Below are 230,686 nucleotides of genomic sequence, written 5' to 3'. Positions count from 1 at the left end.
ATGTTTTCATCTAAAAAAACAATATCAAACTTCTGTTCGTCTAAGATTTCTAAAGCTTCTGTTCCAGAATTACAAGTGGTTACATTGTAGTTTTTTTTCTCTAAAAACAAGATGTGAGGCTTTAATAAATCTATTTCGTCATCAACCCAAAGAATATTTATATTGTTCATGTATATTTGTGTATATTAATTAAATAAAGGCTTAAGCTTGAAAGCAAGTAACAAACTTAAAATACTAAACGACCCAATTTACGGATTTATTACTATTCCAAATTCGATAATTTTTGATTTGATAGAGCATAAATACTTTCAGCGTTTGCGACGTATATCGCAAATGGGTTTGTCTTACTTAGTATATCCAGGAGCACATCACACTAGATTTCATCATGCTATTGGCTGCATGCATTTAATGCAAAAAGCAGTTCAAGTGCTACGTTTTAAGGGTGTTGCCATTTCTGAAGATGAAGAAAAAGCGTTATATGTAGCTATTTTATTACATGATATTGGACATGGTCCTTTTAGTCATGCTATGGAACATAGTATTGTAAGTGGTATATCTCATGAAGAGATTTCGTCCTTATTCATGCAAGAATTGAATAAAGAATTTAACGACGATTTAACACTTGCTATTCAGATTTTTAAAGGCGAGTATCACCGTAAGTTTATGTTGCAGCTAATTTCTAGTCAAATAGATATGGACCGTGCAGATTATTTAAAACGTGATAGTTTTTACACAGGTGTGTCAGAAGGTAATATTAATAGTGAACGTTTAATCACCATGCTTAACGTTAAAAAAGACGAGCTAGTTGTAGAGGATAAAGGTATTTATAGTGTCGAAAAGTTTTTAGTAGCACGACGTTTAATGTATTGGCAAGTATATTTACATAAAACAAGTTTGGTAGCAGAACAGTTATTAATAAGAGTTTTAAAACGCGCTAAAGAGTTAGTTAAAAATGGTGTAAGTTTAGAAGCCAGTAAACCATTAAAATTCTTTTTAGAGAATGAAATTACTTTAAAAGAATTTGACTCTACGTGTTTAGAGACATTTGCAAAGTTAGATGATTACGATATTGTTGCTGCAATGAAAAATTGGCAATACCATGATGATTTTGTTTTGAAAAACCTTTGCGACATGATTATTAATAGACATTTGTTAAAAATTAAAATCAAAAAGAAACCAATCAAAAAACAAGTTTTAGCAGATCATATGACATCCTTATTAGGTAGATGTGATATATCAGAGCATGAAGCGAGTTATTTTGTATTTACAGGTCAGATTAGTAATCAGGCGTATTCACAAAAAAAACAGAACATAAATATTTTGCACAAAAGTGGTAAAGTAGAGGATATAGTTAAGGCTTCAGACCAAATAAGTCTTAAAGCACTCTCAAAACCTGTGACTAAATATTATATATGTTATCCAAAAGCCCAACTTTAGCACATTTTTTCTATTTTTGTTGACAATGAAATTTACTGCAGAACAAATAGCTGGTATTTTAGATGGTACTGTAGAGGGTAATCCTCAAGCAGAAGTCTCTAAACTATCCAAAATTGAAGAAGGAGTGGAAGGCGCTTTGACCTTTTTGGCAAACCCTAAATACACTCCTTATATATACACAACAAAAGCAACCATTGCTATTGTTGGTAATGACTTTGTACCGGAGCATGATATAGCGTGTACATTAATAAAAGTAGAAGATGCTTATAAATCGTTTTCAAAATTATTAGAATATTATAATCAAGTTAAACTTAATAAGTTTGGAATAGAACAACCAACATCAATCTCTGAAACCTCTAAAATTGGTAAGGATATTTATATTGGTGCGTTTTCTGTAATAGGAGAGAATGTTACCATTGGAGACAATGTAAAGATTTTTCCTAATTGCTATGTAGGAGATAATGTTAGTATTGATGATAATACAGTGTTGTTTTCTGGAGCTAAAATATATTCTGAATGTGTTATTGGAAAAAACTGTGTTATTAATTCTGGAGTAATAATTGGAGCAGATGGCTTTGGTTTTGCACCTAATGAAGCAGGAGAATACACAAAAGTACCACAAATTGGTAATGTTATTTTAGAAGATTTTGTGGATGTTGGAGCAGCAACTACAATTGATAGAGCAACCTTAGGGTCGACTATAATCAGGCGTGGTGTTAAGTTAGACAATCAAATACAGATTGCACATAATGTTGAGATTGGTAAAAACACTGTAATTGCAGCCCAAACGGGTATTGCGGGTTCTACCAAAATTGGCGAAAATTGCCAAATAGGAGGTCAAGTAGGTTTTGCTGGACATTTAACTATTGGTAATAACGTAAAGATACAAGCCCAATCCGGTATTGGAAAAAACATAAAGGATAACGAAATTTTACAAGGATCTCCAGCATTTGGTTATGGAGATTGGAATAAATCGTATGTTTACTTTAAAAATCTTCCAAAACTGGTAAAAACTATAAACGAACTAGAAAAAAAAGGCAATGGGAATAATTAGTACTGACATAAAGCAAAAAACCATCCAAAAGGAAATATCCCTTAAAGGTGTAGGCTTACATACAGGAAAAGAGGTAACATTAACTTTTAAACCTGCTCCAGTAAATGCTGGATTTGCTTTTAAAAGAATTGATTTAGAAGGAAGCCCCGTGATTGAGGCAGATGCCAACTATGTTACAAACACGCAGCGTGGTACTTGTTTAGAAAAAAATGGAGTTACTATTCAGACTTGCGAGCATGTTTTAGCAGCTTTGGTAGGTTTGGATATTGATAATGCCATTTTAGAAATGGATAATTCTGAACCACCAATTATGGATGGATCTTCTAAGTTTTTTGTCGAAGCAATTGAAGCTGCAGGTATAGAGGAGCAAGATGCTTTTCGCGAAGAGTATGAGGTTTCTGACGTTATATCTTATATGGACGAAGAAACGGGGAGCGAGATTTTAGTAATGCCAGCTAAAAACTATCAAGTAACAACTATGGTAGATTTTGGAACTAAAGTATTAGGGACTCAAAATGCAACTTTAACAAAGTTAGCAGACTTTAAAAAAGATATTTCAGACTCTAGGACTTTTAGTTTTTTACATGAATTAGAAGCGCTTTTAGAACACGGATTAATAAAAGGAGGAGACTTAAATAATGCTATTGTTTATGTAGATAAAGAGTTATCAGAATCTACAATGGAAAAACTAAAAAAAGCATTTAATAAAGATGCTATTGCGGTTAAACCCAATGGGATATTAGACAATTTAACATTGCATTACCCAAACGAAGCTGCAAGACATAAGTTATTAGATGTTATTGGAGATTTAGCTTTAATAGGAACACGTATTAGAGGTAAAATAATAGCTAATAAACCAGGACATTTTGTAAACACTCAGTTTGCAAAAAAGATGTCTAAATTAATTAAAAACGAAAGACGTAATAACGTACCAAAAATAGATTTGAGTCAAACACCAGTTATGGATGTGATGCAAATCATGGATATGTTACCACATAGACAACCATTTTTATTACTAGATAAGGTTTTTGAATTATCAGATAGCCATGTTATAGGACTTAAAAATGTGACCATGAACGAAGAGTTCTTTAAAGGTCATTTTCCAGGAGCTCCAGTAATGCCAGGCGTTTTAATTATTGAAGCTATGGCGCAAACAGGAGGTATACTAGTATTAAGTACTGTACCGGATCCGGAGAATTATTTAACCTTTTTCATGAAAATGGATAAAGTTAAATTTAAACAAAAAGTAGTACCAGGAGATACGTTAATTTTTAAGTGTTCGTTAATAACACCAATTAGACGTGGTATCTGTCATATGCAAGGTTACGCCTATGCTAACGGTAAATTATGTGCTGAAGCAGAATTGATGGCACAAATTTCAAAAGTAAAATAATACAAAAACGTTATTGTAATTTAATTACTAAAATGTTTTTACAAATTTATTAGAACAAAACAATAAAGATGAACCAACCCTTAGCATACGTACATCCAGGAGCAAAAATTGCCAAAAATGTTGTTATTGAGCCATTTACGACTATATACAATAATGTAACAATAGGAGAAGGTACTTGGATAGGTAGTAATGTAACTATAATGGAAGGCGCGAGAATAGGGAAAAATTGTAATATTTTTCCAGGTTCTGTAATTTCGGCTGTACCACAAGATTTAAAATATAACGACGAAGACACATTAACTATAATAGGCGATAATGTTACTATTAGAGAATGTGTTACTATAAATAGAGGAACTACAGATAGAATGAAAACCGTAATTGGTGACAATTGTCTGATTATGGCCTATTGCCACATTGCACATGATTGTATTGTTGGTAATAACTGTATTTTTTCTAACAACTCAACATTAGCAGGACATATTAATATAGGGGACTATGTTGTATTGGCTGGGATGACGGCTGTACATCAGTTTTGTTCAGTGGGTAGTCACGCATTTGTAACAGGAGGATCTTTAGTACGTAAGGATGTACCACCGTTTGTAAAAGCGGGGCGTGAGCCATTATCTTACGTTGGTATTAATTCTGTTGGTTTACGTAGAAGAGGCTATACTACTGAGAAAATAAGAGAAATTCAGGATATATTCAGAATTTTATATCAAAAAAATTATAATAATACCCAAGCTGCAGGAATCATTGAAGCAGAAATGGAAGCGACTACAGAACGAGACGAAATTCTTCAGTTTATAAAGAATTCTCATCGTGGAATCATGAAAGGGTATTTTAAATCAAATTAAGAAATTAAAAATTAAAAAATAAAAATGGCAACTACTTCAGATATTAGAAACGGACTTTGTATTAAATATAATAATGACATATATAAAATAATCGAGTTTTTACATGTAAAACCAGGAAAAGGACCAGCGTTTGTTAGAACAAAAATGAAAAGTGTTACTAACGGAAAAGTGTTGGATAATACATTTTCTGCAGGTCATAAATTGGAAGATGTTAGAGTAGAGACACACAAGTTTCAATATTTATATAATGATGGTGAATTTTATCATTTTATGAATGAAGCAGATTACTCTCAAATTAGATTATTAGAATCTGCTTTAGATACGCCAGGTTTAATGAAAGAAGGTGAGGTAGTTACTATTCAAATTAACTCAGAAGACAACATGCCACTTTCTGTAGATATGCCTGCAACGGTTATATTGGAAGTAACAGCTACGGAGCCTGGAGTTAAAGGAAATACTGCAACTAACGCAACTAAGCCTGCAACTGTTGAAACTGGAGCTACTGTAAACGTGCCTTTATTTATTAATGAAGGAGACAAGATTAAAGTAGAAACAGAAAAAGGGACGTATAAAGAACGTGTTAAAGAATAGTCAAGTAGCACAATGAGATTCCCTAAACCATATACTTTAGAGACTATTGCTAATCTAATAGATTGTAAATTTATTGGAGATGCAAATTTTGAGGTGTTAGGCATGAATGAGATTCATGTTGTACAACCCGGAGATATTGTCTTTGTAGATCATCCTAAATATTACGATAAGGCATTACTTAGTGCAGCTACCATTGTTTTAATTAATAAAGAGGTAGATTGTCCTGAGGGTAAAGCATTGTTGATTAGTGATGATCCGTTTAGAGATTTTAATGAATTAACGTCACATTTTAAGCCTTTTACTAGTTCAAACTCTGCTATTTCGGCTTCAGCCAAAATTGGAAAAAACACAGTAATACAGCCTAATTGCTTTATTGGAAACAATGTTGTGATAGGAGATAATTGTGTGATCCATTCTAACGTTAGTATTTATGATGATGCTGTTATTGGTAATAACGTTACCATCCATGCAGGAGCCATTTTAGGTGCTAGCGCTTTTTATTATAAAAACAGACCAGAAGGATTTGATCAGTTAAAATCTGGAGGTAGAGTCGTTATAAAAGATAATGTAGATATTGGAGCACTTTGTACTATAGATAAAGGTGTAACAGGAGATACTGTTATTGGAGAAGGCTCTAAATTGGACAATCAAATACAAGTTGGACATGATACCGTGATTGGTAAAAAATGTTTAATAGCTTCTCAAACGGGTATTGCTGGATGTTGTATTATTGAAGACGAAGTAACACTTTGGGGACAAGTAGGTACAACTAGCGGTATAACTATTGGTAAAAAAGCAAATGTTTTAGGACAAACAGGTGTTACAAAATCAATTGCAGGAGGAAAGTCGTATTTTGGAACACCAATAGAAGAGTCAAGAGTAAAATTAAAAGAGCTAGCTTATATTAAGCGAATTCCTGAAATAATTAAACAATTAAAAAATAAGTAGATGTCAGCCAGAGCAGTTGTAAAAGCCTTTTATAATTTAGATTTAGCAAAAGCAGAAGATGCTATTAAAATGTTTGACAAAGAGTGTCAGTTACATTGGAATAGTAGCAATGGTTACACAGCTTTAGATTATGATGGCATAAGTAAAAAATTAGCAGAAGTAAGACAGTCTTTTGTAACGTTTACTTATAAATTAAGTCATTTGTTAAAAGAAAATGATACAATAACTGCAAGATATACTGCGTATGCGGCAACTATTGAAAGACCTGATAAAGTAGAGCCAATAGCGCATTTTATTTCTATCTGGGAAGTCAAGGACGGACTTTTATACAAAGGACATGAAATAAGTCAATTGTTTGATGAAAATCCATCTAGCTTATCTTCATATTCTTAAAAATAAAAATTTAAAATACTTTTAGTAATAGCAATCAAAATCTTACTTTTGCATTGCAAATAACAATTCAATACAAAACTTCTTAATCAATACAAAACATGAGCGTTTTAGTAAACAAAGATTCAAAAATAATAGTTCAAGGATTTACAGGTAGTGAAGGTACTTTTCACGCCGGACAAATGATTGAATACGGAACAAATGTAGTAGGTGGTGTAACACCAGGTAAAGGTGGTCAAACACATTTAGACAGACCAGTTTTTAACACAGTTCAAGAAGCTGTAGATAAAGCAGAAGCAGACACAACTATTATTTTTGTACCACCAGCTTTTGCAGCAGACGCAATTATGGAAGCTGCTAATGCAGGAATAAAAGTAATTATTTGTATTACAGAAGGTATTCCTGTAGCAGATATGATTAAAGCTGCAGCATATATCAAAGATAGAGACTGTAGATTAATTGGCCCTAACTGTCCAGGAGTTATTACTCCAGGAGAAGCTAAAGTTGGTATTATGCCAGGTTTTGTTTTCAAAAAAGGAAAAGTAGGTATCGTGTCTAAATCTGGTACTTTAACTTATGAGGCTGCTGATCAAGTTGTAAAACAAGGATTAGGAATCACTACTGCTATTGGTATTGGTGGAGATCCAATTATCGGAACAACTACTAAAGAAGCTGTTGAGTTATTAATTAACGATCCAGAGACTGAATGTGTTGTAATGATTGGTGAAATTGGAGGTCAATTAGAAGCAGATGCTGCTAACTGGTATAAAGCTTCAGGTAGTAAAAAACCTATCGTTGGTTTTATTGCAGGAGAAACTGCACCAGCAGGACGTACAATGGGTCATGCAGGAGCAATTGTAGGTGGATCTGATGATACAGCTCAAGCTAAAAAAGCAATTATGAGAGAATGTGGAATTCACGTTGTAGATTCTCCAGCAGAAATTGGAAAAAAGGTTGCCGAAGTTATGGCATAGTCAATTTAACACTAATGTGTTAAAATATTCCAAATAAATAAACGTTTAAAGTTCGTTGGCTTAATTTAGCTAACGAACTTTTTTTTATTAATATAACCAACCAAAAAACATGAAACACTTAAAATTAGTCTTGGCTTTAGCTATGATTACTTTTGTTGCCAGTTGCAAAAAAAGTAATTCGGATCAATTAGCTGTTAAGACAGAAACACAAAAAGATGCCAATGGTTTTAGTTACGAGAGTGTAACTAACGATCCAACGGGTCTACGCTTATATACTTTAGACAATGGTCTACAAGTGTATTTAAGTAAAAACACAGAAGAACCTAAAATCCAAACTTATATTGCTGTAAGAGCTGGGTCAAACTATGATCCTAAAGAGTCTACAGGATTAGCGCACTACTTAGAGCACATGGTTTTTAAAGGAACTGATAAAGTAGGTACTGTAGATTGGGAAACTGAAAAAAAGTACTTAGATACTATTTCTAATTTGTACGAAAAGCATAGAGCTACCAGAGATGGTGGAGAGAAATTAGAAATTTATAAAGAAATTGATAGAGTATCTTTAGAGGCTTCAAACTATTCAGTAGCTAATGAGTATGATAAAATGTCAAGTTCTTTAGGAGCTACTGGTACAAATGCTTATACGTGGTTTGAGCAAACAGTATATACAAATAAGATTCCTGCTAACGAGTTGGATAAGTTTTTAGCTTTAGAAAGTGAGCGTTTTAGCCAAGTAGTTTTGCGTTTGTTTCATACAGAATTAGAAGCAGTTTTTGAAGAATTTAATAGAGGTCAGGATAGTGATGGACGTAAGCGTTATGCTGCAATGTTAGAAGGTTTATTCCCAAAGCATCCTTATGGGCAACAGACTACTATTGGTACTGCAGAGCATTTAAAAAATCCATCAATGGTGGATATTCACAATTATTTTGATAAATATTATGTACCAAACAATATGGCTGTAGTATTAGTTGGAGATTTTGATTTTGAAGCAACTATTAAAAAGGTAAATACAACGTTCGGTAAATTTGAAAGAAAAGAAGTAGCTCATCCAGTATTACCTACAGAAGAACCATTAACTACAATTGTAGAAAATGAAGTCTTTGGACCAACAGCAGAAAGTCTTTCTATTGCATTTAGAACAAGTGGCGTAAATACAGAACAAGAAAAATTTGTAACATTAGCAGATATGATTTTGGCTAATGGTAGTGCTGGTTTATTAGATTTAAACTTAAATCAAAAACAATTAGTGCAATACGCAGGATGTTCGACTACATTTTTAAATGACTATGGTTATCATTCTTTTAGTGGTTCGCCAAAAGAAGGTCAGTCTTTAGAAGACTTAAAAGGTTTAATCTTAGAGCAAATTGAAAAGCTTAAAAAAGGTGAGTTTGAAGACTGGATGATTGATGCAGTGGTTAACGACTTAAAAAAATCTCAATTAAGTCAATACGAAAACAGTACAGCTGTTGCTGATGCATACGTAAATGCTTTTATTCATGACGAAAAATGGGAAGATAAAGTTAAATTTATAGATGACTTAAAGAAAATCACAAAACAAGAATTAGTAGATTTTGCTAATTCATTTTATAAGGACAATTACGTTGTTACGTACAAACGTAAAGGAGCGGATGATAAAATTGTTAAAGTATCAAACCCAGGAATAACACCAGTTAACTTAAACAGGGGTGCGAATTCTAAGTATATCGAAGAATTTAATAAAATGGAATCTGAGGCTTTAAAACCTGTGTATGTAGATTATGCTTCAGCCATTAAAGAAACTAAAACGGAAAGCGGAATCAAAGTGTCATACATAGAAAATGAAACGAATGATTTGTTTGATATGAACATCATTTTTGACATGGGTAGTGATAATGATAAAAAATTAGATTTAGCTGTTGGTTATTTGGAATACTTAGGAACTGAAAAATATTCAAACGAAGATTTGAAAAAAGAGTTTTATAAGTTAGGTGTCGATTATTATGTAAACACTGGTAACGAGAAAACTTATATTGGTTTAAGTGGTTTAAAAGAAAATTTACCTAAAGGATTAGAATTGTTAGAAGAGTTACTTGATAATGCAGTGCCTAATCAAGAAGCGTATAACAAATATGTGCAATCTATCGCTAAAGGAAGACAAAATAACAAAACCAATAAAGGAAGTATTTTAAGACGTGGATTGTTAAATTATGCTAAATATGGAGAAAATTCTAGTTTACGTAATATTATCTCAGTTAGTGATCTAGAAAAAGTTAATCCACAAGAATTGGTAGATTTAACTAAGGATTTAAAAAACTACAAGCAACGTATGTTTTACTATGGTAAAGACGTAGACAATGCAGTTTCTGCTTTAAATACATCTCATAAAGTAAGTACAGATTTAAAAGACTATCCAGAAGCAATGACTTTTGAAGAAAAGGAAACAGGTGGAAATGTGTTTTTCGTAGATTTTGATATGGTACAGTCAGAAATGATGTTTTTAGCTAAAGGAGAGCCTTTTAAAGCAGAAAACATGGCGGCATCAACATTATTTAATACGTATTTTGGTGGTGGATTATCATCTATCGTTTTTCAAGAAATAAGAGAATCTAAGTCATTAGCGTATTCTGCTTGGTCTAATTACAGTACTGCAAGAGAGAAAGATGAGTCTAACTATGTTATGGCTTATATTGGGACACAAGCAAACAAAATGCCTCAGGCTGTAGATGCTATGATGGAGTTAATGAATGATATGCCAGAATCTGAAGCGCAATTTAATGCAGCTAAAGAGTCTACATTAAAGAAGATAGCGGCACAACGTATTAATAAGTCAAGTATCTTTTGGAGTTATGAGAGACTTCAAAAATTAGGAATGTCTGAAGATAACAGAGAGGCTATGTACAATGCTATTAAGGATATGACTTTAGCAGATTTACGCGAGTTTTTCAATAGTAACATAAAAGGCGAAGATTACAACGTTATGGTAATCGGAAATAAGAAAGATGTAGATTTAACAGCATTAAATAAATTAGGTAAAGTTCAAGAGATGGATATTGACCATATATTTAATTACGAAAAATCTGAAGATGTTAAAATGTAGTATGACATAAGTAGTCTAACTGCATCTTAAAGACCTATTAAAACCTCATAATTAGTATAAATTATGAGGTTTTTTTATACATAACAATTTGTAATTACTATATTTGAAATAGAAAACTAACAACAGGTTTTCGTTATAACGAAAACAAATTAAATATAATTTTAATGAAACTTTTAGAAGGAAAAACAGCAATCATAACAGGTGCTTCAAGAGGTATTGGTAAAGGTATTGCTCAAGTATTTGCTCAGCATGGTGCAAATGTTGCATTTACATACAGTTCGTCTGTAGAAGCTGCTAACGAGTTAGAAAAAGAATTAATAGCTTTAGGTGTTAAAGCAAAAGGATATAAAAGTAACGCAGCTAGTTTTGAGGAAGCTCAACAATTAGGTGAAGACGTACTTGCAGAGTTTGGAAGTATTGACGTATTAATTAATAATGCAGGAATTACTAAGGACAATTTATTAATGAGAATGGGTGAGGACGATTTTGATAAAGTCATTGAAGTTAACCTTAAGTCTGTTTTTAATATGACTAAAGCAGTGCAACGCACAATGCTTAAGCAACGTAAAGGGTCTATTATTAACATGAGTTCTGTAGTAGGAGTTAAAGGTAATGCAGGACAAACTAACTATGCAGCTTCAAAAGCTGGTATTATTGGTTTTTCTAAATCAGTAGCATTAGAGTTAGGATCAAGAAATATTAGAAGTAATGTGATTGCTCCTGGTTTTATTGAAACAGAAATGACAGCAAAACTAGACGAAGAGACAGTAAAAGGATGGCGTAATGCAATTCCATTAAAACGTGGTGGTACTCCAGAAGATATCGCAAATGTTTGTGTGTTTTTAGCATCAGACATGTCTGCTTATGTAACAGGTCAGACGTTAAATGTTGATGGAGGAATGTTAACATAATCTAATTAATGTCAACAGAAACACTATTATATATCATATTAGCAGGAGTAGTCGCACTATTATTAGCGTTATTCCAGTATAATTATAAAGCAAAAGGCGCAGCTAAATCTAATGTGCTTTTTGCTTTTTTGCGTTTTATTACCTTGTTTTCAGTATTGTTATTGCTAATCAATCCAAAATTTGATCAAGTTAAGTATTATACGGAAAAACCCAACTTAGTTGTTGCAGTTGATAATTCTTCATCTTTAAAGCATTTAAAACAAGATGATAATGCAAAAATTGCTTTAAATACAATTACTAATAATTCAGCATTAAAAGACAAATTTAATATTGAAGTGCTTTCTTTCGGAAATACATTAAATAGTAGTGATAGCTTATCATTTTCAGAAAGTCAAACAAATTTAGATAAGGTTTTTAGACAACTAACTCAAGTTTATAAAAATACAATTTCGCCTACCATACTAGTCACTGATGGTAATCAAACCATTGGTAGTGATTATCAGTTTTCTGCTAAAAAATATAACCAACCCATCTATCCAATTATATTGGGAGATACAATAGTATATTCAGATTTACAGATAAGTAAGCTAAATGTCAACAAGTATGCTTATTTAAAAAATAAATTTCCATTAGAAGCTATAGTTGTGTACAGCGGTAAGCAAGCTATTACTACTAAGTTTATAGTAACAAAAGGTAATACTACTGTGTTTTCTAAAGTTGTACGATTAGATCAGACTAATAATAGTCAAATTTTAAACGTTACGTTGCCAGCAAATAGTGTTGGTGTACAGAGTTATAAAGCGCAAATAATTCCGTTAGAAACAGAGAAAAATAAGGTTAATAATTACAAGAATTTTGCAGTAGAAGTTATTGATCAAAAATCGAAAATTGCTATTGTTAGCAGTGTTTTACATCCTGATTTAGGGGCTTTAAAAAAGAGTATTGAAAGTAACGAACAACGTGTCGTTGAATTTGTTTCTCCAAAAGAGATAGTGAAGCAATTAAATGATTTTCAATTAGTTATATTGTATCAGCCAAACAATCTATTTAAGGAATTAATTTCGGCATTAGAAAAACAGAATAAAAACAAATGGATTATTTCAGGTCCTAAAACGGATTGGTTGTTTTTAAATAATGCTATATCAGATTATAGTTTTGAGGTCACGTCTCAGACCGAAGATTATCAACCAAATTTAAATACTAATTACACACCTTTTATTGTTGATGATTTAAACTTTGAAAGCTTTCCGCCTTTAAACGCTACGTTTGGAGATGCAGAATTTAATCAGCCTTTTGAGACCATTTTATTTAAAACAGTATCTGGTATAAAAACCGAACAACCATTATTAGCAACTTTAGAGATTAGCGGAAGAAGGGAAGCTGTTTTATTTGGAGAGGATTTATGGAAATGGCGTGCACGGAGTTATTTAAATGCTTCTAGTTTTATAGAATTTGACAATTTTATTGGCAAATTAGTACAATACTTAGCTTCTAGTAAACGTAAAAACCGATTAGAAGTCGATTATAATTCGTTTTATAACGGAAGTGATGATATGATTATTAGCGCTCAGTTTTTTAATAAAAATTACGAGTTTGAAGCTAATGCCTCATTAGTCATCACATTAAAAAATAAAAAAACAGGTGAGACTATAACAAGACCTTTAGTTTTAAAAGGGAATAATTATCAAGTCAATTTAAATGGATTAGCTTCTGAGGACTATGACTTTACGGTTAAAGCGTCACCTGATAATATTTCGGTTGGTGGTAGATTTAAAATAATAGAATACAACGTCGAGCAACAATTTTTAAATGCAGATGTAACAAAACTACAGCAACTAGCTACTAATAGTCATGGAGAAGCTTATTTTGTTAATAGTTACACGGCATTAGCAGATAATTTATTAAACGATAAACGTTATCAAGCCATTCAAAAAAGCAGTAAAAGTGTTGTACCTTTGATTGATTGGTATTATTTACTGTTTATTATAACACTAAGTTTAGCGTTAGAATGGTTTATAAGAAAATATCAAGGATTAATTTAAATTATAGAATAAGTTATGGAGAAATTACCAAAAATCGCATTCCCAATCATTATAGCACTGGTTGTCGGTATTATATTAATATCAAAATCAGCTGTAACCATAGGATCTGGAGAAGGTGGGGTTTTGTATAAGCAATTTTCTGGTGGTGTAGATACAGAAAATACATATGGAGAGGGGTTTCATATAGTTGCACCTTGGAATAGTATGATTAAGTACGAGGTAAGAGATCAGTCAGTTCAAGAACAGTTACCGGCTTTGTTATCTGTTGATGGGTTACCGATTGAAGTGGATTTAACGATTCAATTTAAACCAATGTATAATAAGTTAGGTAACCTGCATCAAACGGTAGGTGTTGATTATTATAGTCGTAAAGTTAAACCGGCAATAAACTCTGTAGCTAGACGTATAATTGGTCAGTACACGGCAGAAGAGTTGTACTCTTCAAAAAAGAATTCTATTCAAAATGAAATCCAAACAATAACTCAAAAGGATTTAGCTGATGTGTATATTGATTTAATTCAGGTTTTAGTCGAAAAAATTGAGTTGCCAAGTAAAATTACAGCTGCAATTGAAGATAAGAAGACAAAGGAACAGGATTTAGAAAAATACAAGTATTTACTTCAAACTGCTCAAAAAGAGGCAGAAAAAGTAATTATTGAAGCACAAGGAAAAGCAGATGCCAATCGTATTTTAAGTGCATCATTAACGGATAAGATTTTACAAGATAAAGGTATTGAAGCAACGGTAAAGTTGTCAGAGTCGCCTAATAGTAAAGTGATTGTTATTGGATCAGGGGATAGTGGAATGCCTATTATTTTAGGTAATCAGTAAAACTGAAAAAAAACATTTATAAAAAAAAGCAACACTAAATTTAGTGTTGCTTTTTTTATGTTTGTAATATAATGTTAAGGACGATCGACAAATTGATTGTAAATAACTTTAAGATCGGTATCAGTTAAACTAGAGCTCGATTTTAGCTTAGCTGTAAACTGTTTAACCTCGTCAGGTGTTGCGGGACACCCAATGTTATTCCCTTTGTTGTCTAAGGAGTCGGTTATTAAGTTACCATCTGCATCAAAAATCAACCAAAAAGGAATACCAGAATTTTCACCTTTATATTTAACTAGTAGTTCTTGAGCACCAGGGTTTTCTAAGTTTTTATTCTTTTTAGATTCTTGAACCGTTAAATGTTTAATTATATATTCGCCTTCAAAAAGTGCTTTAGTCTTATCAGACATCATATTATTGTCCATTTTTTTGCACCAGCCACACCAAGAAGCGTGAAATAATACAAAAATATGTTTTCCTTCCTTTTTAGCTGTAACCTGCGCTTCTTTAATGATTGTTTCCGCAGATTCTTGACTTTTAGCTATTTGACTAGTCATTAGAAGAAGGCAAACGAGCAGTATTAGTTTTGATTTCATGTGTTTAGGTTATATTTTGAATAAAAATAGAATTTTATCGCAGATTAATTTGGTTTTTAAAATAAAATTTAACAATATTTGTAAAGAAGAAAAATAAGACATGAACTTTATTCAATTGCATCATCATCATTTCCATACTAGCACTCAAGCCAGTTAGAAATGTATTGAATAAAATCAAAATATATTTTAAAACCGTTTGAGTAAATCAAGCGGTTTTTTGTATTTATATACTTTCCGAAAGATTTACTCAAATTTTCAAAAGAATCTAAAAAATTAAAAAGAAAAGAAAATGAGTAAATTAAAAATTGCAGTTCAAAAATCAGGAAGATTAAACGAGGATTCTATGCGAATTCTAAAAGAGGTTGGTATTTCCATAGATAATGGTAAAGACCAATTAAAAGCGTCTGCAAAAAACTTTCCACTAGAAATTTTTTATCTACGTAATGGAGATATTCCACAATACCTTAAAGACGGTGTGGTAGATGTTGCTATTATTGGAGAAAACGTATTAATAGAAAAAGGGAATGGGATTACAATTTCTGAAAAACTTGGATTTTCTACTTGTAAAGTTTCTGTGGCAGTACCAAAAGGAGTAAAGTACAATTCAGTAAAAGATTTAGAAGGAAAACGCATCGCAACGTCTTACCCAAATACTGTTAATCAGTTTTTAGAGAAAAACGGAGTAACAGCCAACTTACACATTATTAATGGTTCTGTAGAAATTGCTCCAAATATTGGATTAGCAGATGCTATTGTAGATATTGTCTCTAGCGGAAGTACTTTATTCAAAAACGGTTTAAAAGAAGCAGAGGTTATTTTAAAGTCAGAAGCTGTACTAGCGGTTTCTCCTCAGATTTCTGATGACAATCAGGCTATTCTTAACAAGCTACAATTCAGATTACAATCTGTTTTAAAAGCCAGACAATCACGTTACGTATTATTAAATGCACCAAATAACAAGGTGGAGGATATTATAAATATTTTACCAGGAATGAAAAGTCCAACGGTTTTACCATTGGCGCAAGAGGGTTGGAGCTCAATCCACTCTGTAATTAATAAAAACGATTTCTGGGAAATTATTGACGAACTAAAACTAAACGGAGCAGAAGGTATCCTAGTTTGTCCAATCGATAACATGGTATTATAATGAAAACTATAAACAACCCAGAAAAAGCAACGTGGTCAGACATTTTGCAACGTCCAACACAAACTGTTAATGATATAGAAGCTACGGTAACTCAAATTTTTGAAGACGTACAACGTAACGGTGATCAAGCAGTTGCTAAGTACACGCAATTATTTGATGGTGCAGAATTAAAAACAAATATCGTTACAGTTGAAGAAATTGAAACAGCAAGTGCCAAAGTTTCAAAGCCATTAAAAGAAGCCATTCAGCAGGCAAAAAGCAATATTGAAGCGTTTCATACCGCGCAAAAAACCGAAAAAGTTAGTGTGCAAACAACAGAAGGTGTTAACTGTTGGCAAGAAAAAAGAGCGATTCAGAAAGTCGGGATTTACATACCTGCTGGTACAGCGCCTTTGTTTTCTACGGTTTTAATGCTTGCAGTACCTGCGCAAATTGCAGGCTGTAAAGAGATTGTATTATGTTCGCCACCAAATAAAGAAGGTAAAATTGCTAACGAAATTTTATATGCAGCACAACTTTGCGGAGTGACTAAAATTATAAAAGTTGGCGGAATCCAAGCTATTGCTGGTTTAACGTTTGGTACAGCAAGTATTCCTCAGGTTTATAAAATATTTGGACCAGGAAATCAATTTGTAACTGTTGCTAAGCAATTATCAACTAAGTATGGTGTTGCTATTGACATGCCTGCAGGTCCCAGTGAGTTATTAGTCGTGGCAGATGATACTGCAAATGCTAGTTATGTGGCTTCGGATTTATTAAGTCAAGCAGAACATGGTGCAGATAGCCAAGTCATTTTGGTGTCAACCTCTCAAAAGCTAATTGACGCTGTCGCGGAAGAGATTCAGCTTCAGCTAAAAGCACTTCCAAGACAAGACATTGCACAACAAGCTATAGATAATTCTAAATCTATTTTAGTTGAAACTGATGCCATAGCATTAGATTTAATTAATCAATACGGACCAGAACACTTTATTGTTTGTACAGATAATAACGATTTTTATGTGGACGGTATCGAGAATGCAGGATCAGTATTTATTGGTAATTACACACCAGAAAGTGCTGGAGATTATGCATCTGGAACCAATCACACCTTACCAACTAATGGATTTAGTAAAGCCTATTCGGGCGTGAATTTAGATAGTTTTACTAAAGCGATTACCTTTCAGAATATTACAAAACAAGGGTTGCTAAATATTGGAAACACTATTGAGTTAATGGCTGAAGCCGAAGGATTACAAGCACATAAAAACGCTGTAACTATTCGTTTAAATGATTTAAAATAATGCAACGTCATACTGAACTCGTTTCAGTATCACAAAAGTATAAATAATGGGACACTGAAATAAATTCAGTGTGACGTGATGTTTGAAACATGAGTTAAGAAACGAGAATTATGAATTGTGAATCATGTATCGTGAATTATTAATGATTATTTAAAGTTCGAAACACCATCGCAACGTCATACTGAACTCGTTTCAGTATCACACAAGAATAAAAATAATGGGACACTGAAATAAATTCAGTGTGACGTGATGTTTGAAAAAAGAGTTAAGAAACGAGAAACAGGAAACAAGAATCGTAAATCATGAATCGTGAATCATGAATTAAAGTTTAAACACCATCGCAACGTCATGCTGAACTCGTTTCAGTATCACACAAGTTTTTAAATAATGAGACACTGAAATAAACTCAGTGTGACGTGATGTTTTAAACAAGAGTTAAGAAACAAGAGCTAAGAAACGAGAATCATGAATCATGAATTAAAGTTTAAACACAATCGCAACGTCATGCTGAACTGGTTTCAGTATCACACAAGAATAATACAACAGAATACTGCCAATACATTTAGTAATAAGAGAAAATGAACCAAAAAATAAACATAAACAATCTGGTTAGAGCTAACATAAAAGCGCTAAAACCGTATTCTTCTGCAAGAGATGAATTTAAAGGGACTGCAGATGTTTTTCTAGATGCAAACGAGAATCCATTTGGAGATTTAAACAGATATCCTGATACACAGCAAAAAGAGATTAAGGATAAATTATCTGCTATCAAAAAGGTCGCAACAGACCAAATTTTTATTGGAAATGGTAGTGACGAAGTTATTGATTTAGCGTTTCGTATTTTTTGCGAGCCAGGAAAAGATAAGGTCTTAACCTTTACGCCAACTTACGGAATGTATAATGTGTCTGCAAACATCAATAATATTGAAGTTATAGAACAACCGTTAATTAATGATTTTCAAATTAATTTAAATCAATTACAACCGTATTTAGATTTTGAAGATGTTAAAATCATATTTATATGTTCGCCTAATAATCCAACAGGAAACAGTTTGAATCCAGATGATATTGAATATATTTTGGAGAATTTTAATGGTATCGTGATTGTGGACGAAGCTTATATTGATTTTAGCGCACAAGCGTCATTTATTAAAAACATTGATAAATACGATAATTTAATTGTTAGTCAAACTTTTAGTAAAGCGTGGGGTTTGGCAGGTGTTAGAGTAGGAGTTGCTTATGCTAGTCAGGCTATAATTACACTTTATAACCGTGTAAAACCACCTTATAATGTTAGCACTTTAAACCAAGAAGCGGTTTTGAAAAGTTTGAATAATTTGGAAGAAGTGACTCAAAACATTGAGACTATTCTTGAAGAAAGAACGAAGTTAAAAGAGGCTTTAAGCAAATTAGCGATAGTAAAAAAAATATATCCTACAGATGCTAATTTTTTGTTAGTAGAAGTGGAAGATGCTAATAAAACGTATCAATATTTAATTGAGCAGAAGGTCATTATTAGAAATAGAAATACACAAGTTAAAAATTGCATTCGAATAACTGTTGGGACACCGGAAGAAAACAATACATTAATCGAAACATTAAAATTAGTATAACGTGTCATTCTGAACTGGTTTCAGAATCTCACTACAAAAAATAGCACATGAAAAAAGTATTATTCATAGACAGAGACGGAACATTGGTATTAGAGCCACCTGTAGATTATCAATTGGATAGTTTAGAGAAGTTAGAGTATTACCCAAAAGTGTTTCAATATATGGCTAAAATAGCTTCAGAATTGGATTATGAACTGGTAATGGTTACTAATCAGGATGGTTTAGGAACAGATTCATTCCCTGAAGATACCTTTTGGCCTGCACAAAATAAAGTGATGACTGCTTTTGAAAAGGAAGGCGTTGTTTTTAGTGATGTTTTTATTGATAAAACATTTCCGCATGAAAATGCAGAGACACGTAAGCCTAGAACAGGCTTATTGACCAAGTATTTTGATCAAGAAAAGTATGATTTAGCAAATAGTTTTGTTTTAGGAGACCGTATTACGGACATGGAATTGGCTAAGAATTTAGGCGCTAAAGGTATCTTTTTGTCTGAAGATCCAGAATTGGGAGCTGATGAAATTGAAACGTCTAAACAAGCTATTTTAGATTGTATAGCATTGACTAGTACGGATTGGGAAGCGATCTATGAGTTTTTAAAATTAGAAGATCGTGTTCAAGAAATTACTAGAAACACTAATGAGACTAAAATTTATATCAAATTAAATTTAGATGGTTCTGGAAAAAATGATATTGATACTGGTTTATCCTTTTTTGACCACATGTTAGACCAAATTGGTCGTCATGGCGCAATGGATTTAACTATTAAAGTAGAAGGCGATTTAGAAGTAGACGAGCACCACACGATAGAAGACACGATGATTGCTTTAGGGGAGTTGTTTAATAAAGCTTTAGGAAATAAATTAGGTATCGAGCGTTATGGTTTTTGTTTACCAATGGATGACTGTTTAGCGCAAGTAGCAGTTGATTTTGGTGGTAGAAACTGGTTGGAATGGGAGGCTGATTTTAAACGAGAGAAAATTGGTGATATGCCAACTGAAATGTTTTTCCATTTATTTAAATCGTTTACAGATGGTGCAAAATGTAACTTAAATATAAAAGCAGAAGGTACTAATGAGCATCATAAAATAGAAGGGATCTTTAAAGCATTTGCTAAAGCTATGAAAATGGCAGTAAAACGTGATTCCAACAAAATGTTTTTACCATCAACAAAAGGGATGTTGTAAATCAGCTATTAGCTGTTAGCCATTTGCTGATAGCGAAAAACGAAAAGCCAAAATATGAAACTAGTAATTATAGACTACGGAGCAGGTAATATAAAAAGTATACAATTTGCGTTTAAACGCTTAGGGTATGATGCTGTATTATCTAATAATCCAGAAGAAATCAAAGCAGCGGATAAAGTGATTTTTCCTGGTGTTGGAGAGGCAAGTTCTGCAATGAAAATGCTTAAAGCAAGTGGTTTAGACACTTTAATTCCAACATTAAAACAACCTGTTTTAGGAATTTGCTTAGGCATGCAATTAATGTGTAAATCTTCTGAAGAAGGAAATACAGAAGGTTTAGGTATTTTTGATGTGGCTGTTAAGCGTTTTGACAACTCAGTTAAAGTACCGCAAATGGGATGGAATACTATTGCAAATCTAAAGTCTGATTTGTTTAAGGATGTCAAAAATGAAGCGTTTATGTATTCTGTACATAGTTTTTATGCCGAAAACTGTAAAGAAAGTATCGCAACTACTACTTATAGTATAGACTTTGCTTCAGCTTTGCAACACAATAATTTTTATGGTGTGCAATTTCATCCTGAAAAGAGTAGTACTGAAGGAGAGCAAATATTAAAGAATTTTATTGAATTGTAAACCACAATGGTGTCACCTTGAACGCAGTAACAAGGATTCAATTTAAACTAATAGTAAACAAAAAATAAATTCCCACTTTTTGGGGCAAAAGATATGAGAATAATACCAGCAATAGACATTATAGAAGGGAAGTGTGTACGATTAACCAAAGGAGATTACAGTACAACTAAAATCTATAGTGAAAACCCATTAGAAATCGCTAAGCAATTTGAAGATGCAGGAATTGAGTACTTGCATATGGTTGACTTAGAAGGTGCAAAAGCTGCACACGTAGTTAATTATAAAGTCTTAGAGCAAGTCGCATCTAAAACCAATCTTAAAATCGATTTCGGGGGTGGTTTAAAGTCTGATAACGATATTATAACAGCTTTTAACTCTGGAGCAAAACAAATTACAGGAGGAAGTATAGCTGTTAAAAACAGAGATGCTTTTGAAGGTTGGATACGTAAGTATGGTTCTCAAAAAATAATTCTTGGTGCAGATTGCAATAATGAGAAAATAGCAATTAGTGGTTGGCTAGAGGAGAGTAGCTTGGAAGTTATTCCGTTTATAAAAGATTACCAAAAACAAGGCATACAATATGTGGTTTGCACGGATATTTCTAAAGATGGCATGTTGGAAGGACCTTCTATAGAATTGTATAAAAATATTATTGAACAATGCAGTAATGACAGTTCTGGTCAGTCAGTTAAATTAATTGCTTCAGGAGGAGTAACAACTATAGCAGACTTAGAAAAGCTAGCAGAGATTGGATGTGAAGGTGTAATTATAGGAAAAGCATTGTATGAAAACAGAATTACTTTAAAAGAATTAGAACGCTTTTTATAAAAGTAATTAGAGTGCTATTGTGGCATTGAAAATTACAAATTTGACGTCACACTGACCGCAGTCGAAGTGTTTCTAAAATAAAATATAGTAGTATAATAATTAATAATAATCCTTGATTTCGAGGACATAAATATGCTTACAAAACGAATCATACCATGCTTAGACATCAAAGACGGAAGAACCGTTAAAGGTGTCAATTTTGTAAACCTACGTGATGCAGGAGATCCTGTGGAATTAGCGAAGCAATACGCATTAAAAGGTGCAGACGAATTAGTGTTTTTGGATATTTCAGCGACACTAGAAGGCCGAAAAACCATGATTGATATGGTTTTAAAAGTAGCAGAACATGTTAATATTCCGTTTACGGTTGGAGGTGGTATTTCTTCAATCGCAGATGTTGATGTGTTATTAAAATCTGGTGCTGATAAAGTATCTATCAATTCTTCAGCAGTAAAAAGACCAGAATTAGTTAACGAATTGGCCAATAAGTTTGGTAGTCAATGTGTTGTGGTTGCTATTGATGCTAAACAAATTGATGGCGAATGGATTGTACATTTGGCTGGCGGAAGTATTCCAACAGAATTAAATTTATTTGATTGGGCAAAAGAAGTTGAAAGTAGAGGTGCAGGAGAGATTTTGTTTACATCTATGAATAACGATGGAACAAAAGCTGGTTTTGCAAATGAAGCATTAGCAAAGTTATCGGAAACATTAAATATTCCGATAATAGCTTCAGGAGGTGCTGGAACAGTGCAACATTTTGTAGACACTTTTAAAGATGGTAAATCTGACGCAGCTTTGGCTGCAAGTGTATTTCATTTTGGAGAAATAGCAATACAAGATTTAAAAGAAGCATTACGAGAAAATTATATAGAAGTTAGATTGTAACACGTCATATTAAATCACTCGAACTGACGACACACTAATAAAAGCAACGTCATACTGAACATGTTTCAGTATCACATAAAGTAAAGCATAAAAGAGTAGTTTACGCTAAATTAAACAGAGCAAACAAAACATAACGTCACTTCGAGTGATTTGTGAAGCATGAGCCAATTGTATCGAGAAGCACAACAAAATAAGTTCTCGATACAAAATTGCAGAAAAAGCAATTTCACTCGAACTGACTATATAGAGATAATCGCAACGTCATACTGAACTTGTTTCAGTATCACATAAAGTAAAGCATAAAAGTGTAGTTTGCGCTAAATTAAACAGAGTAAACAAAACATTACGTCACTTCGAGTGATTTGTAAAGCATGAGCAAATTGTATCGAGAAGCACAATAAAATAAGTTCTCGATACAAAATTGCAGAACAAGCAATTTCACTAGAACTGACGACATAGAAATAATCACAACGTCATACTGAAAATGTTTCAGTATCACATAAAGTAAAGCATAAAAGAGTAGTTTACGCTAAATTAAACAGAGCAAACAAAACATAACGTCACTTCGAGTGATTTGTGAAGCATGAGCAAATTGTATCGAGAAGCACAACAAAATAAGTTCTCGATACAAAATTGCAAAAAAAAGCAATTTCACTCGAACTGACGACGCAGAAATAATCGCAACGTCATACTGAACTTGTTTCAGTATCACATAAAGTAAAGCATAAAAGTGTAGTTTGCGCTAAATTAAACAGAGTAAACAAAACATTACGTCACTTCGAGTGATTTGTAAAGCATGAGCAAATTGTATCTAGAAGCACAATAAAATAAGTTCTCGATACAAAATTGAAGAAAAAGCAATTTCACTCGAACTGACGACGCAGAAATAATCGCAACGTCATACTGAACTTGTTTCAGTATCGCATAATTAAGAAAATATTGCTAAAAAAAACACAATGTATTTAGCAATACCAATACATAACAAGATGACTATAGATTTCAACAAAAACAATGACGGTTTAGTACCAGCAGTAATTCAAGATGCAACAACAAAAAACGTATTGATGTTGGGTTACATGAATGAAGAAGCTTTCAATAAAACTAAAGAGACTAAATTGGTTACTTTTTTTAGTCGCACGAAAAATCGTTTGTGGACTAAAGGAGAAGAAAGTGGTAACGTATTAAACTTAGTTGATGTAAAGCTAGATTGTGACAACGACACCTTATTAATACAAGTCAATCCCAAAGGACCAACGTGTCACAAAGGATCTGATACGTGTTGGAACGACACTAATTCTGAAAATTTCGGTTTTATTTCTAAATTAGAAAACACTATTGAAAGTAGAGTAGCAGCGGGTAACACAGAGAAATCTTATGTGGCGTCGTTATTTGCTTCAGGAATTAATAAAGTAGCACAAAAAGTTGGTGAAGAAGCGGTAGAAGTTGTTATTGAAGCAATGGATAACAAAGACGATTTATTTTTAAGTGAAAGTGCAGATTTACTGTTTCATTATTTAATGTTATTGCAAGCAAAAGGGTTTAAGCTTAATGATGTTGTGGATGTTTTAAAAGGAAGAGAGAAGAAATAAACATATAAAACTGTCGCTAATCTTTTAGCGACAGTTTATCTAATGATAAAATAGAAAGTTTAATTGTGCATTAGAACCACGTAAAACCGTTATATATAATTAATTAGATGTATTTTTTATTATTGCTAACGTTTGCTCTAACCAGTCTTTACTAAAGTCTAAAGCAATTTCTGGAGTGACACCTTTTCCTTCATAAGCTAAATACTCGTTAAAATCCATATCTGTTGGAGTAATATTAAAATTTCCAGAAGGTGTATTGTAATTGTAACCATAATTCATTCCGTAAGCAATAATACCGCGAGTTGTCTGTCCTAAATGTTTTACGTTTTTAAGTGCTTTTAGTTTTAAAGTAAATTGCTCACCATTACTTCCTGTAAAGCAATTGGTTAAAATATAAACGTTTTTCTTCTTTAATAATTTTAAAAAGGGATCAGATAGTTTACTGTTTCCACCAGCATTACTTCTTAAATCCACAATTACATTTGTAGCACTTAGCTCTTTTTTTACTTTAGCATAAAAGTCTTTAAATGCTTTTCGATTAGATTTACTAAATGAACTAAAGTTACCAAAATACAAGTATTGAGTATCTGGTGTTAATTGTCTAAACTCCCAATTAGATTGGTCTTTTATAGGTAATTCTTCGTTATTAGTATTAGTTGTTTTTTTATATATCCAAAGTCTTCCATTTTCAAAAGAAATGCTTTTAACAAAACCAGGAGTTCTAGTGCTTGGGTTGTAGTAAAACAGATTATATTTTAGTTCTGCGGTATGGGAAGCATAAACTATTATTTGTCCTGCTTCCCATTGTTTTAGATTGCTTTTTAAAACAACACCTACTAAGGTATCACTATCTTTTTGTTGGTAAATTCCTATTTTAAGATCGTCACCATAATTATAAATACCTTCTAATTCTTGTTCGTTTTTTTTAGATAATTCAGCCTCCAAATCGTTTAGGTTATATTCTGATTTTGGGTGATTTTTAAAAGCATTACTAGCTTTAAAGTCATTTAGTTTTAAAGTGTCGTTTAAAATCTCCTTATTAATTGGTGTTTTAATATAGCTTAATGAGGCATGCACATCATTAACTAAAACCATTTGTTGTAATAACATTTTATAGCAATCCTCTATTAAAATGGGCTGCTTCATTTGGTTAGATAAGTTGGTGTAAGTAATTTCAAATTCGGTTGCTTTCGGACCTTTAATTTGTGTTTTAAAAGAAGGCATTGCTTTTATCTTTTCAACAATAAAATCTAAATCGGTTTTACAGTCGCAAGTTTCGGTTTGAGAAAAAGCAGGCTGAATAGAAGCTAAAAAAAGAACAAAAAGTAATGTGAAATTTTTCATTGTAACGGGTTTTAATTGATTAAACTTTCTTTAACAAAGATAGTTCTCAAATAAAATAAAAGTCAGTATTAGTAGGTCTTTGGGGTGAAATGCTATCCTGCAGTGGTGAAATTTAAAGTGCTTTTAATGGCCTCTAAATAAGTTTTGGATATTGGCACTTCTATGTTGTGCGATAGTACTAAAAAGTGTTTTCCTTTTTCGGTTTTCCAAGATTGAAAATGATAAGGATTTATTATATATGACCGATGTGTTCGTTGTAATTCTGAAAAAGTAGTTTCTATTTTAGATAATTTATTTCTAATCAAATTTTTTTTAAGAATAGACCCAGAAATATAAAAAACCTCAATATAATTGTCTGAAGATTGCACCGCAATTAAATCGTTTAAATGAAGCTTTAAACTTTCATAATTACCTTCTCCTTTAATCTCAATTTTTGTGTCCTCAAGTTTTTTTTCAAAGTATTTTCCAAAAGCAAAACGACCAATTACTATAATTGGCAAAATAATGGCTAATGCAGGTAGTAAAAGTGACATAAGCATATAGCCTAATGTATGTGGGTTTGCTTGACCAGCAACCACAACATATAAATAGTAAGATCTAGCTAAAATAAGAGAAACAACAGATAAACTTAACAAAAACAGTATTTCGTGTTTTACTAACCAATTATTTTGAGACTTTTTATAAATGTAATTTTGTAGTGGTAAAAATAGTAAGTAGGATACTGTAGCGATTAGACTATAAAAAGGTAAATATTTTAGTTTTTCGGATGTGTTAAGCTCACTTATGTCTAAAGGCTCAGTTACAAATAAAAATAAAAAAATCCATAAAGCAAGACCAAATCCAATAATGACGTGGTGTTTCAAAGAAGGATCAAATGGATATTTAAATTTCAAATTATAATAATTTAAAAAAGCATCAATTATTTAATTAATGCTTTTATGTTTTAATAAGTTTAAGACAACCATCCTTTTTTTGTTGCATAATCTGCTAGCCAAGCTAAAGCCATACCTACTATAATAATTAAAGGTGTCATTGTATTTGCCATTTTTAGGACAAAAGCTAAGTAGTACATTTGTGCAATAGCTGCTACTAAAGATATAATTAACACATAAAAAGCCCACTTTTTTTTAATTACTAAACCTAGGCTACCAATGGTACCAGCAAAAACAGCGACTGCAAATGCACCAATATACCATGAAGGTAGGTTGGCATACATTTGTTGATCCGCTTCCGGTAATTGTGCTAACATCTCGTCTGTCATTAAAGATTGTCCTAAATAAGCAAAAACGCCTAAAGCATTCCAAACTAAGGCAATAATGCTAATTACTAAAAACCACATTGGCGGTTTTTGGATAGTTACATTTGTCATGAAATTTTATTTTAGTTAGTTAAAGAGTTTCAATGTATAAAAATTTTGCGAGACGGTAACTAAAGCAGTATTTTCGGCATTCATAATTTATCATGCAAAAAAAGTATTTCTACGTCATTACAATTCAATATTTAGGCTATAGGTTTCATGGTTGGCAAAAGCAACCTAACTTAAAAACCTTGCATTTAATGATTGACAGAACTTTAAATTTCATCTTAGAAAAAAAGAAATTTAAAACATTGACTTCTGGTCGTACGGATGCGATGGTAAGTGCGGAGAGTGCTGCTTTCGAGTTGTTTTTAGAAGAGCCTATTGACGATTTTGATGCATTTATGGCTTTGTTTAATACTAATTTACCTCAAGACCTTAGAGCATTAACTATTAGAGAGGTTGATAATAAATTTAATATTATACAACATTCAAAAGTTAAAGAATATCTATATGTTTTTGCTTTTGGAGATAAATTTCATCCGTTTTGTGCGCCAATTTTAACAACTATTCTAGATCCTTTAGATGTTGAGTTGATGAAAAAAGGAGCTAAATTGTTTGAAGGCGAGCATTATTTAAAAAAGTATTGCTATAAACCTACAGACAACGGAATTTACAATCGTACTATTTTAAAATGCGAAATAGTAGAAAATACGATTTATACTGCCAGTTTTTTTCCTGAGAAAAGTTACATCTTGCGTGTAAAAGGAAAAGGTTTTATGCGTAATCAAATCAGATTAATGATGGGTGCCTTAATCCATTTAGGACAAGGAAAACGTACTTTAGAGGATATTGAAGCAAGTCTAAAACCAGATTTTACAGGAGAGGTTTATTACGTTGCGCCAGCTTCAGGATTGATTTTAAAGGCTATTGAATTCGAATAGACTTTGTTCGTTTTTCTTTATTTTTGACTCTTTTTTATCGTTTTAACAGCATTTTAATAAGAAAAGACCGTTTTTTAAGGTGTTTATTGAAATTCTATAACATTCTTAAAAAATCATATAACATGACAGCTTGATTAGTGTTGCATCTTTGTATCGAAGATATTTATTAACACTAAAAAACAGAAGACATGAATTATTTGAATATGCAAGACGAAAAAGTACTACCTGTAGTTGTAGAGTTAAATACACTATTATCAGATTATAATTTATACTATCAAAAACTAAGAACATTTCATTGGAATATTTTAGGAAAAAACTTTTTTGATTTACACGAAAAGTTTGAAAATATGTATAATGAAGCTAAGCTAAAAGTTGACGAAATAGCAGAGCGCATCTTAACATTAAGACATCATCCAGTAAGTAAATTTAGCGACTATTTAAAAATCTCATCATTATCTGAAGGGTCAGTTATGACTACTGATGGTGAAATGGTAGACGAGTTGTTAAATGACCATAAAACTATGTTATCTCAAATGAGACAGGTTTTAAACAAAGCTGAAGATGCAGGAGATGAAGGTACTATAGATTTAATTGGTGCTTATATCAGAGAGTTAGAAAAATCTAGTTGGATGCTTAATGCTTGGTCTAAAAGTACTTCAGACCATTTATTAAAAGTAGCTGGCAAAAGTTAATCCCATTTTTAGTAAACAACTAAAAAAATCAGATTAATTTAAAACACATCCATTATGAAATCACAATTATCAGAAGCCTATAATTTGCTTGTTACAAAATTAGAAGCTTGGTTTAACGCCATTGTATCAAATATACCCAACTTAATTTTAGCAATTGTTGTATTAATTGCAGCATATTTTATAGCAAAATATGTTAAAAAGTATGTCACAAAATTTGTGGCAAAAAAAGTACAACAAAACTCAATTACAAACATGATAGGAACGTTATCCTCCGTAGTTGTTGTTCTAGCAGGACTATTTCTTGCTTTAGGTATTCTAAATTTAAGTAAAACATTAACCTCTTTATTAGCAGGTGCCGGTGTTGCAGGTTTAGCTATTGGGTTAGCTTTACAAGGCACGTTATCAAATACGTTTGCTGGTATTGTATTGTCATTTAGAAAGAAAATACAAATTGGACATTGGGTAGAAACTAACGGGTATTCTGGAGAGGTAATTGACATAAATTTGAAAGACTTTACTATTAAGGAAGCCGATAACAATATGGTGATTATCCCTAATAAAATGATTTTAGATAATCCTATGAAAAATTACACATTAACCACTAAGATGAGAGTCTTTTTAGAGTGTGGAGTAGGATATGAGTCAGATTTAGATCATGTACAACAATTAACTAAGGAAACCATATGTAATACGTTTGATCAGATAGAAAAACCTGAGGATGTGGAGTTTTATTATACTGAGTATGGCGGAAGCTCGATTAATTATCTATGTAGATTTTGGATTGATGCAGACAATGCCTTAGAGAAAATGAGATCAAAAAGTAAAGCAATCATTGAGATTAAGAAAGCTTACGATAAAGAAAATATAAATATACCATTCCCAATCAGGACGCTTCAATTTGATAATAAATTATCTGTTGATTCTTCAAAGGGAGTAGAGAAGCAATTCTCAAATAATTAAAAGTAAAGTACTTTTAGTTTATCATATTAATCATTAAAAACCAAAAATTATGTTACGTTGGACAATCACATTTATTATAATCGCATTAATCGCTGGAGTCTTAGGATTTGGCGGAATAGCAGGAGCTTCTGCTGGAATTGCTAAAATTTTATTCTTTGTATTTATAGTACTGTTTGTACTATCTCTATTAAAAAAAGGAGTAAAATCATAAATTAAGAATGCACGACTTACCAATTTTACAATTCATTTTATTAAGCAAAAATAAGTGATTGGTAAGTAGTGTAATACTTAAAATTAAAACGAATCAACAAAAATTAAAACTTAAAAACCATGAAAAAAGTAGCAAAAACATGTATTGTATTATTCTCACTATCTCTGTTGTTAACAGGATGTAGAGAAGAAAAGTCTACAGGAGAAAAAGTTGAAGATGCTGTAGAGAATGTTGCAGATGATGTAGAAGATGCAGTAGATTAACTGAAGAAAAAAATAGCTATAATAAGAAAATTTAATTTTATATATTTTAAGGATATAGAAGATTAATAGCAGCAAAAGTCCTAATTAAATTTAGGACTTTTGTATTTTTATAGCATAACAATAATATATGAACATTACAGTCGCTTTAAATTTTCTAAAAAAGTTAGAAAAGAATAATAATCGTGAATGGTTTGCTGATAATAAACCAGAATATGAAAAAGCTTTAAAAGAGGTTAAGGGCTTATTTAATGAAGTATACAGTGGTATGCAAGTGCATGACGAATTTGAAAAAATGAAGGTGTTTAGAATATACAGAGATGTTAGATTTTCTAAAAACAAACAACCTTATAAAACAAATTTTGGAGCAGCTTTCCATAGGGTTAAGCCTAGACTTAGAGGAGGTTATTATTTACAAATACAACCAGGTAATAGTTTTATAGCTACAGGGTTTTGGAGTCCTGAAAAAGAAGATTTATTAAGGATTAGGAAAGAGTTTGAAATGGACGACCAAGAGGTTAGAGATATTATAAGTAATCCAAAATTACAATCTGTTTGGGGAGAATTGCAAGGCGAAGAACTTAAAACAGCGCCTCGCGACTTTGACAAAACACATCCTGCAATAGACCTAATTAAAAAGAAACAATTTATTTTTAGCAAACAGTTTACGGATGCAGAGGTTATTGCAGAAGGATTTGCTCAAAAAGTAAGTGATGATTTTAAAACCATCCGACCGTTTTTTGATTATATGAGTGATGTATTAACTACAGATTTAAATGGAGTGTCTTTAATTAAAGACTAAACCACATCTGTAATTGTATAATTTGTGCCATTAAACTCAAAGGTATCTCCTATAGTTTTTTGTTTTAACAACAATCCAATTGGTGATTGTAAGGATATCGCGTAATAGTCTGTGTTTTCTAAAACTATTTTACCCACACTAATGGATATAAAAAAGTGTAAACTATCTGTTTTTACCAAGCTTCCTAAGGCAGCAGTGGTGGTTAATAGATTTGCTTTTACTTGTTTTAAATAGTCTTGGGTTTTACGGGCTTCGTAAAGAAAGTCCATGTTTTTCTCAAGATCATTTAAAAGTTTACCATTTCCTGAGTCATCGCCTTCAGAACTTCCTTTGTCATTACTTTCAATTGATTCTTTTATAAGATCAATTTCATTGGTGTAATCTGTTATGCGTTGCGCAACATGTTGATTACAAACTTGCAAAAGTTGTTGTTTTATTGTCATTTTTTAGCCTATACAGCCTTTAGTATTTTAGGGTTTTCAAATAATTGAATATTGCTTTGTAAACGCTGTTTGACAATGGTCATCATACGTTTGTTTAAAGCGGACGAATGTAGCATATAATTTTCATATTCTGACACACTAAATTGACCAATTATTAGTCCTTTTAAATTATTTCTAAACTTGATATCCTTCTGTATCGCATTTTCTATATAATGCAGTCGTTTTTCAACAGTTAGCTCATAGAATACGTTTTTATGTTTTGCTATATAATGTCTAAAAACGGTAATAAATAAATCATTCTGAAATTTAATTATAGGGCGTAGCGTTATATTTTGAAAGCGTTCTTCAGGGCTCATCTCGTCACTGATTTTTATACTTGATATAACAGGTCTAATAGCCAATAATTGTTCTTCTCTAGTAGTCATAATTATTAAGTTTTATTAAAAATATTGATAAATAACGCCAATAGTAGTATAGTAAAATATACTTTTTAACGGTGTTATTAACAATCAAGATTATTTATCTTTGAAGTAAAGAAAAACTATGAGATTTCACACAAGAAAATGGGTTAAACCCGAAGATTTAAATCCAAACGGAACTCTATTTGGAGGACAGCTATTAGCATGGATTGATGAAGAAGCTGCATTATATACTATTATTCAGTTAGAAAACAATAGAGTAGTTACAAAATACATGAGCGAAATTAACTTTATGGCCAAAGCTGTAGAAGGCGATATTGTTGAAATAGGTATGGAAGTTCAAAAATTTGGACGTAGTTCTATTACTTTAAATTGCGAAGTTAGAAACATGCGCACTAGAGAAACGATCATTACCGTAGAAAATATTATTATGGTAAACTTAGACGAAAACGGGCTACCTAAAGCACATGGTAAGACTAAAACAGAATTTATTAAAGACAGGTTAGCAGAATAATTATTCTGCTAACAACTGCTTAATACGTGCTTCTAACTTGCGACCAGATATTTTGTCGCTAGCTATATTTCCTTTTTTGTCAATTAAGATTTTATAAGGGATACTTTCCACACCATACCTAAAAGCTATGGTTTTATTTTTGTCTAAAACGTGGTATTGCCATGTTAAATTATCAGTGTTTATGGCATTCATCCATTCCTGAATTCCTTTGTCCATACTAACGCTCATTATTTCTAAGCCGTCTTCATTATATTTATTATAAAGTTGTACTAAGTCAGGATTAGTCGCACGACATGGTCCACACCAGCTAGCCCAGAAATCTAATAAAACTACTTTTCCGCGAGGGATAGAGTTTAAAGACATGGTTTCGCCATATTGATTCTTACCTTTTACGCTGTATGCTTTTGGTCTGTACTCTTCACTTGGTGCTGTTTTGGCAACTACCGTTGTGGTTGTTTTTGCAGGTGTAGGTTTGCTAATAACGGTTTCTTTTTCAATTAAAACAGCATCAATAGCCTTTACAAATGCTAAGTTTTTTAGTTCAGGCGTTAGGTTATTATAAAACCCGCGCATTTTGGTCTTGTCATAAGTTTCAATATTATCTCTAATTAATAATGCTGAAAAATATGTTTGTGGATTAGCGGTAATATGCTCCGCTGTATATTGCCCACTTTCCGTAAATAACTTAGAACGGTCTTTTTTTAATTTTGAAATATTTGCTGAAGAAAAATCACCTTTTAAATTGTAATATAAATCCACGCCTTTATTTCTAAAACCATACATTTTTTTTGCGTAAGTAGCATATTCCTTTTGAATTGGAGTGGAAGAGTAGCTTGAAGAATTTTCTATAGTTTCATTTAAAAACACATCTATAACAGATGCGTCTACTAGTAGTTTAAAGCGTTTATTGCTTAAGTTACTAGATAAACTATAATAATCAGGGTTTGCAATAGTACCCTTAAACTTAAACTGTTTATTACTAACAGTAACAGAGTCAATTATAACGGGTACTTTGTTATCAAGCTTATGTAAATACACGGTTTTTAAATCGTCACTAAAACTGTGTCCATTAATCAAAAATTCTTGATCTGTTAAGGTTGCAATTTCTTTAACACTACCATCATTTGTATTTGATAATCCATCTCCTTTTTTATTATCAGACGTATTACAAGCAACCAATAAAAGGGTTGCTAAAAGCAGTGAGGACTTATAAAAAATGTTCATATTGAATGTATTAATAATCCAATATTAACATATTTAAGCGTAACTGTTAAGACTTTAAATACTTTTTATCCACATAGAAGGTTCCAAACGGTAAAATAGACGCCAATAATACAATTCCAAATACTTTTAAAGACCACTTTTGATCTGGTTTAATTAAAAATGCTAAGATGATATAGCCAACAAACAGTAAGCCATGAGGATATCCTAAAAGTTTGACAAAAAAATCATCACCTCCTGGGAGTCTTTTATAGACAGAAGCGCCCATTAATAATAGGTAAGAAACCCCTTCTAACAAAGCAACAATTCGGAAAGTTTTCAGCATAATAAATAACTTTTTTACAAAGATAAATATTGTTTTTTTAATTATGATTTATAATTGATTAATCATTAATTTCGTTTAAAATTTATTTCATGGATAGCACTAGAAAATCTATACTAATTGTCCTTTCTTTTTTTTCTATATACTGTATTTGGGGATCAACCTATTTATTAAATAAGATTGTTGTGTCAGAAGTGGCCCCTTTTTATTTAGCTTCAATCCGTTTTTTTTGTGCTGGATTATTAATTTTTATTATTGCTAAAGGCTTAAAACTATCTTTAAAAGCAACACCAAAACAATTACGCAACTCAGCTTTAGCAGGATTTCTGTTTTTAGTTTACGGTAATGGTGTCTTTGTATGGGCTTTAAAGTATGTGGATAGCGGATTTGCGGCATTAATTGCAGCCACACAACCATTGTTTGTTATTTTTTTAATGAGAATCTTACAAGGATCAAAGATAAAATCGAAATCTATTATAGGTGTCGTTTTAGGGATTATTGGAATGTACTTATTAGTTAGTCAGGATAGTTTAGAGTTAAATAGTGAAAGTATTATAGGTATTGCTATGATTTTTACCTGTGTTTTAAGTTGGAGTTACGGTAGTATTTTTGTGTCTAAAGCAGATTTGCCAACAAGTTTTTTTGTCGCTACCGGCTATCAAATGTTATTTGCTAGCTTGTTTTTAGTCTCTTTAAGTTTGTTTTTTGGCGAAACTTGGAAGCTACCAACAACATGGAGTAGTAAAGCACAATGGTCCATGTTATTATTAATTGTTTTTGGTGGGATTGTTGCTTTTACAGCGTTTAACTACTTATTAAAAGAAGTTAGTACAGAAAAAGTATCAACCTCAGCCTATGTAAATCCAGTTATAGCGATGTTTTTGGGATGGTATGTTCTGGACGAGCAGATAAGTACCCAGTCTTTAGTTGCTGCTTTTGTGCTATTAATGGGAGTTTATTTTATAAATTCTAAGAAAAAAATTGTTGTTTTTTCTAGGTTTAAACGCAATAAAGTGCAAAAAATCAAAAATTAATTATAATTAGGATAAAGACCTTATATACAATTATTTAAAAATTCACTATCTTTGTAGCTCATTTTAGCAAGTAAACCTTTCCTTAATCTAACTTTTAAGTAGTTTTGAATCGTTAAGCAGAAGATAGCTTTTAATTACTTTCTTTTAAATGAATTCATTTAAAACACACATTTAATAACGCTAATGGCTAAGTCGCAACAAACATTTAATAAAAGTGAAAAAGAAAAAAAACGCTTAAAGAAAAGAGAAGATAAGCGTAAGAAGATGGAAGCTCGTAAGCTTGATAAAGAAGCTAACGGAGGTTCTGATGGTATACAGTTTGCATATGTAGACTACAACGGTAACTTGGTGGATACTCCGCCAGATCCAGAGTTGAAAGAGAAGATTGATGCAGAGGAGATTGTTTTAGGAGTACCTAAAAAAGTTGAAGGAGAAGAAGAAGATCCAGTAAGAAACGGAAAAGTATCATTTTTTGATACCTCTAAAGGTTTCGGATTTATTATTGATACAGAAAACAACGAGAAATACTTCTGTCACGTAAGTGGTTTAATAGACCAAATTGCAGAAAACGACAAAGTATCTTTTGAACTTGAAAGAGGGATGAAAGGTATGAACGCTGTAAAAGTGAAGAAAATATAATCTAACAATATCATATAGATTAAAACCCATTAAGAGTAAATCTTAATGGGTTTTTTGTTTTTCTTCTCAAAATGGTATTAGCGCTGTTTATTCTTTATTAGTGAGTAAAATGATAATTAGGGTAGCTTATTAGGTGAATTCTCAATATTTACAGGATGTTCTTCCCGTGGTTAGTCGTGTACATTACAAAAAAATGACTAATATTGTAACTGATAAAAAATACAGCAGCGTATAGGTTGTTATATCATGTAAAGAAATTTTTAGTGCATGGTATTGGTAATCAAGCTAAAATGCTTCGTTTTAATAATCATAAACTCGAAGTTACGTCTGCTATTATAACAAAAACACAAATTTAAAGTACACAAACAATGTTAAAACAATTAATAAGTAAATTATTTGGTTCAAAAAAAAGCGAGACTGGAAAACAAGGAACTGTAAAGTTTTTTAATAACTCTAAAGGGTTTGGTTTTATAGCAGAAAATGATACAGATAAGGAGCACTTTGTTCATGTTACTGGTTTAGTTGACAAGATTCGCGAGGGTAATAAAGTTTCTTTTGATTTACAAGCAGGTGATAAAGGATTAAATGCAGTAAACGTAAAACGTATTAAGTAAAACAAGACGCAAAGTTTTATAAAAGCCTATTAATTATTTTAATAGGCTTTTTTTTTATGCAGTAATACTTCATCTATAAATCTGTTAAACCAATAAAACTCTACTATCTTTGCATAAAATTATAATTTATGTCACAACAGTTTTCTAGTTTAGGTATTAATACAGCATTGCAGAGTGCTTTGGCAGATTTAGAAATCACAACGCCAACAGATATACAATCTAAAGCCATCCCTGTAATACTTAATAATACGGACGATGTTGTTGCTATCGCAAAAACGGGAACCGGAAAAACAGCTGCTTTTGGATTGCCTTTAATACAATTAATAGACGTTACTAAAAGCAATATTCAAGCGGTTATATTAGCACCAACAAGAGAGTTAGGGCAACAAATATTTAAAAACTTAGAGGCCTTTAACGCCACTAGTTTAGGGGTAACTATTGCAGGTGTATTTGGAGGTATTCCAATAAAACCACAAATAGAAACATTAAAAAACACCACACATATAGTTGTAGCTACACCAGGACGTTTAGCAGATTTGATAGAGCGTAACGCGATAAACGTTAAGGATATCACTTATTTTGTCTTAGATGAAGCGGATGAGATGGTTAGTGCACACAAAGAAGGTGTAGATGCTATTATAAAAGCATTACCAAAAACAAGAAGAACATTATTGTTTACAGCAACCATGCCTGGTACAATCAAACAATTGGTACAAAATAGTTTGGCTAAAAAAGTCGTGACTATTGAAGCTGATATGGAAACAATTGGTCACCAAGGGATTGATCACCAATATGTCGTAGTGGAGCCTATCGAGAAATTAAATGTATTAATGCATTTTTTAAACACGCATGAAGGGCAACGCGGTATTATCTTTTGTAAGACTAAAGCAGCAGTTAATAAGTTGGCTAAAAACTTAGCGATAAACAAATTTTCTTCTGGTGCCATTCATGGTAGCTTATCTCAAGGGATTCGTGATCGTATTATGGGACAGTTTAGAGAAGGTCATATTAATATATTAGTGGCTACAGATTTAGCTGCTCGTGGTATTGATGTTAAAGACTTAGCGTTTGTAGTTAACTACCATCTACCAGATACGTATGATGCGTATGTGCATAGAAGTGGACGTACGGCTAGAGCAGGAGCCAATGGATTAGCATTAAGTGTTATTCAGGAAGACGAAGTACAAGAAATTCCAGAATTTGAAGATGAATTAGGGATTACGTTTAAACAATACCAAAAAGCAGATGCTAAAAGTATTGAGGAAAACAACGGATTACTTTGGGCAAGAAAGATTTTTAAAACAAAGCCAAACAAAGCCATTCCAGAAGATTTTAAAGCGAAAGTAAAAACAATTTTTCATCATTTAACAAAAGAAGAATTAGTAGATAAAATCTTATCCAATTACATTGCCGAAAACAATACTATTGTTGAGAAGCAAGAGGTTGTAAAGAAAAAAAAGAAGAAATAAATAATGAGTAGTTATATAAAAGTACAGCAGGATATTTTAGACAAGCTAAATATCAAAACGCTTAATCCAATGCAGGAGGAAGCGTTGTTGTCTATTACCAATGCAGAAAACACGGTGTTATTGTCTCCAACGGGAACAGGAAAGACGTTGGCCTTTTTATTACCCACTATTGCAGCATTAGATACCAATTGCAAAAATGTACAATTATTAATTTTAGTGCCATCTCGAGAGTTGGCTATACAAATAGAACAAGTCATCCGCACTATGGGTACTGGTTTTAAAGCCAACGCGGTATATGGTGGACGCCATTTTAGTAAAGATAAAATAGAGTTAGCACATACGCCAGCCATCCTAGTAGGGACACCAGGTCGTGTGGCAGATCACTTAAGACGCGAAACGTTTTTAGTAGATGATATTAATACCTTAGTTTTAGACGAATTTGATAAATCTCTAGAAGTTGGTTTTGAAAAGGAAATGAGCGAGATTATTAATAATCTACCACACATTAAAAAACGTATTTTGACCTCAGCAACGCAAGACATGGAGATTCCGCGTTTTGTAGGTTTAGAAAACGAGTTAATTATTGACTATTCAGATACGGAAGTTTCTAATCTAGAAATCAAGCAAGTAATATCTCCAGATAAAAACAAACTACAGACCTTAGTCGATTTATTACATGATATTGGTAACAAACCAGGGATTATCTTTTGTAATTATAAAGACACGATTCAGTTTGTTAGCGACTTTTTAGATAAAAACGACATTCCGCATGGGTGTTTCCAAGGGGGCATGGAGCAAATAGATAGAGAGCGTGCTTTAATAAAGTTTAGAAACGGAACCCATCAAATTATTATCGCCACAGATTTAGCTGCGCGTGGTTTAGATATTCCGGAGTTAAATTACATTATCCATTACCAACTTCCGTTAAAGGCAGAAGAGTTTACACACCGTAATGGTCGTACTGCGCGTATGAATGCAGAAGGGACTTCTTACGTTATACAATGGGAAGGAGAGCGTTTACCGGACTTTATTAAGTTTGATGACACTGTGACTCCAAAAGGAACCGTTAAGACGTTAGGAACAGAGTGGGTAACGCTATTTATTTCTGGTGGTCGAAAAGATAAAATATCTAAAGGAGATGTTGCAGGTATGTTGTTTAAACAATGTAATCTTGAAAAATCAGAAATTGGTATTATAGAGTTAAAGCAGGATTGCGCTTTTGTTGCGGTTCCTAAAGCTAAAGCTGAAAGTATTATTGACAAAACCAATAACTCGCGTTTAAAAAAGAGAAAAGTACGTATCCATACCATTTAATAAGAGGTACTACAAATGAATAAAAAGGATTGCTACCGTAGTAATCCTTTTTTTTTGTGCCCAATATGTAAATCATGTAAGGCTGACTTGTAATTGTATAATAGACTGGCTAGTGTTTGTGGGTAACTTTGTAATCAGTAAGAAACAAACAAGTAATGCACGGGGTTAGTATAGTAAATACAGCCATTACATTACATAAACTATAAAGCAACATGATAAAGCCAAGAGAAAAAGCACCAGAACTAGAAGTACAATTAGTAAATGATACCACATGGAAGCTAAGCGATCAGTCGCCAGAAAACTTCACATTAGTATTGTTTTACAGAGGTAAACATTGTCCTGTTTGCAAGTCTCAGTTAGAAGATTTAGAACGTAAACTAGATAAGTTTACAGATCGCGGTGTAAATGTCATTGCAATTAGTGCAGATACAGAAGCAGTAGCAAAAGAAACGCACAAAGCATGGGATATTCCAAACATACCATTAGGATACGGCGTATCTATTCAAAAAGCTAGAGAATGGGGATTATTTATCTCTACAGGTATAAAAGAAGAACCAGAGTTATTTACGGAGCCTGGATTATATTTAATCACACCAGAGCAAACCGTATATTGGGAATCTATCCAATCTATGCCATTTGGAAGACCAAGTTTTAATGATGTTTTAGGCGGTATTGACTATATCCTAAAAGCAGATTATCCTGCAAGAGGAGAAGCGTAAACCATCCATTACAGCAGACAACCTTTACACTAATGGGTTATAAGTATAATCCAAACATAGCTATAACTTAAGTAGCTAGTCTAAAGGTCACATTTTTATTCGCTTTAAATTAAGTCATTGTTCAAAAATTGGACAAGGCAAAGCGTATCATTAATTTAATACTAAACACACATGAGTACTACCACAGATAAAGGATTTACAACTATAAATCCTGCAACAGAAAAAGAAATACAACAGTATACATACATGACAGCGGACCAAGCTATAAAAGCGGTAGAAACCTGTCACAACGCCTTTTTAGACTGGAAATTAAAACCATTAGAAGACCGTGCTAAAGTTATAAAAGCCATCGGACAAGCGTTAATCAATGCTAAAGACGACTATGCAAAGCTAATGACTCAAGAAATGGGAAAATTAGTAAAACACAGTCATGACGAAATCGAATTATGCGTCGGTATTTGCGAGTATACAGCAACCGAAGGCATCAAGCAACTACAAGACGAAGTCCGTACCATGGAAAATGGCGGAAAAGGAATCATCCAACAAGCACCATTAGGTGTTATTTACGGTATACAACCATGGAATTTTCCATTGTACCAAGCCATGCGTTACGCTATCGTTAATCTAATGGCAGGAAACGGTGTGTTACTAAAACACGCTAAAAACGTCACAGGCTCAGCTTTAAAATTAAAAGAAGTCTTTGAAAAAGCAGGATTACCAAAAGACTTATTCACGGTATTAATTATAGACCATGACACGTCAGATAAAATTATCGAACACAATTTAGTAAGAGGTATCACCTTAACAGGAAGCTCAAAAGCAGGACAATATGTAGCACAAAAGGCAGCAAAAGTAATTAAAAAGACTGTCATGGAGCTGGGTAGTAATGATGCGTATCTAGTGTTAGACGATGCAGATGTGGATTTAGCAGTACAAACCAGTATTGTAGGACGTACCTATAATAACGGAGAAACCTGTGTGGCTGCCAAACGTTTTATTGTCGTAGATAAAGTATACGACCAATTTAAAGACGCCTTTGTAAAAGGGATGCAAGACATTACTTATGGAGACCCGATGGACAAGGATTCTAAATTAGGACCCATGGCTAGAAAAGATTTAAGAGACAAGATTCACCAACAAGTAGAAGACAGTGTCAAAAACGGAGCAACCATTTTATGTGGTGGAAAAATACCAGACGTTACAGGCTATTTTTACCCATCTACAGTAGTGGGAGATGTAAAACCAGGACAACCGGCGTATAGCGAAGAGTTATTCGGACCTGTAGCCTCATTAATTAGAGCTAAAGATAACGACGATGCCATGCGTATCGCTAACGACAGTCGTTTTGGATTAGGTGGCGGCATATTTAGTAAAGACGAAGACAAAGCGATCGAGCTTGCTAAAAACCATTTTGATACCGGAATGATAAACATTAACTCCTACGGATTAGCACACCCAAACATGCCATTTGGAGGTGTAAAAGACTCTGGTTATGGACGTGAACATGGTGGATTTGGTATTAGAGAATTTGTAAACTCTAAATCTATTATGCTAAATAACAGTAAATAATATTTGAGGGAATATTAATTAATGATGAAAAGATCAAGTTTTATACTTGGTCTTTTTTTTGTTTTATTGTGAAATTTTTTGAAGATGAGGTTTTCCGTAAGGTTTGTATTTTAGATTGAAGTAATTTGCAAGAATATTATATTAAAAAAATAGAAAGGGTTTACGATTATTTACATTTAATGTTAGTAATAAAGATGTAATTTGTGAATTAAATTTATTTGTTTCGAATATTTCTTGAATTTGAGTAGAAGAATTATTTAAAAACAAGAGAAGTTATCTAATTAAAAAACAAACTTGAGCAATACTGTAACAGATTTTTCAGCTAAAGAACCCGCTTTAGGATACTTTTATCAATTTTTGTATTCACTCTTTAGATTGATAAAATCAAAGAATACAGAGGCGTCCATTCGAATAGAATGTTTGGATGATATTGACATAATTGATGATTCTTTAAATTTAGTTCAAACAAAATTGCATATCAAATCTGTAGCTAATCTCAGTGATTCTAGTCCAGATTTTTGGAAGTCCTTAAGAGTATGGGCTGATAATATTGAGAATGAACGGATTGATCTTGATAATACAACGTTTACTTTAGTTACTACAGCTAATATTTCAGAATCTAGCTTTTTAAATTATTTTTCAAAAACTAAAAACAGAAAGGAAACATTATTTACGGAATCTGAAATCCTAAATAAATTAATAATTGTCGCTGAAAATTCTACAAGTGCAACAAATAAAAAAGGTTATGAGTTGTTCCTAAGTTTAACCGAGGAAAATCAGCTTAAATTAATAAATAATATTTCTATAATTGATGCCTCTTTGAGCGTTGATAAATTGATGGAAGAAATTAAGCATGAATTGAGGTTTACTGTTTTTACAGATAAACTTCCTCAGCTTACAGATAGAGTCATAGGTAATTGGATGGTATTTGGTGTCAAACATTTGACTAATCGCATTCCTGAAATAACTTACAAGCAACTTCATTCTATAATTTTGGATATTTCTAATTCTTTTAAAGAAGAAAATTTGCCAAATGATTTTCTAGATGAAATAAAGGTTACAGATGAAGAAGCAAAATCGTTGGGAACTAAAACCTTTATTAAACAATTGGAAATCATTTCTTTAAAGACAACTTCGAGATTGGTTAAAAATGCAATAAGTGACTTTAGAAGAGCATATGAACAAAGGTCAAGGTGGATAAGAGAACAGTTGATAAATATAAATGAAGAAGAAGCTTATGAAAAAGAGTTAGTACAGAAATGGAATTCATTATTTGCGGTTTTAGAAGATAAATGTGATGGTATTAATGACGATGAAGAGCTAAAGAATCTAAGTAAAGTTTTTTATACATCTTTATTTGTAGAGAAGCCACCTAGTATATACATCAAGAAAAATTTTACGAGTGAGTATTTAATAAGGGGTAGTTATCATATTCTGTCAGATAAGAAAATAATAGGATGGCATCCGAAATTTGAAGATTTATTATGACAAAAGAGTGGGAAGAAAGAACAGCAATACTCGCAAATTTACTGAACCCAGCATTTTGTGGCGAGATTCTTAGAAGATTTATTAAAGGTTATAATGATAAATCGGATAATAAAGCATCATTTATTTTATGCTTTATAGTATTACCTCTTGTTCTGCACAAAGAAACAAGAGAAGAACTACCTAAAACGACAGCTAATCATTTGTTAACTTGGATTGACAGTAAAGATGCGCTCTTTATTAATTTTCCAAATAGAGTAAAAGATATGAAGCCTTATACTAAAGAAGCATTGATGTTCTTATTAAACCAAGAAGCTATCTTTTTTAATGAAGAATCTAAAATAGAAACAGTTTCGTTTCGAAAGAAAAAATTTAATGGAGAAGGGATAGAAGAAGTAGAAGAAATATTAAAAAAAGCTGAATTCTTAGGTAAATGGCTAACAAAGTCTGAAGATATAAAAACACTTTTTTCTTTTTTAAGAATAACTCCATAAATAACCAAAATGCAAATAAAAAAAATTATTCTATACAGTAATAATCCAGATGATGAACCAAGGGTTATAAACTTCAATACTGGAGCATTAAATATTATAACTGGAGAATCTAAATCTGGAAAATCGGCACTAGTTGGTATAATAGACTATTGCTTAGGCTCTAAGAAATGTAAAATCTATGACGGAGTTATAAGAACAAAAACACACTTTTTTGCTATCTTAATAACTTTTGGAGACGAAGATGTATTCATTTCTAGATTGAATCCTGATGTAAAAAACAAAGGTACAATTGATGAGATTTTTGTTAAAAGAAGTTATGTAGAAAAGGAGCTTCCTTCTATAGAGGAATTCACTCCTAATTTTAACACATCACTTTTAAAAAGTTTTCTTTCTGAAAAGTTGAAAATAAATGAAAATATACATATTCCCATTTCTTTATCAAGAGAGCCACTAGAAGCTAATTTTAGACATGCTCGCATTTTTAGTTTTCAACCTCAATATGTTATTGCACAGCCTAATCAACTCTTTTATAATCAAGATGATAGTTATGTGAAAATGGCTATTAAAGATACTTTACCTTACTTTTTGGGTGCAATTAATGCTGATAGTTTACAAGTAGAGGCTGAGATTTCCAAGAAAAAGAGGTTACTTAATCAATTAATAAGAGAGAAAAGAGAAGAAGAAAAATTAAAAGAAGATGGAGTAAGTAAAGCTTATTCACTTATTGAAGAAGCAAAAGAAATAGGTCTTTTAGATAAAAATAAAAAACCGAATTCAGTTAAAGAAGCTTATGAAATTTTAGAAAGTGTTAAAGATTGGGAGCATAAGCCAATAGATTTAAAAGGTGATGATTCTGGTCTAAAAAAATTAATAGAAGAAAGGTTATTAGTTAAACACAAATTAGGTAAAATAGAAGATGATATTAATGCTGTGAAGCATTATATGAAAACAGCTAGTAAATATTCTAATGAAATTCGACAACAAGAGATAAGACTAGAATCTATTGGCTTTTTTAATAATGAAGTTGTTAAAGATCCAAATATTTGCCCTTTGTGTGATAATCATTTAATAGTTTCAAATCCAACAATCGAAAATATAAACTCAAACCTTCTCGAGATTAGAAATGATTTAAAAAACACAACGCAAGAGAGTCCAAGAGTACAATCCTATTTAAATAATTTAGATAATGATCAAATAAAACTTCAAAATCAATTAGAAATAGCAGAAAGAGGAATAACTGCTTTATATAATCAAAAAGATAAGGCTCGTACTTTAAGAGATTTAAACATAAGAAGAGGACGAGTAATAGGAAGAGTTAGTTTGTTTTTAGAAAATATTAATTTAGATGAAACTAATTCTCAACTAGAGGTAAAAGTTAAAACTCTTAAACATGAAATAGAAATATTATTAGGTAAAGTTGATAAAGAATCTAATGAAGATAAATTAAATTCAATTTTAAATAGAATTAATATTCAAATGACAGAATGGTCTAATTTAATTGATGTCGAATATCAGGGTAATCCAATACGTTTTGATATTAAAAATCTTGATTTGATAGTGGATACAGAAGATAAACCAATTTCTTTAAGTACTGGTATTGGAAGTGGTGCTAATTGGGTTGCATATCATCTTCTTTTGTTAATGGCATTACATAAATCTTTTATAACAAAAGATCGTCCAGTCCCAAGATTTCTATTTATTGATCAACCAACGCAAGTATATTATCCACCCGAGATTAATCCAAATATTATCGAAATTGATTCAGAGGGTTCATCTGATGACAAAGCGGTTAAAGCGATGTTTGATTTCATGCATAAAGTTGCAAAAGAATTAAGTCCTAATTTCCAAATAATAGTAATGGATCACGCGTTACTTAATACTCCAGAATTTGAAGAAAGTATAGTTGAAATTTGGAGAGATGGAAAGAAATTAATTCCTCAAAAATGGATTGATAATATTGTTTAAAAATTAAAATATATTTAGAAAATTTTGTAACTACCTTTTTTAGAAGAATTAAAGTAAATGAAAAACGAAAATCAAATAAAATGTCCTAATTGTGGGACTTCCATAGATGTTCAAGATATTTTATCGCATCAATTAGAAGAGGAAATAAAACAAAAGTATCAGTCGCAAATTGCTGCGGAGAAGAAACGATACGAGGGTCAGCAAGAGAAGTTAAAGCAAGCGCAACATGATTTTGAACAAAAGAAGAAGCGCGAGAACGTGTTATTCCAAGAACGTTTAGAGAATCAGCTTAAAGAAGATAAAAAGGAAATAGAAGCTAAACTTAAGCTTAAGTTAAAGGAAGAGCAGTCGGAACAATTTGATGCCTTACAGAAGGAATTAAACGAAAAGTCTGAACAAGTCAAGGAGTTAAACCGCTCTAAAGCAGAAATTGAAAAGCTTAAAAGAGAAAAAAGCGAACTTAAAGAAGCTGCTGAGGCGGAAGCACAGAAAAAGCTTAATGAGATTTTGATTTCCGAAAAGGAAAAAATTAAAAAATCTGAGGAAGACAAAAACGAATTGCGTTTTAAAGAAATGCAAAAGCAATTAGAAGATCAGAAGAAGCTAACCGAGGAGATGAAGCGTAAGCAAGAGCAAGGGTCGATGCAATTGCAAGGTGAAGTTCAAGAATTAGCAATAGAGGAGTGGTTGGCAGCTCAGTTTCCGTTAGATACTATTGAAGAAATTAAAAAAGGCGCTAGAGGTGGAGACTGTTTGCAGATTGTACATTCTAGAACCGAGCAAAACTGTGGTACTATCTATTACGAGAGTAAACGTACTAAAGATTTTCAGCCTAGCTGGATAGAAAAGTTTAAAGCAGATATTAGAGATAAAGGGGCTAATATTGGTGTGTTAGTAACCGAGGTTATGCCATCAGACATGGACCGTATGGGTTTAAAGGATGGGATTTGGATTTGTAACTACGACGAGTTTAAAGGCTTGTGTGCGGTGTTAAGAGAAGGAATCTTACAGGTTAATAACGCTATAATCACACAAGAGAATAAAGGAGACAAAATGGATTTGTTATACGATTACTTAACTAGTAATACGTTTAGAATGCAAATTGAAGCAATTGTAGAAGGGTTTACACAAATGAAGAGTGATTTAGAGAGCGAAAAACGATCTATGCAACGTATTTGGAAACAAAGAGAGAAGCAAATTGAGAAAGTGGTGACCAATACTATTGATATGTATGGCTCTATTAAGGGGATTGCAGGAAATGCGATTCAGTCTGTAAAAGCTTTAGAGTTACCTGGTTATGATGACTAATTAGACTTATAATAGACTGTAAACGACTTATTTTTAGTGTAAAACGAAAATAAACAAAAAAAAATGTTGCAGTTTCAATTAATGGCACTATACTTGTAATGTATTAAGTATTAATAAAATAAATTATATTACAATGAGTAAAGGAACAGTAAAGTTTTTCAACGACACAAAAGGATTTGGTTTTATCACTGAAGAAGGAGTAGACAAAGATCATTTCGTACACATTTCTGGATTAATCGATGAGATTAGAGAAGGTGATGAGGTTGAATTTGACTTACAAGAAGGAAACAAAGGATTAAACGCAGTTAACGTAAAAGTTATCTAAGATATATATTCAGTACAATTCAAGAAAAAGGTTACCTATAAAGGTAGCCTTTTTTTGTGCTTAAAAAGTAATGATAATCACTGTAAAGTTTTAAAAGTGAATTAATAACAAAGGTTTGGTGTTAAATTGAGTGGTAAATGCATCATTTATGATTAATAATGTTGCCCTTTCAAATAATGGCACTATACTTGTAATGTATTAAGTATTAATAAAATAAATTATATTACAATGAGTAAAGGAACAGTAAAGTTTTTCAACGACGCAAAAGGATTCGGTTTTATCACTGAAGAAGGAGTAGACAAAGATCATTTTGTACACATTTCTGGATTAATCGATGAGATTAGAGAAGGTGATGAGGTTGAATTTGACTTACAAGAAGGAAACAAAGGATTAAACGCAGTTAACGTAAAAGTTATCTAAGATATATATTCAGTACAATTCAAGAAAAAGGCTATCTATAAAGGTAGCCTTTTTTTGTGCGTTATAGTTAACAAAGGCAAGTAGTAGTGTCTCTAATAGTAGATAAATAAAGGCAGGTAATAATTATTTTTTAAAAAAACAAAAATAATTAAGAAATAAAACGAAATATTAAATTAATGGCATTATCTTTGTAATCTATTAAGTATTAATAAAATAAATTATATTACGATGAGTAAAGGTACAGTAAAGTTTTTCAACGACACAAAAGGATTTGGTTTTATCACTGAAGAAGGAGTAGACAAAGATCATTTCGTACACATTTCTGGATTAATCGATGAGATTAGAGAAGGTGATGAGGTTGAATTTGACTTACAAGAAGGAAACAAAGGATTAAACGCAGTTAACGTAAAAGTTATCTAAGATATATATTCAGTACAATTCAGAAAAAAGGTTACCTATAAAGGTAGCCTTTTTTTATGCGCTAAATTTAGCTTTAGTTAAATAGTATCTTACAATGGATATAGACAAAGTTTAGATAAGCCTGAGATAGGTCTTAACTAAGTGTTAGATTGGTTTTAGCATAGTATTACAAACAAAAAAAGGTTGTCCAAATGGACAACCTTTTTTACTAGTATATAAAGTGAAACTTATTTTAAGCTCTCTAATAACTTTTCTGCAACTAACTCAGACGATGCTGGGTTTTGTCCAGTAATTAAATTACCATCTTGAATAGCGTAAGCTGCCCAGTCTTCTTTCTTAGAATAGATTCCGCCATTTTCACTTAGCATATCTTCTACTAAAAATGGTACAACATCTGTTAATCCAACAGCTGCTTCTTCAGTATTAGTAAATCCTGTTACTTTTTTACCATTTACTAATGGTTTTCCATCAGTTCCTTTTACACCTTTTAAAGCTGCAGGTGCGTGACATACAAATGCAACTGGCTTCTCTTGTGTGTTAAATTTCTCGATTAATGCAATAGATGTTGCATCGTTAGCTAAATCCCATAATGGTCCGTGTCCACCTGGATAGAAAACAGCATCAAAATCGTCAGCATTAATGTCTGATAATTTGCTTGTGTTTGCAATCTTAGCTTTTGCAGCATCGTCTTTATTAAAACGGTCTGTTGCTTCTGTAGCAGCATCAGGAGAATCACTACTTGGATCTATTGGTGCAGCACCTCCTTTTGGAGTAGCGATAGTAATATCAGCGCCTTTGTCTAATAATGAGTAATATGGACTTGCGAATTCTTCAACCCAAAATCCTGTTTTCTTTCCTGTGTCTCCTAATTGATCGTGAGATGTTAATACAAATAATACTTTCATAGTTTTTTCTTTTTTTAGTTCTGTTTTTACTTCTGAAACTTTTTCAGAGGTGGTTTTGTTTGATTTGTTGTTACAGCTTGAAGCTGTGACTATAGTTAGCGTTAACGCTAATGTTTTTAATATATTCATTTTTATTGCGACTACTAGTGCCTGTTTTGTTTAATTACATTTCGACTTGCGGCAATGTGACAGTTATGTTGTTATGTAACCTTTATTGATGTTACAGTTTTATAATTAAAAACTTATAATTTAAACCACAATTGTCAGTTTGAGCGCGGTCGAAAACGTATTACAGTTCTGTTTTTACTAGCATTTCGACTACGCTCAATGTGACAGTTTTACTATTTTATAATCCTTATTAATGCGATTATCAATGTCAGTTTGAGCGCAGTCGAAAACCCTTAGAATGTTGCGTTTATAGCAATCCGACCACACCCATTGTGACGTTTATATTTAGTAAGCCATTTTAACTATTTTCTCAACCTTATCTGGAGATAATGTTTGGTGTTCTCCTAATCCTGTCCAACCACGATCTGTAAAGCGTTGTGAGATTTTTTCAGCAGTACCTTCATAATCTTTAGTATAATCTGATAATTTTGTATCAATACCTAATTGATGGAAAAAGTCTACTGTTTTTTCTATTGCAGCATAGGCTTTGTCATCAATGCTACCTTCCGTAATATTCCAAACACGCTCACCATATTGTGCTAATTTCTCTTTTTTGTCTTCAAAATTAAACTTGTAGTGGCTTGGTGCAATTACAGCTAATGTACGTGCGTGATCAATACCAAATAAAGCAGTTAACTCATGACCAATAGCATGAACAGCCCAGTCTGTAGGTACTCCTTTTTGAATTAATCCGTTAAGCGCCATGGTGCAACTCCACATAAAGTTAGCAGCAGCTTTATAGTCCGTTGGATCTTTTAATACTTTAGGAGCAACTTCTACTAAGGTTTGTAAAATACTCTCCGCAAAACGATCTTGTAATAAAGCGCCAATTGGATACGTCATGTATTGTTCTAACACATGTGTAAATGCATCTGTCAATCCATTTGCTAATTGACGTTGTGGAATAGATTGTATTACTTGAGGATCTAAAATTGAAAACTCAGGAAATAAACCAGGTCCGCCCATAGCAAGCTTTTCTTGAGTTTCTGCTCTTGTAATTACTGCACCAGAATTCATTTCAGATCCTGTAGCTGGTAACGTTAAAACAGTTCCAAAAGGCATTCCTTTTTCTGTTTTGATATTTTTTGTTAAGATATCCCAAGGTGTATCACCGTCATATACTGCAGCAGCCGATAAAAACTTAGTTCCGTCAATTACAGAACCACCACCAACAGCTAATAAATACGTAATGTTTTCGTCTTTAATAACTTGTAATGCTTCCATTAAAGTGGCGTACTCTGGATTTGCAGGAATACCTCCAAACTCAACAACGTCAACACCTGCTAATGCTGTTTTTACTTGGTCGTATATTCCGTTTTTCTTAATACTTCCTCCTCCGAAAAGTAATAATACTTTAGCATCTTGAGGAATTTCTTCTTTTACTTTTTCTATAGTATCCTTTCCAAATATAATTTTGGTTGGATTTTTAAATTCAAAATTGTTCATCTTCTTTTCTTTTAATTCGTTCTTAATTTATAAATAAACATCTCTTTAGTCCCTTTGAGGGGAACGTAACAAGAAGGTTTAGATTTTAACAATCATTTTTCCTTTGTTTTTACCTTCAAATAAATCGATAAAAGCATTTGGGATATTATCAAAACCTTCAACAATAGTTTCTGTATATTTTAATTTACCATCAGCTAACCAAGTGGATAGCTTTTGCATTGCTTCTGGGAATTTATCTGCATAATTAGAGACAATAAACCCTTGCATTAAAGCACTATTTTTCACTAAAAATGGTTGTACACTAATACTTGTAGGTAATTCGGTTTCGTTATAAACAGAGATTGCTCCGCAAATAATGATTCTAGCAAAATGATTTATATTAAATAATACAGCATCCGATATTGGACCTCCAACATTATCAAAATAAACATCGACACCATTTGGCGCTAGTTTTTTTAGATCCGCATTAATATCTGTACTTGTGTTATAATTAATACCTGCATCAAAACCAAACTTGTCTTTTAGCATGTCAATCTTCTCATCGGTTCCAGCAATTCCTATAACATGAAGTCCTAAGATTTTTGCTATTTGACCAACAACACTACCAACAGCTCCTGCAGCACCAGAAACTACAATAGTCTCACCTTTAACGGGTTTACCTATCTGAGTTAAACCTAAATATGCAGTTAATCCGGTCATCCCTAAAACACCTAAGTATGTACTTAATGGCGCTTTAGACCCGTCTACTTTATTTAAACCCTCACCATTTGATACTTGTTGAGTAGACCAATTTAACATACCAGAAACATAATCGCCTATAGTAAAGTTGTCATTTTTAGACGCTACTACTTTGGCAACCACTCCAGAATGTACTGGCTGATTTAATTGAAAAGGGGGTACATACGATTTTGCATCGCTCATACGTCCTCTTAAATAAGGATCAACTGAAACGTAAGCAGCTTCTAACAATACTTCGCCTTCAGATATGTTTAGCTCTGAATCTTCAGTAACAAATTCAAAATTTGAAACTGTAGGTTTTCCTACTGGTCTGTTATTTAATAAAATGGTCTTTCTCATAATAGTTTTTAGTCAATTACAGTTACTAATTCTGACATAGGTTTTCTAACTTTAACTAAGTTTACTAACCAGTCTTCGTCTTCTTTTCTATAACCAATAGGTAACATTACAGCACTACGTAATCCTTTTTCGCGTAAGCCTAAAATTTTATCTACTGCATCTGGTTCAAAACCTTCTAATGGTGTTGCATCTACACCTTCAAAAGCTGCAGCTGTTAATGCTTCCGTAAAAGCGATGTAAGCTTGTTTTGCAGCATGGTTAAAGTTTTCTTCTGGATCTTTTTGAGGGTACATACCTAATAACATTTGACGGTAATTTTCCCATCCTTCGTTTTCAAAACCACGAATCTCGTTAGTTAAATCAAACATATGGTTTATACGTTCTGGTGTGTAAGTGTCCCATGCAGCAAATACTAATAAGTGAGAACAGTCTGTAATTACAGATTGGTTCCAAGCTACAGGTTTAATTTGTTCTTTAATATCTTGGTTTTTTACTACAAAAATTTCAAAAGGTTGTAAACCACTAGAAGTAGGCGCTAAACGTGCAGCTTCTAAAATACGTTCTACTTTATCTTCTGCTACTTTCTCACCATTCATTGCTTTTGCAGCGTATCTCCAGTTTAATTTGTCTAATAATTCCATAGGGTTAATTTATTTTTTTTAATTGTTTTTAGTAATTCTTTTTATATCTGTTGAAGTAATAATGACTTCGGCATAACTTGTACTATTTGCCAGATTGATCATGGCTTGCGCGATATGATCAGGTTCTGTAATTTTATATTGTTTTAATTTGCCTATAAATAATGGCTGAAGCACTTTAAAAATGGCTAAGCCGATTTTTTCTAACATACGACGCTCTTCACGTTGTCCTCCAATTAATGAAGGTCTTAAAATAAAAGTTCTGCTGATGTTTTGTTGCTTAACATCACGCTCCATTTCGCCTTTAGTTTTATTGTAAAAAATAGAACTGTTAGGATTAGCACCCATTGACGAAATAACGACAAACGTATCAATACCGTTAGCTTTTGCTAGCTTAGCAGCAGCTACAGGAATACCGTAATCAATTTTTTTATAAACCGATTTGTCCGGTGTTTTACTGGCAGTTGTACCAATACAACAAAAGACTTGGTGTGCTTTAAAATCCGTTTTGAATTGTTCTAAATCCAACAAATCGCCAATATGTTGTGTGACTTTACTTGGTAGACCTTCTATTTTTGTACGCGAAAACAGTTTAATGCTAGAGTAGTCTTTATCTTCAATTAACTTTTGAAGTAATAAACCACCAGTTAAACCGCTCGCGCCTAATATTATTGCTGTTTTATTCATGTTAACTACAAACTTTTATGCTGCTCCAAGCAGATTGATAGGCTTCGTCTAAATGCGTTTGATCTAATTTAAAGGCACCACGTTTTTCTGTCATCATTAAAAATGATAGTGGATTTATGGCGTAAGCATATAATAAGTAATCAGATAACGGTTTTATAATGCCTTCCTTTCTGCCACGTTGCCAAAGATCTAATAGTGGTTGTAGGTGTTTTATACCTTCTTGTCTACTATATTCGTCAATCATTGGTGTATTATCACATTGCGCTAAAAACAAGGCATTATCGCACTCCTTGAGCTTAAAATCAGCAATACGTTTCCAGATCAATTCAAAACCTGCTTCTACAGGCATATTTGGGTCAAAATTTTCAAACGCATATTTTGTGTATTCGGCTTTAACTTCGACGTAAGTCTTATTAACTAAATCTTGTTTATTTTCAAAATACAGATAAATGGTAGCAGGAGAGACGTTAGCCATCTTTGCTATCTTACTCATTGGTGTGGCGTGAAAACCGTTGTTGTTTACCAACTCGATAGTCGCCTTAATCAATGCGTTGCGTTTATCAATACTTTTTTGAAGTTTTGCCATTACGCGTTTGTTTTATATAATTTAAAAGACAGTGCTATTAATACTAATTGCATTGGTAATCTGATTAATGCTGCTTGATGACTTCCAATTGCTGGTGTGTCTGAAAAAACATCCCATATATGTATTGGAAGAAACAGGAGCATTAAAACAAAAATTGCTAAAGCCGCTTTGCTAGCAAATTTTGGGACAAGTAAAAGGATACCTAAACCAACTTCTAAAATCCCTGACCCGTAAATGATAGCAGTTTTAAAAACCAATACATCTGGCACAAATGGGTTAAAAAAGTCTGGATTTATAAAATGCTGACTACCTGCATATATCATAAATACAGCTAGAAGTACTTTTAAAATGTTCCAAATTAGTTTCATGTCTTTGTTTTGAGTGTACAAAGATATGTAAAAATGAATGTTCATTCTTTTTTTTAACAAACATTTATAAATAGGAACAACTAGCCTTGTCTAGACTATTGGAAGAGACCTGTTGGTTTGTGCTAAGCTGTTGTTAATTAGTCTGATAATTTAATTTTATGACATTTTAGGTGTTTGTATATTCTAATAAAGTAATCAAACCATTTACATGCTTATTAAATAGTTTTTACTAAACATTTTGTTATAAATATCCATGCTGAACATATATAACTGTGCAGGCTTTTTAGAAACACCTATTTGTTTTTCGTCTAAAGCAATAATATACTTTTTGTTTATTAGTTTACGTCTAAAGTTTCTGTTATCAATATCAATACCCAATATGGACTGATATAAATCTTGTACTTCATTAATAGTAAACTTGTCTGGAAGTAATTTAAATATAATAGGTTCTGACAGGCATTTTTCTTTTAAATCCTCATAAGCTTCTAGTATTATCTTTTCGTGATCAAAACCCAAATCGGGTAGGGCATTAATAGGAAACCATTTGGCTTCAAACGTATTCTGCTCTAAATTGACATCTTCTGTTTTTAATAAAAAATAATAGGCTATGGTTATGGTTCTCAGATTAAAGGCTTCGTTTGCAATCCAAACTAAATCTTTTGGATTAGTCAATCTATCAGGATCGCCAAACGCTTTAAATTGCTTTTTATATTGATCAGTCAATCCTGTTAACTCTTTTAATACACGCGTAGCAGTATCATCTAAAGTTTCGGTTTTAAGGACGTGATATCCTGTTAACACATAATCGTCCACTAAAACCTCTGATGTAAACTTCGATTTTAAATAGCGTTTGATTAATAACACATTTAAAGATTTAGTGTTGGTATCATATCCAAAAACGACACAATCCACAGATAGATTCAATATTTTTTCTGATTCCATAGGTTTATTTCTTTAGAAATCTAATTTTTAATTAGTTAACCATTTTAGTGGTTAGATTTTTATTAAACGTCAGTTATACATTACTAATACTGTAACTTGAGAGTGACAATATACTCTAATTAGAGGTAAAATAGCACATAATAATGATAAAATAACATATTTTTTTAAGCTTTTATTAGGATTTAATAATTTATTTATGATACATTTGAAAAACAAACGTGTTTATGACGTTTATAAAACGTGAGTAATTTAAAATCCTAATAAGATGACATTAAGCCAACTAACCACAACAAGACAAGTAGCGATTACTAAACCGTCAAATTTTAAAGAAGCATTACAATTATTGATATGCCTTTTTATGGTTTGTGCAGTAAGTATTAGTTATGCACAGGAGGACGATACGACTACGGATAGTTATGAGCCTTTTAGTATTGGTGCTCATCTTAAAAACATGCACACTTGGCATGGTTTTGTCGTGCATCCTGGAGCGTTGTTTGCTGCTAATTTGGAATATAATTCTAGAAATAAGAAATTTACTTTTGGATTTTGGGGAGGTGCAAGTTTTTCTTCTGTTGATGTTAAGAATATTCTTACTGGCGAAAATGAAAGTGCTTACTATAAGGAGTTTTCAATCTATACAAAATATCGTTTTTCTGACCAATTTTTTATTGAAGCAGTATCACATAACAACTACACTGGTGTTGAAGAGCGAGGTGATAAACTCCATTATTGGAGTTATGACAAGACGCAAGGCTATAATTTTGTGGATTTAAATTTTGGTTACAATATTACACCTAACACCTTATTATATCTAGCAACTATTATTAATGGAGGTTCTGGTGATTATGAGGTGCAAGCTAACGGAGACTTAGAAAATTCTTGGACACATTACTTTGAAGTAAACAGTAAAGTCTGGGAAAATAAGACCTCTAGCTTGTCTTTGTTTGCTGGTGGTGCCTGGTCTTTTATTACAGATAAAACGTTTTACACAACAGGCTCAGGAAATATTATAAATGTAGGTGCTACGTTTAGTAAAAAATTAACGATTAGTAATTATAGTTTGCCTGTGGATGTTACCGCGATGTGGAATCCAGAACAAGAAAAAACAGTATTGCAATTAGATATTACATTATTTTAAATTGAACCTAAAATGGTAGTAACTAACATATAACGATAAAGTATTAACTTACATAATAGAATAAAACCTTTAAGTAATATTTAAAATCATGAGAATAAAAAACTTAAAATTCGGACTAAAATTAATAGGTATGCCAATGCTGGCAATGCTATTAAGTTTATCACTAAACAGTTGTGTGGAGCATTTAGATGCCAGTAAAACAACCGCAAATAGTGGTGAAGCGGAAGGGGCACTATTTGCAAGTGCTATTGATCTTACTGGTAAGAAAATCGGGTATTGTACACCGTCTTTAAATGCACCGTATTATCAAGCGTTATTACAAAGTATAAAAGCAACAACAGAGAAAAACGGTATGATATTTTTATCTGCAGATGGTCAGGATGATATCACAAAACAAATCGCAGCAGTAGAGGATTTAATTACCAAAGGTGTTGATGCGTTATTGTTAAATCCAAAAGATCCTGATGCTTTGGTTGGGATAACTAAAGTGGCTAAAGCAGCAGGCATTCCGGTATTTATTATTGATAGTTCTATTAATCCTTCGGCTGATTTTGTAACAACTATCCAATCTAATAATCTAGCAAATGGTGCATTAGCAGGCGAGTGGTTAGCTAAGAAAATGGGAAAAACACCTATGAATATTGCTTTGTTAAGCGGTAACGCAGGTAACCCGGTAGGTCGTACACGTAAACAAGGCTTATTACAAGGGATTACGGAAGAACAATTACGTACCCAAGGAAAAATTGATTTAAATGTAAAAACGCAAGCGTATACAGAATGGTCTTATGCTGGTGGTTTAAAAGCTATGGAAGATATTTTAGTAGCGCATCCAGATATAAATGTGGTGATTACAGAATCTGATGTGTGTGTATTAGGTGCTATAAAAGCTATTGCGCAAGCAGGTAAAACGGATGATATCTTAATTGTTGCAGGAGCGGATGGACAGAAAGAGGCTATTAAATATATTATGGAAACCGATTTTTATGGGTGTACCGCAATGAATAGTCCAGTCCAAATTGGAAAAAATGCTGTAAAGTATGCAGTGGAATATATGAATGGGAAACGTGATTTTGATAAAAAATCATACACAGCACCTTTATTAATTACAAAGGAAAATGCTGCTAAGTATTACAATCCTAATGCTTTATTCTAATAGACATTGATATGAAAAATTCAGAAAATGAATACCGTCTTGAAATGTCCGGCATATCCAAAAGTTTTGGTGTTGTATCAGTACTTAAGGACGTGACTTTAAAAGTAAAGCCCGGAGAAATTCATGCCTTATTAGGCGAAAATGGAGCAGGTAAATCAACACTTATAAAAATATTAAGTGGTGTACACCATAAAGATTCTGGTATAGTCCTTTTAAATGGTGAAGAAATAAACCCAAAAAACACACATGAGGGCCAAGTGCTTGGGATTAGCGTGGTGTATCAAGAGTTGTCTCTAGTGAATGATTTGTCTGTTGCCGAAAATATTTATTTGCACAAATTAGGCGCAAGTAAGTTTTGGATGAATTGGGATAAAATTACTAAAGATGCACAAACTTTAATTGATTCTTTAGGGTTTACAATAGACGCTTCGGCAAAAGTTAGAGACTTAAGCATTGTTCAAAAACAAGTAGTCGAAATTGCAAAAGCATTGTCAGAAGACACTAAAGTTTTGGTTTTAGATGAGCCCACAACCGTTTTTGATCCTACAGATACAAAAAAGCTGTTTGATAACCTGTTTAGATTAAGAGATCAGGGAATTTCAATAATATATATATCGCATCATTTAGACGAGATTATAAAAATAGCAGATTCGGTTACCGTTCTAAGAGATGGTGTTGATACAGGCAGTATGGCTGTTAAGGATACAGATACGGATGGTATTATACGTTTAATGATTGGTCGGGAATTGAAAGATTTGTTTCCTGTTAGAGATGCGGTAATTGGAACAGAACCTATTTTTGAAGTTAAAAATCTAACTGCAAAAGACACTATAGTGCATGATGTTTCATTTTCAGTACGTCCGGGAGAAGTCCTTGGTATTGCTGGATTGGGAGGGAGTGGAAGAACAGAAACTGCAAAACTTATTTTTGGAGCTGACAAAAAAAAATCTGGAACTTTAATTTTAAATGGTAAAGAGATAAAAACAAAATCTCCGGTAGATGCTGCTGCCCATCAAATTGGCTTTGTGTCTGAAGACAGAAAGGAAGAAGGTGTGTTTTTACCATTATCCATAAGAAGAAACGTTAGTGTCACTAATTTTAAATCCATTTCAGGAAAATTAGGATTTATTAATGTGGACAGCGAATATAAAAAAGTGCTAGGCTTAATTGATAAGCTAAATATTAAAACACCAAGTTCTGAGATTGATGTTAAAAACTTAAGTGGTGGAAATCAGCAAAAAGTAGCCTTAGCTAAGTGGTTAAGTATAGATAGTAAAGTAATTTTTATTGACGAGCCTACTAGAGGTGTGGATGTTGGAGCTAAAATAGAAATCTATAACCTAATAAACGAAGTCGCTAAAAAAGGGGTTGGAGTGGTTGTAATATCATCAGATATGCCCGAAATAATGGGTATTTCCGATCGTATTCTAGTCATGCATGAAGGGACCATTTATGGCGAGTTGCAAAAAGAGCAATTTTCTGAAGAAAACATACTGCGTTACTCTATTGGTAAGGCATTAAAACAACACAATTAAATATTAAAAATTTCACGTTATGGCTTTAACATTAAAACAACAACTTAGCAGCCCAGGTGGTTTTCTTAAGTTTTTAGTAAAGTATAATACTATATTTATTTTTATTTTACTAGTAATCTTTTCAGCGTTAATATCTGATGTTTTCTTTACTTCAGTAAACTTGTCTAATTTATTAAAACAAGTCTCAGGTATTGGTATTATTAGTATTGGAATGCTAATCGTAATCTTAACAGGAGGAATTGATCTATCTGTAGGGTCTATGGTGGCTTTGTTGGCGGTTACTTTCGCTATTCTAATAAACCTAGTCATACTACCATTAGCAATAGTATTAACCATTGCAATAGGTTTTGGTTTAGGTAGTATTTCGGGATATCTTGTCGCCTATCAAAAAATGGCGCCTTTTGTTGCAACATTAGCTTTAATGACTATTGCAAGAGGATTAGGGTTTATATATTCTAAAGGCTCTCCAGTTACTTTTAAAACAGCGGGAGGTGTACACATGTCAAATTTTGCAAACAACGCTACTTTAGGGATACCAAATATAGCAATTGTCTTTTTTCTAATTGTTATAGCAGCCATGGTTATGCTACATTATAACGTCTTTGGAAGACTAATTATAGCTATTGGAAGTAACGAGGAAGCGTCACGTTTATCAGGTATAAAAGTTAACAAATACAAGTTTTTAGTATACGCTATTTCTGGTGCTTTAGCAGCTACAGCAGCTATAATTGTAGCATCTAGAACTAATTTAGGGTCACCAAATATGGGTATGTCATGGGAGTTGGATGCCATAGCAGCTGTTGTTATTGGTGGTGCTAGTTTAAATGGAGGTCGAGGAACCGCAATCAATACATTAATGGGGGTGCTTATTTTAGGATTAATAGGAAACATATTAAACCTTTTAAATGTACCATCATATCCACAACAAGTAGTAAAAGGAGCTATTATCATATTTGCTGTATTACTTCAAAGATTTGAAAGCAAATAATTAAATTATTAAGATGAAAAATTACAAATTAAACTCTGAGAATCTTTCTTATATTTCTGAAAGAATTACAGTGCCACAATACGACAGAACGACCATTAAAACGGGCATAGTACATGTTGGTATTGGTGGTTTTCATAGATCACACGAAGCTTTTTATACAGACCAATTATTAGAGGATCCAGATAATAAGGATTGGGGAATATGCGGTATTGCGTTATTAGATTTTGATAGCAGAATTTATAATACGTTAAACGAGCAAGACGGATTATATACTTTAATAGTTAAAGAATTAGATGGTAGACATACTAATCGTATTATTGGATCTATAGTCGAGTATTTATATGCACCAGAGAATCCAATTGCGGTTATCGAAAAAATGGCAAGTCCTGAAGTAAAAATTATATCATTAACCATTACAGAAGGGGGTTATAATTATAACGAAGCAACTAAAGCATTCGACTTTAATAATCCTTTAATTCAGCATGATTTAGAGTTTCCTAATGCACCCAAAACTATTTTTGGATATATCACACAAGCATTAAAATTAAGACAGTCACGTGGTTTAAAAGGAGTAACGGTACAGTCTTGCGATAATATTCAAGGTAATGGTCATATGACAAAAACAATGGTATTGAGTTATGTTGGCAAAGCAGAACCTGGTTTGGTGGATTGGATAGAATCTAACGTGTCGTTTCCAAACGCAATGGTAGATCGTATTACACCTGCAACAGCGCCATTAGATATTGTAAATTTAATTAAGACCGATGGTGTACACGATGCTTGGCCAGTAGTATGCGAGCCTTTTAAACAATGGGTTATTGAGGACGATTTTATAGCAGGTAGACCAGCTTGGGAAACCGTGGGCGCGCAGTTTGTTGATAATGTAGAACCTTATGAGAAAATGAAACTTAGTTTATTAAATGCTGGACATTCCGTATTAGGTATACTTGGTGCATTAATAGGATATAATACAATTGATCAATCGGTTTCTAATCCAAATATTGCTACGTTTTTACATAATTATATGGATGTAGAGGTGACGCCAACTTTAGGCGATTTGGAAGGTATAGATTTAGGTAATTATAAAACGTCATTATTAGAGCGTTTCGGTAATATTAATATTAAGGATCAGATAGACCGTATATGTTCCGAGAGTTCTGCTAAGTTTCCCATTTTTATATTACCGACAATAAACGCACAATTAGAAGATAAAGGTGATATTACTAATGCTGCATTTGTGGTTGCTGCTTGGGCTATTTACAGTTTAGGAAAAGACGAAAAAGGAAATACTTTAATTATAAAGGACGCCATGCAACCAGTATTAAGCGCAAAAGCTTTAGAAAGCACAAAAAATCCAGAAGCTTTTTTAGAAATAGATGCCGTTTTTGGATCTTTAAAAGACTCAAAACCATTTGTTGAAGCTTATACAACAGCATATAATGCTATTTTAAAGCATGGTGTGGAGCAATGTGTATTTGATTTAAACGCTAACATTTAACCCGATCTGAATGAAAAATATAGTTTGTTTTGGCGAAGTCTTATGGGATGTTTTTCCAACACATAAAAAAATTGGAGGCGCACCTTTAAATGTGGCTTTACGCTTAAAATCTTTAGATAATAATGTGTCAATTATTAGTCGTATTGGGGATGATAAAAAAGGACGAAAAATAAAGAAGCATTTATTAAAACAAGGTGTTAATGTTGCTAATTTACAAATAGATACCCAGTTAAAAACAGGAAAAGTAAAAGTGATGCTTAACGCGAAAGGATCGGCGTCTTATGACATTATGTTTCCTAGAGCTTGGGATAAGATAACCCTTACAGACACCAGTAAAAGTATAACGCAACATGCGGATGCTTTTATTTATGGCAGTTTAGTGGCAAGAGATGATATTTCTAGAGCCTCATTGTACGCACTTTTAAAGCTAGCGAAATACAAAATATTTGATATTAATTTAAGAGCACCATATTATACTAAGGAGGTTTTAAATCATTTAATGAATGAAGCTGATTTTATAAAATTTAATGATGAAGAGATTTTTGAAATCGGAGAAGCGCTTCACTCACAAACCCATTCTTTAGAACAGAATATTACATTTTTAGCAGAGCAGACTAATACCAAGACAATCTGTGTTACCAAAGGTCGTCATGGTGCTATTTTATATTATAATGGTACGTTTTATTATAATAGCGGTTATCAAATAGAAGTCGTAGATACTGTAGGTGCAGGAGATTCATTTTTAGCCACATTAATTAGTAAATTACTTAAAGGAGATAACCCACAGGAGGCAATTGACTATGCTTGTGCAATTGGTGCTTTAGTTGCCGGTAGTGAAGGCGCAAACCCCCAATTTAGTACAGAAGACATTAATGCGTTTATTTATCCTAACTAAATAAATGGGTTATTTATATAATAAGTAGATTGATAGCAGTAAAAAAAGGTTTTGTAATAATACAAAGCCTTTTTTTTTATATTGATTTGAGTCTTAAATTCCCTAAAAGTATAAAAGCCTACCAAAGTATTATGTTTGATAGGCTTTATAGTAATAATTTTAATGATCGTGATTAGAATGGTCTTCCGCTTTCATGTCACCAGACTGACTCATTACCATGTCATGTTTATATTTACAACAGTCAGGTAAGCTGTTATAGGTAATTTTACTACCTAAAACTTTATCCGTATCGTAACCAGAAGCAGCAATGGCATTATGTATTAATATGGCATCTGTTTTTGAGTCATTAAGAGTGATATCAATTTTCTTTTTTTCAACATCCCAAACAGCATTTGCGACACCTTCTACTTTATTTGCCGCCTTTTCGATTGTGCTTTTACACATACCACAATTTCCTCTTACTCCAAAAGAAACAACTGCATTTGCCATAGTTTTAGAGACTTCGATTGTTGTTTCTGTTTCTTGTTTAGTTTCATTTTTACAACTTACTAAACCTAGTGTAGCCATAATAGCTAAGCTTAAAATTACTTTTTTACTCACGTTGTTCATCTTAATAATTTTGTGTTTTTTATTTTTCTTTGAAAAGTTCATTGTTTTAAATTTTGGTTATTAATTAGTTTATGGTTTGTCTTACTTCTCCACAAGTCAGCATTTTACCTCCAAAATAAGGATTGATCACATTTTCCTTTTTACTCAGCCAATACACCCCTTTATTATTGTCTCCCATTGGACAAAACTGGTGATACACTTTTTCGTTTATTCCAAAAACTTCAATTACCTCTGTTAATTTTGAAGATAGATCTTTAAAATGGCCTCTTAAATTTTCAATTTCAGAAGTGTTTGAAAGTGACGTAGTAATAGATTTTAGTTCTTTTTCAAGTGACATCCATTGTTTATGAGCCTCTTGACTTGTTAGTAATGTCATGTCAACTTTAGACAAATCATTTAGTAGTTGTTTTGATTCTGCTTTAATAGTGTTTATATCGTCTTTAAGTAAGGCCTCTTTCAATTGGATATAATCATTAAAGACAACTTTTAATTGGTTTTGAAATTGTTTTGAAACGTCTATTCGTTCCGTATTAACTCCTTTTTGACGCGTTGTATTTGTGGTAGTTTCCATTCCTAAATGGCCTTCATGTCCCGTCATAACTTTACCTCCTTTTTTATTCATCATAGATTTTTTGCCTTGTAACTGTGCAGCAGCATCTACTGTAAAGGTTCCGTTGGTTACCACTTCATCACCAGTGTTTAAACCTTCTAAAACTTGATAATTATCACCAATTTGAGTACCTAATGTAATTTCACGCATTTCAAAAACAGGTTCATTTGGATTCGATTTAATATAGACTACAGAGCGTTTTCCTGTCCATAAAACGGCTGTTGTTGGTATAGATAAAGCATCGGATTTAGTTGCGGTGATTCCTTTTATTTTCCCTTCTACAAATAGACCAGGTTTTAATATTTGGTCTTTGTTATCAAGTACTACGCGTAATTTTACAGTTCTAGTTCTAGTATCTAAAATAGGATCTATAAAATCTACAGTGCCTTTAAATACTTTATTTGAGTAAGCATTAGTCACAACGTCAATATTTTGTCCTTTTTTGAATTGACTAATTTGGTTTTCATACACATCAAAGTTCGCCCAAACTGTTGCTAAATTAGAAACTTTAAAAATGGGTTTTCCATCCATAATATGTGCGCCATCACTCACTGCAATTTCTGTAACAATACCAGACACATGAGAATAGATTGTAAAACTTGTTTTTACTTGTCCCGTTTTTAAAACGTCGTCTAATTGAGAACCGTGAATTTTCCAGTTTTTAAACTTGTTTTGTACTGCTTTGTATAAATGTGGCTGGGATGCTCTAATACTATAGGTCGTTATCAATTCTTGCTGTGCTGCAATTAAATCTGCCGAATAAATTTTAGCAATAGCTTGTCCTTTATTAACCTTTTCGCCTAAAGACTTGACATATAATTTTTCTATTCTTCCGTCAAAATGCGCAGGTTGTATGGCTGTATTGTCTTCGTTTTCTACAATTTTGCCTGATAGTGTTATGGCATTATCTTCCGTATTACTATTACCAACTATTGACGTTTGAATATTGGCTAATGCCATAGCATTTTCAGATAGTTTAAACTGGTCGGCTAATAACCCTTTAGCGCTACTTTCTGCAGGAATTAAATCCATACCGCAAATAGGGCATGGGCCAGATTCGGGTTGCATTATTTGTGGATGCATAGAGCAGGTCCACATTTGGTTAGTTTCTGCTGCATTATCATGCTTATGTTCTGTTTCAGTATTCGAAGTACCTCCAAAAAGAAACCATCCCAATAGTAACCCAACCGCTAATACTGCTGTATAAATTATATATTTTTTCATTTGACTATATTTTAATATTTCTTAAACGTAACGCATTGGCTATTACTGATACCGAACTAAAACTCATTGCTAAAGCAGCAATCATTGGAGATAATAACAATCCGAAAAATGGATATAATATTCCTGCTGCAATTGGTACACCGATAACATTATAAACAAAAGCAAAAAACAAGTTTTGTTGTATGTTTTTAACCACACCATGACTTAGATTTTTAGCTTTTACAATGCCTTGTAAATCTCCTTTAACTAAAGTAATTGTAGCACTTTCAATAGCAACATCGGTTCCTGTTCCCATTGCAATACCAACGTCCGACTGTGCTAAAGCTGGTGCATCATTAATACCATCTCCAGCCATAGCAACTACTTTTCCTTGCTGCTGCAATTTTTTTATTTCGTTTAGTTTATCCTCTGGAAGACATTCTGCTTTATAATGTTTTAGTTTTAATTGTTTTGCGACTGCTTTAGCTGTGTTTTTATTGTCACCAGTAAGCATAATAACTTCAATACCATTGTCCTGAAGTTGTTTTATAGCCTCTTGACTTGTCTTTTTAATGGCATCAAAAATAGTAACATATCCTACAGCTTCATTTTCTACGGTGATATAAGACACTGTTTTTCCTTGTTCTTGTTCTGCAATTACTTGACTAGCTAAATTTTCTGATATAGAAATAGAGAATTGCTCTAATAATTTAGCATTTCCTAAAGCTACTTTTTTATTATCAATGGTACCAATAACGCCTTTTCCTGCTACAGCTTCAAAATCGTTTACTTTGGTAATAGCGACCTGTTTTGATTTACCATAATTTACAATAGCTTCTGCTAAAGGATGCTCGCTATATTGATTTAAAGAAGCAATGTAGTGGAGTAGTAGCTCTTGTTCTATTTTAGACACAGCAATCACTTTTTCAACAGATGGTTTTCCTTCTGTAATCGTTCCTGTTTTATCTACAATAAGGACATCTACTTTATTCATTGTCTCTAAAGCTTCTGCATTTTTAATTAATACACCAGATTGTGCACCTCTACCAACACCAACCATAACAGACATTGGTGTTGCTAATCCTAAAGCACAAGGACAGGCAATAATTAATACAGCAATGGCATTTACAAACGCAAATACATACGCTGGTTCAGGACCAAAGACTGCCCAAAGAATAAAGGTAATTATAGAAACTAGTAATACGGTAGGTACAAAATACTTAGCAATTTTATCTGCCAGTTTCTGTATTGGTGCTTTAGAACGACTGGCGTTATTAACCATATGAATGATTTGAGACAGTAACGTTTCCGAACCTACTTTTTCAGCTTTCATTACAAACGACTTTGTGCCATTTATGGTTCCTGAGGTTACTTTATCGGCTACCACTTTATCAACAGGAATAGGTTCTCCGCTAATCATAGATTCGTCAATACTACTCTGTCCTTCAACAATACTACCATCTACAGGTATTTTCTCTCCAGGTTTTACACGTAATAAATTGCCTTGTTCAATCTTATCAATTGCAATAACTTTGTCTTCGCCTTCTGTTACCAATGTTGCGGTTGCGGGTACTAATTTTAGTAATTCCTTTATTGCACCACTAGTTTGACTATGCGCTTTTGCTTCTAATAGTTGTCCTAATAATACTAAAGTTAGAATCACTGTTGCAGCTTCAAAATACACAAAAACATTGCCATCTGCGGTTTTAAAATCTATAGGAAATAGGTCTGGAAATAACATAGCGAATACACTAAATAACCAGGCAATACCAGAACCTATTCCGATAAGCGTAAACATGTTAAAGTTTCTTGTTTTAATTGAAGTCCAAGCACGTGTAAAGAACATCCATGTGGCATAAAACACAACAGGAATAGACAATACAAACTGGATCCAATGCCATGTTTTTTGCTCTAAAACAGTATACAACGGATTATTGCTGAGCATTTCTGACATGGCTATTAAAAATATGGGTACAGTAAAAGCGACTGCAATCCAGAATTTTTTTAATAGTTTATTATAGGTTTTATCTTCTGCTGAAGCATCTGCTTCCAATGGCACTAAATCCATTCCGCAAATGGGACACGCTCCAGGTTCGTCTTTAATAACTTCAGGATGCATTGGGCACGTCCATTGCGTTGTTGTGGTATTTGATAGGTTTTGTTCTTCCACTAAATCCATTCCGCATACGGGACAATCACCAGCTTTATCATAGGTTTTTTCACCTTCGCAATGCATCGGACAGTAAAATGTTCCTGTTCCTTGCCCTTTTTTTATGTCCACGGAAGTGGTACTATTGTCCTTAGTATGATTATGGTCTCCTAAATTATGTATGCTGTATCGACCACTATCGTTTTTTAAAGCCTCCTGAAAGGTTTCTAAGGCGATATGTGAATCCATTTCTATCGTAGCTTCTGCTTTTTCTAAATCAACTGTAGCTTTTAAAACACCTTTTACTTTTGAAAGCGTGTCTTCCACATGACTACGACATCCGTTGCAAGTCATTCCGTGTATGTGATATGTATGTTTCATTATTATTGAATTAAATAATTAATAATTGTCGTTTGTAAATAGTAACTTTTAATAGATTCTATTTGATTCATTTGAAACTTTAATTGCAGTTCCTGAATGTCTAATACATCATTAAAATCAATAGTGCCAGTTTCGTAACTTCTTACTAAAATCGATTCGGCATCCTTAGCTTGTTTTAAGTTTTTTACTTGTGTATTGTAACTTATTCTAGCCGATTTTCTATCGTTTATTGCTTTGTCTAATAGTGTTTCTAACGTGTTTAAACGGTCTTGTTTCTGAAATTCGATTTCCTGTTGTTGTAATTTGTTTTGCTTGGTTTTCGATTTGTATTTCTTATTAAAAACAGGAATGGAAAGCGATACTGTTGGCATTAAAATATCTTGTCCGTTTTTGTTAAACGTAATATCTGAATCTGGTTGAATATTAATATAATCAATTCCGAAACCAAACGACAGATGACTTTCTTTTTGGTTTAGTAATTCCGATTGTGTTACCGAATTAAACAGTCTATCATATTTTAATAATTCAGGATGTAACGCTAAATTTTCGGTAGTAATTTCAAGTGCTTCGGAAGGCATTAATAACGACTCTACAATAGGCACTTCAATAGCACTATCTCTATTCAAAAGATTGTTAAAAGCCGTTTGCTCTGCTAAAAACTCGTATTCTAAAACCTGTTGTAATTGCTCTAATTCATTCTGACGAATTTGTAATCTAAAAACATCTACTGCAGATGCTTTTCCAACTTCAACAGACGTTAACGCCAAGGCTTCATATGTGTCCAACAATTCAATATTTTCTATTAAAACAGCCTGTTTCGCTTTATTAACGTACAATTTATAGTAAGATTCCGATACAGAAACGATTAACTTTCGTTTGGCAATTACAATCGCTTCATAATCGATTTCTGCTAAAGCACTTGCATAATTTTCACGAGACGTAATAGTACCAAACCAAGGAAACATTTGTTTAGCCGACACTTTAAAACGCTGTGTTCCGGTTCGTGTTTCTGGTTCAATAACAAAATAACTAGCACTAAAATCGGTGTTTGGAAGCGTATTAACTTCATTCACTTTTTCTGTAGCAATAGCGTATTGTAATTCAAAATTCTGAATCTCAGGATTATTTTCCAAAGCAGTAGCAATGTAAGTTTCTAGTTCTTGTGAATTACCTTGTATAACAAAGAATAAAGAACAAAGAAGCAAGACTACTTTATGTTTGATATGATTTTTATTGTATTTCATTTTATGTTTTTTAGTCTAATCTATATTTTCTTTTTTCTGAAGCCTTTTCACTTTAATCTCTTCTCTCCAGCTATATAAAACCGGGACAATAAAGTAGGAGGTAATGTCAATAACCATCCCTCCAAATATTGGAATGGCCATCGGAATCATGATATCACTTCCTTTACCTGTGGATGTCAAAACGGGTAACAACGCTAAAATGGTGGTTACTGTAGTCATTAAACACGGACGAATACGTTTTTCGGCAGCATGTAAAGCAGCAGCTCTAATATTTTTTTTGTCAGACGGTTTTTCGCGATCAAAAGTTTGTGTTAGATAGGTGGCCATAACCACACCATCATCGGTAGCAATACCAAATAGTGCAATAAAACCAACCCAAACAGCAACACTTAAATTAATGGTTTTCATGTTAAAGAGGTCTCGCATATTCTCACCAAACAAGCTAAAGTTGAAAAACCAATCTTGACCATATAACCAAATCATTATAAAACCACCAGCAAACGCAACTGTAATTCCGGTAAATACCATTAATGATGTGCTAACAGATTTAAACTGAAAATAAAGTATTAAAAAGATGATAGCCAATGCCAACGGAACAACCACAGACAATGTTTTTTCTGCACGTAATTGATTCTCATAAGTACCAGTAAATTTGTAACTGATTCCTTTTGGAACAATTAGATCTCCAGATTCTATTTTTTGTTGAAACAAGGCTTGTGCATTTTCTACAACATCAACCTCTGCAAAACCATCCAATTTATCAAACAAGACATACCCAACTAAAAAGGTGTCTTCACTTTTTATGACTTGTGGACCTTGCTCGTATTTAATGGTTGCCAATTCACTTAAAGGAACAGGACTACCCGTTTCAACAGGAATATAAATGTCTTTTAGATCTTCCGGATTACCACGTAACTCTCTTGGGTAACGCACTCTTACAGCATAACGTTCTCGTCCTTCAACGGTTTGTGTTAATGCCATACCACCAATGGCTACTTTTAAAACACTTTGTACATCTGCTATTGAAATACCATAACGGGCTATTTTTTCTCTGTCGATATCAATTAGTAAGTAAGGTTTTCCAACAATTCTATCTGCAAAAACAGCTTCTATTTTAACGCCTTCCGCTTGTTTTAGTAGTCGTTCCAATTCTAAGCCAAACGCTTCAATTTGTTTTAAATCTTGACCTTTTACTTTAATTCCCATTGGCGCACGCATACCGGTTTGTAGCATGACCAATCGGGTTTCAATAGGTTGTAATTTTGGTGCAGACGTCACGCCTGGTAATTTGGTGACACGTACAATTTCGTTCCAAATATCATCAGGACTTTTAATTTCTGGTCTCCAGTTTCTGTAATATTCACCGTTGTTATCTTCGATAAGTTGAGACCTTTCGACTGCGCTCAAGGTGACATTTTTAGTGCTATTTGGATTTCCAATAAAACGTCCATCTTTCAACTCAAACAACCCGTCAGCATTCACTTTATAACGCTGTCTTTTTCCTTCGGAATTGCGCATGTATTCCGATTTATATTGAATCATGTTTTCATACATGGATAAAGGTGCAGGATCTAAAGGTGAATCTGTTCTACCAGCTTTTCCGACTACAGTTTCAATTTCTGGAATAGTCGCAACCGCCATGTCTAATTGCTGAAGTACACGTTTGTTTTCTTCAACACCAGCATGAGGCAAGGAGGTTGGCATTAATAAAAATGAACCTTCATTTAAGGAAGGCATAAACTCTTTTCCTGTATTTTTCATAATCCAAAATCCAGATATAAGAACGGTCGCAGGAATTATTAAAAACAATACTTTATTGGCTAGAGCCCAGTTTAAAATCTGACTGTAATACCTTCTAAAAATAGAAAACACACCTAAAATTCCGAAGCAAATAATGGCGACAAAAATAAGATTGACAATGATACTGCGGTTAAAACCTAATGGTCTCCAATATTCGGCAAGTAGAAAAACAATTGCAATCGAGGAAATAATAATATTTATGAGGTTGATTTTCTTCTTATCTATTTTACCTAAAACACCTAATAAACCAGTGATTCCGAAAGCCACTAAGAGTAAACCTAACCAAAACCCGTAAATAATAATTACAATTCCCGCAAGTATTAAAACGCCATTTAAAAAATATCTAAAGGAATTTTTTAATGTTGTTTTTCGAAATAAATACGCTGCAAAAGGTGGAATTAAAAACAAGGCGATCACCAAAGAGGCTGATAATGCCATCGTTTTTGTAAAGGCTAAAGGTCTAAACAATTTCCCTTCTGCACCAATCATAGTAAATACGGGTACAAAACTGATAATAGTAGTTAAAACGGCAGTTAAAATAGCACCGGACACTTCCGCAGTAGCGTTGTAAATGATTTCGTTTATTGACAGTTTATTATTTTCAACAGCATTGTGATTATTCTGAAGAGATTCCTCGTCGCTCGTGCCTCGCGCTGTCGGAATGACATTTTCATTGTCGTCCAGATGTCGAATCATGTTTTCGGCGAGTATGACGCCCACATCAACCATAGTTCCAATAGCAATAGCAATACCCGAAAGCGCAACAATATTAGCGTCTATGTTAAACAGTTTCATGGCAACAAAAACCATTAAAACAGCAACTGGTAATAATCCTGAAATTAAAATGGAAGCTCTTAAATTAAATACCATTATTATAATCACCAAAATGGTAATTAATATCTCTAATGTCAATGCTTCCTTAAGGGTGTCTAAGGTTTCTACAATCAGTTCTGTACGATCGTAAAAAGGTACCACCGTTAATTGAGAGGTGCGTCCATCTGCTAAAACCTTAGAAGGTAAACCACCTTTTAATTCGTTAATTTTAGCTTTTACATTGGTAATGACTTCCATAGGATTGGCGCCATATCTTGCCACTACAACACCACCAACAACTTCTGCACCTTCTTTGTCTAAAATCCCTCTTCGTGCAGCAGGACCTAAGGTAACCTTACCAATATCTTTAATTTTAATGGAAGTAAAGTCGGCTGAAGTCACTACAGCATTTTCAATATCTTCAACAGATTTTACATAGCCTAAACCACGTACTAAATATTCTGCTTGATTAATCTCTAATGTTTGGGCACCAATGTCTTGATTACTATTTTTAACTGCTTTTACAACTTGGTTTAAACCAATATTGTATTGACGCATTAATTCGGGATTAACATCGACTTGATATTCTTGAACATAACCACCAATAGAAGCGACTTCAGCAACACCACTAGCAGATGATAAACCGTATTTTACATAGTAATCTTGAATACTTCTTAGTTCTTGTAAGTCCCAACCGCCAGTCACGTTTCCGTCTGCGTCACGACCTTCTAAAGTGTACCAAAATATTTGCCCTAAACCTGTAGCATCCGGTCCTAAAGCAGGATTTACGCCTTCTGGTAATAAGTTACTTGGTAAAGAATTTAGCTTTTCTAAAATACGACTACGACTCCAGTAAAACTCAACATCTTCTTCAAAAATGACGTAGATACTAGAGAATCCAAACATAGACGAACTACGAATGGTTTTTACTCCAGGAATTCCCAATAGGGAAGAAGTTAATGGATAGGTAATTTGATCCTCAATATCTTGAGGCGATCGCCCATCCCATTTTGTGAATACAATTTGTTGGTTTTCGCCAATATCAGGAATGGCATCTACAGCAACAGGATCGCTTGGTAAAAAGCCAGTATCCCAATTAAATGGTGCATTTACAGTTCCCCAACCAATAAAAAGGGCTAGCAATAATACAGCTACGAGTTTATTTTCTATTAGAAATTTAATGCTTCTATTTAGCATAAAGTTTAATGTTTAAAACAATTAGAAAGAGGTGACATTCCAAATAGGAAAACACCGAATACAGTACATTATCCTAATGATATAAATCACTGGATAATACAGTCTATTGTTTTAAAATCAGATTAAATACGTCTCGTCTAACTTAAATATTTTCGTTCTGACGAGTGGTGGGTGGTACGTTTCAAACGTAGCGGTGTTATTTTCTACACCTTCAAAAAGAGTGCTATAGGTGTAAACAAATGAAGCAATAAAAAACTGTTGCTCAAAAGATATTTGATCTAATTTAAGCTTAAGCTCATTTTGACCATCTACAACAAGTTGTTCGTCACTACAGCAGCTTTTTTTTGTAATAACACAACCTTCTTTTGCTGGTTGTATCATTTCCATTCCGCAGCCTTTTGCTTTTTGGAATAGTGCTGTTTCTACTAAAGTATCGCCACAATAATGCATGTTAAATGTGAATGACATTGTAGATAGTAACACTACCAAAGCCATTGCAAAAGACATTATTTTATGTAATACTTGCTTCATAATTAATTGTAAATTTATTAAATGTTTTTTGATCTATAAACAAAGTTATGTTAAACTAGTATTTAATATTTAGAAAATACCATCTTTGCACTATGCATGCACCTATTGTAAAACACATCACTAATCACATTTCGCCATCTCAAGACGATCTGCAATTATTTAATTCTGTTTTAACGCAAGTGTCTGTTTCTAAAGGGCAGTTTTTACTTAAATCAGGAACTCATGTAAAACATCAGTATTTTGTGGTAAAAGGCTGTTTAAAAGCGTATTATTTAGATGATAAAGGCAATAGTCACATCATACAGTTTGCAGTAGAAAACTGGTGGATAGGCGATTTTGAAGCCTTTTTTAATCAAACGCCAGCTAAATTATATATCGAAGCCATAGAGGATGCACACCTGTTATCTGTTAGTTATGATAATCTTCAAAAAATCTATGACCAAGCCCCAATATATGAACGTTATTTTAGATTGCTACTTACTAAAGCATTCATAGCGCAGAGTAAGCGTATATTATCTTCGCAAGAAAAAAACACTAAAGAGCGTTATCTAGAGTTTTGTGCCTCGTATCCTTTAATAGAGGATCGTGTGCCAAATTATGATATAGCTAATTATTTGGGGGTCACACCAGAAAATTTAAGTAGAGTCCGAAGGCTTATTAAAAGTTAAATCTATCTTAATTGACTTACATCAATGATATTGGCTAGCATGTAATGTAACTTTGTTATAATTAACAACTTACATTATTTACAATGAGCAAACAACCCCTATTAACTCCATATAATAAAAATATTAATCTTAAAAACCGCTTAGTTATGGCACCCATGACACGTAGTCGTGCAGATAACGAAGGTAAAGTCGCTACAGATCAATTACAAGGCTTGTATTATGAGCAACGTGCTTCGGCAGGTTTAATTATTTCTGAAGGTTCTCAAGTATCAACTCAGGCAGTAGGATATATTCATACACCAGGGATTCATACAGATGCCCAAGTAGAAGGTTGGAAAAAAGTAACGAAGCGTGTACATGACAAAGGTGGAAAAATCTTTATTCAGCTATGGCATGTTGGACGTATGTCGCATCCAGATTTTCATAATGGAGAGCTACCAATTTCGGCTTCAGCCTTAAATCCAAACGCTAAATCATTTACGCCAGAAGGTTTTAAAGATACAGTTACGCCAAGAGCAATGACTATCCAAGATATCAAGCAAACAATTGAAGATTTTAAAAACGCAGCAGCAAATGCAGTAAAAGCAGGATTTGATGGTGTGGAGATTCACTCTTCAAATGGCTATTTGTTTCAGCAATTTTTTAATGGTACGTCTAACAAGAGAACAGACAACTATGGAGGAAGTATAGAAAACAGAGCACGTTTCTTTTTTGAAGTTTTAGATGCTATGAAAGAGGTGATTCCTCAAGAAAAAATAGGCGCACGTTTTAATCCGTCTTTAGATGGGTTATTTGGTATTACTATGGATAAAGAGACAATCCCAACGTTTGAATATATTATCAAAAAATTAAACGATTATAATTTAGCTTACGTACATTTATCAGAACCGTTTACAGATGTTTCTGAAATTCCTTTTGCTGTTACAGAAATAGCAAAACACTTTAGACCATTATATAACGGTACTTTAATGATTAACACAGCGTTTGATCAAGACAAAGGAAACAAAGTGTTGGAGGCTGGTGATGCAGATTTAATAGCCTACGGAAAGCCATTTATTTCTAATCCAGATTTAGTAGAACGTTTTGAAAACAATTTAGAGTTAGCAGAGTGGGATCAAGACACGTTTTATACAACAGGAGTAAAAGGATATACAGATTATCCAAATGCAACTAAATAATTAATAAATAGTTTAACTTAAAACACACAACATGAAATTTACAAGAAAAGCAAATGCAGAATGGAAAGGTAGTGGTAAAGATGGACAAGGAAACCTAACAACAGCTAGTAAGGTTTTAGATAAAACAGCGTATTCATTTCATACACGATTTGAAGATGGTGAAAAAGGAACAAACCCAGAAGAATTAATAGGAGCAGCACATGCAGGATGTTTTGCAATGCAGTTAAGCTTTTTATTAAACGAAAATAAATTTACAGCAACTACTTTAGATGTAGACGCTACCGTTACTTTTGAAGATGGTGCAATTACTAAAATTACATTAAATTTAGTAGGTGATGTTCCAGAAATTGACGCAGAACAGTTCCAACAGATTGCTCAAAAAGCAAAGGAAGTATGCCCAATTTCAAAAGTATTAAATACAGAAATCGAGTTAATTGTAACTCTTAAAAAATCATAATTATGGCAAGTACAACAGTAAAAGCATATGGTGCAACAGCAGCAACAGAAGATTTAAAACCTTTAGATATAGAGAGAAGAGCTGTGGGTGCAGACGATGTAAAAATTGATATTACGTTTTGTGGTGTTTGCCATAGTGATATACACACCGTTAGAAACGATTGGAAAGGATCAACATATCCGGTAGTGCCAGGACACGAGATTATTGGTCGTGTTTTAGAAGTTGGTGCAGGTGTTACTAAATACAAGGTAGGAGATAAAGTAGGTGTAGGATGTTTAGTAGATTCTTGCCAAACGTGTTCTTCTTGCGAACAAGATTTAGAACAATTTTGCGAAAAAGGAACAACATGGACTTATAATAGTCCTGATAAGCATATTGAAGGTAAACAAACATACGGTGGGTATTCTACCTCTGTAGTTGTTGATGAGAAATTTGTATTACGTATTCCTGAGAATTTAGACGACGCAGGAACAGCACCATTATTATGTGCAGGAATTACAACTTGGTCCCCTTTAAGTCACTGGAAAGTAAAAAAAGGAGATAAAGTAGGTGTTATTGGTCTTGGTGGATTAGGACATATGGGTGTTAAGTTTGCACATGCTTTAGGAGCACATGTTGTTATGATTACAACCTCTCCAGAAAAAGGTAAAGATGCTAAAAGATTAGGAGCACATGAAGTATTGGTGTCTAAAGATGCTGAGGCTATGAAGAAGCATCAAGGAAGTTTCGATTTTATCTTAAACACCATTCCTGTAGGTCATGAAATGGATCCTTATTTAACGTTGCTTAAAATTGATGCTACAATGGTGTTAGTTGGTGCAATAGAGGCTTTAAAACCTTTTCATGGAGGTAATCTTATAGGAGGACGCAAGCGTATTGCAGGATCTTTAATTGGAGGAATTAAAGAAACTCAAGAAATGCTAGATTTTTGTGGAGAGCACAATATTATTAGTGATATTGAGCTTATTGATATGCAAGATATTAATAAAGCCTACGATCGTGTAACTAGTAACGATGTTAAATATCGTTTTGTAATTGACATGAAATCTCTTAAAAACTAAAACGGTTTTTAACTTTATAATACAGCAGCATCTAAGGTAATTAGATGCTGTTTTTGTTTTTAGGCTAAAGCCGAAAAAATCTCATCGATAAATAACGGGCTTTTGTATAGTCAATTGCCTCAAACGTCTATCGCTTTATAATAAGATTACATATAGTTTCATCTTTGAAGTGTTAAATCAAAACACTCAAAAAAATGAAATTATATCTAATCCTAGCAAGTCTATTCTTCGTGCAGTTTTCTTTTGCACAAGACGCTTCAACTACCACTGCATCTAAAGTGTGGTCGTTAGAAGATTGCATCACTTACGCTATAGAAAATAACATAACGGTTAAGGAAGCTGCTTTAAATAAAAGCATTGCCGAAATTGATTATAGTAAAGCAAAATCGTCAAGATTACCAAACTTGTTTGGTAGTGCATCTCAAAGTTTTTCTAGCGGAAACACTATTGATCCTATTACAAGTAGTTATGTTACAGATCAAATAAACAGTACTAATGTTGGTATAAATAGTACTATGACCTTGTTTCAGGGCAACCAGATTAGCAATCAAATTAAACAAAATAAATTACTATTAGAGCAACGTGTGTTTTTGGAAGAAGTAGAAAAAAATAACATTGAGTTAAACATTCTAGAAGTCTATTTACAAACACTTTATAGTAAAGAAAGTATCGCTATTTCGGAAAATAACTTAGCAGCTTCAGAAAAAGAAGTACTAAGAGCAAAAGCACGTTTAGATGCTGGTACTATTGCATTAAGCGATTATACTGAAGCACAAAGTCAAGCAGCTACAAACAAGTACAACGTTATTGCTTCTAAAAATGATTACCAACAATACATCATTCAGTTAAAGCAGTTATTAGAATTATCGCCTTTAGAAGATTTAGAGATCGAAACCATTGATGAAAACATGGATTTAATTAATCTAGAAATTGATAAAAACCAGTTATACAATAACGCTATTGGTTTTTTACCAGAGATACAAGCAAGTAAACTAAACATAGCTGCAAACGAGAAAGAATTAGATATTGCAAAAGGTGGCTTTTTACCAACGTTGTCATTAACAGGAAGCATTGGTTCTGGTTACACAAGTATTAATGATAATACGTTTTCAGATCAGTTTGATATAAATTTTAATCAGAAAATAGGACTGTCTTTAACAATCCCCATTTTTAATCGAAATCAAACCAAAGCAGCAGTTCAAACCGCTACTGTAAACATAGAGAAAGCACAAATACAAAAGCAAGGTGCAGAAAAAGAAGTTTATAAAAAAGTAGAAACAGCGTATCAAAACGCAGTGTCTGCGCAAGAACAAGTCATTGCTGCGGAAGCCTCTAAAACTGCAGCAGAGCAATCGTATAAACTAGCACAGAAAAAGTATGAGTTAGGAGGTTTAAGTACAACGGACTTAGTGATTAGTCAAAACACATTCACTAATGCGCAACAAAACTATTTACAATCTAAATACTTAAATATTTTATACCACCAATTATTACAATTTTATCAAGGAAACGACATTAAACTTTAAACCATAATACCATGAAACTTCCATAATTTAAATTCGATATCTACGGAAATGATTATATGGAAGCACCATGTGACCGAACAAAAAACAAAATATATAAACTCATGAAAAATAAAAAAAATATAATAATAGTAAGTATTGTACTTGTAGTACTCGCTATTGCAGGATACGCATTATTAAAAGGAGACGATGCTATTGTAATTGAAGCTAAGACCGTTTTAGCTAAAAAGGCTAATGTTACCACCATGGTTACTGCAACAGGTACAATGGAGCCTATTACGCAAGTTGAGGTTGGTACACAAGTGTCTGGAGTTGTAGAAAAAATATATGTGGATTATAACAGTGTGGTTATGGAAGGACAGTTGATTGCCGAATTGGATAAAACCAATTTAAATGCAGCAAAAACGCAAGCACAAGCAGCGTACGATAATGCGGTTAGCCAAAGAAATTATACGCAAACGATTTACGACAGACAGAAAACGTTATTTGATAATCAAGTGATCAGTAAATCAGATTTTGATGATGCGACTTTCAACTATCAAACAGCAAAAGGAACGGTGACGCAACGTTATTCAGATTTACAACAAGCCAGAACTAATTTAGGTTATGCTAATATTTATTCGCCTATCGATGGTGTGGTTTTATCTAGAGCTATTGACGAAGGGCAAACGGTGGCAGCAAGTTTAAGTACACCAACGCTATTTACTATTGCACAAGATTTAAAAGAAATGCAAGTAGAGGCAGATGTAGATGAGGCAGATATAGGACAAGTAAAAGAAGGACAACGCGTCACATTTACAGTCGATGCTTACTTAGGTGAAACCTTTGAAGGTGAAGTAACACAAGTAAGATTAGACCCAACGGTTACTTCAAATGTAGTAACGTACACCGTTGTAATTAAAGCAGATAATCCAGATTTAAAACTGAAGCCAGGATTAACAGCAACTATTTCAATTTACACATTAGAATTAAATGATGTATTAACTGCGGAAGCTAAAGCCATAAACTTTAAACCAGAAAAAGAAGTCTTTGCAAGCTATAATTTGCAACATCAATTAGAAGCTAATAACACTGAAAGAACTAAAGAAGGAACAACACTTTGGGTATTGGAAAGTAACGGGACTATTTCACCTAAAACAGTAACACTTGGCGCAAGTGATGGTGTAAATGTGCAAGTGGTAAGTGGTGTTTCAGAAGGAGATAAACTTGTGTATAGTTTAAAAGGCGTTTCAAAATCGGAGGCCAGTGTTTCCGCTAAAAGCGAAAGTCCGTTTATGCCGCAAAAACCAGGAGGTAACAGGAAAAAATAATTAATCATGAGTAAAGCAATCATAAAAATAGAAGATTTAAAACGAGAGTTTACCATGGGAACCGAGACGGTTCATGCATTAAGAGGTATTTCGTTTGATATTAAAGAAGGAGAATTTGTCACTATAATGGGATCAAGTGGTTCTGGAAAAAGTACGATGTTAAACATTTTAGGATGTTTAGATCAACCAACTTCTGGAACCTATGAAATTGATGGTGTAAGAGTCAAAGATTTATCTAGAAATGAATTGGCAACTATTAGAAATGAAAAAATAGGTTTCATTTTTCAATCTTATAATTTATTAGCTAGAACATCGGCTATTGAAAACGTAGAGTTGCCCTTATTATATAACAGTAAAGTAAATTCCGAAGAGCGAAGGGAACGTGCAATCAAAGCTTTAGAGATGGTTGGTTTGGGCGAGCGATTGCATCATACACCTTCGCAGCTTTCGGGAGGACAACAACAACGTGTGGCTATTGCTAGATCGTTGGTTAATAATCCAGTAATGATTTTAGCTGATGAAGCCACAGGAAATTTAGATACAAGAACGTCTTATGAGATTATGGCGTTATTTCAGGAGTTAAACAAACAAGGGATTACAATCACATTTGTTACGCACGAGCCAGATATAGCTACATTTAGCAGCAGAACTATTGTGTTAAAAGATGGTGAAGTGATGCAGGATTATGATAATCATAATATTCAATCTGCAGCAAATGAATTGGCCAAACTACCTAAACAAGACGGTTAATTATGAAATGCCATATCAAAATTCTAATATGAATTTATATGTAATTGTGGCATTCCATTTGACCTTAAAAAAACACTAAATATAAACAGATGAGACTATTAAATTTATTTAAAATCGCAACAAAAGCCATCATTCTTAATAAAACAAGAACCTTATTAACGATGCTTGGGATTATTATAGGTGTGGCTTCTGTTATTGCAATGTTAGCTATTGGAGAAGGCTCCAAAGAGAGCATTCGGACTACCATATCAAGTATGGGATCTAATATGATAACTATAAAAGCAGGCGCAGACACCCGAGGCGGTGTAAGGCAAGAGGCAAGTGTTATGGAATCGCTGACTTTAAGTGATTATAAAGCCATTAAAGCGCAATCGACTTTACTAAGTTATAGCACGCCAGTGGTAGAAGGTAAAGGACAAGTTATTAATGGGTCTAGCAACTGGCCATCCTCGATTTACGGTGTTAACCCTGAGTATTTAAACATTAAAGTGGTCGATTTACAAAGTGGAAGCATGTTTACAGATGCTGAGGTTCAAACAGCCTCTAAAGTGGCTGTAATAGGTCAAACTGTGGTAGATAATATATTTCCTGATGGTCAAGAGCCTGTAGGGCAAATGATTCGTTTTAATAATATTCCGTTTAAAGTCATAGGTGTTTTAGAAGAAAAAGGAGAAAACACCTTTGGTCAAGATCAAGACGATGTAGTTATTGCACCTTATACAACGGTGCAAAAACGTATTTTAGCTATCGATCATTTAAATCAGATTATGTCATCTGCTATCAGTGAGGAAGAGGCGCCAAATGCTGTTTTAGAAGTCTCTAAAATTTTAAGAGAACAACACAAATTAACCGATAGTGATACAGACGATTTTACTGTGCGTTCTATGGAAGAGTTAATTTCAACCTTTAGTTCAACCAGCGAAATGCTTACAATACTGCTAGTTGCGGTAGCTAGTATCTCTTTATTAATTGGAGGAATTGGGATTATGAATATCATGTATGTTTCCGTAAAAGAACGTACCAAAGAGATTGGGTTACGTATGGCTGTAGGAGGAAAGGGCTCCGATATTTTAATGCAATTTTTAATAGAAGCCATTTTAATAAGCATAACTGGTGGTGTTTTAGGTGTATTATTAGGGCTTGGAGCCACGGTATTCATAGAAAAATTCTTAAATTGGCCTACAAGCGTGGCTATGTATTCTATTGTCATTTCTTTTGCAGTATGTGCTGTAACAGGTATCTTTTTTGGATGGTATCCAGCTAGAAAAGCATCGGCTTTAGATCCTATAACTGCTTTGCGTTACGAGTAAAGACTCGTGATTCTAACTTATTAATAAAACGGATAAACATGAAAACCAGCAAACATTTAAAATCATTTTTACTTTTAGCATTGACTGTTGTATTGGCGTCCTGTAAATCAGATAAAAACACAGAGTTAGTTAAAGTTGTTTCAGTAAATCCAGATTACTTTATCGCAGATAATATTATTGGGAAAATTACTCAGGAAACCGTGGAACTAGACGGAACACCAACATTATGCTATGTATTTAAAACCAACTCAAGACCATCGGAACATCAAATGGGACCTTGGTGCCCAAGACATATTGATGATGCTAAAGAAAAAGGAGGTATTTGGTTTGAAGATGGAAAAGTCTATGATGTAGATGGTCATTTTATTGCAGAATTAGCAGAGTTTTATAAAGATGATGAATGGAAAGTGTTTAGAGAAGATGGCAGCGTAAAGTATACCGCTACACAAGAAGAATGCGAAGGAGCAGCAAAGCCAGATGTGGAAGAAGCCTATCAAAATTATTGTGTAGAGTGTTTACCTAAATATTATAAAGACCAAGTAACAACGTATACTATTCCGGTGACACCAGTTTATACAAATAATAAACAACGCTTTAGAAGAGGTGCGATTGGTGTCGCTTTTAATGGTGTTAATTTTGATCCACCAGCACCAACAGAAGCTATATTGGCTGCACATACTATTGCGCCTTTAGATGATCAAGGAGGACATGTAAATCCGCATGGTGGTTATCACTATCATGCAGCTACAGGATTTACTAAAGAACTAAATCAAGCAGATGTGCATGCCCCAATGTTGGGCTATGCTATTGATGGTTTTGGTATTTATGCACTTTTAGACGAAAATGACCATAAACCAACAGACCTAGATGATTGTGGAGGTCATGAAGACGAAACTAGAGGTTATCATTATCATGCTGGAGAACCAGGAGGGAATCAAGTAATAAAATGTCTAAATGGTGTTGCAGGAAATGCAATTGTACAGGAGTAAATAGACCTTTTTGTAACAAAAGAATAGTAAAATTAAATTAAAGTTAATGTACAAGAATAAAAACATAACCATCTTTTTACATCTACTAGTTTGGCTAACATTAGTCAGTTTGCCTTACTTGTTATCTTATAGTCAAGATCAAGAATTAGATAGAGTTAAAGCACATTTTTGGATTCCTTTGTTCTTTTCTGCAATTATCTTTTACTTCAACTACTTTGTGTTGATAGATCGTTTTTTGTTTCCTAAAAAAACGTTGTTTTTTATAGTAATAAATATTGCATTGATAGGATTGTTCTTGTTTTTAAAAGAATATATTGAAGATAACTACTTTCAAGATATTTTAAAAAAGCGTCTCGCAAATACCGAGAGAACAGCCCCTCCATTTAAAATGGCGGTATATATTCAATTGTTATCTTATTTAGCACCTTTGTTTTTTTCAGTAGCATTAAAATCAACAAAACGTTGGGCTAAAACAGAAGCAGAACGTAAGGAAGCAGCTAATTTTAAATTGAAGTCGGAGTTACAGCATTTGCATTATCAATTGCAACCACATTTCTTTTTTAATTCGTTAAATAACATTTATTCTTTAGTTGATATTTCGCCAGATCAAGCAAAATCTTCGATTCACAGTTTAAGTAAGTTAATGCGTTATATGCTGTATGAGACTAATTTAGAAGTGGTTCCGCTTAGTAAAGAAATCGATTTTCTTAAAAAGTATATTGATTTAATGACCTTAAGAGTGTCGGATAAAACGACTGTTAATTATAGTTTCCCTTCCGGGGAAACAGGTATACAAATAGCACCTTTATTATTTATTTCATTAATCGAAAATGCTTTTAAACATGGTGTTTCGGCGACTAAACCAAGTACTATTGATATTAACATGACTTGTGATGATAATACTGTTTTGTTTTCAGTTGAAAACCATAATTTCCCAAAGAAAACTGACGATAAAAGTGGCTCTGGTATAGGACTTCAGAATTTAGAAAAGCGCTTAGAATTATTGTATTCGGATAAATTCAACTTTAAAACCATTTTAAAAGATGACCGCTTTTTAGTCACTTTAAAAATTGAAACCAATTAAATTATGAGCAATATAAAAATATCGTGTGTTATTGTGGACGATGAGCCGATGGCTTTAAATTTAGTAGAAAGTTATGTGGAAAAAACACCATTTTTAGAACTAAAGCAAAAATGTAGTAGTGCTATTGAGGCTATGGAGTTTATAAAAGAGCAACCTGTTGATTTGTTGTTTTTAGATATACAAATGCCAGATTTAACAGGTTTGGAGTTCTCTAAAATGCTGCCTAAAGAAACACGTGTGGTTTTTACAACTGCTTTTGATCAATATGCTTTGGAAGGTTTTAAAGTTGAAGCTTTGGACTATTTGTTAAAACCTTTTGATTATGCCGAGTTTCTAGCAGCCGCCAATAAAGCAAATCATTATTTCTCGTTGTTAAAAGGAAAATCACAAAACGAAGTTTCCGAAGCAAAAGAATTTCTTTTTGTAAAATCAGAATACAAACAATTGCGTATAAAGCTGTCTGATGTCTTATATTTTGAAGGCCTGAAGGATTATATTAAAATTTGGTTAAAGGATAACCCGAAGCCTATTTTAACCTTAATGAGCTTAAAGTCTTTGCAAGAAGAATTACTCGAAACTCAATTTTTACGTGTGCATCGTTCTTTTATTGTATCATTAAAAAACATTGAAGTTATTGAGCGTAGTCAGATTATTATCAATAACCAACGCATTACTGTTTCTGAGCAATATAAACCTGCTTTTCTAGAATTTGTGAATAGTAATTCGTTATAGTTTTTACTTTTTATTTTAATTACATCTATATAATTTACTAATTGGTAGATGTGATTTGTAAGTTCGACTATTCACTTTTTTTAAGATACTTTATACGTATATCTTTAAACTATTAATACAAAATAAAGTCAAAGTATTATGTAACGTTTAATCTTAAAAATTTAAAATTATGAAAACATTAATTAAAACATACGTCGTCCCATTCGCTTTTTTAATAGCAATAACAACTCAAGTGTCTGCACAAACTAAACGCAGCACTAAAGAGAAATCGGTAACCACAACAACTACAAAAAGAAGCACCGTTAATAGTAGAGTGCCAAGTACTAAAGTGACTTACAAAACACAAAAACGTAAAGTAGCCTCGGTTAGAACAGTACCAAATAGAACTGTTGTTAAACATAAAGGACAAAACTATTATTACGCTAATAATAAGTATTATACACAGTCTAGAGGTCGCTATATTGTTATTGCACCAAAGGTTGGTTTTAGAATAAAAGTATTACCTACAAATTATAAGCGAGTACGTTTTAATAGTCACAATTATTATAATGCGCATGGTATATTTTACACACAAGTAAATAACGAATATGAGGTTGTTGATCCAGAAGTTGGAACTGTAGTATATGAGCTTCCTGAAGATTACGAAAAAGTGGTAATTAATAACGAGACATTTTACGAATATGCTAATATTCTATACGAGAAAGTACAAATAGATGGCACTAGAGCTTATGAAGTAGTAGGTGTTATTGAAATGAATTAAGAATTGGTTTGGTTGATTAGTGGTTAAGGAGGATAATCTTAGGGTTATCCTCCTTTTTAGTTTAAAAAAATCTTTTAACACTTACTTTAATCGTAATGGTTTAAAGCTGATAAATAGCAATGTGTAGATTAGTAAAAGCAATAGATACCATGTGTTAGCCACTAAATCTAAATAATTAATTTTTCCATTAGTTAAGCTTAAAATCATTAATACTTGAGCACCATAAGGTAAGAGTCCTTGAGTAATACAGGCAAAAATATCCAATATTGAAGCTGTTTTTTTGTTGTCTAAATCATACTCGTCATTTATTGTTTTTGCAATTGGACCAGCAATAATAATGGATACGGTGTTATTTGCAATTGCTAGGTTAATGGTGCTAACTAATGCAGCAATACCAAACTGAGCTGACGTTTTACTTTTGATTAATGTTTTTATTTTAATTAGAATATATTCAATCCCTCCGTTTTTAGAAACTAAAGCAGCTAAACCTCCTGTTAATAAAGAAAGTAAGAAAATTTCGGTCATACTAGTAAAGCCGGTATAAGCAATTTTAGTAGATTCAATTAATGTGAAATCACCATAAATAATCCCTAAAAGACCTCCCGAAATTACACCTAAAAGTAGTGTAACAAATACATTTACACCTATTATAGAAAGTGTGATAACTAGTAAGTAGGGAAGTATCTTGATTACAGAATAACTATAAACGGTAGTGTCTTCCAAGTTAGATTCTAATCCTAAACCTTGTATGATCAATATGACAATAGTAAATAGGGCAGCAGGGAGCGCAATTTTTATGTTTTGCTTAAACTTGTCACTCATTTTAACACCTAAGGATTGTGTGGCAGCAATAGTTGTATCAGAGATTACAGATAAGTTGTCTCCAAACATACTTCCTCCTAATAATGCACCGCATAAAATACCAAGATCAGCACTGCTTTTATCCGCAAAACCAATTACTATTGGAGCTAAAGCGACAATGGCACCAACGGAAGTTCCGGTAGAAACAGATAAAAAGGCTGCGATTATAAAAACACCAAAATAAATGTATTGAATCGCTATAAAATCAAGGCCTAAATTAACAATTGCATCAACACTACCTGTCGCTTTGGTAATAGTTGCAAATGCACCAGCTAAAAGATAGATTAAACACATGGTAAGTATTTTGTCATCACCACAACCTTTTAGTAACGTTTTAATTTTAGAATTTATAGACTGCCTAAATATTAAAAAAGCAACGATAATTCCTACTATTACAGCTATTGGAGCTGGAAGTGCATAAAAATCGTTTTGATAAATACCAGCGCCTAGAAACGTGAATACAAATACGAATAGTGGTATTAAAGCTGATAATTTGGGAATGATTTTTTTTGAATTTGCCATTTTACTTTATTCATTTTAAAAAGGAATAAACAAGCAAGTAATAAGAAAGATGTGTTAACATTTGTTCCAATTAATGGCTTATCTATTTAGCACCTTGCTTGTTATTGCAGGTTGCTATCTCCTTTTATTGAGATTCTTGATAATTAATTTAAGTGGGCAAATTTAGGATATATATGTATACCTGTTTCTTAAAAAATGTTAATTGTTAGAGTTTACAATTTTCTCTAAATCGAAGTGTCGAAAAAGAGTATGCAAGTGGTTTACAATAAGTTATTTAAAAGCGGTAAGCAGTAGCATTTAAAAATATTTTCTTTTGACGTCTTTAGTGTCTATTACTTTAGTTGTTGAAATAAATCTCATAAAAAGATAAAGTGACATGTAATGACAAATAAGGATTAAAACCGTAAACGTCTGGTTGTATAAAAAGTACTCGTTTATAGGGGATAAGCCTAAGTTAAATATGGTGGCAACACCTGAAGCTAATAAAACAGTACCATTAGAGTAGTTATCACTAATATAAATCATGGCAAATGTGGCTGCATAAATAAACAAACACAATGCGCAAATAAACACATAAATTAAATTTGAATTAGGGATTTGCCCTATTAGCAAATCCACGACCGCGTATATAATATAACCAACAAGGAAAAAACCAATAATAACAGATAACGATAGAAAAGATTTTAATCTACTTTTTACTAAATACTTTTTAAGTATTAGTGTAAATAAAATTAAATAACCTGATGTTAAAAGGCTGATAGCGTTAAAGTATTTATTAAAAGAATAAAAGCTTAAAATATTTAGGCCTAAAAAAGCAAGTAATGCCAATAAAAATAAAGGGTCGGCTTTCTTTTTGGTAACACTCAAGTATTTAGTAATTATGGCTAAGATGACTATCGGAGAAATGTAAATCATGTCTTTTTTAACCGTAAGGGTAATACTCATGGTTATAGCAGTAAAAAAAGCAACAAAAAAAAGAATATCAAAAACATTGTTTTTTTTTAAAAAGTGTAATGTGCTAATTTTTTTAATTGTCATTAATTGTAGGTTAGTAGTCTTTGGTTCAATAAATATAAAAAATAGTTTGATTAAAATGTGGTAAACTAATTTAGATTTAATCTATAATATAGTTTTGTTTAACCGAATAAAAATCTATCCTGCATTAAAAACATAGTTAAAAAGCATGCTAAGTATTTGTTTTGTAGGGTTATTCGTGATAATTAAATCATAAATGTTATATTTTTACTATTCAAATACGTTAAACAGAATTTTTGATTTTACGTTATTCATCTGTTTAAATTATTAGCATACAGAATTATACATAAAAGATTTAAATTCTATTATTCATGGATATTCGGTTATATGTATTAAAAAATATGTTAAAACACGTTATTTTTGAAATAGAATCGACGAACGGTAAGTATAATCGCCTAAATTTGCATCGCCCAAATTAAAGTTGCTATAAATGAAATACTTACGCTTACTATTATTTTTCTGTACACTAAATTCTTTTTCTCAAGTAGGGATTAATACAACAACACCGGATGCATCAGCTATTTTAGATGTAACTAGTACTGATAAGGGATTATTGATTCCTAGAGTTAATTTAACGTCCTCCGCTGATACAACTACAATAACATCGCCAGTAGCTAGCTTGTTAGTCTATAATACTGCTACTATTGCGGATGTCATTCCTGGGTATTTTTATTGGAGTGGTACGGAGTGGTTGCAATTAGCAACTGCAAAAACAACAGGCACTGATTGGAATATTTTAGGGAATTCTGGAACAAATGAATCCGTAAATTTTATAGGAACTACAGACGATCAAAATGTTATTTTTAAACGAAATAGCACACAAGCAGGTTTATTAGATTCTAATAATGTCTCATTTGGGGTTAATGGTTTACCGCTTAGTACTTCAGGAGCTGAGAATGCTAGTTTTGGTGTAAATGCGATGTCTTCAAATACGTCAGGGGGACAAAATACGGCTATTGGCCAAAACGCTTTAAGGGACAATTTAATAGGAAGTAGTAATACAGCGATTGGTTACAATACGCTTATTGCTAATACAGCGAGTTCTAATACAGCTCTGGGATCTAGTTCACTGGTTAATAACACGTCTGGTTCAGGTAATACAGGAGTCGGGTCATTAACTCTAAATCAAAACACTATTGGAGCTAACAACACAGCATTAGGTATGCAATCACTAACTAAAAACACAACAGGAACTAATAATACTGCAACGGGGATTTTTTCTTTATTTGATAATACAACAGGAACACATAACACAGCAAGTGGGTCAGAATCTTTAACTTTTAATACTAGTGGTGATTACAATACCGCTGTCGGTACTAATGCGCTGTATTCTAATAAGACTGCTAATGAAAACACTGCAGTTGGCGCAAACACGTTGTATTCGAATACTACAGGTGCACATAACACTGCTTTGGGAGCAAATGCACTTAATGCAAATACAACAGCAAGTAATAATACAGCTCTGGGTGAAAATGCTTTATTATTAAACACCTCAGGAAGTAGTAATGTTGCTATCGGAGTTCTGGCGCTTTCAACTAATAATGGGCATTATAATACAGCAACTGGTGTAAATGCTTTAGCGTCTAATACGACCGCAAGTTATAACACTGCAAACGGGTATAATTCTTTAACTAATAATATTACAGGAAGTAGCGATACAGCAATAGGGGCTAACGCGCTTTATTCTAATTTAACCGGTACAGGAAATACTGCTGTTGGAGCAAATTCCCTCTATACTAATAACTCGGGCGTTGGTAATACAGCTATTGGTAATGGGGCTCTCAGATTAAATGAAGCAGGTTCTAATAATACAGTTTCAGGATCTAACGCACTAAGCAATAATACTTCAGGTTCGAATAATACAGTTAGTGGAGTCAATTCTATGTTGTATAATACTACTGGAATAGGTAATACGGCTACAGGATTAAATGCAATGCTAAACAATGTGTCCGGTAACTATAACACGGTAAGTGGTCAAGGAGCACTAAGCGGTAATATAGATGGAATAAGGAATGTTGCTATAGGTGTTAACACTATGAATTTAAATACTTCAGGAAACTATAATACGGCTTTAGGAGGATCATCCCTAAGTGATAATACAATTGGATTAGGAAATACTGCTTCTGGGTATAGTGCCCTACCTAGAAATATTTCTGGAAGTTATAACACTGCTATGGGGTATATCGCTTTAAATGCAAGTACTTCAGGGTCAAATAATACTAGTTTGGGGTATCACTCATCAAGATTAGTTACAACAGGAGTTGCTAATACAGCTGTGGGGCATAGAGCCTTAGATAACGTAACAACAGGAAGTAATAATACAGCGATAGGTTATTTGTCTTCTGTACCAGATCCAACAGCAGATAACCAAGTTAGAATTGGCGGTATTGCAATAACATATGCAGGAGTGCAAGTAGCATGGACGATAACCTCTGATAGACGTTGGAAAAACACTATTGAAGATTCAGATTTAGGACTAGATTTTATAAACAAATTACGTCCAGTATCTTACTTCAGGAATAATGACAAAAAGAATAAATTGGAGTATGGTTTTATAGCTCAGGAATTACAAGAAACATTAAAAAATAGTAGTTCAAAAATAAACGGAATTATTACAGAAGATACCGAAGGTATGCTAAGTGTAAGATACAACGATTTAATGGCGCCAATGGTAAAAGCTATTCAAGAACAAACAGAGGAGATTCAGGTTTTAAAGTCCGAAAATGACGCTTTAAAATTAAGACAAGAAGCTATGGAAAACGAGCTGAAAGAGATCAAAGACTTGTTATTAAATAAGAAATAATTAAGCTCTAATATTAGAAGCACAAGCACCTCTTTTTAGTAACATATATTCGCCATTATTTTTAAACTCACGTATAGATGTTCCAGCGTAGCGTTTAAACGTTTTAGATAAATGACTAACATCTGTAAACCCTAACTCGTCAGCAATTTGAGTTAATGTAAAATCAGAGTTTAGTAGTCTTATTTCTACTAATTTGAGCTTCGCTTTAATAATGTATTCACGTAAAGTCATATTCACTTGTTTTTTAAAAAACTCGCTAACATAAGTTGGAGACATCATAAAGACATCGGACAGATTTTCGACTTTAAGCAACTCTGTTTTATCAATATTTTCATTAATATAAGTTAACATTTTTGTAATTCTATCATCCGAATTATTTTTAGGTAATTCAAAATAGCTCCCTTTTTTTATGTTCCTAATTAGTATTTCAAGAATGCTAGTCATTAGGCTTGTCACAAGGTTTATAGACGATTCTCCGTAGTTTCTAGATTCTTGCAAAATCATACTTATTAAGCTTTCTAGATGGTTTCTATCTACATCATTCTTAATAATATCTCCTGGTAATTGGTTGTAATTTGATAAGATATAAGAGGCTTCTTTAAACCATTCATTTCTATCAATAGTAATGCGATTTATGTTTTTAAAGAATGAATCTGTGAATTTTAAAAACACAAATTGTGTAGGTTGAGCTATTGTAAATGAGTGGCATTTTAAAGGTGGTAACAAAAAGATGCTGCCTTTATTATAGGCGTGCTCGTTATAGTTAATACATTGCGTTCCTGTACCATTTTTAACTAAAACCAATTCAAAAAAGTTGTTTTTAACAGGACGTTGTTTCCAGTCTGTTAATTCTATTTCTTGTATTTCAAAAGGTTTAAAAGCTTCAATTACTTGCATTTCTGTCTGATTGTTTACAATTTCTATTCAAATTTAGAAAAAAAAGAAATAACAACCTGATTTTTTATACTCATAACCTTTATTTATACATTATTATCCATTTAAAGTACATTAAAAGGGTTCAGTTCAATCATACCTTTGTATTGTATTTGAGACTAATCTTAAATCTATTTAAATATTTTACTCATGAAAAAATCGTATTTAACAATTGTAGCAAGAATTTTAGTAAAAGAGGAGCATAGAGCGTTTGTAAAAGCAGAACTATTAAAACTTTTAGATGTTACTAGAGCAGAGGAAGGTAATATAAGTTATGATTTACATCAGGATAATGAGAATCCAAACTTCTTTATATTTCATGAAAAATGGGTGAATCGTGAGTTATGGCAAAAGCATATGGGTAATAAATATTTAGCGCACTATTTAAAAGTAACAGAAGGTAAGGTGGACGAGTTTATTTTAAATGAAATGACAGAAACGGTAAATTAGAAAACCATACAGTTATAAATTATTTAATAGGGATTAGGATTTAAATTCTAATCCCTATTTTTGAATAAATCAAAACACCTTTAATGTTTAAACACCTTCAAAAACACTCCATTTTATCAATATCAGTAAGTATCATATTTGCGTGTACATTGGTTGTGTTTTTTGCTACCGAAGCTAGTTATAATGCTATTGAAAGTGCTTCATTATGGGTACGTAACTATTTTGGGTATTTTTATTTGTATTTAGGTTTTGGTTGTGTTTTGGCACTTTTGTTAATTGCGTTTTCAAAATATGGACGAATAAAACTAGGAAAACCATCGTCTAAACCAGAATACTCTTTATGGTCTTGGACTGCTATGCTTTATAGTGCAGGAATGGGATCTGGTATTTTGTTAAGAGCAGTGCAAGAGCCTGTTTTTATGCAACAAAATCCGCCTTTTACTTCTGGTTTATCTGCACACACCGTCGCTTTAGAGTTTACGTTTTACCAATGGGGACTTACAGCGTGGGCTTTTTATGGCCTTTTTGCAGTAATTGTTGGTTACGCCTTGCACGTCAAGAAAAAGAAGGTAAGAATAAGCGCAACTATAGAAGACGATGTTAAAAGCAAGACCTTAAAAAACAGCGTAGATGTTATAACTATTATAACGACTGTTTTTGGTTTGGTTGCTGCAATCGGATTAGGAACAACGCAGATTAATGGTGGTTTAAATCATATTTCAAATCAAGATTTTGGACTAATAACTACAATTTTGCTATGTGTTTTTATTTCTACTGTGGCTTGTTATTCTGCTTGGCAAGGTGTTAATAAAGGGATTAAAATATTCTCGAACTTAAATATCATTGTCACTTTTGCCATCTTGTTATTTATCTTTTTTACTAGTGATGTAAAACAAATTTTAATAGCATTTTTTACGTCTACATATCATTATATAATCGACTTTGTACCCATGAGTTTAGCGCTTGGCGATTATAATCCTGGTTTAGAATTCTTAACCGGTTGGACCTTTTACTATTGGGCCTTTTGGTTAGCATGGGCACCATTTACAGGTATATTTATTGCGCGTATTTCTAAAGGTCGTACCATTAGACAACTGCTATTGGGTGTTTTAATCATTCCGTCTTTGGGGACTTTTTTCTGGTTTTCCGTTTTCGGAACCTCTGCCTTTCAATTAATAGAAGAATGGGGAACTTATAATAATGAATTTAGCAACGTATTTTCTTCCATTTTTGTATTCTTTGAACATTATCCGTTTGCGACATTTTTAAACATAACTTCAATTATATTATTGATCAGCTTTTTAATTACTTCTGTAGATTCGGCAGTATTTGTATTAAGTATGTTTACAGATAAAGGCGCTAAAAATCCAAGTAAAGCACATCGTGTTATCTGGTCTATTTTTATTTTATTAGCAACCATAGCTTTAGTACTGTTGGGTAATATTAAGGCAGATATCAATGTTTTAGAAGCAGTACAGCGTTTACTAATAATCACGTCGTTACCGTTCGCTTTTTTTATTATAATTATGTTGATTCTTTTTGTTAAAGACCTAAGGAAAAACAAAGCAATACCTAGTAAAACAAAGCAGTAATTACTGTAAGTTTTTAGTCCTATTTTCGATTAATATATAAACAATAAAAGTATGGATGTGTTTAATCAACCTAACTTATTTTCTACAGATCAAGTCGTAAAAACAGTATTTGATTTACCAGGTGCAGATGTTACTTTATTCGAAAATTTCTTCAGCATAGAAGAAAGTAATGCCTTATATACAAGTCTATTAAATAATACAACTTGGGAGCAGGACCAAATGGCTATTTATGGTAAGCAAATAGATTTACCTAGACTTACAGCATGGTATGGTGATACGGATTTAGAAGTTGCTTATGTTGGAAAAACAACAAAGTTACGTCCTTGGACTGCAGAATTAATTAAAATCAAGGAACGTATAGAACAGGAGGTCGATGTCAAGTTTACACGTTGCTTACTTAACTATTATCGCGACGGAAAGGATAGTGTAGATTGGCATCAAGATTATGAAGTCGGTAAACGTAAAAACACGGTAATTGGATCGGTAACTTTAGGAGCCACACGACCGTTTCAGTTAAAACACGCCACACGTAAGGATTTAAAACGTATCGAAATTCCGTTAGCCCACGGTAGCATGTTAATAATGCAAGGTGCTACACAAGAAAACTGGAAACACAAAATCCCTAAAACAGTAAAACCTATTCTACCAAGAATTAACTTAACCTTTAGATGGGTTCAGTAATTTTTTTTGGTATTAATAAAGGATTACGATGGTTTTAAAAGTATAAATGGTTGGCTATAGTCGGGTTATTTCATAAAAATTAAGAAATATTTATGTTTTTTAAAGTCTAAAACCTCCATTTATACCTAATTCACCTTTTTTTATACTTCAATTTACCTGTGTACTGGTTTTATCTTTGTACATAACTAAAAACTAATCATTAAAACATATAAATATGAATTTAAAAGAAACACTAAACTGGAGATACACAACTAAAGAATTTGATACTACCAAAAAAATATCCGAATCGGATATGTCACAGGTTAAAAATTTATTAAGGATGAGTCCATCAAGTGTAAACCTTCAACCTTGGCACTTTATAGTTGCTGAAACTACAGAAGGTAAAGCACGTATGGCTAAAGGTACTAAAGGCTTTTTTCATTTTAATGAACCAAAAATTACGAATGCATCAGCAGTTGTACTGTTTTGTTCTAAAATTGATGCTGATGAAGACTATTTCAAGCACATAGCTGACATAGATGACAAAAATGGAAGGTTCCCAAATGAAGACATTAAAAATGGCTTTTTAGGGGCTGTAAAAACATTTGCAGACATTCATAAATACGATTTAAAAGATTATCAACATTGGATGGAAAAGCAAGTATATCTAAACATTGGTAGCTTTTTATTAGGAGTAGCTAGTTTAGGTATTGATGCAACGCCAATGGAAGGTGTTGATGTTAAAGCTTTAGATGAAGAATTCGGGTTAAGAGCAAAAGGATTTACGTCTTTAGTAGCTGTTTCTCTAGGCTATAGAGCAGAATCTGATTTTAACTCAACAGAAAAAATACCAAAATCTAGATTACCACAAAGTGAAATTATCACTGTGATATAATTTATTAGAACGACATAAGTAAAATGAAAGCAATAGGATATAAAGAGAATCTTCCAATAGAAGATGTTAACTCATTACAAGACATAGAATTAAATACGCCAAAAGCTACTGGAAGAGATATTTTAGTAGAAATAAAAGCCATTTCTGTAAACCCTGCAGATTACAAAGTACGTGCAGGAATGCCAGTAGAAGGTGACGATTGGAAAGTTATTGGATGGGATGCTACCGGAATTATAAAAGAAATTGGAGAGGATGTCTCTTTATTTAAAGTTGGTGACGAAGTTTGGTATGCTGGAGATTTTACACGTCAAGGGAGTTATGCGCAATATCAAGTTGTAGACGAGCGTATTGTTGGTAAAAAACCTTCAAGTTTATCTTTTCCTGAAGCTGCTGCTTTACCATTAACATCGCTTACTGCTTACGAAATGTTGTTTGATAGATTACAGGTTTCAAAAGACGATGCTAGTAAATCCATTTTAGTTATTGGTGCTGCTGGAGGTGTTGGTTCTATTTTAGTGCAATTGGCTAAAAAGCTAACAAAACTGAATATTATTGGTACTGCTTCTCGCGAAGAAACTACAGCTTGGTTAAAAGATTTAGGAGCAGATGCTGTAATAAATCACAGAAATAAATTAAGTGAAGAGTTTGAGAAGTATAATTTAGTTGCACCAGATTATATTGTGAGTTTAAATGCGACTGAACAACATGCTGATGAGATTGTTAAGGTAATAAAACCACAAGGAAGATTTGGTTTTATTGACGATCCAAAAACGTTTAATGTGATGCCTTTTAAAGCAAAAGCAGTGTCTACGCATATCGAGTTGATGTTTACACGTTCTATGTTCCAAACGGAAGACATGATAGAGCAGCACAATATTTTAAACGAAGTTTCTGGTTTAATTGACAACGGAACAATTAAAACCACGTTAGGTGAAAACTTTGGAGTTATTAATGCAGAAAACCTTCGTAAAGCACATGCTTTCTTAGAAACAGGAAAAGCAAAAGGTAAAATTGTTTTAGAAGGATTTTAATTACATCGTCACTTCGAGTGAATTTTGAGTCACGAGACATTAGTGTCGAGAAGTTTATTAACTCTAATAGTTCTCGATACAAAATTCTAAAAGAGAATTTCACTCGAACTGACAAAAAAACATATAACAAAAATGAATTTCAAATCAATTATAGCTGCATTAGCAGTAACAGCAATGTTTGTTGGTAATACTGCAAATGCGCAAGTAACAATTAAAGATTCTATAGCCACTTCAAAAGTGCAACATTTCAATTTTGACGACATGGAATCTGAAACTATTGGAGAAGGGATCAAACGTAAATGGTTTCATGGTGAAAAAGGACAAATGACCATTTTTAATCTAGAAAAAGATGCACATATTCCTTGGCACCAACATCCAAACGAACAGATTACTTATATCATGTCTGGTAAAGTAAAAATCAAAACCATTATTGATGGTAAAGAAACGTTTGTAGAAGTTGGAGCAGGAGAAGTGATTGTGTTTCCAGAAAATGTACCGCATGAGTTTTGGGCTTTAGAAGAAACAGTAGATTTAGATGTACATGTTCCTGTCCGTGAAGATTGGTTATCTAAAGAATTACCAGAGTATTTAAAAAAGAGCAAGTAAAACTTTAAAATATCGTCACTTCGAGTGAATTTTGAGGCACGAGAAATTAGTATCGAGAAGTTTGGGTAACGAAAAAATTCTCGATACAAAATTCTGAAAAAGAATTTCACTCGAACTGACGTCATAATTATATTCAAGATGAAAAATATTAGTTTCATATTAATTTTAATCACGTCAGTTATGTCCATAAAAGCACAAAACACAGTAGGTGAAACCGAAGTTTTTGCAACTACAGCGCAAGCAGTTGGTAATATTACCTTTACCGATACTGGCGATTTAGTGTATAGTCATCATCCTTTTTTCTCACCAGAAAATAGAGTCATGATCATGGATGCAAAAACAAAAACAAGCAAACCGTTTCCTAATAAAGCTTGGAATACGCCACGAACTACAGACGATAATTATCTAAGTAATGTACTAGGTGTTAGAAACGATGAAAACGGAATTGTTTGGATGTTAGATATGGCACAACGCGATAATTTGACACCTAAAATAGTGGGTTGGAACACAAAAACTAATCAATTAGAACGTATTTATTATTTACCTAAATCTTCCGTGCCAAAGCACGCGCAACCAAATGATATGGTTGTTGATACTAAAAACGGTTATTTTATAATTGCTGATGAAGGTATTGGAAATGGAGGAGATGGTACAAAGGCTGCATTTATTATTGTAGACATGAAAACGTGTAAAACACGTCGTTTATTAGAAGGTACACGAACTACATTACCAGAAAACACACCAACAGTAATTAACGGTAAACATTTAGCAGTTAATGGTACGGATTTATTAGTCGGAAATGATGGTATTACTGCCGATGCTAATTTTGAATACATTTATTATGGTCCGTTAAACGGAACTAAAATCTACAGAATTAAAACTTTAGATTTAGTAAATGAAGATTTTACGGAAGTAGAAATAGATGATAAAATTGAAACCTATTCCGAAAAACCAAACAATGGAGGAATGAGTATTGATACAGCAGGTAATATTTATTTAACAGCTTTAGAGACCAACAGTGTTGCTGTTGTTTTGGCCAAAGATAAAAGTGTAAAAACCATGGTGAAAGACTCTAGTATGGTTTGGCCAGATGGTGTAAGTTATAATCATGTAGACGGTTATATGTATGTGTCCGCTGCCCAGGTAAACAAAGGTGCTGCGTTTAATGATGGCAAAGATTTATCTACAAAACCATTTTACATTTTCAGGTTTAAGCCTATTACAACAGGTGTTTCTTTTAGATAATTTAAGAATTGATTAATAGTTGAATCCCTTTTATTATTATTATTATTATTATTAAATAAGAAGAGAAGCCACTGTTTAAGTGGCTTTTTCTATTTACAAAATGTTTAACTTAAGAAAAAGCAAATTATGCCAAGAACTATCATCGAGAATATTGTTATCGCAGAATATAAAAAGCAAACCTTTTTTGACTTTTGTAAGTATACTACCATTCGTTTTTTTGAAATTGTTTATTTTGAAGAAGGCACAGGAACTATAAAGATTAATGGAAAAATGGTGAACTATACCTCAAATAGTGTGTTCGTTTTTGTTCCAGATGATATTTACATTGTTAATCCGGAAACACCAACATCTACGGTTGCTATCAAATTTTTAAAGAGTTTTTTCAGAAATACGAATACGCAAAACGATACTCTTCTTGTTAACGATTGGTTTCGTAAAATTGAAGGTATTTTAAATAGCGAAAGTCACCAACTACGTGAAATGCAGTTTGAAACAGAATCAGACAAACTACATTTAGTGTCTTTAATTAAAATGGTTTCTACTGAAAATTTGAAAAAACAATCCTATGATCTATTCATCATTCAAAATTCATTATCAGTTATTCTTCATTTGATTGCTAGAAACATTCAGTTTTTAAATACCGATAGGACTGCCAAGGTTGTGGAGTCTTCAAAAATTCAGCAAATCATAAATTTTATTCATACAAATATTTATAATTCAGATTTGTTATCTACTAGAAGTCTTGCAGAAGAATTTCATATGGCAGATAATTATATGAGCGAGTATTTTAAAAAGCATACAGACATTAGCTTAAAAAAGTACATCATTAATTATAAATTGAAGTTAGTAGAAACACGACTTAAATATACCGATTTACAATTCTCAGAAATAGCAATCGAACTCGGTTTTACAGATTCTAGCCATTTAAATAAAACTTTTTTAGCCTATAAAGGCATTACTATTGGTGCTTTTAAGGCTGCTTTAGCCTAAGTTTTTACTAATAACCTTGTTTTTTACTAATAGTGCTTTGTTTTATACCAAATTAAACCTTGGTTCCTCCTGTAAATTTGCAGTGTAATTAAAACACAACACTAATAATTTAAAACATAACACCATGAAAACAACAGGATTTAAAACATTTAAAGTAGCAGTAAAAGAAGGACAAGCTTGGGTAACTTTTGATAACCCACCAGTAAATATTCAGGATATTCCAATGATCAAAGAGTTGGATGAATTAGCAGCATCTTTAGAAGAGGACAGAAGTATTAAAGTAGTCGTTTTTCAATCTGCTCATTCAGAAATTTTCATTGCGCATGCAGATACTAATTTCTTAAAAGAGATGTCTACAACAGCTGTAGATAGAGAAGATATTGAGTTATTAGACTTACAAAAAGTATTACATCGTATTAGTAAATTACCGCAAATTACCGTTAGTAAAATAGAAGGTTTTGCTAGAGGTGGCGGACACGAATTTGCTTTAGCAACAGATATGCGATTTGCAGCACGTGGTAAAGCAGTATTTATGCAAATGGAAGTTGGTATGGGAATTTTGCCTTGTGGTGGTGGATCATCTAGAATGGCGCGTCAAATTGGTTTAGGTAGAGCTTTAGAAGTTATTTTATCTGCAAAAGATTTTGATGCAGACCAAGCAGAAGCCTACGGACTTATAAATAGAGCTTTAGATGCAGATAAAATTGGTGATTTTGTGGAAGATTTAGTAAATAGAATGTCACAATTTAATTCAGATGCTATCGAAGCTGCAAAACGTACTGTTTATGCATCTATTGATTTACCAATTGAAGATGCTTTAAAAGAGGAAGCCTACTGGTTATACCAAGCAACAAGTAAGTCGCCAGCAATCAAACGTTTTACGTTAGCTGATGATACCGGATTTCAAAATGATATGGAAAACCAAAGAAACTTCGAGACTTTATTAATGGGATTACAAGGTGTAAACTAAAAACTAGAAATTATGAATACAGCACAAAATAAACAAACTATACTTGATTTTTTCGAACATTTTTCTGCAGGTGATGCTACAAGCGCTTTAACTTATTTAGATACGGATGCAACATGGCAATCTATGGGGATTAAAGGGGATCTACCAGTTTCAGGAATCATGGATAAAAACGGAATTGGAGAACTTATAAAAATGGTAAAATCTGCTATTCCAAAAGGATTAGAATTAACACCGGTGGGTTGGACCGCAGAAGGCGATAGGGTAGCTGCCGAATTCATTTCCTACGGAAAATTAACCAATGGAAGAGAATATAATAATCCGTATCATTTTTTATTTCAATTTTCTGATGGTAAGATTCTTAGAATAAAAGAATACATGGACACATTACACGTAAAATCTATATTTGTTGATGCGTAGTAAATAATAAATGCCTCTTGTAAAAGAGGTGTTTTATGTGTTTAAAAATAAAACCTTGAAATATACCTAAACAACCGTTTTTACTACCAAAAAATTACTACTGTCTAGGACTACCTTTGTAGTGAGATTAATTGTTATTTAATTATACATAAGGCGGTTAATTAATAGATAAACAGAAATACATAAAAACTAAAACATCCTATTGCGACAGTTTTTGGTAAAAAAAATATTAAAACAATGACAAATAAAAATATATTAGAAGAAGCTCGTGCGCTTACTTTACCTTCTCGTGAAGCCTCGTTAAATCGTGAAGCTTCAGTTTCACACTTTTGGAATAGTAACCGAGATTTACTCGAAGAGGCATGGACGGAATGGGAAATTGAAAACAAAGATAATTTACTAGTTCCTGATGAAACGTTGCTAGATCCGCGCTTACAAAAGGCGATTAAAGATGCTTGGGAAAACCCAGAAAAAGAAAATGCTGTTGCCGATTTATGGGAAGAAATTAGTCCTGGTGTTTATTCTGCACAGTTTTTTAACCCTGAACGCTTAGTGGATTTTCGTAAATATTTAGAAGCTGTAGTAAATTCACAAATTCCTAAACGAGCACCACACGGAATACAATTGAATCGTTATGGAATTATGCTTGATCCACGTTCAGAAGGCTATCTTGCAGCACCGAATTTTCAAGCATTTTATAACGATATTATGGACCGTTATATGCGTCCGATTGCACGTTTGTTATTGGATACTTATGGTTATGACAACCAAACATTTGGTTTTTCTATTCAGTACAATCCAGATAAAGACAAGGATTTAAATGGTCACACGGATGCTTCTGCTGCTACTTTGAATATCAACATTAACTTACCCGATGAAGCATTTACAGGTTCGCAAGTTGATTTTTACGATAAAACCACGGGGAAAACAGTACAAACTACGTTTGAATCAGGGCAAGCAATAATTCACAGAGGCGATGTAGCGCACGCTACGCACCCAATTATTAGTGGGCAACGTAGCAACTTGGTTGTGTGGTTATACGGAGACCGTATGCAAATTCCGAGAGGTGGAGCTAGTAGCTACGGTAGTGTCGATAACTCAGAGTCTAAAGTTGTTACATCTCAAAGTATTAGTGCTCGTGAGCGTTGGACTGTGCCAAAGAGTCCCAAAGACACCTTTGCACCTTTTTAAAGTGATTAGAAATCGTTTATCTTGCTTTTTTCGATTGTTATATGCAGAAATAACGGCTAAACTATTATCAGAATTTTATAGCAGGATTCAAAAAAAACAAGAAAATGTCACCGTGCGCACAGCCGAAAGGTTTTGTAGTTCGGATCTGAGCTCAAGGTGACATTCTAATAAAAAAACAAAAAATCATGAGTAAAACAATAATAGTAACAGGAAGTACAGACGGTATTGGAAAGTTAACCGCTTTTAGTTTAGCCGAAAAAGGACATACGGTTTATGTACATGGAAGAAATGAAACAAAAGTAGACGCGGTTGTTTCAGAAATAAAAACAACAACGAACTATCAGGACATCCATGGTTTGGTGGCTGATTTTACTGATTTAGAAGCTGTTTCCAAATTAGCAGCACAGATTAAAAAGGACATTCCTAAAATAGATATACTAATCAATAATGCAGGAATTTTTAAAACAAAAGAGGTTCATAATAAAAACGGATTAGACATTAGAATGGTGGTAAATTATTTAGCACCTTATGTGTTGACAAATGCCATATTAGAAAACATAAAGCAATCCGAAGCGCCAAGAATTATTAATTTAAGTTCTGCTGCACAAGCACCAGTTTCTGAAGCTGTTTTAATAGGTAAGGAGCAAGACTCTGCAAATAGCACTTATGCACAAAGTAAGTTAGCATTGACGATGTGGAGTTTTAATCTAGCAAAACAAGAACCTAATATTACGGTTATTGCTGTAAATCCTGGGTCCTTATTAAATACTAAAATGGCTAATGAAGCCTATGGCCTGCATTGGTCTCCAGCAGAAAAAGGCGTTGATATTTTACTTCATTTGGCTTTGTCTGATGATTATAAAAATGATTCAGGAAAGTATTTTGACAATGATAAAGGGGATCCAAAAGGATACTTTTCTCCAGCGCATCCTGATGCTTATGATGAAGCTAAAATAAAAGCGTTATTAGCAACTACAAAAACTTTGATTTAGTTTTTAAGCCTTTTAACATCTTCAAGTAATTGTTTTTCGGTTATATTTTTTTTAGTTTTTATTCTTTTTCCATTCTGATATTGCCTGTAATCATAAGTACCATCTTTATTAACTCTGGTTATAATACCGTCGTGTTCTTTTCCATTTTTGGAAGTACACGTGCTAACTAATGTCTTTTTATCCTTTAAATAATAATATAGGATACCATCAGTTTTAAAAAAGAGAGGTTCCCAAATTTTTAAGCCTATTGGGTTTATTTCTAGCTTTTTTGACCTTTGATAATCTAATTGTATCAACTGTTCTTTTGTTTCTATGGTTATTGTTCCTTTATTTAATGCATTACTTTGAATGTTTACTGTTGCCGAATTTTCTTTAAATGAAATATTAACTGTTTTGATACCTTTTTCAGTAAATGTAAATGATCCAATTTCGAGATCTTTTGAATAAATTATAACGCGACCTTCATTTTTAGATGGATTTGTATAACTTACTTTGTTGTGTTTTATATATCTATTTTTTGAAGAACGCTTTGTTGTATTAAATCCATCAGAAGTATAGTTTACTATATAATTTGGAGAAGATTCTATTCCAAAAGAATACAAATTACTTTTGAGTTTTATACCGTTTTCGTAAATATCTTGAGATGTTACACCTTGATACTCGCTTAGTACGCTTCCTTTAAAAGGGTGTCCTTTTATATACTTAATACTGTCTAAAACTTTTTCTAAATGAGACCCTGTTACAGTATAATATTGAAAGCCTGATTTTTCTCCATTTTTATAATGGTTTATTAGGCTGATGCTAGATTTTTCTTGTGTTTTTTTATCTAGTAAATCATTAAAAAAAATACCAGAAAAGGGTTTGCCATCTTTATAAATACCTATAAGACTATCGTTAGTTTTAAAAGGAGTAAATAATACTTTACGTATTGGATTACCTTTTTGGTAATTTGTAATTTGCTCTAGTCTTTTATCTTTAAAATGGATTAGTTTTTCATTGCCATTTTTTTGTCCGTTTTTATAGTTTGATAACGTATATCTTTCTGGATAATAATGCTTATCTACAGCTTCAATTTTAGCAAAAACACCATTATATGGTAGTTTGTTTTTAAATTTTCCTTTAGCTATTAATTCATTTTTATAATAATATTCTCCTTGACTTATTTTTTGATTTTTAAAGGTGAATTTGTTTTTAAAGTTATGCGTTATTTCTTCTTTAGTTAATATTTTTCCATTTTTAAACGTGTAGATATTGTAGTTTCCTTCCTCAGGTTCATCAAAGAAAACACCAGTATAAGCCTCATCATTTTTATAGTGTCCTTTAGCTAAAAATCTTGATGCTTTATAGTATTGTGCTTCTCCTTCTAACTTTCCGTTTTTGTAATTTCTAGTAATACTATCAAAAGGTGCATTTCTGTAATTGTTGTCTGCTCTAAAAGTTGTTTCTAATCCATGTTTTAAGCCCTTTTTATATGACGACACTCGATTAGTATGTTTATTTATTATTGTACCATTTATTGGAGAACCTTGCTTGTAAATGCAACTTGTTGTTTTTCCTGTGTTAACGTTTTTAAATATTATTTTTCCATGACGCTTTCCATTAACTTTATTTCCTGAAATGGCTAATTTTGAATAATAGTTATTGTTATAAAAAGCGCCATGTTCTATACCATCTTTAAAACTTTCTATATTGCCTGAAAGCCTATTGTAACTTTGACCAGAATAGCGTCTGTTATCTTTATAAATTAGCGTGTATACTTTATCGTCTACATATTCTGCTTCTTTGGATATTTCGCCATTTTTATAATAATGAACACTTTCTAATTGAGAAGGATTAGCGTATTGAAACGATGTCTTTTTTAGTATTTTACCACTAGCGTATAAAACTATTGTATAGTCGTTACAAACCTCTCCATTAAACGGGGTGTTGTTTTTGTATTCGCATTCGCAAACTCGGTCTTTAAAAAAGCCGGAAGACGTGTTTTTACCATTAGTATTGCTGTTTTGAGCGACTAAGTTATTGGTGATACTAATAAGTAAAATGAACAGTATTTTTTTTATATTATATTTAATTCCCATGAAAATGGTACTTTTTTAAGCGTTATTATTTCAATATTTTTAAAAGCGCTTCTTTACTTAAATTCACTTTTTTATCGACACGTTCACCTTTATTCATTTTATAGTAGTTGTAGGTGTTATTGTAGGTTCTAATATGTATTCCATCAAACATTTGTCTGTCTTTTAAAACTCCAGAAGCCACTTTTATATTATCAATATAGGCATCCATAACAACTATACCATCTGCGACAAAGAGATTCTCAATATCAAGGAAATCTTTGTAAGTAAATGTTTCTATATGTGAAAAGGTGGGATATATTTTAAACATGGTATTTTTACTTTTTGCAGTGATAACCAATTGCTGATTAACAAGTGCGTAATCCATTTGATGTCCGCCGTCATAAAAGGTTACATCAATAGTTGTGATTTTATTGTTATGAAATGTTACACTACCATTATATTCTTTTAATTCTGGTGAAAAAACTAATTTAGCTTTGGTTTTTGAATCGTTTAAATAGGTGAGTTGCCCCATTACTAAATCAGAGTCTTTATCTGTAATTACATATCCTGTAGCTGTGTATTTAATAGTATTTCTTACTCTGTATATGTCATTATCATCTGTTACAATCGTTTTTATAAGTTTACCTTGATTAAAAATGTGCTTGTGTATATTATCATTGTCAAATGTTATTAATTGACCTTGATACGGTTTGCCAAACTTATATGTTAGGCTATCATTATAAACTTCTGGATAATCCACATAACCTTGGATTTGACTGGTTATGTCTCCATTTTTGTAATAAATTGATGACCATATAACAGAAGATTTACTATAAAAGCCACCATTAAACGGTTTGCCATTTTTATAAAAACCTTTAAAGTCTGTTCCTTGTCGATTTAACAAATTATGCCATGTGTCTGTTAAAGGAACTCCTTTATCGTATGCTGTGGTTTTTATAATGTCACTAGATAGTTTACCATATTCTAAGGTTTGTTCTAATCCTTGTTTTAAGCCATTTTTATACCGTGTTATAACCTTATTTTTTACAGCGGTACCCGCTATTGGTTTTCCTTTTTTATAGCTACAGGTATACTCGTTTTTTGAGTTTATGTCCGAAGGTTGTAACAATAAATCATCATCTTTAAATGTGATCATGCCATCCCAAAGCCCATTTTTATAGTTTCCGTTAATAGCTAGGTACCTGTTGTCATTTTCTAGCTTCGAAAAAGGACCATGTTTCTCACCCTTTTTATAGGTAATGGTTTCATCATTATAACCTATATAAACACCACTATAAGGGGCTTCATCTTTAAAGGTTAACGTGTAACTTTCGCCATGTTTAATATTTGTTGTTGCAATTACTAATCCATCAGCATTATATGTAGTAGCGTTCCTAAATAATATTGTATTTGTTTGATAATCCGATTCGTAATTTTCTTGCTTTATTATAGCTCCATTTTTGTAATGAAGGATGGTGTATTTTTTACACACTATTCCAGAATATGGATTACCTGATTTATAGATGCATTCGCATTTTTTATCTGTAAAATAACCAGAACTAATTACTTGACCCGTAAGCTTGTCATCCTCATATTCTTGCTTTGTAATAATTTGACCTGATCTATTATACTGAATAAACAATCCATGTTTTAACCCTTTTTTATAGGATGACTTAATGTTAGTTCCTGTATCAAAGAAAGTGCCATCCCAAGGCTGTCCGTCTTTATATAAACCTTTTGCTAGTTCTAATCCTTCTTTATTGTAATAAGCACTTTCACCTTCTTTTTTGTTGCTTAAAATATGATGATATGCTTTTATTGTTTTATAATCTCCAGAAAAATAGAATGTTTGTTTGCCCTCTAATACTCCCTTGTTATAACTATAAATTCTATTTTCATAATACTCAATAAACTGTCCTTGCCAATGTGCATTATCTTTATTTACACCTTTTGTTAGTTGCCTTAATCCATTAGTGTAACCAATTTCTGGACCTTCTAATTTTCCGTTAACATAGTTTTGTACACTGTTATATCTGTAGAAAGTCCCTGAAATGGGTTCGTGATTTTTGCTAATACCTATCGCTAATAATTCACCTTGTTTATTGTAAGTGGCCTCTTCACCATTATCTTTTCCATTTTTGTAATGAGAATAGTGGCTAAAACTTAAAACATCATCTTCGTTATTTAAATTATAACTAGCCAAAAGCCCATCTTTAGGCTGGTGATTTATGGATTTAAGACTATCAATATTTTCTCCTTTAGTATTAAAGTGATTTGCGATTACTAGGCTATCATTTTTAAAATCGTATTTAACAGCAATTTGATCTGAGTCCGCATGAAATAGTAATTGCCCTATTTTCTTACCTGCTTTATATTTTGGGATATATCCATTAAAACAGCAGTCGTCAATAAAAGTTCCTGACCAATAATTATCGTCTTTATAAAGACCTTTTGCTCTTAGAAACCCTTTTTTTGAGAAGTTTAATGCTTCACCGTTACGTTTTGCATTTTTGTAATGAAGCACTTGTGAACGTTTACCAGAACTATAGTACCAAATAGCTTTTCCTTCTAATTCTTCTTTTTCTAAATTGGAGTAGTAGCCCTCCATTTGGACGTTACCGTTGATATGGTAATCTTTTACCAGATACAAGTCACCAACTTTTGTAAGTGGCATTGGTCTGTAAAAATCTGCACTATCTTTAACTGTTTTATGCCAATTTGCATCAAAATAAATAGTGTCTTGTTGCGCGAAATTGTTAGTTAGAAAACCAAAACAGATTAATACTAGTATTACTATTTTTTTCATAATTCTAATCTATAATTGTTTAGTGCTTTTATTCAAATTATTGTTTTGTTTTTATTTGAAATCTTATTAAATACTCATTGTAAACTTAGCAGTAAATATTTTATATATTATCAATGGTAACCAAATGACAAAAAGAATACGCATAATTTTATAAAAGCACTTGATAGATTCCTTTTTTTCTAGACGGTCTTTTTTATCAGTAAATAATCTATTTAAAGCATAAATGATAGTTAATGAAATTGGAGCAGCCAGTATACATAATAAGAAAGCGACTTCTACTGTATCTTTTGTAAAAAGGGTTTCAGAATAATCACATTTAAATAGGATTACTAGATATGATATATACACTATTAAAGCGCTAATACTAAGTCTAACTATTCTACTTTTTATATACATATAATTGAGTTGCAGTAAGTGCTTTTGTGCGCTTTAAATACGTTATTAAATAGTACGGTTTTGACTAATAGTATAAATATAATAACAGCATTAGAAATAAAACATATGGATTTATAAGCGATTGGATTAGTTTTATATTCGTAATAAAAACTATTGTAAACAAAAAAAAGCTACCATTAGGTAGCCAATTTTATTACTTTTTATTAGAATTAATTCTCTTCAAACAAAAACTCTCCTTTCGTCTCTGCAGCAAATAATCCCCATTCTGTGATTAATTTCAAAATAGGAATTAATGTTTTACCAAAATCAGTGAGTGTATATTCTACTTTTAACGGTGGCTTTTTTGTAAACACTTTACGGTTTACAATACCATCGGCTTCCAATTGTTTTAATTGTAAACTCAGTGTGCGTTCCGTAATGCCTGGTATTTCTTTTCTTAACTCGTTATAGCGTTTTTTAGTAACAGTTAAATGGGTAAGTATAACACTTTTCCATTTTCCTCCAATAAGTTCCATTGCAGCACTTGTTGGGCACCAAGATATTTTGTCGTTAATTTTAATCTTTGGTTTTTTTTCAAACAGTTCTTTTCTGTCCATATTATCTTATTTATAAACTAAATAGTAATCTTGTCTTATTTGATATTATTACGCAAAGTTAAGTAGCTTTAATTTAATACGCAACTATACTTTTTATAGTTTGTTTTTTAATAGTTAATTTGTTAATTTTAAGTGATTTAATATTTTTTATTGCTACTATACTTCTTGACCGTTATTGCACAGTAATTATACTATACATATTTTTGTCACTATAAAAATGATAGTTTTAATAATCAAACAAATAGAAAAATGAATTTAACAGAAATTTTAAACAACCGTTACTCAGTAAAAGAATTTGATGCTACTAAAAAGATTTCAGATTCAGATTTTGAACAAGTAAAAGACTTATTACGTTTAAGTCCGTCTAGCGTAAACTTACAACCTTGGCATTTTCTAATCGCAGATACTGCAGAAGGTAAAGCAAGAATTGCAAAAGGAACACAAGGCTTCTTTCATTTTAATACACCTAAGGTTTTAGATGCTTCTCACGTAATTGTTATTGCTGCACGTACAAATGCAGACGAAGCCTATATGACTAGCATTTTAGAAAAAGAAGATGAAGATGGTCGTTTTGCTGCACAAGAATTTAAAGACCAAATGCACGGTGGGCGTATGTTATTTGCTGACATTCATAAATACGACCTTAAAGATTTACCACACTGGATGGAAAAACAAGTGTATTTAAATATGGGGTCACTTCTACTAGGTGTTGCTGCTTTAGGTATTGATGCTTGCCCAATGGAAGGTGTAGATGTAAAAGCTTTAGATGAAGAGTTTGGATTACGTGATAAAGGGTACACAGCTTTAGCAGTAGTTTCTTTGGGATACAGAAAAGATACTGATTTTAATGCAAAATTACCAAAATCTAGATTTTCTGAAGACACAATTATTACCAAGTTATAATCGTAAAACAAGACTTTTAATTAGAAACATTATGAAAAGTACAATCGTAAAATTCACAGCAAAACCAGAACATAGAACTAGTTTTGCCGCAACATTAAAAGAAGCACAAAAAGCAACACAAAAAGAATCTGGGAATAAAGAAATTAGAGTATTTGTATCTAAATCAGATGCCAATGTCTTTTTTGTTTACGAACGCTGGGCAGATAAGGCTGCAATAACCTCTCACGATAATGAGCCGCATACAAAAAAGCTAATGGAGGTTGGTAAAACAGCACTACAAACTGCTCCTGATTTTTATTTTTTAGGCGATACAAATCCGTTACCAGACCATTCTAAATCTGCAAAACCGGAAGACGAAGTGTTTATTATTTTCTTCATTTTTAAGTTGAAAACTGAATTTAGAGCACAACTTCTAACACAGTTCGAAGACCATATTACAAATACTAGAAAAGAGGAAGCAGGAAACATCCTTTTTGATTTATACACAGTAGATGACCAAGAAGATACTTTGGCAGTTTATGAGCATTGGAGAAAAGAATCTGATGTTTGGGATATTCATTTTAACCAGCCATACGCAGTAGAAACAGGTAAACTAATGGAAGAAGCTGTTGTTGGAGATTTAAAACAGTATATGAATTTTGTAAAAGAAATTTAAGTGAAAAATCACACTCAAAAAAGAACAACTATTATGAAAAAAGCAGTTCTATTATTTTCCTTAGCACTTTTAGCAAGCTGCGGAAATCAAACTAAAAAAGAAGCAGTTTCTACCTCAGAAACACACGGGCACGAACATCCACATCCACATAGCTTAGATGAGAATGGATTGGCTCCATATACCGAAAATACCATTCATCAATACGCACCAACAGTTGCGTTATTAAACAGTATTTACGAAGGTGATATTACACCAGAACAAATGGTACAGCAAGGTAACATTGGTATTGGCACAGTAAATCATTTAGCTGGCGAATTGGTTGCTGTAGACGGTGTGGTCTATACAATTGATGCCGAAGGTGGAATAAAAGTTGCGCCACAGGATTTAGAATCGCCAAATATGACGATGATAAATTTTCAGCCAAAAAGAACGGTAACCGTTGAAAATATTGGGTCTTATGAAGATTTAACGAAAGCACTTCAAAAGTATGCAACCTCAATAAACAGTTTTTATGCTTACCGAATTAAAGGTGAGTTTGGTTATTTAAAAATGGCATCTGCCCATAAAGTAGAAAATGAAGATGTGTCGTTATTTGAATATCTAGATACTCGTGTAATGTACACAAGAGAAAATATAAAGGGGACTTTAGTTGGCTTATTTACGCCAGATTATTTAGGGAATATTGTAATCCCAGGAATGCATTTTCACTTTTTATCTGAAGATATAACACTGGGTGGACATTTAGAGGATATAAAATTTGATAAACTTCAGGTTGAAATTCAAGAAGTAAATCAAGTGAATTTACAACTTCCGGAAACTGAAAAATTTAGAACTAGAGAATTAAAACAAGGTGCAGCTCCAAAGGCTACAGCTAAACAAAATGGTAAATAATAGCGTTTTAAGAAAACGCATTAAATCAAACTAAATAAACAAATGAAAAATACATTATTAGCACTATTTAGTGTTCTAACTATTAACAGTTGTTCTGATAAAAAAAAGCCAACAACCATTACACAAATGGTAACATTTACAGTTAAACCCGAATACATTCAGGAGTTTAGGGAAGCACAAGTAAATAGCTTAAATGAGTCTTTGAAAGAGGAAGGGAATTTAGAAATGAAATTGTACGCTAATGATAACAACCCTTATGAACTTTCTGTGTATTCTAAATGGAAAAACAATGAAGTTTACGAGTTACATAAGACATTACCACACAGTAAAGCGCTAGGACCTTTATTTGAAAAAGCACTTCAAGGAGCGCCGAAAATGGTGCGATTAGAAGACACAAAATTCCCTCATATAGATTCTAAAAAATTAATTTCAACTGGTATTGAACGTGCTGTATTTACGCCTATTATAATAAAAGAGGACTATAGAGATCGTGTTATTAAACAATTCGAATATTATGCAGAAAATGCTAGAAAACAAGAAGGAAATATCTTTTTTGATTTTTACGCGGTTGCAGATACTAATAATGCTTTTTATGTTTACGAAAACTGGAAAAATGGTGATGAAATTTGGGATACTTACGTTGCACAGCCATATGTAACTAAAAGTAAAAAACTATTAGATGAAGCTCGTGTAAACATAAGAGAAGATCTAGAGGTTGTTTTTGCTACCGAGTACGACGAGAATACTTTAAATGAAAAATATTCTTTGGAAAAATTATGGGAAGTGGAGGATGTAATTATGCCAGAATCGATATTGTCAATTCCAAATCATGATTTCGTTTACGTATCTGTGATTAATACGTATGAAAAACCTGGATACATCAGTAGATACCATAAAAATGGGGAATTAGATAAAGAAAAATGGGTTGAAGGTATTGATGTCCCTACAGGCAAAGCTTTTTATAATGGAAAAATCTATGTTGTTGATCAATCCCAAGTTCATGTTATAGATATTGAAACAGTCAAAATTGTAAAAACAGTACGGTCTGAGGCTAAAACATTAAACGACATAACCATAGGAAAAGATGGTGTTGGTTACATTTCAGATTTAACGACCGGTCGTATTTTTAGATTAAAAGATGATAAAATAGAGCTTTGGTTACATTCCGATAAATTTCCAACTCCCAATGGCGTATTAATTAAAGATGGAAATTTAATTGTGGGAAGTATAGGTGATGAACTATCTCAAAGCCTAAAACCAGAGCAATTAGGATCTTTGTTTAAAGTTAATTTACAAGACAAATCTGTAACTACAATAAAACCTTCAGAAAGAATGGGAGCAATAGATGGTGTTGTACCCTTTAAAAAAGGAATGATTGTTAGCGACCCAATGAACGGTAAAATTTTTTACGTAACCAATTACAAAAAAGAATTAGTTACAGATACATCTGGTTTTGGAGGAAGCAATGCAGATTTAGGAATTGATAACCAAGAACAAATATTATATGTTCCTTATTTATTAGATAATAAAATAGCAGCATATAAAATTGTAAAAAAATAATTGTTCTTATTAAAGTAGCATAAAAATGAAAGACCAAACTAATCATATTGAAAAAATGAAAATGGAATCAAATAATACTAACAGAACCTTAAAAGACATCGCAGGTTCTGGTTATGAATATTTACGAGGTAGCGTCATTAATTATAAATATGAAGAATTTGGAGGTTTTCACATTAGTATTTATAATAATCGCTTAAAGTTTTTGGGAACTAATGGAGGTTACTTTTGTGATATTGCTCGTGAAGTTATTCCTCAATTTTCTGAAATAGCAGATGGTATAATTTTCATGTCTTGGTCTACAGGTGGTAATGGTGGAGACAATGTGGTTCAAAACTATAATACAAAGACTGTAAATGGGCACCTTAATCCAGATACTAGCGAAGAAAATTATGTTATGCAAAATGTGCATGGTGTAATTTCCAATAAGGATAACGAAGCGTCTAAGTTTCCGCATGCGCTGTTAACAGTAGATGAAGATTTGGGTAAAATTATATTAAAAAATATAAACGATCAAAAACTACCAGAACTCTATGAACCAGAATTAAATAACAAATTAAGATTTTCTGAAGACAAAATAGCTAGAAATGAACTTTCTAACCAAAGGATTAGTTATGAGTCTCTTTATGGAACATTCAATATAGAAATTGATGGAAACAATATTGATGTTAGTATTAATGATGAGGCATCTAAGAAATACCAGATCTATTGCTCTAAGATAGATAACGGAATCTATTTTATATCGTGGGAAAGTAATTTTGGAGGAAATCATATCGTGGTTAATAAAAACACGATGAAAGTGTTTCAACATATTCATCCATCTGGAAAGCGAGAAGAAGCTATTTATGATATTACTTTTTTTAACTTAAAGTAAATAGTATAAAATCTTTATTAAAATTAACAACCAAACTAATAATTTAGATATTATGACTTCAAAAAATAGTGAAGCAGTAGAATTTAAAAACGTCAAAGTTTCTGAACAAGAAAGTGTATTAGTACTTGAAATTAATACGCCTCCAGTAAATGAAGTGTCGATTCGCACATTACAAGAATTGAATTCTGGATTGAACATGGCAATAAATAATGACAGTACTACTGCTATAGTCATTACAGGATCTGGCAGTTTCTTTTCGTATGAAGCAGGAAGTGATGCTATGATTCCGCAGCAAGCAGGTGTTAAAACACAAACTGTTATTGCGCACGAATTGTTTAATCGCATGGAAGAATTTTCAAAGCTAATTATCGCTGCTATTGAAGGAGCATGTGCAAGGACCAAATCGCTTTTGATCACATTGTTACTACCGACGAAGCAAAGGAGGCTATTTCAAAGTTTGTGAAAAATGCCGAGAAAAAATAGAAATCTCTTTTTAAATAAAAAAATTAATTAAAACACTAAAAAACATATAAAATGAAAGCAATCTTATTAGAAAAAGCAGGAGGACCAGAAAACCTTCACTTAACAGAAGTAGATAAACCCAGCATAAAAAACAATGAAGTATTAGTTGCTGTAAAAGCAATTTCATTAAACCCAGCAGATGTTAAGCCAAAATATGTTGATGAAATGCTCAACTCAATGTATGGCGAAAAACGTCCTGTTATTTTAGGATGGGATATTGCAGGAACCATTACTGAAGTTGGTACAGATGTCACCAATTTAAAAGTAGGAGATAAGGTATTCGGGATGGTAAATTTTCCTGGTGTTGGTAACGCTTACGCAGAATTTGTAGCAGCTCCAGAAAACCATTTAGCTATAATGCCAGAGACTATTTCTTTTGAAGAAGCTGCAGCCACAACGTTAGCTGCGTTAACAGCATTACAAATTTTAAGTGGTAGAATCAACAAAGGAGATAAAGTATTAATACAAGCGGGATCTGGTGGTGTTGGTCACTTTGCTATACAAATTGCTAAAAAAATGGGTGCATATGTTATTGCAACATCTTCAGCAAAAAATAAAGATTTTGTACTATCAATTGGTGCAGATGAGCATATAGATTATCACGCTCAAAAGTTTGAAGAAGTATTAACAGACATCGACTTTGTTTTAGACACGCTTGGTGGTAAGGTTTTAGAAAATTCAGTAAAAGTATTAAAAGAAGGTGGTACACTTTTTACCACATTAGATAAAGATTTACCAGAAGATGCTAACGCTATTGTAGCTGATAAAAATTTATCTATTAACAATATTCTAGTGCATTCTAGCGCAGAGGATATGAATACTTTAAAAGGTATGTTAGAAAACGGTAGCCTTAAGCCAAACATTTATAAAACGTTTGCTTTTGAAGATATGGCAGATGCACATACAGAAGTAGAAAAAGGAAGAACTGTAGGTAAAGTAATCGTGACACTTTAAGAAACTTTTAAAACACATTGAAAATGAAAACACAAGAACAATTACCAAATTACACTCAAAAAATATTTATAGGTGGTGAGTGGAAAGACGGAAACGGACCAGCCATAAAAAATATTAACCCTTGGAACCAAGAAGAGTTATTTACCTTAAACGGAGCATCTACCGATGATGTAAACGAAGCGTTTGAACTAGCTGCAATAGCACAAAAAAAATGGGCTGCCGTATTACCTCCTGAAAAAAGTAGGATGATGCTTAAGTTGGCTGAAGTGATTAGAAACAGAAAGCAAGAGTTCGCAGAATGGGCAAGAAAGGAAGTAGGTGCAACATTGGCTAAAGGTTATTTTGAAGCAGAATTGGTAGCTAGTGTTTTTGAAAGTAGCGTCCATTTACCATTATTAGTAGAAGGTAAAATATTACCACAAGATATAGAAGGCAAAGAATCTGTTGCCATTAGAAAACCTTTAGGAGTAATCGGTTTAATCTCTCCTTGGAATTTTCCTGGACAGTTAACAGCACGTACGTTAGGACCTGCATTAGCAGTTGGTAACGCTGTAGTTTTAAAACCAGCATCTACATCAATTGTTACAGGAGGGTTAATTTTTGCTTCATTTTTAGAAGAAGCAGGTTTTCCTAAAGGGTTATTAAGTGTATTGCCAGGTGGAGGAAGCTCTATAGGTAGTGCAATTACTAAGCACCCAATTTCTAAGCTAATCTCTTTTACAGGATCAACACCTGTAGGTCGTCAAGTTGGTAAAAATGCTTTGGAAGCAGATATTATTAAAAATATCGAGTTAGAATTAGGTGGTAATAGTCCGTTTGTAGTACTGGAAGATGCAGACATTGATCAAGCTGTTGAAGCTGCTGCTTGGGGTAAATTTATGAACCAAGGTCAGATTTGTATGGCTATCAATAGAATTATTGTTGAAGATAAAGTCTATGATGAATTTACAGAGAAATTTATAGCAAAGGTTAAAAGCTTAAAACGTCTGGATATGAATGATCCTGATACGTTTATAGGACCTATCATTGATCAAGCTCAGTTTAATACTGTAAAAGGTTTAATAGATGCAGCAAAAGACGAAGGTTATAAAATGGCTTTAGGTGGAGAAGCTGAAGGTTTACATATGCCTCCACATATTTTTGTGGATGTAGATGAAAATTGTCCATTATTTAAAAACGAAATATTTGGACCAGCGGTATCTATTGCAAGAGCAAAAGATATGGAAGATGCTTTACGCTTAGCTAACGCAACAGATTACGGTTTGTCTAGTTCTGTGTTTACAAGAGATGAAGGTAAAGGAATGGTGTTTGCACAAGGTATTGAAGCTGGTATGACGCATATTAATGATCAACCAGTTAATGATAGTGCTTATGCACCTTTTGGAGGCGTTAAAAACTCTGGTTTAGGTCGTTTTAATGGACAATGGGGAGTGAAGTCTTTTACGGTTGCACATTGGGTTACTATTCAAAAAACACCAAGAAAATATCCGTTTAAAGCATCGGATTTTCAATAGGTATAAAAGGATTCTTACTAAAATGCTTCAATTAATTAGGTGATTAATTGGAGCATTTGTTGTTTTATATATTATAGCAACAAAAACATACAAACGTTTTTTAATTAAACTGACCTAGGTCATCTAAGGGACTTTGTTAGAGGGTTAGTTTTGCCTGTAGATAATCTTTAAAGCAATTATATATTTCATTAAGAAATATTAAAGATTTTATCACTTCTTAAAACAAAAAAATGTCAATCAAATTTAAGGTGTTAATAGTGTTCTGTTTTTCTATGCTAGTTTCTTCTGCTTATGCTCAAAATTACAAGGATACAGCTGCGATAAAGCAACATAATATTACAAAAGACAATCAGGATCCTATTCCGGTTCGCGAAAAAAGAAATAGCTATTCAGATAATAAGAAATCGAAAAAAATATCTCTCGATTTTATCGGCTATATTAAGTTAATAGGTGGATTGGATTTAGGTAATATTCAAAATACTAGTGAGTTTTATCCTAGTAAAATTCCTATTTATCCAACATTACGTGAAGAAAAACCACGTAGTTTTTTAGATGCAAGACAAACGCGATTAGCTGTAGATGGTGTATATGAAATATCAAGTTCCGATAAAGTACATATTTACGTAGAAATGGATTTTTTTAATACAGAAGCTGCCACCAGTTTTGTACCGCATTTACGTCATGCTTACGGAGAATATAAAGGGTTTTTAATTGGTCAAACGTGGAGTACCATGAAAAACACATCTGCTTTTCCTGTACAAGTAGATTTTGAAGGTCCCAATAGTATTGCAGGACCAAGAAACCCAATGATTAGATATACACAGTCCATAAATAATAAGTATTCTTTTGCAGTAGCTCTAGAAACTCATAATGAAGATTATACACCCTATGATGTTAATACAGATGATAGTATGGCTTTTCAATATGTTCCAGATTTAATAGTATACATACAAAAAAATGGAAACTGGGGAAACCTTAGGTTAACAGGTATCTTGAAAAATATGTCGTATACAAACGCCAGTTCAGACGCTATTAAAAGTAAAACAAGTGGAGGTGCAGAAATTTCAGGTATCGTTAAATTTTTAGATAGAAATGAAATTAATGATGATGTTAGATTTGGATATACCTATGGATTTGGTATTGCACATTATATAAACGATTTAAGAGGTCAAGGGTTAGATGCTGCACCAGATAATAACGGTGATATGCAACCAATACCAGTTATGGGAGGATTTATAGCTTACAAACATGCATGGAGTAAAACATCAACGACTAGTGCTGTTTTTAGCTTTACAAGTATTGATAATTCTGATTATGTAGATGATGATATGTATGATTTCTCTACTTACGGAGCAGTTAATTATATGTGGTCACCTGTGGATCGATTGGATTATGGAGTGGAGTTAATTTATGGTAAAAATCAAAATAAGTTAAATGATAATGGTGTTGGCTATCGTGCTCAATTTATGGCTATTTATCACCTTTAAATAGTGATAATAATTATTAAAAATTAAAAAATATATTATGGATATTATTTACAACACACTCAAAAACTTCCCTTATCTAACCTTGTTCTTAGCAATTGCAATAGGGTATTTTGTAGGGAAATTTAAAATCGGAAAATTTACACTTGGCGGAGTAGCCGGAACATTAATTATGGCTGTCGTTATTGGTCAAGTAGGTGGATTTGAAATTAGCGGAGAAGTGAAAAGTCTTTTCTTTGCCTTATTTATTTTTATGGTTGGATATTTAGGTGGACCACAATTCTTCGCTTCATTAAAGCTTTCCTCTTTAAAATTTTTATTAGCTGCATTTTCAATGACTGTTTTAGGTCTACTGGTTGTGGTTGGACTTTCTATTTGGGTGGGTCTAGATAAAGGTATGGCGGCTGGATTAGCTGCTGGAGGATTAACACAGTCTGCAATAATTGGTACAGCAGGAGAAGCTATTGATAAGTTAGGACTAGCAACAGAAGCTGCTAAAATAATGAAAACAAATGTTGCTGTTGGTTATTCTATAACTTACATTTTTGGTTCTATAGGACCTATATTAATGGTGTCATTTATTCCTATCCTCATGAAATGGGATATCAGAGCAGAAGCCAAAAAATTAGCGGTAAAACTTGGTGGTAGTAAAGAAATGGTAGAAGGGGAATTTGATCCTATTAAGAGAGTAGATACTAGAGTCTTCAAAATTTCAAAAACTTCAAAATATTTAAGTAAAACGATTCAAGATTTTGAAACTGATTTAAAATCTAATTTAACGGTAGAACTTGTTATTAGTGATGGTAAAAAATTAGAGTCTAAAGCAGATTTACAAATTAAAGAAGGCGATATTTTATTTGTAACAGGATTAATAACTGCCTTTTCTAAAGCTGGTAATATTTTAGGTGAAGAGATTTCAGAATTTGGAGCAAATATTGATTTTACAGAGGAGGAAAGACACATCATTCTTTCAAACAAAAAACTACATGGTAAAACATTAGCTGAAATTCGTGAGAAATTAGGATTAACTAAAACACATGGTGTCTACATAAATAGTATTGTTAGAATGTCTCACGAATTATCAGTTTTAGATAATACTGAAATTCATGCTGGTGATGAAATAACACTAGTTGGTAAGAAAAAAGATTTAGATAGAATTGAAAAAGAAATAGGATACAAACCAACGTCAATAAATAGTACAGATTTTATAGTCTTTGGTTTAGGTATGGTCATTGGTTATTTAATAGGCGAAATTAATTTTGACATCAACGGAACAAACGTTGCGTTAGGCTCAGGATTGGGATGTTTAGTTTCTGGTTTAATTATTGGGTTTTTAAGAACAAAACATCCAAAAATGGGAGGTATAAACGTAGGTGCAGCTAGTTTTATCCAAACCTTCGGGCTTGCTGTATTTGTTGGTATTGTTGGGCTAAATGCTGGTGCTCCTGCTTTTCAAGCTATTTTAAAAAGTGGTATAACCTTATTTCTTTTAGGTATTCTAGTCACTATGATTCCTATGATTGTTCAGTTTTTTATGAATTATTATGTATTCAAAATAAAAAACCCTGTAGAGGCTTTAGGAGTGCTTGTGGGTAGTAAAAGTGCAAATCCAGCATTTTCTTCTTTATTAGATAAAACACAAAATGCAACACCAACGCCAACATTTACAATGACATACGCGGTTGCAAATATATTTTTAACACTTTGGGGACCAATAATTATTGCATTGATGCCTTAAATTATAAAACGCAATAAAATGAAAAAACAAGAAGAAGTAGAACTTAATACATTAAGTCCGTTCGAGGTAAAAGACACGCTAATAAAACTTGCAAAATCAAATCACCAACATTCAATGATTAATGCAGGCAGGGGTAATCCAAACTGGATTGCAACAAAACCTAGAGATGCCTATTTTCAACTTGGTTTATTTAGTTTAGAAGAAAGTAAAAGACAATTTCAGGAACTAGATGGTTTTGGAGGTATTACAGATAAAGATGGTATTACCAAAAGATTTGAAGCATATTTAGCTTTAAACAAAAATGTTATCGGTTTGCGTTATTTGAGGGACTTGTTTCAATTTGCAGTAGCCAATTATGGTATGGATTCTGACGATTTAATGTTTGAATGGGTTAATGGAATTATTGGAAACAATTATCCAGAGCCAGGAAGAATGTTAAAGCACTCTGAAACAATTGCCCATGCTTACTTAATGAAAGAAATGAGTGCAGGAACAACACCTCCAAATTCTAAATATGATGTATTTGCAACAGAGGGAGGTACAGCTGCTATGGTATATATATTCAATTCTTTAAAAGCAAATAAGTTTTTAAAGGCAGGAGATACTATTGCTATCGGAGCACCTATTTTTACGCCATATTTTGAAATGCCAGCCTTAAAAGATTATGATTTGAAAATGGTTTTAATTAATGCTGATGAAGATAATAACTGGCAGATTCCAGATTCTGAAATTGATAAATTGAAGGATACTAAAGTAAAAGCTTTCTTTTTGGTTAACCCTAGCAATCCGCCATCAGTAAAATTAAGTAACGATACATTAGATAAAATTGCGCAAATAGCTAAAGATAGAGAGGACTTAATTTTATTAACGGATGATGTTTATGGATCATTTACAGAAAATTTTACTTCGTTAGCAATTAAAGCTCCAGAAAGTACGATTTTGGTGTATTCTTATTCAAAATATTTTGGTGCTACAGGTTGGAGACTTGGGGTAATAGCACTTAATGAAAATAATATTTTCGATAAAATGCTAGCCAAACTTCCAGAGGAAGATAAAGTTGAATTACGTGAGCGTTATGAAACAATTTCTTTAAATCCTGATGGTATAAAAATGATAGACCGTTTTGTTGCCGATAGTCGTAGTGTGGCTTTAAATCATACCGCTGGTTTATCTACACCACAACAAATTCAAATGTCGTTATTTTCTTTAGCAACTTTGATTGACAAAGAGAATAAGTACAAAACAAACGTGAAAAAACTAGTTAGAAATAGATATGATAAACTGTATAAAGACTTACCAGGAACCCCGTTAATTTCTGATAAAAATGAAAATGCCGCCTATTATTACACATTGGTTGATTTCTTGAATTTGGCAAAAGATAAATACAGTCAAGAATTTAGCACGTGGGTTGGCGAAAATTACAATGCTTTAGATCCCGTAATACGTTTAGCTGAAGAAGAATCTATTGTAGCTATGCCTGGAGGTGGTTTTGATGGACCGGATTGGACTATTAGGTTCTCGCTTGCTAATTCTTACTCTGAGGATTTTGAAAAAATTAGTATTCTCATGAATGATATCATTGATGAATATTATTACGCTTATCAAAGTAAGTAAAAACGTTTTATTTACCGTTGCACATTGAGTTACTATTCAAAAAACACCAAGAAAATATCCGTTTAAAGCTTCAGATTTTCAATAGAAAAAAAGGAATTGATACTAAAATGCTCCAATTAATCACATAATTATTTGGAGCATTTGTTATTTATATAAAAACAAAATAGTGTTTTTTATTATCCTTATTTCAGATCACTCTTTATTAAAATAGGCTTAGGATTTGTAATCTCCATAGTGTTATTAGCGTCTTCTGCTATTTCTTTTCTAATTTGCTTTATAGTTAATGTACTTCCATCATGGCTCCAACCAGGAGCAGCAAAGGCATATTTAAATTTATGATACCAATTACTCGATTTTTTCATGTCATCCCAAATATTTTTATACTCGTGTGTTAAAATAATAAACAAGTTATAAGATTCAGGTGGAACAGAAACGCCATATTTTATGTCAATAGTGTGGTCTATTTTTTTCCAAGTTCCAAAAACACGATCAAATACATTTAGGATTCCACCATGGTTTTTATCCATGTATTCAATATTTTGGGCGTGATGCACTTGGTGCATCGTATGTGTATTTAAAAAGGTTTCTAAAAAACCTAAGTTTTTGACATATTGTGTATGAAGTTGAAATTGCCATAACGCTTCTATACCCATGCAAACGACTAACATTTCTGGCGGGAAGCCAATAATTACAATCCAAACATAAAAAAAAGGCTTGTAAAAAATAGTAAACCAACCATTACGCACAGCTGTCCCTAAGTTAAAATTATCTGAAGAATGATGTACAATATGCGCTGCCCATAAAAGACGAACCATGTGGTTTTGTCTATGGAACCAGTAATAAGAATAATCGTCTAAAAGCATGCAAATAATCCAAACATACCAAGCATAGCCAAAAGATTGCCAGCCCATAATATTGGTACGGACACCATCCACAAGAGGATTGAAGAGCTCATAAGCAAAATTAAAGACTAATATTACGGCTACTGTTTTTACTAGCGCGCCTATAATTGCAGATCCTATTCCAAGCGATAAGCTTGAAAAAAAATCTTTCCATTTGTATAATTCTTTATTGTCAAGTGTTTTGCTATAAGTAAGCTCTATTGCTATAAAGCCTAAAAAACAAGGAACACCATAAACTAACGGGTTTGTAAAATCCAATATTGTAGTTGTTTTGTGTGTGATTATATAACGGAAATTTCCATTATACATTTTGCATGTAGGCAATATACTTCATTTAAATGCATTTAGGCCTTGATATTAAATTCATTAATTATTTAAATGCCAAAATGTTTTTAAATGTGATAAGGCTAAATAATCTATCTAAAGTACCTAAAATAGTAATAATATCAGAAAATAGATAGCTTTATAAAGGTGTCTTTTTGTTGCTAATATTTTTATTTACTATTAAAAATGCGATAATTAATTTAGTGATTAATAGTAGCATTTATTATATTATACAATATTGTTAAAAAAACTATAATAAATCATAATTGGTTTGGTCAAACAGAAGTATTTCAAGTTCTTTCCGGATTAATAATTTAACACTAAATGGAGAACATTACAACATTTGCAATCACAGTCTTTACAGCATTTTTTGCTATTACAAACCCAATATCAAATATGACCGTATTTGTGTCTTTAACGCAAGGTGCAGACAAACAAACTAAAAATGAAATTAATAAAAAAGCCAATATAATTGCTTTCATAATTGTAACCGTTTTTATTTTATTAGGTAAGTATATTTTTGAGTTATTTAATATTAGTATTCCCGCTTTTAAGATTACTGGAGGTATATTAATATTTTTTATCGGTTTTGATATGCTGCAATCTAAACAGTCTAATGTAAAAAGTTTAAATGATGTACATATTGACGAGGATATTGCAGTTTCTCCATTAGCTATTCCAATTTTAGCTGGTCCAGGAACTATTGTAACAGCTATGAATTTTGTTTCAAACGCAGCGCCTTTGCAGATGTTTTTGGTTATCGCTATTTTCGGTTCTATGAGTTTAATTACTTATTTTACATTTAAATTAAGTGATTTTATTGTAAAATTAGTAGGTCATAATGTTATCTCTGTAATTGGAAAAATTATGGGATTAATTATTGCCATTATAGGAACAGGTATGATTATCCAAGGTATTAAAATCTCTTTTGACTTAATCGCTAGTTAAAAAAACTTCGATTAAAATATTGTGTGTTTCTAATTCAATAATTTGTTTTAATAGCTAAATAATAATGAAAAAAGTACTCGTCTTATTTTCTCATCCAAAGTTTGAAAAATCTAGAGCTAACACAGCACTAGTAGATCATATAAAAGACATGGAAGGTGTTACTTTTCATGATTTGTACGAGCGTTATCCCGATTTTCATATCAATGTTTCAGCAGAAAAAAAACTTTTAAGTCAACATGATATTATTATATGGCACCATCCTTTTTATTGGTATAGTTGTCCACCGTTAATGAAGCAGTGGATTGATATGGTTTTAGAATTTGGTTGGGCGTATGGACCAAATGGAGATGCGCTACAATCTAAAACCTGTTTAAATGTTATAACTACTGGCGGTTCTAGAGAGGTGTATTGCTCAGAAGGTAGTAATAGTTATACTATCCGTCAGTTTTTAAGACCATTTGAGCAAACTGCAAACTTATGCGGGATGAATTATTTACCGCCATTTGCAGTTATGGAAACTCATAAATTAAGTGATGATGATTTAATTAAACATGCTAATAAATATGGTGCTTTAATTACTTTACTTAAAGACAACCTTTCTAATATAGATTGTAATGGGTTTTCATTTATAAATGATATTCCAAAATTAAATACAACATAAATTATGAGTGGAAGCATACTTTTTGAAGCGATAGTTTTTCTTGCAGGTGCCATAATATGTGTGTCAATTGCTAAAAAGTTAGGATTAAGTTCTGTTATTGGATACTTATTTGCAGGTGTTTTAATTGGACCTTATGTTTTAGGATTTATTGGAAATGAAGGCGAAGATATTTTACACTTTGCAGAGTTTGGTGTAGTTATGATGTTGTTTTTAATTGGTTTAGAGATAGAACCTAAAAACTTCTGGAACATGCGAAAAACCATTGTAGGTATGGGCGGAATACAGGTAGGAGGCACCATGTTACTATCCTATATTTTATTTGCTTTACTAGGTTTTGATTGGAAAGTTGCTTTGGTAATATCTATGGCTGTTGCGTTATCATCTACCGCAATAGCATTGCAAACTATAAAAGAAAAGGGCTTAATGGATACCACTTTTGGGACGTCGTCTTTTTCCATTTTATTGTTTCAAGATATCATTGTTATTTTCATGTTGGGTTTTATTCCGTTATTATCAAGTACAGATAGTAACGCTTCCGCGGAAAAACATAGCGACCATACTAATTTATTAGAAAGTTTGCCCATTGGTTTTCAAACGTTAGCTATTATAATGTCGGTTGTTTTAATCATTGTTGCCGGACGTTATTTAATTGTTCCAATGCTAAGAAAAGTGGCAAAAACAGGCGTTAGAGAATTGCTAATTGCGGCTGCGTTATTAATTGTTTTCGGAATTTCATTTTTAATGGAATATGTCGGGATAAGTCCAGCTTTAGGTGCGTTTTTAGGAGGTGTTGTATTATCTAATAGCGAGTTTAAGCATGAGCTAGAAAGCACGTTAGAACCCTTTAAAAACTTGCTGCTTGGTTTGTTTTTTATGGCTGTAGGTGCATCTATTAACTTTATTGTTATTGCTAATAGTCCTTTGACAATTGGAGGATTATTAATTGCTATTATAATATTAAAAGCAATTGTTTTATTTATCACAGGATACATTTTTAAACTAAAATTAGATCAAAATTTACTACTAACTTGTAGTTTAGCTCAAATTGGAGAATTTGCGTTTGTATTATTGTCTTTCGCATTTGGATTAAATATTTTAGAGCAAGAACAGATGGACATAATGCTAGTTATTACAGCACTTAGTATGTCTTTAACGCCAATTATTGGTATTATAAACGAGCGTTTTATCCTGCCTAGAATTGGAACTAAAGAGTCGGTAAAACGCCCAATGGATCACATTGCAAAATCTCAAAAAATTATATTGGTAGGATTTGGTCATTTTGGAAGTACTATTGGACGCTTTTTACGTTCGCATGGTGTAGAAGCAACTATTTTAGATCATGATTCTAACCGTGTTGATTTTCTTCGTAAAATGGGATTTGAAGTCTATTATGGAGATGCAACCCGTTTAGATTTATTAGAATCTGCAGGTATTGCAGATGCCAAAATAATTATTTGTGCTACTAATAAGATAAACGTTTCTAAGGCTATTAGTAAAATAGTTAAAGAAAACTATCCTCATGTAGAAATGATGATTCGAACTAAAAACCGTTATGATGCTTATGAGTTACTTAATCTAGGTCATGAAAATATTTATCGCGAATCTTTAGAAACCTCTTTAACATTAGCCAAGGATGTACTAAGTAAAATGGGGTTTAGAAAATACACGTTGACTAGACAAGTTCAAAATTTTATTAAGTATGATGAGGATAGTTTAAGACGTTTAGCTTCTGAGCCAAAACGAGAGGAAGACTACATTTTTAAAGCAAAAAAAGAATTAGAACAACAAGAAAAGTTTTTAAACCAAGACTTTAAACGTGGTATTGTAGAATATGATAACCATTGGGATAGCGAACATATTAGAAAAGCTTTAAATAAGTTTAACGAAGAATAAAAAGCATGCATAAAGAGATTCCGCATATCGTCTTCGATTCTCCAAAACCAGAAAATTCTGGTATTGATATATTAACTATTTCTAGCTTAGCAGAGCGTAAAGATGATATTACACATAATCCTGAAAAGGCTCACCAATTAGCTTTTAATATGATTGTGTTTTATACAGCAGGTCAGAGTAGGCAATTAGTAGATTTTGTTTGGCATGATGTTAAAAAAAACACGATTATTCACTTATCTAAAGGTCAAATTAATGCGTTTCAATTTAGCGATGGCTTGGAAGGTTACATCATACTTTTTACTGAAGACTATTTAAAAAAACAGATTAACACATTGCCTAAAAACGAAGTGATAAGACTGTTTAATGCACATTTGTTTTCTCCAATTATTCAGGTTCCAGAAGATTCTAATGTTTCAAATTACATACAATTGTTTTTTCAAGAATATTCTAATATTCAAGAAGACTACAATCAAGAAAATACTTATAGTGCGTTGTATTCTATTATCTTTTCAAAATTGGAACGTTTAAAGCAATATCAAACGTTTCATTTAAAACGATCGGATAAATTAAATAGTTTCTTAGCATTTAAGTCTCTTTTAGAAATTCATTTTAATACAAGTAGAAACGCCGATTTTTATGCCAAAAAATTAAACATTACTTATAAGCATTTAAACAGTATCTGCAAAGACCTAGTGACTATTACTGCAAAGCAGTTTATTGATGCTTTTGTAATCTTAGAAGCCAAACGTTTACTTATAAATTCGGAAATTAAAAGTACAGAACTGGCGTATTCTTTAGGTTTTGAAGAGCCTACAAATTTTGTAAAATACTTTAAGAAACATACAGGATTTACCCCTAATAGCTTTAAAAAAGACTTTATTTAGTGTTTTAGGTTCGGTATTTACCATTTTTAAAACCATTTTCACCTTTAGTTAGCTGTGGTGTTGATTTAATTTTGTCCTCATAAAAATAACATTTATGAAAACGACAATTACAACATTAGCATTAGTCATGACACTTATATCATGTAAATCTGAAAAAGATTTAAACACTAAAACAATAATTAAAGACACCACTAAGATGGAATTATCAAACAAAAACAAAACAGTAGCAATATTAAAAAGTATTGAAACAGGAGATAAAGTAGCTATTGGCTATATTAATCCAACAAACTATAAGCAACACAACCTTGCTGTAGCAGATGGGTTGGCTGGGTTTGGAACATTATTATCTCATGCACCAGAAGGTGGTTTTAAAGTAAAAACAATAAGAGCATTTCAAGACGGAGACTACGGATTTGCACATACGGAATATGATTTTTTTGGTCCTAAAATTGGTTTTGACATCTTTAGATATGAAAATGGTCAAGTAGTGGAGCATTGGGATAACTTAATAGAGAAAGCAGCTTTAAATCCAAGTGGGCACTCACAAACAGATGGATCAACCGTTGTAACTGACTTAGAAAAGACAGAAGCAAATAAAACACTAGTATCCAATTTTATAAATGACATTTTAGTTAACGGTAAAATGGATAAAATTGCAAATTATTTTGATGGAGACAACTATATCCAACATAATCCAAATATTGGTGATGGTTTATCTGGTTTAGGACAAGCTTTGGAAGCTATGGCTAAACAAGGTATTACAATGCAATTTACTAAGGTTCATAAAGTATTGGGGCAGGGTAATTTTGTATTGACTGTAAGTGAAGGTGTGTTTGCGGGACAACCAACGTCTTATTATGATTTATTTAGAGTTGAAAACTCAAAAATAGCAGAACACTGGGATATTATAGAAACTATTGCACCAGAGACAGATAGAAAAAATACAAACGGAAAATTTAATTTCCCTAAGTAATTGGGAACAAAATATTTAAAAGGCTATCCATTTGGTAGCCTTTTTTCTATTGTAATTATTAATAGTAAATACTCAAAATATGTCAGACGTAAGAACGTGTCCAACTTGTGGCGCAAAAGCAAAGTTTAAAGTAAAAGAAACTATTGAAACCTATACCGCAGTGCAAGATGACGACGCTTTTAAAAAGATTGCACAGTTAAAAAAAGCTATGAATGTCTTTAAAGTGAAAGCCGAAGCATTGGAGCAGGAGTTAGAAGAACTAAAAAGGAGCTAACTATATTTTAAAAATATTTTTGTTTGATATCCTTTGTTTTAATTGCTTCAGTGGTGGTAATAAATCGCATAAAAAGATAAATGGATAGTACATGAGAAATGACAATTAATACAGTAAATGTGTCATTGTAAGCTATAAACTCATTTATAGGTGTTAAGCCAATATGAAATAAACAGAAAATAGCAGCTCCTAATAATATTGTAGAGTTATCGTAATGATCATTAACATATATTAGAGCACATAAAATAGTAAAGATTAAAACACTAAATGCATTTAAAATTATATATAACAGCATTGGTTCTGGTATAAAATCTAATATCAAATCTAATACAGAATAAATAATGTAACTCACTAATAATAAGCCTATAAATACTGAAAAATAGAGAATGGATTTTAGTTGTCCTTTGAGTAGATATTTTCTTAAAATTAAAGCGCTTGATATTAAATAGAGGGAAGTTAAGATTGTAATCCATTTAAAATGGGTATTAAAATCTAAAAATGTTAATAAATCGGAGACTATGATAGCTAACAATCCAATAATATATAAAGGCTTTACATTTTGCTTTGTTAAACTTATATATTTTAAAAGAATAGCAAATATGGTGACAGGCATAAAGTAAGTTAATACTTTTTTGTCTGCTATGATACTAACCAAAACGGTAGCTATAAAGCTGAGATATACAAAAAGATTAAAAATTACATCTTTTTGTTTTAAGTAGTTAAAAGAAAACAACTGTTTTATAGTCATTTAAATAATTAAGTTTTTGTTAGGATTGGGGATTTTAAAGATAATAAATTCTTTTAAAGAAACTGACAACTAATAGATTATAATTAATCATTATAACAAAACAAAAACATAACTTATATATTAGTTAGAATATAAAAACGACACAATTTTTTCTTTAAGAAGCATTAATAATGGCGCTAATATGTTAAAAACACAGTTATTTGATGTGATTTTTGAATAAAACATACGATTAATATTAGTATTGTGCTAATTGTTTATTTCAAGTAGTAGAATATTAATCTTTGGCATTATCTTTGTTTTCAATAAAGTATTAATAATATAATTACATTACAATGAGTAAAGGAACAGTAAAATTTTTCAACGACACTAAAGGTTTTGGATTCATCACTGAAGAAGGAGTTGATAAAGATCATTTTGTACACATTTCTGGATTAATCGACGAGATTAGAGAAGGTGACGAAGTAGAATTTGATTTAAAAGAAGGAAACAAAGGATTAAACGCGGTTAACGTAAAAGTTATCTAATATATAGTCAACAATTTTCAGAAAAGCCCATCTATTTTTAGATGGGCTTTTTTAGTATACCAATGTTGCACTCCAAAAAAGAGTGATTATATTTGCACCAAGTAGTTACAGTAATTTATGAGTGATAATAACACAAATCAAGACATACAAAATTGTATTTTGACATTGCAGCGTTTAGTAGACGATACTAATCAACTGTTTGATATGCCAGAAGAACAGCGCGTTGCATTATATAAAGTAGCAGGAGAATTATCTAGACCAAATCGTGACGAGTTTCAGCGAAGACGTAAAGATGCTAAAAAGGCTGCAAAACGTAAAATGATTGAAAGCGATAAACATGCTAGAAAATCAACAGGAATAAGATCTGCAAGAGAAGCAGCTTTATTTGTGGCACCAAAATTATTATCTGCAGCTGTAATTCCGGAGGATACTCCAGAGTTAGAATCGCCAAGAAATTGCTATGTCTGTAAAACGGTGTACACAAAATTACATCACTTTTATGATACAATGTGTACTGATTGTGGTGACCTAAATTATGCTAAACGTTTTCAAACAGCCGATTTAAAAGATCAAGTGGCTGTAATTACAGGTTCTAGATTAAAAATTGGATATCACATTACTTTAATGTTATTACGTTCTGGAGCTACAGTTGTTGCAACCACACGTTTTCCTGCAGATTCTGCTATCAGATTTTCTAAAGAAGACGATTATAAAACGTGGAGTGATAGATTACACATACATGGCTTGGATTTAAGACATATCCCTAGTGTAGAAATATTCTGTAATTATATAGAGCAGAAATACGATAGATTAGATATTTTAATCAACAATGCCGCACAAACAGTAAGACGTCCGTCTGGTTTTTATTTCCATTTAATGGAAAACGAGAAATTACCAATAGACCAATTACCTAAATTAGCACAAACCTTATTACAAGATCACGAAAGTTGTTTAGAAGAATTATCAAGTTTAAGTGTTGGGCCTTCAAAAACAGATAAAAACAATGTGCTACCTGTAACATGGCATGGTCCCGAACCTGGAATAGGATTACGTAATTCGGCAGAATTATCACAAATCCCATATAGTTTTGATAATTCATTACAAGCAGAAGAGGTTTTTCCAGAAGGACAACTAGACGCGGATTTACAACAAGTAGATTTAAGAAAAACTAACAGTTGGCGTCTAAAACTAGGTGAGATAGAAACTACAGAGATGGTAGAAGTGCAGCTGGTTAATGCAGTAGCACCTTTTGTGTTGTGTAATCGTTTGTCAAATATTATGATGAAGGAAAATACAGGTAAAAAACACATTATAAATGTGTCCGCTATGGAAGGTAAGTTTCATAGATTTAAAAAAGAAGATAGACATCCACATACAAATATGGCAAAAGCAGCCTTAAACATGCTAACACATACATCTGCTGCCACTTTTGCCAAGTCTGGAATATACATGAATGCTGTAGATACTGGTTGGGTTACTGATGAAGATCCTGCAGCGTTATCAAAACAAAAAGTAGAAGTACACGATTTTCAGCCACCATTAGATATTGTAGATGGTGCAGCGCGTGTTATGGACCCATTAATTGATGGTATTAATACAGGAAAACATTGGTGTGGTAAATTTTTAAAAGATTATTTCCCTATAGATTGGTAGGTAAATATCGCTTGTTATACATACAAAAAACGCCCTTCAAATTATTGATGGGCGTTTTTTATTGTTTAGTCTTAAATATCTAATTTAAACTAATTGTTTATTGGCTATTTTTAAATTGCAATGCTTTTGTTTTATCATATTTCATAAAGATGTTAATCCAAATATTTCGAGAAATTCTAAGTATTATAGGAAGTAACAATAACATCACAATTATTAATATAATATAAGAGGTCATAAAAGGAAGGTTTAAGAGGTAAAAGGTTATAAAAAATGAAATACTTCCAAAAAAGATACCTACCGGATAACTAACATACATCGCTCCAAAAAAGAAAGAAGGTTCAATCTTATACTTGGTGTTGCAATGGCTACAACGCGCTTCCATAGTTAAAGTGCTTGTAACCTTATAAGGATTAGGGACAGTATACATGCTTTCGTTTTGACAAACAGGACAACTTCCACTTAAAATACTATTAATTTTGGTGCCTTTTAAAATTTCCATAATTTATGATTTATATCAATTAATTATAATGCTTTACTATACAAAAAACTTAAACAAGTTATATGTTAAATAGTCTTATAGTGTTGTGCGTTTACAGTGGTAAATATTACTACTTATGTACTACAAAGATAAGCTATGTCTAAAATGGTATTGTTGTAAGAATGTCGCTAATATTTGTATATTTAGGACATATTTTAGAATTATGAACACAATACCAATTTTAAATATTGAAGAGTTTGAAGAAGATTCCTTTTCAAATTTTTATAGTAACGATTTAAGTATTCACTTAAAAAACAATGCACAAATGGTGCACAAGCCTCATAGTCACAATTTTTATCTATGTGTCTTTTTTTTAGAAGGAACAGGAACACACGAAATAGATTTTAGTAGTTATGACGTGCTTAAGGGCAGTGTCTTTTTTCTAAGACCTGGACAAACACATAGTTGGTCTTTTACTAGCGCTCCAAGAGGTTATATCTTTTTTCATACCCAAGAATTTTATGAATTCTATTTTTTGAATAAAAGCATTACTCAATTTCCGTTTTATTATTCTTATGAAAATCCACCATATTTAGTTTTAAATGAAACAGAAATCAAGAATATTAATTCTAGATTTGAAGCTATAAATATAGAGTTTCACAAAACAGATATCTATAAAAAGCAAAAATTAGCAAGCCTTATTAACCTTACTTATATTGATTTATCTCGTATTTACACTACTATAGATGCCAAGATGGAAGTTTTGTCATCGTCATATTTAAATGCATTAAGTGTTTTAGAACAAACTATTGAAGCCTTCTATAAAACAGAAAAATCTGCAAAATTTTATGCCGATAAATTAAGTATAACAGTTAAACATTTAAATAGGATTACTAAGTCTACTATCAATAAAACCACAACGCAATTAATAACAGAACGTGTATTATTAGAAGCTAAACGATTAATAGTACATTCTAAAAATTCCTTTTCTAGAACAGCAGAAACCTTAGGCTATAATGATTATGCGCATTTTTCTAAACTTTTTAAAATGAAAGTAGGAATAACGCCTTTAGACTTTAAGAAGCGTTACGAAATTAATGATGACTAATTGTTTGTTTAAACGCGAATACATTGGATAAAATAGAGTAGCAGCCGTATTTACAAGCTTAATATGGTAAAACCAATTGTTAAATTTAAGTAATTAGTTGGAATATAGAATTAGAAACACACCAAGCATAATCCCTGCTAAAGGAATCAATTTTTGACGTTTATTCTGCTCTTTAAAGACCAAACCGCCAATAACAACAGCAATTATAATCTGACTTCTTTTTATGGCAGATAATAACATGATTAATGCATCAGGATCTTGTAAAGCTTTAAAATAGAAATAATCGGCAGCTTGCAGTAATACCCCGACAGCTACAATAGACCATCTAAATTTAAATGCTTTTCGTTTTTTTGAATACGGAAACCAAGTTATAGATAAGATTACTAGTAAAATTAATATGGTATAAAGGCAAAACCAAAACTGTAATGTTTGCGGATTTAAATGTAATGTTTGGATCAGGTATTTATCATACAATCCACTTGATGCACCTAAAAAGGTAGCTCCAATTATTGCAAATATCCATTTGTTACTCTTAAAATTAATACCTTCTTTTTTTCCAATTTTAGAATACAGTAATACTGAAAAAATAATAAGAAAAAATCCAATCCATTGGTAGGGATTAGGACTCTCTTTATAAATTACAATTGCACCAATAAACGTAAAAAAGGGTCCTGCGGAACGTATAGGCGTTACAATAGTTATAGGTAAATGTTTTAAAGCCTGATAAGCTAAAACCCAAGAACTAGCCATGATAATGGATTTTATAAAAATAAAACCATGCAATTGCCATGACAATTCCTGAAAATGGTAACCATGCGCTAATGCATACTCTGGGTATATAAAGGACAACATATAAAAGGTACCCACAAATAGAAAGCCACTAGACACTGTCCCTAAAAGTACAGGAAAAACCTCATTGCCTTGTACTGCATGTTTTTTACATAAGTTGTGTAAACCTAAAAACAATGCTGCTAATAATCCTAAATACATCCACATGGCGCGAATATAGTTGTTTCGTTAATTTTCTAATTAATTTAATTGCAATTTTTAATGGTAATTAGTGATTCATTTTAGTGTGCATGTTCTATGTAAGTCCCAAAACAAGAGTACTCTAACAGATTTTTACTGGTTTTTATTTAGAAATAAAAATAATATGTAAAATTCGCAAAATATCAAAGTGACAAATATCAACACAAAAACCAATAGTCTTACTAAATTTTACCAATAATTAATTACGATTCTTTAAACAAATGCTCTTGGTTTTATCAAATCCATAATGCCCGATACCACTGGTCTCACATCGATTTTAAAATATTTAAAATAAATATTCATTGTTATAATCAGATGTTGTTTATTTGCAAGCCTTTTCAGAAAATTCGTATAAAATCGAATAATTTACTAAAGGAATAATTTATTAAAATTTAATTTATGAAACATTATTACAAGATTTTTACATTAACATTAATTTTTGGGTTTTGCGCACAATTAGCGTTTGCTCAAGATACTGAAAACCGTTGGTCTTTTGAGACTGGTTTAAGTACTATAGATCTTTACCCTGTTGGAGAGAACAGTCCTCAAGGTGATTATTTTGACGAGTTTTTTAACCTTAACGATCATTACAATTTAGGTTTTTACGTAGGTGCTACTAGAAATTTTACTAGTAACTTATCGTTAACAGCTAAAGGTACAATTGGTAAAATTAGTAAATGGGGAGATTTAGGTCAAGCTGATGAAAGTGTATTAGTTGATAACCTTAAATATTACGGACTTGATGGTATGTTAAACTATTCTTTTGGTCAAGGAAAATTACAACCTTTCGTAGGAATTGGTGGTGGTTATACTTGGATTGAAGAAGGTCTTTATAACACATCTACTGCAGATGCAACTAATAGTTTAATAGGTGCAGGAACAGCAAATGGTTCTGTAGGTGTTAAATACTGGGTTAGCGAAAGATTTGGTTTAAAATTACAAACTACTTACAAGCATTCTTTTGAAGATTACTTACCTAAGCATTGGGATCATAACTTTGGTATTGTTTACAAACTTGAAAAAGGAGAAGACAAAACAATTGAAACTAAATCAGTTTCTCAAAACAAAAAACGTTGGTCTTTTGAGGCTGGTGTAGCTGTTGTAGATCTTTACCCTGTAGGAGAAAATAGTCCTCAAGGTGATTATTTTGACGAATTTTTTAACCTTAACGATCATTATAACTTAGGTGTTTATGCTGGTGTTACAAGACATTTTACAGATCATTTATCTGTAACTGCTAAAGGTACTGCTAGTGAGTTAAGCAAATGGGGTGATTTTGGACAAGCTGACGAAAGTGTTTTAGTTGATAATTTAAAGTATTACGGACTTGACGGTATGGTTAACTACAGTTTTGGTCAAGGAAGATTACAACCTTTCGTAGCAATTGGTGGTGGTTACACATGGATTGAAGAAGGTCCTTTTAACACATCTACTGCAGATGGTACGGATAGTTTAATTGGAGCAGGAACAGCAAATGGTTCTGTTGGTGTTAAATATTGGGTTACTGATAATATTGGTGTTAACGTTCAAACTACTTACAAGCATTCTTTTGAAGATTACTTACCTAAGCAATTTGTACATAACGTTGGTTTAGTTTACAAATTAGGTTCTGAAAGAAAAGCTAAAGAAGTTGTAAACAATGATAGAGATGAAGATGGTGTACCAAACGATTACGATTTATGTCCTGATACATTTGGTTTAGCTGCTTTTGGTGGTTGTCCTGATACTGATGGTGACGGTGTTGCTGATAAAGATGATTTATGTCCTAAAGTAAAAGGTTTAATCGAATTTGGTGGATGTCCTGATACTGACGGTGACGGTGTTGCTGACAATAAAGACAAATGTCCTGATGTAAAAGGTACTGATAACGGTTGTCCTGCTGAAGTTAAAGAAGTAGTTAAAACTGTTTCTAAATCTATTGAAGGAGAAAGAAAAGTATATTTCCCTTACAACAGTGCGGAATTAGATTTAAATGCTAAAGTTATTTTAGATGATTTAGCTAGCGATATGACTGCAGATGCTGCATACAATGTTTCTATTGTAGGTCATGCAGATAATAGAGGTTCAGTTGGTTATAACGATAATCTATCTGTAAGAAGAGCACAAGCTATTAGAAACTATTTAGTATCTAAAGGGTTTACTTCTGCTTCAATCTCTACTAACGGTGTTGGAGAAGCGCAACCAGCGTCTACTAACAATACTGATTCTGGAAGAGCAATTAACAGAAGAGGTGTAATAACTATAAATATTTCTGCTAAGTAAATATTTAATTTATTGTTAATTTAAATTGTGCTATCATATTTATATGATAGCACTTTTTTTATGCGGTAATGTCTTGTAGAAAGTGATGCCTGAAGTAAAATAAGCACAAAATAGTTAGATGTTATATTTAGTGATTATACTTTCTGTTTAACCATTGATAATTAAAAAGATGAAGTAATTATTCTTTTATTAAGTTATTCTCATACCTTTAAAGAATAACCAATAAACCAGTATTATGAAAAACAAAATTTTTGCGCTATTAATGATTTTTACATTTTCAACATCTATGCTAGCTATAGAGATTAGAGGGAAAAGAAAGGTGCCATCTCAAGGATATGCACAACAACAAAATCAGGATAATTCTAATTTAATTGAAGATGGTACTAATACAGAATCATTTAAGGATAAATTTTAAAAAGAATAGAAAAACAAACTAGACCTTACAAAGTGTTAGAGCACTTTATAAGTTATGTTTTATTAAGTATTCAGAAAAAGTAATGTTATTGAGCATTACTTTTTTTTTGCACTAAACTTTCAATAGCGTAGAACAAGCGATTTTGAGCGTTTTCTTGAGATCCAAAAACAGAACGGAACAATTCACCTTTATCAGAAATTAACAGCCATTGTGGCGTACCTTCTGCGTTAAACTGATCATATACTTTATGGTTTTTATCGATGTAAATAGGAAATGGATTTTCACCACTAGTAAAAATAGCTTTAATAGAAGCTTTACTACCTTCTCTGTTAACAAAATCACTGTGTATACCTATAACTTGAATAGAGGGGTAGTCTTGCATAAATTGATATGCTAACGGTATAGCGCGTCCTGTGCAACCCAAACAATCATTATTATACATAATTAGTAACAAAACTTTGTTTTTATAAGCGGACATTAAATTTACTGATTCGCCTTCTAAATCCGTTACTGCTATAGTCTCTATACGTGTATTCATTTATTCAAAAGTATGACGCTGTTCTTGTGTTGACGATGCGTTTAATAATTGGTTAAATAACTTAATACTATCAAAATCTTGAGTGATTGCATCAGAAGCAGCAATACCCGAAATATCAGTATTTAAAAGCGGTGTTACATCTTGTAAGCTTACACCGCCATAAGCTAGAATTGGAGTCGGTGTTTTTAGTACATCAGTAATCGCAGTATAACCACTTAAACCTAAAGCAGTCTTTGTATTGTTTTCTGTATCAGAAGTTTTAAACGGTCCTAAATAGATATAGTTAATTTGATGATCTAATAGGTTTTCGCAATCTGCAAGGGTATTGGCATAACCTCCAATACTTTGCCAAGTATACAAATGCTTTTTAACAAAAGTTACTGTTGCCTCAGAGGCTTCTAATAACACACCATCCGCTTTTATATCTTTTGCTAGTTTATAAAAATCAGTTATAATCAATCTAGTTTGATAGTGCGTTGTAATTTTAATGACCTCCTTAGCTAATTTTAGATATTTTTTTTCAGAAGCATCTTTATAACGTAACACAACTAATTCTGCACCAGAAGTACAAGCTTTTTGTATGTTTTCTAAAATATCTTTAGATGTGTTTCCTTGTGATATGTAATGTAATTTAGGTATAATCATGTAGTAATGTATTGCAATGCTTTAGCAGTTAGACAAAGATACTTTAGTTATGTGATAATAGAACGGTTTACAGTTTTAAACTAGCTATAAAATTGTTTCATTTTATTAAAGACAGCAATAGGCGTTTTACTACTCCAAATACCACCCAAAACACCAACACCTTTATAGCCTAAATTTGTAAACTTGCTTATATTGTCTGCTGTAACGCCTCCCATACCAATTATTAGCTTGTCAATAGCGGTAACATTAAAACCACGTCCACTAACGTTTGTATTAGAAATTGATGCAAAAACAGGGCTTAGTAAATGATAATCAAATTCAAAATAACAGTCTTCTAAATCTTTTGGATCATGAAAAGAAGAACTTATTGTTTTTCCAAATAAATTAAGATTTTTAAAATAACGACCAGGGTTATCAATGTTATCTATTCTTGTTTGTTCCTGAAAATGAATGCCTTTTAAATTAAACTCATTAACCAACTCATGAAAATAATGCACGACAATTCTGTTGTGATACTGTTCTTCAATTGCATGTATATAGTCAACATGTTGTTTATAATCTTTATCCGGTTTTCTAAGATGAAAATAAGCTAAACCTTCTGCAAACAATTGATTAACAAGTTTAGCTTCGTTTGGAATATCCTTTTCAGGTGAAATTACAATAATCATTAGTCCTTAATTTATGGCATTAATTGGTGATTCTTCATTAAGATGCTGCATTTTAGCAAGCTTTAATTCAGTAAAAAAAAAATAAATTTTCATCTTAATTTTATAAAGATACAATACCACAAGCATAAATCTAGTATTACAAATAGGTTAGAGGCATTATACCGTTAAACCTATCTAAAAAAGAAGGATAAGAGTATTACAATTGGTAAATTTGTAGTCTTAATTTTAGTTATCAATCAAGATAAACACAAACGATTGTAGACACCCATGGATACTCATAAAACATTATATTCTATATTAGACCTTGCTTTAGTTTCAGAAGGTCATACACTTAAACAAACGTATGAAAATGCGTTGCAATTGGCACAAAGTGCGGAAGCTGCAGGTTATACTAGGTATTGGTTGGCAGAACACCACAATGCACCAAATATAGGTAGTAGTGCAACGTCAATATTAATTGGTTATGTTGCGCAAGGTACTACAACCATTACCATTGGATCTGGAGGTATTATGCTGCCTAACCATTCGCCATTAATTATTGCAGAACAATTTGGGACTTTAGCAACGTTGTATCCTAACCGTATAGATTTAGGATTGGGACGCGCGCCAGGTACAGATCGCGAAACAGCAGAAGCTATTAGATCAGATTTTATGTCTGCTGCACACGCTTTTCCAACTATGTTGGGACAAATACAACAATATTTTAAGGCAGATAATGCGACGTCAAAAGTACGTGCTACAGTAGCAGAAGGTGTAGAGGTGCCTATTTATATATTAGGATCAAGCACAGATAGTGCACATTTAGCAGCTAAAAAAGGATTGCCTTATGCGTTTGCCAGTCATTTTGCAACAACACATTTATGGGATGCTTTGGCTATTTATCGTGAAGAATTTAAGCCCTCTGAAGCACTAACAAAGCCATATACAATTGTGGGTTGCAATGTTATAATTGCAGATACAGATGAAGAAGCAGAGCGATTATCGACCTCGTTAATAAAGATGATAGTTGGAATATTTACAGGAAAACGCGATTATGTGCAACCGCCAACAGCTATGACTAACGAGTTTAGAGATATTTTACAAAACCCTCAAATACACCAAATGCTTAAGTATTCTTTTATAGGAAGTAAAGCGACTGTTAAGGCGCAAATAAAAGACTTTTTAGACAAAACTAAGGCAGACGAGCTTATTGCGGTAAACAATATTTATGGCATAAAAGATCGTATAAAATCGTATCAATTATTTGCTGAAATAATGCAAGAGTTAAATTGATTTAAAACTTTAAATAAAAACATTTATAGTATTGTATTTGAAGTTTTTATGATTTTTAAAAACAGTCTTTCAAGTATTAAAAAGGCATTGCATTTTTAGCTATATAAACTGTTATTTTAGTGTATACATTATTCCCATGACAATGGATTTAAAAGTATAAACACAATTTTGATTATGCTAATTTATACAATGTACTAAAAAAAGTAAAGCCCATTAAAACTATTGTTTAATGGGCTTTTTTAGACTGTAACAAATTGCTGCTAATCCAAAATTTTATATAATAACATTATACAATTTTTGGGTTTACATGTTTTGTTTTTTAGTACTAGTTTTAAACTTGTAAGTAATACCAAAGTTAACTCCGAAAGAAGAATATGGTACTTTTTGAGATAGTTTTTTAGAGCTATCCGTATTACTGTTTGATAAGTTATCCACGTAAGTAGTCTTTTTATTCACATCTGAAGGTAAATTATCTATGTCATAAAAACCATTTAACACAACTGTACCATCCGCTAAAACAATGTCTGTATTAAATTCTGAGATTTCAGAATCTTTACGCTTTAAACTAATACCATAATACTCAGCTTCTACAAATAATTGAAAGTTGTCATTTAAGTTAAATTTATATCCTAAAGCACCTACAAATCCAAGTGGAAAATGTCCATGAAAATCTTCTTTATAATTAGTTTCAGAGTATGATCCTAATGGGATTCCGAAAGCATCAACCTCTGCTTGAGATAATACTGTTTTGTCATAAATAACAGCTTCCGTTTTACCACCTAATTTTAATAATGCTCCAAAACGACCATAAAAGTTGTTTGTAAATTTATAAACTATAGATGTAGATGCCCCAAAAGCACGTGCTCTTGCAACTGCATCAACATTACGATTTGGAAGATCTACTTCAGAAACAGTTTGATCTGTACCGTGTAAATAACCAATACCTAAATCTACTCCAAATGAGTCGTTAAAAAAGTAAGTACCTCTTATTTGTACGTTAGCACCTTCACCATAACTTCCGTAAGAATTTTCAGTTTCAGAAATAGTAACAGTTTCACCTAACTTCATTCCAGCACTATCAAAAGCATAACCTGTACTAAGTGACATTTCAAATTGAGAATAAGACACTGTGCTCAACATTAAAGCTGTAAACACAATAAATAAATGTTTCATAATTTTTTGTTTTGATTTATTAATTTTAGAAAAAAAAGATTGAAGTTCTAGGTTAATAAACCGTGAAATTCAATCAAAACAAATATACTTTTTTTACCAATGTAAGCCCCGTAAATGCTTAAACTCTTCAATAAATTGCAGTATGTTTTATTTTTTAACAATTAAATATAAAGACTATTAAAAATAGCTCTAATTTTTAGAGAATATTATCGAAATGAGGCAACTGTAAGTTGTGCTTTTTTTAGGAATTATTACCAGTTAAATTTTAAATGATAGTCCCTTTTAAAAATAGTAAAGGCATTTTTATAGTGTTTTGATTAAGAATATTAATTGCCTTTTTGGCGCGTACACCAGATTTGCAATACACAACTACTGGTTTGTCTTGAAATATTTCAGAGTTTCGGTGATGTAATTCTCCTAACGGAATATGTTGCCCGCCTATATTGTATAATGCGCGTTCTTCCGTTTCCCGGACATCTAATAAATTATATCTTTCGGGATGTTGTTGTAGTTGTTCTAGGGTAATACTTTTATGATTATTTGGTGTAATCCCACAAATAGCGTCGTAATTGGGCTCTAAATCAGTTATGTTTATAGACGTGTTTTTATTAAAATTCAACATCAATTGCATCATGCTTAACGTGTTGTAGGTTAGTAGTTTGCCTGACAATACGTTGCCAATACCGCAGATTATTTTAATTACTTCGTTAGCTTGAAAACTACCAATTATTCCTGGTAAAACACCTAAAACACCAATCTCTGAACAGTTTGGTACTTCATTAGGGTTTGGAGTATTTGGATATAAACAACGATACGTTGGTCCGTTTTGATAATTGAAGACAGAGACCTGGCCTTCAAACTTAAAAATTGAACCAAATACCACAGGTTTGTTAGTTAAAACAGCTGCGTCATTTACTAAATAACGCGTCGGAAAGTTATCACTACCATCCACTACAATATCATATTTAGAAAATAAAGAGATGGCATTATCCACTGTTAATCGCTCTAAATGCGTTTCAAAAGTTATAAATGGATTTAATTGTGATAACCGTTTAGTAGCTATTTCAGCTTTAAGCTTACCAACATCGGCATAGTTATATAAAATTTGACGTTGCAAGTTGCTTTGTGCGATGGTGTCATGATCTATAACTCCAATAGTACCAACACCAGCAGCTGTTAAGTATTGTAATATCGGACATCCTAAACCTCCTGCACCAATAACTAACACTTTAGCTTGCTTAAGTTTTAATTGCCCTTTTTGACCTATTTCATCTAAAATTAGATGACGATCATATTGTTGTTGTTCTTGTTTTGATAGTTCCATTATTCCCAATTATTTGCCCAATCTTTCCAAACTACTTCAAGACCTTTAGTTTTTAGCATGGTTGTTATTGCTTCAGTTGATCTTTCGTCAGAGATTTCAAACTGCTCTAGAGATTGAGGTGCTACCGCATAACCACCCGGATTTGTTTTAGATTCCGCACTTATAGAAGTGATACCTAAATTGACAATATTATCTCTAAACACTTCACTTTCGCGTGTAGACATGGATAATTCTACATCTTCATCTAATAAGCGGAATGCACAAATTAGCTGTACTAAATCAGGATCTGTCATTTCTACTTTTGGTTCTAATCCTCCAGAATGCGGTCTTAATCTAGGAAAAGAGATGGAGTATTTAGTTTTCCAGTATGTTTTTTGTAAATAATTTAAATGAAGTGCAGTAAAAAAACTATCCGCACGCCAATCTTCCAAACCAAATAAGGCGCCTAATCCTATTTTATGAATACCTGCTTTACCCAATCTATCAGGAGTATCTAGTCTAAAATCGAAGTTGGATTTTTTACCTTTTGGATGGTGTTTTTTATATTCGTCTCGGTGATACGTTTCTTGATAAACTAATACGGCATAAAGTCCGCTATCAATTAACGTTTCATACTCATCTTGAAGTAATGGTTGCACCTCGATAGTGATATTTGAAAAATGCGAACGAATAAGTTGCAACGCATTATCAATATAATTTACACCAACGGTTTTATTAGCTTCTCCTGTAACTAGTAAAATATGATCATAGCCTTTAGATTTTAAAAACTCCACTTCCTTAAGGATTTCTGGATTTGTTAATGTTCTACGTGGAATTTTATTAGTCATACTAAAACCACAATAGGTGCAAATATTTTGACACTCGTTACTCAAATACATTGGTGCATACATTTGGATAGTATTACCAAAACGTTTTTTAGTTAATTGTTGACTTAATTGTGCCATTTGCTCTAAATACGGTTTAGCAGCAGGCGAAATCAGCGATTTAAAGTCTTCTAAATCTCGTTTTGGTTTATTCAAAGCATGCAAAACATCCGATTCTGTTTTATCAAAAATGCTTTGTAACGTGTCTTCCCAATTGTATTTATCAAATACGTCTTTAAAACTGCTCATACGCTTAATTTAAGAAACTAGTTAACGGACTGCTTGCCATAGCTTTTTTATTAATCACAGGTGCTAATTTGGCTTCGTAAGCTAATCTACCAGCTTTTACAGCAAGCTTAAAAGCTTCAGCCATTTGCACAGGGTTTTGAGAAACTGCAATGGCTGTATTAACTAAAACGGCGTCTGCACCTAATTCCATTGCAAACGCAGCATGAGAAGGCGCACCAAGACCCGCATCTACAATAACGGGGACGTTACTTTGATCTATTATAATTTCTAGAAATTCTTGTGTTTTAATGCCTTTATTACTTCCAATTGGCGCCCCTAAAGGCATTACACATTGCACGCCAACATCTTCTAAACGTTTGCATAAAACGGGATCTGCGTGAATATAAGGCATGACTACAAAACCTAATTTAACTAATTTTTCTGCTGCTTTTAAAGTTTCAATTGGGTCTGGTAATAAGTATTTTGGATCGGGATGTATCTCTAATTTAATCCAATTGGTTTCCAAAGCTTCTCTTGATAATTGTGCTGCAAAAATGGCTTCGTTTACATCACGAACGCCAGACGTATTTGGTAATAAATGTATATTAGGATGCTTTAAATGACTTAAAATATCATCTTGTTTATCTTTTACATCAACCCGTTTTAATGCTACGGTTATAAGCTCACTCTCTGAGGTTAATAAAGCATCTTCCATTATTTTAGACGAACTAAATTTGCCTGTTCCTGTAAATAATCTGGAGTTAAATTGTTTATCTGCTATTTGTAACATAGTATGTATTGTTTTCTTTTGATGACTATCTTGGTTATTGTGTGATGTCAGCATTGATTAATGTCTTAAAATTTAAAATTGAATTAAAATCACGAGTAATTTCGCCGGAAACAGCAATACCATGAACACCTGTTTTTATAATAGAGGAAACATCTGTTTGAATAATGCCACCTATAGCTATAATTGGTGTTTTTGTTTGTAATTGTTTTACTAATGATGCATACCCTTGTTGTCCTAAAACAGGACTTAAGTTGGCTTTAGTTTTGGTAAATCTATAAGGTCCTAAACCAATATAATCTACCTTTTTATCTATTAATATTTGACAGTCTTCAAGCGTATTTGCTGTTCCTCCAATAATTTGCCATGTTTCTAAAGTCGCTCTAGCTATTAGTGGGCAGGTATCTGATTTTCCTAAATGAACACCGTCTGCTTGGGCTTGAATAGCGATTTTATAATGATCGTTTATAATTAGTAAAACACCATGTTTTGAGGTGATTTCTCTTGCTTTTTTTGCGGTTTCTAATACCACGTGGTTAGTCTCGTTTTTTAGTCGTAATTGTACTAAGTCTATTCCTGAAACGCAGGCTTTTTTAATGTTCTCTAAATGTTGGGTAGGAGAGGCGCCTTGTGATATATAATGTAGTTTTGGTATCATATTATTTTATTTAATACTGCCTTTTTTAATGCTATAAATTGATCAATAGGATTTTTTGTATTCCAAATACTCCCTAAAACTGCAACACCTTTAAAACCTAGGGATAATGCTTGCGGTATAGTGTTAACAGTAATACCGCCCAAAGCAATAATTGACTTATCAATAGCGGTAACGTCAAAACCTTTACCGGAATAGTTTTTTTTTGATATCGAATCAAATATTGGACTTAGTAAATGGTAATCCAATTGAAAAGAACAATTAGCCAATACTTCAGGATTATGAAAAGAAGCACTAATTGTTTTTCCAAATAGGTCTAAATTTTTTAAATATGGACCAGGATTATCGATATGATCTATTCTTTTTTGTTCTGTAAAATGAATCCCTTTTAAGGGGAATGTATTAACCAGTTTATGATGATGATGGACTACAATTTTATGATGGTATTTAGTCTCTATTTGATTTAAATATGAAACATGCTCTTGATAGTTTTTTAAAGGTTTCCTTAAATGAAAACACTCTAAACCATTATGAAACAATATGTTTAATGTTTCAGTTTCTTGAGGCACATCTTGTTCTGGAGCAATGACAATGATCATGTGTTTTTGAGTTAAGGATTGCAATGAAAATCCTTTTGCTTTTTCTGCAAAAGATTGTAATGGAAAGCCTGCCCACGCTTTTTTTGCGTGGGAACTTCCTAATTATTTTATAGATATACTTCGGAACCTTTGGCTTTAAATTCTTTAGATTTTTCGTCCATTCCTTTTTGAATGACCTCGTTATCTACAATTTTGTTTTCGGCAGCAAAATCACGTACTTCCTGAGAAATTTTCATGGAACAGAATTTTGGTCCACACATCGAGCAGAAATGGGCGATTTTAGCACCAGCTGCTGGCAACGTTTCGTCGTGGTACTCTCTAGCACGTTCGGGATCTAATCCCAAATTAAATTGATCTTCCCATCTAAACTCGAATCGTGCCATACTTAGTGCATTATCGCGATGTTGTGACCCTGGATGCCCTTTTGCTAAATCGGCAGCATGAGCAGCCAATTTATAGGTTACTACACCAACGCGGACGTCCTCTTTATTTGGTAAACCAAGATGTTCTTTTGGCGTTACGTAGCACAACATAGCGCAACCATACCAACCAATCATGGCAGCTCCAATTCCGGATGTAATGTGATCGTAACCAGGTGCAATATCTGTGGTTAATGGCCCTAATGTGTAAAAAGGAGCCTCGTCACAAAGCTCGATTTGTTTCTCCATATTTTCTTTAATCATGTGCATTGGTACGTGACCAGGACCTTCTATAAAGCATTGTACGTCATGTTTTCTTGCAATTTGTGTTAATTGGCCTAAGGTTTCTAGCTCAGCAAACTGCGCTTCGTCATTGGCATCTGCAACAGATCCAGGACGTAAACCATCACCTAAAGAAAAAGCGACATCGTATTGTTTAAGAATCTGGCAAATGTCTTCAAAATGAGTATATAAAAAGCTTTCTTTATGATGGGCTAAACACCATTTAGCCATAATAGAGCCACCACGAGATACGATACCCGTAACGCGATTGGCGGTCATAGGTACATAACGTAATAAAACACCTGCGTGAATGGTAAAATAATCGACACCTTGTTCTGCTTGCTCTATTAACGTGTCTTTAAAAATCTCCCAAGTTAAGTCTTCTGCGACACCATTTACTTTTTCTAAAGCTTGATAAATAGGTACGGTACCAACGGGAACAGGGGAGTTGCGAATAATCCACTCGCGGGTTTCATGAATGTTTTCTCCGGTAGATAAATCCATGATGTTATCTGCACCCCAACGACACGCCCAGACTGCTTTTTCCACTTCTTCCTCAATAGAAGAGGTGACTGCTGAGTTACCAATATTGGCATTAATTTTAACCAAAAAGTTGCGTCCTAAAATCATAGGTTCGGCTTCTGGGTGATTAATATTGGAAGGTATTACGGCGCGACCTCTTGCAACTTCAGAACGTACAAATTCTGGTGTGATTTTATCAGGAATAGAGGCTCCAAAATGCTCGCCTTTATGTTGCTTTCTTATTTGGATCATCTCATCAATACGCTGGTTTTCGCGGATAGCAATGTATTCCATTTCTGGTGTGATAATACCTTGTTTGGCATAATGTAACTGGGTTACATTTTCTCCTTTTTTAGCACGTAATGGCTTTTTTAGTAGCTTAAAACGCATGTGGTCTAAACTTTTATCGTTTAGACGCTGATTACAATAGGTAGAAGAGTAGGCGTCTAATTGTTCTACATTATTACGTTGTAAAATCCAAGATTCACGAATGCGCTCTATTCCGCTATGGATATCGATTTGCTTGTTTGGGTCTGTATACGGACCCGAGGTGTCGTACACTGTTACTGGCTGGTTAGGTGTTTTCTTTTTAGTCATAGAATCCACGGTGTCGCTCAACTCAATTTCGCGCATAGCGACCTTGATTTGTGGGTGAATTTTACCACTAACGTAAATCTTTTTAGAATTAGGAAAAGGGTTTCTGGTAATGCCGCCTTGTTTAGGCGCAGTATCTTTGTTTTTCATCGTTTAAGGGTTGATTATTTTTGGTCTTTTATTGTATTGAAGTGTTTGAAAGTGGCTATTATCCGCCTTGAGTAGCTTTAATAATTAGCAGAGCATCACCATCATTAGGCGTTGTAGAGATCCAATCTGATTTGGTGATAATACTTTGATTTATAGCAACAGCAATCCCGTTAACCGAAATATCTAGTTGGTTAATTATTTGGTCTAGTGTGACCGTAGATTGAAATTGGTACGTGGTGTTATTAACCTTTATGTTTATCATATTAATTACAGTTTAGAAGCATAAAAGCTTCAGTTATGTAAACAATAAAGGATTGAGAATGGTAAGAATTGAAAATAGAGGAAGTGTACAGTAAAAAATACTGTTAACTTTTCCCTACGTTGGTATTAACCAAATCAGGTTCTAAGGATTTTTCTCAAACTAATTTAATAGCTACTCCTAAAGTTTACTGTAACAAAGCTAGTAATTTGAATTTGTAATTAGTTACAAAATGAATAAATTTTAAAATTTATTTTAATTCTGTATACTTACTACCTTAAGAACGATATTTTAAATAATTTAGATTTCTAATAAGTAACCACTACTAATTTATCCTTATATATACATACCTTAAGAAACACACGTGTTTTAACTAATATCCTTAAAAAAAATAAAAGTTTTGCAGTATTTTTGCAATTGATATTTTACGCATAAACACTAAGATTTGTTAGAGAAAACACAGCAATTACCACAAGTAGAATTAATAGATACAGATTATTTTATTTACTGTCTAGAAGCAGTGGAAGATATAGAAATTGATCAGGTTACAGAAGCACAAAAAAAGCTAGAACAACTAACGTTGCAATATGGCGTTGCCAGTATTTATAATACCTGCGATACTATTGAAGGATTAGAATCTAGTTTAGATGCATTGGTCTTGGATGATCATAATTTTAAAGACTACGAAATAATTTATTTAGTTATAGAAGGAGAAGCTAATAGCATTTGTTTAAATGACTATTACTACAGTCTACAAGAAATTGCTGAACTTTTTGAAGGGCGTTTAGAAGGTAAAATTTTACATTTCTCAAATGCTAAAGTCACAGATTTAGACGAAGAAGAAGCCCAATACTTTTTAGATATTACTGGCGCAAAAGCAGTTTCTGGGTACGGATATGAAAGTCAAGGAGTAACTAGCTCAAATCTTGACATCGCATTCTTTAATTTATTTAAAGAAGACGATAATATGTTAGATGTAGTGGAAGAGCTGCATCAAAGACATTACAAACTATGCAAACTACTTGATTTTAGAATGTATTATTAAGTTTGAAGTTGTAGTATAGTTTCGGAATAAATGGTCTTTTGTTTCTACCATGAACAAATAAAACAAAGAATAACGCTATTTTTTGTTTTTTGCATAGCTCAAGCCAATCTTAAAATAAGCATAATCAATTGTTAATTATTTGAATACGAGCTTTGTTTAATTATCTTTGTTAAAGAATAAACAAAACACGAAAGCAATGGAATTAATAAACGAAGCATTAGAATTTGAACATGCAAAAATGAGCCATATGTCTACAAGTGATAGAGTGGTTGCATCAAGAGAAGCAAAGCGTCTAATATTAGCATTAAACGAGATTTACAAAAAATCAAAGGATACAAGTTTAATGGATATCATGAAACGTTTAACTGCTAAGAAGAAAAAAATTGAAAAGCGCTTAATAGGTAGACCTGAATCAGCTTTTTAGATGACGGAACTAAATGTATTAGGTACAGAATTAAAACCCTGTTGTACAAATCCTGCAACAGGGTATTTTAGGGATGGCTATTGTAGAACAATGTCGGAAGATTCAGGAACACATATTATTAGTGCAATAATGACAACCGAATTCTTAGCCTATACAAAATTAAAAGGCAACGATTTAAGTACGCCAATACCGCATTGGCAATTCCCGGGACTTGTCGCAGGATCAAAATGGTGTTTATGTATCTCACGATGGTTACAAGCGGAAAAAGACGGTGTCGCACCTCCTGTTGTACTAGAAAGCACACTTCAAAAGGCGTTAGACTATACTTCAATAGAACTATTAAAACAATACCAAGCTAAGGTTTAAATCTCTATGACTAAATCTTATGGTTAAAACCTATCTAAGATTTGTCTTAAACGCCCAAAAAAATTAATACTAGTAATACTAATATAGCAAGGCTTTCAGTTATGTCTTACATGCTATATATCTTAAATAATCTATTAACTGTAATCTAGTATTAATTCATTTCCATTTGAAAATCTATCACATTATTTTAATCATTTTCTTAGCAATATCATTTTTGTTTTATGGATACGGATGTTTGTTTTTAGATAAAATGAAGTTGGAATTTGTACGTTTTAAATTAAGTGACACCCAACGAAAAATAACAGGAGTTTTACAAATTATCGCAGGGGTTGCACTTCTTCTTAGTTTTATAAGTCCCCTTGTAGGTATTATAGCCACTGGAGGATTAACTATTCAAATGTTTTTAGGATTTATGGTAAGATTAAAAATTAAAGATTCAATTATTTTATCATTACCATCTTTTGTCTTTATGATTTTAAATGGTTACCTATTTGTCCATTTTCTAGCTATCTATAGTTAATTATTGTACTAATACTACTATTAATGATAGCGATAAAAACATAAAAGCAGGTAAAGATTTTTTTATAGGATCACCTATTTTTAGGTGCATTAAAATGGCTCCAAACATTAAGACTGTAATACCTAGTGCTGACGGTATTTCCAATTGATCATAATAAAAAGAGACTAAAAGACCTATTGAAAACAGCACCTTTAAACTACCAACACACAGCATTACCCATTTAGGTAATCCATAAGCCTTAAATTCATCAGCCATAGTATCAGCATTATTTCCACGCCATGCTGTAGATTTATTAACCCTAAATAACCACACGTTTAGAATACTAAGTGCGATTGCAATTTTGATTATGTTTATTAAATAGTCCATTGAATTAATTTTTAAAGTAATTGTAATTAAATTTATTTTGAATGTACTGTATTTAACAGTCCTATTATAGTCTACCGTCTATTGTTTGTATAATTTGTAATGCCGCTTTTTCTCCTGAAAGCATTGCAGCATTTAAAGAACCATTTAGTTGGGTATCACCAGCAAGGAACACACGATCACTAAATTTTGTATCCTTCGGTAACATGTCATACTTCAAGCCCTCTAATTTTGGTAATGCATGCGCTATCGCATAATGTTTTAAACAAGTGCTAGTATCTATTTTACAATACTGCATCAATTCTTGTTTAACACGCATTATTAACGATTCAGAATTTAAACCGTGCGTTTTTACTACAGTAACAGATAATAATTCCTTTTTATTAACAGCATTAGATGGTATGCTAGTATGGTAAAATATGTTGTTAATTAGCGCATCATTGTCTACAACAAGTCCAATAAGCGGTTTATCTATCACTCTAATATCTGTTTCAAAATATAATGTATCGCAAGATTTCCATTTTACCTTGGACTGTTTATTATTACCAGTAAGTTTGCTAGCTTCAGTAGCTATAATTGTAAAATCACTTGTTAATTCGGTATTATCTTCAAGTATAATTTTACCATCCTCCACAGACTTTACTTTGGTATCAAATTTAAAAGTCGTTTGTTTTAAATTGCCTTTTAGTTGCTTTGGTATCGCTTCAATGCCGTCTTTTGGTAATGCAGCAAAACCTTCACCAAACATTTTGTAAACAAATTCAAACATTCTACTTGATGTTTCTAGATTAGGCTCTAAAAAGATACCACTAAAAAAAGGTTTAAAAAACCGAGTAATCATATCTTCAGAAAACCCAAAATCTGTTAAATATTGAAGCGTTGTTTGTTCTGTTTTATCAAAAATTTCAGTCAATGCTGCATTTTTTAATAAACTATTTAACTTCAGTATTTTAAATTTGTCTTGTAATGTTCCAATACCCGAAAATAAAGTCGGAAAAAGTAAGGTCATGTTTCTTAAAGGATCTCCAATAGTCTTTTTGCTTCCGTTACTAAAAACAGTAGCGCCAGGTAAAAAATGTTGTAACTCTAAAGCTTCAATATTTAAATATTTTTGAGCACTTGGGTAAGCTGTAAGTAGGACTTGAAATCCATGATCCAATTGATAACCATCAATAGTATCTGTTTTTACTCGTCCTCCAACACGATCTGTTGCTTCAATTATAGTTGATTTGTATCCATTATCTTCCAATACTTTAGAAGCTATTAATCCGCTTACTCCAGCACCTATAATATGTATTTTATAATCTTGTTTATTCATATTAAATTTAAAATTATAACAGCATATAGTTGACGTTAATTGCTACTGATGTTTATCTTAAAGTAACTTAATCTTCCTTTTTTGTTATTTTAACTGCTCTAATTGTTTCATAATCTCTTCAGCTTCATAAACCTTTTGGTCGCTTAGTTTTCTGTTAGTAGAAGATAAACTATGCGCTTCTTTAGTTAGTTTTTGATATTGATCGTACAACTTGTCTTTTTCTGATTTCTTTTTAAATAATCCAAACATAATGGTAAGTTTTAAGTAGTATTTGTGTTAGTATTTTGCTTTTTACAGCGTTCTTTAAATCAAAAATCCACTTCAAAATGAAATGGATTTCTGCTATTAACATACCAATCATTAAACCAATAGGAAAGGTTGATAATATTTTTCATAACAATACTTTTTTACAAATATACTTTAAGGTCTTAGTTGTAAACTAATTATTTTGTTTAATTCTTTGTTAAAATGTTTAAACAAAATAATTAATGTAGAGATTTGTTTTTTTTGAATTATAAAACTTTGAAGCTTGAAAGATTTGAAAATAGGAGAGAGGGTAGTGGATTAATTTGTGATGGTTACAAAGAAGGATATGATATTATACTATGTAAAACATAAACCAAAAGTTCTATATCGTTAATTGTTGTAAAATGTTCTATAATGTTCTGCGTTATGTAACTTGAGCTTTGGTTAAAAGCGAAAGTTGTTACTACTTTTTCTTTAAAAAATTTATTCTCAAAAGTTTCTTCTGCAATGTTAATGGAACACTTTTTATGCGACGACGTAGGAGGAAGCTTAATGTGTGTTGAATGGAAATGAAAGTTAAAAACTTTGTTTTATTTTACGGTTTTCCATCTCAATAATTCCTATAATATTTTGTACATTTAAAATCTCCCTATTGCTAATTGCAAATAATTAATAGTAAAATATATTGTACAGATTTTGTATGCGTAATATTATTCAATGGAGTTAAAAGAAAAGTTTAATAAATGTTTAAAAAAAATGAATAAATTGAAAAATAATGATTCCATAGATTTTCAATTTATTTCTGAAAAACCAAAGGATGGAAAACTCTTATTTGGACATGAAGAAATTGTTAGTACCCTAGAAAAAGTTGTCATAAAAAGTCCAGAATCATTTACAATAGGTCTTTATGGAGATTGGGGTTCTGGAAAAAGTTCTATCGCTGAAACTTTACAGAGCAATCTTAAATCACAAAATATTCCCCTTGTTATTTTTGATGTTTGGAAACATGAAGGTGATGCCTTAAGAAGGACTTTTTTAAAAGATATAGATAAAAAACTATCAAGTAATTTTTTTGGTAAAAAGTATTATAAAGAAGGGTTTAAAATTGAAAAAAACCTAGAAAGTGATATTAATGTCGAAACCAAAGATGGTTACGACTTCAAAGGAAAAAAGCTTTTTAAAAATTTTATAGTTATAGCATTGTTTGCAATTATTCCATTGATTCTTGTATTTAGTGGACTATTAGGAATTGGCAAGGTTTTTAGTATTGAAGAGTTCTCATTTGATAGTTTAATTGAAAAAATTGTTCAGATAATAGGTGGACTTACAATTCCTGTTGTTTTTTGGTTAAAGTTTTCAAATTATTTTATTATAGAAAGAAAAACTACGTTAAAAAAATCCCGTATACAAGACCCAATTGAGTTTGAAAATTCATTTCGAAATATACTTGGAAACTTAACAGGAAATGTAAATAAAATTGTAGTAGTTTTCGATAATTTGGATAGGGTAAACGGGAAAAAAGCGGTAGAAATAATTTCGACCATCAAGACATTTCTTGAACCAGTTGACAAAAAAAACATAAAGGATGTTGTCTTTATAATACCTTGTGATTCTATAGCAATTAAAAAGCATTTGGCAAGTACATTTTCAGTAAACGACAATCAATATGCAGATGAGTTTTTAAGAAAATTTTTTAATACAATAATATGGATACCTGAATTTTATAGTACTGAATTGCAGGGTCTTGCTTCTGACAAACTTAAAGAAACAAATGTTCCAGATTTAGATAACATTAATTTAGCTGCATTAATTATTATCGTTTTTGACCAGAATCCAAGACAGATTATTCAATTTATAAATATTCTATTAGCAAATTATCTTTTGATTAATGAGCGTATTAACGAAGGAAAAATATCTGGTTTTTCGCTTGAAAATAATATCACACAATTAGCAAAATATCTTTTATTAATTCAAAAATTCCCAAGTATTATGGAAGTTTATAAAAATGAATTAATATATGATTTGAATAAAGATATTGATGAGTTTACTGATAAAAAAATCTACGGAATTGAAAGTCATTCAATAGAGGAATTCAAAGAGTTTCGTGATTTAACGAGCCAATGGCATATTGAATCTTTAGACTTTTATTTTAAATTCAGAATTACTCAATTTGAAGCTGCTTTTGAAAATAGTACAAGGTTAATAAGTTTGCTACAGTCAAATAGAATTAAGGATATTTTTAAAGATAGTAGTGATAAAGAAAAGAAAGAAAGAGAATATTTAGACTCATTAGATATTAAAACAAAGACTGAAGAGTTAAGCAATATTGTTAAACAGAAAGTAAATACTAATAATTATCCTCTTATAGTTACTCAATTCATTAATGGTCTATTGGAATTGACTAAACATTATGGAATAAGTTTAAATGATGATGCTTACAGAGAAATATATCACAAGTTAAGGAAGGCAGTATTTAAGTCCGAACTTTATAGAATTGACATTAATAATTTGATTGAAGAATGTATTAATAAAATTAATGACACCAAGCTAAAGGCAAGCTTTTTAAATATGGCAAAAAAGCAATGGATTATTGAATTTAATAACTATCATAAAAAAGAGAATAATGAAGAATGAAAACAACCCATTAATGGAATCATTCATTAATGACCTTTTGGATATACTTTTAGATGAAGAAAAATCTGATTTATTTAGTGAAAATGATATCGTAGGTGTCAAGACCGTAATGGCAGAATCTTATTATGACAAAGCGGAAGTTCTAAATAAGATTGCAAATACAGAGCAGTTTAGGCAAAAATTTGGTTCAAGTAAATTAGTGTCAAATTTGATTAATGATTTAGATAAAGCCTACAATATTGATTTAGATTTTAATTTTTTGAATCAAAAATTAGAATCTATTAATTTATTTGAAGAAAAGTTTTTTAGCAATATTACATATGGAACTGCATTAAAATTCATACTTGAGTTAATAACAAATCTAATAACAAAATATGCTCAAACAAAACCAAAAGACGAAGAAGAGCAACAGCTATTTTCTAACCTTTATACCCTCTGTAAAAGAACTATTGAAGAAATTACTATTAATGATAGTAATAAAGTTAATTTTAAGAAATTATATAATCAATTAAAGGCCGCTTTTGTTAGAGCTAATTACAAAGATGCAGATATTTATTTCGAATATTTATATTTATATAGATTCAATTTAAAAGAACTTATTGCACCACATGATGTTAACAATAACATTGTTAACTATTTGAATAGCAATAATAATGCTAAAAGTATTAGAAAAACTTTGATTAAGGTTGTAGAAATTAAAAAGCTGTTCGAAAATACAGCTTTTAGAGATACAATATTTAATAGAGCAAAAACCCAGCAAGAGTTCACAATTACTTTTTACTTTGATTTTAGTGATATAAAAAAACAGGAGTTAATAGAACAATGGGTTCCACTTAATGCTAGTAGAGATTATAATATATTTGAGAGTATTTTAGAAAATATTGAATACCAAATACCTGAGCATGATAAACTTGGAGTTAAAATACTAAACACTACTGGTAGGTCGAATTTATTACATGAAAGAGAAAAACTTTTTGATTTGCTATTTAGATTAGAATTGACAAACGATTTTGATTATTCTACTTATTCACAACAAATTATCACAAACATTTGTTCCACAAATATTGAATACCATAAACTAGGAATAGCTCAATTGAGTAAGCATAGAAATAGAGTAGTAGAGTTTAATTTAAAAACAGGCTGTAAACAAAGTTTATTGAATATTTTTTTACCAAATGTTACTCAATATCATCTGCAAATTGTGAACTTATTATCTATTGATATTGGTATGAAAAGAGTATTAAACGATGCAATAAAAGATAATCCAATTTTTATAAATTCTATTGTAAATTATTTAATGACAGCTAACAGTAGTTCATTCTTTAAGATACTTAAGCCTAACTTATTTAAAAACAATTATTTATTAATTTCTAAACAGTTTTTAAATAATTCAGCAAACCAATTGAGGAATAATAAAACTTTAATTAATAATTATAAAGTCATATTAAATATGCAACTATCAAAATATTTTAAAGATTCAGAATTAGAATTTAAAAATTTGGTTAATAGTTACAATTTGAATTTAAATCATGAAAAAGATGAGACTATTATAAATATTGAAGATATGTTAAATAATTAAACATTATCTAAAAAATCCACAATTAGCTTGACATAATAAGTCTGCGACATTATATCTGCAATTATGTCAAATATCGCCCAAAAGCGCTATTACGCTAATTGTTATAAAATGTTCTATAATTTATATTATGTAAAATAGACTTTTTAACAACATATCTTTTACTCTTATTCTTTCGGTTTGAATAACTATTCTACAAAATGCAAAATATGCTAAAAACACTACTGCTTCATAAATCCCGTATTTGAAAATAATTGCACAATATTACAGAATATTCAATTTATAAGAAACATGACATTCTTATGTATTTTCAATAATTTAAAGTTACTTAAATAAAAAGCATAAAAAAGCCCAATAATTATGTTGGGCTTTTAATTTATGTGCTATTTAATTTATAATGTCACCATTAACTCTAAACTCGACATCTTTATTTTTTCCTTTTTGTTTAAATTCGACATCATAAAAAGTACCTTTAGATGCACTTTGTACAAATTCGATTTCAGTAATTTCTTCGCTACCAAATTTGTTTTTAATAACGGTTATGATTGCTTTTGGTAATTCGTCTTTTTTAATACTAGATTCCGTTTCAATCCATTGTCCGTTTGGACTAAAATCTGCACGATACTTTTCGCCTTTTTTCTTAAAGTGCGCCTCGTAGTTATTATGTGCGTCAACTTCCCAATCTGGATCAGTTTCGCCTGGATATTTGTTTTCAAAAGCAGTTTGAACCACATCCGGAACTTGCGCTTTAATTGTATTTTGACAACTAAATATGACTACTGCTATTATTATATATTTTAAATGTTTCATGTTATTATTGGTTTAAGATGTTAATGGAAATAACTTCAATTTCGCTGTAAATGTTATCTTCTGTGGTGTTTTTCAATTTTAAATTAAAGGCATCACCAACATGTAAATTGATATCTAAATTATAGGTGTCTAGGACATTACTAGCTTTAAGATCTTCGATAATAATCATATTATCTTTTATATCTGTAAAGTAAAACAGTCGGCCATCATAACCATCATAGCGTACTTGTTTGGTCACCTCTCCTCTATCTTTTTTTGTTTTTGTATGGTCTGAATTTATAACTATTGTTGATGCAAAAAACAGACTGATTATAATACTTATTAGTTTCATAATTTATGTTTTAAAGGGTTACTATTCTGTTTTACAAAGATGGCAACAACCCGCAGTAATTGCATTATACAATTTTAGGAGACCGTTATAAGATTCACATTTAAATGTTAATTGGACTCAAGAAAGCAAAATGATTAGCGACAATTACTTTTAAATTATGGCTAAAAAGTTTTTTATAAATGCAATAGTTAAATTTAAATACGTGATTATTTAGTTTAAAGAAATAATCATTTTATCTTTAGCTCACAACTTAATTAATGAACCCTAAACCAGAATACATTTATATTGCATTTGATGTGTTTCCATCTCAAAAAGGTGCGGCAACACATATAGATCATTGTTTAAAAGCATTACAAAACACATTTAATACAGGTTTATTGATTTGTTTAGGTAACGATGGCATGCCCAGTTTTCAGTTTGATAACCAACGTAATTTGTACGTGTATCGTTGGAAAGAGAAAGTTGTTAATTTTTTAGAGCGTACTCAAAAATTTCAAGAAGCCGTTACCAAAGTACTTAATCTTCCGCTTTGTAAAAATGTACAACTAATTCATTTTAGAGACATTTGGGGTGGATTTCCTGTACTTAATCACACCAAAACATATAAAACAGTTTTTGAAGTCAATGCTTTTCAGCATATAGAATTACCAAATCGTTATCCTAATATAAGTACTTCTGTTTTAGAGAAAATAAAAACACTTGAGCACCTTTGCATTACGCGCTGTGACACCATAATAACCCCTTCTAAAGTAACACAATTATTTATAGAGCAATACGCTAATACTAGTAATAAAGTCATACATGTTATACCTAACGGCGTTACTATATACGAAGCTAAACCCTTAGGTAATAAAACAGCTAACCACTCTCCTTTTATTTTATATTTTGGAGCTTTACAAAAATGGCAAGGCATAAAAACACTATTTAAAGCATTTAACGAGTTACTTGATTTAGATTTAAGGTTAAGAATTTGTACTTCAATTCCTGAAAAAAGAACACAAGATTATAAAATATTAGCTAATAGTATTGGTATTGGACATCGTGTAGACTGGTTTTATGAACAGGATAAACCCACGCTAGCCAGTCATATTAAAGCAGCCAAATTAACGGTTGCTCCTCTCACTGCTTGCAATAGGAATATAATACAAGGTTGTAATCCTCTTAAAATTGTAGAATCTATGGCATATGCTGTTCCTGTAGTTGCCAGTAATATTCCTGTAGTCAGAGAGATAATTGAAGATAATATTACAGGTTTATTGGTTACTCCGGACAGGCCTGAAGCTTTGGGTAGAAAAATAAGAGCAGTTATAGAGCAAACAGAAACATTAAACCGCATAGGTTTAAGTGCCAAGCTTAAAGTTGAAAAAAACTATCTTTGGTTGTATCAAGAAGCAAAAATGAACACCATATACCAAAATCTATTAAGTAATGATTAAAAAAGCCCTTTTAATGGATGGTAAACAATTTGCAAAAAACAAGCAAATTAGAGCCAAAAGACCTTCTGAATACTGGTTGTTATTTCTAAAGCATCATGTAATAAGTGTTAAAGAATCCTGGTTTCATTTTTACTATTTAGTGTTTTTAATCCCAGTTATAATATTCTTATTTATAATTTTCACAGAAATTGGTTTACAATATATTGTACCAATTATTATAGGAAGTTTTGTACTTTCATTGAGTGTCTTTTCCTATTTTAACATTTATAGAAATAATGCATATGTACCTGTAAGCGCGTATAACGAATTAGCGAAATTTATTATTTCAATAAAAGGAGATGTTTACAGAAACCTAATTGGTTTACGTATTAATGCTGGTGTAATTGAGTCTAAAAAAAATGCAATCTATCCTAAAAGACTTGGATTAAAATATATTAATGGTGTCAAATACAAACCTTTTGAAATCGAACGTTTTAAAGCTAATTTTACTTTAAAAGATGGCAGTGTCTGCGTAGTGTCTATGCATCAAATAGTGTTAAGAGTTATTACTACAAAACGTCGTAGTAGTGGTAAAACTAAGACTAAAATGAAACGTAAACATAAGTTTTTTTATCAGCTAACACTTAAATTAAAAAAATCTGATTATAAAATAATTTCGCCAAATGCGCTACTTCATTTACCAGGTAATGACAAACTTTTTGAGGTTGTTATTAAAAATGATGAAGACTTTTGTTGGGTCAAAATCAAAACAAAAAAGAAACTATATAAAGCTGAAAGTCATATGAAGTATTTGTCAAAAATTGACGACTCTATTTTTACACAAATGATGAAACACTTAATAAATAACAAAATTATTGAAAATAGAGGGGCTTCTCAATTTATTAAAAAACTTAACTAGCATGAATTGTCAACAAAAATCTGGTGTGTTTTTAAACATCCATTGTACTAATATTAAACAAAACAAATGTGCAGATTGTAAAAATGAGATTTGTGAGGCACACACGCATATTGTTGGTACAAGGGACTATTGCGAGGATTGTTATTGGGAGTTGTATTTATTTAAAGAAGAAGGCAAAAGTTATGAAACTAGCGCTATTTTTATTGAGACAGCTAATCATACTTCAACCACGTTTAGTAATGGTACTGCTGCTGCAGGGTCCGATTCTATTGCTGGTTTTAAAGATGGCTATGGTGGAGGTGATTTTGGAGGTGCTGGTGGTACAGGAGCTTGGACTGAAGGAGATATGCAGAGTTTAAACGATACAAAAGATGGCCAAAATAATTTTTTAGCAGGCTCAGACGATACCTTTTTTTATAGCTAATATTTACAAATGAAGATTATTTGGTTTACCGAAAATTATCCTCCTAGTAAAGGCGGAATGTCAAGAAGCTGTGATCGTATTGTAGCAAATTTACGAATGCATCATACTGTTGATGTGTTTCATTTTACTAATAAAACACCAGCCTTTACAACTGAAAATCATGAAAACGGTACGTACACTGCTATTCCTGTTTTTGAAGATAGCTCGCATACGCTAAATATGTTATGGGCTTTTATTAAAGACCATCCATTAATAAAAGAGAGTGCTATGTTTACTGGTTTTGGTAGTCATTTATGTTTAAAAGGCATAACACTTATGGCTAATTGGTTGCAAAAACCTGTTCTTATTTGTTTTCGAGGAAACGATTTTGATACTGCCATTTTCTCTCAGAAAAAACAAGATTTATTATATACCATATCCAATGCTACTGCTATTGCTTGCGTTGCTTCAGAAAAACAAGAACGCATAAAAATAATGCGATTAAACGATCAAGTCTATTTTACACCTAATAGTATTGATTTTAAACAATGGTGCATTTTACAGTCAGATTTAGCCCTAGCAAATACTATAAAAACAGAATTAAAATTAACAGTTAAAACAAATATTATAGGATTAGTTGGGTTTTTAAAACAGAAAAAAGGTGTTGATTTTTTTATACAAACACTTCAAAAATCTCAGCTTATAAAAACAGTACATTTACATATTGTGGGAGAAATTGAACCACATATAGAATTAGAATTAAACCGATTGGAAATTTCGTATTCTAAAGTGTTACCAACATCTAAAACGGAACTTATTGCCAATTATCTGGTCTGCGATGCAATTGCCATTCCTTCTATTTATGATGGGATGCCTAATGTTATTTTTGAAGCAGCTGCTCTAAACAAACCAATAATAGCGTCTAAAGCAGGTGGTATACCCGACGTTTTGGATAAAAACACTGCTTTTATGTTTGATGTGTTATCTGAAAGTGATTTACTAAATGCCTTAGCTAGTTACGATAATGCAAGTCAAGAATTACTTAGCAAGAAAAGCGAACAACTTTTAAAACAACTAAAATCTAATTTTACAACAGCTCAAGAAACTAAAAGCTATTTAGATATATTTAATAAAATAACAACCAAAACACATGAAAACTAAGGTATCCATTACAGTTGCATTAACGTTGTTTCTAAGCGTTTTAATATCTTGTAATTCGTCTACTAAAAATACGACAATTACTGAAACATCAGTTTCTACAGGAATCCAAGATAATACCAATAAGTATTCGTCTAAAATGACTAAGGCTGATAAGAAAAAATACTATAACAATAATAATACTGTTGTTTATGAGATAAAATATAAATCTGATGGTTTTAAATTAAGAACTGCTGCTTCTGATTTAATTTGGAAAGTCAAACTGTATGACAATAAGGTTAAAATTTCTGATAACGAAGAAAACTTGAACCCTTACGAAATTAAAATGACTGATACATACAAAGCTAAATTAGTTAAAGATGATGTTGCTTTAGCACGAACGACTTATGATTTAAACGCTAAACAACAATCGATAGCTTCTGAAAATGATGCGCAACCAGAATTTTTTGAAACCTCCTATTCTCCTAGCCTATTGCTAACCAAAATACCAGGAATAGCTTTAGATCAAAAGGATATTTTAATTGAAGAGTTAAAATCTAAAGGGTATTAATGCACGTTTTTTATGCTCAAGGTGGCGGTTTAGGCCATTTAACGCGGACAGATAAGCTGATAAAATCACTTAATATCCCTTTGGAATTAGTTGTAATTATTTCACCTTCACATTTCACAGGATATTTTAAAAACTATCAATTTATTAAGTTAGCGTGGTCCGATACTCCTAGCACTTGGACAAAACAGATTACAGAAGTTATTAAAAAATTAGAGATAACTAGCTTTTATATTGATACGTTTCCGTTTGGATTAAAAGGAGAGTTATGTGCAGTTTATAAAGGCTTTCCCAATGTAAATTACACTTATGTTGCAAGAGTTTTAAAATGGGAAACTTATTTAAAAGCGATGCCACAAATAACCACGGTTAACTTTTCAGAAACACTAATTTTAGAGAAGCTTTACAATACTCATTTAGAATGGATTACTAATCATTCAACACATACCACAAACCTAACGTTAAAATCTAGTAGCATCACTCCTATTACTTTTTTAGAAACACCATATGTTATGGTTGTTCATTCGGGAGGACAAGCGGACGTATTACACATTATCGCTAGAGCTAATACTGATTATAAATCAGACCAAAACATGAAAATAGTTGTTTTTACACAAGTTGATATTCAACTTAAACAGAAAAATGTCATTATTTACAAGGATAGGTTTCCCGTGAGTCAATATTATAAACATGCAACAAAAATTTACACTGCAGCCGGATTTAATAGTATTCAAGAGCTTAAAAAATATATAAACAAACATGTGATAATACCTTTTGAAAAACTGTATGACGATCAGTTTTTTAGAGTATCAAATTCACTTTAATAATAAAACACAAAAAAGCCCAACATAACTGTTGGGCTTTATAGTACTATATTAGGTAATAGACGTTAGATCTTATTTCCATAAATATCAAGTTGTACAACAGGTTTCCCTAATTGTTTTACTTCTTCAAATTGAGTGGCTTTATCACCAACAATTAAATAAACCATTTCCGACTCGTTTAAATATTGGTCAATAATAGCTTTATAACCCGCTAAAGTCATATTTATTAACTCGTCTTGATCGTTATCCAAAAAGTTATCCGCTTTATTATACTTACTAATCTCTCTTAAAATACTTAATTGTGCACCTAAACTTTCGTAAGCTCTGGTGTTTCCTTTCAAGATTTTATTCTTTGTTAATTCTACTTCAGTATCAGTAAAATCGTCTTTGTAATTAGTTACCATGTCTTTAATAATCTCTAACGATTTTAGAGTTGCATTGGCGCGGACACTAGATCTAATTGCAAATGGACTAACTGCTTGACGTGAAGCAATACTAGAATAGGCACCATAAGTATACCCTTTTCCAATTCTTAAGGTTTGGAATAATTTTCCGCTAGAACCACCTCCTAAAATTTCGTTAGCAAAATCAAGGTTGTTTGCGTTTTTATCTGTTCCTGATAACGCTAATTTACCAATATAAACTACTGATTGTTTAGCATCTGGTACATCTACAAAGTATAACGTCCCTCCTGTTCCGTTATCCTTAACATCCATTTTTGGTAAAGTAACTGCGTCACCTTGCCAAGCTTTTAAAGGACTTAAAGCACTAATAGTTTGCGCTTTATTAATGGCACCTGCAATATGGAATGTTGCCGCTTTTGGTGATAAGTTTTTGTAATACGCTTTTAAATCGTCCATAGTTATCGCTGCAGTACTCTTTAAAGTACCAGAGCCATTAATTCCAAAACGATGACTGTCACCATATATTAATTGATTAAAGACGTTAGAGGCTATAGCATTAGGATTTGCTTCGCTACCTTTTAAACCTGTTTCTAAAGCTTGTTTTAATCTTGTAAACTCTTTAGCATCCCAACGAGGTTCTAAAATAATCTCTTTAACTAGCTTAATAGTCTCGTCTAAGTTTTTTGTTAAACACGATCCCGTAATATGAAAATCTTCATTGGCACTATACATATTGATACTAGCACCAAGTAAACCAATCGCTTCCTCTAAATCTGCTGCTGTTTTAGATTTTGTACCCTGCATCATTAAATCGCTAAATAGGCTAGCAACCCCTTCTTTTCCTTTAGGATCTAATAACTGACCACCAGGAATAGTAATGTCAAATTGTACTAATGGCACCTCATTATTTTCGATACCATACAATGCCATTCCGTTATCTAAATCGCCTTTCCAAATGGTTGGTGATTTAAAGACTGGTAATTTTCCAAATCCAGGTTCGCTTCTATCATGTTTGCTAGGTGTTTTTTCGTAAACTGCTTCTTCACCTTGACTTACTTCTTCATTGGCAACATCCTTTTTAACTTCTTCAATCCAAACGGTTGCTTCCTTACTATCTGCAATAGCTAGGTCTAATTGCCCTTTTGGTACTACACTTGTCATAACATAGTTTTGACCTTTAATATACTTGTTATACACACGCATTACATCCGCAGCAGTAACTGCATTGGTTAACTTAGCACGTTCTGTAATAAAACTAGGATCACCGTTAAACTCATTATCTTGTACTAACTGGAATGCTTTGTTTAAAACAGTACTAACCCCTTGGTATAAACCTGTTTCAAGTTCGGCCTTGATACGCTTTAAATCGTCTGTATTAACTCCATTAATTTCAAATTTAGTTAAACCAGCATCTATAGCGGCTTTAACTTGATCTAAGTCCGTCCCTGCATTAGCACGTACTCTAAAAACAAACTCTCCAGCCAACTCACTACTGTTTTGGTAGGTTCCAACACGAGGTGCTAGTTTTTGTTCTTCGACTAATACATTATATAAAGGTGATTTTTTACTACCACTTAGCAATTCGCCTAAAATATCTAAAGCATAACTATCAGCATCATAATTTTTTACTGTTGGGTATACCATACGTACCTCAGGTAACTTGGCAAAGTTGTCTTCAAAATATAACGATTTTGTGTTTTCTAAAACCACAGGTGCTATATTTTGCTCTTCAACATCTGGTCCGCTCGGGATTTCTCCAAACCACTGCGCTACTAGTTTTTTAGTTTCGGCAATGTCAATATCTCCAGCAATTACTAGAGAGGCATTTTTAGCGCCATAATACTGTTTGTAAAACTCTTTTACATCAGCAACAGTTGCAGCTTGTAAATCTGGTAATGCACCAATTACAGTCCAATTGTATGGATGTCCTTGAGGATATAAGTTTTTTCTAATAATCTCATCCGTGTAACCATAAGCTGCATTATCAACACGTTGACGTTTTTCGTTTTTAACCACTTGCTTTTCACGTTCTAGAGCAGCTTCTGTTACTGTATTAATCATATAACCAAAACGGTCTGAATCAATCCACATAATTTTTTCAAAAGCATCCTTTGGTACCACTTCATAATACACAGTATAGTCATTAGAAGTCCCTCCATTACGACTTCCACCCCATTCTGGAATCATTTTACGATTAGCACCTACCGGAACGTTTTCGGAATCATTAAAAGACATGTGCTCAAAAAAGTGAGCAAAGCCTGTTTTACCTGGTTTTTCACGGTTAGAACCAACGTGCATTAGGGTTGCTACAGCAACTATTGGATCAGAATGGTCTTCATGAAGGATTACTTCTAAACCATTATCGAGTGTAAATTTTTCATAATCGATTTTAAAATCGGCAGTCTTCTCTACTCCTGAAGTACCAGAGTCTCCACAAGAGACTAAAGCTAAACCAGTTAGTAGAATTAAAGATTTAATTGTACGCATTACTTATAGTTTTATTTGATTGTGCCCTAAAGATAACCATTAATTTTTTGTCTTAAAATTTTAATAAATATGTTAAAAGGAAACCTATTTTTAGTATCTTTAAGTAAATATAAAATTTAAGAATATGGATATTAATTTTGAATATGATAAGGTAAAAGCAAGTGAAGAGTTAGAGCAATTTACTGCAGAAAAAATCCAAAAATTGTTTAATAAATACGAATTTATAGTACGTGCGGACGTATTTTTTAAATTAGAAAATACAAGTGACGATAAATCTGGAAAAATTGCGGGAATTAGATTAAGTGCTCCTGGACCAAGATTATATGCTGAAGAAAGTAAAGACACACTACATAAAAGTGTTAGTGAGGTTGTTAACCAATTAGAAAGACAACTTTCTAAACGTAAAGGAAAAATGAATGCACATTAGTAGCATTATAATTGATAAAAAAAAGCAACTCGAATAGAGTTGCTTTTTTTATGCTTTATTTTTTGGTGAAGCAGAAAAGTTTAGTGCAATTATTATATAGAAAAATAACAACCCGTATGGTTTGCCTTAAACACGAAGCTGTTATATATATCTTAAACAAAAAACACGCTAACTATGGTTATATAAAACCTGTAGTTAGCGTGTTTTGATTATTATATAATCGGATTATTATACTTACACCGATAATTGTTTGAATTTGATCCCTAAAGTAGATTCTACCTTTTTAAGGTCATTACGCTCACTACTTAAAATCAACGCAATAGATTCTCCTTTTTTACCAGCTCTTGCTGTACGTCCACTTCTGTGCGTGTAATACTCAATATGTTCTGGTAATTGGTGGTGCATTACAAAAGCTAAATCATTTACATCTATTCCTCTTGCAGACACATCTGTAGATATTAATAATTGTAACGTTGTATTTTTAAACGCACGCATTACTTTATCACGTTCTCTTTGTTGCATATCTCCTTCTAAAGCACCAACATTAAACCCTTCGGTTTCTAATTGGTGTCTTAATGCTTGCGCACCAGCTTTAGTTTTAGTAAATATAATACCACGTTGGTCTTCTCTTTCTTCTAATAATCGGATTAAAGCCGATGCTTTTTCGTGTACTGAGGTTTCAACAAAAAAGTGAGATATATTTTGATTAACAATGCTACTTCTGTCTATTTCTAAACGTACTGCTTCATCTGCGATATAACGCTTAACAATCTCTTTTAAATCGTCAGACATCGTAGCACTAAATAACCACGTGTTTTTTGGACCTGCTACAGAACTTAAGATTGTTGTTAAATCGTTTTTAAAACCCATGCTTAGCATTTCATCAGCTTCATCTAAAACAATAGTTTTAACATCTGTTAATTTTACTGCTCCACGATTAACCAAATCTACTAAACGACCAGGAGTCGCCACAATAATATGTGTTGTTCTAGCTACATTTTTAAGTTGAATATCAATTTTTTCGCCACCATAAACACCTTCTAAGAAGATTTTAGTATCGTTATATTTGATATACTTAAACAGTTGCTTTTTAATTTGTTGTACTAACTCTCTGGTTGGTGCAATAATTAAAGCCTGTACTGTATCCTTTTTAGGATTTATTTTATGTAATAAAGGTAATCCAAAAGCAGCGGTTTTACCAGTTCCTGTTTGCGCCAATCCGATAAAATCAGTTGACTTTTTTAGTAACGTTGGTATGGCTTGTGCCTGGATATCTGTAGGTGTTTTAATACCTAATTCCTTTAGTGATTTTATATAGTTTTTATCTAAACCTAGATCTTTAAAAGTCATAATTAATAGTAATTAGTCTATAGTTATTTTAATGTATTTACAAAAGTAAGCAACTGCAAACTGCGACTGAATACTGTCAAATGTATTTTATTCTTCTGGTGGAAAACCATTGATCTCTTCAAAAACCTGATCAAAATTAGTACGTAAATACGCATTTAATTTTTTACGGTAATCGTCTTTTAACCATTCTACAAAGTTATAAGTACTTTTACTAATACACTTTGTATATCTCGAAATACGGTAATCTATATCGTCTCCTAAAAGCTTAGCTAATGCTAATGCATCCCAAAGATCCTCACTGTTTTCTGTACAAATATGTGCATGGTGTTGGATAGAACGTTCTAATACTACTTTAGAGCTTTCTCCTGCTCTAATACTATCAATATAGCATTTTTTAATATCAAAATACACCTGCTCAGACTTTTTGAATTGCTCACGCAACTCGTCCGGCATTTCATATCTAAAGTTATTCTCAAGCTCTTCATCACTTAAAATTCCATCTAAGTAATAATTTGGAGAACGGAATATTTTATGCCAATCTAAATCACTTCCCCATGGTCCAAAACGGTGTAGGTTGTTACCTAAATCTATAACAACAAACTTGTTTTTATCTTTTAAGATACGTGATCCACGACCAATCATTTGGTAATACAATGTTAATGATTTGGTTGCTCTGTTAAGCATAATACAATCTACTGTAGGCTCATCAAAACCAGTAGTTAAAATACTTACAGACGTTAAAATGGCATCCGGTGTTTCTTTAAACCATTTTAGGATAGCTTTACGTTCCTTTTTTGTATTGTTATTATCTAAATGTGCTACGGGATAACCAGCACGTTTAAACGTGTCATACACGTGTAAAGAGGTGTTGATACCGTTGTTAAATATTAGTGTCTTTTTACCTTTACAACGTTCTTCATAAGCTTGGATAAGCTTAGTTAACATGTCTGTATTGGTATATAAATCTTCAGAAGATTTTACGGTATAATCACCATTTGCTCCAACAACTAAAGAAGTTAATCCTACGTTATAAGAGAAAATTTCGGCACGAGCCAAAAACTCATTAGCAATTAAAGAGTGGATTGTTTCTCCAACAATAAGTTCGTTATAGTTATCCTTCATTGGAAGATTAATATTACTACTTAAAGGTGTTGCTGTTACCCCAAGGATAAACGATTTCTCAAAAAACTTAAATAACTTAGTAAAACTGTTATAATGCGCTTCATCAATAATAACTAAACCTATGTCTGAAATATCTAGTTTGTTATCCGTCAAACGGTTATTAAGTGTTTCTACCATTGCCACAAAGCAATTAAAATCTCCTTGATCACTTAAATCTGCTTTACTATCTACAATTTTATTACTTACACCAAACTCGGTAAGCATTTTAGACGTTTGTCTACAAAGCTCAATACGGTGCGTCATAACAAGCACTTGCTTTTTATGCGTCTTTAAGTATTGTCTAACAATTTCAGAGAAAATTACCGTCTTACCACCACCCGTTGGTAATTGGTATAACAAGTGATAATCTTCTTGTGCTTCTTCAAAACATTTAAAAATCTTATCAATAGCCCCTTTTTGGTAGCTATAAAGACTTTTTCCTTCTGTGCGTTCTTGTAATTCTAGGGTTTTAACAGACATTAATTAAGTGTAAATTTTTAGATTTTAAGATGTGCAAAAATACAACGAATTAAAGGGTTTCAACGAATAATATGTAAAAAAAATTATTATGTCTACTTTTACACCTTACTATGAGTCATAATTCAGATCTTTTTCAAGCCCAATTTAGTGGCTTTTATAATACACCCCATTTATTTTATTCTGAAATTTTCGGAGTACAACCCTTTGTAAAACAATTAGATAAAACGTTTGTGTTTAATCGTGATGTCAGGCCTAACATAAGACTAGGGCAGCGTGTCGAGCAATTTGTGTTTGAAGAGTTAAATCAGTTTGAATCCATTCAGGTTATAGCAGAAAACATACAAATCCAAGAAAATGTAAACCATACTATAGGCGAATTGGACTGCTTATATCTAGATGAAACGGTACCATTTCATCTAGAAATACAGTTTAAATACTACTTATATGATGCTACTTTAGGTCCTAAAGAAATTGATTGTTTAATTGGACCGATGCGTCGTGACTCGTTATTAGAAAAACTGAATAAACTAAAAATAAAACAGCTTCCCCTACTCTTTAATCCTGCGACTAAACCAGTATTGGAGTCGTTAAATTTAGAAAGCAATACCGTAAAACAACAAATCTATTTTAAAGCGCAAATTTTTGTGCCTTACGGAACCTCTGTTACTTTTAAAACCATAAATAACGACTGTATTTATGGGTTTTATTTTAATTACAAAGCGTTACCTGAGTTTTCTAACTGTAAGTTTTTTAAACCTGAAAAGACAGATTGGTTATTAGATTTAGATGTTAATGTAAATTGGCAAACGTTAGAACAAATCACCTCACAATTAACCATTTACGAAACCGAAAAATATGCGCCTTTATTATGGTTAAAATTCCCTAATGGGCAATTAACAAAATGTTTTGTAGTCCCTTGGTAATGGCTTTTATGTATTAAAGACAGGTGTTTTTAAGCGTTTATAATATGCTTAATTATAACTTGTTTAAACTTTTTGACATCATAAGGCTTGACTACAAAATCAGTCATTCCGCTATTAAAAATTATAGATCTGGCTTCCTCGATTTCTACCGCGGTTAAAGCTATAATTGGTAGTGTTGTATTAAATTGACGAATTTCTTTAGTGGTTTCGATACCATCTTTTCCAGGCATATTAATATCCATTAAAACAGCGTCATAAGCATTAGTTTTAATCATAGCAATCGCGTCATCTCCGTTACTAGCTACAGCGCAAATAACATCCTCTTTGTCCAACATCTTTTTAGTCACAATTTGATTAATACGGTTATCATCAACAATTAATATCTTTTTGTCTTTTAATAACGTGTAATCAAATACCATTAATGCTTGATTATCAGCCAAAGTACCTGCATTAACAGTCTCATATTTCAAGGTAAAGTAAAACAATGCCCCTTTTCCTAAATCACTTTCAAGATGAATCTCAGAATCTAAAAATTTAAGAAGTTTAGATACAATAGGTAGACCTAATCCAGTCCCTTGATAGTTATAATTAGCAGAATTAGCTTGTGTGAATTCTTCAAAAATAGTTTTTTGTTTATTTTTTGGAACACCAATACCTGTATCGCTAATTTTAAATTTAATAGCCAATATTCCATCCTTTGAAGGCGTTGTTATTAGGTCGATACTTATAATACCATCTTCAGTAAACTTACACGCGTTTCCTATCAAATTCATTAAAATTCGTGATAAATGAATAGAATCTCCGTGAATTAATGTTGGTGTGTTATCCGAAATATTAATTTTAATTTCATTTTTATTCTGAATTAGCATGTATTCAAAAGACGCACAAATTGCTGTTATATAATTACGAATATTAAACGTTTTTTTAGCCTTTTCGATTTTATTAGAGTCTATTTTACTAATTTCCAAAACATCATTAATAAGTGCTAGTAAATAGTCTGCCGAAAATTTTAAAACATTAAGATCCTCTTTATGTTTATCTAAAGATTCATCTTCTAATAAAATTGTACTCAATCCAATTACTCCATAAAGTGGTGTCCGTAGCTCGTGACTAACAGTAGAAAAAAATGCGCTTTTAGATTTAGATAATTGCTCTGCTTCTTCCTTTGCTTTTAAATATTCTTGATTTTTTATATTGACTTCTTGTACTAGTTTTTTACGTCTTTTAGACGTTAAATAAAAATGTGTTAAAAAAAACAAAGACACAATGGTACCAATAATTAAACCATAATTCATGTTGCTTTTATTCTTGATTTTCTCTGTTTTTAACTGCGATTCAAACTCTGATTTTAAAGCGTTTTCTTTATATTCATTAACCTTGAACTCCGCTGTTATTACAGAGGCTTCTCTTGTTTTTTGTTTATTAAAATTAAATGTTTTTAAAGAATCATATAACCTAGTATAATATAAAGCCTCTTTATAGTCTTTTAATCCTTCTAAAGCATAACTATATTCTTTATAAAGATTAGCCATATTAATTGTAAAACGTTCTTTTTTAAAATTAGGGTCGTCTAAATATGGAATAATATATTTTGTAGCTTGTTTATAATCTTTTTTTAAGTTGTAAAATGTGGCAACTAAAGGAATATAGTCTAAGTAAAACAAACTATCTCTGGATACAGCCATTTTAGGTAGTACTTCATTAATTTTTGTTACAATAGCTTCACCTTTATCTAGATAGTTAACTTTTATAGCATTATTTAAATAATTGTAATACGTATTAGTCAAATTAATAGTGTCTTTCATTTTTATATTAAGCGCTACAGTCTTATCCATATAATCAAAAGCCTTACGTATTTTAACCGCATCTCCTTTTATAAAATATATAAAAGAAAGAACCATATAACACTCGCCTAACGATCGGTCATCTTTAATTTTTATTGCATATTCCATAGCTTTAGTGATACTTTTTTCGGCACTTATGGTATCATGCTGCTCTAAAAAATCATAGCCTAATCTAGAATTAGCTTTTTGTATAAAATAATCGTTATCCGCTTGTTTTGCTTTATCTAATAATTCTGCATGTGTTTTAAAAGAATCAGAATAACGCCCTTCCATAAAGGCAGCCAAGCCTAAAGAATCTATTTTTTTTAGTGTAGTATTCTCCTTTGTTTTAGAGACATCAATAGCGGGATTAGGGTCAGAATCTTGGGCAAAACTGAAAGAGGAGATTATAAAAACGAGTAAATATAGAGGACGTTTAAATGGCATTAAGTAGGGTTTATTTCTATAAGATAACTAGTTATGCTTTTATAAACAAAGAAAACTAATGTTTTTCGGTGTACAACAACAAGATTTCATAATAGTTTAACCAATTTGGTTAACCAATATGTTGTAGCCTTGTTAAAAGTATTAGTTGACTCACTCAAACTTTAGGTTGACTCATTGGTCTTAATTTTTGTTTGTATTTACGATAGTTTCGTAAAAAACAACGTTATGAAAAATATATTTACACTATGCATCTTAATGCTAACCACATTGGTTACCGCACAAACTGAAGTACCGTCAAAAATAGAAGCCGTAAAAGTATTTAAAAGCAATGCTGAGATAAAAAGAGAAGCGTCATTTACAACCAAAATAGGACGACAAGATATTGTGTTAACCGGTATTTCTACAAGTATAAATCCTTCTAGTTTGCAGGTTATGTTTAATAATTCTAACACAGTATTGATCTCTGCCAAATATGAAACTAATTATTTAGTCTCAAAACCAAACAACAAAGAGATTGAAACCTTAAAAACACAATTAGAGGCTTTAAATAGTAATTTACTATGGATGTCACACCAACGCAATAGCTTGTTAGGTATGGAGCAAATACTTAATAAAAATCAAGATCTAGGTTCTGGAAATTCTAGCTTTACACCACAACAAGTTTTAGAGTTAAGTAATGTGTATCGTGCTAAATATTTAGAGATAAAAAAAGAACTGATTGCATTAGAAACATCAGAAAAACCTATTAGAGCACAAGCTATAAAGTTAAACCAACAGTTAAAAGAGCTTAGCGCAGAATTTGATAAACCTAGTGGTAACATCGTATTACAAATAGAATCGAAACAAGTAGAAAAAGTAGTTTTAGATTGTAAATATAGTGTTGGTAATGTTGGATGGGAACCTTTATATGACTTAAGGTCAGAAGGAATTACCGAAAAAGTTAGCCTAACATACAAAGCAGGAATTTATCAAAATACAGGTTTAGATTGGAACGATGTTACATTAACTATTAGTACCGGGAATCCATCACAAAACAACGATAGACCTATTTTAAATCCATTATATGCTAACATCTATTATCAACAACAATTTAAGAAAGAACAAGACGCTGCTTTGGAAGAAGTTGAAGTTATAAATACAGCCTATAGACAAAAATCTAACGGTTATGTTGACCAATCAAGTGTCTCTGAAAATCAATTAACTATTGACTTTAATATTCTAAGTAAACGCACCATTGTTAGTGATGGAAAACAAAATTTAGTTGCACTACAAGCATTTGATTTAAATACAGATTACATCTATCACACGGTTCCTAAATTAGATAGAGGTGCCTTTTTACTAGCTAAAATAACGGATTGGAGTCAGTATAATTTAGTTTCTGGACAAGCTAATATCTTTTTTGAAGGTGCTTTTGTGGGGACTACTTTTATTAATCCAGAAGTAACCGCTAAAGCATTATTGATATCCATGGGACGTGATAACAGTATTATTGTGGAGCGCACACCTATAAAAGATTATAGGTCTTCTAAATTTATTGGCAGTAATACTAAAGAAACTATTGGCTATGATATTGTTGTAAAAAACAAAAAAGGAACACCAATTACTATCGAAATTTTAGATCAGATACCTGTCTCTAAAAACAAAAATGTTCAAGTGGTTTTAGAAGAAAAAGGCCAAGCTGAATATACTGAGGATGTGGGTAAACTATTATGGACATTACAGGTTGGTGCAAGAGAAACCGTTGTAAATTCGTTTATGTACAGTATTAAATATCCAAAAAATGATACAGTCACAGGGATAAAATAAGTTTTAAGGCTTTATTAAGCAGAATGAAAAGTCCCTTTTTGGGGCTTTTTCGTTTTTTTAAATTAATTTTGTGAAACACTTATATGTTACAATTACTTTTGACCTTTAAATGGAGTTAAACAACGTATCATTTATCTAAACGTAAACCTATAGCACCCTTTGTTTTATTAATGAAAAAGCATAAAAATATTAGATCGTTTACCATAATTACACTATTAATTATACAAATGGTGTTTTTATTTATGATAGCTAAAGAAAAATACGAAGCTGCTAATTTTACAATACTGTTTTATATTATCGTTATTACTGTTGCTGTGTTTTTTGCTTATCGGTATTTGGATTTACACCATGATACCTACGATTACGAGAAAATAGGAGTTGCTATTTGGGTGCCTATTGGCGCAGTGTTTTGTTACGGACTAAACATTCATATTGGTTTTAGTAGTGTTTTATCTGCCGGAATTACAGGCACTTTAGCTTCATTTGTTCCTGTATTGAATAAGCAATCCATGTACATAAAAAAAATACCGGGTGCCATATATTGTGGTGCTTTTGTTGGTATGTCCAGTGCCGAAATCACTCCGACAATAACATTTGTAATAGTTGCAGGATTAATTACTGGGGGGCTTTTTATGTTGTCTAAAAATTTATTCTTGGGTATTGGTGGTAAATTAGGTGCATTAGCATTTGCTGGCGTTTCTATGGTTTCATTACTTTATTATTTATTTATATGAATTTAATCATTTTAGCTATAACTGGAATACTTGGCGCGACATTAACTTATTATGTTAGTGAGGAGCTAAATCAGGGTGCTGTTAGGGCATCTGCTGTTTTAGCTCTAATTGTTGGCTTGTTTTTTTACTGGTTTCCAAACGTGCTAAGTAGTTACCTTACCAATACAATTCCTATTGTTTTTATCGGAACGTCTTTTATCGGCATGGCTTCGCCGAAAGGCTCAAAAAACTATTTATTATTGGCTATCGCTGGTGTATTTTTTAGTGTAATTTACGTTAATAAAAGCCACTTTTTTAATGGATACGGTGGCGCTTTAGGAACTTTAGCTTTTATAACTTTAATTGCAACTATGGCGTGTTTTAACTGGTATGCTAATAAAACCAAAATAACACAACGAATTGTGCTTATTAAAAACAAGATTTTTAATCGTAATAAATAACTAAATTTCTGCGATTACTTGAACAAAAACGGGCTTAAAAAGGTTTCGTTAATAACTCCTTACAAAACCCTTTCATTACCTTAACAAATTCACTTATTTTGCAACTCTAAATTTAGTCGTAAAAAGTGTCATTCTCATTTAAATGATCCAATACATTTGTTGGTTTTTAAGAATGTTACACGCGTCTTTTTTAAAATAATAGATACCACCACATGAAAGTCTGTATTGCCGAGAAACCAAGTGTAGCAAGAGAAATTGCGCAAGTATTAGGTGCCAACACAAAGCGTGATGGTTACTATGAGGGTAACGGGTACGCAGTAACTTATACGTTTGGCCATTTATGTACTTTAAAAGAACCAAACGACTATAAACCGTATTGGAAAAGTTGGGATTTAAACAACTTACCAATGCTTCCTGAAAAATTTGAAACTAAAGTTACCAAAGATTCAGGAATCCAAAAGCAATTTAGAATTGTAAAAAGCTTATTTGATAAAGCAGATGTAGTTATAAATTGTGGGGATGCCGGGACAGAAGGAGAATTAATACAACGTTGGGTTTTAGATCAAGCTAGTTATAAAGGAGAAGTGCAACGCCTTTGGATTAGCTCTCTAACAACAGAAGCTATTAAAGAAGGCTTTTTGAAGTTAGAACCAAGTTCTAAATATGATAATTTGTACTATGCTGGGTTTTCAAGAGCAATTGGAGATTGGCTTTTAGGTATGAATGCCACACGTTTGTATACTGTTAAATATGGTGGTTACAAACAAGTATTAAGTGTTGGACGTGTACAAACACCAACCTTAGCAATGGTAGTAAACCGTTGGAAAGAAATCGAAAATTTTAAGCCCCAACCCTATTGGGAACTGCAAACCATGTATCGTGACACCTTATTTAGTTATGAGGAAGGGCGATTTTTAAAAATGGAAGATGGTGAGAAGTTAGCCAATATTGTAAAAGCACATGATTTTGAAATTGTGTCAATTACAAAGAAAAAGGGTAATGAATATGCGCCAAAACTATTCGATTTAACAGGGTTACAGGTCTATTGTAATACAAAATTTGGGTTTTCGGCAGACGAAACTTTAAAAATAGTACAGAAATTGTACGAAATGAAAGTAGTCACCTATCCAAGAGTAGACACCACGTTTTTACCAAATGATATTTATCCAAAAGTAGCAGGTATTTTAAAAAACCTAACTAATTACGCAACATTAACTGCTCCTGTTTTAACAAAGAAGATAAAAAAATCAAAAAAAGTTTTTGATGATGCAAAGGTTACGGATCACCACGCGATTATACCAACGGGGGTCCAAAGTAATTTGCAATACAATCAGCAACAAGTGTATGATATTATTACACGTCGTTTTATTGCTGTATTTTATGACGATTGTAAAGTGGCAAATACTACGGTTATTGGTAAAGCCGAAAGTGTAAACTTTAAAACTACAGGTAAAGAAATATTAGAAAAAGGATGGCGTGTTGTGTTTGAAACTAAAGACAGTTCTAATCGTGAATCCGGTCTTTTACCAACGTTTGTAAAAGGCGAAAAAGGACCACACGAACCTAGTTTTTTAGAAAAACAAACCAAGCCGCCAAATCAATTTACAGAAGCCACCTTGTTACGCGCAATGGAAACAGCAGGTAAGCAAGTGGATGATGATGAGTTGCGAGATTTGATGAAAGAAAACGGTATTGGAAGACCTTCTACCCGTGCCAATATTATCGAGACGCTATTTAGACGTAAGTATATAAAACGTAATAAAAAGCAAGTACTACCAACTGTTACCGGTATTCAGTTGATTGATATTATTAGAAATGATTTATTAAAATCGGCAGAATTGACTGGTCTTTGGGAAAAACAGCTAAAAGATATTGAGAAAGGCGAATATTCTGCTTCAGCATTCATAAAAAACATGAAGCATATGGTAGATCAATTGGTCTACGAAGTGCGAAGCGAAAAAGTAGAAGCCAAAATTAGTTACACTAATAACAAATCTGAAAAAGCAACCAAGGCTAAACCAAAAGCTAAAGCTAGCGCTAAAGGCATTGTTGGAAAAGCATGCCCTAAATGTAAAGCAGGACAGATTTTAAAAGGAAAAAGCGCCTATGGATGCACTAACTATGGTAAGACATGTGATTTTGTGCTTCCTTTTAGTTTTGGTGAAAAGACTATATCCGAAAACCAGTACAAACGTTTATTAGATAAAGGATCTACAGTAAATTTGAAAGGTTTTAAGATTAATGATACTTCTGTTGAAGGTTTGCTACGTTTTGACGATAATTTTAAATTGAAGTTAGAGCCTAAGCAAACTAAAGCAACTAATACTACAGATGACAAAACGTGTCCTAAGTGTAAAAAAGGAACTATTATTAAAGGTAAAACAGCTTATGGTTGTAGTGCCTACAAAACGGGTTGCGACTTTAGATTTAGTTATGATTTGATTCGTGAAAAGGCTAATGGACAACCTTTAACTAAAGATTTAGTGTTTCAGATTTTGAATGGTTAGTGGGGTTTGAATTTGGATATTTGGTTTTATAACGTGGATTCTGCGTCGTAGCGCAGAATAACAAACGAGATGATTAAACTATGAAAACGAAGCTATCATTGCGTTAAACACAACGTCACTTCAAGTGATTTTGAAGTATTAAAAATTGTATCGAGAAGCGCATTATACGTTATGTTTGTAATAGTAACTAGAGGAATTAAAAGTGGATTCTGCGTCGTAGCGCAGAATGACAAACGAGATGATTAAACTATGGAAACAAAGCTAACATTTCGATAAACACATCGTCATTTCGAGTGATTTTGAACCATGAAAAATTGTATCGAGAAGCGCATTATACGTTATGTTTGTAATAGTAACTATAGGAATTAAAAGTGGATTCTGCGTCGTAGCGTAGAATGACAAACGAGATGATTGAGCTATGGAAACGAAGCTAACATTTCGATAAACACAACGTCACTTCGAGTGAATTTGAAGTATTAAAAATTGTATCGAGAAGCGCATTAAACGATCTGTTTGTAATAGTAATTAGGGGAATTAAAAGTGGATTCTGCGTCGTAGCGCAGAATGACAAACGAGATGATTAAGCTATGGAAACAAAGCTATCATTGCGATAAACACAACGTCACTTCGAGTGATTTTGAAGCATGAAAAATTGTATCGAGAAGCGCATTAAACGTTCTGTTTGTGATAGTGAATAGAGGAATTAAAAGTGGATTTTGCGTCGTAGCGCAGAATGGCAAACGAGATGATTAAGCTATGGAAACAAAGCTATCATTGCGATAAACACAACGTCACTTCGAGTGATTTTGAAGCATGAAAAATTGTATCGAGAAGCGCATTAAACGATCTGTTTGTAACAGTAACTAGAGGAATTAAAAGTGGATTCTGCGTCGTAGCACAGAATGACAAACGAGATGATTAAACTATGAAAATAAAGCTAACATTTCGATAAACACAACGTCACTTCGAGTGATTTTGAAGCATGAAAAATTGTATCGAGAAGCGCATTAAACGTTCTGTTTGTAATAGTAAGTAGAGGAATTAAAAGTGGATTCTGCGTCGTAGCGCAGAATGACAATAGCAATAAATCAATTAAAGTAGTAATTTATAAACATATCAAAACCCGCATTATAACTTAAAACGACAAAATCATTATTTTGGAAAACGAGAACCAGCAACACTTTAAAATATACAAACCCTATAAAATGCTTAGTCAGTTTTCTAGTAATGCTAGTAAAGAACAACGTAAGCGTTTTTTAAGTGAGTTGGGTGTATTCCCAGAAGGTACAATGCCTATTGGTCGTTTAGACGAAAAAAGTGAAGGTCTACTCCTACTTACTACAGACGGAAAATTAAGTGACCATATTAATCAATCCGGAATTGAAAAAGAATACTACGCTTTAGTTGATGGCGCAATTTCCGCGGAAGCGATACAAGAATTATGCGATGGTGTAGAAATTGGTTTTAACGGTAAAAAGTACATGACAAAACCATGTAAGGTCTTTAAATTGGAAGCATTACCAGAATTACCAGAACGGTCTCAAAAAATAAGAGACGCCAGACATGGTCCAACCACTTGGATTTCTGTAACTTTAACAGAAGGAAAATTTAGGCAAGTGCGTAAAATGACAAGTGCTGTTAACTGTCCAACCTTAAGATTAGTGCGTGTTAGAGTTGGTAATATTCTATTAAATGCTATGCCTTCTGGTGCTGTTTTTCCTATAGAAAATCTAAAAGAGATACTTTAACGTATCTTTAATTTTTAATACTATAGTAATCGTATAAAACACATTACTTTTGTACTAATTAGCAACATATTTCATGATTAAATACGCCCATTTTTTTTACGATTATTTTATAGATTTAGGAGTTAGTAAAGTAACCTCTAAATACTTGAATTTATTGGTGCTTTTAATAGTTACGCTGGTTGTAATTTTACTATTAGATCTATTAATTAGAAAGGTTTTAAGGCTATTGTCTGCTAAAGTGGCATCGACTACTAAATCTAATTTTGACGATTTACTAATCGCTAACCGCGTCCCAAGAAACATAGCACATATTCCTGCTTTATACTTAGCGATAGAAAGTATTCCTTTAGTTTTTAATGATTTTGAAAATCTACATGTGTTTTTTGAAAAATTAATGCAAGTTGCCGGGATTATATTAGGTTTATGGATTGTTAGAAGCTTATTAAATACACTTAAAAATTACTTTAAAACCTTACCAAGATTAAGAGATAAACCTATTGATAGTTATATTCAGGTATTTATGATATTTGCTTGGGTTGTTGGAGCTGGTTTGGCATTGGCAGTAATTATTGGAGGCGATTCGCTTTGGAAATTTATTACAGGTTTTGGTGCTGCTACAGCCATTATTTTATTGATTTTTAAGGACACCATTCTAGGATTTGTTGCTAGTATACAAGTGTCTATTAATGATATGGTCCGCATTGGTGACTGGATTACATTTGAAAAGTTTGGTGCAGATGGAGATGTTATTGAAATAAATTTAGCGACGGTAAAGGTTCAGAATTTTGATAATACTATTACCACTATTCCAACTTATGCGTTGATATCGGATTCGTTTAAAAACTGGAGAGGAATGACAAACTCTGACGGTAGACGTATTAAAAGACATATGCTAATCAAGCAAACGTCTATAAAGTATTTAAATACAGAAGACATTGAACGTTTGAAAAAAATCGAGATAATTTCGGTGTATTTAAACACAATGCAGGATAAAATAAATAGCTTTAATGCGTCACACACTATTGATAAATCTGTTTTAATTAACGGACGAAACCTGACTAATATTGGTGTTTTTAGAAAATTTATTCAAACATATTTAGAGCAACATTCTGCTATTAATAACGACATGTTACTAATGGCTAGACAATTACAACCAACCGCACAAGGTATTCCTTTAGAGATTTACTGCTTTACTAAGGATAAGCGTTGGGAAAGTTATGAATACGTAATGAGTGACTTGTTTGATCACTTTTTAGCTGCTGTACCTTACTTTGATTTAGAATTGTTTGAACTACCAAACGACACTTCTTTTAAGCAATCCTAACCTCTTAAATTTTATTGAAAGTTAATTTTTAGTTAATTCGATTTCAATATTAATAGTATTACTATTATATTTGCAATCAAATTAAATATTATGCATACTTTACTTTCAAATCTAAAGATTAATATTAACGAGAAAATTTACCTTAAAGATCCGGAATCTTCTGCTTTGGGTAAACGTATCGTGGAAAACAGTATCTTACTAATTGACGAAATTGGTTTTGATGCTTATACTTTTAAAAAATTAGGTGCTAAAATTGGCTCTAATGAAAGTAGTATTTATCGCTATTTTGAGAGTAAACATAAATTACTAATCTATTTAGCGTCTTGGTATTGGACTTGGTTAGAATATCAATTGGTATTTACAACAAATAGTATTGATGACACAACTGCAAAAATTGATAAAGCCATAAATATACTGACAAGAACTACAACAGTAGATTCTAACTTTTCACATATTAACGAGGTTATTTTAAAGCGCATAGTTATAAATGAATACTCAAAATCTTACTTAACTAAAGAGGTTGATAACGAAAACAAAGAGGGTTACTTTTTAGTATACAAACGTTTAGTAACTAGACTTCATGACATGATTTTAGCAATAGACAGCAACTATCCTTACGCATTTAGTTTAGCAAGTACGGTTATAGATGGTGCTTTACATCAACACTTTTTAAAAGATCACTTTACAACCATATCAGACTTAAAAGCTTCTGATTCACCTACAAATTATTTTAAAGATTTAGTATTCAAAACCCTTAACATTACTACAAATGAGTAAAAAAATCCTAACCGCTTGGCAACGTTTTATTGGTTTATTAAAATTAGACAGAAAAGATGTTAGACAAGTGTTTTTCTACGCCATTTTTGCTGGTTTAGTTAACCTATCCTTACCCCTAGGGATTCAAGCTATTATCAATTTACTACAAGCTGCACAGATTAGCACATCTTGGATTGTATTGGTAGTTTTAGTGACCTTAGGTGTTGTTTTTGTTGGAATTTTGCAATTGATGCAAATCAGAATTATTGAAAATATTCAGCAAAAAATATTTACGAGAGCTTCTTTTGAATTTGCTTATCGTTTTCCTAAAATGAAAATGAGTGGTTTAAGTGGTTATTATCCACCAGAATTAGCCAATCGCTTTTTTGATACTATTAATGTGCAAAAAGGAATCGCCAAAGTTTTAATCGATTTTCCTGCAGCTATTTTACAAATTGTATTTGGATTGATTCTTTTATCTTTTTACCATCCCTTTTTTATTATATATGGTGCTTTATTATTAATCTTAATATACGTTGTATTTAAGTTTACAGCAGAAAAAGGATTACGAACAAGTATTGATGAGTCTAACCACAAGTATAAAGTGGCACACTGGCTGCAAGAAATTGCACGCTCTATAGTTAGTTTTAAATTGTCTGGAAAAACGAGTTTAGCCCTTAATAAAAACGACAAATTGGTTACTAATTACTTAGAAGCAAGAGAGAGCCATTTTAAGATATTAGTAACTCAGTTTATTCAGCTTATTGGTTTTAAAGTCTTAGTAACAGCCGGTCTTTTGATTATTGGTGGTGCTTTAGTGCTTAATCAGCAAATGAATATTGGGCAGTTTGTCGCTGCAGAGATTATAATATTATTAGTCATTAATTCTGTTGAAAAACTAATTTTAGGTTTAGAAACATTTTATGATGTTTTGACTTCAATTGAAAAATTAGGAAAAATTGTAGATAAAGATTTAGAGTCTCAAGATGGCGAGATATTAGATGTCACTCATACTGATTTTGATATAGAACTTGATAATATTTCATACAGTGTGCCAGACCGAAGTACTCCTATTTTAAAGGATATTTCCTTAAAAATTAATGCTAAGGATAGGATTTTAATTCAAGGTGACAGTGGTTCTGGTAAATCTAGTTTGCTAAAATTAATTGCTGGCGTTATTGCACCTACAAATGGAAGTATCTACGTTTGCGATAAATCATTAACTAGTATTAACATCAATAGTTACCGTTCTAATATTGGACAGATTTTAGTAGAAGAAACACCGTTTGAAGGGACGTTACTTCAAAACATAACCTTTGGAGACACTTCTATTACTGCGAAGCAATTGGATTGGGCTATTCAAAATGTGGGCCTAAAGAATTTTGTAAGACAATTACCAGATGGCATGAGTACGATGTTATATCCAGAAGGAAAAGGGGTGTCGTTTACAATTTCTAAAAAAATAATGTTAGCAAGAAGTATTGTAAAACAACCACGCTTGCTAATGCTTAAAGAACCATTAGATCAATTTGAAGCTAAAGAAGCACTGCAAATAGTAGACTTTTTAAGTCAACCACAGCATCCTTGGACTTTAGTTGTTGTTAGCCAGAATAATATCTGGAAACAAACACTTAACCAAGTGATTATTTTAGATAAAGGTCAAATAATTAACACTAAATAGTATGTTAAATATTTCAACAAATAACGTCAACAAAAGCGTTGATATCAGTCGTTTTAGTTCTGTGCAAAAAGCATTTAACAAAAGACATTATAAGCATTTTAATCGCTTATTAATAATATTTGCCATTATTGGTATTATAATATTGTTTTTACCTTGGACACAAAGCATCACTGCTTCAGGTTTGGTAACAACACTAACACCAGATCAAAGACCGCAAACCATACAATCGCCTATACCTGGTCGTATTGAAAAATGGCACGTCAGAGAAGGTGATTTTGTAAAAAAAGGAGATACTATTTTATTTATTTCTGAAATAAAAAATGAATATTTTGATCCTAATTTAGTCGAAAGAACAGGACAGCAGATTAAAGCTAAAAGTGCTTCTGTAGTCTCTTATACTGGTAAAGTTAAAGCGTTAAATAATCGTATTTCAGCTTTAGCTAACGAAAGACAGTTAAAACTACAACAAGCCGAAAACAAACTATTACAATCTAAATTAAAGGTTAAAAGTGATAGCATCGATTTTCAAGCTTCAAAAACCAACTTAAATATTGCTGAAAAACAATTTTCGCGTACAGAGCAATTACAGTCTGAAGGATTAAAAGCTGTCACAGATGTCGAGGAAAAGCGCTTAAAACTGCAAGAAACTCAGGCTAAACTGATTTCACAAGAGAATAAGTATTTAGCTGCTCAGAATGAAGTTATTAATGCAAGAGTAGAATTAAACCGCATCAGTGCAGAGTATTCTGATAAAATAGCTAAAGCACAGAGTGATAAATTTACTGCGGAATCTAGTGGATTTGATGCGGAAGCACAAGTCACCAAATTAGAAAATGCGTACACTAATTATTCTATGCGAAATGATATGTACTATATCAAAGCACCGCAAGATGGCTATATAAATAAAGCTATAAAAGCTGGTATTGGAGAAACGTTTAAGGAAGGTGAGCAATTAGTTGGAATCACACCATCTAAGTTTGATATCGCTATCGAAACTTTTATAAATCCAATAGATTTACCTCTAGTCCATTTAAATGAGCAATTTAGAGTACAGTTTGACGGGTGGCCAGCTATTATATTTAGCGGTTGGCCTAATGTATCTTATGGTACTTACGGTGCAAAAGTAGTGGCAATAGAACGTTTTATTAGTCCTAACGGGAAATTTAGAATCCTTTTAGCGCCAATTGAAGGAGAACATAAATGGCCAGAAGCAGTACGCGTAGGTTCTGGAGCAAGAGCTATTGGGTTATTAGAAGATGTACCAATTTGGTTTGAGTTATGGAGACAGTTAAATGGCTTCCCTCCTAATTATTATCAGCCAAACGGAGCAAAAACAGGCAAAGCAGATAAAAAGTAAAGATGAAAAACATATTTAAATACATAGTACTAGTCATTCCTTTTTTAATTAACGCACAGTCTATTGAAGGCTTAAGTTTCACAGAATATCTAGGTTACGTTAAACAGTATCATCCTGTTGCAAAACAAGCAGATTTACGCTTGGAAGTAGGCCAAGCCGCTTTAATGAAAGCGCGTGGTGGCTTTGATCCAAAGTTTCAAGTGGATTTTAATGAAAAAGATTTTAAAAGTACCGAGTATTACGAACGTCTAAACGCTACGTTTAAAGTTCCAACTTGGTACGGAATTGAGTTAAAAGCTAATTTTGAAGAAAATTCAGGTTACTATCTTAACCCAGAAAACACCGTGCCAGATGATGGTTTATTTAGTGCAGGTATAGGGTTTTCTTTAGGTCAAGGTATGTGGATAAACAAGCGTATGGCTGATGTTAAAAAAGCTAAGTTTTTTAAAACACAGACAGAAGCAGAACGTAATTTATTAGTAAACACAGTAATTTACGATGCATCTCTAGCTTATTTTGATTGGTTGCAAGCGTATAACGAAACTAAAATTTACGAACGCTTTTTACAGAATGCAGATATTAGATTTAAAGGTGTGCGATCAAGTGTTTTAGCAGGTGATAAAGCAGGAATAGATAGTCTAGAAGCCGGAATTATTGTAAAAACAAGAGCTTTAGAATTAGAGCAAGCAAAGGTTAAATTGTTAAAAGCAAGACTAGAAGCGTCAAACTTTATTTGGATAAATGATACGCCGGTGGATATTAATGCTGCGGTAACGCCTATTACTATTATTGAAGAGGAGATTGATAACGTATTATCTTTAAATCAGTTGAATAATTTTAATATCGAAAGCCATCCAAAACTATTGGCCTTAGGTAGTAAAATTGATGGTTTAGATGTGGATAGACAATTAAAAGGGAACAAACTGTTACCCATGATTAATGCGCAGTATAATTTTTTAAGTGAAACACCAGATCAAGCTAATACCTTTAATGCTGCAAACTATAAAGCAACTATAAAAGTGGCGTTTCCTTTGTTTTTAAGAAAAGAAAGAGGTGATTTAAAGCTATCTAAATTGAAAATACAAGAAGCTAAGTTTGATCTATCAAATACCCAATTGCAATTAAAAAATAAGATTGAGGCAGTAACTAAAGAGTTAGAATCTTATCAAACACAAAATGTATTAATTGAGACTATTGTAACGGACTATAATACCTTATTAAATGCTGAAGAACGCAAATTTAGTTTTGGAGAAAGCTCAGTGTTTTTAATTAATAGTAGAGAAAATAAGCTGATAGAAGCGCAAGTAAAAGCAATACAGTTGAAAAATAAATTTTTTACAACCAAAGCCAAGCTGTTTAATAATTTAGGGTTAGTCCCAAATTAGATTACTCTTCTTTTTTAGTATCGGAAGATGCTTTAGTAGTGTCTTCCTTTGTTTTTGTATCTGTTTTAACAGGCTCTTCTATTGGATTAGTGATTTCGTCATCTTTAAAACCTTGTTCTAAAAGTTTTAATTTGCTTTCTTCGGTTTTAGCTAAAACAAGAATTGCTTTACGTCCTGTTCTTAAATTCCATTGATTTGACATAATAATAATATTATTTTCATCAAAAATCCTAAGCTCTGCCGTATTTGGTCCATAAAGACCTTGATTTAATGCTTGGAATTCTATTTTGAATACACCTTCATTAAAATCTATATTAAACCCTTTAAAACCATGTGTTAACACTTCTTGAAGCACAACAACATCACCATTTATTATAACACGTATTAAATCACCATCAGCAGCACCAAAATCACGATACTGTATATTAAGTTTTTTAGCAGTTGTTTTAAATTCACCTAAAATTTGGTTGGTATCCTCAGGTAGTAATTGCTCGCTCTCTCTAACACTTTCGATTTGTCTGTCTAATTGTTTTGTATAAAGCTCAGCAGGATTTCTGAAGTTATTATCTTCTTCATAAATAGAAAATGCTTTTTTAGGTTTTTCAGCAGCAACCACCTTTTTAGGCACATTAACTTCCGTATTGCTATTATCTTTGGGCTGTGCTTCTTCTGTCTCAGGAGCAGGTTCTATAATTAATTCTGGGTCATCTTTTGGGTCCTCACTCTCTACTGCAGGAATAACCAAGCCAACACCCTCTCCGTCTATTTGGCCATAAGTAGTTACAGAAAACGTAAAAAGTATAAAAAAAGAAATGTAAAATTTCATGATGTTTATTTATTTGACCAAAATAAACCAAAAATCGTACCTAAATGCTAAAACTATGCTAATAGTCCATTAATTTAAGTAATTCTCCTTCAAATTTATCTCTAGAAAGGTATTGATCTTCTAATTGATTGATAAACGGTATTGGCGTATCTAAACTAGCTACACGTTTTACAGGCGCATCTAAATGCTCAAAGCAATGTTCCATAATTAATGCGGAAATATCACTAGCTATACCTCCAAAAAGTGAATCTTCTTGCAATATAATAGCACGCCCTGTCTTTTTAACGGAAGCATAAATAGCATCGGTATCTAGAGGCTGTAAAGATCTTAAATCTATAACGTCCGCGTTAATATCTGGATGTTTCTCCAAAGTACTTAATGCCCAATGTACCGCAGCACCATAAGCAATAACAGTAATATCACTCCCAGTTTGAAGTAAAGCTGCTTTACCAAACGGAATAGTAAAATAATCTGTAGGCACTTCTTGTCTAATACTTCTATATAGTGCTTTATGCTCGAAAAACAATACTGGATTAGGATCGTTAATAGCTGTTGCCAACAATCCTTTAGCATCATAAGGAAATGCAGGATAAACCACTTTTAAACCTGGTGTTTTTGTAAACCAAGCCTCATTAGTTTGACTATGAAACGGTCCTGCTGCTACTCCTGCACCACAAGGCATTCTTAAAACAATGTCTGCTTTTTGGTTCCATCTATAATGTGATTTAGCTAAATAATTAACCACAGGATTAAATCCAGAGGTTACAAAATCTGCAAATTGTAGTTCTACAACACTTTTTATTCCGGCAATACTTAATCCCATTGCGGTCTCAATAATTGCCGATTCGCATATTGGCGTATTACGGACTCTGTCCTTTCCAAACTGCGCTACAAAACCATCTGTGATTTTAAAAACACCTCCATATTCGGCAACATCTTGACCCATTATAACAAGATCGTCATGACGTTCCATTGATTGTTTTAATCCTTCAGAAATCGAATCAATTAAACGCAATTCTGAAGTTTCGTTATTTTCTTTAACTTCTTGATATATAAAGTCTTGATATACATCATTTAACTCATTGCTTTCAGTGGAAACGATTTCAGTTTCCGCGTAAGCGATATCTAAATTATCACTAATTTCAGTAATATATTTTGCTTTTAATTCTGAAATTAAGTCAGTGGTTAAAACGCCTTCTTTTAGTAAAAATTCTTGGTAATTTTCGATTGGATCTTTAGTTGCCCATTCGTCCATCAACTCCTGAGGCACGTATTTTGTACCACTAGCCTCTTCATGCCCTCGCATTCTAAAGGTTTTAAATTCGATTAAAATCGGCCTAGGATTTTCACGTACACTTGTTGCCAACTCAACAAGTTTAGTATAGACTTCTAAAATATTATTTCCGTCAATTATATGGCTTTCCATTCCGTAACCAATGGCGCGATCCGCTAAATCTTTACAATTATATTGCTCTGTAGTTGGCGTAGATAAACCGTAACCATTGTTTTCTATACAAAACAAAACAGGCAATTGCCAAACGGAAGCGACATTTAAAGCTTCATGGATATCTCCTTCACTAGTTCCTCCTTCTCCTGTAAAAACAGTGGTTACTTGATTTTTGTTTTTTAATTTAGAAGCTAAAGCAATACCATCTGCAACCCCAAATTGAGGTCCTAAATGACTAATCATTCCCACAATATTAAACTCTTGCGTTCCAAAGTGAAAACTTCTGTCACGTCCTTTTGTAAAACCATTAGCTTTTCCTTGCCATTGCGAAAATAATCTATGCAATGGAATGTCTCTTGTTGTAAAAACGCCTAGATTTCTATGCATTGGTAAAATATACTCATCCTTATGCATTGCAGCTGTTACACCAACAGATATAGCTTCTTGACCAATACCAGAAAACCATTTACTAACCTTACCTTGTCTAAGTAAAATAAGCATTTTCTCTTCTATTAATCTTGGTTTTAGCATACGCTTATAAAGATTTAAAAGCGTAGTATTATCTAAAGATTGTTTGTCAAAAGTCATGTTGGTTTTTTCTAATGCTGATGTTTTCATAAAAGCGTTTGTCAAATATAGAATAATTGCTCAGAAGTAAATCAGTGCTTTAAAAAAAAATATGAGCACCATTTTTCCAATGTTTTCGCTACATTTGTATATATTACACTTATAAAATATAAAGATGAATAGCATACCTAGCGTTAATTTAAAGGATTTTACATCTGGAGATCCTGTTAGAAAACAACAATTTGTTGATCAAATTGGAAAAGCTTACGAAGAGATAGGATTTGTTGCTTTAAAAGGGCACTTATTAGACGATTCCTTAGTAGATAACTTATATACAGAAATTAAAAACTTTTTTTCTTTACCATTAGAAACAAAACATAAATACGAAATACCAGGTATTGGTGGACAACGTGGCTATGTGTCTTTTGGAAAAGAAAGTGCAAAAGGTAAAAAAGAAGGCGATTTAAAAGAATTTTGGCATTTTGGACAATATGTAGAAGATGATGCTGAACGCGCTAAAGAATATCCTGAAAATGTAAACGTAAATGAGCTTGCTAAATTTAATCAAGTAGGAAAAGAAGCTTACCAAAGATTGGAAGAAACAGCTAAGTACGTATTACGTGCATTAGCTTTACATTTAGGATTAGAAGAAACATATTTTGATAATTATATCCATAACGGGAATTCAATTTTACGCCCAATTCATTACCCACCAATCACGCAAGAACCAGACAATGCAGTCCGTGCTGCAGCACATGGTGATATTAACCTAATTACATTGTTAATGGGTGCTCAAGGTCGTGGTTTACAAGTACAGAATAATGCTGGCGAGTGGATTGATGCCATTGCAGAACCAGATGAATTAATGATTAATGTTGGAGATATGTTATCTAGACATACTAACAACAAATTAAAATCTACTATACACAGAGTAATTAATCCACCTAAAGAACTTTGGGGAACATCACGTTACTCAATTCCTTTTTTCATGCACCCAATAAGCGAAATGAAACTTGATGTTTTAGACAGCTGCGTGGATGACAAAAACCCTAAACAGTTTGATGATATTACTGCTGGTCAGTTTTTAGACGAGCGTTTAAGAGAATTAGGTTTGAAAAAATAGTATTCAGTTTACAGTCTCAGTCACAATCACAATAGATTGTGGTACTGAGACTGTAAATGTGAACTATAAACACTACAAAATGGATTTACAAGATCAATTAAAAAATCTCTTCCCAGAACACGAACCTGAAATTGTTGAAAAACAAGACAAAGCGAGTGATATATGGCTTCAAGATGACCCAATACTTTGCAAATACGAAAAGCGTAAAGGCAAACCTATTACCATTTTAGAAGGGTATACAGGTGCAACCGAAGATTTTAAGTTATTGGCAAAAGAGCTGAAACAAAAATTGAGTGTTGGTGGTAGTTTTAAAGATGATAAAATTATAATTCAAGGCGATTACCGTGATAAAATCATGGCAATGCTAAAAGAAAAAGGGTTTAATGTAAAACGCGTTGGCGGATAATTATGAGCGAAAACAGTCTTCATATCACAAACGGTTCTAGCTTAACAGATTATTTATCTAAAATAAACTTTAAAGGAGATACTTTAACTTGGCACGAAATGCTTTGTGAAGGTCCAACCGCAAAAGAGATTGATACACCTGAGTTTTTTAAAAATAGAAAAGCATTTCTTGAGGAGGCTTATGCGCTAGAATATGATATTGATAGTATTAAAACCGAGTTTGATAAACTAAACGATGTTTCAAAATACACAGATATTGTATTATGGTTTGAATATGATTTATTCTGCCATATTAATCTAGTAGCTGCTATTAGTTTAATTAAACAAAAAGGTATCAAGCTTCCACTCTATTTAGTTTGTAGTGGACGTATTGAAGGCGAAAAGGAACTTAAAGCATTATCTGATTTATCAGAACAGCAACTTTTAAAAGAATATAATAATAGAATTAAATTAAATGTTGATGATATTGCTACAGCCCAAAAAGCGTGGCGTATTTATTGCGAACATGACCATAATTTATTAAAAGAATTAATTATAAGACCCTCTAGTTTTAAATATTTAAGCAATTGCTTAAAAGCACATTTAAGACGTTTTCCGGATACTAGAAGTGGATTAAATACTTTAGAATTTAACACCTTGGTACTTATAAAAGAACACAGCGTAACGTCCCGTAATCACTTATTAGGTTATTGTTTACATTATCAAGGTTACTATGGCTTTGGGGATTTACAATTAAAACGAATGATTGATAGATTAGCGTTGTTTTATGACGAAACGGAAAACACATTAACGTTAAACAGAAATGGTCATTTGGCTATAGAAGACCAAAAAAACTTCTATAAATTAATAGATACCAATCTACAATTTGGAGGCGTAAATAAAGCGGACTTCCAATACAATAAAAAAGAGAATAAATTAATACAAACCATTTAATGGCTATACAAGAATCAGAATTAATTCTAAATCCAGATGGTAGTGTTTACCATCTTAATTTATTACCAGAACATATCGCAGACACAATTATAACAGTGGGAGATCCCGATCGTGTGCCTGGTGTTACAAAATATTTTGAATCAATCGAATTTTCTACTCATAAAAGAGAATTCCATACCCAAACAGGCGTTTATAAAGGTAAGCGTATGACTGTAATTTCTACAGGAATTGGAACCGACAATATAGATATTGTTTTTAACGAATTAGATGCGCTTGTTAATATCGATTTAAAAACAAGAACAATTAATAAAACACATAAATCACTTGATATAGTTCGTATCGGAACCTCTGGATCTATTCAGAAAAATATTGGTATTGATACTTTTGTAATTAGCGAAAAAGCATGTGGTTTTGATAGTTTACTTCATTTTTATAATAGTAAACACATCCAGCAAACAGATGTATCTGATGCTTTAATAGCCCATACAGACTGGTCTGAGGACAAATCTAAGCCTTACGTAGTAACTGCAAATAAAGCGTTATTTGCTAAGTTAGACTCTAATCAAACTACAAAAGGTTTTACAGCAACTAATGTTGGGTTTTACGGACCTCAAGGTCGTATTTTAAGACTATCAATCCAAGACAATGATCTTAATGATAAACTAGCTACCTTTAGTTATAATAATCAGGCGATTACTAATCTAGAGATGGAAACAGCCGGAATATATGGTTTAGCAGGCTTATTGGGGCATCGAGCAGTATCCATGAATGCTATAATTGCTAATCGTGCTACAGGAGAGTTTAGTAAGGATCCTAAATTAGTAGTAGAGAACTTAATACAATATACTTTAGACAAATTAGTACAATAAGATGAAGCAGATTAATATTGGTGGTGTGCCAGAACATTTTAACCTAGCTTGGTATTTAGGCTTAAAAAATGGCGAGTTTAAAGAGCAAGATATCAACTTACGTTGGAAAGATTATTTTGGCGGTACAGGTGCTATGTGTAAAGGTTTACGCGATGGTGACATTGATATGGCAGTTATACTTACTGAAGGGATTATAAAAGATATTATTGCAGGTAACAAATCTAAAATTGTTCAGGTATTTGTAGATACCCCATTAATATGGGGAATTCATGTGGCTGAAAAATCTGATTATAAAAACATTCAAGATTTAAAAGGAACTAAAGCAGCAATAAGCAGATATGGTTCTGGATCACATTTAATGGCGTACATTAATGCTGAAAATAATGGATGGGATCTAGAAAAAGATTTAAACTTTGAAGTTATAAAAAACCTAGATGGTGCTGTTGAGGGTTTAACCGAAGGAAAAGCCGATTACTTTATGTGGGAGAAATTTACCACAAAACCACTAGTAGATAATGGTACTTTTAGACGTGTTGATAACTGTCCTTCTCCTTGGCCATGCTTTGTTATAGCAGTAAGAGAAGACTTTTTAAAAACCAATAAAGCAGACGTTAAAGCTATTTTAGATATTGTAAATGCAACCACTAAAGAGTTTAAAGAAATACCAAGTATAGACCGTATGATTGCCAACCGTTATGAACAAGAGATTGAAGATGTTCAAGAATGGTTAAGCTTAACAGAATGGTCACAAGAAAATATCTCAAAACAAACCGTTAAAAAAGTTCAAGACGAGCTATTTGCTCTAAATATTATTCCTGAAAAATGGAAATATGAAGATCTTGTTGAAGATTTATAATTTGAAAAGGCCTCACTTATTAGTGAGGCTTTTTTTTATGTATGAATACTTAAATTCCTATTCCTTACAATTTGTCTTTATTTAAAAAAAAAGAAATTCATCTCTTCTTAAAAAGAAGAAGAAGAGAGCTACATCTCAATAACATAAGCAATAATCTCAAATAATAGTAAAAACACCTTACCAATTTATCAAATCCAATCCATCGGATGCTAACAAACTATTAGTCTGACTAAAGTGTTTGTTACCAAACCAATATCCTCGATTAGCGCTTAAAGGAGAAGGATGTCCAGACGTTAAAATATGATGTTTTTTAGCATCAATTAACTTGGCTTTCTTCTTAGCAAAACCACCCCAAAGTAAAAATACTACGTTTTCTTTTTGGTCACTAATCGTTTTAATTACAGCATCTGTAAAAGTTTCCCAACCTTCCTTTTGATGACTCCCCGCTTCATGTGCTCTAACCGTTAACGTCGCATTTAGCAAAAAGACCCCTTGCTTAGCCCAACGCTCTAAATTTCCGCTTGACGGATAACTTATATTTAAATCCGTTTCAATTTCTTTAAAAATATTAACTAAAGATGGTGGATGTTTAACACCATCTGTAACACTAAAACATAATCCATTGGCTTGATCATAATTATGATACGGGTCTTGACCAATAATAACAACTTTTAAATCGTCTAAATGACAGGTTTCAAAAGCATTAAAAATTTGATTTTCAGGCGGAAAACAAGTCGCTTCTTGATATTGCTTAGTTACAAATTGCGTTAAATCTTTAAAATAAGATTTATCAAATTCGGTTTGTAAATAAGTTTTCCAACTTTGATGGATATTCACGTTCATATCTTGTTATTTTTGCTGCCATTATTAGGTGTAACGGAGTGCTAAAAATAATACTATCTTTAATAACTCTAACTTATTTACTAAATATTAAATGACTATTACAAACGCCACATCAACGGATATTGACACTATTTTCGAGTTATACAAAATAGCCTCAGACTATCAAAAAACTAAGAAAACCGTTGTGGTTTGGCCTGATTTTGAACGCGACATGGTTGTTTCAGAAATTAAAGAAAACCGCCAATTTAAACTCATAATCAACAATACAGTGGCTTGCGTTTGGGCAATTGCCTTTAAAGACGAGCAAATTTGGGAAACCAGTAAAGATGACAATGCTATTTACATCCATCGTATTGCGACTAACGCTAAATTTAGAGGACAACAGTTTGTGTCTAAAATTGTGGCTTGGGCAAAGGACTATGCAAAAACCAACGCGATAGATTATATTAGATTAGACACTTTAGGAAACAACACGGATTTAATAGGCTATTATAAAAAATCAGGATTTGACTTTTTAGGGATGTTTGAATTAAAAAACACAGATGGTTTGCCTGACCATTACCATAATCAGCCAGTGTGTTTGTTTCAAATACAATTAGAACAATAACCATTTACTTACCTCAAAAAGATAATTATTTTTTAGATGAAAAACATAAAATTCCCTTCAGCACAAACCATTTTACTAATCATAGCAGGATTAGTAACACTATTAACTTGGTTAGTTCCTGCGGGTAAGTACCAAACTTTGGGGTATAATAAAGACGCGAATCAATTTACAAGAGTGGCGTTAGAAAAAACTGAAACATTACCAGCAACTCAACAAACCTTAGAAACGCTGAATATTAAAATTCCTTTAGAAAAATTTACTAATGGAGACATTAACAAACCTATTAACATACCAAATACGTATCAAGAGCTAGAAGCACAACCACAAGATTTTTACGATTTTGTACAATCACCAATAAAAGGGATCATAGAATCGGCAGACATTATTTTCCTTGTTTTAATTATCGGAGGATTAATAGGTATAATAAATAGTACAGGTGCGTTTGATGCTGGAATCAGCAAATTGGCAACAGCCTTAAAAGGACGCGAGTTTATTTTAATTATATTAGTAACAGTTTTAGTGGCAGCGGGAGGAACAACCTTTGGTTTTGCTGAAGAGACTATTGCCTTCTACCCTATTTTAATCCCAGTATTTTTAGCAGCAAAATATGATGCTATGGTTGGTATCGCCTCTATCTTTTTAGGGAGTGCTATTGGGACTATGTGCTCAACAATTAATCCGTTTAGTACTATTATTGCTAGTGATGCAGCAGGTATTAGTTGGACCACTGGACTTGGCGGAAGACTTTTTATGCTACTAGCCTGTTTAACTATTGCTTTAACGTATATTATTAGATATGGTAAACGTGTACAAAAAGACCCAACTAAATCTGTTATTTACGATCAGCAACAACAGATAGCAGCATTATTCTCTCATAAAACCGAAACCGTACAATTCACAACCCGTTTACGTCTATCTTTAATAGTGTTTGCTTTGTGTTTTATAATCATGATTTATGGTGTTGTGGCTTTAGAATGGTGGTTTGTAGAGATGACCTCTATCTTTTTAGTAGGTTCTATCTTAATTGGAGTAATTGCAAAAATTAAAGAAACAGAGTTTATAGACACATTTGTAAAAGGTGCAGGAGACTTATTAGGAGTCGCTTTAATTATTGGTATAGCACGTGGTGTAACTGTAATTATGGCTGATGGATTAATTAGCGATACGTTATTATATTATGCTAGTTCCATGACGGAGGGCATGAACAAAGGTGTGTTTGCAAGCGCCATGACCGCAATTTACGGAGGATTATCCTTTTTTATACCAAGTAGTTCTGGTATGGCAGTATTAACAATGCCAATCATGTCACCTTTAGCAGATAGTGTTGGTGTAGGAAGAGAAATTGTTGTAAACGCGTATCAATACGGATTAGGCTTGTTTTATTTTATAAACCCAACAGGTTTAATATTAGCCTCATTGGCAGTGGTAAAAGTAGGCTTTAACAAATGGATTAAATTTGTAATGCCACTATTTATAGCCCTTATTGTATTTACATTAGTGGTTATGACGGTATCAAGTTTTTTATAAAATGATATTAGAAATCAAAATATCTGCCCTATAGCGGATATTTCAAATTATCTGCTTTTAAGCATATATTATTGCGTATCTGCTTAAAAAGCGATACATTTATAAAAAGTAATCAAAATGGTAGCAGTTTTAACAGGAGATATTATCAACTCTAGACAAGGTAATGTTATGCAATGGTTAGATATATTAAAGCAAACCTTGGACAAATATGGACAAGCACCACACCAGTGGGACATTTATAGAGGCGATAGTTTTCAGTTAGTTACCACACCACAACACGCCTTATTTGCAGCGTTACACATAAAAGCAGCCATTAAAAAAAACGATAATTATGATGTCAGAATCGCCATCGGATTGGGACAACAAACCCATAATGCTAAAAAAATAGCCGAATCCAATGGTCCTGCCTTCATAAACTCTGGCGAAGCTTTTGAAGCTCTAAAAAAGCAAACCTTAAGCATAAAATCTAATACTCCAGATTGGGATCAACCGTTAAATATCATGCTTAATTTAGCAGTATTAACCGCCAATAACTGGAGCAGTACAGTAGCAACAGTAATATTAGCCGTATTAGAGCATCCAACAAAAAACCAGAAACAAATAGCAGACCTATTAGACAAATCTCAAAGTAACATCAGTGCAGCCCTAAAACGCGGTGGCTATGAAGAGATTATGCAACTAAACCACTACTACAAAAACCAAATAATAAAGTTATGATGCTACTAGTACTTAAATTGGTGTTAGCACATGCCATAGGCGATTTTGTGCTTCAGCCAGACCATTGGGTAAAAGACAAAATATTAAAAAAACACAAATCCAAATACCTATACTATCACGTTCTAATTCATGCCATAACCTTACTAGTTATACTACAATTTGACACCACGTATTGGCTAGGAATAACAACTATAGTCGTTTCGCATTATATTATAGATCTAATTAAATTACACTTAACCTCAAAAATAAATGTTAGACGTCTATTTTTAATGGACCAAATTGCACATCTCATAATTATAATATTAGTCGCTGTAGCATACACCTCATACAGCGTAGATATAGACGTACTATACACTAAAAACACAATAGCATTACTCCTATCACTAATTGCTATAACATCCATAGCATCCGTAATAATGCGCTTAATAATGAGCAAATGGATTCTAGACGAAGATGATGCAAATGACTCCTTAGAAAAAGCAGGAAAATACATTGGTATCCTAGAGCGCCTATTTGTGTTTGGATTTATAATCATAAACCAATGGAGCGCCATAGGTTTACTAATAGCAGCAAAATCAGTGTTTAGATTCGGAGATTTATCAAAAGCGAAAGACCGAAAATTAACCGAATATATCTTGATTGGGACACTCCTTAGCTTTGGTATAGCCATAACCGTTGGATTATGTTATAACTACATCATTAACTTAAAATCGTAAACTAGCAACTTTCTGGTTGTAATTTGGATAATATCGCTTTCGCGGAAATAAAGCCAAAAGCATTGGGATTTCAGTTGAAGCTTAAGCATAGCTATATCTACAACGTCAGACATAACATGTTTCAGTATCACACAACAAGCTAAGAAAAGCAACACGATAACTTCAAATAATGAGAATCTGAAATAAATTCAGATTGACGTCAAGTACTAATTCAACTACAGTTAAAACCACAAAATCAACCACAACCATAACCGGAACAGGAATCGGAACCGCAACTATTATCACAACCACAACGTCATACTGAACTCGTTTCAGTATCACACAACAAGCTAAGAAAAGCAACACGATAACTTGAAATAATGAGAATCTGAAATAAATTCAGATTGACGTCAAGTACTAATTCAACCAAAACCACACCCAAAACCAAAACCAGAACCACTATCACAACCGGAACAGGAATCAGAACCGTAACCACTATCACAACCACAACGTCATACTGAACTCGTTTCAGTATCACACAACAAGCTAAGAAAAGCAACACGATAAGTTCAAATAATGAGAATCTGAAATAAATTCAGATTGACGTCAAGTACTAATTCAACCAAAACCACACCCAAAACCAAAACCAGAACCACTATCACAACCGGAACAGGAATCAGTACCGTAACCACTATCACAACCACAACGTCATACTGAACTCGTTTCAGTATCACACAACAAGCTAAGAAAAGCAACACGATAAGTTCAAATAATGAGAATCTGAAATAAATTCAGATTGACGTCAAGTACTAATTCAACCAAAACCACACCCAAAACCAAAACCAGAACCACTATCACAACCAGAACCGCATACTAAACTCGTTTCAGTATCCATAAGAAAAAACACTTCAAAACGCATAAGTGTTGCAAATAAATACTGATAATTGTAACTTCGTTCTTACTTTTTTACAAAAGCAAACCAAACAAATTACTTAACCAATCAACCAAATGAAAAAAAACCTAATTGTACTGCTAATTCTATTAACGTCAACCATTGCTAACGCACAATTTATAAAAGAGAAATCAATAAATGCACAAATTGGATATGGAATTACTTTTCCGTCTGACAGTACTGACGATTTTGCCGATGAAGGTTTTTTTGCACAATCTGAATTAGTATTAAAAATAACCAATTGGGTAGATTTTAGACCGTATGCCGGTTTTATAATAACAAATTCAAACGGTAAAGATTTAGATGGTAATCCAACCAATCAGATTGCCGAAAGTCAAGCCTTTTTATTAGGCGTAAAGTCAAGAATCAGAATTCCGATTCCGTACGTAGCTCCATATGCCGAGGTTGGTATAGGAACATCAATCGGGAAATTTAGAACATTAACGCGTTTTTATAATTTTGATAAAACCGGAATAATTTATCATATCCCTTTTTCTCTTGGATTAGAATTAGGACGTAAACATAATGTTGACATTAGTTTTACGTATTTCTATCAGCCATATGTCAAACAATATGTGGGTGCATTTGCTGCTGGTCTAACTTTCCCTTTGAACTAAAATCTATTTTTAAAAATTAAAGTCGACTTCCTTTAATAATTTTCAGAGGTAATTCATTTAAATAAAACTGTAGCATGTCAAAAACCCTTTTTATTCTTGTATTCTCCCTTTTATCAACTTCGTTCTTTGCTCAAGAGAAGTTAAAATCCAACGATATTTCTAAGTTTTCACATACATTCGACATCGTAAATGGCAATATAATAGGGGCTGGCGCAACGGTCTTGGAAGAAAAAATATTAGAGAGTCAATTTTTCTTATTAGGCGAAGAACATTATTCTCCTGAAATCTCAGAATTAACTAATGTCTTATTACCAAAGTTAAAACAATCTGATTTTAACTATTTTGCAATAGAAGTTGGACCAAACAGTACAGAAAAAATTGTTTCTGTAATTAAAAAAGAACACTCTTTATATAAATTTAATTCTGATTTTTATTCAAAATATCAAGATATCCCAATCCCTTTTTTTGATGGCAAAAAAGATGAGTTATTCCTTAAAACTGCACTAAAGGAAAATATTGAAATTTGGGGTATCGATCAAGAATTTGTGTCTGCTCACCTATTTCTAATTGATGAAATTTATAGCTTGTCAAATAATAAATCTTTAATACAAACTGAATACAATAGCGTAAAACGCTTTATTAAAGAAGAATACAAAAAAGAGTTAGATGTTAAGGGTTACCAAATGTTTGAAAATCTTTTAGAATCGACAATTATAAAAACCTTTTTTGATAAATGCCCAGACGTAAAACAGCGTAAAATAATAGAAGATTTAATCATATCTTGGAAAATTTACGCTATGCGTGAAGTTAAAAATTATAGTCAAAATAATTTAACGAGAATGGAGTATATGAAACAGCAATTTGGATCGTATTATAATACGGCTTCAAAAACAGATACACTTTCCAAAATCTTTATAAAAATGGGATCCATGCACTTGGCTAGAGGACAAAATTGGTTAGGAATATATGATTTAGGTAACCTAATTAAAGAATTGTCTTATTTAAATGGAACCAAATCAACTTCGATAAATTGTTTCTCTAGATATTGGAAAGACGACAAAGGACAAGTATTTGACTTTTTAGATGAAAAAGAAGGAAAAGCATATCAACCACTTCTAGAACTCGCAAAAAAAGATAAATGGGTACTTATCGAAACTAAACCAATTTTAGAGCTTATAAAAAAGGAAAATATAAAATTGAACAAAGATTTAAATATTTTAATCTCTGGTTTTGATTTCATTTTATTCTCACCTACAAAGTCTGTCGTATCTTTAAACTATTCGGAGTAAATAAAGTAATTCCCCTCAAATCAAACAAATAATTATGGACACAAAAACGGAATTCAATATAGAACCTTGCAACAAAGACAATATAAAAGTTATTGTAGATGGTATTAACGACTATAATTTAAGCAAAGTTCCAGCAATTGCTTCCATTTGGACACCTTTAGAGTTTGTTGCTAAAGATGAAAACGGTATAGAAATTGGCGGAATCCTAGCTGGAATTGGGTATTGGAATGGTTTAGAAATTAAGATTCTTTGGGTAAAAGATGGCTATCGAAAAAAAGGGGTTGGTTCTCAGATTTTAAAACATGCTGAAACGATAGCCATCCAGAAAGGTGCAGAAATAGCAATGCTTGACACCTTTGATTTTCAAGCAGAACAATTTTACTTGAAAAATGGCTACCAAGCTATTGGCGAAATAAAAGATTTCCCCAAAGGTCATAAACGTATTTATTTTTCTAAAAAACTTACTAAATAAAGCCTACCAATAAATCACTACTACCCAATCTTAAAAAGTACAAACTTGTTTTTTAGCGGACTAACCAATATTTGAGTTAGTGTCTTAAAAAAATCCAACCCAATTGCGTAAATTTGTAATGCTAGAAAAAGACTAATTAAAGATTAAAAGATTTTCCGCCTTCACGGAAAAAAGCATAGATGATAAATATTCACGAAAAAACATTACAAGATTTAGAGTTTTACACCGTATTGCAACAAGTTAGCGAATATTGCGTAACTGCATTAGGTAATCAAGAAACCCTAACCATTTTACCATATAAAGACAAAGAAGAATTACTACGTGCGTTACAGCTAACCAATGAGTATTTGTCGTCTTATTATAATGATAATCGTATTCCTAATCACGGTTTTGATACCATTACAAAAGAATTACAGCTTTTAAAAATAGAAAACACTTATTTAGAGACGCATAGTCTTAAAAAGTTAGTCTCAATATCACTGACTGCTAATGAGATTGTAAAGTTTTTTAAAAAATTTGAAACCTACTATCCAGGATTACATCAACATAGTTTACGTATTGAAGTAACCACTGCTATTATTGAAAAAGTAGATAGTGTTGTGGATAGATTTGGAGACGTAAAGGATAACGCATCTGCTTTATTACAACAATTAAGACAAGAAATTAATAAACTTAAAGGTAAAATTAATTCTAGTTTTACATCGGCATTAAACCAATATCATAACTTAGAGTATCTGGATGATATCAGAGAATCTGTTGTGGATAACAAACGTGTGTTAGCGGTAAAAGCCATGTACAGACGTAAGGTTAAAGGTGCTATTATGGGCGGAAGCAAAACCGGAAGCATAGTATACATTGAGCCTGAAACCACATTACAACATACAAGAGAACTTAATAATTTAGAATACGAACAAAGCGAGGAAGTGGTTCGTATTTTAAAAGAAGTGACCAATTATATGCGTCACTATCTACCATTATTAAATTTATACCAATCATTTTTAACTGAGATTGATGTAATTTCCGCGAAAGCGAAATACGCAAAATCCATGAACGCTATCTTACCAGAAATCTCTGAAAAGAGAGAGTTACACTTGCGTGATGCGTACCACCCTATACTCTATTTAAATAATTTAGAGAAAAAAGAAAAGACCTTTCCGCAAACCATCGGACTTAAGGAAGACAGCAGAATTATAGTAATTTCTGGACCTAACGCCGGAGGAAAATCGATTACACTAAAAACTGTTGGGTTACTACAAGTTATGTTACAATCTGGACTTTTAATTCCGGTACACGAGCGTAGTAAAGCCTTTTTATTTGATCGTATATTGAGTGATATTGGTGATAATCAGTCTATTGAAAACCATTTAAGCACCTATAGTTACCGATTAAAACAGATGAATTATTTCTTGAAAAAGATTAATAAAAATACGCTGTTTTTAATTGACGAATTTGGTACCGGGTCTGATCCAGAATTAGGTGGCGCTTTAGCGGAAACCTTCTTGGAAGAATTTTATGCTCGAAATGCTTACGGGATTATTACCACGCATTATGCTAACTTAAAAATGTTGGCTAATGAAAAAGATGAAATGATTAACGCAAACATGATGTTTGACGAGCGTACACTGGAACCAATGTACAAATTAGCATTAGGACAAGCCGGTAGTAGTTTTACGTTTGAAGTCGCACAGAAAAACGGAATTCCGTATAGTCTAATTAACCGCTCTAAAAAGAAGATTGAGCGAAGTAAAGTTCGTTTTGATGCCACGATAGCTAAATTACAAAAGCAACGTGCTAAGCTTGAAAAAACAAGCGAATCGCTGAAAGTAAACGAAAAGAAAAAACAAACCGAAGCCGATAAGTTAGAAGAAATCAATGCTAAGGTTCAGAAAAAACTAGAAAACTATCAAGAATTATACGATAGTAATCAACGACTGATTTACTTAGGTCAGAAAATGAATGACATTGCAGAGAAGTTTTTTAATGATAAAAAGAAAAAGGAGTTAATGTCAGAATTGTTCCGTTTGGTGCAAATTGAAAACTCTAAGCGTAAAAAAGTGACTGCAAAACAAGCTAAAGCTGAAAAAGCTAAAGAAACGCAGGTTAAAAAGGAAGCAGAAAAAACTGTAGAAGTTATTCGCAAAAAGAAGAAAGACGCTAAAGAAAAAGAGAAAAACAAACCTGTGGCACCAAAACCAATTTTAAGAGTCGGAGATCGTGTAAGAATGAACGATGGACGTGCAGTTGGTACTATTGATAAGTTTGAAAAAGGTAAAGCAATTGTTAACTACGGTATGTTTACCACTAACGTTAATGCAGACTTATTGGAGCTTGTTGAAGCAATTAAAAAGAAATAGTAATTGAATTATAAGTGGTATTGAGACCGTTATTACTAAATAAATAAAAGCTCTCAATACACTTCTCCTGCGTCGAAGCACTCGAACTGACGTGTTGTGATTACTCTTATTCGATTAATATGTGGCTATATGACCTTATTAAAATATAACGTCATACTCCAAACCGTCACTTCAAGTGATTTGTGAGGCACGAGCAAATTGTATCGAGAAGTGCAATATGATAAGAAAAATAAAAAGTTCTCGATACACTTCTCCTACGTCGAAGCACTCGAACTGACGTGTTGTGATTACTCTTATACGATTAATATGTGGTGATTATGATCTTATTAATTATGACATAATACTCCGAACCGTCACTTCGAGTGATTTGTGAGGCACGAGCAAATTGTATCGAGAAGCACATTAACGTAAGAAAATTAATAAAAAATTAAAGCTCTCGATACACTCCTCCCGCGTCGAAGCACTCTAACTGGCGTGTTGTGATTACTCTTATTCGTTTAGATGTGAAGATACCTTATTAAAATATAACGTCATACTCCAAGCCGTCACTTCGAGTGATTTGTGAGGCACGAGCAAATTGTATCGAGAAGCGTATTATGATAAGAATAATAAAAACTTATCGATACACTTCTCCTGCTTAGAAGCACTCGAACTGACGTAACTTAACTACGTTTACTATAAAGTCTAATTAATCAATTATAAATCGTCCCCTATACTACTTACCAAAAAGCTTGAAGATAACCCAGGCTGGACCAACTAATAAAAACTGAAGATCATCAATAAAACTTGGTTTTTGACCTTCTACTTTATGACCGTAAAACTGTCCAATCCAAGCAACTATAAACAATATAATCGAAAAGTATAATATTGACACATATTGAGAAATGTAATAATTAAGGACTAAGCAAAATGCTGAAAATAACAACATTTGCAATCCAACTTTTACCGATAGTCTAAAGTAGAATAACACCAAAATAACTGCTAAAACTACAAATGCCCAATTGGCAATAATTGGATGTGGTAAAAATGAATTTAAAACCCCTGATGGAATAGACATAAATAGGCCGACCACACTAAAAAAGATTGCAGGTACACAAATATAATGTATTGCTATGTTAGTAGGGTCTTGATGACTTACCGCATAACTATCAAACCATTGTTGTAAAGTTTTCATAATATTGATTTTTGTAAATATATTAAATTATTTTTGTGGTATGTTACAGTTACCAAAAGACAAATCTCTAATTCTTTTTGATGGTGTTTGCAACCTTTGCAATACTTCAGTGCTTTATGTTATAAAACATGATGCAAATAACAGGTTTCTATTTGCCCCTTTACAAAGTAATATTGGACAGCAAATCATAGCTAAATACAACTTAGATACGTCTAAAACAGATTCGATATTATTATACTCTGCAGACAAAGGTTTAAAAGTAAAATCGACCGCTGCATTATATATTGCAAAACGTTTAGGGTTACCAAACAATTTACTATCTGTGTTTTTAATTGTTCCTGCTTTTATTAGAAATTGGGTCTACGATTTTATAGCCAAAAACAGGTATAAATGGTATGGAAAAAAAGACAATTGTATGATTCCGACACCTGAATTAAAATCTAAATTTATAGATTAAACAAAGACTCTTAAACAATTTATAAACAGAGCTTTACTTTAATATTTTTTTCAACGTATTATAAGCTAGTTTTTCCATTTGATCCATTTCTCCATCAGCAAAAGCCATAAGCTTAATATCTGCAAATAAATCTGCTAAATCATTTCGATAATAGTCGTGTGTTTTTACCGCTTCAACAATATTCTGAATACTCTGATAATCATTATCTTCTTCAAATTTTTCATGCACACGTTGGTACACACTTTTATCTACTCTTGATAAAATATACTCTTTTTCCGATTTACTTTCGTCTAAATCAGAATGTGCTATAAAAAGTAATATATAAGCTAATAATTCGTCTTTTGACCACTTATTTGGGTGTTCCATTGTTTCTGTTGTTAAAGTTCCGTATTCTGTCCACGAGCCATCGTAAACACTATTACTATATCCTAAAATTGTTGCAGCTAAACTTAATACTGATGCTGTTATACCAGAACCACAAGTAAAGACTAATTGTTGATTGCTTTTTGCTAAACCGCTAAACAGAGACTGCCAATCTTTGATTGATCTAAAAGTATTACCTTCCAAAAGCGCAGTATATGGTAAGTTAACCGAGCTTGGTATAGTTCCCGATCGTAGTCCTGCTCTAGGCTCACTTACTTTAGATGTAAACCTATCGTTTGAACGGGCATCTATAATTTTAAATTCTGAATCTTTTCCTATAGCATCTAAAGACTCAAAATAGACCACGTTACTCGGGTTATATTTTGCTTTAAAATCACCTGTTAATTTTATATTGTCTTGACAGAATTCTGTTTTAAAATGGTGTGCTTTCCATTCCGGTAAACCACCATCTAATACCGCTACATTAGCATGCCCAAACGTTTTAAACAACCACCAAGCTCTAGGACTTGAGTAAATACCTTTACTGTCATAAACCACAATAAAACTATCCTTGTGTATACCTAAATCTCGAGCTGACTGCTCAAACTGTTGTTCTGACGGGATAGTACTAGGAAATTCTGCCATAACATCACTAAAGTCTTTCTTTATATCAAAAAAACGAGCATTAGGTATTTGTTGTTCTTCAGGATTTGATTGACTACCCGCTACTCTAGCAATAGTTGCATCTAAAACAATTAAATTAGGCTGTTCTAAATTAGCTTGCAACCAGTTTACAGATACAATATTATCAAAACCTTCCATAGTTGCTTTATTTAACGTTTTCGTAATTATCGTCCCATTCTTTTGGTTTAGGATTGTCATGAAGTTTTCCTAAAGATTTTGCCACAATCATAGATACTGTAGCATCTCCCGTTACATTCACAACTGTCCTACACATATCTAAAGGTCTATCTACAGCAAAAATCAACGCTAAACCAATTGGTAATAATTCTGGTGGAAAACCAATAGCTTCCAATACAATAACCAACATAACCATTCCAGCACTTGGCACTGCAGCACTACCTATTGACGCTAATAAAGCGGTACCAACAATTACTAACTGATTTGTAAATGTTAATCCTTCTGGCCAAATTACTTGCATAATAAAAACAGCAGCAATACCTTGATACAAACTAGTACCGTCCATATTTACTGTAGCTCCAACTGGTAATACAAAACCAGACACTTCTTTGTCCACTCCCAAATGCTCCTCTACACGTTCCATAGTAACTGGTAATGTTGCAGCACTACTACTTGTAGAAAATGCTAATAACTGTGCAGGACTGAAACGCTGAAGAAACCATAACGGTGATTTTTTTGTAAATATTTTTATCAATAATAAATAAAAACAAATCATTAAAAACAAACCAAATACTACACAGGCTGCATAACCTAACAGTTTAACCAATATTGTAGTGTCATCAAAAGCGATAATAACGTTTGCCATTAATGCAAAAACTGCATAAGGCGCAAATAGCATGATTAAATCAACCATTTTCATAACCACTTCATTTAAAGAATCAAAGAAGTCTACCAATGGTTTTGCTTTTTTTACTGGAATTAATAATAGACAAATACCAACAAATAATGCAAAGAAAATAACTTGAAGCATTGCCGGTTTTCCATTAGCATCACTAAAAGAGAAGAAAATATTACTAGGAAAAATATCAACTAAAGCTTGTAATGGCCCGGCATCTTGAGTCACTTTTGCTTTACCAATCATTACATCAGCATTACCTTGATATGTTGTTTTTATTTTGTCAATAGTTTCTTGAGGCATCCCCTCTCCTGGTTTAACAATATTTACAATACTTAAACCTATTATTATTGCTATTACAGTTGTTCCAATATAAATACCAATGGTACGTAACCCCATTGTTTTGATTTTAGAAATATCTTTTAAATCTGAAATCCCTTTAATTAACGATGCTAATATTAACGGAACTGCTATTAATTTTAAAAGATTAATAAAAATTTTACCAAAAGGAGCTATCCAATCGCCAACAAATCCTTTACCTCCATCTACGCTATTCATTAAAAAACCAAAAATGATTCCTAAAACCATTCCTATTATAATTTTCCAGTGTAATGCAAGTTTTTTCATAAGTTGTTAGTTGTTTTTCCTTTTAGTTAGTTAGTTTTCGTCCTATAATTTTATGTCTCCAAACTTCATAAAGACAACATGTCGTGTCGTCTTGGTCTGGATTATTTAATGGTAATTCACGCTGTATTCTTTTCACCTTATTGTAATCGGATATTAAACCTAATGTATTTAAATCTGTCGCTAAAAAAGTGTTATCAAAACCACCTCCATTACTTAAAGCACTAGTATCACCTCCTATTGTGATTAAATCATAACCAACAAATTCAAATTGGTCGGACAAGTCTGCTTTTATAGCATTAGGTTCTTTAACAATTGCTAGCAAATTAAAATAAGGAATCGCTTTTACTTTTTCTAATACATAATCCAATGTATTAAAATAAAACATGACTAAACCTTGATCTGTTGCCAAATGCTCCCAATCTGCTTCTGTATCCATCTCTGGTACAAATAACAACCTATTAAGATTACCATCTAAAGATACTAATTCTTTTAAATGATTAATTTCAGAAAATGCTAAATAGTCCTCCCAACTAAATCCATGCTTATGATTAGCATCAAAAGGCTGCAAAGCTGTATAGTAAATCTTAGATTCCATTTAAAAAATAAAGCTAAACGTGATATTTATAATTGTAATACGGGTTTTATGAGTACGTTTTATTGATCAATAAATAATCCGCTAAAACCAATGCTGCCATAGCTTCCACTATAGGTACCGCTCTTGGCACAACACAAGGATCATGACGTCCTTTACCGTGCATTTCTACTTTTTCGCCGTCCTTATTTATCGTTTCTTGATTTTGCATGATGGTTGCAACAGGCTTAAAAGCCACTCTAAAATAAATATCCATTCCGTTGCTAATACCACCTTGAATACCTCCTGAAAGATTAGTTTTAGTGCTTCCGTCTATATTAAATAAATCGTTATGCTCACTACCTTTCATTTTTGCGCCACAAAATCCGCTACCATATTCAAAGCCTTTAACAGCATTAATAGATAACATGGCTTTACCTAATTCGGCATGTAATTTATCAAAAACAGGTTCTCCTAATCCAATAGGCACATTCTGTAAAACACAAGTTACTGTACCTCCAATAGTATCTCCTTCTTTACGAATTTGCTTAATGCGGTCAATCATTTTTTCAGCTATAGCTGAATCCGGACAACGCACATCGTTACTTTCTATATTAGAAAAGTCTAAATCTTGATATGGTTTATCTATAAAGATATCTCCAACCGAAGATGTAAACGCATTAATTTTTACATTTTTAAGCATTTGCTTAGCGATAGCACCTGCAACTACGCGACTTGCGGTTTCTCTTGCAGAGCTACGTCCTCCACCTCTATAATCTCTTAAACCATATTTTTTGTCGTAAACATAATCAGCATGACTAGGTCTATAACTATCTTTAATATGTGAGTAATCGTGAGATTTTTGATTAGAATTTTCTATAACAAAACCAATTGGTGTTCCGGTAGTTACACCTTCAAACACACCTGACAAAAACTTAACTTCGTCTGGTTCTTTACGTTGTGTTACAATAGCAGATTGGCCAGGTTTACGTCTATTCATTTCTGCCTGGATAGCCTCTAAATCTAATTCGATTCCTGGAGGGCATCCATCTATAATTCCACCAATTGCGACACCATGTGACTCGCCAAATGTGGTTAGTTTAAATAAGTTTCCGAAGCTATTACCTGCCATAAATCAATTAATTTACGCTAAAGTAATCATAAATAATAGCCAAACAAAACTGAAGTAAATTCAACTTCAAAAAATTGATAATATTAACTTAACAATTCGCTCATAATTAGATAATTATCCAATAATGTTTGATTAACACTAAAAACTGATATTTGCATATCATAATTGAAACCCCAATTGCTTTGAAATTAAAAAGAAAAGTTGAGATTGTTGTTATATCGGATGTGCACTTAGGCACTTATGGCTGCCATGCAAAGCAGCTACTAACCTATTTAAGTAGCGTAGATCCCAAACATTTAATTCTAAATGGGGATATTATTGATGTTTGGCAATTTAGCAAACGGTATTTTCCGAAATCACATATGCAGGTCATTAAAAAAATTGTGGCTTTAGCTGCTAAAGGCACAAAAGTGACATACATAACGGGAAACCATGACGAAATGCTTAGAAAATTCACGGATTCTGAAATAGGAAATATTTCAATAGTTAATAAGTTAGTTCTAGAATTGGACGGTAAAAAAGCATGGTTTTTTCATGGCGATGTCTTTGATGCTTCCATACAAAGTGCCAAATGGTTAGCTAAACTTGGTGCCTACGGTTACGATCTTTTAATTTTAATAAACAGATTAATAAATTGGCTACTAATTACTTTTGGAAAGGAACGCTACTCATTATCAAAAAAAATAAAAAACAGTGTCAAAGGAGCAGTTAAGTTTATCAGCGATTTTGAAAAAACAGCAACAGACTTAGCTATAGAGAATGGTTATGACTATGTTATTTGCGGACATATCCATCAACCAAAAAACGAAATAGTAGAAACTAAAAAAGGGAAAACAAACTACTTAAACTCCGGAGATTGGGTAGAGAATTTTACTGCTTTAGAATATCAGTTTAACCGTTGGAAGCTTTACAGGTATAGTGAAGATAAACTATCTGCCTTTTATGCAGACGAAGAATTGAAAGACATGTCGGAACAAGAATTAATTGCTGCAATTACAGTTATGAAACCTTTTAAAACACCTAAATAACATTTTAAATTTGTGCTGTTAGTTTTAGTTATTGTTTATTTGTTAAAAACAATATTAAAATGAAGCCATTAAAACTTACTCTGCTTTTTGCTATTTGTACCGTTATTTTCAACTGTTCTAGTTCTGACTTAGATGATAATAATGGTTTAACTCAACAACAATTTACTGGTGATTTCTTCCCTTTAAACATGGGTAACACTTGGAATTATGAGGTGCAAAACACAGATAACGACACTAACCAAACTGTAATTAGCACAGATTTTATAGAAGTAGAAAGCCAAACAAATACAGGATTTTCATTAAGTGTAAATCAAAATGGCATTCCAAATGGTATCATGAGTGGGATTTTAACAAGCGGTGCATTAACCCGCACAGAAACAACATTAATCTCAAACGGTACTGTAGAATTACCAATAGATGGTTTTGATTTACAAATTGAACTAGAAAATGCCTTACTTTATAATACACAAGCCGCTAATGGTGAGTTATTATCAACACAATCAGGAGTATTTACTCAAGATTTTGAAGAATACCCAATAACCATTAATTACACACTAACAAGCACGCAATTAGCTAATTTGGAAACGTTAACGGTGGACAACACGACTTACAACTCTATTACTTCAGCTAATATAAGTTTAACACTATCTGTAACAACAGAAGTTACTTTTGGCATTACCCAAACCATCCCGATATTAGATGACACAACCCCTGTATTATCAGTAAATAGTTATTACGCAGAAGATATAGGACTTGTAAAAGCAGAAGCGATTGGCGGTTACACATTAAATGCTAATACTGTAAGTATCTTAGAAGGTATTGGTGTGGATTTAAGTCAATTACCAACAAGTTTATCTGTACTAAATAATCAAACGTTAATTAGTTATAGTGTTACACAATAATTACAACAACGCTTGCTTTAAAATAGTTATTGGATGTAATGCTACGCGTTGTGTTCCATCTTTTATTTGATGCCTACAACTTGTCCCATTAGCACTTATAACTGTGGTCATTGGCGCTTTTCTTACAGCTGGAAACAAGGTTTGTTCTCCTACTTGCATACTAACTTCGTAATGCTCTTTTTCGTAACCAAAACTTCCCGCCATACCACAACACCCACTGGGTATTAATGTTACTTTATAGTTTTTAGGAAGATTCAATACATTAAAACTGTAAATTTGACTAGACTGTGCTTTTTGATGGCAATGCCCATGAAATTTAATTGTTTTAACCTCCTCAGAAAACTGTGCCGAAGTTATCTTTCCTAATGCTATTTCGTTAGATAAAAAAGCTTCAATTAAATACGTGTGTTCTGCTATCGCTTTCGCGGAAATTTTGTCGTCGACCAATCTAGGATATTCATCTTTAAAGGATAAAATAGCAGAAGGCTCAATACCAATTAAAGGCGTGTTTTCTGAAACTAAATCTTTAAAAATTGACACATTTTTATCGCCCACTTTTTTAGCCTGTTCTAATAGTCCTTTAGACATAAATGCACGACCCGATTCTACATTATCTACAAGCTTTACATTGTAATTTAAACCTATTAATAACTGTATTGCATCTTTACCAATTTCAGAATCTAATTGATTAGTAAATTCATCATTAAACAAATACACCGTTTTAATATAATTTTTACTAACTAATTCTTTTTTAATTAATTGATACTCCTTAATTAAAGTTTTACTTGATAATAAAGGCAAACTTCTTTTAGGTGCAACACCAATACTTTTTTTAATCAAAGATGATGTTACAGTATTAGAAAACATAAAATTTGTAACTCCCTTAAAGCGTCTCCCTAAATGATTTAACTTATCATTGTAAGCAAAGAGTTTTGTTCTTAAAGATGTTCCGTTTTCTTTCTGATATTGATATAAAAACTCAGCTTTTAAACTAGCAACATCTACACTACTTGGACACTCACTAGAACATGCTTTACAACTTAAGCATAAATCAAAAACCGACTTCAATTCTTCATGATTAAACTTGTTTGCTTTCTCTGAGTTTGTCAAGTATTCTCTTAACGCATTTGCTCTTGCTCTTGTCGTATCTTTTTCATTTTTTGTTGCGCGATAACTAGGACACATTGTACCTCCAAATTCTGGAAGTTTTCTACAGTCACCAGAGCCATTACATTTTTCTGCTTCACGCAAGACACCTTCCGATTTAGAAAAATCTAAAATAGTCTTAATTTCTGGAGTTACGCTATCTGTTTGATAACGTAAATTTTTATCCATTGGAAACGCATCTACTATTTTCCCAGGATTAAATATGTTGTTTGGATCAAAAGAAGACTTAATACGTTTTAATAATTGATAGTTTTTATCACCAATCATTAATTCTACAAATTCCCCTCTAACAATACCATCGCCATGCTCTCCACTAAAAGAGCCCTTATATTTTTTAACTAAAAACGCAACATCAGTTGTGATTTGTCGGAACAACTTAACATCTTCTTTCTTTTTTAAATCTAAAATAGGACGCAAATGCAACTCTCCTGCTCCCGCATGCGCATAGTAGACCGCTTTTTGATTGTACCCTTTCATTAAAGCCGTAAAATCAGAAATGTAATTTGCTAAATCTGGCAACGCCACAGCTGTATCTTCAATACAAGCCACTGCTTTTTTATCGCCAATCATGTTACCTAACAATCCTAACCCAGCGCTCCTTAAATTATTAGCTTTATCTATTTGATCTTCAATTAATATAGGGTTAGCATAGCTTTTGGTGTTATTTTTTGCAGAGAAAATCAAATTTTCAGCCTTTAACGTAGCATCCTCTAGACTAACACCTCTAACTTCACACATTAAAATAGCTTCCGGATCTCCTTGTATAAAATAGCGATTGTCTTGTTGCGTTTTATTGTGCTTTGTTAAATCTAAAATGGTTTTGTCCATCATTTCGCAAGTATACAAATCATGCTCCATTACTGGATTTACAGCATTTAAACAGTCTTCAATAGTTTTAAAATGCAATGCAACCATTACTCTATTTTCAAGAGGTAAATCGTCTAGTTTTAATGTTATTTGTGTTGTAAATGCTAATGTACCCTCGCTTCCTGTTAATAAGTTACAAAGGTTAATACCTTCAGAATTTAAAATCTTATCCAAAGCATACCCAGTGTTTCTTCTATGTATTTCGGGCTTAGGAAAATGTTTTAAAATTTCAGCCTTAGCGTCTTCAGTAAAAACATCGTTTTGTATTTGATTATAGATTTGACCTTCTAAAGTGTTTAATGTCAATTTCTGTTTAAATTCGTCTTTAGACAAACTTTTAAATTCCGCTTCACTTCCATCGCTTAATATGGTTTGTAACGCAATAACCTTATCTCTTGTTACGCCATACTTTATGGAAGTTGTACCTGATGAGTTATTACCAACCATACCGCCAATCATGCAACGGTTAGATGTAGAGGTATTGGGACCAAAAAATAAACCATGTGGTTTAAGGTAGTTATTTAATTGATCTCTAACCACTCCAGGTTGTACAGTAACTGTCTTATTATTTAAGTCTATAGATAGGATGTCTGTAAAATGCTTAGACACATCCACTACAATTCCTGTACCTACACATTGTCCCGCTAAGGATGTTCCTGCTGTTCTTGGTATTAAAGATGTATTGTTTTGTTTAGCAAAAGTTATAAGTTGTTTTATATCCTCTTTATTTTTAGGGTAAGCAACCGCTAAAGGCAGCATTCTATAAACAGAAGCATCTGTTGCATAAATGGATTTTGTTAAATCATCATGATACAATTCTCCTAATAAACTGTTTTTCAACTTGTTTAAATCCATATTACCCTTTAATAATTACAAAAAAATCAATATTTTACGTGTTTCATCGGTAAAATAAGCGTTTTAACGATATGAAACATTTAGTATGCTCTCAAAAATAGGAAAGATAGTTAGATAATTACATTTGTATTATTAACAATTAACATAAAACAAAATAAATGTCAACAAATCTATTAAACTTATTCAAAGAACAATTATCAGACAACGTACTTAGCAATGTATCTAACCTAGTTGGAGGAGAGAAAACAGAAACAATACAAAAAGGGCTTATGGCTGCTGCACCTGCATTATTAGGTGGTATTATGGACAAAGCCTCTACAACGGAAGGTGCTGCTTCAATTTTTAACATGTTAGGTGATGGTGCCGAAATGGGTAATTTATCAAATGCATTAGGTGCAGGCGGTGAAAAATCTGATGGTTTTTTAAATAAAGGGTTAGATTTTGTAAAAAATATATTAGGAGATAAAGCTTCTGGAGTTATTGATTTAGTAAGCTCTGTATCAGGAATGGGTAAAGATTCGTCTTCATCTATATTAAGTGTTGCAGGGTCTGTTTTAGGTGGTGTTTTAGGAAAACAAAAATCTTCAGGAATGGATTTAGGAAGTTTTGTTGGAATGTTATCTGGACAAGGTAGCTTTTTAGACAAGTTTGCTCCTGCTGGATTAGCTTCTTTATTAGGTTTAAGTTCTTTTTCTGGAATTTCTGATAAATTAGGAAGTTTAGCTGGTGGTGCTTTAGGTTTTGCTGGTGATACAGGAAAAGCTGCTTTAGATGGTGCTGGTAAACTAGTTGGTGGTGCTGCAGATGTTGCAGGTAACCTTGGAAAAGGTGCTGTTGATGGCGCAGGAAAAATAATTGGTGGTACTGCAGGTGTTGCTGGTAACCTTGGAAAAGGTGCTGTTGATGGTGCAGGAAAAATAATAGGTGGTGCTGCAGGTGTTGCTGGTAACCTTGGAAAAGGTGCTGTTGATGGTGTTGGAAAAATAGGTGGTGCTGCTGCAGGTGTTGCAGGTAACGTTGGAAAAGGCGCTATTGATGGTGTTGGTAAAATAGGTGGTGCTGCTGCAGGTTTAGCAGGAAGCGCAGGAAAAGCTGGAGGATCTTTAATTAAAAAGATTTTACCTTGGGCAATTGGAATTATTGGATTGTTACTAGCATTCTTTTTAGTAAAAGGTTGTGATAGTGATAAGTCTATATTAGATAATGTAAAAAATGCTGCAAACGAAACGACAGGCGCTATTTCAAACACAGCAAACTCTGCTGTAGATGCTGCAGGTAACGCCGTAAACAAAACAGTAGACGCTGCAGGAAATGCTGTAGATGCAACTGGTAACGCTATCGGTAATACAGTTGACGCTGCAGGTAATGTAATAAACAAAACTGTTGACGCTGCAGGTAATGCAGTAGATGCTACAGGAAAAGCGATAGGTAATGTTGCAGGTGGTATTGTAGATGCTTCAGGTAATGTAGTTAATGCTTTTGGTGAAGCTATCGGAAACTTTTTTAGCTCTGATTTACCAAACGGAACAAAATTAAACATTCCAGAAGGTGGATTTGAAGATAACTTCTTAAGTTATATCAAAGACGGAAAGTTTGAAGCTGGAAAGTACTATGCTTTTGATAGATTATACTTTAACACTGGATCTTCTTCTTTAGATGCAAATTCTATGAATCAAATTGAAAACGTTGCAGCTATAATGAAAGCGTATCCTGAAGTAAAGATTTTATTTAGAGGTCATACTGATAATACAGGATCTGTAGCAGGAAATAATAAATTATCTGCTAGCAGAGCACTTTCAGTAAAAAATAAATTAGTTGAAATGGGTGTTGCTACTTCTCGTGTTAATACAAAAGGAATGGGATCTGCTGATCCGATTGCTGATAACGGTACTGCTGAAGGAAGAGCAAAAAACAGAAGAATTGATGTTTCTATTGAAAAATAGAACTACAAAATAGTTAGTTAGTTTAAGTTGAAAAAGGTTGGTAAACATATGTTTCCAACCTTTTTTTATACCTCAATTTTAAATTTAATTTAAGAATAAGTAAATTATAATCACAATATATTTGTACTAAACAATCTAAGCATACCGTTTAGACGTATATAGTATAACTAATAAACAAATTAACATGAAAAAATATTTTTTATTCGCTTTTGCGATTTTTGGATTTGCAACATTGACGTATGGTCAGGATATTGCTGATAATGCTATTGGATTAAGATTAGGAGATAGTGATGGCTTTGGAGCAGAAATCTCTTACCAACGTGCTTTAGGTGACAATAACAGATTAGAAGTAGATTTAGGATGGCGTACAGGAAGTGCGTATAATGGATTTAAACTAGCCGGATTATACCAATGGGTTTGGGTTTTGGACGGAGACTTTAATTGGTACGCTGGAGTTGGTGGTGGTGTTGGATCTTATAGCTTTGATAACAATGCTATTGATGATGAAACTTTTGTTTTTGCAGCTGGAGATATTGGTGTTGAATACAATTTTGATATTCCTTTACAATTAGCTTTAGATTTTAGACCAGAATTAGGGTTTGGAGACTACAGAGATGATTTAGATTTTGATATCGCATTAAGTGTACGTTATAGATTTTAATAACAATCATCATTAAACATAAAAAAACCACCATTTTAGGTGGTTTATTTATGTTCTTAATTTAATATTTTACATTTATTTAAGGTCTCTTGATATATTGCTTCGTACTGCGGAACAATTTGATGAATATCAAATGTTTTAGCTTGCTCCTTAGCATTTATTTTAAATTGATTTAATATTGCATCATCTTCCAAGATTTTAATTGCATTTTCACTCATACTTTCTACATCTCCCACATCACTTAAATAACCAGAAAAACCTTCTTTATTTACTTCTGGAATCCCTCCTGTATTACTTGATATAACCGGAACACCTGATGCCATAGCTTCTAAAGCAGATAATCCAAAACTTTCCGTTTTACTTGGCAGTAAAAATAAATCTGAAAAACATAGTATTCTGTCTATCTCATTACTATTACCAAAAAAGACTACTTTATCCATAATTCCCAATTGTTCGCATAAACGTTCGGCCGGTTCCCTTTCTGGACCTTCTCCAACCATCATTAATTTTGCAGGAATTTTTTTCTGAATTTTGTTAAAAATATTAATAACATCAGGTATGCGCTTTACTTCTCGCATATTACTAATGTGAGTAATAATCTTTTCGTCTTCATTTGCCATCATGCCACGTTGACAATCTGTAAATCCATTACTAAACTTTGTAATATCTATAAAGTTAGTCACTACATGAATATCATTTTTAATATCAAATAAACGTAACGTATCGTCTTTTAAGCTTTGAGACACCGCTGTAACAGCATCTGATTTATTTATACTAAATGTTACTGCTGGTTTATAGAATGGATGACTCCCCACTAAAGTAATATCCGTACCGTGTAAAGTCGTTACTATTGGCACATATATATTATCTTCTCTAAGCATTTTTTGAGCCATATAGGCTGCGTATGCGTGCGGAATTGCATAATGTACGTGTAAAACTTCAATACCATGCAGTTTTACCATATCCACAAGCTTACTAGATAAAGCTAACTCATAAGGTTGGTAATGAAACAAAGGGTATTCTGGTACATTTACTTCATGAAAATGCACATTGTTACCTAACAATTCTAGTCTTACAGGCTGATTATAAGTAATAAAGTGAATCTCATGACCACGTTTTGATAACTCTAAACCTAACTCTGTTGCTACTACGCCACTTCCTCCAAATGTTGGATAACAAACAATACCTATTTTCATGTAATATCTATGGTTTAATACTTGGTCTGATTATTTTTAAAAACTTTACAATTTAATCTATAATTGCATCGTAAATGGCTGCTTGAATATTGGTTCTAATATCTTGTCTTAATAGTGTATTGGGACCTTTTGAAGATGGATACGTTCTATTAGCCATAAAAACATATACAATTTCTTGTTCTGGATCTGCCCAAGCATAGGTCCCTGTAAATCCTGAATGTCCAAAACTAGTCATACTTACACAACCACAAGTTGGGCCAGCATCTCCTAATTGAGGTTTATCAAACCCAATCCCTCTCCTATTATTACTTTCGCAATAATAACAGGTATTAAATTTATCTAACGTTTCTGTTTTAAAATAACGACGTCCACCATAGTATCCTTTTTGTAAATACAATTGCATAATCTTAGCAATATCATTAGCATTACTAAAAACACCTGCGTGACCTCCTACACCGTCTTGCATAGCTGCACCCATATCATGCACGTAACCTTGTACTTTTTGATATCTGTAATAGTCATCTATTTCAGTTGGGACAATACGACTATTACTAACTTTATTATATGGATTGTACATCGTGTTATTAGCACCTAAAGATTTGTAAAAATGGTCTGCAGTTAACTCGTCTAAACGTTTATCATAGTGCGATTCTATGTATTGTTTTAAAATATAGTAAGGTAAATCACTATATCTATATTTTAATCGCGTTAATAAATCAGTATCTTTAATTCTAGTATTAATAGAATCTTTATAGTCGTCTCTTAAATACAATTCTGGAGAGACTTTAATAGAAAAACCCTGAGACTTAACTTTTCTATAATATTTTGTCGAAGGTTGTTTAGTGTCAGGATCTAATGTTGCGAAATAAAACGGAATCCACGGTTTTAATTGTGCGTAATGCGATAACATTTTTTTTAAAGTGATATTCTTTTTATTCGAGTTTTTATACAATGGAATAATTTCCGAAAGTTTGGTATCTAAATTCACAATACCTTGTTCTTCTAACTCCATTAGCAATGGTAACGTTGCTACAATTTTAGTTAATGAAGCAATGTCATAAATATCATCTGGTTTTACTTGCTCCGAACCTTCGTACGTATGTTTACCAAAATTTTTGTTATAAATTACTTTTCCTTTTCTAGCTATTATCAACTGTATACCAGGTGTCATTTTACCATTAACAGCGTGATTAGCTATAGAGTCAATCTTTTTTAAAGCATAACTAGACATACCAACACGTTCTGGAATACTATATCCTAAACGCTCTAAAGAGTTTTCTTGTTTCCCTTCTCCTACTTTAAAATATGGTCCAGCCGAAACAGGTAATTTACCTCGAGCGGCTATAGCTCCGAAAATTAGCTGAGCCGATTTTTCTTGAGAGATTTTACTATTTTGATAACTAACTACTACACTTTCTATATTAGTAACTGACTTTAAATCTAAAAGCGCATAAGGTTTAGCAAAAACATCTAAAATAACATTATTAGTTCTAGCTATTTCCTGCAACCACACTAATTCTTTATTTGAAAACTTATAACTTTTCCAAGGACTAGCATTAGACTTATGAAACCCTACTATTACCGTATTATAGTTTTGTAATTTCACAATCAATTCGTCTAAATTGTCAGAGGACACTTCATGTACTTTAGTGTACTTTTTAAGCTCATCTACAAAATAAGAACCATCCGCACTACCAAGCTTTACATAAGCTATTTTTTTAGTCTCAAGATTTCTAAGTGGTAATTGATTAGTTGTATCTCTTGCAATTGTAATGGCATTTTCCATTAGCATCTCATACAATGCATCATCTTTAATTCTATTTAAATCAGATACAAGGTGATATGGACTAACAGGTCTATAATTATTTAAACCTACTTTATATTTGGCTTTAAGTATTTTTTTAACTGAATGCGCTAAACGTGCTTCTGAAATATCCTGATTATTATAAGCTTCAATAAACTTAGCAATAGCAGTTGGAACATCTCCAGACATTAACATCACGTCATTACCAGCTTGAAAAGCAGCTAAATCAATGTCTCCAGGTGCGCTAAAATTTGAGGCACCCTTCATGGTTAAAGCATCCGTAAATATTAAACCTTTAAAACCTAAACGTTGCTTTAATATATTAGTTACTATGTTTTCTGATAATGTTGATGGGTAACCATCTCTTGGTTCTAAACTAGGTATGTTAAGATGTGCCACCATGACACTTGATAAGCCTTCTTTTATTAATCTTCTATATGGGTATAACTCTACTGAGTCAATACGTTTTTCGTCAAATGTAACTGTTGGTAATGTTTTATGAGAATCTGAATCCGTATCTCCATGACCTGGGAAATGTTTTGCATTGGCTAATACGCCAGCGTTTTGCATCCCTTTCATAAAGGCTAAAGCTTTTTCAGTAACATTATCTCTATCTTCTCCAAAAGAACGGTTTCCAATAATAGGATTATTTGGATTTGTGTTAATATCTACTACAGGTGCAAAATTAAAATGAACACCTATGCGTTTGCAATGCTCTCCTAACTGACGACCTGTTTGCTCAATTAATTGATTGTTTTGAATGGCTCCTAAAGTCATATTCCAAGGAAAAGCATACGTAGAATCTAAACGCATACTCAAGCCCCATTCCGCATCAATACCAACTAATAACGGCACTTTTGAAACTGCTTGAAGTTCGTTATTTAGTTTTGCTTGTCTAACAGGACCTCCTTTAGAATAAATTACACCTCCAATTTTATTATCTCTAATTAAATTAATAACATTACTTTTTTCTAATTCTGATTGATTAGAAAAAACCTGAACCATATACAACTGTCCAATTTTCTCTTCTAAAGTCATGGCGTCATATAAATCATCAACCCATTGTTTCTGGGCGATTGGGTCTTTATCCAATAAAGGATCAGGCGTGTCTTGAGCGTGTAAAACACTAGAAAACACTAAAAATAAGATGAGGGCTTTTAAATATTGCATATACTGAATTTGACTTTTTAAGTGGTACTTTAATATACCACTAAAAACTATGCCAAATTAGTACTTTTAAGATTATTAATAAAGGACTTTATGATAGAATTATAAGCGTTTTTTGAACAATTTAACTCAAAAAACGATTGTGCCAGCTCTCGCTTGCCGGTACTTCCCAACTTTCGTTAAGTTCTTCAATATTGGTCACTAGATTGTTAAATACAATCGTGTTTTTAGAAACGGCTTTTTGCTTCGCCATTTTTCTGAAATCTGTTAACGTTTTGTGTGCTACAAATTCACCTTGCTTATAAGACACATTCATTTTATCTAATAAGTCAACGTCGTATTCTTTTTCTAATTGCTGAATAAAAACAACAGAAGCATCAATACTACAACCCGTAGCTTGATTTAGTTCTTGATCTAAAGCGATAATAATAAATCGCTTATATCTGATGTCATAACCAGATTTTAAGTCAGCACCATGTGCTGTCCAACTTTCTATAAAAACATCTAATTTCGACTTAATATCTTCTAATTCTGTATCTGAAAAAGAACGGTTAGCTTGGTAAATCCAAACTCTTGAAGTTTCTGGTAATGTGTTAAAATCTACTAACATTATATTGTTGTTATTCTATTAAATCTATATGTCTATCGTGATACCCTAGTAAATACAAGACACCATCTAATCCTATGCTAGAAATGGCACTTTGGGCATTGTTTTTTACTTTTGGCTTGGCATGAAATGCAATTCCTAACCCTGCTAAATTAAGCATTGGCAAGTCATTTGCTCCATCTCCAACTGCTATGGTTTGACTGATATCAATCCCTTCTTTTTCTGCTATTTCTTTAAGGTATTCCGCCTTTTTATTACCATCTACAATATCTCCAAGATAACCGCCAGTTAGAACGCCATCTTTAATTTCTAATTGATTAGCATAGACATAATCCATACCCAATTCTTTTTGCAGATAATGTCCAAAATAGGTAAAACCTCCTGATAAAATAGCGGTTTTAAAACCGTACTTTTTTAAAGTATCAATTAAACGTCTTGCCCCTTTAGTTATTGGTAGATTAATGGCAACGTCATGTAAGACATCTTCACTTAATCCCTTTAATAGTCTCATACGTTGTATAAAACTTTCATTAAAATCTATTTCTCCTTGCATTGCTGATTCCGTAATTGCTTTTACTTCATCACCAACACCTGCTAATTCTGCTAATTTATCAATAACTTCTGCTTGAATAAGTGTTGAATCCATATCAAAACAAACCAAACGTCTATTACGTCTATAAATATTATCTTCCTGAAATGCAATATCTACATCTAAATCATGAGAAATTTGCATGAATTTTTCTGTAAATTCAGACTTACTTTCTATTTTACCTCTAATAGACAACTGAATGGATGCTCTAGGATATTCGGCTTCCTGCACTAAAGACGTACGACCGGTTAAACGTTTAATGGCATCAATATTTAAGTTTTTATCAGAAATAAACTTAGTGACTTCCGATATTTGCTCAGCAGTTAACTTATCTCCCAAAATAGTCACAATGTATCTGTCTTTACCTTGTAAACTAACCCAGTTTTCATAATCGTCTAAAGAAATTGGTGTAAACTTAGCTTTAACACCAAGCTCATACGCCTTAAACAATAAATCTTTTAGTACTGCAGCCGAGTTATTTCCGGACTCTATCTCAAACAAAAAACCTAAGGATAGTGTATCATGTATATTGGCTTGTCCAATATCTAAAACCTTAGCGCCATAATTGGCTAATACATTAGTTAAACTTGATGTTAATCCTGGCTTATCCTGTCCTGAAATGTTTAAAAGAAATATATCGTTTGCCATTATTACTGAGTTGTTAACTACTACTAAATGCGTATTAGTTAGTCTATACTTATTATTTATTCAATTTTTTGTGATCTCTTCTATACGTTAAATACCCGTTAAGCGCTGCAAATAAAACTAAATGTGCTATAAATTTAATGACAGAAAATGGCAACTCTTTATAATAGTCCCAACCAGCCATAATTAAAGCAAATACTAACCCTGATATTAAACCTGATAAAATATACTTTTTCATATTTTATTATAGGTTTTGTGCGCTAGCGATAAGCTCCGCAATATCCATTACTTGTATTTCGTTTTCCTTTTCTTTGACTTTTACACCATCGGACATCATAGTCATACAATATGGACAACCGGTTGCGATAATATCTGGTTTTGTTTCTAGAGCGTCTTCCGTTCTAAGCTCATTTATGTCTTTGTTACCTTTTTCTGGCTCTTTAAACATTTGCGCACCTCCTGCTCCACAACATAATGCTGTAGATTTACTACGCTTCATCTCTATTAGATTAGCATTTAAAACGGATAACACATCTCTTGGTGCTAAATACTCTGAGTTTGCACGTCCTAAATAACAAGGATCGTGAAATGTAATACGTTTACCACTAAATGTACTGTTCTCTATTTGAATAACTTTAGAGTCTATTAATTGTTTTATAAATTGTGTGTGGTGTAAGACTTCGTAATTACCACCCAATTCTGGATATTCGTTTTTTAAACAATTATATGAGTGCGGATCGCATGTTACAATACGTTTTACCTCGTATGCGTTTAACACCTCAATATTCATAAACGCTTGCATTTGAAACAAAAACTCGTTTCCTGCACGCTTAGCTAAATCTCCTGTAGCACTTTCTTCTGTACCTAATACAGCAAAATTAACATTGGCTTTGTTTAATATCTTAACAAATGCTTTTGTTATTTTTTTTGCTCTATCGTCATAACTTCCTGCTGATCCTACCCAGAATAAAATATCTGGAGTTTTTCCTTGGGTCATCATTTCTGCCATAGTTGGCACTATAAGTTTTTCGCTCATAATTAAGTTTTATTTTATTGCTGAAAAATCGATTTTAGATAACCTGATGTAAATAGACAAAATCTTGATACCGTTTTTCATTTTATTTTTTGGATCGTCCTGCTCTAAAGCTGCTAACTTTAATGCTTGTAATCCTAATTGTTCTGTCTGTTTTTCTGTACAAAAATCACACAGCACTTTTTTTAATTTGATATGTTCTACATTACTAGACTTGTACTTAATACTAGTAATTATTTTAAATTGAAGCGAGTCTTTTTTATAATCTTGCGCCTGTAGCTTAGATAAGCTAAAGGTTAAGATTAGTAGTATTAAGACGCTATATTTCAATTAATTATTCTTTTTTGTTTCGTGTTACAATTAATACAAATCCTAGTGTTGTACAAAAGCCCGCTAAAAAACCTCCCAAACCTCCTGTGTCAAATTTGCCAACAACAAAGAATGACAACAGTCCTATTACTAATATGGCAATGCCACTAATTAATCTTGTTTTGGATGGTACTTTGTATATAAAACTCATTGTTTTTTATGCGTTAGCGGTAGTAATGGCATCCTTTTTTTGCTGCCATAAATGGCAAAAAAAGATACAACCCTTCGACTGCGCTCAGGGTAAATTCCAACGCGACCCTTGTGGTAACGCCCAAATAATTTTACTCGTCTTTCCAGTTTAAACGGTCCATTTGGTTGTAAGGCCAAGGTGCACCATTGTTTTCTATATTAGTCATCATGTTATTTAACTCTGTAGGCGCCGCACTTTTTTCCATTACAGAATATTGACGCATTTGCATGATAATATTTAATGGATCAATACTTACCGGACAAGCCTCTACACAGGCGTTACAACTTGTACAAGCCCAAAGCTCCTCGTCTGTAACATAGTCACCCAATAATTGCTTTCCATCATCCACAAACACCCCTTTGTTAGCGTCTATATTTTTACCAACTTCTACTAGACGATCTCTAGTATCCATCATTATTTTACGTGGTGATAATTTTTTACCTGTCAAGTTTGCTGGGCACTCGCTTGTACAACGTCCACACTCTGTACACGTGTAAGCGTTAAGTAAGTTTACCCAACTTAAATCTTGTACATCACTTGCTCCAAATTTTTCTGGAACTGCATCTTCTTCTCCTTCTGGCGCTGCTGCAAACGGATCTGCATCTGGATCCATCATCATTTTAACTTCCTTGGTTACCGTTGGGTTATTAGGAAATTGTCCTTTTGGAGTAAGCTTACCGTAATATGTGTTTGGAAATGCTAATAAGATGTGTAAATGCTTAGAAAAGTATAAGTAGTTTAAGAAAGCTAAAATACCCACAATGTGCATCCACCAAGCAGCACGCTCAATAATATGTAATGTAGATGTTGATAATCCATCAAATAATGGTGCTATAAACTGACTTATTACATTTCCTGAATTGTACCCCTGAAATACAGTATCTGTAGCATTCATTACTAAAAACAAGCACATCAAAACAACTTCAAAATAAAGGATAATGTTACCATCTGATTTTGGCCACCCTTTCATCTCTGAACTCATGAAACGTTTTAGTTTTATAACGTTACGTCTTATCCAAAACACAATAACTGCGACTAATACTAGTAATGCTAAAACTTCAAAACTACCAATTAAAAAGCCATATAATGCGCTTGGTAAGATTGAATGTCCTATCCTGTGTGTACCAAATAATCCGTCTATTATAATTTCTAAAACTTCGATATTAATAATAACAAATCCTACGTAAACTACAATATGTAAAATTCCCGCTATTGGACGTTTCACCATTTTACTTTGCCCTAAAGCAATGTAAGCCATGTTTTTCCAGCGTTGTGGTTTGTTGTCAGAGACATCTAAATCTTTACCTAAATTTATGTTCCTAACAAGTTTTCTGACATTATTTGCAAAATAACCGATACCTGCAGCAAGTATGATAGCAAAAATTATATTTGGTATGTATTCCATGTTTGTTTAGTTAGTTTTGGTCTTAATTTTTCTTTTCTTCTTTAATTTCGTTTCCATCAGCATCATAACGTTTTGCTTTTTTTCCGAATAAAGAAAAATGTACATAACGTTTAGGATTAAGCTTCATATCCTCTAAAAGTTGCTCCATTTGTAATGCTGCTCCTTCTAAGTTTGAATATAATTTATCGTCATTTAATAGTTTACCAATAGACCCTTCCCCGTTTTTAACACCCGCAAGCATACTATTTACGCTACCTAATGTTGCTTCTAGATCGGCTACTGTTTTAGTAATATCCACTTTATTTAACTTCTCGCTCATTTGATTTAAATTAACGCTAGTTTTATTAAAGTTATCGACCATTGCTGTTACATTTTGGTCATTTTTTTTAACTAATGAATTTATTGAGTTTGCTAAACCGTTGTATGATTTTAAAGTAGCATTTAACTCCGCTAACGTACTTTTTAAACCATCACCTGATTGATCTGAAACCAAACCGTTTAAATTACCCATTAAGGTATCTACCGTTTTTAAAGTCCCGTCTAAATTTGTGCTTAATTGAGAGAAATCACTAGATAGACTTGTTACTAAACCTTCTTTTACTGATGATTTTATTAAATCTCCGTTTTTAGCCATCTGAGTATCTTCTGCCGGAATAATCTCCAAAGCATTACCTCCCATTAGTCCTGTTTGAAACAAACTAATTGTACTATTTTTAGAAAATTGCAATTGCTTATCTACAGAAAAGGCTACTCTAGTTTTACCTGTTTGAAAATCGTAAATAATTTCTTTAACCTTACCCACATTGTTACCTTTAATAGTAACTGGTGCAGATACTGCTAACGAATTATAATCAAATTCTGTATAATACGTGTTGTTAGAATCAAAAATGTTATTCCCTTTTAAATAACTAAATCCAAAAATGAAAAAGATTATTCCAAGTATAACTAGTATGGCTGTTTTAACTTCAAGTGTTAGTTTCAATATGCTAAATTTAGATTGGTAACAAAATTAGAAATAAATTACAAAAGAATGGGTCTAATTAGAGTCGGTTTTTAAGGCTTCCGATAGTTTAATTTGCTTTCCATCCTTAAGTGCAACAATATAAGCGTCTTTATACCCTTTGTTTTTAGCTTCAATTTGTAGTTTTTGAGCTATATTATAGTCTGATGTATAGCCATAATAATACTTATACAAACGTCCTTGCTTTTCTCTAGATATTTCTTTTAGACCTTTAAAATTATAGGCTTTAGGCTCTAAAGCTTTAGCACTAGCTGCTATCTGTATTTTAAATACTGTGTTTTTTATAGTTTTTTTTGCAGTAGAAATTGTATCCTCAATAACAGGATCTACAATATAATTGTCACCAACATTTAAATCTAAAGATTTTTTATAAGCATTAACTGCTTTTAAGATAGAGGTAGCCATTTTAGACTGTCCGCTTTTAGAATTTAAAAATTTACCTTCTGCATTATTAGTTAAAAAACCAACTTCTACTAAAACACTTGGCATATAGGTATTGTGTAACACCCAAAGACTAGCTTGTTTGATACCTCTACTTTTACGTTTAGATTGGTCTATAAAATTATCTTCGATTAATCGTGCTAATTTAATACTCTGCTCTACATAATCTTCTTGTTGTAAAGCCAAACCAATTAATGACTCTGGTGCATTAGGGTCAAATCCCTTATAATTTTTCTTATAATCTTTTTCTAAAAAAATAACTTCGTTCTCTTTTTTAGCGACATCAAAGTTACGTTTTGTATTAGCGACTCCTAAAACAAACGTTTCTGTACCTGATGCTTGAGACGAGTGAGAATTACAGTGTACAGACACAAATAAATCTGCATCTGCTCTATTTGCAATAGCTGCACGCTCGCGCAACTCAATAAACACATCTGTTTTTCTAGTATAAATAACTTTAAAATCCTTTTTACCTTCTAAGGCTTTACCAACTTCTAAAACTATTTTTAATGCAATATCCTTTTCTTTATGACCATTACCTAAATTACCAGGGTCATCTCCTCCATGACCTGCATCTAAGACCACCACAAATTTACCATCATTAGATTGTGCAGTAATAGTTTGGGTACTACCAAATGTTAATACTATTATAAAGGATACTATAAGTTTAAAAATGTACGTTTGCATATAAGTTATAACCAATTATTATTACGATTAGTATGATTTATAAATTTTAACGAATATTAAAACATTCACAAAAAAATATATGTAGTTTTGTCTTTTCAAAAACCAAGCCATACTTTTACAAAAATACATTTAAAAGCGTTGCGTACAAATAGTCTTCATATACTTTTTACTTTGAGTTTTACAGTGTTTATTAACACGTTTAGCTTTGCACAGCAGGATTTACCTAAAGATGGTGAGTCAATACCTGCTATTCAAGAAAAAGAACAGCCCATTACAACACTAAAAGATTCCACTTCTATTAACGTAGAACAATTATTAGGATCTAAAAAAGAAACAGATAGTGTCGTAACAGATTCTATTAAACCAAAACCTTTATTAAGCAGCACCATTTCTTACAAAGCTAAAGATTATATGTCTTTTAAAAAGAAAGAAGCTAAAATGTATCTTTATAATGAAGCGCAAGTGGTTTATGAAGATATGGATATTTCTGCTGGACTAATTATTATAGATTACACTAAAGATTTAGTTTACGCCAAAGGGATCAAGGATTCTTCAGGAGTTTATAGTCAACGACCAGTATTTAAACAAGGTGCTAATGTAATTGAGCCTGATTCTATTGTGTTTAACACAGAAACTAGAAAAGGATTAATTTACAATTCTCAAACCGAACAAGACCAAGGTCGAATAATAACGGAAGTTACTAAGCGTGTCAATGACTCCGTTTACTATCTAAAAAACGCAAAATTTACCACATCAGACAATTTAGAAGATCCAGAATACTATTTTCTAATTAGAAAAGGAAAACTAGTCCCAAATAAAAAAGTAATTACAGGACCAACAAATTTGTTTATTTATGACGTCCCTACTCCCATTGGTCTACCTTTCGCTTTTTTTCCATTGACAAAAACACGTCGTGCAGGTATATTATTTCCTAGTTTTGGAGAAGATGGTAACAGAGGTTATTTTTTACAAAATGGAGGATATTACTTTCCTATAAGCGACAGAGTAGATTTAGCAGTTATGGGAGACTATTATACTAACGGTAGTTACGGTTTAAGATTAGAAAGCAAATATGCTACTAGATATAAATACAATGGAAACTTAGGTTTTAGATATGAAAACTTAATTACCAGTGAGCGTGGATTTCCAGATTATGCAAAATCAACAATTTATAACTTACGTTGGTCGCATGCACAAGATGGTAAAGCCAATCCAAGTTCTAGGTTTTCAGCATCTGTAAACTTAGGTAGTAGTAATTATTATACACAATCTATAAATCAGTTAAACCTGCCAAACACGCAAAACAACACCTTATCTTCTTCTATATCTTACTCTAAAACCTTTGAAGGAGAACCGCAGGCTAACATGAGTTTAACTGCGACGCATACACAAAATACTCAAACGGAATCTATTAGTATGACGCTACCAACTTTTCAAGGTAGTTTAAGTAGAATTTATCCCTTTGCAGGAAAAGATGGCGTTAAAAAAGGAGCAATTCAAAATATTAACTTACAATATAGCGTAAAAGCAGAAAACAGAATCACCACTACAGATTCGCTTTTCTTTAAATCAGGTATGTTTGATGATGCCCAAATTGGAGCACAACACAGCATTCCTATTAGCACAAACTTTAAGGTTTTTGACTACTTTAGTGTATCTGCTAGTACAACTTTTCAAGAAAATTGGACTTTAAAAACTGTTGAAAAATATTATGATACTACCAATGAAGAAATAGTAACTCAAGACGTTAATGGTTTTGATGCCTTCAGAACTTATAATTTTAGTACCAGCATCGGAACAACACTTTATGGTGTATTTAATTTTGATAAAGACAAAGAAGGAAAAAAACTGCAAGCCATAAGACACGTTATTAGACCAAGTATTAGTTATAATATTAATCCTGCTTTTGATAATTATTATGACGATTTTGAGATTATTGATGCAGACGGAACTACAAAAGGTGAATACACGCGATTTGAAGACAATCTTTTTGGCGCTCCTAATAACACCTTCTCAAGCTCTATAGGATTAGGTCTTTCTAATAATTTTGAAGCCAAAGTAAGAGATCCAGATTCGACTAAAACCGAATCTAAAAAAATAATATTACTTAATAGTCTTAACTTTTCAACGTCTTATAATGTCGCAGGAGATTCTTTAAAATGGAGTCCTGTTAGAGTTACTGGAGGAACACAGTTATTTGACAATAAAATGAGTATCAATTTCGGAGCTACTTTAGACCCTTACGCGCTAGACACAAACAATACAAGAATTAACACTTTTAATGTAAATAACGGAGGAAGCTTGTTTAGATTAACAAGTGCTAATCTTAATTTAAGTTATAGTTTAAGTAGTAAAGATGGCGGTAAAAACAATCAAAATGATGCTGTAGACGATAGATTGCTAAGTGGTGGTCGTGCAGATGATTTGTTTGGTGTGTCTCAAGATTTTGCTGCGCAGCAAGGCTCTGAATATAATGAGGAAAAAGAAGAACGAGAGTCTGACGAGTTTTACAACAACAAAATACCTTGGAGCCTAAGATTTGCTTACGCTGTAAACTATGGTAATAGCACAAGACAAAATGAGATATCATCACATTCCTTAATGTTTTCAGGGGATATTGAGCTGTCTCCTAAATGGTCTATTGGAGGATCTTCAAGTTATGATTTTAAAAACAATGGTTTTGGTTTAACACAATTGCGTTTTGAACGTGATTTATTAAGTTGGAGAATGAACTTTACATGGGTACCATTTGGAACTTATAATAGCTGGAATTTCTTTGTTGGAATTAAGTCTAGCATCCTAAAAGATTTAAAATACGAACAACGTCGCAAACCTGACGAAGGTCTATAATAGTTATATTATTTCGCTTACGCGGAAATTAAACACACACATAATGAAAAAGATAATTTCTACATCAAAAGCTCCTGCTCCAATCGGTCCTTACAACCAAGCTGTTTTAAGCGGAAACACGTTATATACGTCAGGACAAATAGCATTACATCCTGAGACTGGAGAACTAGTCATGGGTGATATTAAAACAGAAACTAAACAAGTTATGGAAAACATGAAAGCGGTTTTAGAAGCTGCAGACATGACTTTTGAAAACGTTATTAAAACCTCTATATTTATTAGTGATATGCATAATTTTGCACAAATTAATGAAGTATATGGTACTTATTTTGATGATGCCACTGCTCCTGCTAGAGAAACGGTTGAAGTCGCTAACTTACCAAAATTTGTAAATGTAGAAATTAGTATGATTGCTATTAAATAATAATTCACTTACTATTTATCATAAAAAAAAGCCTGAACAATAGTTCAGGCTTTTTTATGCTTTGTTCTTTTATTAGAAGCACTATCGTTTTAACGTAAAGTGTGCTTTAAATTGCTTTCTATTATTATCAGCACTCATATAGTCTATTGTAAACCAATAGTCGTTTGTAGGCATTAGATTTCCGTTATATGTCCCATCCCATCCTAAGCTTGTTGGACTTAATTGTTTTAATAATTTACCATACCTATCAAAAATGTAAATAACAGCATCTGGTTGGTCTCCGATACCATAAATAGCCCAAGTATCATTATAACCATCACCATTTGGTGTAAAGACATGTGGATATCCAATAATAGATACTGATGCACTTGCCTCACCACAACCATTACGATCTCTTACAGTAACAATATGATCTCCTGCTCCAACATCTGTAAAAGTATACGTTCCATTGTTTGGAACATTTATTTCCCAAGGTCCATTATCCAAACTAAACTCGTATTCTGAAGCCCCATTACCTACAGTTGTCACAAAAATATTTTGTTCATCAGAAAAGGCTTCGGTTAATACTTCAACAGTTACTACTGGTGGTGCACTCTCTATAACTACAGTAGTTGCAGAAGCTTCGCACACTGTTACTGTACTTGTTCTAATATCAGTTACAATCACAGAGTAGTTTCCGCCCACTAATGGTTCTAAAGTATTTCCAGATGCTCCAGGAATTGTAACATTTTCTAACAACCATTCAAAAGTATAGTCAGTAGTATTTAAACCAGTATCAATAATGGGCGAACTAATTACTTCTGTCCCATTGGTATTAACACATAATAAGTAAGTAGCATCTAACTCAAAATCTGCTAACGGGTTAACTTGAAGCGTTAGTGTTGCAATATCATAACATAATGATGTATCCACCATTGCTCCGGTACCAGAACCATCATCTGCCATAGTATCATTATCAACACGCACATAAATTATTTGTGGATTGCTTATGTTTTCATAGACCAATGGTAATGGGTTTAAACCTGCATTTGCATCGGTTTGAGTTAGGTAATAAGTCACACTAAAATTAGCTGTACTTTGACCATCTAAAATATCAGTATTTTGTGTTATTAAGTCAAATTGCACACTATCATTAGTTGTGTTTCCATCCCCATCCAAAGCATCGTCACACAATTGGTAAACAATTGGAACCATATCCATATTAGCTTGCGCACCATCTTGTATGATTATATTAAAACTAGACTCGTCACTACACGTGTTTGGGCTTGTACCAGCTTCTGCATATATAAATAAAGTTGATGATGATGTAATTTCTGTAAAATCAGAAATCGCAACGCCTGTTCCATTTGGACCACCTGACGCTGTATAGTAGGTGTTATTCTGACTTAATGCCGGCAAAATATACGAACCACATATGGACACATCCATAGCCGTTTCTGCAACAATACTAGTAACCCAAGTTAGTGTTACAGCAATCCTACTACTTACACAACCTGTCACAGATTCTTCTGCTTCAGCATAATACGTATAGGTTGTTCCCGGAATAAAAGTACCTGTTGGTAAATATGTTAGACTATTGGATTGTAAAAGAGAGCCTCCAACAGGTGCATCATACCAATTAATTTGATTCCCTACAGCAGGTAATCCAGGTATAGCAACAGTTAAGTTTGGTGTAGAAGATCCTTCACAAACAATCGGGTTATTAGGTGATATAGGCTCATCTACAAATATACAAGCACAATTTGGTGCTGTTACGTTTAAAATAGCATCACAGGATGTGTTTACCGAGTTTGATGCAGTAATTGTAATATCTGTTCCTACAGGTATATCTGTAATGTTGCCAGAACCAACAGTCCCTGCAGAAGACGTAATTACAGTACTATTTGACGATACTGAAAATGACACACTGTACGTTAATAAATCAGTACTACAACTTGTATTTATTAATGTTAGTATCGGAGATGTATTAATAGTTACCACAAAACTACTTTCGTCAGTACAATTATTTGGAGCTGTTCCAATTGATTTATAAACGAATAATGTTGTCGTACTTGTAATTATTTCGCCAACAGG

Annotated in this window: 213 protein-coding genes and 2 riboswitches (1 of these 215 cut by a window edge); of the genes, 139 read left to right on the top strand and 74 right to left on the bottom strand. The window is 32.4% G+C overall.

From position 1 onward, the window contains the following. A protein-coding gene (gene porX, locus BMZ09_RS12440) for a T9SS response regulator signal transducer PorX (protein WP_090841083.1) crosses the window boundary here: on the bottom strand, nt 1-170 show its 5' end (the start). The gene continues 1,384 nt to the left of window position 1, outside the view; only the first 170 of its 1,554 coding nucleotides appear in the window; the start codon lies at nt 168-170; the stop codon falls past the left edge of the window. Nucleotides 171-207: 37 nt separating this feature from the next. Here porX and BMZ09_RS12435 point away from each other — a divergent pair, with 37 nt between their 5' ends. From BMZ09_RS12435 to BMZ09_RS12380, 12 genes are all read left to right on the top strand, one after another. After that, nucleotides 208-1,437 (top strand): HD domain-containing protein, encoded by a 1,230-nt coding sequence (locus tag BMZ09_RS12435; protein WP_090841081.1) that lies wholly within the window; start codon nt 208-210, stop codon nt 1,435-1,437. Nucleotides 1,438-1,462: 25 nt separating this feature from the next. Then, nucleotides 1,463-2,491: a UDP-3-O-(3-hydroxymyristoyl)glucosamine N-acyltransferase gene (gene lpxD, locus BMZ09_RS12430; RefSeq protein ID WP_090841077.1), complete on the top strand. Its 1,029-nt coding sequence runs from the start codon at nt 1,463-1,465 to the stop codon at nt 2,489-2,491. Further along, nucleotides 2,478-3,884, top strand: coding sequence for a bifunctional UDP-3-O-[3-hydroxymyristoyl] N-acetylglucosamine deacetylase/3-hydroxyacyl-ACP dehydratase (locus BMZ09_RS12425; RefSeq protein ID WP_090841075.1), 1,407 nt, complete (start codon nt 2,478-2,480; stop codon nt 3,882-3,884). The genes lpxD and BMZ09_RS12425 overlap by 14 nt, the downstream gene beginning before the upstream one ends. A 68-nt stretch (nt 3,885-3,952) precedes the next feature. Beyond that, nucleotides 3,953-4,738 carry an acyl-ACP--UDP-N-acetylglucosamine O-acyltransferase gene (lpxA, locus tag BMZ09_RS12420; RefSeq protein ID WP_090841073.1) on the top strand — a complete coding sequence of 262 codons (786 nt, stop codon included), beginning with the start codon at nt 3,953-3,955 and terminating at the stop codon, nt 4,736-4,738. Nucleotides 4,739-4,762: 24 nt separating this feature from the next. Further along, a complete protein-coding gene (gene efp / locus BMZ09_RS12415; protein WP_090841071.1) occupies nt 4,763-5,329 on the top strand; it encodes an elongation factor P in 567 nt (188 codons plus the stop codon). Between the two features lie 12 nt (nt 5,330-5,341). Continuing rightward, nucleotides 5,342-6,277 (top strand): UDP-3-O-(3-hydroxymyristoyl)glucosamine N-acyltransferase, encoded by a 936-nt coding sequence (locus BMZ09_RS12410; protein WP_090841069.1) that lies wholly within the window; start codon nt 5,342-5,344, stop codon nt 6,275-6,277. Beyond that, entirely contained in the window at nt 6,278-6,670 is a 393-nt protein-coding gene (locus BMZ09_RS12405; RefSeq protein WP_090841067.1) for a nuclear transport factor 2 family protein, read from the top strand. A gap of 98 nt (nt 6,671-6,768) precedes the next feature. Then, nucleotides 6,769-7,641 carry a succinate--CoA ligase subunit alpha gene (sucD, locus tag BMZ09_RS12400; protein WP_090841065.1) on the top strand — a complete coding sequence of 291 codons (873 nt, stop codon included), beginning with the start codon at nt 6,769-6,771 and terminating at the stop codon, nt 7,639-7,641. A gap of 109 nt (nt 7,642-7,750) precedes the next feature. After that, nucleotides 7,751-10,720, top strand: a complete 2,970-nt coding sequence (locus BMZ09_RS12395; protein WP_090841063.1) for a M16 family metallopeptidase — start codon at nt 7,751-7,753, stop codon at nt 10,718-10,720. Nucleotides 10,721-10,884: 164 nt separating this feature from the next. Next, entirely contained in the window at nt 10,885-11,631 is a 747-nt protein-coding gene (gene fabG / locus BMZ09_RS12390; protein ID WP_090841061.1) for a 3-oxoacyl-[acyl-carrier-protein] reductase, read from the top strand. Nucleotides 11,632-11,639: 8 nt separating this feature from the next. Next, entirely contained in the window at nt 11,640-13,673 is a 2,034-nt protein-coding gene (locus tag BMZ09_RS12385) for a hypothetical protein (RefSeq protein ID WP_090841059.1), read from the top strand. Between the two features lie 15 nt (nt 13,674-13,688). Then, nucleotides 13,689-14,504 carry a prohibitin family protein gene (locus BMZ09_RS12380; RefSeq protein ID WP_090841057.1) on the top strand — a complete coding sequence of 272 codons (816 nt, stop codon included), beginning with the start codon at nt 13,689-13,691 and terminating at the stop codon, nt 14,502-14,504. A gap of 74 nt (nt 14,505-14,578) precedes the next feature. Here the strand turns inward: BMZ09_RS12380 and BMZ09_RS12375 are convergent, their stop codons facing one another. Beyond that, the gene (locus BMZ09_RS12375; protein ID WP_245741143.1) at nt 14,579-15,058 is read right to left on the bottom strand and encodes a thioredoxin family protein; all 480 of its coding nucleotides are present in this window, start codon (nt 15,056-15,058) and stop codon (nt 14,579-14,581) included. A 328-nt stretch (nt 15,059-15,386) separates the two neighbouring features. Here BMZ09_RS12375 and hisG point away from each other — a divergent pair, with 328 nt between their 5' ends. The 8 genes from hisG to hisIE all read left to right on the top strand — a co-directional run bounded on the left by hisG (nt 15,387) and on the right by hisIE (nt 24,268). Further along, complete coding sequence (gene hisG, locus BMZ09_RS12370) at nt 15,387-16,244, top strand: ATP phosphoribosyltransferase (protein WP_090841053.1); 858 nt, start codon at nt 15,387-15,389, stop codon at nt 16,242-16,244. Then, nucleotides 16,244-17,527: a histidinol dehydrogenase gene (hisD, locus tag BMZ09_RS12365; RefSeq protein ID WP_090841051.1), complete on the top strand. Its 1,284-nt coding sequence runs from the start codon at nt 16,244-16,246 to the stop codon at nt 17,525-17,527. The genes hisG and hisD overlap by 1 nt, the downstream gene beginning before the upstream one ends. 578 nt (nt 17,528-18,105) lie before the next feature. Beyond that, complete coding sequence (gene hisC, locus BMZ09_RS12360) at nt 18,106-19,140, top strand: histidinol-phosphate transaminase (protein WP_090841049.1); 1,035 nt, start codon at nt 18,106-18,108, stop codon at nt 19,138-19,140. A gap of 47 nt (nt 19,141-19,187) precedes the next feature. Next, nucleotides 19,188-20,327, top strand: a complete 1,140-nt coding sequence (gene hisB / locus BMZ09_RS12355) for a bifunctional histidinol-phosphatase/imidazoleglycerol-phosphate dehydratase HisB (RefSeq protein WP_090841047.1) — start codon at nt 19,188-19,190, stop codon at nt 20,325-20,327. A gap of 54 nt (nt 20,328-20,381) precedes the next feature. Continuing rightward, nucleotides 20,382-20,963, top strand: coding sequence for an imidazole glycerol phosphate synthase subunit HisH (gene hisH, locus BMZ09_RS12350; protein ID WP_090841045.1), 582 nt, complete (start codon nt 20,382-20,384; stop codon nt 20,961-20,963). 93 nt (nt 20,964-21,056) lie between these two features. Continuing rightward, a complete protein-coding gene (gene hisA / locus BMZ09_RS12345; RefSeq protein ID WP_090841043.1) occupies nt 21,057-21,791 on the top strand; it encodes a 1-(5-phosphoribosyl)-5-[(5-phosphoribosylamino)methylideneamino]imidazole-4-carboxamide isomerase in 735 nt (244 codons plus the stop codon). A 132-nt stretch (nt 21,792-21,923) separates the two neighbouring features. Continuing rightward, nucleotides 21,924-22,679 carry an imidazole glycerol phosphate synthase subunit HisF gene (gene hisF / locus BMZ09_RS12340; RefSeq protein WP_090841041.1) on the top strand — a complete coding sequence of 252 codons (756 nt, stop codon included), beginning with the start codon at nt 21,924-21,926 and terminating at the stop codon, nt 22,677-22,679. Nucleotides 22,680-23,665: 986 nt separating this feature from the next. Then, the gene (gene hisIE / locus BMZ09_RS12335) at nt 23,666-24,268 is read left to right on the top strand and encodes a bifunctional phosphoribosyl-AMP cyclohydrolase/phosphoribosyl-ATP diphosphatase HisIE (protein WP_090841039.1); all 603 of its coding nucleotides are present in this window, start codon (nt 23,666-23,668) and stop codon (nt 24,266-24,268) included. Between the two features lie 99 nt (nt 24,269-24,367). On the opposite strand, the gene BMZ09_RS12330 is transcribed toward hisIE, so the two are convergent. The 3 genes from BMZ09_RS12330 to BMZ09_RS12320 form a co-directional block, all read right to left on the bottom strand. Next, a complete protein-coding gene (locus tag BMZ09_RS12330; protein WP_090841037.1) occupies nt 24,368-25,612 on the bottom strand; it encodes a S41 family peptidase in 1,245 nt (414 codons plus the stop codon). Between the two features lie 92 nt (nt 25,613-25,704). Continuing rightward, nucleotides 25,705-26,505 (bottom strand): LytTR family DNA-binding domain-containing protein, encoded by an 801-nt coding sequence (locus tag BMZ09_RS12325; RefSeq protein WP_090841035.1) that lies wholly within the window; start codon nt 26,503-26,505, stop codon nt 25,705-25,707. A 59-nt stretch (nt 26,506-26,564) separates the two neighbouring features. Then, the gene (locus BMZ09_RS12320; RefSeq protein ID WP_090841032.1) at nt 26,565-26,981 is read right to left on the bottom strand and encodes a hypothetical protein; all 417 of its coding nucleotides are present in this window, start codon (nt 26,979-26,981) and stop codon (nt 26,565-26,567) included. 92 nt (nt 26,982-27,073) lie between these two features. Between BMZ09_RS12320 and BMZ09_RS12315 the strand changes: the two genes are divergently transcribed. The 6 genes from BMZ09_RS12315 (at nt 27,074) to BMZ09_RS12295 (ending at nt 30,778) form a co-directional block, all read left to right on the top strand. Then, nucleotides 27,074-27,853, top strand: a complete 780-nt coding sequence (locus BMZ09_RS12315; RefSeq protein WP_090841030.1) for a tRNA pseudouridine synthase A — start codon at nt 27,074-27,076, stop codon at nt 27,851-27,853. Between the two features lie 188 nt (nt 27,854-28,041). Continuing rightward, nucleotides 28,042-28,545: a Dps family protein gene (locus BMZ09_RS12310; protein WP_090841028.1), complete on the top strand. Its 504-nt coding sequence runs from the start codon at nt 28,042-28,044 to the stop codon at nt 28,543-28,545. 54 nt (nt 28,546-28,599) lie between these two features. Beyond that, nucleotides 28,600-29,505 carry a mechanosensitive ion channel family protein gene (locus tag BMZ09_RS12305; RefSeq protein WP_090841026.1) on the top strand — a complete coding sequence of 302 codons (906 nt, stop codon included), beginning with the start codon at nt 28,600-28,602 and terminating at the stop codon, nt 29,503-29,505. A 49-nt stretch (nt 29,506-29,554) separates the two neighbouring features. After that, nucleotides 29,555-29,716, top strand: coding sequence for a DUF1328 domain-containing protein (locus BMZ09_RS12300; RefSeq protein WP_090841024.1), 162 nt, complete (start codon nt 29,555-29,557; stop codon nt 29,714-29,716). 119 nt (nt 29,717-29,835) lie between these two features. Beyond that, nucleotides 29,836-29,979: a hypothetical protein gene (locus tag BMZ09_RS16190; RefSeq protein WP_177183535.1), complete on the top strand. Its 144-nt coding sequence runs from the start codon at nt 29,836-29,838 to the stop codon at nt 29,977-29,979. Between the two features lie 127 nt (nt 29,980-30,106). Next, a complete protein-coding gene (locus BMZ09_RS12295) occupies nt 30,107-30,778 on the top strand; it encodes a DUF2461 domain-containing protein (protein WP_090841022.1) in 672 nt (223 codons plus the stop codon). Here BMZ09_RS12295 and BMZ09_RS12290 read toward each other — a convergent pair. After that, nucleotides 30,775-31,221 carry a hypothetical protein gene (locus BMZ09_RS12290; RefSeq protein ID WP_090841019.1) on the bottom strand — a complete coding sequence of 149 codons (447 nt, stop codon included), beginning with the start codon at nt 31,219-31,221 and terminating at the stop codon, nt 30,775-30,777. The two genes, BMZ09_RS12295 and BMZ09_RS12290, sit on opposite strands and share 4 nt — an antisense overlap. Before the next feature lie 8 nt (nt 31,222-31,229). Further along, complete coding sequence (locus tag BMZ09_RS12285) at nt 31,230-31,646, bottom strand: glyoxalase (RefSeq protein WP_090841017.1); 417 nt, start codon at nt 31,644-31,646, stop codon at nt 31,230-31,232. 118 nt (nt 31,647-31,764) lie between these two features. On the opposite strand from BMZ09_RS12285, the gene BMZ09_RS12280 reads away from it, so the two are divergent. Beyond that, the gene (locus BMZ09_RS12280; protein ID WP_090841015.1) at nt 31,765-32,154 is read left to right on the top strand and encodes an acyl-CoA thioesterase; all 390 of its coding nucleotides are present in this window, start codon (nt 31,765-31,767) and stop codon (nt 32,152-32,154) included. Here the strand turns inward: BMZ09_RS12280 and BMZ09_RS12275 are convergent, their stop codons facing one another. Then, complete coding sequence (locus tag BMZ09_RS12275) at nt 32,155-33,378, bottom strand: TlpA disulfide reductase family protein (protein ID WP_090841012.1); 1,224 nt, start codon at nt 33,376-33,378, stop codon at nt 32,155-32,157. Between the two features lie 46 nt (nt 33,379-33,424). Further along, complete coding sequence (locus tag BMZ09_RS12270; protein WP_090841010.1) at nt 33,425-33,700, bottom strand: DUF3817 domain-containing protein; 276 nt, start codon at nt 33,698-33,700, stop codon at nt 33,425-33,427. Between the two features lie 89 nt (nt 33,701-33,789). Here BMZ09_RS12270 and BMZ09_RS12265 point away from each other — a divergent pair, with 89 nt between their 5' ends. From BMZ09_RS12265 to BMZ09_RS12200, 14 genes are all read left to right on the top strand, one after another. Continuing rightward, on the top strand, nt 33,790-34,731 hold the full coding sequence (locus tag BMZ09_RS12265; protein ID WP_090841008.1) for an EamA family transporter: 942 nt from the start codon (nt 33,790-33,792) through the stop codon (nt 34,729-34,731). Nucleotides 34,732-34,914: 183 nt separating this feature from the next. Next, complete coding sequence (locus tag BMZ09_RS12260) at nt 34,915-35,370, top strand: cold-shock protein (RefSeq protein WP_090841006.1); 456 nt, start codon at nt 34,915-34,917, stop codon at nt 35,368-35,370. A 368-nt stretch (nt 35,371-35,738) separates the two neighbouring features. Beyond that, the gene (locus BMZ09_RS12255; protein WP_090841005.1) at nt 35,739-35,984 is read left to right on the top strand and encodes a cold-shock protein; all 246 of its coding nucleotides are present in this window, start codon (nt 35,739-35,741) and stop codon (nt 35,982-35,984) included. Between the two features lie 128 nt (nt 35,985-36,112). Continuing rightward, the gene (locus BMZ09_RS12250) at nt 36,113-37,453 is read left to right on the top strand and encodes a DEAD/DEAH box helicase (protein ID WP_090841004.1); all 1,341 of its coding nucleotides are present in this window, start codon (nt 36,113-36,115) and stop codon (nt 37,451-37,453) included. 3 nt (nt 37,454-37,456) lie between these two features. Continuing rightward, the gene (locus tag BMZ09_RS12245; RefSeq protein ID WP_090841002.1) at nt 37,457-38,767 is read left to right on the top strand and encodes a DEAD/DEAH box helicase; all 1,311 of its coding nucleotides are present in this window, start codon (nt 37,457-37,459) and stop codon (nt 38,765-38,767) included. A 212-nt stretch (nt 38,768-38,979) separates the two neighbouring features. After that, on the top strand, nt 38,980-39,486 hold the full coding sequence (locus BMZ09_RS12240) for a peroxiredoxin-like family protein (protein ID WP_090841000.1): 507 nt from the start codon (nt 38,980-38,982) through the stop codon (nt 39,484-39,486). A 171-nt stretch (nt 39,487-39,657) separates the two neighbouring features. After that, entirely contained in the window at nt 39,658-41,055 is a 1,398-nt protein-coding gene (locus BMZ09_RS12235; RefSeq protein ID WP_090840998.1) for an NAD-dependent succinate-semialdehyde dehydrogenase, read from the top strand. 294 nt (nt 41,056-41,349) lie between these two features. Then, entirely contained in the window at nt 41,350-42,543 is a 1,194-nt protein-coding gene (locus BMZ09_RS12230; protein WP_143067820.1) for an ABC-three component system protein, read from the top strand. Next, on the top strand, nt 42,540-43,034 hold the full coding sequence (locus BMZ09_RS12225; protein WP_090840994.1) for a three component ABC system middle component: 495 nt from the start codon (nt 42,540-42,542) through the stop codon (nt 43,032-43,034). Before BMZ09_RS12230 ends, BMZ09_RS12225 begins: the two co-directional genes overlap by 4 nt. A 9-nt stretch (nt 43,035-43,043) precedes the next feature. Further along, entirely contained in the window at nt 43,044-44,999 is a 1,956-nt protein-coding gene (locus tag BMZ09_RS12220; RefSeq protein ID WP_090840992.1) for a DUF3732 domain-containing protein, read from the top strand. A 57-nt stretch (nt 45,000-45,056) separates the two neighbouring features. After that, complete coding sequence (locus BMZ09_RS12215; RefSeq protein ID WP_090840991.1) at nt 45,057-46,307, top strand: DUF2130 domain-containing protein; 1,251 nt, start codon at nt 45,057-45,059, stop codon at nt 46,305-46,307. A gap of 133 nt (nt 46,308-46,440) precedes the next feature. Next, the gene (locus tag BMZ09_RS12210; RefSeq protein WP_028282170.1) at nt 46,441-46,632 is read left to right on the top strand and encodes a cold-shock protein; all 192 of its coding nucleotides are present in this window, start codon (nt 46,441-46,443) and stop codon (nt 46,630-46,632) included. A gap of 228 nt (nt 46,633-46,860) precedes the next feature. After that, nucleotides 46,861-47,052: a cold-shock protein gene (locus BMZ09_RS12205; protein WP_090840989.1), complete on the top strand. Its 192-nt coding sequence runs from the start codon at nt 46,861-46,863 to the stop codon at nt 47,050-47,052. A gap of 228 nt (nt 47,053-47,280) precedes the next feature. After that, nucleotides 47,281-47,472 (top strand): cold-shock protein, encoded by a 192-nt coding sequence (locus BMZ09_RS12200; protein ID WP_028282170.1) that lies wholly within the window; start codon nt 47,281-47,283, stop codon nt 47,470-47,472. Between the two features lie 227 nt (nt 47,473-47,699). Here the strand turns inward: BMZ09_RS12200 and BMZ09_RS12195 are convergent, their stop codons facing one another. The 8 genes from BMZ09_RS12195 to BMZ09_RS12160 all read right to left on the bottom strand — a co-directional run bounded on the left by BMZ09_RS12195 (nt 47,700) and on the right by BMZ09_RS12160 (nt 54,289). Then, entirely contained in the window at nt 47,700-48,506 is an 807-nt protein-coding gene (locus tag BMZ09_RS12195; protein ID WP_177183534.1) for a type 1 glutamine amidotransferase domain-containing protein, read from the bottom strand. 324 nt (nt 48,507-48,830) lie between these two features. Continuing rightward, nucleotides 48,831-49,991 (bottom strand): iron-containing alcohol dehydrogenase, encoded by a 1,161-nt coding sequence (locus BMZ09_RS12190; protein WP_090840987.1) that lies wholly within the window; start codon nt 49,989-49,991, stop codon nt 48,831-48,833. 78 nt (nt 49,992-50,069) lie between these two features. After that, on the bottom strand, nt 50,070-51,068 hold the full coding sequence (locus BMZ09_RS12185) for an NADP-dependent oxidoreductase (RefSeq protein ID WP_090840985.1): 999 nt from the start codon (nt 51,066-51,068) through the stop codon (nt 50,070-50,072). Nucleotides 51,069-51,076: 8 nt separating this feature from the next. Beyond that, nucleotides 51,077-51,709 carry an NAD(P)H-dependent oxidoreductase gene (locus tag BMZ09_RS12180; protein ID WP_090840983.1) on the bottom strand — a complete coding sequence of 211 codons (633 nt, stop codon included), beginning with the start codon at nt 51,707-51,709 and terminating at the stop codon, nt 51,077-51,079. A gap of 18 nt (nt 51,710-51,727) precedes the next feature. Continuing rightward, nucleotides 51,728-52,393, bottom strand: coding sequence for an NAD(P)H-binding protein (locus BMZ09_RS12175; RefSeq protein ID WP_090840981.1), 666 nt, complete (start codon nt 52,391-52,393; stop codon nt 51,728-51,730). A 1-nt stretch (nt 52,394) separates the two neighbouring features. After that, nucleotides 52,395-52,979 carry a TetR/AcrR family transcriptional regulator gene (locus BMZ09_RS12170; RefSeq protein ID WP_090840979.1) on the bottom strand — a complete coding sequence of 195 codons (585 nt, stop codon included), beginning with the start codon at nt 52,977-52,979 and terminating at the stop codon, nt 52,395-52,397. Next, complete coding sequence (locus tag BMZ09_RS12165; protein ID WP_090841164.1) at nt 52,979-53,347, bottom strand: DoxX family protein; 369 nt, start codon at nt 53,345-53,347, stop codon at nt 52,979-52,981. Before BMZ09_RS12165 ends, BMZ09_RS12170 begins: the two co-directional genes overlap by 1 nt. 204 nt (nt 53,348-53,551) lie before the next feature. Then, nucleotides 53,552-54,289 (bottom strand): NUDIX hydrolase, encoded by a 738-nt coding sequence (locus BMZ09_RS12160; protein ID WP_090840977.1) that lies wholly within the window; start codon nt 54,287-54,289, stop codon nt 53,552-53,554. A gap of 265 nt (nt 54,290-54,554) precedes the next feature. On the opposite strand from BMZ09_RS12160, the gene BMZ09_RS12155 reads away from it, so the two are divergent. From BMZ09_RS12155 to BMZ09_RS12130, 6 genes are all read left to right on the top strand, one after another. Next, nucleotides 54,555-55,427 (top strand): hypothetical protein, encoded by an 873-nt coding sequence (locus BMZ09_RS12155; protein WP_090840975.1) that lies wholly within the window; start codon nt 54,555-54,557, stop codon nt 55,425-55,427. Between the two features lie 88 nt (nt 55,428-55,515). Beyond that, nucleotides 55,516-56,580, top strand: coding sequence for a substrate-binding domain-containing protein (locus BMZ09_RS12150; protein ID WP_090840973.1), 1,065 nt, complete (start codon nt 55,516-55,518; stop codon nt 56,578-56,580). An 11-nt stretch (nt 56,581-56,591) separates the two neighbouring features. Continuing rightward, on the top strand, nt 56,592-58,115 hold the full coding sequence (locus BMZ09_RS12145; RefSeq protein WP_090840971.1) for a sugar ABC transporter ATP-binding protein: 1,524 nt from the start codon (nt 56,592-56,594) through the stop codon (nt 58,113-58,115). A 19-nt stretch (nt 58,116-58,134) separates the two neighbouring features. Further along, nucleotides 58,135-59,103 carry an ABC transporter permease gene (locus tag BMZ09_RS12140; RefSeq protein WP_090840969.1) on the top strand — a complete coding sequence of 323 codons (969 nt, stop codon included), beginning with the start codon at nt 58,135-58,137 and terminating at the stop codon, nt 59,101-59,103. A gap of 13 nt (nt 59,104-59,116) precedes the next feature. Further along, nucleotides 59,117-60,601 carry a mannitol dehydrogenase family protein gene (locus tag BMZ09_RS12135; protein ID WP_090840967.1) on the top strand — a complete coding sequence of 495 codons (1,485 nt, stop codon included), beginning with the start codon at nt 59,117-59,119 and terminating at the stop codon, nt 60,599-60,601. A gap of 10 nt (nt 60,602-60,611) precedes the next feature. Next, entirely contained in the window at nt 60,612-61,496 is an 885-nt protein-coding gene (locus tag BMZ09_RS12130; RefSeq protein ID WP_090840965.1) for a carbohydrate kinase family protein, read from the top strand. Between the two features lie 159 nt (nt 61,497-61,655). On the opposite strand, the gene BMZ09_RS12125 is transcribed toward BMZ09_RS12130, so the two are convergent. The 6 genes from BMZ09_RS12125 to BMZ09_RS12100 all read right to left on the bottom strand — a co-directional run bounded on the left by BMZ09_RS12125 (nt 61,656) and on the right by BMZ09_RS12100 (nt 72,033). Then, nucleotides 61,656-62,105: a heavy-metal-associated domain-containing protein gene (locus tag BMZ09_RS12125; RefSeq protein ID WP_245741148.1), complete on the bottom strand. Its 450-nt coding sequence runs from the start codon at nt 62,103-62,105 to the stop codon at nt 61,656-61,658. Between the two features lie 64 nt (nt 62,106-62,169). Continuing rightward, nucleotides 62,170-63,939 (bottom strand): efflux RND transporter periplasmic adaptor subunit, encoded by a 1,770-nt coding sequence (locus tag BMZ09_RS12120; protein ID WP_090840961.1) that lies wholly within the window; start codon nt 63,937-63,939, stop codon nt 62,170-62,172. 4 nt (nt 63,940-63,943) lie between these two features. Then, on the bottom strand, nt 63,944-66,448 hold the full coding sequence (locus BMZ09_RS12115) for a heavy metal translocating P-type ATPase (RefSeq protein ID WP_090840959.1): 2,505 nt from the start codon (nt 66,446-66,448) through the stop codon (nt 63,944-63,946). A 2-nt stretch (nt 66,449-66,450) separates the two neighbouring features. Then, nucleotides 66,451-67,692: a TolC family protein gene (locus BMZ09_RS12110; RefSeq protein WP_090840957.1), complete on the bottom strand. Its 1,242-nt coding sequence runs from the start codon at nt 67,690-67,692 to the stop codon at nt 66,451-66,453. A gap of 15 nt (nt 67,693-67,707) precedes the next feature. Continuing rightward, complete coding sequence (locus BMZ09_RS12105) at nt 67,708-71,502, bottom strand: efflux RND transporter permease subunit (RefSeq protein ID WP_090840955.1); 3,795 nt, start codon at nt 71,500-71,502, stop codon at nt 67,708-67,710. Nucleotides 71,503-71,619: 117 nt separating this feature from the next. Then, nucleotides 71,620-72,033 carry an HYC_CC_PP family protein gene (locus BMZ09_RS12100; RefSeq protein ID WP_090840953.1) on the bottom strand — a complete coding sequence of 138 codons (414 nt, stop codon included), beginning with the start codon at nt 72,031-72,033 and terminating at the stop codon, nt 71,620-71,622. A 92-nt stretch (nt 72,034-72,125) separates the two neighbouring features. Between BMZ09_RS12100 and BMZ09_RS12095 the strand changes: the two genes are divergently transcribed. From BMZ09_RS12095 to BMZ09_RS12040, 12 genes are all read left to right on the top strand, one after another. Next, a complete protein-coding gene (locus tag BMZ09_RS12095; RefSeq protein WP_090840951.1) occupies nt 72,126-72,701 on the top strand; it encodes a Crp/Fnr family transcriptional regulator in 576 nt (191 codons plus the stop codon). Between the two features lie 83 nt (nt 72,702-72,784). After that, the gene (locus BMZ09_RS12090; protein WP_090840949.1) at nt 72,785-73,879 is read left to right on the top strand and encodes an alkene reductase; all 1,095 of its coding nucleotides are present in this window, start codon (nt 72,785-72,787) and stop codon (nt 73,877-73,879) included. A gap of 31 nt (nt 73,880-73,910) precedes the next feature. Further along, complete coding sequence (locus BMZ09_RS12085; RefSeq protein ID WP_090840947.1) at nt 73,911-74,336, top strand: OsmC family protein; 426 nt, start codon at nt 73,911-73,913, stop codon at nt 74,334-74,336. Nucleotides 74,337-74,338: 2 nt separating this feature from the next. Then, a complete protein-coding gene (locus BMZ09_RS12080; RefSeq protein WP_090840945.1) occupies nt 74,339-75,397 on the top strand; it encodes an NAD(P)-dependent alcohol dehydrogenase in 1,059 nt (352 codons plus the stop codon). Nucleotides 75,398-75,591: 194 nt separating this feature from the next. Continuing rightward, a complete protein-coding gene (locus tag BMZ09_RS12075) occupies nt 75,592-76,923 on the top strand; it encodes a TolC family protein (protein ID WP_090840942.1) in 1,332 nt (443 codons plus the stop codon). Nucleotides 76,924-77,024: 101 nt separating this feature from the next. Continuing rightward, on the top strand, nt 77,025-78,230 hold the full coding sequence (locus tag BMZ09_RS12070; RefSeq protein WP_090841162.1) for an efflux RND transporter periplasmic adaptor subunit: 1,206 nt from the start codon (nt 77,025-77,027) through the stop codon (nt 78,228-78,230). A 6-nt stretch (nt 78,231-78,236) separates the two neighbouring features. Continuing rightward, complete coding sequence (locus BMZ09_RS12065) at nt 78,237-78,980, top strand: ABC transporter ATP-binding protein (RefSeq protein ID WP_090840940.1); 744 nt, start codon at nt 78,237-78,239, stop codon at nt 78,978-78,980. An 89-nt stretch (nt 78,981-79,069) separates the two neighbouring features. After that, nucleotides 79,070-80,290 (top strand): ABC transporter permease, encoded by a 1,221-nt coding sequence (locus tag BMZ09_RS12060; protein ID WP_090840938.1) that lies wholly within the window; start codon nt 79,070-79,072, stop codon nt 80,288-80,290. A gap of 38 nt (nt 80,291-80,328) precedes the next feature. Next, nucleotides 80,329-81,279 carry a YHYH protein gene (locus tag BMZ09_RS12055; protein WP_090840936.1) on the top strand — a complete coding sequence of 317 codons (951 nt, stop codon included), beginning with the start codon at nt 80,329-80,331 and terminating at the stop codon, nt 81,277-81,279. A 46-nt stretch (nt 81,280-81,325) separates the two neighbouring features. After that, nucleotides 81,326-82,363, top strand: coding sequence for a sensor histidine kinase (locus BMZ09_RS12050; protein WP_090840933.1), 1,038 nt, complete (start codon nt 81,326-81,328; stop codon nt 82,361-82,363). A gap of 3 nt (nt 82,364-82,366) precedes the next feature. Then, nucleotides 82,367-83,095: a LytR/AlgR family response regulator transcription factor gene (locus BMZ09_RS12045; protein ID WP_218143723.1), complete on the top strand. Its 729-nt coding sequence runs from the start codon at nt 82,367-82,369 to the stop codon at nt 83,093-83,095. 169 nt (nt 83,096-83,264) lie between these two features. Then, the gene (locus BMZ09_RS12040; protein WP_090840931.1) at nt 83,265-83,855 is read left to right on the top strand and encodes a DUF6515 family protein; all 591 of its coding nucleotides are present in this window, start codon (nt 83,265-83,267) and stop codon (nt 83,853-83,855) included. Nucleotides 83,856-83,936: 81 nt separating this feature from the next. Here the strand turns inward: BMZ09_RS12040 and BMZ09_RS12035 are convergent, their stop codons facing one another. Together BMZ09_RS12035 and BMZ09_RS12030 are read right to left on the bottom strand one after the other, a co-directional pair. After that, nucleotides 83,937-85,238, bottom strand: a complete 1,302-nt coding sequence (locus BMZ09_RS12035) for a Na+/H+ antiporter NhaC family protein (protein ID WP_090840929.1) — start codon at nt 85,236-85,238, stop codon at nt 83,937-83,939. Between the two features lie 50 nt (nt 85,239-85,288). Further along, a riboswitch (SAM-I-IV-variant riboswitch) is annotated at nt 85,289-85,386 on the bottom strand. Nucleotides 85,387-85,535: 149 nt separating this feature from the next. Continuing rightward, nucleotides 85,536-86,276 carry a hypothetical protein gene (locus BMZ09_RS12030; protein ID WP_090840927.1) on the bottom strand — a complete coding sequence of 247 codons (741 nt, stop codon included), beginning with the start codon at nt 86,274-86,276 and terminating at the stop codon, nt 85,536-85,538. Nucleotides 86,277-86,703: 427 nt separating this feature from the next. Here BMZ09_RS12030 and BMZ09_RS12025 point away from each other — a divergent pair, with 427 nt between their 5' ends. After that, entirely contained in the window at nt 86,704-89,076 is a 2,373-nt protein-coding gene (locus tag BMZ09_RS12025) for a tail fiber domain-containing protein (protein ID WP_090840925.1), read from the top strand. Here the strand turns inward: BMZ09_RS12025 and BMZ09_RS12020 are convergent, their stop codons facing one another. Next, nucleotides 89,077-89,973, bottom strand: a complete 897-nt coding sequence (locus BMZ09_RS12020; RefSeq protein WP_090840923.1) for an AraC family transcriptional regulator — start codon at nt 89,971-89,973, stop codon at nt 89,077-89,079. 186 nt (nt 89,974-90,159) lie between these two features. On the opposite strand from BMZ09_RS12020, the gene BMZ09_RS12015 reads away from it, so the two are divergent. The 12 genes from BMZ09_RS12015 to BMZ09_RS11960 all read left to right on the top strand — a co-directional run bounded on the left by BMZ09_RS12015 (nt 90,160) and on the right by BMZ09_RS11960 (nt 101,048). Next, nucleotides 90,160-90,459 (top strand): putative quinol monooxygenase, encoded by a 300-nt coding sequence (locus tag BMZ09_RS12015; RefSeq protein ID WP_090840921.1) that lies wholly within the window; start codon nt 90,160-90,162, stop codon nt 90,457-90,459. Nucleotides 90,460-90,542: 83 nt separating this feature from the next. After that, a complete protein-coding gene (locus BMZ09_RS12010; protein ID WP_090840918.1) occupies nt 90,543-92,051 on the top strand; it encodes a BCCT family transporter in 1,509 nt (502 codons plus the stop codon). A 51-nt stretch (nt 92,052-92,102) separates the two neighbouring features. After that, a complete protein-coding gene (locus BMZ09_RS12005; protein WP_090840916.1) occupies nt 92,103-92,732 on the top strand; it encodes an alpha-ketoglutarate-dependent dioxygenase AlkB family protein in 630 nt (209 codons plus the stop codon). Nucleotides 92,733-92,946: 214 nt separating this feature from the next. Next, nucleotides 92,947-93,606 (top strand): oxygen-insensitive NAD(P)H nitroreductase, encoded by a 660-nt coding sequence (gene nfsB, locus BMZ09_RS12000; protein WP_090840913.1) that lies wholly within the window; start codon nt 92,947-92,949, stop codon nt 93,604-93,606. 23 nt (nt 93,607-93,629) lie between these two features. After that, on the top strand, nt 93,630-94,637 hold the full coding sequence (locus BMZ09_RS11995) for a zinc-binding alcohol dehydrogenase family protein (RefSeq protein ID WP_090840911.1): 1,008 nt from the start codon (nt 93,630-93,632) through the stop codon (nt 94,635-94,637). Nucleotides 94,638-94,769: 132 nt separating this feature from the next. Continuing rightward, nucleotides 94,770-95,243: a cupin domain-containing protein gene (locus BMZ09_RS11990; protein WP_090840909.1), complete on the top strand. Its 474-nt coding sequence runs from the start codon at nt 94,770-94,772 to the stop codon at nt 95,241-95,243. Nucleotides 95,244-95,423: 180 nt separating this feature from the next. After that, nucleotides 95,424-96,488, top strand: a complete 1,065-nt coding sequence (locus BMZ09_RS11985; protein WP_090840907.1) for an L-dopachrome tautomerase-related protein — start codon at nt 95,424-95,426, stop codon at nt 96,486-96,488. Between the two features lie 126 nt (nt 96,489-96,614). Beyond that, a complete protein-coding gene (locus BMZ09_RS11980; protein ID WP_090840905.1) occupies nt 96,615-97,478 on the top strand; it encodes an AraC family transcriptional regulator in 864 nt (287 codons plus the stop codon). Between the two features lie 124 nt (nt 97,479-97,602). After that, a complete protein-coding gene (locus tag BMZ09_RS11975; RefSeq protein WP_090840904.1) occupies nt 97,603-98,448 on the top strand; it encodes an enoyl-CoA hydratase/isomerase family protein in 846 nt (281 codons plus the stop codon). 12 nt (nt 98,449-98,460) lie between these two features. Then, the gene (locus tag BMZ09_RS11970) at nt 98,461-98,865 is read left to right on the top strand and encodes a nuclear transport factor 2 family protein (RefSeq protein ID WP_090840902.1); all 405 of its coding nucleotides are present in this window, start codon (nt 98,461-98,463) and stop codon (nt 98,863-98,865) included. Between the two features lie 417 nt (nt 98,866-99,282). Continuing rightward, nucleotides 99,283-100,056 (top strand): 2OG-Fe(II) oxygenase, encoded by a 774-nt coding sequence (locus BMZ09_RS11965; RefSeq protein WP_245741142.1) that lies wholly within the window; start codon nt 99,283-99,285, stop codon nt 100,054-100,056. A 185-nt stretch (nt 100,057-100,241) separates the two neighbouring features. Then, nucleotides 100,242-101,048, top strand: a complete 807-nt coding sequence (locus BMZ09_RS11960) for an SDR family NAD(P)-dependent oxidoreductase (protein ID WP_090840898.1) — start codon at nt 100,242-100,244, stop codon at nt 101,046-101,048. Here BMZ09_RS11960 and BMZ09_RS11955 read toward each other — a convergent pair. From BMZ09_RS11955 to BMZ09_RS11940, 3 genes are all read right to left on the bottom strand, one after another. After that, nucleotides 101,045-103,126 (bottom strand): hypothetical protein, encoded by a 2,082-nt coding sequence (locus tag BMZ09_RS11955; RefSeq protein WP_090840896.1) that lies wholly within the window; start codon nt 103,124-103,126, stop codon nt 101,045-101,047. The two genes, BMZ09_RS11960 and BMZ09_RS11955, sit on opposite strands and share 4 nt — an antisense overlap. 25 nt (nt 103,127-103,151) lie before the next feature. Continuing rightward, nucleotides 103,152-105,911, bottom strand: a complete 2,760-nt coding sequence (locus BMZ09_RS11950; protein WP_090840894.1) for a toxin-antitoxin system YwqK family antitoxin — start codon at nt 105,909-105,911, stop codon at nt 103,152-103,154. A 605-nt stretch (nt 105,912-106,516) separates the two neighbouring features. Beyond that, nucleotides 106,517-106,903 (bottom strand): winged helix-turn-helix transcriptional regulator, encoded by a 387-nt coding sequence (locus BMZ09_RS11940; protein WP_090840890.1) that lies wholly within the window; start codon nt 106,901-106,903, stop codon nt 106,517-106,519. A 249-nt stretch (nt 106,904-107,152) separates the two neighbouring features. Here BMZ09_RS11940 and nfsB (BMZ09_RS11935) point away from each other — a divergent pair, with 249 nt between their 5' ends. The 11 genes from nfsB (BMZ09_RS11935) to BMZ09_RS11885 all read left to right on the top strand — a co-directional run bounded on the left by nfsB (BMZ09_RS11935) (nt 107,153) and on the right by BMZ09_RS11885 (nt 119,609). Further along, nucleotides 107,153-107,806 carry an oxygen-insensitive NAD(P)H nitroreductase gene (gene nfsB / locus BMZ09_RS11935; RefSeq protein WP_090840887.1) on the top strand — a complete coding sequence of 218 codons (654 nt, stop codon included), beginning with the start codon at nt 107,153-107,155 and terminating at the stop codon, nt 107,804-107,806. Between the two features lie 31 nt (nt 107,807-107,837). Then, nucleotides 107,838-108,461 (top strand): putative quinol monooxygenase, encoded by a 624-nt coding sequence (locus tag BMZ09_RS11930; protein WP_090841157.1) that lies wholly within the window; start codon nt 107,838-107,840, stop codon nt 108,459-108,461. A 33-nt stretch (nt 108,462-108,494) separates the two neighbouring features. Then, nucleotides 108,495-109,352 carry an acetolactate decarboxylase gene (gene budA / locus BMZ09_RS11925; RefSeq protein ID WP_143067819.1) on the top strand — a complete coding sequence of 286 codons (858 nt, stop codon included), beginning with the start codon at nt 108,495-108,497 and terminating at the stop codon, nt 109,350-109,352. A 42-nt stretch (nt 109,353-109,394) separates the two neighbouring features. Further along, nucleotides 109,395-110,912, top strand: a complete 1,518-nt coding sequence (locus BMZ09_RS11920; protein ID WP_090840883.1) for an antibiotic biosynthesis monooxygenase — start codon at nt 109,395-109,397, stop codon at nt 110,910-110,912. 25 nt (nt 110,913-110,937) lie between these two features. Beyond that, entirely contained in the window at nt 110,938-111,783 is an 846-nt protein-coding gene (locus BMZ09_RS11915) for a hypothetical protein (RefSeq protein ID WP_090840881.1), read from the top strand. Nucleotides 111,784-111,835: 52 nt separating this feature from the next. Continuing rightward, nucleotides 111,836-112,246, top strand: coding sequence for an enoyl-CoA hydratase/isomerase family protein (locus BMZ09_RS11910; protein ID WP_090840879.1), 411 nt, complete (start codon nt 111,836-111,838; stop codon nt 112,244-112,246). A gap of 71 nt (nt 112,247-112,317) precedes the next feature. Further along, complete coding sequence (locus BMZ09_RS11905) at nt 112,318-113,259, top strand: NADP-dependent oxidoreductase (RefSeq protein WP_090840877.1); 942 nt, start codon at nt 112,318-112,320, stop codon at nt 113,257-113,259. Nucleotides 113,260-113,282: 23 nt separating this feature from the next. Further along, complete coding sequence (locus BMZ09_RS11900; RefSeq protein ID WP_090840875.1) at nt 113,283-114,773, top strand: aldehyde dehydrogenase family protein; 1,491 nt, start codon at nt 113,283-113,285, stop codon at nt 114,771-114,773. Between the two features lie 230 nt (nt 114,774-115,003). Beyond that, nucleotides 115,004-116,260 (top strand): DcaP family trimeric outer membrane transporter, encoded by a 1,257-nt coding sequence (locus BMZ09_RS11895; RefSeq protein ID WP_143067818.1) that lies wholly within the window; start codon nt 115,004-115,006, stop codon nt 116,258-116,260. A 37-nt stretch (nt 116,261-116,297) separates the two neighbouring features. Beyond that, entirely contained in the window at nt 116,298-117,995 is a 1,698-nt protein-coding gene (gene aspT, locus BMZ09_RS11890; RefSeq protein ID WP_090840871.1) for an aspartate-alanine antiporter, read from the top strand. A gap of 18 nt (nt 117,996-118,013) precedes the next feature. Then, nucleotides 118,014-119,609, top strand: coding sequence for a bifunctional aspartate transaminase/aspartate 4-decarboxylase (locus BMZ09_RS11885; protein WP_090840869.1), 1,596 nt, complete (start codon nt 118,014-118,016; stop codon nt 119,607-119,609). Nucleotides 119,610-119,791: 182 nt separating this feature from the next. Here the strand turns inward: BMZ09_RS11885 and BMZ09_RS11880 are convergent, their stop codons facing one another. Next, nucleotides 119,792-120,769, bottom strand: a complete 978-nt coding sequence (locus BMZ09_RS11880; protein WP_090841155.1) for a sterol desaturase family protein — start codon at nt 120,767-120,769, stop codon at nt 119,792-119,794. 390 nt (nt 120,770-121,159) lie between these two features. Here BMZ09_RS11880 and BMZ09_RS11875 point away from each other — a divergent pair, with 390 nt between their 5' ends. From BMZ09_RS11875 to BMZ09_RS11850, 6 genes are all read left to right on the top strand, one after another. Next, nucleotides 121,160-121,783 carry a MarC family protein gene (locus BMZ09_RS11875; RefSeq protein ID WP_090840866.1) on the top strand — a complete coding sequence of 208 codons (624 nt, stop codon included), beginning with the start codon at nt 121,160-121,162 and terminating at the stop codon, nt 121,781-121,783. Nucleotides 121,784-121,847: 64 nt separating this feature from the next. Beyond that, on the top strand, nt 121,848-122,444 hold the full coding sequence (gene kefF / locus BMZ09_RS11870; protein WP_090840864.1) for a glutathione-regulated potassium-efflux system oxidoreductase KefF: 597 nt from the start codon (nt 121,848-121,850) through the stop codon (nt 122,442-122,444). A 3-nt stretch (nt 122,445-122,447) separates the two neighbouring features. Next, entirely contained in the window at nt 122,448-124,337 is a 1,890-nt protein-coding gene (locus tag BMZ09_RS11865) for a monovalent cation:proton antiporter-2 (CPA2) family protein (RefSeq protein WP_090840862.1), read from the top strand. 5 nt (nt 124,338-124,342) lie between these two features. After that, the gene (locus BMZ09_RS11860; RefSeq protein WP_090840860.1) at nt 124,343-125,221 is read left to right on the top strand and encodes a helix-turn-helix domain-containing protein; all 879 of its coding nucleotides are present in this window, start codon (nt 124,343-124,345) and stop codon (nt 125,219-125,221) included. A gap of 94 nt (nt 125,222-125,315) precedes the next feature. Next, nucleotides 125,316-126,194, top strand: a complete 879-nt coding sequence (locus tag BMZ09_RS11855) for a nuclear transport factor 2 family protein (protein WP_090840857.1) — start codon at nt 125,316-125,318, stop codon at nt 126,192-126,194. Nucleotides 126,195-126,273: 79 nt separating this feature from the next. After that, nucleotides 126,274-126,468 (top strand): hypothetical protein, encoded by a 195-nt coding sequence (locus BMZ09_RS11850; RefSeq protein ID WP_090840855.1) that lies wholly within the window; start codon nt 126,274-126,276, stop codon nt 126,466-126,468. A gap of 7 nt (nt 126,469-126,475) precedes the next feature. Here the strand turns inward: BMZ09_RS11850 and BMZ09_RS11845 are convergent, their stop codons facing one another. Further along, nucleotides 126,476-127,216, bottom strand: coding sequence for a hypothetical protein (locus BMZ09_RS11845; protein WP_090840852.1), 741 nt, complete (start codon nt 127,214-127,216; stop codon nt 126,476-126,478). Nucleotides 127,217-127,548: 332 nt separating this feature from the next. Between BMZ09_RS11845 and BMZ09_RS11840 the strand changes: the two genes are divergently transcribed. Beyond that, nucleotides 127,549-127,740 (top strand): cold-shock protein, encoded by a 192-nt coding sequence (locus BMZ09_RS11840; RefSeq protein WP_090840850.1) that lies wholly within the window; start codon nt 127,549-127,551, stop codon nt 127,738-127,740. Between the two features lie 117 nt (nt 127,741-127,857). Further along, nucleotides 127,858-129,393: an SDR family NAD(P)-dependent oxidoreductase gene (locus BMZ09_RS11835; protein ID WP_090840848.1), complete on the top strand. Its 1,536-nt coding sequence runs from the start codon at nt 127,858-127,860 to the stop codon at nt 129,391-129,393. A gap of 97 nt (nt 129,394-129,490) precedes the next feature. Here the strand turns inward: BMZ09_RS11835 and BMZ09_RS11830 are convergent, their stop codons facing one another. After that, nucleotides 129,491-129,892 carry a DUF983 domain-containing protein gene (locus tag BMZ09_RS11830; RefSeq protein WP_090840846.1) on the bottom strand — a complete coding sequence of 134 codons (402 nt, stop codon included), beginning with the start codon at nt 129,890-129,892 and terminating at the stop codon, nt 129,491-129,493. 202 nt (nt 129,893-130,094) lie between these two features. On the opposite strand from BMZ09_RS11830, the gene BMZ09_RS11825 reads away from it, so the two are divergent. Then, on the top strand, nt 130,095-130,979 hold the full coding sequence (locus BMZ09_RS11825) for an AraC family transcriptional regulator (RefSeq protein WP_090840844.1): 885 nt from the start codon (nt 130,095-130,097) through the stop codon (nt 130,977-130,979). Between the two features lie 93 nt (nt 130,980-131,072). On the opposite strand, the gene BMZ09_RS11820 is transcribed toward BMZ09_RS11825, so the two are convergent. Next, nucleotides 131,073-131,975, bottom strand: a complete 903-nt coding sequence (locus BMZ09_RS11820; protein WP_090840842.1) for an EamA family transporter — start codon at nt 131,973-131,975, stop codon at nt 131,073-131,075. Between the two features lie 432 nt (nt 131,976-132,407). Between BMZ09_RS11820 and BMZ09_RS11815 the strand changes: the two genes are divergently transcribed. Both BMZ09_RS11815 and BMZ09_RS11810 read left to right on the top strand, forming a co-directional pair. Continuing rightward, the gene (locus tag BMZ09_RS11815; protein WP_090840840.1) at nt 132,408-134,270 is read left to right on the top strand and encodes an OmpA family protein; all 1,863 of its coding nucleotides are present in this window, start codon (nt 132,408-132,410) and stop codon (nt 134,268-134,270) included. 235 nt (nt 134,271-134,505) lie between these two features. Further along, complete coding sequence (locus BMZ09_RS11810) at nt 134,506-134,685, top strand: hypothetical protein (protein ID WP_090840837.1); 180 nt, start codon at nt 134,506-134,508, stop codon at nt 134,683-134,685. Between the two features lie 85 nt (nt 134,686-134,770). On the opposite strand, the gene BMZ09_RS11805 is transcribed toward BMZ09_RS11810, so the two are convergent. The 3 genes from BMZ09_RS11805 to BMZ09_RS11795 all read right to left on the bottom strand — a co-directional run bounded on the left by BMZ09_RS11805 (nt 134,771) and on the right by BMZ09_RS11795 (nt 136,536). After that, the gene (locus BMZ09_RS11805; RefSeq protein ID WP_090840834.1) at nt 134,771-135,223 is read right to left on the bottom strand and encodes a TlpA family protein disulfide reductase; all 453 of its coding nucleotides are present in this window, start codon (nt 135,221-135,223) and stop codon (nt 134,771-134,773) included. Further along, on the bottom strand, nt 135,224-135,868 hold the full coding sequence (locus BMZ09_RS11800; RefSeq protein ID WP_090840832.1) for a thiamine phosphate synthase: 645 nt from the start codon (nt 135,866-135,868) through the stop codon (nt 135,224-135,226). An 80-nt stretch (nt 135,869-135,948) separates the two neighbouring features. Further along, nucleotides 135,949-136,536: a thiamine phosphate synthase gene (locus BMZ09_RS11795; RefSeq protein ID WP_090840829.1), complete on the bottom strand. Its 588-nt coding sequence runs from the start codon at nt 136,534-136,536 to the stop codon at nt 135,949-135,951. Between the two features lie 267 nt (nt 136,537-136,803). On the opposite strand from BMZ09_RS11795, the gene BMZ09_RS11790 reads away from it, so the two are divergent. Continuing rightward, nucleotides 136,804-137,808 (top strand): LLM class flavin-dependent oxidoreductase, encoded by a 1,005-nt coding sequence (locus BMZ09_RS11790; RefSeq protein WP_090840827.1) that lies wholly within the window; start codon nt 136,804-136,806, stop codon nt 137,806-137,808. A 303-nt stretch (nt 137,809-138,111) separates the two neighbouring features. Here BMZ09_RS11790 and BMZ09_RS11785 read toward each other — a convergent pair whose 3' ends face one another. From BMZ09_RS11785 to thiS, 8 genes are all read right to left on the bottom strand, one after another. Beyond that, nucleotides 138,112-138,981 (bottom strand): outer membrane beta-barrel protein, encoded by an 870-nt coding sequence (locus BMZ09_RS11785; RefSeq protein WP_090840825.1) that lies wholly within the window; start codon nt 138,979-138,981, stop codon nt 138,112-138,114. Nucleotides 138,982-139,246: 265 nt separating this feature from the next. Beyond that, a complete protein-coding gene (gene moeB / locus BMZ09_RS11780) occupies nt 139,247-140,305 on the bottom strand; it encodes a molybdopterin-synthase adenylyltransferase MoeB (RefSeq protein WP_090840824.1) in 1,059 nt (352 codons plus the stop codon). After that, complete coding sequence (thiH, locus tag BMZ09_RS11775; protein WP_090840822.1) at nt 140,305-141,417, bottom strand: 2-iminoacetate synthase ThiH; 1,113 nt, start codon at nt 141,415-141,417, stop codon at nt 140,305-140,307. The genes moeB and thiH overlap by 1 nt, the downstream gene beginning before the upstream one ends. Before the next feature lie 4 nt (nt 141,418-141,421). After that, complete coding sequence (locus BMZ09_RS11770) at nt 141,422-142,240, bottom strand: thiazole synthase (RefSeq protein ID WP_394364790.1); 819 nt, start codon at nt 142,238-142,240, stop codon at nt 141,422-141,424. Next, complete coding sequence (gene thiE, locus BMZ09_RS11765; RefSeq protein ID WP_090840820.1) at nt 142,221-142,841, bottom strand: thiamine phosphate synthase; 621 nt, start codon at nt 142,839-142,841, stop codon at nt 142,221-142,223. Before thiE ends, BMZ09_RS11770 begins: the two co-directional genes overlap by 20 nt. Further along, nucleotides 142,838-143,437 (bottom strand): thiamine phosphate synthase, encoded by a 600-nt coding sequence (locus BMZ09_RS11760; protein WP_090840818.1) that lies wholly within the window; start codon nt 143,435-143,437, stop codon nt 142,838-142,840. The genes thiE and BMZ09_RS11760 overlap by 4 nt, the downstream gene beginning before the upstream one ends. Before the next feature lie 107 nt (nt 143,438-143,544). Continuing rightward, nucleotides 143,545-145,404 carry a phosphomethylpyrimidine synthase ThiC gene (gene thiC / locus BMZ09_RS11755; protein WP_090840816.1) on the bottom strand — a complete coding sequence of 620 codons (1,860 nt, stop codon included), beginning with the start codon at nt 145,402-145,404 and terminating at the stop codon, nt 143,545-143,547. Between the two features lie 58 nt (nt 145,405-145,462). After that, a complete protein-coding gene (thiS, locus tag BMZ09_RS11750) occupies nt 145,463-145,666 on the bottom strand; it encodes a sulfur carrier protein ThiS (protein WP_090840814.1) in 204 nt (67 codons plus the stop codon). A gap of 94 nt (nt 145,667-145,760) precedes the next feature. Then, nucleotides 145,761-145,855: riboswitch (TPP riboswitch) on the bottom strand. A gap of 253 nt (nt 145,856-146,108) precedes the next feature. Between thiS and BMZ09_RS11745 the strand changes: the two genes are divergently transcribed. The 4 genes from BMZ09_RS11745 to BMZ09_RS11730 all read left to right on the top strand — a co-directional run bounded on the left by BMZ09_RS11745 (nt 146,109) and on the right by BMZ09_RS11730 (nt 148,018). Next, nucleotides 146,109-146,708, top strand: a complete 600-nt coding sequence (locus BMZ09_RS11745) for a DUF6642 family protein (protein WP_090840812.1) — start codon at nt 146,109-146,111, stop codon at nt 146,706-146,708. A gap of 196 nt (nt 146,709-146,904) precedes the next feature. Next, a complete protein-coding gene (locus BMZ09_RS11740; RefSeq protein ID WP_090840810.1) occupies nt 146,905-147,132 on the top strand; it encodes a hypothetical protein in 228 nt (75 codons plus the stop codon). Beyond that, entirely contained in the window at nt 147,133-147,498 is a 366-nt protein-coding gene (locus tag BMZ09_RS11735) for a DUF2237 family protein (protein WP_090840808.1), read from the top strand. A gap of 166 nt (nt 147,499-147,664) precedes the next feature. Then, nucleotides 147,665-148,018, top strand: a complete 354-nt coding sequence (locus BMZ09_RS11730; protein ID WP_090840806.1) for a DoxX family protein — start codon at nt 147,665-147,667, stop codon at nt 148,016-148,018. On the opposite strand, the gene BMZ09_RS11725 is transcribed toward BMZ09_RS11730, so the two are convergent. The 3 genes from BMZ09_RS11725 to BMZ09_RS16065 form a co-directional block, all read right to left on the bottom strand. Continuing rightward, entirely contained in the window at nt 148,019-148,384 is a 366-nt protein-coding gene (locus BMZ09_RS11725) for a DoxX family protein (protein WP_090840804.1), read from the bottom strand. It lies immediately after the preceding gene. Between the two features lie 64 nt (nt 148,385-148,448). Next, nucleotides 148,449-149,699, bottom strand: a complete 1,251-nt coding sequence (locus BMZ09_RS11720) for an FAD-dependent oxidoreductase (protein WP_090840802.1) — start codon at nt 149,697-149,699, stop codon at nt 148,449-148,451. Nucleotides 149,700-149,783: 84 nt separating this feature from the next. Then, nucleotides 149,784-149,948 (bottom strand): Lacal_2735 family protein, encoded by a 165-nt coding sequence (locus BMZ09_RS16065; protein WP_143067817.1) that lies wholly within the window; start codon nt 149,946-149,948, stop codon nt 149,784-149,786. 714 nt (nt 149,949-150,662) lie between these two features. Here BMZ09_RS16065 and BMZ09_RS11715 point away from each other — a divergent pair. Together BMZ09_RS11715 and BMZ09_RS11710 are read left to right on the top strand one after the other, a co-directional pair. After that, a complete protein-coding gene (locus BMZ09_RS11715; RefSeq protein WP_090840800.1) occupies nt 150,663-152,579 on the top strand; it encodes a P-loop NTPase fold protein in 1,917 nt (638 codons plus the stop codon). 13 nt (nt 152,580-152,592) lie between these two features. After that, the gene (locus BMZ09_RS11710) at nt 152,593-154,158 is read left to right on the top strand and encodes a hypothetical protein (protein WP_177183533.1); all 1,566 of its coding nucleotides are present in this window, start codon (nt 152,593-152,595) and stop codon (nt 154,156-154,158) included. Between the two features lie 384 nt (nt 154,159-154,542). Here BMZ09_RS11710 and BMZ09_RS11705 read toward each other — a convergent pair whose 3' ends face one another. Beyond that, nucleotides 154,543-154,965 carry a PepSY-like domain-containing protein gene (locus BMZ09_RS11705; RefSeq protein ID WP_090840796.1) on the bottom strand — a complete coding sequence of 141 codons (423 nt, stop codon included), beginning with the start codon at nt 154,963-154,965 and terminating at the stop codon, nt 154,543-154,545. Nucleotides 154,966-154,969: 4 nt separating this feature from the next. After that, on the bottom strand, nt 154,970-155,296 hold the full coding sequence (locus BMZ09_RS11700) for a hypothetical protein (protein ID WP_090840794.1): 327 nt from the start codon (nt 155,294-155,296) through the stop codon (nt 154,970-154,972). 257 nt (nt 155,297-155,553) lie between these two features. Between BMZ09_RS11700 and BMZ09_RS11695 the strand changes: the two genes are divergently transcribed. From BMZ09_RS11695 to BMZ09_RS11670, 6 genes are read left to right on the top strand one after another with little or no spacing between them, the layout of a single operon-like run. Beyond that, nucleotides 155,554-156,732 carry a glycosyltransferase family 4 protein gene (locus BMZ09_RS11695; protein ID WP_090840792.1) on the top strand — a complete coding sequence of 393 codons (1,179 nt, stop codon included), beginning with the start codon at nt 155,554-155,556 and terminating at the stop codon, nt 156,730-156,732. Next, nucleotides 156,725-157,630 carry a hypothetical protein gene (locus BMZ09_RS11690; RefSeq protein ID WP_090840791.1) on the top strand — a complete coding sequence of 302 codons (906 nt, stop codon included), beginning with the start codon at nt 156,725-156,727 and terminating at the stop codon, nt 157,628-157,630. Before BMZ09_RS11695 ends, BMZ09_RS11690 begins: the two co-directional genes overlap by 8 nt. A gap of 1 nt (nt 157,631) precedes the next feature. After that, on the top strand, nt 157,632-158,054 hold the full coding sequence (locus BMZ09_RS11685; protein ID WP_090840789.1) for a hypothetical protein: 423 nt from the start codon (nt 157,632-157,634) through the stop codon (nt 158,052-158,054). Between the two features lie 9 nt (nt 158,055-158,063). Next, nucleotides 158,064-159,194 carry a glycosyltransferase family 4 protein gene (locus tag BMZ09_RS11680; protein WP_090840787.1) on the top strand — a complete coding sequence of 377 codons (1,131 nt, stop codon included), beginning with the start codon at nt 158,064-158,066 and terminating at the stop codon, nt 159,192-159,194. Beyond that, the gene (locus BMZ09_RS11675) at nt 159,184-159,741 is read left to right on the top strand and encodes a hypothetical protein (protein WP_090840785.1); all 558 of its coding nucleotides are present in this window, start codon (nt 159,184-159,186) and stop codon (nt 159,739-159,741) included. Before BMZ09_RS11680 ends, BMZ09_RS11675 begins: the two co-directional genes overlap by 11 nt. Continuing rightward, nucleotides 159,741-160,562: a hypothetical protein gene (locus BMZ09_RS11670; RefSeq protein ID WP_090840783.1), complete on the top strand. Its 822-nt coding sequence runs from the start codon at nt 159,741-159,743 to the stop codon at nt 160,560-160,562. The genes BMZ09_RS11675 and BMZ09_RS11670 overlap by 1 nt, the downstream gene beginning before the upstream one ends. 65 nt (nt 160,563-160,627) lie before the next feature. Here BMZ09_RS11670 and BMZ09_RS11665 read toward each other — a convergent pair whose 3' ends face one another. Next, a complete protein-coding gene (locus BMZ09_RS11665) occupies nt 160,628-163,453 on the bottom strand; it encodes a M16 family metallopeptidase (RefSeq protein ID WP_090840781.1) in 2,826 nt (941 codons plus the stop codon). 124 nt (nt 163,454-163,577) lie between these two features. On the opposite strand from BMZ09_RS11665, the gene hpf reads away from it, so the two are divergent. Beyond that, complete coding sequence (gene hpf / locus BMZ09_RS11660; RefSeq protein ID WP_090840779.1) at nt 163,578-163,880, top strand: ribosome hibernation-promoting factor, HPF/YfiA family; 303 nt, start codon at nt 163,578-163,580, stop codon at nt 163,878-163,880. Nucleotides 163,881-164,114: 234 nt separating this feature from the next. Here the strand turns inward: hpf and BMZ09_RS11655 are convergent, their stop codons facing one another. Then, a complete protein-coding gene (locus BMZ09_RS11655; protein ID WP_090840776.1) occupies nt 164,115-165,233 on the bottom strand; it encodes a DEAD/DEAH box helicase in 1,119 nt (372 codons plus the stop codon). 84 nt (nt 165,234-165,317) lie between these two features. Beyond that, a complete protein-coding gene (locus tag BMZ09_RS11650) occupies nt 165,318-166,871 on the bottom strand; it encodes a DEAD/DEAH box helicase (protein ID WP_090840774.1) in 1,554 nt (517 codons plus the stop codon). A gap of 110 nt (nt 166,872-166,981) precedes the next feature. Here BMZ09_RS11650 and BMZ09_RS11645 point away from each other — a divergent pair, with 110 nt between their 5' ends. Continuing rightward, nucleotides 166,982-167,794 carry a DUF1853 family protein gene (locus tag BMZ09_RS11645; protein WP_090840772.1) on the top strand — a complete coding sequence of 271 codons (813 nt, stop codon included), beginning with the start codon at nt 166,982-166,984 and terminating at the stop codon, nt 167,792-167,794. Between the two features lie 29 nt (nt 167,795-167,823). On the opposite strand, the gene BMZ09_RS11640 is transcribed toward BMZ09_RS11645, so the two are convergent. Next, nucleotides 167,824-170,064 (bottom strand): response regulator, encoded by a 2,241-nt coding sequence (locus BMZ09_RS11640; protein ID WP_090840770.1) that lies wholly within the window; start codon nt 170,062-170,064, stop codon nt 167,824-167,826. A 225-nt stretch (nt 170,065-170,289) separates the two neighbouring features. On the opposite strand from BMZ09_RS11640, the gene BMZ09_RS11635 reads away from it, so the two are divergent. From BMZ09_RS11635 to BMZ09_RS11590, 10 genes are all read left to right on the top strand, one after another. Further along, complete coding sequence (locus BMZ09_RS11635; protein ID WP_090840768.1) at nt 170,290-171,870, top strand: DUF4139 domain-containing protein; 1,581 nt, start codon at nt 170,290-170,292, stop codon at nt 171,868-171,870. 170 nt (nt 171,871-172,040) lie between these two features. Beyond that, entirely contained in the window at nt 172,041-172,604 is a 564-nt protein-coding gene (locus tag BMZ09_RS11630) for a hypothetical protein (RefSeq protein ID WP_090840765.1), read from the top strand. Next, the gene (locus tag BMZ09_RS11625; RefSeq protein ID WP_090840763.1) at nt 172,601-173,044 is read left to right on the top strand and encodes a hypothetical protein; all 444 of its coding nucleotides are present in this window, start codon (nt 172,601-172,603) and stop codon (nt 173,042-173,044) included. The genes BMZ09_RS11630 and BMZ09_RS11625 overlap by 4 nt, the downstream gene beginning before the upstream one ends. A 212-nt stretch (nt 173,045-173,256) precedes the next feature. After that, the gene (locus BMZ09_RS11620) at nt 173,257-175,551 is read left to right on the top strand and encodes a type IA DNA topoisomerase (RefSeq protein WP_090840761.1); all 2,295 of its coding nucleotides are present in this window, start codon (nt 173,257-173,259) and stop codon (nt 175,549-175,551) included. 1,157 nt (nt 175,552-176,708) lie between these two features. Next, entirely contained in the window at nt 176,709-177,299 is a 591-nt protein-coding gene (locus tag BMZ09_RS11615) for a pseudouridine synthase (protein WP_090840760.1), read from the top strand. Between the two features lie 73 nt (nt 177,300-177,372). After that, a complete protein-coding gene (locus BMZ09_RS11610) occupies nt 177,373-178,623 on the top strand; it encodes a mechanosensitive ion channel family protein (RefSeq protein WP_090840758.1) in 1,251 nt (416 codons plus the stop codon). A 90-nt stretch (nt 178,624-178,713) separates the two neighbouring features. Continuing rightward, the gene (locus tag BMZ09_RS11605; protein ID WP_090840756.1) at nt 178,714-179,400 is read left to right on the top strand and encodes a TetR/AcrR family transcriptional regulator; all 687 of its coding nucleotides are present in this window, start codon (nt 178,714-178,716) and stop codon (nt 179,398-179,400) included. Next, nucleotides 179,393-181,060, top strand: coding sequence for a peptidase domain-containing ABC transporter (locus BMZ09_RS11600; protein WP_090840753.1), 1,668 nt, complete (start codon nt 179,393-179,395; stop codon nt 181,058-181,060). Before BMZ09_RS11605 ends, BMZ09_RS11600 begins: the two co-directional genes overlap by 8 nt. Nucleotide 181,061: 1 nt before the next feature. Then, nucleotides 181,062-182,417, top strand: a complete 1,356-nt coding sequence (locus BMZ09_RS11595) for an HlyD family secretion protein (RefSeq protein WP_090840750.1) — start codon at nt 181,062-181,064, stop codon at nt 182,415-182,417. A 2-nt stretch (nt 182,418-182,419) separates the two neighbouring features. Beyond that, nucleotides 182,420-183,802, top strand: coding sequence for a TolC family protein (locus BMZ09_RS11590; RefSeq protein ID WP_090840748.1), 1,383 nt, complete (start codon nt 182,420-182,422; stop codon nt 183,800-183,802). Between the two features lies 1 nt (nt 183,803). Here the strand turns inward: BMZ09_RS11590 and BMZ09_RS11585 are convergent, their stop codons facing one another. Together BMZ09_RS11585 and BMZ09_RS11580 are read right to left on the bottom strand one after the other, a co-directional pair. Beyond that, the gene (locus tag BMZ09_RS11585) at nt 183,804-184,628 is read right to left on the bottom strand and encodes a hypothetical protein (protein WP_090840746.1); all 825 of its coding nucleotides are present in this window, start codon (nt 184,626-184,628) and stop codon (nt 183,804-183,806) included. Nucleotides 184,629-184,686: 58 nt separating this feature from the next. Beyond that, the gene (locus BMZ09_RS11580; protein ID WP_090841151.1) at nt 184,687-186,663 is read right to left on the bottom strand and encodes an alpha-ketoacid dehydrogenase subunit alpha/beta; all 1,977 of its coding nucleotides are present in this window, start codon (nt 186,661-186,663) and stop codon (nt 184,687-184,689) included. Between the two features lie 154 nt (nt 186,664-186,817). Here BMZ09_RS11580 and BMZ09_RS11575 point away from each other — a divergent pair, with 154 nt between their 5' ends. The 5 genes from BMZ09_RS11575 to BMZ09_RS11555 all read left to right on the top strand — a co-directional run bounded on the left by BMZ09_RS11575 (nt 186,818) and on the right by BMZ09_RS11555 (nt 190,828). Further along, nucleotides 186,818-187,765, top strand: coding sequence for an isopenicillin N synthase family dioxygenase (locus BMZ09_RS11575; RefSeq protein WP_090840744.1), 948 nt, complete (start codon nt 186,818-186,820; stop codon nt 187,763-187,765). A gap of 79 nt (nt 187,766-187,844) precedes the next feature. Continuing rightward, nucleotides 187,845-188,171, top strand: a complete 327-nt coding sequence (locus BMZ09_RS11570; protein WP_090840742.1) for a translation initiation factor — start codon at nt 187,845-187,847, stop codon at nt 188,169-188,171. 2 nt (nt 188,172-188,173) lie between these two features. Beyond that, a complete protein-coding gene (locus BMZ09_RS11565) occupies nt 188,174-189,103 on the top strand; it encodes a DUF1835 domain-containing protein (RefSeq protein ID WP_090840739.1) in 930 nt (309 codons plus the stop codon). Next, nucleotides 189,103-189,972, top strand: coding sequence for a nucleoside phosphorylase (locus tag BMZ09_RS11560; protein ID WP_090840736.1), 870 nt, complete (start codon nt 189,103-189,105; stop codon nt 189,970-189,972). The genes BMZ09_RS11565 and BMZ09_RS11560 overlap by 1 nt, the downstream gene beginning before the upstream one ends. A 1-nt stretch (nt 189,973) precedes the next feature. After that, a complete protein-coding gene (locus tag BMZ09_RS11555) occupies nt 189,974-190,828 on the top strand; it encodes a substrate-binding domain-containing protein (protein WP_090840734.1) in 855 nt (284 codons plus the stop codon). Between the two features lie 177 nt (nt 190,829-191,005). Here BMZ09_RS11555 and ung read toward each other — a convergent pair whose 3' ends face one another. Then, nucleotides 191,006-191,671 (bottom strand): uracil-DNA glycosylase, encoded by a 666-nt coding sequence (gene ung, locus BMZ09_RS11550; RefSeq protein ID WP_090840732.1) that lies wholly within the window; start codon nt 191,669-191,671, stop codon nt 191,006-191,008. Nucleotides 191,672-191,762: 91 nt separating this feature from the next. Here ung and BMZ09_RS11545 point away from each other — a divergent pair, with 91 nt between their 5' ends. From BMZ09_RS11545 to BMZ09_RS11510, 8 genes are all read left to right on the top strand, one after another. Beyond that, nucleotides 191,763-192,278 (top strand): GNAT family N-acetyltransferase, encoded by a 516-nt coding sequence (locus BMZ09_RS11545; RefSeq protein WP_090840730.1) that lies wholly within the window; start codon nt 191,763-191,765, stop codon nt 192,276-192,278. A 36-nt stretch (nt 192,279-192,314) separates the two neighbouring features. Next, entirely contained in the window at nt 192,315-193,805 is a 1,491-nt protein-coding gene (locus BMZ09_RS11540; protein ID WP_090840728.1) for a YfcC family protein, read from the top strand. A 117-nt stretch (nt 193,806-193,922) separates the two neighbouring features. Beyond that, the gene (locus BMZ09_RS11535; RefSeq protein WP_090840726.1) at nt 193,923-194,522 is read left to right on the top strand and encodes a SatD family protein; all 600 of its coding nucleotides are present in this window, start codon (nt 193,923-193,925) and stop codon (nt 194,520-194,522) included. Next, entirely contained in the window at nt 194,519-195,238 is a 720-nt protein-coding gene (locus BMZ09_RS11530; RefSeq protein ID WP_090840724.1) for a DUF3307 domain-containing protein, read from the top strand. The genes BMZ09_RS11535 and BMZ09_RS11530 overlap by 4 nt, the downstream gene beginning before the upstream one ends. 987 nt (nt 195,239-196,225) lie before the next feature. Further along, a complete protein-coding gene (locus BMZ09_RS11525; RefSeq protein WP_090840722.1) occupies nt 196,226-196,786 on the top strand; it encodes a hypothetical protein in 561 nt (186 codons plus the stop codon). Nucleotides 196,787-196,860: 74 nt separating this feature from the next. Next, nucleotides 196,861-198,075 (top strand): hypothetical protein, encoded by a 1,215-nt coding sequence (locus BMZ09_RS11520; protein ID WP_090840720.1) that lies wholly within the window; start codon nt 196,861-196,863, stop codon nt 198,073-198,075. 34 nt (nt 198,076-198,109) lie between these two features. Further along, on the top strand, nt 198,110-198,547 hold the full coding sequence (locus tag BMZ09_RS11515) for a GNAT family N-acetyltransferase (RefSeq protein ID WP_090840718.1): 438 nt from the start codon (nt 198,110-198,112) through the stop codon (nt 198,545-198,547). Nucleotides 198,548-198,726: 179 nt separating this feature from the next. Then, entirely contained in the window at nt 198,727-200,901 is a 2,175-nt protein-coding gene (locus tag BMZ09_RS11510) for an endonuclease MutS2 (protein WP_090840716.1), read from the top strand. Between the two features lie 715 nt (nt 200,902-201,616). Here the strand turns inward: BMZ09_RS11510 and BMZ09_RS11505 are convergent. Continuing rightward, nucleotides 201,617-202,075, bottom strand: coding sequence for an Mpo1 family 2-hydroxy fatty acid dioxygenase (locus tag BMZ09_RS11505; RefSeq protein WP_090840714.1), 459 nt, complete (start codon nt 202,073-202,075; stop codon nt 201,617-201,619). Between the two features lie 40 nt (nt 202,076-202,115). Here BMZ09_RS11505 and BMZ09_RS11500 point away from each other — a divergent pair, with 40 nt between their 5' ends. Continuing rightward, complete coding sequence (locus tag BMZ09_RS11500; RefSeq protein ID WP_090840712.1) at nt 202,116-202,532, top strand: thiol-disulfide oxidoreductase DCC family protein; 417 nt, start codon at nt 202,116-202,118, stop codon at nt 202,530-202,532. A gap of 33 nt (nt 202,533-202,565) precedes the next feature. Here the strand turns inward: BMZ09_RS11500 and BMZ09_RS11495 are convergent, their stop codons facing one another. Genes BMZ09_RS11495 through aroC form a run of 4 tightly spaced genes read right to left on the bottom strand, consistent with a single transcriptional unit; the run spans nt 202,566 to nt 206,762 of the window. Then, entirely contained in the window at nt 202,566-203,777 is a 1,212-nt protein-coding gene (locus BMZ09_RS11495) for a rhodanese-like domain-containing protein (RefSeq protein ID WP_245741140.1), read from the bottom strand. Beyond that, nucleotides 203,725-205,059, bottom strand: coding sequence for a dicarboxylate/amino acid:cation symporter (locus BMZ09_RS11490; protein WP_090840710.1), 1,335 nt, complete (start codon nt 205,057-205,059; stop codon nt 203,725-203,727). Before BMZ09_RS11490 ends, BMZ09_RS11495 begins: the two co-directional genes overlap by 53 nt. Before the next feature lie 22 nt (nt 205,060-205,081). Then, the gene (locus tag BMZ09_RS11485) at nt 205,082-205,654 is read right to left on the bottom strand and encodes a hypothetical protein (protein ID WP_090840708.1); all 573 of its coding nucleotides are present in this window, start codon (nt 205,652-205,654) and stop codon (nt 205,082-205,084) included. Nucleotides 205,655-205,700: 46 nt separating this feature from the next. Then, complete coding sequence (aroC, locus tag BMZ09_RS11480; protein ID WP_090840705.1) at nt 205,701-206,762, bottom strand: chorismate synthase; 1,062 nt, start codon at nt 206,760-206,762, stop codon at nt 205,701-205,703. Between the two features lie 182 nt (nt 206,763-206,944). Here aroC and BMZ09_RS11475 point away from each other — a divergent pair, with 182 nt between their 5' ends. Both BMZ09_RS11475 and BMZ09_RS11470 read left to right on the top strand, forming a co-directional pair. After that, nucleotides 206,945-207,790: a UDP-2,3-diacylglucosamine diphosphatase gene (locus BMZ09_RS11475; protein ID WP_090840703.1), complete on the top strand. Its 846-nt coding sequence runs from the start codon at nt 206,945-206,947 to the stop codon at nt 207,788-207,790. A 59-nt stretch (nt 207,791-207,849) separates the two neighbouring features. Continuing rightward, the gene (locus BMZ09_RS11470) at nt 207,850-208,692 is read left to right on the top strand and encodes a hypothetical protein (RefSeq protein ID WP_090840701.1); all 843 of its coding nucleotides are present in this window, start codon (nt 207,850-207,852) and stop codon (nt 208,690-208,692) included. On the opposite strand, the gene BMZ09_RS11465 is transcribed toward BMZ09_RS11470, so the two are convergent. Continuing rightward, the gene (locus BMZ09_RS11465) at nt 208,693-211,581 is read right to left on the bottom strand and encodes an FAD-binding and (Fe-S)-binding domain-containing protein (protein WP_090840699.1); all 2,889 of its coding nucleotides are present in this window, start codon (nt 211,579-211,581) and stop codon (nt 208,693-208,695) included. A gap of 158 nt (nt 211,582-211,739) precedes the next feature. On the opposite strand from BMZ09_RS11465, the gene BMZ09_RS16375 reads away from it, so the two are divergent. Together BMZ09_RS16375 and BMZ09_RS11455 are read left to right on the top strand one after the other, a co-directional pair. Beyond that, nucleotides 211,740-213,524: an OmpA family protein gene (locus tag BMZ09_RS16375; protein WP_090840697.1), complete on the top strand. Its 1,785-nt coding sequence runs from the start codon at nt 211,740-211,742 to the stop codon at nt 213,522-213,524. Between the two features lie 184 nt (nt 213,525-213,708). Then, entirely contained in the window at nt 213,709-214,185 is a 477-nt protein-coding gene (locus tag BMZ09_RS11455; RefSeq protein ID WP_090840695.1) for a hypothetical protein, read from the top strand. Between the two features lie 56 nt (nt 214,186-214,241). Here the strand turns inward: BMZ09_RS11455 and bshA are convergent, their stop codons facing one another. The 11 genes from bshA to BMZ09_RS11400 all read right to left on the bottom strand — a co-directional run bounded on the left by bshA (nt 214,242) and on the right by BMZ09_RS11400 (nt 225,339). After that, nucleotides 214,242-215,381 (bottom strand): N-acetyl-alpha-D-glucosaminyl L-malate synthase BshA, encoded by a 1,140-nt coding sequence (gene bshA, locus BMZ09_RS11450; RefSeq protein ID WP_090840693.1) that lies wholly within the window; start codon nt 215,379-215,381, stop codon nt 214,242-214,244. 52 nt (nt 215,382-215,433) lie between these two features. Further along, a complete protein-coding gene (locus BMZ09_RS11445) occupies nt 215,434-218,355 on the bottom strand; it encodes a serine hydrolase domain-containing protein (RefSeq protein ID WP_090840691.1) in 2,922 nt (973 codons plus the stop codon). A gap of 121 nt (nt 218,356-218,476) precedes the next feature. Continuing rightward, nucleotides 218,477-218,962 (bottom strand): ABC transporter ATPase, encoded by a 486-nt coding sequence (locus BMZ09_RS11440; protein ID WP_090840689.1) that lies wholly within the window; start codon nt 218,960-218,962, stop codon nt 218,477-218,479. Nucleotides 218,963-218,972: 10 nt separating this feature from the next. Further along, a complete protein-coding gene (serB, locus tag BMZ09_RS11435) occupies nt 218,973-220,196 on the bottom strand; it encodes a phosphoserine phosphatase SerB (protein ID WP_090840687.1) in 1,224 nt (407 codons plus the stop codon). 52 nt (nt 220,197-220,248) lie between these two features. Continuing rightward, the gene (locus tag BMZ09_RS11430) at nt 220,249-220,431 is read right to left on the bottom strand and encodes a hypothetical protein (RefSeq protein WP_090840685.1); all 183 of its coding nucleotides are present in this window, start codon (nt 220,429-220,431) and stop codon (nt 220,249-220,251) included. A 6-nt stretch (nt 220,432-220,437) separates the two neighbouring features. Further along, on the bottom strand, nt 220,438-221,229 hold the full coding sequence (locus BMZ09_RS11425; RefSeq protein WP_090840683.1) for a (Fe-S)-binding protein: 792 nt from the start codon (nt 221,227-221,229) through the stop codon (nt 220,438-220,440). A 9-nt stretch (nt 221,230-221,238) separates the two neighbouring features. Then, nucleotides 221,239-221,556: a hypothetical protein gene (locus BMZ09_RS11420; RefSeq protein WP_245741139.1), complete on the bottom strand. Its 318-nt coding sequence runs from the start codon at nt 221,554-221,556 to the stop codon at nt 221,239-221,241. Between the two features lie 4 nt (nt 221,557-221,560). Then, on the bottom strand, nt 221,561-221,746 hold the full coding sequence (locus BMZ09_RS16060) for a hypothetical protein (RefSeq protein WP_101203815.1): 186 nt from the start codon (nt 221,744-221,746) through the stop codon (nt 221,561-221,563). A 130-nt stretch (nt 221,747-221,876) separates the two neighbouring features. After that, nucleotides 221,877-223,190, bottom strand: a complete 1,314-nt coding sequence (locus BMZ09_RS11410) for a 4Fe-4S dicluster domain-containing protein (protein WP_090840678.1) — start codon at nt 223,188-223,190, stop codon at nt 221,877-221,879. Nucleotides 223,191-223,212: 22 nt separating this feature from the next. Further along, nucleotides 223,213-224,172: an MlaD family protein gene (locus tag BMZ09_RS11405; protein WP_090840676.1), complete on the bottom strand. Its 960-nt coding sequence runs from the start codon at nt 224,170-224,172 to the stop codon at nt 223,213-223,215. Nucleotides 224,173-224,226: 54 nt separating this feature from the next. Next, nucleotides 224,227-225,339: an N-acetylmuramoyl-L-alanine amidase family protein gene (locus tag BMZ09_RS11400; protein WP_090840674.1), complete on the bottom strand. Its 1,113-nt coding sequence runs from the start codon at nt 225,337-225,339 to the stop codon at nt 224,227-224,229. Between the two features lie 87 nt (nt 225,340-225,426). On the opposite strand from BMZ09_RS11400, the gene BMZ09_RS11395 reads away from it, so the two are divergent. Together BMZ09_RS11395 and BMZ09_RS11390 are read left to right on the top strand one after the other, a co-directional pair. Then, a complete protein-coding gene (locus tag BMZ09_RS11395) occupies nt 225,427-228,189 on the top strand; it encodes a putative LPS assembly protein LptD (RefSeq protein WP_090840672.1) in 2,763 nt (920 codons plus the stop codon). A gap of 43 nt (nt 228,190-228,232) precedes the next feature. Next, the gene (locus BMZ09_RS11390; RefSeq protein ID WP_090840670.1) at nt 228,233-228,613 is read left to right on the top strand and encodes a RidA family protein; all 381 of its coding nucleotides are present in this window, start codon (nt 228,233-228,235) and stop codon (nt 228,611-228,613) included. Nucleotides 228,614-228,694: 81 nt separating this feature from the next. On the opposite strand, the gene BMZ09_RS16350 is transcribed toward BMZ09_RS11390, so the two are convergent. Then, nucleotides 228,695-230,686 (bottom strand): T9SS type B sorting domain-containing protein (locus BMZ09_RS16350; RefSeq protein ID WP_245741138.1); only part of this gene is annotated, 1,992 nt, incomplete at its 5' end.

The sequence above is a fragment of the Olleya namhaensis genome (assembly GCF_900114005.1).
In the GTDB taxonomy this organism is placed as follows: Bacteria; Bacteroidota; Bacteroidia; order Flavobacteriales; family Flavobacteriaceae; genus Olleya; species Olleya namhaensis.
This window is presented reverse-complemented; position numbering and strand designations above follow the sequence as displayed.

Coding starts and splice junctions, on each gene's coding strand:
- hisIE (WP_090841039.1), top strand. CDS start 23,666: ATGACTATAGATTTCAACAAAAACAATGACGGTTTAGTACCAGCAGTA.
- hisD (WP_090841051.1), top strand. CDS start 16,244: ATGAAAACTATAAACAACCCAGAAAAAGCAACGTGGTCAGACATTTTG.
- hisG (WP_090841053.1), top strand. CDS start 15,387: ATGAGTAAATTAAAAATTGCAGTTCAAAAATCAGGAAGATTAAACGAG.
- BMZ09_RS12130 (WP_090840965.1), top strand. CDS start 60,612: ATGAAAAATATAGTTTGTTTTGGCGAAGTCTTATGGGATGTTTTTCCA.
- aroC (WP_090840705.1), bottom strand. CDS start 206,762: ATGGCAGGTAATAGCTTCGGAAACTTATTTAAACTAACCACATTTGGC.
- hisA (WP_090841043.1), top strand. CDS start 21,057: ATGAGAATAATACCAGCAATAGACATTATAGAAGGGAAGTGTGTACGA.
- BMZ09_RS11590 (WP_090840748.1), top strand. CDS start 182,420: ATGAAAAACATATTTAAATACATAGTACTAGTCATTCCTTTTTTAATT.
- BMZ09_RS11915 (WP_090840881.1), top strand. CDS start 110,938: ATGAAAGACCAAACTAATCATATTGAAAAAATGAAAATGGAATCAAAT.
- BMZ09_RS12180 (WP_090840983.1), bottom strand. CDS start 51,709: ATGGAATTATTAGACAAATTAAACTGGAGATACGCTGCAAAAGCAATG.
- BMZ09_RS12405 (WP_090841067.1), top strand. CDS start 6,278: ATGTCAGCCAGAGCAGTTGTAAAAGCCTTTTATAATTTAGATTTAGCA.
- BMZ09_RS12195 (WP_177183534.1), bottom strand. CDS start 48,506: ATGAATATATTAAAAACATTAGCGTTAACGCTAACTATAGTCACAGCT.
- BMZ09_RS11690 (WP_090840791.1), top strand. CDS start 156,725: ATGATTAAAAAAGCCCTTTTAATGGATGGTAAACAATTTGCAAAAAAC.
- BMZ09_RS11620 (WP_090840761.1), top strand. CDS start 173,257: ATGAAAGTCTGTATTGCCGAGAAACCAAGTGTAGCAAGAGAAATTGCG.
- BMZ09_RS12215 (WP_090840991.1), top strand. CDS start 45,057: ATGAAAAACGAAAATCAAATAAAATGTCCTAATTGTGGGACTTCCATA.
- BMZ09_RS12030 (WP_090840927.1), bottom strand. CDS start 86,276: ATGACAATTAAAAAAATTAGCACATTACACTTTTTAAAAAAAAACAAT.
- BMZ09_RS12150 (WP_090840973.1), top strand. CDS start 55,516: ATGAGAATAAAAAACTTAAAATTCGGACTAAAATTAATAGGTATGCCA.
- hpf (WP_090840779.1), top strand. CDS start 163,578: ATGGATATTAATTTTGAATATGATAAGGTAAAAGCAAGTGAAGAGTTA.
- BMZ09_RS12250 (WP_090841004.1), top strand. CDS start 36,113: ATGTCACAACAGTTTTCTAGTTTAGGTATTAATACAGCATTGCAGAGT.
- BMZ09_RS11505 (WP_090840714.1), bottom strand. CDS start 202,075: ATGAAAACTTTACAACAATGGTTTGATAGTTATGCGGTAAGTCATCAA.
- BMZ09_RS11905 (WP_090840877.1), top strand. CDS start 112,318: ATGAAAGCAATCTTATTAGAAAAAGCAGGAGGACCAGAAAACCTTCAC.
- BMZ09_RS11710 (WP_177183533.1), top strand. CDS start 152,593: ATGGAATCATTCATTAATGACCTTTTGGATATACTTTTAGATGAAGAA.
- thiC (WP_090840816.1), bottom strand. CDS start 145,404: ATGAAAAACAAAGATACTGCGCCTAAACAAGGCGGCATTACCAGAAAC.
- BMZ09_RS12285 (WP_090841017.1), bottom strand. CDS start 31,646: ATGACTACTAGAGAAGAACAATTATTGGCTATTAGACCTGTTATATCA.
- BMZ09_RS11950 (WP_090840894.1), bottom strand. CDS start 105,911: ATGAAAAAAATAGTAATACTAGTATTAATCTGTTTTGGTTTTCTAACT.
- BMZ09_RS11465 (WP_090840699.1), bottom strand. CDS start 211,581: ATGGATTTAAACAAGTTGAAAAACAGTTTATTAGGAGAATTGTATCAT.
- BMZ09_RS12395 (WP_090841063.1), top strand. CDS start 7,751: ATGAAACACTTAAAATTAGTCTTGGCTTTAGCTATGATTACTTTTGTT.
- BMZ09_RS11610 (WP_090840758.1), top strand. CDS start 177,373: ATGATTAAATACGCCCATTTTTTTTACGATTATTTTATAGATTTAGGA.
- BMZ09_RS12015 (WP_090840921.1), top strand. CDS start 90,160: ATGAAAAAATCGTATTTAACAATTGTAGCAAGAATTTTAGTAAAAGAG.
- BMZ09_RS11445 (WP_090840691.1), bottom strand. CDS start 218,355: ATGCAATATTTAAAAGCCCTCATCTTATTTTTAGTGTTTTCTAGTGTT.
- BMZ09_RS11970 (WP_090840902.1), top strand. CDS start 98,461: ATGAATACAGCACAAAATAAACAAACTATACTTGATTTTTTCGAACAT.
- BMZ09_RS12265 (WP_090841008.1), top strand. CDS start 33,790: ATGGATAGCACTAGAAAATCTATACTAATTGTCCTTTCTTTTTTTTCT.
- BMZ09_RS11790 (WP_090840827.1), top strand. CDS start 136,804: ATGGATACTCATAAAACATTATATTCTATATTAGACCTTGCTTTAGTT.
- BMZ09_RS11580 (WP_090841151.1), bottom strand. CDS start 186,663: ATGACTTTTGACAAACAATCTTTAGATAATACTACGCTTTTAAATCTT.
- aspT (WP_090840871.1), top strand. CDS start 116,298: ATGGATATTATTTACAACACACTCAAAAACTTCCCTTATCTAACCTTG.
- thiH (WP_090840822.1), bottom strand. CDS start 141,417: ATGAGCAGTTTTAAAGACGTATTTGATAAATACAATTGGGAAGACACG.
- BMZ09_RS11885 (WP_090840869.1), top strand. CDS start 118,014: ATGAAAAAACAAGAAGAAGTAGAACTTAATACATTAAGTCCGTTCGAG.
- BMZ09_RS11830 (WP_090840846.1), bottom strand. CDS start 129,892: ATGGAAATTTTAAAAGGCACCAAAATTAATAGTATTTTAAGTGGAAGT.
- BMZ09_RS11845 (WP_090840852.1), bottom strand. CDS start 127,216: ATGACTATAAAACAGTTGTTTTCTTTTAACTACTTAAAACAAAAAGAT.
- BMZ09_RS11705 (WP_090840796.1), bottom strand. CDS start 154,965: ATGAAACATTTAAAATATATAATAATAGCAGTAGTCATATTTAGTTGT.
- BMZ09_RS11535 (WP_090840726.1), top strand. CDS start 193,923: ATGGTAGCAGTTTTAACAGGAGATATTATCAACTCTAGACAAGGTAAT.
- BMZ09_RS11525 (WP_090840722.1), top strand. CDS start 196,226: ATGAAAAAAAACCTAATTGTACTGCTAATTCTATTAACGTCAACCATT.
- BMZ09_RS12385 (WP_090841059.1), top strand. CDS start 11,640: ATGTCAACAGAAACACTATTATATATCATATTAGCAGGAGTAGTCGCA.
- BMZ09_RS12275 (WP_090841012.1), bottom strand. CDS start 33,378: ATGAACATTTTTTATAAGTCCTCACTGCTTTTAGCAACCCTTTTATTG.
- BMZ09_RS12240 (WP_090841000.1), top strand. CDS start 38,980: ATGATAAAGCCAAGAGAAAAAGCACCAGAACTAGAAGTACAATTAGTA.
- BMZ09_RS11820 (WP_090840842.1), bottom strand. CDS start 131,975: ATGTGGATGTATTTAGGATTATTAGCAGCATTGTTTTTAGGTTTACAC.
- BMZ09_RS11595 (WP_090840750.1), top strand. CDS start 181,062: ATGTTAAATATTTCAACAAATAACGTCAACAAAAGCGTTGATATCAGT.
- BMZ09_RS12190 (WP_090840987.1), bottom strand. CDS start 49,991: ATGAACAATTTTGAATTTAAAAATCCAACCAAAATTATATTTGGAAAG.
- BMZ09_RS12135 (WP_090840967.1), top strand. CDS start 59,117: ATGAAAAATTACAAATTAAACTCTGAGAATCTTTCTTATATTTCTGAA.
- BMZ09_RS12075 (WP_090840942.1), top strand. CDS start 75,592: ATGAAATTATATCTAATCCTAGCAAGTCTATTCTTCGTGCAGTTTTCT.
- BMZ09_RS11665 (WP_090840781.1), bottom strand. CDS start 163,453: ATGCGTACAATTAAATCTTTAATTCTACTAACTGGTTTAGCTTTAGTC.
- BMZ09_RS12090 (WP_090840949.1), top strand. CDS start 72,785: ATGAGCAAACAACCCCTATTAACTCCATATAATAAAAATATTAATCTT.
- BMZ09_RS11425 (WP_090840683.1), bottom strand. CDS start 221,229: ATGAGCGAAAAACTTATAGTGCCAACTATGGCAGAAATGATGACCCAA.
- BMZ09_RS12220 (WP_090840992.1), top strand. CDS start 43,044: ATGCAAATAAAAAAAATTATTCTATACAGTAATAATCCAGATGATGAA.
- BMZ09_RS11815 (WP_090840840.1), top strand. CDS start 132,408: ATGAAACATTATTACAAGATTTTTACATTAACATTAATTTTTGGGTTT.
- nfsB (WP_090840887.1), top strand. CDS start 107,153: ATGAATTTAACAGAAATTTTAAACAACCGTTACTCAGTAAAAGAATTT.
- BMZ09_RS12280 (WP_090841015.1), top strand. CDS start 31,765: ATGAGATTTCACACAAGAAAATGGGTTAAACCCGAAGATTTAAATCCA.
- bshA (WP_090840693.1), bottom strand. CDS start 215,381: ATGAAAATAGGTATTGTTTGTTATCCAACATTTGGAGGAAGTGGCGTA.
- BMZ09_RS12255 (WP_090841005.1), top strand. CDS start 35,739: ATGTTAAAACAATTAATAAGTAAATTATTTGGTTCAAAAAAAAGCGAG.
- BMZ09_RS11995 (WP_090840911.1), top strand. CDS start 93,630: ATGAAAGCAATAGGATATAAAGAGAATCTTCCAATAGAAGATGTTAAC.
- lpxD (WP_090841077.1), top strand. CDS start 1,463: ATGAAATTTACTGCAGAACAAATAGCTGGTATTTTAGATGGTACTGTA.
- BMZ09_RS11530 (WP_090840724.1), top strand. CDS start 194,519: ATGATGCTACTAGTACTTAAATTGGTGTTAGCACATGCCATAGGCGAT.
- BMZ09_RS11625 (WP_090840763.1), top strand. CDS start 172,601: ATGAATTTAATCATTTTAGCTATAACTGGAATACTTGGCGCGACATTA.
- BMZ09_RS11725 (WP_090840804.1), bottom strand. CDS start 148,384: ATGGACTATTTAATAAACATAATCAAAATTGCAATCGCACTTAGTATT.
- BMZ09_RS11470 (WP_090840701.1), top strand. CDS start 207,850: ATGAAGCCATTAAAACTTACTCTGCTTTTTGCTATTTGTACCGTTATT.
- BMZ09_RS11600 (WP_090840753.1), top strand. CDS start 179,393: ATGAGTAAAAAAATCCTAACCGCTTGGCAACGTTTTATTGGTTTATTA.
- BMZ09_RS12270 (WP_090841010.1), bottom strand. CDS start 33,700: ATGCTGAAAACTTTCCGAATTGTTGCTTTGTTAGAAGGGGTTTCTTAC.
- BMZ09_RS11980 (WP_090840905.1), top strand. CDS start 96,615: ATGCCAAGAACTATCATCGAGAATATTGTTATCGCAGAATATAAAAAG.
- nfsB (WP_090840913.1), top strand. CDS start 92,947: ATGAATTTAAAAGAAACACTAAACTGGAGATACACAACTAAAGAATTT.
- BMZ09_RS11645 (WP_090840772.1), top strand. CDS start 166,982: ATGAGTCATAATTCAGATCTTTTTCAAGCCCAATTTAGTGGCTTTTAT.
- BMZ09_RS12165 (WP_090841164.1), bottom strand. CDS start 53,347: ATGAAACTAATTTGGAACATTTTAAAAGTACTTCTAGCTGTATTTATG.
- hisH (WP_090841045.1), top strand. CDS start 20,382: ATGAAACTAGTAATTATAGACTACGGAGCAGGTAATATAAAAAGTATA.
- BMZ09_RS12085 (WP_090840947.1), top strand. CDS start 73,911: ATGAAATTTACAAGAAAAGCAAATGCAGAATGGAAAGGTAGTGGTAAA.
- BMZ09_RS12305 (WP_090841026.1), top strand. CDS start 28,600: ATGAAATCACAATTATCAGAAGCCTATAATTTGCTTGTTACAAAATTA.
- BMZ09_RS12025 (WP_090840925.1), top strand. CDS start 86,704: ATGAAATACTTACGCTTACTATTATTTTTCTGTACACTAAATTCTTTT.
- BMZ09_RS11485 (WP_090840708.1), bottom strand. CDS start 205,654: ATGGAATCTAAGATTTACTATACAGCTTTGCAGCCTTTTGATGCTAAT.
- BMZ09_RS11700 (WP_090840794.1), bottom strand. CDS start 155,296: ATGAAACTAATAAGTATTATAATCAGTCTGTTTTTTGCATCAACAATA.
- BMZ09_RS11430 (WP_090840685.1), bottom strand. CDS start 220,431: ATGAAAAAGTATATTTTATCAGGTTTAATATCAGGGTTAGTATTTGCT.
- hisB (WP_090841047.1), top strand. CDS start 19,188: ATGAAAAAAGTATTATTCATAGACAGAGACGGAACATTGGTATTAGAG.
- BMZ09_RS12175 (WP_090840981.1), bottom strand. CDS start 52,393: ATGAATAAAACAGCAATAATATTAGGCGCGAGCGGTTTAACTGGTGGT.
- BMZ09_RS12225 (WP_090840994.1), top strand. CDS start 42,540: ATGACAAAAGAGTGGGAAGAAAGAACAGCAATACTCGCAAATTTACTG.
- BMZ09_RS11930 (WP_090841157.1), top strand. CDS start 107,838: ATGAAAAGTACAATCGTAAAATTCACAGCAAAACCAGAACATAGAACT.
- BMZ09_RS16060 (WP_101203815.1), bottom strand. CDS start 221,746: ATGAGTTTTATATACAAAGTACCATCCAAAACAAGATTAATTAGTGGC.
- BMZ09_RS11985 (WP_090840907.1), top strand. CDS start 95,424: ATGTCCATAAAAGCACAAAACACAGTAGGTGAAACCGAAGTTTTTGCA.
- BMZ09_RS12245 (WP_090841002.1), top strand. CDS start 37,457: ATGAGTAGTTATATAAAAGTACAGCAGGATATTTTAGACAAGCTAAAT.
- BMZ09_RS11910 (WP_090840879.1), top strand. CDS start 111,836: ATGACTTCAAAAAATAGTGAAGCAGTAGAATTTAAAAACGTCAAAGTT.
- BMZ09_RS12095 (WP_090840951.1), top strand. CDS start 72,126: ATGCATGCACCTATTGTAAAACACATCACTAATCACATTTCGCCATCT.
- BMZ09_RS12375 (WP_245741143.1), bottom strand. CDS start 15,058: ATGACTAGTCAAATAGCTAAAAGTCAAGAATCTGCGGAAACAATCATT.
- BMZ09_RS12235 (WP_090840998.1), top strand. CDS start 39,658: ATGAGTACTACCACAGATAAAGGATTTACAACTATAAATCCTGCAACA.
- BMZ09_RS12290 (WP_090841019.1), bottom strand. CDS start 31,221: ATGACAATAAAACAACAACTTTTGCAAGTTTGTAATCAACATGTTGCG.
- BMZ09_RS12045 (WP_218143723.1), top strand. CDS start 82,367: ATGAGCAATATAAAAATATCGTGTGTTATTGTGGACGATGAGCCGATG.
- BMZ09_RS16065 (WP_143067817.1), bottom strand. CDS start 149,948: ATGTTTGGATTATTTAAAAAGAAATCAGAAAAAGACAAGTTGTACGAT.
- thiS (WP_090840814.1), bottom strand. CDS start 145,666: ATGATAAACATAAAGGTTAATAACACCACGTACCAATTTCAATCTACG.
- BMZ09_RS12060 (WP_090840938.1), top strand. CDS start 79,070: ATGAGACTATTAAATTTATTTAAAATCGCAACAAAAGCCATCATTCTT.
- BMZ09_RS11805 (WP_090840834.1), bottom strand. CDS start 135,223: ATGAATACACGTATAGAGACTATAGCAGTAACGGATTTAGAAGGCGAA.
- BMZ09_RS11975 (WP_090840904.1), top strand. CDS start 97,603: ATGAAAACAACAGGATTTAAAACATTTAAAGTAGCAGTAAAAGAAGGA.
- BMZ09_RS11555 (WP_090840734.1), top strand. CDS start 189,974: ATGAAGCAGATTAATATTGGTGGTGTGCCAGAACATTTTAACCTAGCT.
- BMZ09_RS11955 (WP_090840896.1), bottom strand. CDS start 103,126: ATGGGAATTAAATATAATATAAAAAAAATACTGTTCATTTTACTTATT.
- BMZ09_RS12160 (WP_090840977.1), bottom strand. CDS start 54,289: ATGGAATCAGAAAAAATATTGAATCTATCTGTGGATTGTGTCGTTTTT.
- BMZ09_RS12295 (WP_090841022.1), top strand. CDS start 30,107: ATGAACATTACAGTCGCTTTAAATTTTCTAAAAAAGTTAGAAAAGAAT.
- BMZ09_RS11940 (WP_090840890.1), bottom strand. CDS start 106,903: ATGGACAGAAAAGAACTGTTTGAAAAAAAACCAAAGATTAAAATTAAC.
- BMZ09_RS11390 (WP_090840670.1), top strand. CDS start 228,233: ATGAAAAAGATAATTTCTACATCAAAAGCTCCTGCTCCAATCGGTCCT.
- BMZ09_RS11855 (WP_090840857.1), top strand. CDS start 125,316: ATGAAAACGACAATTACAACATTAGCATTAGTCATGACACTTATATCA.
- BMZ09_RS12155 (WP_090840975.1), top strand. CDS start 54,555: ATGACATTAAGCCAACTAACCACAACAAGACAAGTAGCGATTACTAAA.
- BMZ09_RS12065 (WP_090840940.1), top strand. CDS start 78,237: ATGAGTAAAGCAATCATAAAAATAGAAGATTTAAAACGAGAGTTTACC.
- BMZ09_RS11565 (WP_090840739.1), top strand. CDS start 188,174: ATGAGCGAAAACAGTCTTCATATCACAAACGGTTCTAGCTTAACAGAT.
- BMZ09_RS11860 (WP_090840860.1), top strand. CDS start 124,343: ATGCATAAAGAGATTCCGCATATCGTCTTCGATTCTCCAAAACCAGAA.
- BMZ09_RS11575 (WP_090840744.1), top strand. CDS start 186,818: ATGAATAGCATACCTAGCGTTAATTTAAAGGATTTTACATCTGGAGAT.
- BMZ09_RS11770 (WP_394364790.1), bottom strand. CDS start 142,240: ATGCTGACATCACACAATAACCAAGATAGTCATCAAAAGAAAACAATA.
- sucD (WP_090841065.1), top strand. CDS start 6,769: ATGAGCGTTTTAGTAAACAAAGATTCAAAAATAATAGTTCAAGGATTT.
- BMZ09_RS12070 (WP_090841162.1), top strand. CDS start 77,025: ATGAAAAATAAAAAAAATATAATAATAGTAAGTATTGTACTTGTAGTA.
- BMZ09_RS12010 (WP_090840918.1), top strand. CDS start 90,543: ATGTTTAAACACCTTCAAAAACACTCCATTTTATCAATATCAGTAAGT.
- fabG (WP_090841061.1), top strand. CDS start 10,885: ATGAAACTTTTAGAAGGAAAAACAGCAATCATAACAGGTGCTTCAAGA.
- BMZ09_RS12020 (WP_090840923.1), bottom strand. CDS start 89,973: ATGCAAGTAATTGAAGCTTTTAAACCTTTTGAAATACAAGAAATAGAA.
- BMZ09_RS16375 (WP_090840697.1), top strand. CDS start 211,740: ATGTCAACAAATCTATTAAACTTATTCAAAGAACAATTATCAGACAAC.
- BMZ09_RS12260 (WP_090841006.1), top strand. CDS start 34,915: ATGGCTAAGTCGCAACAAACATTTAATAAAAGTGAAAAAGAAAAAAAA.
- BMZ09_RS11570 (WP_090840742.1), top strand. CDS start 187,845: ATGGATTTACAAGATCAATTAAAAAATCTCTTCCCAGAACACGAACCT.
- BMZ09_RS11495 (WP_245741140.1), bottom strand. CDS start 203,777: ATGACAATCCTAAACCAAAAGAATGGGACGATAATTACGAAAACGTTA.
- thiE (WP_090840820.1), bottom strand. CDS start 142,841: ATGATACCAAAACTACATTATATATCACAAGGCGCCTCTCCTACCCAA.
- BMZ09_RS11810 (WP_090840837.1), top strand. CDS start 134,506: ATGAAAAACAAAATTTTTGCGCTATTAATGATTTTTACATTTTCAACA.
- BMZ09_RS12100 (WP_090840953.1), bottom strand. CDS start 72,033: ATGAAGCAAGTATTACATAAAATAATGTCTTTTGCAATGGCTTTGGTA.
- BMZ09_RS12200 (WP_028282170.1), top strand. CDS start 47,281: ATGAGTAAAGGTACAGTAAAGTTTTTCAACGACACAAAAGGATTTGGT.
- BMZ09_RS11490 (WP_090840710.1), bottom strand. CDS start 205,059: ATGAAAAAACTTGCATTACACTGGAAAATTATAATAGGAATGGTTTTA.
- BMZ09_RS12310 (WP_090841028.1), top strand. CDS start 28,042: ATGAATTATTTGAATATGCAAGACGAAAAAGTACTACCTGTAGTTGTA.
- BMZ09_RS12380 (WP_090841057.1), top strand. CDS start 13,689: ATGGAGAAATTACCAAAAATCGCATTCCCAATCATTATAGCACTGGTT.
- BMZ09_RS11440 (WP_090840689.1), bottom strand. CDS start 218,962: ATGTTAGTAGATTTTAACACATTACCAGAAACTTCAAGAGTTTGGATT.
- BMZ09_RS12170 (WP_090840979.1), bottom strand. CDS start 52,979: ATGGCAAAACTTCAAAAAAGTATTGATAAACGCAACGCATTGATTAAG.
- BMZ09_RS11585 (WP_090840746.1), bottom strand. CDS start 184,628: ATGAAATTTTACATTTCTTTTTTTATACTTTTTACGTTTTCTGTAACT.
- BMZ09_RS12055 (WP_090840936.1), top strand. CDS start 80,329: ATGAAAACCAGCAAACATTTAAAATCATTTTTACTTTTAGCATTGACT.
- BMZ09_RS12205 (WP_090840989.1), top strand. CDS start 46,861: ATGAGTAAAGGAACAGTAAAGTTTTTCAACGACGCAAAAGGATTCGGT.
- BMZ09_RS11795 (WP_090840829.1), bottom strand. CDS start 136,536: ATGATTATTGTAATTTCACCTGAAAAGGATATTCCAAACGAAGCTAAA.
- BMZ09_RS11500 (WP_090840712.1), top strand. CDS start 202,116: ATGTTACAGTTACCAAAAGACAAATCTCTAATTCTTTTTGATGGTGTT.
- BMZ09_RS11630 (WP_090840765.1), top strand. CDS start 172,041: ATGAAAAAGCATAAAAATATTAGATCGTTTACCATAATTACACTATTA.
- BMZ09_RS12125 (WP_245741148.1), bottom strand. CDS start 62,105: ATGAACAACGTGAGTAAAAAAGTAATTTTAAGCTTAGCTATTATGGCT.
- BMZ09_RS11715 (WP_090840800.1), top strand. CDS start 150,663: ATGGAGTTAAAAGAAAAGTTTAATAAATGTTTAAAAAAAATGAATAAA.
- BMZ09_RS11515 (WP_090840718.1), top strand. CDS start 198,110: ATGGACACAAAAACGGAATTCAATATAGAACCTTGCAACAAAGACAAT.
- BMZ09_RS11540 (WP_090840728.1), top strand. CDS start 192,315: ATGAAAAACATAAAATTCCCTTCAGCACAAACCATTTTACTAATCATA.
- BMZ09_RS11990 (WP_090840909.1), top strand. CDS start 94,770: ATGAATTTCAAATCAATTATAGCTGCATTAGCAGTAACAGCAATGTTT.
- efp (WP_090841071.1), top strand. CDS start 4,763: ATGGCAACTACTTCAGATATTAGAAACGGACTTTGTATTAAATATAAT.
- ung (WP_090840732.1), bottom strand. CDS start 191,671: ATGAACGTGAATATCCATCAAAGTTGGAAAACTTATTTACAAACCGAA.
- kefF (WP_090840864.1), top strand. CDS start 121,848: ATGAAAAAAGTACTCGTCTTATTTTCTCATCCAAAGTTTGAAAAATCT.
- BMZ09_RS12410 (WP_090841069.1), top strand. CDS start 5,342: ATGAGATTCCCTAAACCATATACTTTAGAGACTATTGCTAATCTAATA.
- BMZ09_RS11635 (WP_090840768.1), top strand. CDS start 170,290: ATGAAAAATATATTTACACTATGCATCTTAATGCTAACCACATTGGTT.
- lpxA (WP_090841073.1), top strand. CDS start 3,953: ATGAACCAACCCTTAGCATACGTACATCCAGGAGCAAAAATTGCCAAA.
- BMZ09_RS11920 (WP_090840883.1), top strand. CDS start 109,395: ATGAAAAATACATTATTAGCACTATTTAGTGTTCTAACTATTAACAGT.
- BMZ09_RS12105 (WP_090840955.1), bottom strand. CDS start 71,502: ATGCTAAATAGAAGCATTAAATTTCTAATAGAAAATAAACTCGTAGCT.
- BMZ09_RS11735 (WP_090840808.1), top strand. CDS start 147,133: ATGACGGAACTAAATGTATTAGGTACAGAATTAAAACCCTGTTGTACA.
- BMZ09_RS12210 (WP_028282170.1), top strand. CDS start 46,441: ATGAGTAAAGGAACAGTAAAGTTTTTCAACGACACAAAAGGATTTGGT.
- BMZ09_RS11785 (WP_090840825.1), bottom strand. CDS start 138,981: ATGAAACATTTATTTATTGTGTTTACAGCTTTAATGTTGAGCACAGTG.
- BMZ09_RS11850 (WP_090840855.1), top strand. CDS start 126,274: ATGTCAGACGTAAGAACGTGTCCAACTTGTGGCGCAAAAGCAAAGTTT.
- BMZ09_RS11895 (WP_143067818.1), top strand. CDS start 115,004: ATGTCAATCAAATTTAAGGTGTTAATAGTGTTCTGTTTTTCTATGCTA.
- BMZ09_RS12005 (WP_090840916.1), top strand. CDS start 92,103: ATGGATGTGTTTAATCAACCTAACTTATTTTCTACAGATCAAGTCGTA.
- BMZ09_RS11760 (WP_090840818.1), bottom strand. CDS start 143,437: ATGATCATTGTCATTGCTCCAGAACAAGATGTGCCTCAAGAAACTGAA.
- hisF (WP_090841041.1), top strand. CDS start 21,924: ATGCTTACAAAACGAATCATACCATGCTTAGACATCAAAGACGGAAGA.
- BMZ09_RS11605 (WP_090840756.1), top strand. CDS start 178,714: ATGCATACTTTACTTTCAAATCTAAAGATTAATATTAACGAGAAAATT.
- BMZ09_RS12050 (WP_090840933.1), top strand. CDS start 81,326: ATGTACAAGAATAAAAACATAACCATCTTTTTACATCTACTAGTTTGG.
- hisC (WP_090841049.1), top strand. CDS start 18,106: ATGAACCAAAAAATAAACATAAACAATCTGGTTAGAGCTAACATAAAA.
- BMZ09_RS11740 (WP_090840810.1), top strand. CDS start 146,905: ATGGAATTAATAAACGAAGCATTAGAATTTGAACATGCAAAAATGAGC.
- BMZ09_RS12035 (WP_090840929.1), bottom strand. CDS start 85,238: ATGGCAAATTCAAAAAAAATCATTCCCAAATTATCAGCTTTAATACCA.
- BMZ09_RS11670 (WP_090840783.1), top strand. CDS start 159,741: ATGCACGTTTTTTATGCTCAAGGTGGCGGTTTAGGCCATTTAACGCGG.
- BMZ09_RS11400 (WP_090840674.1), bottom strand. CDS start 225,339: ATGCAAACGTACATTTTTAAACTTATAGTATCCTTTATAATAGTATTA.
- BMZ09_RS11675 (WP_090840785.1), top strand. CDS start 159,184: ATGAAAACTAAGGTATCCATTACAGTTGCATTAACGTTGTTTCTAAGC.
- BMZ09_RS11640 (WP_090840770.1), bottom strand. CDS start 170,064: ATGCCATTTAAACGTCCTCTATATTTACTCGTTTTTATAATCTCCTCT.
- BMZ09_RS11840 (WP_090840850.1), top strand. CDS start 127,549: ATGAGTAAAGGAACAGTAAAATTTTTCAACGACACTAAAGGTTTTGGA.
- BMZ09_RS12110 (WP_090840957.1), bottom strand. CDS start 67,692: ATGAAATACAATAAAAATCATATCAAACATAAAGTAGTCTTGCTTCTT.
- BMZ09_RS12320 (WP_090841032.1), bottom strand. CDS start 26,981: ATGACAAATGTAACTATCCAAAAACCGCCAATGTGGTTTTTAGTAATT.
- BMZ09_RS11695 (WP_090840792.1), top strand. CDS start 155,554: ATGAACCCTAAACCAGAATACATTTATATTGCATTTGATGTGTTTCCA.
- BMZ09_RS11960 (WP_090840898.1), top strand. CDS start 100,242: ATGAGTAAAACAATAATAGTAACAGGAAGTACAGACGGTATTGGAAAG.
- BMZ09_RS11875 (WP_090840866.1), top strand. CDS start 121,160: ATGGAGAACATTACAACATTTGCAATCACAGTCTTTACAGCATTTTTT.
- serB (WP_090840687.1), bottom strand. CDS start 220,196: ATGGCAAACGATATATTTCTTTTAAACATTTCAGGACAGGATAAGCCA.
- BMZ09_RS11825 (WP_090840844.1), top strand. CDS start 130,095: ATGAACACAATACCAATTTTAAATATTGAAGAGTTTGAAGAAGATTCC.
- BMZ09_RS12040 (WP_090840931.1), top strand. CDS start 83,265: ATGAAAACATTAATTAAAACATACGTCGTCCCATTCGCTTTTTTAATA.
- BMZ09_RS11800 (WP_090840832.1), bottom strand. CDS start 135,868: ATGATTATACCTAAATTACATTACATATCACAAGGAAACACATCTAAA.
- BMZ09_RS12145 (WP_090840971.1), top strand. CDS start 56,592: ATGAAAAATTCAGAAAATGAATACCGTCTTGAAATGTCCGGCATATCC.
- BMZ09_RS11510 (WP_090840716.1), top strand. CDS start 198,727: ATGATAAATATTCACGAAAAAACATTACAAGATTTAGAGTTTTACACC.
- BMZ09_RS12315 (WP_090841030.1), top strand. CDS start 27,074: ATGCAAAAAAAGTATTTCTACGTCATTACAATTCAATATTTAGGCTAT.
- BMZ09_RS12120 (WP_090840961.1), bottom strand. CDS start 63,939: ATGAAAAAATATATAATTTATACAGCAGTATTAGCGGTTGGGTTACTA.
- BMZ09_RS11455 (WP_090840695.1), top strand. CDS start 213,709: ATGAAAAAATATTTTTTATTCGCTTTTGCGATTTTTGGATTTGCAACA.
- BMZ09_RS11865 (WP_090840862.1), top strand. CDS start 122,448: ATGAGTGGAAGCATACTTTTTGAAGCGATAGTTTTTCTTGCAGGTGCC.
- BMZ09_RS12115 (WP_090840959.1), bottom strand. CDS start 66,448: ATGAAACATACATATCACATACACGGAATGACTTGCAACGGATGTCGT.
- BMZ09_RS11835 (WP_090840848.1), top strand. CDS start 127,858: ATGAGTGATAATAACACAAATCAAGACATACAAAATTGTATTTTGACA.
- BMZ09_RS16190 (WP_177183535.1), top strand. CDS start 29,836: ATGAAAAAAGTAGCAAAAACATGTATTGTATTATTCTCACTATCTCTG.
- BMZ09_RS11680 (WP_090840787.1), top strand. CDS start 158,064: ATGAAGATTATTTGGTTTACCGAAAATTATCCTCCTAGTAAAGGCGGA.
- BMZ09_RS11900 (WP_090840875.1), top strand. CDS start 113,283: ATGAAAACACAAGAACAATTACCAAATTACACTCAAAAAATATTTATA.
- BMZ09_RS11520 (WP_090840720.1), top strand. CDS start 196,861: ATGTCAAAAACCCTTTTTATTCTTGTATTCTCCCTTTTATCAACTTCG.
- BMZ09_RS12140 (WP_090840969.1), top strand. CDS start 58,135: ATGGCTTTAACATTAAAACAACAACTTAGCAGCCCAGGTGGTTTTCTT.
- BMZ09_RS12330 (WP_090841037.1), bottom strand. CDS start 25,612: ATGAAAAATTTCACATTACTTTTTGTTCTTTTTTTAGCTTCTATTCAG.
- budA (WP_143067819.1), top strand. CDS start 108,495: ATGAAAAAAGCAGTTCTATTATTTTCCTTAGCACTTTTAGCAAGCTGC.
- BMZ09_RS11685 (WP_090840789.1), top strand. CDS start 157,632: ATGAATTGTCAACAAAAATCTGGTGTGTTTTTAAACATCCATTGTACT.
- moeB (WP_090840824.1), bottom strand. CDS start 140,305: ATGGAACTATCAAAACAAGAACAACAACAATATGATCGTCATCTAATT.
- BMZ09_RS12185 (WP_090840985.1), bottom strand. CDS start 51,068: ATGAGAAAGACCATTTTATTAAATAACAGACCAGTAGGAAAACCTACA.
- BMZ09_RS11650 (WP_090840774.1), bottom strand. CDS start 166,871: ATGTCTGTTAAAACCCTAGAATTACAAGAACGCACAGAAGGAAAAAGT.
- BMZ09_RS11545 (WP_090840730.1), top strand. CDS start 191,763: ATGACTATTACAAACGCCACATCAACGGATATTGACACTATTTTCGAG.
- BMZ09_RS11410 (WP_090840678.1), bottom strand. CDS start 223,190: ATGGAATACATACCAAATATAATTTTTGCTATCATACTTGCTGCAGGT.
- BMZ09_RS12080 (WP_090840945.1), top strand. CDS start 74,339: ATGGCAAGTACAACAGTAAAAGCATATGGTGCAACAGCAGCAACAGAA.
- BMZ09_RS11720 (WP_090840802.1), bottom strand. CDS start 149,699: ATGAATAAACAAGATTATAAAATACATATTATAGGTGCTGGAGTAAGC.
- BMZ09_RS12300 (WP_090841024.1), top strand. CDS start 29,555: ATGTTACGTTGGACAATCACATTTATTATAATCGCATTAATCGCTGGA.
- BMZ09_RS12425 (WP_090841075.1), top strand. CDS start 2,478: ATGGGAATAATTAGTACTGACATAAAGCAAAAAACCATCCAAAAGGAA.
- BMZ09_RS11560 (WP_090840736.1), top strand. CDS start 189,103: ATGGCTATACAAGAATCAGAATTAATTCTAAATCCAGATGGTAGTGTT.